The sequence below is a fragment of the Halorussus salinisoli genome (genome assembly GCA_005239435.1).
In the GTDB taxonomy this organism is placed as follows: Archaea; Halobacteriota; Halobacteria; order Halobacteriales; family Haladaptataceae; genus Halorussus; species Halorussus salinisoli.
Genome location: SZNP01000011.1, coordinates 1 through 199535 on the forward strand (window position 1 = coordinate 1; position 199535 = coordinate 199535).

169 protein-coding genes and 14 pseudogenes are annotated in these 199535 nt (G+C 56.2%); 92 read left to right on the top strand and 91 right to left on the bottom strand.

Annotated features, from left to right (window positions below; all coding sequences use genetic code 11):
- Both E2484_RS23425 and E2484_RS23430 read right to left on the bottom strand, forming a co-directional pair.
- Window positions 1–954, bottom strand: a pseudogene (locus E2484_RS23425) (hypothetical protein); the annotation flags it as partial.
- A gap of 323 nt (window positions 955–1277) precedes the next feature.
- A complete protein-coding gene (locus E2484_RS23430; protein WP_170977479.1) occupies window positions 1278–2846 on the bottom strand; it encodes a glycosyl hydrolase family 28-related protein in 1569 nt (522 codons plus the stop codon).
- A 388-nt stretch (window positions 2847–3234) separates the two neighbouring features.
- Between E2484_RS23430 and E2484_RS23435 the strand changes: the two genes are divergently transcribed.
- From E2484_RS23435 to E2484_RS23445, 3 genes are all read left to right on the top strand, one after another.
- Window positions 3235–4266, top strand: coding sequence for a Gfo/Idh/MocA family protein (locus E2484_RS23435; RefSeq protein ID WP_137287629.1), 1032 nt, complete (start codon window positions 3235–3237; stop codon window positions 4264–4266).
- Window positions 4263–5264: a Gfo/Idh/MocA family protein gene (locus E2484_RS23440; protein ID WP_137287630.1), complete on the top strand. Its 1002-nt coding sequence runs from the start codon at window positions 4263–4265 to the stop codon at window positions 5262–5264. Before E2484_RS23435 ends, E2484_RS23440 begins: the two co-directional genes overlap by 4 nt.
- An 80-nt stretch (window positions 5265–5344) precedes the next feature.
- Window positions 5345–6793: an enolase-like domain-containing protein gene (locus tag E2484_RS23445; protein ID WP_137287631.1), complete on the top strand. Its 1449-nt coding sequence runs from the start codon at window positions 5345–5347 to the stop codon at window positions 6791–6793.
- Between the two features lie 321 nt (window positions 6794–7114).
- On the opposite strand, the gene E2484_RS23450 is transcribed toward E2484_RS23445, so the two are convergent.
- Window positions 7115–8953 (bottom strand): ABC transporter substrate-binding protein, encoded by a 1839-nt coding sequence (locus E2484_RS23450; RefSeq protein WP_137287632.1) that lies wholly within the window; start codon window positions 8951–8953, stop codon window positions 7115–7117.
- Between the two features lie 298 nt (window positions 8954–9251).
- On the opposite strand from E2484_RS23450, the gene E2484_RS23455 reads away from it, so the two are divergent.
- From E2484_RS23455 to E2484_RS23475, 5 genes are all read left to right on the top strand, one after another.
- Window positions 9252–9653, top strand: coding sequence for a hypothetical protein (locus E2484_RS23455; RefSeq protein WP_137287633.1), 402 nt, complete (start codon window positions 9252–9254; stop codon window positions 9651–9653).
- Between the two features lie 156 nt (window positions 9654–9809).
- Window positions 9810–10787, top strand: coding sequence for an ABC transporter permease (locus tag E2484_RS23460; protein ID WP_321113060.1), 978 nt, complete (start codon window positions 9810–9812; stop codon window positions 10785–10787).
- On the top strand, window positions 10774–11778 hold the full coding sequence (locus E2484_RS23465) for an ABC transporter permease (protein WP_137287635.1): 1005 nt from the start codon (window positions 10774–10776) through the stop codon (window positions 11776–11778). Before E2484_RS23460 ends, E2484_RS23465 begins: the two co-directional genes overlap by 14 nt.
- A gap of 2 nt (window positions 11779–11780) precedes the next feature.
- Window positions 11781–12848, top strand: coding sequence for an ABC transporter ATP-binding protein (locus tag E2484_RS23470; RefSeq protein WP_137287636.1), 1068 nt, complete (start codon window positions 11781–11783; stop codon window positions 12846–12848).
- Window positions 12845–13957 carry an ABC transporter ATP-binding protein gene (locus E2484_RS23475; RefSeq protein ID WP_137287637.1) on the top strand — a complete coding sequence of 371 codons (1113 nt, stop codon included), beginning with the start codon at window positions 12845–12847 and terminating at the stop codon, window positions 13955–13957. The genes E2484_RS23470 and E2484_RS23475 overlap by 4 nt, the downstream gene beginning before the upstream one ends.
- Window positions 13958–14207: 250 nt before the next feature.
- Here the strand turns inward: E2484_RS23475 and E2484_RS23480 are convergent, their stop codons facing one another.
- The gene (locus tag E2484_RS23480; protein ID WP_137287638.1) at window positions 14208–14438 is read right to left on the bottom strand and encodes a hypothetical protein; all 231 of its coding nucleotides are present in this window, start codon (window positions 14436–14438) and stop codon (window positions 14208–14210) included.
- Window positions 14439–15329: 891 nt separating this feature from the next.
- Here E2484_RS23480 and E2484_RS23485 point away from each other — a divergent pair.
- On the top strand, window positions 15330–16064 hold the full coding sequence (locus E2484_RS23485; protein ID WP_137287639.1) for a fumarylacetoacetate hydrolase family protein: 735 nt from the start codon (window positions 15330–15332) through the stop codon (window positions 16062–16064).
- A 136-nt stretch (window positions 16065–16200) separates the two neighbouring features.
- Here E2484_RS23485 and E2484_RS23490 read toward each other — a convergent pair whose 3' ends face one another.
- Entirely contained in the window at window positions 16201–17052 is an 852-nt protein-coding gene (locus E2484_RS23490; RefSeq protein WP_321113063.1) for a M55 family metallopeptidase, read from the bottom strand.
- A gap of 263 nt (window positions 17053–17315) precedes the next feature.
- On the opposite strand from E2484_RS23490, the gene E2484_RS23495 reads away from it, so the two are divergent.
- Window positions 17316–18218 carry a Gfo/Idh/MocA family protein gene (locus E2484_RS23495; protein ID WP_170977480.1) on the top strand — a complete coding sequence of 301 codons (903 nt, stop codon included), beginning with the start codon at window positions 17316–17318 and terminating at the stop codon, window positions 18216–18218.
- Here E2484_RS23495 and E2484_RS23500 read toward each other — a convergent pair.
- A complete protein-coding gene (locus tag E2484_RS23500; protein ID WP_137287641.1) occupies window positions 18212–19267 on the bottom strand; it encodes a Gfo/Idh/MocA family protein in 1056 nt (351 codons plus the stop codon). The two genes, E2484_RS23495 and E2484_RS23500, sit on opposite strands and share 7 nt — an antisense overlap.
- 2 nt (window positions 19268–19269) lie before the next feature.
- Window positions 19270–20250 (bottom strand): LLM class flavin-dependent oxidoreductase, encoded by a 981-nt coding sequence (locus E2484_RS23505; RefSeq protein WP_137287642.1) that lies wholly within the window; start codon window positions 20248–20250, stop codon window positions 19270–19272.
- 185 nt (window positions 20251–20435) lie between these two features.
- On the opposite strand from E2484_RS23505, the gene E2484_RS23510 reads away from it, so the two are divergent.
- On the top strand, window positions 20436–21443 hold the full coding sequence (locus E2484_RS23510; protein ID WP_137287643.1) for a hypothetical protein: 1008 nt from the start codon (window positions 20436–20438) through the stop codon (window positions 21441–21443).
- 286 nt (window positions 21444–21729) lie between these two features.
- Here E2484_RS23510 and E2484_RS23515 read toward each other — a convergent pair whose 3' ends face one another.
- Window positions 21730–23004: a bZIP transcription factor gene (locus E2484_RS23515; protein ID WP_137287644.1), complete on the bottom strand. Its 1275-nt coding sequence runs from the start codon at window positions 23002–23004 to the stop codon at window positions 21730–21732.
- Window positions 23005–23392: 388 nt separating this feature from the next.
- Here E2484_RS23515 and E2484_RS23520 point away from each other — a divergent pair, with 388 nt between their 5' ends.
- Complete coding sequence (locus E2484_RS23520) at window positions 23393–26518, top strand: heparinase II/III domain-containing protein (protein ID WP_170977481.1); 3126 nt, start codon at window positions 23393–23395, stop codon at window positions 26516–26518.
- A gap of 94 nt (window positions 26519–26612) precedes the next feature.
- On the top strand, window positions 26613–26834 hold the full coding sequence (locus tag E2484_RS23525) for a hypothetical protein (protein ID WP_137287646.1): 222 nt from the start codon (window positions 26613–26615) through the stop codon (window positions 26832–26834).
- Window positions 26835–26966: 132 nt separating this feature from the next.
- Here the strand turns inward: E2484_RS23525 and E2484_RS23530 are convergent, their stop codons facing one another.
- The 4 genes from E2484_RS23530 to E2484_RS23545 all read right to left on the bottom strand — a co-directional run bounded on the left by E2484_RS23530 (window position 26967) and on the right by E2484_RS23545 (window position 30646).
- Window positions 26967–27947 (bottom strand): GNAT family N-acetyltransferase, encoded by a 981-nt coding sequence (locus E2484_RS23530; protein WP_137287647.1) that lies wholly within the window; start codon window positions 27945–27947, stop codon window positions 26967–26969.
- Between the two features lie 179 nt (window positions 27948–28126).
- A complete protein-coding gene (locus E2484_RS23535) occupies window positions 28127–28981 on the bottom strand; it encodes a metallophosphoesterase family protein (RefSeq protein WP_137287648.1) in 855 nt (284 codons plus the stop codon).
- 2 nt (window positions 28982–28983) lie between these two features.
- Complete coding sequence (locus E2484_RS23540; RefSeq protein ID WP_137287649.1) at window positions 28984–29595, bottom strand: hypothetical protein; 612 nt, start codon at window positions 29593–29595, stop codon at window positions 28984–28986.
- Window positions 29596–29716: 121 nt separating this feature from the next.
- Complete coding sequence (locus tag E2484_RS23545) at window positions 29717–30646, bottom strand: mannonate dehydratase (RefSeq protein ID WP_137287650.1); 930 nt, start codon at window positions 30644–30646, stop codon at window positions 29717–29719.
- A gap of 186 nt (window positions 30647–30832) precedes the next feature.
- Between E2484_RS23545 and E2484_RS23550 the strand changes: the two genes are divergently transcribed.
- Window positions 30833–32059: a DegT/DnrJ/EryC1/StrS family aminotransferase gene (locus tag E2484_RS23550; RefSeq protein WP_137287651.1), complete on the top strand. Its 1227-nt coding sequence runs from the start codon at window positions 30833–30835 to the stop codon at window positions 32057–32059.
- A gap of 6 nt (window positions 32060–32065) precedes the next feature.
- Here E2484_RS23550 and E2484_RS23555 read toward each other — a convergent pair whose 3' ends face one another.
- Window positions 32066–33220: a GNAT family N-acetyltransferase gene (locus tag E2484_RS23555; protein WP_137287652.1), complete on the bottom strand. Its 1155-nt coding sequence runs from the start codon at window positions 33218–33220 to the stop codon at window positions 32066–32068.
- A 126-nt stretch (window positions 33221–33346) separates the two neighbouring features.
- Here E2484_RS23555 and E2484_RS23560 point away from each other — a divergent pair, with 126 nt between their 5' ends.
- Entirely contained in the window at window positions 33347–34657 is a 1311-nt protein-coding gene (locus E2484_RS23560) for a neutral/alkaline non-lysosomal ceramidase N-terminal domain-containing protein (protein ID WP_137287653.1), read from the top strand.
- An 82-nt stretch (window positions 34658–34739) separates the two neighbouring features.
- Here the strand turns inward: E2484_RS23560 and E2484_RS23565 are convergent, their stop codons facing one another.
- Window positions 34740–35507, bottom strand: coding sequence for an amidohydrolase family protein (locus tag E2484_RS23565; RefSeq protein WP_394347943.1), 768 nt, complete (start codon window positions 35505–35507; stop codon window positions 34740–34742).
- A 275-nt stretch (window positions 35508–35782) separates the two neighbouring features.
- A complete protein-coding gene (locus E2484_RS23570; RefSeq protein ID WP_170977482.1) occupies window positions 35783–37057 on the bottom strand; it encodes an aminotransferase class III-fold pyridoxal phosphate-dependent enzyme in 1275 nt (424 codons plus the stop codon).
- Window positions 37058–37381: 324 nt separating this feature from the next.
- Between E2484_RS23570 and E2484_RS23575 the strand changes: the two genes are divergently transcribed.
- A complete protein-coding gene (locus tag E2484_RS23575) occupies window positions 37382–39205 on the top strand; it encodes an NHL repeat-containing protein (protein WP_137287656.1) in 1824 nt (607 codons plus the stop codon).
- Window positions 39206–39246: 41 nt separating this feature from the next.
- Here E2484_RS23575 and E2484_RS23580 read toward each other — a convergent pair whose 3' ends face one another.
- Window positions 39247–40245, bottom strand: a complete 999-nt coding sequence (locus tag E2484_RS23580) for a hydroxyacid dehydrogenase (protein WP_137287657.1) — start codon at window positions 40243–40245, stop codon at window positions 39247–39249.
- A 166-nt stretch (window positions 40246–40411) separates the two neighbouring features.
- Between E2484_RS23580 and E2484_RS23585 the strand changes: the two genes are divergently transcribed.
- From E2484_RS23585 to E2484_RS23595, 3 genes are all read left to right on the top strand, one after another.
- Window positions 40412–42124, top strand: coding sequence for an amidohydrolase family protein (locus tag E2484_RS23585; protein WP_137287658.1), 1713 nt, complete (start codon window positions 40412–40414; stop codon window positions 42122–42124).
- Window positions 42121–42834, top strand: a complete 714-nt coding sequence (locus E2484_RS23590; RefSeq protein WP_170977483.1) for an HAD family hydrolase — start codon at window positions 42121–42123, stop codon at window positions 42832–42834. Before E2484_RS23585 ends, E2484_RS23590 begins: the two co-directional genes overlap by 4 nt.
- A gap of 787 nt (window positions 42835–43621) precedes the next feature.
- Entirely contained in the window at window positions 43622–44884 is a 1263-nt protein-coding gene (locus E2484_RS23595) for a CapA family protein (RefSeq protein WP_321113137.1), read from the top strand.
- Window positions 44885–45005: 121 nt separating this feature from the next.
- On the opposite strand, the gene E2484_RS23600 is transcribed toward E2484_RS23595, so the two are convergent.
- Together E2484_RS23600 and E2484_RS23605 are read right to left on the bottom strand one after the other, a co-directional pair.
- Complete coding sequence (locus E2484_RS23600) at window positions 45006–45770, bottom strand: sugar phosphate isomerase/epimerase family protein (protein WP_137287661.1); 765 nt, start codon at window positions 45768–45770, stop codon at window positions 45006–45008.
- A gap of 91 nt (window positions 45771–45861) precedes the next feature.
- Window positions 45862–47871, bottom strand: coding sequence for an alpha/beta hydrolase family protein (locus E2484_RS23605; RefSeq protein ID WP_137287662.1), 2010 nt, complete (start codon window positions 47869–47871; stop codon window positions 45862–45864).
- Between the two features lie 278 nt (window positions 47872–48149).
- Between E2484_RS23605 and E2484_RS23610 the strand changes: the two genes are divergently transcribed.
- Window positions 48150–49142: a Gfo/Idh/MocA family protein gene (locus E2484_RS23610; RefSeq protein ID WP_137287663.1), complete on the top strand. Its 993-nt coding sequence runs from the start codon at window positions 48150–48152 to the stop codon at window positions 49140–49142.
- A 13-nt stretch (window positions 49143–49155) separates the two neighbouring features.
- Here the strand turns inward: E2484_RS23610 and E2484_RS23615 are convergent, their stop codons facing one another.
- Window positions 49156–50112 (bottom strand): sugar phosphate isomerase/epimerase family protein, encoded by a 957-nt coding sequence (locus E2484_RS23615; protein ID WP_321113075.1) that lies wholly within the window; start codon window positions 50110–50112, stop codon window positions 49156–49158.
- 334 nt (window positions 50113–50446) lie between these two features.
- Between E2484_RS23615 and E2484_RS23620 the strand changes: the two genes are divergently transcribed.
- Window positions 50447–51664 (top strand): hypothetical protein, encoded by a 1218-nt coding sequence (locus E2484_RS23620; protein ID WP_137287664.1) that lies wholly within the window; start codon window positions 50447–50449, stop codon window positions 51662–51664.
- A gap of 244 nt (window positions 51665–51908) precedes the next feature.
- Here E2484_RS23620 and E2484_RS23625 read toward each other — a convergent pair whose 3' ends face one another.
- Complete coding sequence (locus tag E2484_RS23625; protein ID WP_137287665.1) at window positions 51909–52265, bottom strand: hypothetical protein; 357 nt, start codon at window positions 52263–52265, stop codon at window positions 51909–51911.
- A gap of 470 nt (window positions 52266–52735) precedes the next feature.
- Between E2484_RS23625 and E2484_RS23630 the strand changes: the two genes are divergently transcribed.
- The gene (locus tag E2484_RS23630; protein ID WP_137287666.1) at window positions 52736–53554 is read left to right on the top strand and encodes a PIG-L deacetylase family protein; all 819 of its coding nucleotides are present in this window, start codon (window positions 52736–52738) and stop codon (window positions 53552–53554) included.
- A gap of 68 nt (window positions 53555–53622) precedes the next feature.
- Here the strand turns inward: E2484_RS23630 and E2484_RS23635 are convergent, their stop codons facing one another.
- The 4 genes from E2484_RS23635 to E2484_RS23650 form a co-directional block, all read right to left on the bottom strand.
- Window positions 53623–55140, bottom strand: a complete 1518-nt coding sequence (locus tag E2484_RS23635; RefSeq protein ID WP_137287667.1) for a sulfatase family protein — start codon at window positions 55138–55140, stop codon at window positions 53623–53625.
- Between the two features lie 92 nt (window positions 55141–55232).
- Window positions 55233–56234 carry a Gfo/Idh/MocA family protein gene (locus tag E2484_RS23640; RefSeq protein ID WP_137287668.1) on the bottom strand — a complete coding sequence of 334 codons (1002 nt, stop codon included), beginning with the start codon at window positions 56232–56234 and terminating at the stop codon, window positions 55233–55235.
- Entirely contained in the window at window positions 56231–57202 is a 972-nt protein-coding gene (locus E2484_RS23645; RefSeq protein WP_137287669.1) for a Gfo/Idh/MocA family protein, read from the bottom strand. Before E2484_RS23645 ends, E2484_RS23640 begins: the two co-directional genes overlap by 4 nt.
- A 149-nt stretch (window positions 57203–57351) precedes the next feature.
- Window positions 57352–58419: a glucose 1-dehydrogenase gene (locus E2484_RS23650; protein WP_137287670.1), complete on the bottom strand. Its 1068-nt coding sequence runs from the start codon at window positions 58417–58419 to the stop codon at window positions 57352–57354.
- A gap of 1534 nt (window positions 58420–59953) precedes the next feature.
- On the opposite strand from E2484_RS23650, the gene E2484_RS23655 reads away from it, so the two are divergent.
- Window positions 59954–60274, top strand: a complete 321-nt coding sequence (locus E2484_RS23655; protein WP_137287671.1) for a hypothetical protein — start codon at window positions 59954–59956, stop codon at window positions 60272–60274.
- A 97-nt stretch (window positions 60275–60371) separates the two neighbouring features.
- Here E2484_RS23655 and E2484_RS23660 read toward each other — a convergent pair whose 3' ends face one another.
- From E2484_RS23660 to E2484_RS23700, 9 genes are all read right to left on the bottom strand, one after another.
- The gene (locus tag E2484_RS23660) at window positions 60372–61601 is read right to left on the bottom strand and encodes a Cdc6/Cdc18 family protein (protein ID WP_137287787.1); all 1230 of its coding nucleotides are present in this window, start codon (window positions 61599–61601) and stop codon (window positions 60372–60374) included.
- A 1489-nt stretch (window positions 61602–63090) separates the two neighbouring features.
- Complete coding sequence (locus tag E2484_RS23665) at window positions 63091–63870, bottom strand: enoyl-CoA hydratase/isomerase family protein (RefSeq protein WP_137287672.1); 780 nt, start codon at window positions 63868–63870, stop codon at window positions 63091–63093.
- A 225-nt stretch (window positions 63871–64095) separates the two neighbouring features.
- The gene (locus E2484_RS23670; RefSeq protein WP_137287673.1) at window positions 64096–65298 is read right to left on the bottom strand and encodes a CaiB/BaiF CoA transferase family protein; all 1203 of its coding nucleotides are present in this window, start codon (window positions 65296–65298) and stop codon (window positions 64096–64098) included.
- A 58-nt stretch (window positions 65299–65356) separates the two neighbouring features.
- Window positions 65357–66013, bottom strand: coding sequence for a thioredoxin family protein (locus E2484_RS23675; RefSeq protein WP_137287674.1), 657 nt, complete (start codon window positions 66011–66013; stop codon window positions 65357–65359).
- Between the two features lie 165 nt (window positions 66014–66178).
- Window positions 66179–67306 carry a M24 family metallopeptidase gene (locus E2484_RS23680; RefSeq protein ID WP_137287675.1) on the bottom strand — a complete coding sequence of 376 codons (1128 nt, stop codon included), beginning with the start codon at window positions 67304–67306 and terminating at the stop codon, window positions 66179–66181.
- A gap of 95 nt (window positions 67307–67401) precedes the next feature.
- Complete coding sequence (locus E2484_RS23685; protein WP_170977485.1) at window positions 67402–68385, bottom strand: ABC transporter permease; 984 nt, start codon at window positions 68383–68385, stop codon at window positions 67402–67404.
- 8 nt (window positions 68386–68393) lie between these two features.
- Window positions 68394–69386: an ABC transporter ATP-binding protein gene (locus tag E2484_RS23690; protein ID WP_170977486.1), complete on the bottom strand. Its 993-nt coding sequence runs from the start codon at window positions 69384–69386 to the stop codon at window positions 68394–68396.
- Entirely contained in the window at window positions 69379–70425 is a 1047-nt protein-coding gene (locus E2484_RS23695) for an ABC transporter ATP-binding protein (protein WP_170977487.1), read from the bottom strand. Before E2484_RS23695 ends, E2484_RS23690 begins: the two co-directional genes overlap by 8 nt.
- A gap of 1 nt (window position 70426) precedes the next feature.
- Window positions 70427–71344, bottom strand: coding sequence for an ABC transporter permease (locus E2484_RS23700; RefSeq protein WP_137287679.1), 918 nt, complete (start codon window positions 71342–71344; stop codon window positions 70427–70429).
- Between the two features lie 390 nt (window positions 71345–71734).
- On the opposite strand from E2484_RS23700, the gene E2484_RS23705 reads away from it, so the two are divergent.
- Together E2484_RS23705 and E2484_RS23710 are read left to right on the top strand one after the other, a co-directional pair.
- On the top strand, window positions 71735–73558 hold the full coding sequence (locus E2484_RS23705) for an ABC transporter substrate-binding protein (RefSeq protein ID WP_137287680.1): 1824 nt from the start codon (window positions 71735–71737) through the stop codon (window positions 73556–73558).
- A 77-nt stretch (window positions 73559–73635) separates the two neighbouring features.
- Window positions 73636–74076, top strand: coding sequence for an acyl-CoA thioesterase (locus E2484_RS23710; RefSeq protein WP_137287681.1), 441 nt, complete (start codon window positions 73636–73638; stop codon window positions 74074–74076).
- A 166-nt stretch (window positions 74077–74242) separates the two neighbouring features.
- On the opposite strand, the gene E2484_RS23715 is transcribed toward E2484_RS23710, so the two are convergent.
- From E2484_RS23715 to E2484_RS23745, 7 genes are all read right to left on the bottom strand, one after another.
- Window positions 74243–76294 (bottom strand): hydantoinase/oxoprolinase family protein, encoded by a 2052-nt coding sequence (locus E2484_RS23715; protein ID WP_137287682.1) that lies wholly within the window; start codon window positions 76292–76294, stop codon window positions 74243–74245.
- Complete coding sequence (locus E2484_RS23720) at window positions 76294–78072, bottom strand: hydantoinase B/oxoprolinase family protein (RefSeq protein WP_137287683.1); 1779 nt, start codon at window positions 78070–78072, stop codon at window positions 76294–76296. Before E2484_RS23720 ends, E2484_RS23715 begins: the two co-directional genes overlap by 1 nt.
- A 231-nt stretch (window positions 78073–78303) precedes the next feature.
- On the bottom strand, window positions 78304–79677 hold the full coding sequence (locus E2484_RS23725) for an aspartate aminotransferase family protein (RefSeq protein ID WP_137287684.1): 1374 nt from the start codon (window positions 79675–79677) through the stop codon (window positions 78304–78306).
- Window positions 79678–79755: 78 nt separating this feature from the next.
- A complete protein-coding gene (locus tag E2484_RS23730) occupies window positions 79756–80541 on the bottom strand; it encodes an enoyl-CoA hydratase/isomerase family protein (protein ID WP_137287685.1) in 786 nt (261 codons plus the stop codon).
- A gap of 167 nt (window positions 80542–80708) precedes the next feature.
- Window positions 80709–81911, bottom strand: coding sequence for a CaiB/BaiF CoA transferase family protein (locus E2484_RS23735; RefSeq protein ID WP_137287686.1), 1203 nt, complete (start codon window positions 81909–81911; stop codon window positions 80709–80711).
- A gap of 69 nt (window positions 81912–81980) precedes the next feature.
- The gene (locus tag E2484_RS23740) at window positions 81981–82778 is read right to left on the bottom strand and encodes an IclR family transcriptional regulator (protein WP_137287687.1); all 798 of its coding nucleotides are present in this window, start codon (window positions 82776–82778) and stop codon (window positions 81981–81983) included.
- 704 nt (window positions 82779–83482) lie between these two features.
- On the bottom strand, window positions 83483–86641 hold the full coding sequence (locus tag E2484_RS23745) for an FAD-binding and (Fe-S)-binding domain-containing protein (protein ID WP_137287788.1): 3159 nt from the start codon (window positions 86639–86641) through the stop codon (window positions 83483–83485).
- An 866-nt stretch (window positions 86642–87507) separates the two neighbouring features.
- On the opposite strand from E2484_RS23745, the gene xacF reads away from it, so the two are divergent.
- Both xacF and E2484_RS25870 read left to right on the top strand, forming a co-directional pair.
- Window positions 87508–88950, top strand: coding sequence for a 2,5-dioxovalerate dehydrogenase (gene xacF, locus E2484_RS23755; protein WP_137287689.1), 1443 nt, complete (start codon window positions 87508–87510; stop codon window positions 88948–88950).
- Between the two features lie 970 nt (window positions 88951–89920).
- The gene (locus E2484_RS25870; protein WP_321113083.1) at window positions 89921–90256 is read left to right on the top strand and encodes a MarR family transcriptional regulator; all 336 of its coding nucleotides are present in this window, start codon (window positions 89921–89923) and stop codon (window positions 90254–90256) included.
- A gap of 333 nt (window positions 90257–90589) precedes the next feature.
- Here E2484_RS25870 and E2484_RS23765 read toward each other — a convergent pair.
- Window positions 90590–91241, bottom strand: a pseudogene (locus tag E2484_RS23765) (IS6 family transposase).
- Window positions 91242–92085: 844 nt separating this feature from the next.
- Window positions 92086–92826: pseudogene (locus tag E2484_RS23770) on the bottom strand (cell division control protein Cdc6); the annotation flags it as partial.
- A 472-nt stretch (window positions 92827–93298) separates the two neighbouring features.
- Between E2484_RS23770 and E2484_RS23775 the strand changes: the two are divergent.
- Both E2484_RS23775 and E2484_RS23780 read left to right on the top strand, forming a co-directional pair.
- Complete coding sequence (locus E2484_RS23775) at window positions 93299–94291, top strand: ParA family protein (protein WP_137287691.1); 993 nt, start codon at window positions 93299–93301, stop codon at window positions 94289–94291.
- A complete protein-coding gene (locus tag E2484_RS23780) occupies window positions 94291–94731 on the top strand; it encodes an acyl-CoA dehydrogenase (RefSeq protein ID WP_137287692.1) in 441 nt (146 codons plus the stop codon). Before E2484_RS23775 ends, E2484_RS23780 begins: the two co-directional genes overlap by 1 nt.
- Window positions 94732–94942: 211 nt before the next feature.
- On the opposite strand, the pseudogene E2484_RS23785 reads toward E2484_RS23780, so the two are convergent.
- The 4 genes and pseudogenes from E2484_RS23785 to E2484_RS23800 form a co-directional block, all read right to left on the bottom strand.
- Window positions 94943–95411, bottom strand: a pseudogene (locus E2484_RS23785) (hypothetical protein).
- Between the two features lie 130 nt (window positions 95412–95541).
- Window positions 95542–96777, bottom strand: coding sequence for a phage integrase SAM-like domain-containing protein (locus tag E2484_RS23790; protein WP_137287693.1), 1236 nt, complete (start codon window positions 96775–96777; stop codon window positions 95542–95544).
- 22 nt (window positions 96778–96799) lie between these two features.
- Window positions 96800–97327, bottom strand: a pseudogene (locus E2484_RS26225) (hypothetical protein).
- Window positions 97324–97860, bottom strand: coding sequence for a DUF7437 domain-containing protein (locus tag E2484_RS23800; RefSeq protein ID WP_137287694.1), 537 nt, complete (start codon window positions 97858–97860; stop codon window positions 97324–97326). Before E2484_RS23800 ends, E2484_RS26225 begins: the two are co-directional and overlap by 4 nt.
- Window positions 97861–98474: 614 nt before the next feature.
- On the opposite strand from E2484_RS23800, the gene E2484_RS23805 reads away from it, so the two are divergent.
- The 5 genes and pseudogenes from E2484_RS23805 to E2484_RS23825 form a co-directional block, all read left to right on the top strand.
- On the top strand, window positions 98475–100835 hold the full coding sequence (locus E2484_RS23805; RefSeq protein WP_321113090.1) for a TraM recognition domain-containing protein: 2361 nt from the start codon (window positions 98475–98477) through the stop codon (window positions 100833–100835).
- A gap of 354 nt (window positions 100836–101189) precedes the next feature.
- The gene (locus E2484_RS23810) at window positions 101190–102461 is read left to right on the top strand and encodes a phage NrS-1 polymerase family protein (RefSeq protein WP_137287789.1); all 1272 of its coding nucleotides are present in this window, start codon (window positions 101190–101192) and stop codon (window positions 102459–102461) included.
- A 79-nt stretch (window positions 102462–102540) separates the two neighbouring features.
- On the top strand, window positions 102541–102807 hold the full coding sequence (locus E2484_RS23815; protein ID WP_137287695.1) for an AbrB/MazE/SpoVT family DNA-binding domain-containing protein: 267 nt from the start codon (window positions 102541–102543) through the stop codon (window positions 102805–102807).
- 3 nt (window positions 102808–102810) lie between these two features.
- The gene (locus E2484_RS23820) at window positions 102811–103212 is read left to right on the top strand and encodes a type II toxin-antitoxin system VapC family toxin (RefSeq protein ID WP_137287696.1); all 402 of its coding nucleotides are present in this window, start codon (window positions 102811–102813) and stop codon (window positions 103210–103212) included.
- Between the two features lie 5 nt (window positions 103213–103217).
- A pseudogene (locus E2484_RS23825) lies at window positions 103218–103478 on the top strand (HVO_A0114 family putative DNA-binding protein); the annotation flags it as partial.
- 104 nt (window positions 103479–103582) lie between these two features.
- Here the strand turns inward: E2484_RS23825 and E2484_RS23830 are convergent.
- Window positions 103583–104259: pseudogene (locus tag E2484_RS23830) on the bottom strand (IS6 family transposase).
- A 330-nt stretch (window positions 104260–104589) separates the two neighbouring features.
- Between E2484_RS23830 and E2484_RS23840 the strand changes: the two are divergent.
- The 5 genes from E2484_RS23840 to E2484_RS23860 all read left to right on the top strand — a co-directional run bounded on the left by E2484_RS23840 (window position 104590) and on the right by E2484_RS23860 (window position 108989).
- On the top strand, window positions 104590–105132 hold the full coding sequence (locus E2484_RS23840; protein WP_137287698.1) for a DUF7342 family protein: 543 nt from the start codon (window positions 104590–104592) through the stop codon (window positions 105130–105132).
- A gap of 85 nt (window positions 105133–105217) precedes the next feature.
- A complete protein-coding gene (locus tag E2484_RS23845; protein ID WP_321113097.1) occupies window positions 105218–105592 on the top strand; it encodes a hypothetical protein in 375 nt (124 codons plus the stop codon).
- A 374-nt stretch (window positions 105593–105966) separates the two neighbouring features.
- Window positions 105967–107055, top strand: a complete 1089-nt coding sequence (locus E2484_RS23850; RefSeq protein WP_137287699.1) for a hypothetical protein — start codon at window positions 105967–105969, stop codon at window positions 107053–107055.
- 420 nt (window positions 107056–107475) lie between these two features.
- Complete coding sequence (locus E2484_RS23855; RefSeq protein WP_137287700.1) at window positions 107476–108402, top strand: hypothetical protein; 927 nt, start codon at window positions 107476–107478, stop codon at window positions 108400–108402.
- A 305-nt stretch (window positions 108403–108707) separates the two neighbouring features.
- Entirely contained in the window at window positions 108708–108989 is a 282-nt protein-coding gene (locus E2484_RS23860) for a HalOD1 output domain-containing protein (protein WP_321113099.1), read from the top strand.
- Window positions 108990–109295: 306 nt separating this feature from the next.
- On the opposite strand, the gene E2484_RS23865 is transcribed toward E2484_RS23860, so the two are convergent.
- The gene (locus E2484_RS23865) at window positions 109296–110102 is read right to left on the bottom strand and encodes a trypsin-like peptidase domain-containing protein (RefSeq protein WP_137287701.1); all 807 of its coding nucleotides are present in this window, start codon (window positions 110100–110102) and stop codon (window positions 109296–109298) included.
- 71 nt (window positions 110103–110173) lie between these two features.
- Between E2484_RS23865 and E2484_RS23870 the strand changes: the two genes are divergently transcribed.
- The 9 genes and pseudogenes from E2484_RS23870 (at window position 110174) to E2484_RS23910 (ending at window position 115250) form a co-directional block, all read left to right on the top strand.
- Complete coding sequence (locus E2484_RS23870; RefSeq protein WP_137287702.1) at window positions 110174–110782, top strand: hypothetical protein; 609 nt, start codon at window positions 110174–110176, stop codon at window positions 110780–110782.
- Between the two features lie 345 nt (window positions 110783–111127).
- Window positions 111128–111484, top strand: a pseudogene (locus E2484_RS23875) (multicopper oxidase domain-containing protein); the annotation flags it as partial.
- A gap of 230 nt (window positions 111485–111714) precedes the next feature.
- Window positions 111715–112035 carry a hypothetical protein gene (locus tag E2484_RS23880; RefSeq protein WP_137287703.1) on the top strand — a complete coding sequence of 107 codons (321 nt, stop codon included), beginning with the start codon at window positions 111715–111717 and terminating at the stop codon, window positions 112033–112035.
- A gap of 57 nt (window positions 112036–112092) precedes the next feature.
- The gene (locus E2484_RS23885; protein WP_137287704.1) at window positions 112093–112446 is read left to right on the top strand and encodes an SHOCT domain-containing protein; all 354 of its coding nucleotides are present in this window, start codon (window positions 112093–112095) and stop codon (window positions 112444–112446) included.
- A 95-nt stretch (window positions 112447–112541) separates the two neighbouring features.
- The gene (locus tag E2484_RS23890) at window positions 112542–112958 is read left to right on the top strand and encodes a DUF302 domain-containing protein (RefSeq protein WP_137287705.1); all 417 of its coding nucleotides are present in this window, start codon (window positions 112542–112544) and stop codon (window positions 112956–112958) included.
- A 6-nt stretch (window positions 112959–112964) separates the two neighbouring features.
- The gene (locus tag E2484_RS23895) at window positions 112965–113318 is read left to right on the top strand and encodes an SHOCT domain-containing protein (RefSeq protein WP_137287706.1); all 354 of its coding nucleotides are present in this window, start codon (window positions 112965–112967) and stop codon (window positions 113316–113318) included.
- 170 nt (window positions 113319–113488) lie between these two features.
- Complete coding sequence (locus tag E2484_RS23900) at window positions 113489–113797, top strand: thioredoxin family protein (protein ID WP_137287707.1); 309 nt, start codon at window positions 113489–113491, stop codon at window positions 113795–113797.
- Between the two features lie 58 nt (window positions 113798–113855).
- Window positions 113856–114587, top strand: a complete 732-nt coding sequence (locus E2484_RS23905; RefSeq protein WP_321113105.1) for a plastocyanin/azurin family copper-binding protein — start codon at window positions 113856–113858, stop codon at window positions 114585–114587.
- A 30-nt stretch (window positions 114588–114617) separates the two neighbouring features.
- Entirely contained in the window at window positions 114618–115250 is a 633-nt protein-coding gene (locus E2484_RS23910) for a hypothetical protein (RefSeq protein ID WP_137287709.1), read from the top strand.
- 506 nt (window positions 115251–115756) lie between these two features.
- On the opposite strand, the gene E2484_RS23915 is transcribed toward E2484_RS23910, so the two are convergent.
- The 4 genes from E2484_RS23915 to E2484_RS23930 form a co-directional block, all read right to left on the bottom strand.
- Window positions 115757–116422 (bottom strand): DUF7282 domain-containing protein, encoded by a 666-nt coding sequence (locus tag E2484_RS23915; RefSeq protein ID WP_137287710.1) that lies wholly within the window; start codon window positions 116420–116422, stop codon window positions 115757–115759.
- A 508-nt stretch (window positions 116423–116930) separates the two neighbouring features.
- Window positions 116931–117404, bottom strand: a complete 474-nt coding sequence (locus E2484_RS23920; protein ID WP_137287711.1) for a CBS domain-containing protein — start codon at window positions 117402–117404, stop codon at window positions 116931–116933.
- 198 nt (window positions 117405–117602) lie between these two features.
- The gene (locus E2484_RS23925) at window positions 117603–117878 is read right to left on the bottom strand and encodes a hypothetical protein (RefSeq protein ID WP_137287712.1); all 276 of its coding nucleotides are present in this window, start codon (window positions 117876–117878) and stop codon (window positions 117603–117605) included.
- 279 nt (window positions 117879–118157) lie between these two features.
- Complete coding sequence (locus tag E2484_RS23930; RefSeq protein ID WP_137287713.1) at window positions 118158–118889, bottom strand: S16 family serine protease; 732 nt, start codon at window positions 118887–118889, stop codon at window positions 118158–118160.
- Window positions 118890–119605: 716 nt separating this feature from the next.
- On the opposite strand from E2484_RS23930, the gene E2484_RS23935 reads away from it, so the two are divergent.
- On the top strand, window positions 119606–120247 hold the full coding sequence (locus tag E2484_RS23935; RefSeq protein ID WP_321113107.1) for a hypothetical protein: 642 nt from the start codon (window positions 119606–119608) through the stop codon (window positions 120245–120247).
- Between the two features lie 406 nt (window positions 120248–120653).
- Window positions 120654–121283 (top strand): DUF6735 family protein, encoded by a 630-nt coding sequence (locus tag E2484_RS23940; protein WP_137287714.1) that lies wholly within the window; start codon window positions 120654–120656, stop codon window positions 121281–121283.
- A gap of 636 nt (window positions 121284–121919) precedes the next feature.
- On the opposite strand, the gene E2484_RS23950 is transcribed toward E2484_RS23940, so the two are convergent.
- Window positions 121920–122165: a hypothetical protein gene (locus tag E2484_RS23950; protein ID WP_137287716.1), complete on the bottom strand. Its 246-nt coding sequence runs from the start codon at window positions 122163–122165 to the stop codon at window positions 121920–121922.
- A gap of 278 nt (window positions 122166–122443) precedes the next feature.
- Between E2484_RS23950 and E2484_RS23955 the strand changes: the two genes are divergently transcribed.
- The 6 genes from E2484_RS23955 to E2484_RS23980 all read left to right on the top strand — a co-directional run bounded on the left by E2484_RS23955 (window position 122444) and on the right by E2484_RS23980 (window position 128231).
- A complete protein-coding gene (locus tag E2484_RS23955) occupies window positions 122444–123415 on the top strand; it encodes a hypothetical protein (RefSeq protein WP_137287717.1) in 972 nt (323 codons plus the stop codon).
- A 101-nt stretch (window positions 123416–123516) separates the two neighbouring features.
- Window positions 123517–124089, top strand: a complete 573-nt coding sequence (locus E2484_RS23960) for a hypothetical protein (protein ID WP_137287718.1) — start codon at window positions 123517–123519, stop codon at window positions 124087–124089.
- 116 nt (window positions 124090–124205) lie between these two features.
- A complete protein-coding gene (locus E2484_RS23965; protein ID WP_137287719.1) occupies window positions 124206–124673 on the top strand; it encodes a PH domain-containing protein in 468 nt (155 codons plus the stop codon).
- A gap of 186 nt (window positions 124674–124859) precedes the next feature.
- Window positions 124860–125822 (top strand): HNH endonuclease, encoded by a 963-nt coding sequence (locus E2484_RS23970; protein WP_321113111.1) that lies wholly within the window; start codon window positions 124860–124862, stop codon window positions 125820–125822.
- 444 nt (window positions 125823–126266) lie between these two features.
- A complete protein-coding gene (locus E2484_RS23975) occupies window positions 126267–127145 on the top strand; it encodes a hypothetical protein (protein ID WP_137287720.1) in 879 nt (292 codons plus the stop codon).
- Between the two features lie 99 nt (window positions 127146–127244).
- Window positions 127245–128231 (top strand): HNH endonuclease, encoded by a 987-nt coding sequence (locus tag E2484_RS23980; RefSeq protein WP_321113112.1) that lies wholly within the window; start codon window positions 127245–127247, stop codon window positions 128229–128231.
- Between the two features lie 41 nt (window positions 128232–128272).
- Here E2484_RS23980 and E2484_RS23985 read toward each other — a convergent pair whose 3' ends face one another.
- Window positions 128273–131176, bottom strand: coding sequence for a DUF6884 domain-containing protein (locus E2484_RS23985; RefSeq protein ID WP_137287721.1), 2904 nt, complete (start codon window positions 131174–131176; stop codon window positions 128273–128275).
- A gap of 143 nt (window positions 131177–131319) precedes the next feature.
- Between E2484_RS23985 and E2484_RS23990 the strand changes: the two genes are divergently transcribed.
- Entirely contained in the window at window positions 131320–132030 is a 711-nt protein-coding gene (locus E2484_RS23990) for a hypothetical protein (protein ID WP_137287722.1), read from the top strand.
- Window positions 132031–132147: 117 nt separating this feature from the next.
- Here E2484_RS23990 and E2484_RS23995 read toward each other — a convergent pair whose 3' ends face one another.
- The 4 genes from E2484_RS23995 to E2484_RS24010 form a co-directional block, all read right to left on the bottom strand.
- The gene (locus tag E2484_RS23995) at window positions 132148–133356 is read right to left on the bottom strand and encodes a hypothetical protein (protein WP_137287723.1); all 1209 of its coding nucleotides are present in this window, start codon (window positions 133354–133356) and stop codon (window positions 132148–132150) included.
- Window positions 133353–134750 carry a hypothetical protein gene (locus E2484_RS24000; protein ID WP_137287724.1) on the bottom strand — a complete coding sequence of 466 codons (1398 nt, stop codon included), beginning with the start codon at window positions 134748–134750 and terminating at the stop codon, window positions 133353–133355. The genes E2484_RS23995 and E2484_RS24000 overlap by 4 nt, the downstream gene beginning before the upstream one ends.
- Entirely contained in the window at window positions 134743–135099 is a 357-nt protein-coding gene (locus tag E2484_RS24005) for a hypothetical protein (RefSeq protein ID WP_137287725.1), read from the bottom strand. The genes E2484_RS24000 and E2484_RS24005 overlap by 8 nt, the downstream gene beginning before the upstream one ends.
- A gap of 369 nt (window positions 135100–135468) precedes the next feature.
- Window positions 135469–135702: an ArsR family transcriptional regulator gene (locus E2484_RS24010; RefSeq protein ID WP_137287726.1), complete on the bottom strand. Its 234-nt coding sequence runs from the start codon at window positions 135700–135702 to the stop codon at window positions 135469–135471.
- 466 nt (window positions 135703–136168) lie between these two features.
- On the opposite strand from E2484_RS24010, the gene E2484_RS24015 reads away from it, so the two are divergent.
- The 7 genes from E2484_RS24015 to E2484_RS24045 all read left to right on the top strand — a co-directional run bounded on the left by E2484_RS24015 (window position 136169) and on the right by E2484_RS24045 (window position 142288).
- Entirely contained in the window at window positions 136169–136915 is a 747-nt protein-coding gene (locus E2484_RS24015) for a hypothetical protein (RefSeq protein WP_137287727.1), read from the top strand.
- A gap of 347 nt (window positions 136916–137262) precedes the next feature.
- The gene (locus tag E2484_RS24020; RefSeq protein WP_137287728.1) at window positions 137263–137565 is read left to right on the top strand and encodes a hypothetical protein; all 303 of its coding nucleotides are present in this window, start codon (window positions 137263–137265) and stop codon (window positions 137563–137565) included.
- The gene (locus E2484_RS24025; RefSeq protein ID WP_137287729.1) at window positions 137566–138078 is read left to right on the top strand and encodes a hypothetical protein; all 513 of its coding nucleotides are present in this window, start codon (window positions 137566–137568) and stop codon (window positions 138076–138078) included. It begins immediately after the preceding gene.
- A 706-nt stretch (window positions 138079–138784) separates the two neighbouring features.
- The gene (locus E2484_RS24030) at window positions 138785–139594 is read left to right on the top strand and encodes a helix-turn-helix transcriptional regulator (RefSeq protein ID WP_137287730.1); all 810 of its coding nucleotides are present in this window, start codon (window positions 138785–138787) and stop codon (window positions 139592–139594) included.
- Window positions 139595–139819: 225 nt separating this feature from the next.
- Window positions 139820–140425 (top strand): OsmC family protein, encoded by a 606-nt coding sequence (locus E2484_RS24035; protein ID WP_137287731.1) that lies wholly within the window; start codon window positions 139820–139822, stop codon window positions 140423–140425.
- A 13-nt stretch (window positions 140426–140438) separates the two neighbouring features.
- Window positions 140439–141206, top strand: coding sequence for a methyltransferase domain-containing protein (locus E2484_RS24040; RefSeq protein WP_137287732.1), 768 nt, complete (start codon window positions 140439–140441; stop codon window positions 141204–141206).
- Window positions 141207–141211: 5 nt separating this feature from the next.
- Window positions 141212–142288, top strand: a complete 1077-nt coding sequence (locus E2484_RS24045) for a class I SAM-dependent methyltransferase (RefSeq protein ID WP_137287733.1) — start codon at window positions 141212–141214, stop codon at window positions 142286–142288.
- A 296-nt stretch (window positions 142289–142584) separates the two neighbouring features.
- Here E2484_RS24045 and E2484_RS24050 read toward each other — a convergent pair whose 3' ends face one another.
- Both E2484_RS24050 and E2484_RS24055 read right to left on the bottom strand, forming a co-directional pair.
- Window positions 142585–143397: a DUF6036 family nucleotidyltransferase gene (locus E2484_RS24050; RefSeq protein ID WP_137287734.1), complete on the bottom strand. Its 813-nt coding sequence runs from the start codon at window positions 143395–143397 to the stop codon at window positions 142585–142587.
- Window positions 143394–144317, bottom strand: coding sequence for an HVO_A0114 family putative DNA-binding protein (locus tag E2484_RS24055; protein WP_137287735.1), 924 nt, complete (start codon window positions 144315–144317; stop codon window positions 143394–143396). The genes E2484_RS24050 and E2484_RS24055 overlap by 4 nt, the downstream gene beginning before the upstream one ends.
- Before the next feature lie 631 nt (window positions 144318–144948).
- Here E2484_RS24055 and E2484_RS24060 point away from each other — a divergent pair.
- Complete coding sequence (locus E2484_RS24060) at window positions 144949–145845, top strand: DNA-binding protein (RefSeq protein ID WP_137287736.1); 897 nt, start codon at window positions 144949–144951, stop codon at window positions 145843–145845.
- 423 nt (window positions 145846–146268) lie between these two features.
- On the opposite strand, the gene E2484_RS24065 is transcribed toward E2484_RS24060, so the two are convergent.
- Together E2484_RS24065 and E2484_RS24070 are read right to left on the bottom strand one after the other, a co-directional pair.
- Entirely contained in the window at window positions 146269–146505 is a 237-nt protein-coding gene (locus tag E2484_RS24065; RefSeq protein ID WP_137287737.1) for a hypothetical protein, read from the bottom strand.
- Between the two features lie 111 nt (window positions 146506–146616).
- Window positions 146617–147110, bottom strand: a pseudogene (locus tag E2484_RS24070) (transcription initiation factor IIB); the annotation flags it as partial.
- Between the two features lie 303 nt (window positions 147111–147413).
- On the opposite strand from E2484_RS24070, the gene E2484_RS24075 reads away from it, so the two are divergent.
- Window positions 147414–147731: an RPA12/RPB9/RPC11 RNA polymerase family protein gene (locus E2484_RS24075; RefSeq protein ID WP_137287738.1), complete on the top strand. Its 318-nt coding sequence runs from the start codon at window positions 147414–147416 to the stop codon at window positions 147729–147731.
- A 628-nt stretch (window positions 147732–148359) separates the two neighbouring features.
- Entirely contained in the window at window positions 148360–148977 is a 618-nt protein-coding gene (locus E2484_RS24080; RefSeq protein ID WP_137287739.1) for a class I SAM-dependent methyltransferase, read from the top strand.
- On the opposite strand, the pseudogene E2484_RS24085 reads toward E2484_RS24080, so the two are convergent.
- Window positions 148970–149770 (bottom strand): annotated as a pseudogene (locus E2484_RS24085) (IS5 family transposase); the annotation flags it as partial. The gene E2484_RS24080 and the pseudogene E2484_RS24085 sit on opposite strands and share 8 nt — an antisense overlap.
- 85 nt (window positions 149771–149855) lie before the next feature.
- Between E2484_RS24085 and E2484_RS24090 the strand changes: the two are divergent.
- The 11 genes from E2484_RS24090 (at window position 149856) to E2484_RS25325 (ending at window position 156545) form a co-directional block, all read left to right on the top strand.
- Window positions 149856–150746 (top strand): biosurfactant protein 1, encoded by an 891-nt coding sequence (locus tag E2484_RS24090; RefSeq protein ID WP_137287740.1) that lies wholly within the window; start codon window positions 149856–149858, stop codon window positions 150744–150746.
- Between the two features lie 240 nt (window positions 150747–150986).
- Window positions 150987–151514 (top strand): winged helix-turn-helix domain-containing protein, encoded by a 528-nt coding sequence (locus tag E2484_RS24095; RefSeq protein WP_137287741.1) that lies wholly within the window; start codon window positions 150987–150989, stop codon window positions 151512–151514.
- The gene (locus E2484_RS26230; protein WP_137287742.1) at window positions 151515–151961 is read left to right on the top strand and encodes a hypothetical protein; all 447 of its coding nucleotides are present in this window, start codon (window positions 151515–151517) and stop codon (window positions 151959–151961) included.
- Window positions 151962–152334: 373 nt separating this feature from the next.
- The gene (locus tag E2484_RS24105; RefSeq protein ID WP_137287743.1) at window positions 152335–152826 is read left to right on the top strand and encodes a hypothetical protein; all 492 of its coding nucleotides are present in this window, start codon (window positions 152335–152337) and stop codon (window positions 152824–152826) included.
- Window positions 152827–152927: 101 nt separating this feature from the next.
- Entirely contained in the window at window positions 152928–153494 is a 567-nt protein-coding gene (locus tag E2484_RS24110; RefSeq protein ID WP_137287744.1) for a DUF7342 family protein, read from the top strand.
- A gap of 144 nt (window positions 153495–153638) precedes the next feature.
- Window positions 153639–153935, top strand: a complete 297-nt coding sequence (locus tag E2484_RS24115) for a hypothetical protein (RefSeq protein WP_321113119.1) — start codon at window positions 153639–153641, stop codon at window positions 153933–153935.
- A 132-nt stretch (window positions 153936–154067) separates the two neighbouring features.
- Window positions 154068–154469: a DUF6166 domain-containing protein gene (locus tag E2484_RS24120; protein WP_137287746.1), complete on the top strand. Its 402-nt coding sequence runs from the start codon at window positions 154068–154070 to the stop codon at window positions 154467–154469.
- A gap of 22 nt (window positions 154470–154491) precedes the next feature.
- Window positions 154492–154761: a DUF7389 domain-containing protein gene (locus tag E2484_RS25885; RefSeq protein ID WP_137287747.1), complete on the top strand. Its 270-nt coding sequence runs from the start codon at window positions 154492–154494 to the stop codon at window positions 154759–154761.
- A 108-nt stretch (window positions 154762–154869) separates the two neighbouring features.
- Entirely contained in the window at window positions 154870–155316 is a 447-nt protein-coding gene (locus E2484_RS24130) for an SWIM zinc finger family protein (protein ID WP_137287748.1), read from the top strand.
- Window positions 155317–155516: 200 nt separating this feature from the next.
- The gene (locus E2484_RS26235; RefSeq protein ID WP_137287749.1) at window positions 155517–155735 is read left to right on the top strand and encodes a hypothetical protein; all 219 of its coding nucleotides are present in this window, start codon (window positions 155517–155519) and stop codon (window positions 155733–155735) included.
- Window positions 155736–156386: 651 nt separating this feature from the next.
- Window positions 156387–156545, top strand: coding sequence for a hypothetical protein (locus E2484_RS25325; protein ID WP_170977477.1), 159 nt, complete (start codon window positions 156387–156389; stop codon window positions 156543–156545).
- A gap of 30 nt (window positions 156546–156575) precedes the next feature.
- On the opposite strand, the pseudogene msrB reads toward E2484_RS25325, so the two are convergent.
- Window positions 156576–156989 (bottom strand): annotated as a pseudogene (msrB, locus tag E2484_RS24140) (peptide-methionine (R)-S-oxide reductase MsrB).
- A gap of 192 nt (window positions 156990–157181) precedes the next feature.
- On the opposite strand from msrB, the gene E2484_RS24145 reads away from it, so the two are divergent.
- Window positions 157182–157967, top strand: a complete 786-nt coding sequence (locus tag E2484_RS24145) for an alpha/beta fold hydrolase (RefSeq protein ID WP_137287750.1) — start codon at window positions 157182–157184, stop codon at window positions 157965–157967.
- A gap of 277 nt (window positions 157968–158244) precedes the next feature.
- Here E2484_RS24145 and E2484_RS24150 read toward each other — a convergent pair whose 3' ends face one another.
- Both E2484_RS24150 and E2484_RS24155 read right to left on the bottom strand, forming a co-directional pair.
- A complete protein-coding gene (locus E2484_RS24150; RefSeq protein WP_137287751.1) occupies window positions 158245–159075 on the bottom strand; it encodes an alpha/beta fold hydrolase in 831 nt (276 codons plus the stop codon).
- A gap of 237 nt (window positions 159076–159312) precedes the next feature.
- On the bottom strand, window positions 159313–160239 hold the full coding sequence (locus tag E2484_RS24155) for a MarR family transcriptional regulator (protein ID WP_137287752.1): 927 nt from the start codon (window positions 160237–160239) through the stop codon (window positions 159313–159315).
- 144 nt (window positions 160240–160383) lie between these two features.
- Between E2484_RS24155 and E2484_RS24160 the strand changes: the two genes are divergently transcribed.
- Window positions 160384–160710 (top strand): hypothetical protein, encoded by a 327-nt coding sequence (locus E2484_RS24160; RefSeq protein WP_137287753.1) that lies wholly within the window; start codon window positions 160384–160386, stop codon window positions 160708–160710.
- A 298-nt stretch (window positions 160711–161008) separates the two neighbouring features.
- Here the strand turns inward: E2484_RS24160 and E2484_RS26240 are convergent.
- The 5 genes and pseudogenes from E2484_RS26240 to E2484_RS24185 form a co-directional block, all read right to left on the bottom strand.
- A pseudogene (locus tag E2484_RS26240) lies at window positions 161009–161635 on the bottom strand (cell division control protein Cdc6); the annotation flags it as partial.
- A gap of 125 nt (window positions 161636–161760) precedes the next feature.
- On the bottom strand, window positions 161761–163290 hold the full coding sequence (locus tag E2484_RS24170; protein WP_137287754.1) for a sodium:solute symporter family protein: 1530 nt from the start codon (window positions 163288–163290) through the stop codon (window positions 161761–161763).
- The gene (locus E2484_RS24175; protein WP_137287755.1) at window positions 163290–163637 is read right to left on the bottom strand and encodes an Asp23/Gls24 family envelope stress response protein; all 348 of its coding nucleotides are present in this window, start codon (window positions 163635–163637) and stop codon (window positions 163290–163292) included. The genes E2484_RS24170 and E2484_RS24175 overlap by 1 nt, the downstream gene beginning before the upstream one ends.
- A complete protein-coding gene (locus E2484_RS24180) occupies window positions 163634–164734 on the bottom strand; it encodes a carbon-nitrogen hydrolase family protein (protein ID WP_137287756.1) in 1101 nt (366 codons plus the stop codon). The genes E2484_RS24175 and E2484_RS24180 overlap by 4 nt, the downstream gene beginning before the upstream one ends.
- A gap of 63 nt (window positions 164735–164797) precedes the next feature.
- Window positions 164798–165367 carry a DJ-1/PfpI family protein gene (locus tag E2484_RS24185; RefSeq protein WP_137287757.1) on the bottom strand — a complete coding sequence of 190 codons (570 nt, stop codon included), beginning with the start codon at window positions 165365–165367 and terminating at the stop codon, window positions 164798–164800.
- A gap of 332 nt (window positions 165368–165699) precedes the next feature.
- On the opposite strand from E2484_RS24185, the gene E2484_RS24190 reads away from it, so the two are divergent.
- Window positions 165700–165975, top strand: coding sequence for a hypothetical protein (locus E2484_RS24190; RefSeq protein ID WP_137287758.1), 276 nt, complete (start codon window positions 165700–165702; stop codon window positions 165973–165975).
- A gap of 52 nt (window positions 165976–166027) precedes the next feature.
- Here the strand turns inward: E2484_RS24190 and E2484_RS24195 are convergent, their stop codons facing one another.
- The 3 genes from E2484_RS24195 to E2484_RS24205 form a co-directional block, all read right to left on the bottom strand.
- On the bottom strand, window positions 166028–166492 hold the full coding sequence (locus E2484_RS24195) for an Lrp/AsnC family transcriptional regulator (protein ID WP_137287759.1): 465 nt from the start codon (window positions 166490–166492) through the stop codon (window positions 166028–166030).
- Window positions 166493–167311: 819 nt separating this feature from the next.
- Window positions 167312–168598, bottom strand: coding sequence for a Cdc6/Cdc18 family protein (locus E2484_RS24200; protein WP_137287760.1), 1287 nt, complete (start codon window positions 168596–168598; stop codon window positions 167312–167314).
- Window positions 168599–169385: 787 nt separating this feature from the next.
- Complete coding sequence (locus E2484_RS24205) at window positions 169386–170348, bottom strand: transcription initiation factor IIB (RefSeq protein ID WP_137287761.1); 963 nt, start codon at window positions 170346–170348, stop codon at window positions 169386–169388.
- Window positions 170349–170388: 40 nt separating this feature from the next.
- Here E2484_RS24205 and E2484_RS24210 point away from each other — a divergent pair, with 40 nt between their 5' ends.
- The 3 genes from E2484_RS24210 (at window position 170389) to E2484_RS24220 (ending at window position 172456) form a co-directional block, all read left to right on the top strand.
- Window positions 170389–170673, top strand: coding sequence for a transcription initiation factor IIB family protein (locus E2484_RS24210; protein ID WP_137287762.1), 285 nt, complete (start codon window positions 170389–170391; stop codon window positions 170671–170673).
- Between the two features lie 254 nt (window positions 170674–170927).
- A complete protein-coding gene (locus tag E2484_RS24215; RefSeq protein WP_170977488.1) occupies window positions 170928–171227 on the top strand; it encodes a HalOD1 output domain-containing protein in 300 nt (99 codons plus the stop codon).
- Window positions 171228–171625: 398 nt separating this feature from the next.
- Window positions 171626–172456 (top strand): hypothetical protein, encoded by an 831-nt coding sequence (locus E2484_RS24220; protein WP_137287764.1) that lies wholly within the window; start codon window positions 171626–171628, stop codon window positions 172454–172456.
- Between the two features lie 1155 nt (window positions 172457–173611).
- Here E2484_RS24220 and E2484_RS25900 read toward each other — a convergent pair.
- The 5 genes and pseudogenes from E2484_RS25900 to E2484_RS24240 all read right to left on the bottom strand — a co-directional run.
- Window positions 173612–173898: pseudogene (locus tag E2484_RS25900) on the bottom strand (IS4 family transposase); the annotation flags it as partial.
- A gap of 146 nt (window positions 173899–174044) precedes the next feature.
- The gene (locus E2484_RS24225) at window positions 174045–174842 is read right to left on the bottom strand and encodes an SDR family oxidoreductase (protein WP_137287765.1); all 798 of its coding nucleotides are present in this window, start codon (window positions 174840–174842) and stop codon (window positions 174045–174047) included.
- 73 nt (window positions 174843–174915) lie between these two features.
- A complete protein-coding gene (locus E2484_RS24230; protein WP_137287766.1) occupies window positions 174916–176415 on the bottom strand; it encodes a tripartite tricarboxylate transporter permease in 1500 nt (499 codons plus the stop codon).
- 6 nt (window positions 176416–176421) lie between these two features.
- On the bottom strand, window positions 176422–176991 hold the full coding sequence (locus E2484_RS24235) for a tripartite tricarboxylate transporter TctB family protein (protein WP_170977489.1): 570 nt from the start codon (window positions 176989–176991) through the stop codon (window positions 176422–176424).
- Window position 176992: 1 nt separating this feature from the next.
- On the bottom strand, window positions 176993–178039 hold the full coding sequence (locus E2484_RS24240; protein WP_137287768.1) for a Bug family tripartite tricarboxylate transporter substrate binding protein: 1047 nt from the start codon (window positions 178037–178039) through the stop codon (window positions 176993–176995).
- 179 nt (window positions 178040–178218) lie between these two features.
- Between E2484_RS24240 and E2484_RS24245 the strand changes: the two genes are divergently transcribed.
- Window positions 178219–179487, top strand: coding sequence for an MFS transporter (locus E2484_RS24245; protein ID WP_137287769.1), 1269 nt, complete (start codon window positions 178219–178221; stop codon window positions 179485–179487).
- A gap of 44 nt (window positions 179488–179531) precedes the next feature.
- On the opposite strand, the gene E2484_RS24250 is transcribed toward E2484_RS24245, so the two are convergent.
- From E2484_RS24250 to E2484_RS24260, 3 genes are read right to left on the bottom strand one after another with little or no spacing between them, the layout of a single operon-like run.
- The gene (locus E2484_RS24250; RefSeq protein ID WP_137287770.1) at window positions 179532–179897 is read right to left on the bottom strand and encodes a Rieske (2Fe-2S) protein; all 366 of its coding nucleotides are present in this window, start codon (window positions 179895–179897) and stop codon (window positions 179532–179534) included.
- The gene (locus E2484_RS24255) at window positions 179894–180970 is read right to left on the bottom strand and encodes an amidohydrolase family protein (RefSeq protein ID WP_321113131.1); all 1077 of its coding nucleotides are present in this window, start codon (window positions 180968–180970) and stop codon (window positions 179894–179896) included. Before E2484_RS24255 ends, E2484_RS24250 begins: the two co-directional genes overlap by 4 nt.
- Window positions 180971–181025: 55 nt before the next feature.
- Window positions 181026–182096 (bottom strand): mandelate racemase/muconate lactonizing enzyme family protein, encoded by a 1071-nt coding sequence (locus E2484_RS24260; protein ID WP_170977490.1) that lies wholly within the window; start codon window positions 182094–182096, stop codon window positions 181026–181028.
- Window positions 182097–182285: 189 nt separating this feature from the next.
- On the opposite strand from E2484_RS24260, the gene E2484_RS24265 reads away from it, so the two are divergent.
- Entirely contained in the window at window positions 182286–183056 is a 771-nt protein-coding gene (locus E2484_RS24265; RefSeq protein ID WP_137287772.1) for an IclR family transcriptional regulator, read from the top strand.
- A 389-nt stretch (window positions 183057–183445) separates the two neighbouring features.
- Here the strand turns inward: E2484_RS24265 and E2484_RS24270 are convergent, their stop codons facing one another.
- Window positions 183446–183784: a hypothetical protein gene (locus E2484_RS24270; RefSeq protein ID WP_137287773.1), complete on the bottom strand. Its 339-nt coding sequence runs from the start codon at window positions 183782–183784 to the stop codon at window positions 183446–183448.
- Window positions 183785–184453: 669 nt separating this feature from the next.
- Between E2484_RS24270 and E2484_RS24275 the strand changes: the two genes are divergently transcribed.
- Window positions 184454–185476 carry a YeiH family protein gene (locus E2484_RS24275; RefSeq protein ID WP_137287774.1) on the top strand — a complete coding sequence of 341 codons (1023 nt, stop codon included), beginning with the start codon at window positions 184454–184456 and terminating at the stop codon, window positions 185474–185476.
- Window positions 185477–186206: 730 nt separating this feature from the next.
- On the opposite strand, the gene E2484_RS25330 is transcribed toward E2484_RS24275, so the two are convergent.
- Window positions 186207–186503 (bottom strand): hypothetical protein, encoded by a 297-nt coding sequence (locus E2484_RS25330; RefSeq protein WP_170977491.1) that lies wholly within the window; start codon window positions 186501–186503, stop codon window positions 186207–186209.
- A gap of 87 nt (window positions 186504–186590) precedes the next feature.
- Between E2484_RS25330 and E2484_RS24285 the strand changes: the two genes are divergently transcribed.
- Window positions 186591–188012, top strand: coding sequence for an arylsulfatase (locus E2484_RS24285; protein WP_321113138.1), 1422 nt, complete (start codon window positions 186591–186593; stop codon window positions 188010–188012).
- Window positions 188013–189196: 1184 nt separating this feature from the next.
- Here E2484_RS24285 and E2484_RS24290 read toward each other — a convergent pair.
- The 3 genes from E2484_RS24290 to E2484_RS24300 form a co-directional block, all read right to left on the bottom strand.
- Window positions 189197–191137, bottom strand: a complete 1941-nt coding sequence (locus E2484_RS24290; protein WP_137287776.1) for an archaea-specific SMC-related protein — start codon at window positions 191135–191137, stop codon at window positions 189197–189199.
- A gap of 70 nt (window positions 191138–191207) precedes the next feature.
- Window positions 191208–191840, bottom strand: coding sequence for a rod-determining factor RdfA (gene rdfA, locus E2484_RS24295; protein WP_137287777.1), 633 nt, complete (start codon window positions 191838–191840; stop codon window positions 191208–191210).
- 209 nt (window positions 191841–192049) lie between these two features.
- The gene (locus E2484_RS24300; protein WP_137287778.1) at window positions 192050–192817 is read right to left on the bottom strand and encodes an IclR family transcriptional regulator; all 768 of its coding nucleotides are present in this window, start codon (window positions 192815–192817) and stop codon (window positions 192050–192052) included.
- 244 nt (window positions 192818–193061) lie between these two features.
- Between E2484_RS24300 and E2484_RS24305 the strand changes: the two genes are divergently transcribed.
- Window positions 193062–193793, top strand: coding sequence for a glutamine amidotransferase (locus tag E2484_RS24305; protein WP_137287779.1), 732 nt, complete (start codon window positions 193062–193064; stop codon window positions 193791–193793).
- A gap of 47 nt (window positions 193794–193840) precedes the next feature.
- Complete coding sequence (locus tag E2484_RS24310) at window positions 193841–194215, top strand: Rid family detoxifying hydrolase (RefSeq protein ID WP_137287780.1); 375 nt, start codon at window positions 193841–193843, stop codon at window positions 194213–194215.
- 51 nt (window positions 194216–194266) lie between these two features.
- Here E2484_RS24310 and E2484_RS24315 read toward each other — a convergent pair whose 3' ends face one another.
- Both E2484_RS24315 and E2484_RS24320 read right to left on the bottom strand, forming a co-directional pair.
- Window positions 194267–195484, bottom strand: a complete 1218-nt coding sequence (locus E2484_RS24315) for an aminotransferase class V-fold PLP-dependent enzyme (RefSeq protein ID WP_137287781.1) — start codon at window positions 195482–195484, stop codon at window positions 194267–194269.
- A 239-nt stretch (window positions 195485–195723) separates the two neighbouring features.
- A pseudogene (locus E2484_RS24320) lies at window positions 195724–196056 on the bottom strand (acetyl-coenzyme A synthetase N-terminal domain-containing protein); the annotation flags it as partial.
- 398 nt (window positions 196057–196454) lie between these two features.
- Here E2484_RS24320 and E2484_RS24325 point away from each other — a divergent pair.
- Entirely contained in the window at window positions 196455–197255 is an 801-nt protein-coding gene (locus E2484_RS24325) for an endonuclease/exonuclease/phosphatase family protein (RefSeq protein ID WP_137287782.1), read from the top strand.
- An 85-nt stretch (window positions 197256–197340) separates the two neighbouring features.
- Here the strand turns inward: E2484_RS24325 and E2484_RS24330 are convergent, their stop codons facing one another.
- On the bottom strand, window positions 197341–198330 hold the full coding sequence (locus E2484_RS24330; protein WP_137287783.1) for a Gfo/Idh/MocA family protein: 990 nt from the start codon (window positions 198328–198330) through the stop codon (window positions 197341–197343).
- A gap of 382 nt (window positions 198331–198712) precedes the next feature.
- Between E2484_RS24330 and E2484_RS24335 the strand changes: the two genes are divergently transcribed.
- Complete coding sequence (locus tag E2484_RS24335) at window positions 198713–198955, top strand: hypothetical protein (RefSeq protein ID WP_137287784.1); 243 nt, start codon at window positions 198713–198715, stop codon at window positions 198953–198955.
- A gap of 30 nt (window positions 198956–198985) precedes the next feature.
- Here the strand turns inward: E2484_RS24335 and E2484_RS24340 are convergent.
- A partial coding sequence (locus tag E2484_RS24340; protein WP_170977493.1) for a HEAT repeat domain-containing protein occupies window positions 198986–199535 on the bottom strand: 550 nt, incomplete at its 5' end.

The following is a 199535-nucleotide window of genomic DNA, read 5'->3' on the forward strand; positions in this document are numbered from 1 at the left end:
CTCCCCCGACTCAGCCGTGACATCCGTCTCGGCTTCTGCCTCCTCGGCTGGCTCTGACTGGGTGCTAACTGCATCGGCTGCTCCCTGGATTCCGCAACATCCCTCGATTACGTCGACGAACGCCGGGACGTGGTCTGTGAGAGAATCGGGAGTCACCTCCGCGACTTGGACGAGCGCATCTAGAGCGGCCGCGCGGACCATCGGATCGCGATCGTCGACGAGGTCCACGAGTTCGGTCACCAGCGACGCAGCGATCGACGGCCGCTCCTCGGCGGCCGTCGCTATTGCGCGAACAGCCTGGTGACGGAAAGCTGCCGATAGTTCGGCATTCTCCGCCTGGACGGCGGGTTCCTCATGGATGCCCGTGGCCGAGTTTCCCGTGCCACTGGTCCGCTGCCCGTACTCCCACACCAGTGTAATCAGTTGGTTGGCGAGTTCATCGACTGCCTCAGGCGCGGTTCCGGCCACCGCTACGAGGACGCGGGTAGCCCGCTCGCGGGTTGCGACGCCGTACTCGCCAAGGACGTACTCTTGGACAGCCGGCACGGCTGGCTCGAGTGCTTCTGGATGGCTCTCTCCGACGGCCGAGAGAGCCATTAACGCTGGATTCCGTGCGTAGTCGAAATCGCGCTCGATAATCTCGATGAGGGCTGGCACCGTTTCGACTAGCGCTTCGGGGTGACGGTCGGCCAGTTGGGCTACCGTCATCGCTGCCCCGTTTTTCACCGCTCCTTCGTCAAATCGCAAGCGGTCAGCGAGGTGGTCCGTAGCCACCCCGATGCATTCTGGGCGCGCCTCGACGAGTGTCGAGAACGCTTGCGCCGCGTTATGGCGAACTGCTTCGTCCTCGGTCGCTAAACAGGCGACAACCGCCCCGACGTCGACCTCTTCGGGACTAGACTCCGCCAGCTCTGCGAGTTCCTTCGAGCGTTCCCAACTCGTCTCGTGGTCCATCGGCATTGTTCTTATTCTCGGACAGTACCGCGTAGGGAAATAGGTGTCGGCAGTCTCCCGTTCGCAACAGAGGGGGAACCGAATACCCGCTCGGGAATATACGGACTGCATAGAACGAGATTACGTCGGAGTTCGGGAAGGCGGTACTTGGAACCGAATCGACGGCCGATGCCGTCTCGGCCGCGGCACAGCGCGTCACTCGGCTCGTCGAGCCTGCGTCGACCCCCGTGACTGAGGCCGTTAATGGTGGCAGACTCCAGTACCGATTCTGTCGTTGCGAGAGTATACAACCGTGATAAACCACGTTCGCTTTGGTCGTTCGTTCACGACGATTTGTGCCGTGAGGGCACGTTGGTAGCAATCACGACCCCCTGACCGTCCGGTAGATTGTATGCGTCACCCGGCACATCCCCGGTGACTACGTTCTCGGAGACGACAGTACCCTCCGTGAACGCGGCCGAAATTCGGAGACCATGTTCGGCGTACTCGCGCATCCGAAGCTGGTTTCCGCTGACCCTGAGTCCGCTGACCGACCCTGTTCTGTTCACGACGTCGATGGCGTAGCCTGACAGTCGATAGTCGTCCAGCCAGTCGAGATTCAGCTCGTAGGGGGTCTTCAGTCGGACGAGGTTGTCGGTGATTTGGATGTTCTCCCAGGCGAGGTCGGATACCCAAAACGGCAGCGGGCCGACAGGGTTGCGAATCGAGAGCGGTCGGCCCGAAAGCTGGCCGAAGACGTTGTCGGCAACCGTCAGCCCACGAATCTGGGTGGAGGTGATTTCAACTCCTTTCCCGTACACCGTATCGAGGTAGTACCCGGTGATTCGATTGTCGGAAATGGAGACGTCCTCGAGGTGTTGGCGTGCGACGATCGCGGCGTCCGTCGAGCGATAGAAGGCGTTGTCGTCGATGCGGAACCCGCTGACGTTCTCGAGGGCAACCCCGATTGCGCCACTGTTGCCGATCGTGTTGTCGACGACATCCACAAACCGCACTGCGGCGAGTTCGCCACCCGATTGTGGCATCCGGCCATTTCGGAATCGGACCAGTGCGTCGGTCGCGCCGTGGTGATCTTCGATCGTGTTCCCTACGATCTTCCAGGAGGCGACAGTTCCGCCCTCGGTCACGTCGGCGAGCAGAATGTTCCGGATGCCGTCTTTCTCGGCGATTCCCCCTTCTAGGTCGTTGTTCGCGATGTGGACGTTGTACAGTTCGGCTGCGTCGGCGAACAGGAGAATCTTCGAGTAGCCCATGAAGTTGTCAGCCACAACTGTTTGGTGGAGGTTACAGCCGTTCCAGTGAATCCCGTAGTGCTGATTGTCGTGGAAGTGGTTGTTCCGGACGAGGACGTTCCTGCTCGTATCGACGAACTCGATGCCGGTGTCGAGGTTGTGGAACCCACAGGCCACCACCTGCAGTCCGAACACGTTCTTGATTTGCAACGCCGTACCCACGTACGGTTCCCTGATACCTCGGTCCGAGTAGAACTGTAACCCGGTCACGATTGGTTGAACCTGCGTACGATAGAGGTTCTGTCCGCGGGCATTTGGGGGTGCGGACCCGTCCGTCGAATCACCGACAATCTCGAACGCAACTCGGTCGTCGTCGAGTACGATGTACGCGTTCTCGCCAACGACACGATGCACTGAATCGACGTCCACAGTGACGGTGTGACCCAGCCGGTACGTTCCGGGACCGAAGTAGAGAACCCCGTTATCGTCGATGTTCTCTACGGCTGCTTGGATTGCCGCCGCGTCGTCTGTCTCGCCGTCGCCTGTCGCTCCCCAGGCCCGCACGTCGACGACGGGGTAGGATTCGATATGAAGGTCGTCAACTGTGAATGTCTCTGCTTGCGTTAGGTCGTCGGCCTGAGCAGTTGCAGACGGTTGCACGTTGTCGGTCTCCGATCCAGTGTTCGGGCGTCTCAAGGGCGAGTACCGTCCTCCGCTCCGCGCGCCGAGACCAAGCGCCGCAGACCAACCGATGAACTCGCGACGGGAGAACTCAGCACTATCTTTCTGGCACTGGGGGTCGTTCTCGTTCTTTTCAGTCATCGTTGTTTGACTCTCGGTTACAGTTTGATTTAGGGAGGCAAATAGGTTGTCAAGGTGTGCGAGATAGTTACCGTATTCCTCCCTAGCGACTGCAACTACGAGACACGAAGCACATTTCGTAGCGTAACTCCGAGCGTACCGGTTGTTCTGTTCCACTGAGCGTGGATTATCTCGCCGCAGTGGCTGGGCCCAATATTTATCCACCCGGGCCACACCTGTTCGACCAATGCAGCAAATTGGTCTCGTTGGGCGTGGCTTCATGGCTACGGTCAACGCTGTCCGATACGAATCACTCCCCGGCTGTGAAGTGACTGCGGTCGCCTCCCGTTCACCACCGACCGAGTTCGTCGAACGGTACGCTCCCGACGCGGATGCATACGGGGACGTGGAGACAATGTTTGACAAGGCAGAACTAGATGCAGTCGACCTCTGCACGCCGACGGACACCCACCGGAACCTGGTGGCATCCGCGGTCGACCGGGGACTGGCCGTTCGCTGTGAGAAGCCCCTTGAACGGACCGTCGCCGACGCCGAAGCGACCGCCGACGTCGTCAAGTCTGCAGACGTCCCATTCCTTCCGGGGCACGTGGTCCGGTTCTTCCCCGAGTACGACAAGGCGCGGAGTCGCATCGCAGAGGGTGTGATCGGTGACGTCGGGAAGGTGCGGACGTTCCGCCAGTCGCCGGTTGTCGGTCTGAGTGACTGGTTCGGTGACCGAAATCGAAGCGGTGGTGTGCTCATGGACCTCGGCGTTCACGACTTCGATTTTCTGCGGTGGGTCTGTGGCGATGTCGAACGGGTGTACGCCAACCGGTCGACCTGGGACGGCAACGAGTATTCGCTGACGACGCTTCGTTTCGCCAACGGGACGGTCGGCCACGTTGACCTCCGGTGGCCGGCTAGCACCGAGGTTCCGTTCGTTACGCGGTTCGAATTCGCGGGCACCGATGGACTGATCGAGTTCGATAGCACAGACTCGAACTCTATCGACGTCAGAAGCCTCGGAAGTGACGGGGGGCCCGACCGCGATCCGATCGACATCCCGCTCGCAAAAGACCCCTACTACCGTCAACTCGAGCACTTCCGGGACTGTATCACAGGCGAGGCCGACCCGAAGGTAACGATCGACGACGCCGTAGCAGCAGTGCGAATCGCGACGGCTGCGCTCGAATCCGCCAAGACGGGTTCTCCCGTCGCCATCGACGACACTGAGAAGTCGGGTTCGGTAACACCCGGTCGCGGAGGTGACGGTCGATGACGACACCGCTCGGCATCCTGTCGACTGCCCACGTCCATGCAGGTGGATTTGCGACAGCGCTCGCTGCTCTCGACGGTGTCGAGTTCGTCGGTGTCGCCGACGACGATGAAACGCGCGGTCGGGAGGCCGCAGAGCGCCACGACGTCTCCTTCATGAAACCGGACGCACTCCTTGACACGGTCGATGGCGTAGTCGTCTGTTCGACGAACACGACCCACGGCCGATGGATCGACGCCGCCGCAGATGCGGGCGTGGACGTCCTCTGTGAGAAACCTCTGGCGACCGAGGTATCCGAGGCGAGACGGCTCGTCGACCGCTGTGACGATGCTGGCGTCTCGCTGGGGATGTGTATGCCTCTTCCGTTTACAGAACCGGCCAAGAAGGCGAAACAGGCGTTTGAGAACGGGGAAATCGGCGAACTCACAATCGCGACCGGGAAGAACCGAGCACGGCTCCGAAACCGTCACGTCACCGGCTGGTCGGCGAATCCGGAACACGCTGGTGGTGGCGCTGTTATGGATCATACCGTTCACATCGTGAACCTCGTGCGAAGGATCACCGGTCGCGAGGTCGCGACCGTCCATGCCGAACTGGAGACGATGGAGTCGGACTTGGTTGTCGAAGACATCAACATCCTCTCGATGACACTCGATGACGGTACTCCCTTTACTCTCGATGGCTCGTGGGACCGGCCAGAGTCTTGGGACTATTGGGGAGATGCGACGTTGAACCTCATCGGTACTGACGGTGAGATCAGTCTGGACTGCTTCGACTACACGTTCACTGAGACCAGTGACGCAGGTGAACTGACCGGAATCAACTCGATTTACTGGGGAGAGGAACCGAATAGGAAGCTGATTGCAGATTTCGCCGACGCGGTTCGCGAAGGACGGAATCCACTCGTAACTGGCCGCGATGGACTCCGAGAGGCCGCAGTCTGCATCGCGGCCTTCGAGTCTGCCGAGCGAGGCAGACCCGTCGATGTTGACGTTCCCTGACGTTGAACTTGACCCGCTCTGGACTTGGCTTTTACTGGCTTCCCTGAACCTATTTATCGCGCGTCCCCATACTCCAAGATATGATCTCGGTTACGGACACTCGCGGCTACATGTTAGACATGGAATTACGGATGCCGTTTCACTTCGGCGACACCGAACTGACCGCGCTCCCACACCTTTTTCTCGAAGTCGAAGTGGACATCGACGGGACCCGAGAGCAGGGGCTTGCCGCCGAGGGGCTCTCCCCGCTGTGGTTCGTCAAAGACCCAGACCTGACGTTCACAGATGGCCTCGACGATATGCTCGCAGTCGTCGAGCAGGCGTCCGCATTCGCAGAAACCGCAAACCCAGCCGAAACTGTCTTCGATTGCTGGTACGACTGCTACGAACGGACACGGGAGTGGGGCGAAAAGTCCCCCCATCCTGCGCTATTATGGGGATTCGGTCCCAGTATGATCGAACGTGGATTGATCGATGCGTACTGTACCCACGCAGGGACGACCTTCGGCGAGGCGCTACGTGCCGGCGACTTCGGGATAGACTTGGGGACGATTTATCCCTCACTGTCGAACCGGACACCCGCAGAATTCCTCCCGGATGCCCCGTGTCGGTCGCTGTCACTCCGCCATACCGTGGGATTCACCGATCCACTCACCGACGCCGACGTCGGCCCGGGCGAGACACTTGACGACGAACTACCACAAACGCTGGCCGAGTACGTCGAAGCTCAGGAGCTGACCCACTTTAAGGTGAAGCTCAGCGGTGACGGAGACGCCGACGTTGACCGGCTTCGACGGCTCGCGGAGTTCTTCGAGGAGCGGTGCGAGGAGTACCTGGTGACTCTCGATGCTAACGAACAGTACGGGGACGCGTCGGCGTTTAAAGCCCAGTGGCGGCGCTTCGAGGCTGCCGAAGGTGTCGATTCACTGCTCAACCACATCCGCTACGTCGAGCAACCGCTAGCGCGCCACGAGGCCTTCACGACGGAGACGGAATCGGCGTTCACTGACTGGGAGGACGGTCCGTCGGTCATCATCGACGAGTCCGACGCCCGTGTCGACAGTCTCGGCCGCGCTCTGGAGTGTGGATACGCCGGTACCAGTCACAAGAACTGTAAGGGGGTCTTCCGCGGCGTCATCAACGCGTGTCTGCTGGCGGCGTCCCGAGAGCGTGATCCGGACGGGGAGTATATCCTCAGTGCTGAGGATCTTACGACGGTCGGTCCCGTGTCGCTGCTTCAGGACCTCGCAGTCGTCGCTCAACTCGGCGTCGACCATGTCGAGCGTAACGGCCATCACTACTTTACGGGCCTGAAGATGTTGCCCGATGACTACCGCGACCGCCTGCTGGCAGGACACGGTGACCTGTACCACCGACGGGAGAGTGAACTGACGACTCTCACCGTCGAAGACAGTCGTATCGACATCGGCTCAGTGGTCGATGCGCCGTTCGGCTACGACGTCACGGTCGACCCGGAACGATTCACCCCCGCATCAGAGTGGTCGTTTACCCCAGACTCCACGGAGTAGGTCACAGACGGACCTTGTTCGCCGACACTCTGAGGCTTAAATCATCGGAAAACCGCAACTGGGCGCGAATCGTGTGGCGGTCTTCGAACTACCGGAACCGTCCAGGGCACAGAATTTGGGACATCGCGGCCGGGAAAGAGAGCCTTTCGCAGGACTCGGTATCCAATCTAGATTGAGAGCCGCTTTCTCACCCCAGTTCTCTCGTCGTTGGTTGGTGACGATTACGCTGTGCCGGTTGAAAGCGCGTCAAAGGCCGGCAAACCGTAGCTACGAGAACGAAGCCCGTCAAAACTGGGGCTGATCCCCGGATTACTGGTGATTCTACTTGCGCTTGGGCGTCACGCTACCAGTCCGCCAGCCGGTCCGCCACGGATACTTAGGCCCGCGCAGGACCTCCTGTCTCGACGGCCAATTCCAGTCTTTCGTGTCTGCCCAGTGGTTGTGCGTACCGGTCCAGGCTTGCGGGATGCATCCAGTCTGGTTCCACGCCCACGAGAGCAGGTCAAGTCGCTCCTGGAACTCGTCCTCGGTGACAGCCGAACCCAGTTTATTGAATTCCTTCAGGATGTTAATCTCCTCTATGCTCCCGTTGGGGTCGCCGACGGGCATGGGGACTTCGAAGTTCTCCACGTCCTTACCCATGGGTTCGACGTACTGATCGATTCCAGGGTCCCACTCCCACTGCATCTGATACCAGGGGTGGGCCGGTCCTGAAGAGGCGCCCCACCAGCTGACGAACACCTGGAAGTCACCGTTGAAGAAGTCCTCCGCCCAGACGGAGGACTCTTTGGTGTCGATTTCGGCTGCGATGCCGAACTCCTCGAGCTGGTGTTTGAAAGGCGTCTGGTACACCGGGTCACCGGTGTTATCGAGCACTATTTTGAATCGCTCGCCGTTCGGACGGTACCACTTACCGCTCTTCTTTGTGTAGCCCTCTTTCTTGAGCAGTTGCGTTGCCTTTTCTTTGTCGACCTTTTCGTTGTATTGGTTGATGTTGTTCTTGACTTTGTCAGAACACCAGTCCAAGAAGTTGTGGCCGACCGGTGGCGGAGTGAACAATTGCGATGGGTTAGACGACCCCGACTGTGTCCGTTGGATGTCGTGCATCCAGCAGAGGGCCTGTCGAACGCGGTACCGCTTAAGGTCGTAGTCGTCGAAGTTGAAGAGGAACCCGTACCCACCGACAGATGGAATCTTATCGTGTCGAATATGGTCCGGGAACTGCTTCGCGACTTTCGGGTCTGCTGAACCGACTACGCCGTCGACCTGATCGTTCCGCATCTTCGACCAGGGCTGGCCACCTTCTTGACCCCAGAACTCGAATCCCGGAACTGTCACGTGCTCAGCGAAGTGATATTCGTCGTGTTTCGACCCGTTAACCTTTGAGACAGTTGCTCCGTCGAATTTCACCGGCCCGTTTCCGATAGGGCTGGTGATTTTCTTGCTACTGAGGTCTTGCTTTACCTTCTCCTTCTCCTCCTTGTTGGAGGCCTCCTCGAACCGCTTGAGGTACTGTTTGTATTGCTTTGGATGGGTGTCGATCCTGACGTTGAGAAGGACCGTCTTCAATAGGTCCTTGTTCATCGGTTCTGGCAGGGTCAGTTCCACCGTTTTCTTGCCGGTGGTGTTTACCTTGCTGTAGAAGCTCGACGAAGACCCGTCAGTATGCTTTTCGAGTTTGAACTTGAGCGCGACGTCTTCTGCCGTAACGTCTTTTCCATCATGCCAGGTTGCATCCGGGTGGACGTTGATTGTCACCTTGTTTTCGGTGACTTCCCAGCTTTCTGCGAGCCCCGGCTCGTAATCGCCGTCGCGCCGTTTCATCGCGAGTCGGTCCCAGAAGATGGTGTTCGTTACCCACGCACGGTTCTGATTGTTGTAGTGATTCCACTGGAGTTCGTTCGGAAGGACACCACCACGGATGCGTGACGAGAACGTGCTGTCAACTATTTCACCTTTCGACTCTGTGGCTGTATCTGTCTCTTCAGAGGGTTCTTCTCCGTCGTCCGAAGTCGTCGAAGACGAAGTTGTCGTTGTCTGATCGGATCCTCCAGAACACCCGGCCAATACGCTGCTAGCTCCAGTTGCACCAGCCATCTGCAACCATCGGCGTCGCGAGATGGACTGGTTGCTCCACCTGCTGTTACGGTCGCTTGCCATGTTACGTCCCCGAAAATCGTCTACTACAACTTATAACTATTTGAATAAATTAGCTCAGGAAAAGAAATATTAATAGTTAAAAATAGCTCAAAATACATTATTGCACTTTTTCTCCGGGTATTATTACCCAAAGAGGGCCGATTGAGATGTGCAACCTGTTAGCAATTTCTATGGACTCCCCCCATATTAGTAGTAGTCAACGGGTGACCCTTTTATTCTACATGCTAAGCTCCGTAGAAGAACTAATGAGGCCAAAATCTGAGTTAGATTTATAAGTCCTCTTACGCACACAACGACCATGCAACGTCGAGCGTTCATCACCGCAGGTACATCGGTCGGACTGGTCGGGCTTTCCGGATGTCTCAGCGGCGGGTCGAAGAAGTCAGTAGAGGTCTCTAACGTTCAGATGAAACGAAAGAACGACGGGGAAACCACAGAAGCTGTCGCTCTCGTTGGAACGGTAAAGAACGTGGCCAGCAATCCAATCAACCCGACGGTGACGGTTACGTTCATCAGAAAAGGACAGACCCTCAATCCGGTCGAGACGGAACTCGGGACGATTCAGTCGGACAAGTCGAAACAATTCCAAGTGGAATCAATTGAGATGGGGCGGACGGCCAGCCAAATAGGCGGATATAAACTCAAAGTTACTGCAAATGAGTACGAGTATACGACGAAGGCGACGCAAACTCCTGAGTAAGTGGTTAACAGTCATCGATTAGCGAGAGCAGTTAACTTCTGAAGTTCTATTCATGTGTATATTTGTAGTAATATATATCACCAAAAAGTATAACCCTCCTGCTGAAAAACCAAACGCTGCGCAATGAATAAGTGGTTCATAAATCGCACATTGCAGATGTTTGTCACCATTTTCGGGGCAATCACCGTTGCATTCGCGATCATCCGTCTTATGCCAGGCGGACCGATTGCGTACATGCAAGCACAGATGCTTCAACAACAATCCTCGAAAAGTCTCACGGCCATCCAAAACCAGATACAGACGTACACAAATATCAATCCGGCCGACCCACTCCACGTCCAGTATCTGGAATACATGATGCATATACTTCAGGGAGACTTTGGAAAATCGATTTGGTACGGACGGCCAGTGATAGATATTCTCGGCGATGCGCTCCCATGGACCATCTTCCTCTCAGTCGTCTCACTGGCTGTGACCTTTTCGTTCGCGATCGTCCTTGGGGCCGCAATGGCCTACTTCGAGGGGAGCCGGTTCGACTTCGGCAGTTCGTCACTGTCGATCCTCCTGACGTCGATTCCGTTCTACGTTGTCGCAATCGTGCTCCTAGCGGTGTTCGGGTACTATCTCGAATGGTTCCCGACCCAAGGGCGGGTCTCTCAGACGATCGACCCGGGAATCACGGTTCCATTCCTCACATCGATTCTCTACCACGCTGCCCTGCCCTTGACCGCGTTAATCATCGCCGGATTCGGCGGAACAGCACTCTCGATGCGAGGTAACAGTATCCGCATTCTCGGAGAGGACTACCTCCGAGTTGCTCGCCTCCGCGGGCTTCCGGAGAAACTCATCGTCCTCCGATACGTGGGCCGGAACGCACTACTTCCGCTGTACACCAGCTTGATGATCCGAATCGCGACTATCGTCGGCGGATCTATCATTCTCGAAACTATCTTTACATATCCTGGAATGGGTTGGTATATGAACCGCGCCTTCCAGACGCGTGACTACCCCCTCTTGATGGGGAGTTTTCTCTTAACAACCACATTGGTCATTCTGGGAATCTACGTTGCTGACCTGACCTACGGCAAAATCGATCCGCGAGTTGAACGAGGTGACCACCGTGAGTCGTACTGACGAGACCGAATCATTTGACTTCGAAACCGTATCGAGCGTCCAGCCATCTCGAAAGGAAAGATACCGCCAAATCGCCGATGAGTATGCATTCGCGCCCTTCCGGGTTCTTTGGAGCGACTACCGGGCTCGAATCGGCTTGGTAATCATCGGATTCTACGCTTTGCTTGGAACACTCGGCGTCGTGGTCCTCGATCCCCCAGTGTACCATGGCGGCGAGAAGCACCTTCCACCGCTGGTGGACATGACTTATCCCCTGGGTACGGACAATCAGGGACGGGGGTTACTCCGACAGACGGTCCACGCTACACCGCCGATGCTGAAAATGATAATCAGCGGTGCGCTGTTCTCAACCGGCGTGGCAATGCTCATAGGCACGGTTAGCGGCTACAAGGGCGGGATATTCGATCGGGCCTCGATGTACCTCGTCGACATCGTGATGACCATCCCGAGCCTGCCACTCATCATCATCTTGGCCGCGACGATCCAACCGGAAGACCCGGTTGTCATCGGGTTAGTGCTCTCGCTAACGGCTTGGGCGGGACTTTCGAGAACGATCCGATCGCAAGTCCTCTCCCTCCGAGAGAAACCGTATATCGAGAGTTCACGGACCATAGGGCTTCCGACATCCACCATCGTCCTGAAGGACGTCACGCCAAACATCATGCCGTACGTGATGGTACACTTCGTCCAATCCGCACGGAGAATCATCTTCGCGTCGGTTGCCCTGTACTTCCTCGGGTTCTTACCGCGAACCGGAGGTTCGGCGGCGAACTGGGGCGTCCAGCTCCAGAACGCCTACAACAACGGTGGCCTGATTGCGCCCTCGTTGTACTACTGGTTCGGTGTCCCGATGGTTGCCATCGTGACGTTGTCGTACGGCCTAATCATGCTCGGCCAAGGCACCGACCGGATCTTCAACCCCCGTATCAGGGCTCGCCATGCAAAGACAGTTGAAGACAAGAGTGAAGAGGTCACTTCGGAAACCCACTAACCATGACGATACAACACACAATGTCGGCACAGCAAGAACAGACAGACACGGTGCTGGAAGTTAGAGACGTGACGGTACAGTTCGACATGGACCGCGGCGAGTCTCGAGTTCTTGATAGCGTGAGCCTAGATATCCAGCGTGGGGAGATTCTGGGCATCGTCGGCGAGTCAGGGTCCGGCAAGTCGATGTTTGCGTCGTCGCTCCTTGACGCAGTCGTCGAGCCAGGAATCCTCACTGGTGAAGTCACCTATTATCCACCAGACGACGAACCAATCGACGTCTTGGACCTCCCGAAACGAAGGCTGCGTGAGCTTCGTTGGGAGGAGATTTCGATGGTGTTCCAAGGCGCGATGAGTTCGTTCAATCCGACGACGAAGATCCGGACTCACTTCGAGGAGACGCTACAAGCCCACAAGTTCGACGTCGAAAAAGGCATGGAACGCGCTCGAGAGATCCTATCGGATCTCTACCTCGATCCCGATCGCGTCCTCGACGTTTATGCCCACGAGCTGTCCGGCGGAATGCGACAGCGAGCACTCATCGCGCTAAGTTTGGTACTCGAACCGGAGGTACTCGTGATGGACGAGCCGACAGCGTCACTCGACTTGCTCATGCAACGTTCGATTCTGAAAATGCTCGAGAAAATCCGTGACAAGTACGACCTCACGCTGGTCTTCATCACTCATGACCTTCCCTTAGTTGCTGAGCTGTGTGACCGGCTCGCAGTAATGTACGCTTTCGAATTCGTCGAGGTCGGCGAGTGTGACACGCTAATCAGGGACGCAGCTCACCCGTACACCCGTGCGCTACTGAACGCGACTCCAAATCTCAACACCCCTGTTAAGGACATGGACCCGATCGAAGGCTCTAGTCCAGATCCAGTCGATAATTTGTCGGGATGTTCTTACCACCCTCGGTGCCCAATCGGTGACAAAGAATGCGTAGCAGAGGACCCTGACTTCTACGAGGTCGGAGATGACCAACAGGCGGCCTGTCATAAGTGGGAGCGCTCCCTAGAGGAGATTCCGTTGAGCACCCAGGCACATGCCGAGATGGAGGGAGAACAATGAGCTCCAGCAGCGACGACACGGTCATCTCCATGGACGAGGTCGAAGTTCACTTCGAGGAGAACTCTGGACTACTAGGGATGTTCTCCGACCCCGACACCGTCCACGCTGTCGATGGAGTGAGCATTGACGTGCCAGAAAACGATATCCTCGCGCTTGTCGGCGAATCCGGCTGCGGGAAGACTACGCTCGGAAAGACCGCTATTGGGATGCAACGGCCCACAAGCGGCTCGGTTCAGTTCCGAGGCCAGGACATCTGGAAGGCCAAAGACGGCGAAGGTTCCGTCGACATCCCGTACGACGACATCCGCCGCGCTCTTCAGATTATCCACCAGGACCCAGGGAGTGCACTGAATCCCTACCGGAAAGTGCGGAACAATCTCGCTGAGCCACTCAAACACCACTACAAAGACCTAAGTAAGGAAGACCGAACGACGCGCATCCTCAATATGCTCGAGGCTGTCGGGATGACGCCGCCGACCGACTATGCAAGCCGGTACCCCCATCAGCTAAGCGGCGGCGAGAAACAACGGATCGCGCTCATCCGGGCACTCATGATGAACCCCGACCTCATCTTGGCCGACGAGTCGGTGAGTGCGTTAGACGTTTCACTCCGAGTGGAGATGATGGATCTGATGATCGAACTGCAGAATCAGTTCAACACCTCGATTCTGTTCATTTCCCATGACCTTTCTAACGCCCGGTATATCACGAGCAAGGCTGACGGACGTATCGGAATCATGTACCTCGGTAAACTGGTCGAGATTGGGCCACCTGAGCAGATCCTCAACAATCCACAGCACCCCTATACTAAGGCGTTGCGTTGGTCCTCGCCGGACCTCGGCGTCACCTCGTCAGACGGGGAACTTCCAATGCGGAAAATCGACATCCCGGACCCGATTAACCCGCCGAGTGGCTGCCGGTTCCACACCCGCTGTCCTGTCGCACGAGAGGCCTGCACCAAGACGCTGCCAGAGACCACTGAAGTCGAAGGCGACCACGGGCATGAAGCGGCCTGCTTCCGGGTCCAGGACGATCACGAGTACTGGGACAGTGCCTCGCTCGAAGACACTGACGATGAAGAGACCTACGCGGAACGATTCGCAGATTGAGTGAGAGGCTAGCGAACCACCTTCTTCCACCCCTGCCCTACGTACCGAAACCGCTTCTCCGCTCTTTCCACCTCACGAATCCCTACACTGCTCAGCTCTGTACTAGCACCTACATCCTTGGCCGAGAGACTAAACTTCGTAGCGTAGTCAGGAGCATCAACTCTCGATCCATCGACCTCGTGGTACTTCGTCACCGTGGTAATGGCTGCTGACTGCCCAGTACCGGTGCGCCGGTCGAGTGATTGAGTAGTCAGACCTGTTTCATCCACCAGACCACTGCGTACACGACCGCAGTGTACAGGATGGTAAAGAGGGCGATCGTCATCGTGATTCCGGCCTCCGAATTGAGACCGTTGGTCTCTAGGTAGATGGCAATCCCGACAAGGATGATATTCAGGACGACGACTCCGAGGACCCACACGCGCTGGAGTGGTTCTGGGAGCAGGCCTTGTAGATTCGGCCGGTTCAGTTGTTCGAACATCCTATCAAGAAACACCGAATCCGGCGCCTTAATTGTACCGGATGCGTGAACTTTGATGGCTTCTCACGGGCGCGAATTTCTCCTGTTTGGCCACCAAGTTTCCCGGCCTAAAATGGAATATACAACTTCCCGCCCACAAGAGGGAGACCGTCAGTCCGAGTGGATTGCTCCGATAGGCCACCATGTTAACTTATACCAAACCAGGAATATCATCTTCTTCCTTAGTGAAGTGTTGACAAAACCACCCTCTGTTTCGCTATGCTAAACCGCTCTCCCATCCTCTAACGTTTAGATGATCGATAAGAGCGGACAATACAGTGGAGTAGCAAGTCCGTTACAGTCCTAATTCTGTAACACCATTGTTTGGGAGTGCCAAACACCGTGTGAACTTCCTGCGGGTCGGAATAGGCTAAATCACAATCAGTGGTAGCCAGGAGGACTGCTTGTTTATCCGAACACGGGGGTTTGATGACTGTGAGGCCAGAAAACGAATTTAGTTCGTCGTCCGATAGGCCGACCGGACACCGATTCTCTCTGTTGTGAGTCGGCCCACCACCTATTGTTTCGCATAGCCAAACAAATCGCGGTCGGGCTCTGTCGTCACCGGTGATGAAGCGATAGCCTCCGCGATACAAGTGAGTTGCAGGATGCCTCGAACGCCAGACGGGGAGCCGCAACCCCGGTGAAGAAACCTCACACTCAGAACGCGAACCGAACTCGTGTTGGAGACCCTCCCTGACGTCGTAAAAACGACCCTGCTAATTCGAGTGAACTGTCATGGTAGACCGTTCATCGCTTGTACGCTGTTTCACGGACGCGGACGCGTAACCAACACTCTGGATTGTGGGAACCGAAAGAACGTTAACGTGGCCTGCGAAGGAGCAGTTGTTCATGCACAAGGTGCAGTTTCGCGATGCGACGGGAATCGTTCGACGAGGTAAACGAACTAACGACGGATTCGTAGCCGGCGGAAAGACCTACGACCCGGCGGCAGTCGATGTGCTACCGCCGACTGACCCGACGAAAGTAATCTGTCAAGCTGGTGGATACATCGATCACCGTGAAGAGTCGGGCTTCGAGGACCGTCCAGAGCGCCCTGAACTATTTGTGAAGACGCCCAACTGCGTAGTCGGACACGGAGACGCTATCGAACTCCCACCGGGGCGTGAGACGGTTGAATTCGAGGCTGAATTCGCGATCGTCATCGCCGATCAGTGTCGTGGCGTTTCCAAGGATGAAGCGATGGAGTATGTCGAGGGGTTTACTTGCGTTAACGATATCAGCAACCGCGACGACCAGCAACAAGAACGTAACTGGGTACGTGGGAAGGCATTCGACGGCTCGTTGCCTGCAGGGCCCGTCGTCGCAACTCCCGACGAAGTCCCGGACGATGCTCGTCTCGTCCTCAGACGCAACGGTGAAGTTGAACAGGAGACGACCCGCGAACACATGATCTTCTCCGTGCCGGAACTCGTTGCAGACGTATCTGAGCTCATCACGCTCGAACCCGGTGACCTCATTGCAACCGGAACCCCGTTCGGTCCTGACGACCTGCGGCCAGGCGACATCATCGAAGTCGAATTCGAGGGCGTCGGCACTCTCCGGAACGAGGTCACCGAACGATAGGCTTCCACTCTTGGCGGTGCTTTCACAGGAGAACGACAAGTAACGCCACTGGCGGTCACCCTCCAGATTTGGTATTCACCTTCCTCGCTGCGTGGTCGTCGAATCGACCTAGACGAGGATTCGAATTTGCCGGGATTCAGAGAGCGTAGTAGAACTCCTTTGGCGGGTTAGTGAGGTCTACATCACCTTCGATGCGAATCGTATGTTTGTCTACGCGAGTGACGGCGTTCTCCCGCCACCAACCGTCCCCTTTCGGAGGTAGCGGGTCAAGGTGACGAATCTCGAGTTCGTAGGGAGGGTGGTACCGTGTATACGGTTCGAACTCGTCTAACCGAGTAACCGCTCGGGCCGCTCCTTCTCGGATACGCTCGCAGGCGACGTCACTGTCGAGGTGGTCCGCTGCTTCTTCGCCTTTACCCTGTTTCGTGGCGACCGTTTCTATGTCGGGAATAAACATCTCCGCTTCCTTACAAGCTTTGTCGTCCCCCGAAATGAACACTGTCGGAACGTCTTGATGACCGGCTACCAGCGCTCGGCAAGCGAACTCGCCGACGTAGGACCCGTTCAGCTTGTAGTACGCTACGTTGCGGGACGAGTACGTGTGGCGCAACGGCGCGTCGACGGTCCCTGCCATCGCGTGCTGACCGACGAACAACATCGCGTCGTACCCGTCAAGTTCGAAGTAGGGTCGTCCGTTGTCTGTGAACGTGGCGTCGTCGGTCACGTCTTCGCCCCGTAGTCCGCCAGAGCCGTGACCGTCCCACACGGTGACCTCAGCGTCAGGGGACGTTTCTTGGATGCCAGCAACTGCGGCGTTCGTCTCACGAGCGAGTTGTTCCATAGCGTCGGCCTTGTGCTCTGGGTCAGCGGTACGGGTATATCGAAACGAGTCCAGCCCGGCGATGCCTTCCAGGTCGGTCAAGACGAATATCTTCATGTCACGGAGTGGTACCCCCTGGTCAAAATACGTTTCCCTACCGCGTTTCAAAAACCAACTTCGACCATTGATTTTCCATCCAGTAGTCTGCCGTGTCTTCCTCCGTGAGGAGAACCGGATGCGGGTTGCACTCGTCGGACCGCCGTCCGCTCGCGGGCACCTCAAGAGACGGCGTTCATCACTGTCCGTCAGGATTACAGAGCGTGGAGTACTCCGTTTTCTGCTTCATCCGTGTTAGTAGCCGCGGTGATAGAAGTACAATACTTGGGGAGACCTTCAGGTGGGGTGGATTTAAGTGTCCGTCACTCTGACTTGTGGGAGAAGAGATGTTAACTATCGGAATACTTGGGCTCGACACGAGCCATCCTGAGTCTTTCGCAAAGATTCTCCAGCGCCGGGACGGGGCCACCGTTTCAGCGGTCTGGGACGGCGGTGACGTTCGCTCCGACGAGTACGTTACCGAGTTCTGCGAAACCTACGAAGCGACTCGCTACGACAACCCCGCCATGATGGCCGAGTCTGTCGACGTCGCGATGGTGCTCACTGCAAACTGGGAAACCCACCTTCCCCTGGCTCGGCCGTTTCTCGATGCGGGCGTCCCGACACTCGTGGACAAGCCGCTTGGCGGAACTCTGGACACCATCGATGGATTCGAACAGGCCGCCGAGAACGCACCGCTGTTCGGTGGGTCGGCCGTACCGTTCCACCCCGAAATTGCGGCCCTTCCGCGGTCCGCGTCCGAACGGACACTATTCGCCGCGGGGTACAACGACTATTACTACTATCGTGTCCACCTCGCAGATACTGTCCGCCGTATCGCGAACGCCGACTGGTCTCAGGTCGAACCGATGACCGATCTCGGCACCTCGGTTCGAGTGACGTTCGACGACGGGCTAAACACCGTCGTGCGCTTCGACGGACCCCATAAAGACGGCACGTTCGGTGTCCTCGACGTGGCAGACCAGACACGTGCGGTCGAAATCCCCGGCACCGAGGCGGCTCTCAAAAAGATGTATGAACAGTATATCGATGCTTTCCTCGACACCGCGCACCGAGAGCGTGACGACACGGACACCCTCGTCGACGCCTCACGGCTTGCACTCGCTATCGAAGCAGCACTGAAACAAAATACGACCGTTACGCCGGATTCGAACTCACTCGACGAGGTCCGCCTAAACGGTGAGGCGTTCCTCGACGACTACTCTCCGTACTACTGAACTTCGACCCATTCGCCGGACGACGCAGACTCGTACACCGCGTCGAGTACCCGGAGGACACGGAGCGCGTCGTCCACGTCGGCAGGTACCGCCGCGTCACCACGTCGGGCGGCAAGGAACTGCTTGAAGAACGACAGTCCCCACGACCCACCGTAACCGGGCGTGGAATCGTACTCGTGAGTGACAGTCCGGTGTGGCGTGCTCTCCCAGCAGTCGGCATCGAGTTCGAGCGTGGTCTCGCCGTCGAATCCGAAGGTCGTTCCCATCGGGTCCCATGAACACCGTCCCTCGTCACCGTAGACGCGAAGCTTCGTGTCGTACCGTCCGTCCCGCAGGAAATACCCGGCAGTGAGTGTGCCGACCGCCCCTGATCGGAGCTCGAACTGAACCACCGCACCGTCCTCGACGTCGACGGCGTCAGTGTCGTACGAAAGCGATGCATGTACTCGAACGACCGGGTCGTCGAGTATCCATGGCAGGAGGTCGATCCAATGGACGCCTAACCACTGGACGATACCGCCACGGCTCTTCTCACGGTCGAAGAGATAGTGACCAGTCGCTCTCGCCTCGAGCTTCGAGGCAACGAACCGCAGGTCGAACACGCGTACATCCCCGAAGAAGCCGTCTGCAGCGCGCTCGCGGAGCTCCTGCGATATCGGATGCCCCCGCCAAGTATACGAGAACCCGACGGTTACATCATCACGGCTGCGGATTCGGTCGGCAACCGGTTCGAGTTCTGCTGCTGTTCGGGCAGCGGGTTTCTCGCTAAAGACGTCGACTCCGCGATCAACCGCTTTCTCGATGGCAGCGGGCGTATCCCGATTCGAGAGCGTGAGCCAGACTAGATCGAGCTGTTCGGATGTGCAGGCCTCATCAATCGACGAGTACCACTGTGTTTCTGAGAGTGACTCTGCACCGACGTCTGCAGGGATGTTCCCGTCCGGGTCGACCGCTGCCACTACTTCTGCATCGTCCAACTGGTCGATGCTCTCCAGATACGGATTCCGATGATGGTGGTCGAGGCCTACGTAGCCGATTCGAACCGTCATCGTTAGAACGCCGGGAGAACCTCTTCACCGAGACGTTCAAGACACGTTAGCGCCGACTCCTGGGGCTGACCAGGGAACTGGATACGGACGAGTATCTGGTCGACGCCCATCTCCTCGTACTCGCGGAACTGCTCGATGCACTCAGCAGGCGTCCCGATGACGAACTTTTCGGCGAGTTCGTCCCAGTCAACTTCCACCTCGTGCTCGTCCATGTATGTCTGGCCCCACCGTGCATACCACTCGTAGAGGTTGAGGAGGTACGGCTGGACAGTCTCTCGGGCCTTCTCGGCGGAGTCACCGACGAAGCAGTCTCTCATGAGCACGACGTCGTTGTTCTCGCGGTCCATGCCGAACTCGTCGAGCGCCGCTTCGTACGTCTCGATCTGCTCGGAGAGGTCCTCTTTCGTCGAGGAGGCAGATGCGATCCATCCGTCACCACGGTACGCGGCGCGCTTGATAGCGACGTCCGCGTGGCCGCCGATCCAGACCGGAAGATTGCTCTCGGGTTGTGGCCGAACGAAGACGTCGTCGTAGTCGTGAAAGTCGCCGTGATGATCGATTGGCTCGTCTGCTCGCCAGAGGTTTTTGAGTAACTCGATGGATTCGATGAACTTCCCGACCCGCTCGTCCATCTCGACACCGAACGCGCCGAGTTCGCGATTCCGATAGCCGAGTGCCGCTCCAAAATGCATCGTCCCGCCCGCGAAGCGGTCGATCATTGCAACCTGCTCTGCGAGGCTCAGCGGGTCGTGAATCGCGGGTAACATGGCTGCTGTCCCCACATCGAGGTCGTCGGTCTGCGACGCGATGGCCGCAAGGCCGGTTACCGGATCCACGAACCCCTCTTCGTGGACGTGGCGTTCGCCCAGTGTGGCTGTGTCGAATCCAACATCCTCCATCAGTTCGGCCTGTTCGATCAGGTCAGATTCGTCGAACTCACTCTCGGGATGATAGTATTGGTTGAGGAAGACGCCGAACTTCATCGCGCCACCTCCGCCTGCATTACAAGAGACTGTCTTTGCACATTCATGCGTTCGTGGTTGCAGAGCGGGAATTATATAATTTACCCCGACGACTTCAGCACAATGCGCAACGAGCAGTTCTTCTGATACAGGCCACTATTTACCGGTACTTTGATGCAGACCGACTCCGACTCATTGAACGAAACATGACTGGGAGGCCAGAGACAGGTACCAGCTACTTCGGTGTCGGTGACCCGGCACACGCCGTTCGCGACCTCGACCGATTCCGGGAAGCAGGACTCGACGCCATCCTCCACACGTTCAGCGAACGCGACCGCGAGTACAACCGCAAGTCCGTGCGCGAAATCGTTGCGGCCAGCGCCGACCGCGGATTCCGCACCTACGTTAATCCGTGGGGCGTCGGCGGTGTTTTCGGTGGAGAAGCCTACTCCGCGTTCGTCGCCCGACAGCCTGATACGAGACAGGTCCGGAACACGGGTGAACGGGCGCCCGCGGCGTGCTTCAACCATCCGGATTTTCGGGAGTACATGCGCGAGTGGACCCGCGACGCGGCAGCGCTCGGCGTCGACGTGGTGTTCTGGGACGAGCCGAACTGGCACGTCCCGGCGTGGGACGACAAGGGTGCACCCGAGGACACGTGGTGTTGTCGGTGCGACCATTGTCGCAAGTGCTACCGGGACCAGTACGACGAGCCAATGCCCGCGACCGAAACCGAGGAGGTGTCTCGATTCCGCGAGGAGTCGCTGGTCGACTTCCTCGAGGAGGTCATGGCAGTCGCGGCCGACGCAGGTGCCGCTAACGCAGTGTGTCTGATGCCGGTCGAGACGACCGATTATGGATTGCGTGACTGGTCGCGGTTAGCCGCGAGCAATCATCTCGACATCCTCGCAACTGACCCGTACTGGCACGACGCTTTCGGGAGTACGGATAAACCTAAAGAGTTCGTGGGGTCCTTCGCAACGAAAGTCAACAACCTCGCTGCGACGAACGATCTCGAAAGCCAGATTTGGATACAGGGATTCGATCTCCCTGCGAACGCGGCGGACGACGTTCGACGGGCCACTCGAACTGCCGTCGACGCTGACGTCGACAGCGTGTTCATCTGGGGGTATGACGGGTGCCGAACAATCTCCGAGATCGCGTGCGAGGAACCGGACGCGGTCTGGAACGCCTACGTCGACGAACTCCCGTAACCAGAGAGCGCCCCGCTGTCTTGCTGTCCCGTTCGACACCCTCCGCGTCTCGTTCGTCTTCCGCGTCGGTCCGCGTGAGAGACATCGCCAGCGGTCTCTCCATCGACTCGTGCGAGGTCCTGTGGCGACGGCGGCGTTGTGAGACACGGGCGACGACGGGCGGCTCTGCCGTTCGTTTCGTCGGTCAGACGGGTCGCTTGTACTGCAGTAAGTCGCACTCGGACGTGTGTTCGCGGTGGACGATGAGGGTGAAAAACTCCGAGCGGGGAACGGACCTGACTGCAATTCAGTACGCCGAGGAGTCGTTGACCTTGACAACCGACGTCGTGCCTTTGGCGAGGGGCACCGAGGACCCGCCGGGGACCGGGTGACAGGTCTCGTCCTCAATGAACACCGTTTGCGCGTCCACGACGTTGGCGAGCGCGCTCTTGACACCGACATATTCGATGTTTCTGAGGGAGATGCGGTCGTTGGAGTCCATCGGGCGGACGACCCCCGTCGCGTTGTTGACGTAGACGCCGTCGAGAGTGGCGTGCGTGCCGCCGGATTTCGTGTTGAGGAGCCACTGGTCGTCGGGGGTGACATTACTGTCCTCCTCGAATTCTGCATAGCCGCCGTACATCTTGAGCGACTGGACGTCGCGGGCGCGGATCCCGTAGTAGCAGCCTTCTATCGGGTACTGGAGCGTGCAGCCCATCAGCGTGATGTCTGTGTCGCCGGAGCTGACGTCAATCGCGGGTTTAGCGAAGTACGTCGCGTCGCACCCGAACAGCCGGAGCGAGTTATTCCCCCCGCCGTTGTCGACGGTCTTGATGAGGCCGGCGTCGTGGGCTGTGCAGTGCTTGAAGGTTGCTGAGAACGACTGGTAGTCGTCGTTGGTGGAATCCCTGTCGTATTTGAACGCTCTCCCTTCTTTGTTGTCGGTCTTGACGCACTGGAGGTTCTCGAACATATGATTGACGCCACCCCTAAGTTCGGCGATGCCGGCGCCGCCCCACACCGAGAAGTCTCGCATGCAGACCCTGGTCAGGTTGTCACTGCCGCCGGGCGGGTCGATAACGAAGGCGCGCGTACCGGACGGCGGTTCCAGGATTGTGGCCTTCTGTCCGTGGCCCTCTATCGTGACGTTCCCGTTAACGGTGACGGGATAACTGTCGCCGGGCGTGAAGTCCGCCTGGATTACGACCTTTCCAGCCGGAAGGCTACTGCCGTACGGGGTACCGATTGACGGCAGGTCATTGAGTGCGGCCTTGATGGTCTGGAACCCGTCGTCGCCCACGTAGCGGACGTAGTTGACCCGGGGGATGTCGATACCGTCTTTACCGGTCTCCAGCAGTCCGTCGCTGTCGGCGTCGGCCCACTCGGCCGCGGATGCGGTACCGCTTGCTGCGCTGAGGAGGGCGCCGCCTCCGAGCGCACCGAGTACCGTGCGGCGGGTGCTCTTTCCAAGCAACTGCTCGCCCTGGTACTGGCGGAGCTGCTCATTTTCTGCTTTGAGCTGCTCGACTTCACGTTCTAACCTGTCTATTCGGCTGTCGGAAGGGTCAGATTCACTGCTCATGGTTGATCGCTAGTCGCACCAGACGCCACAGGTTCTGTCCTAGCAGGACTGCACTACCGCTCTCCCGCTGAGGCGCTTCGATGACGCCCGGTTGTTATTTCATAACAACACACATGATAAAAATCTTTCCATGAAATTATACATACATTAGAGTTCTGAAACGCACCACAGAACCAGAGAGACACGTAGATACCGGTGAAGTCGCCGTCTCTCCAGGTCACTATCGCAGTACTCGGCAGGGGATTCGCTGTCGCCACCAACAGATAGCCGTAGTGGTCTCCTGACGGTGGGTCGCCGTTCCCCGTTCCCTTTCCGTGTCATCCTGGCGCCAGAGGGATGATTTATGGGTGTGGTCCCGCTATTGATTGCACGACGAGGCAACAGCCGAATGTCGAACGATCAATACAGCAAGACGCGAAGCACGTACTACACGTCCGAACGGATAGCTGCGGCAAGAAGGAACGTCCAGACCGAACCCTGGGCGGCGGACCTCCGCGACGAGGCAGTCGAACAGGCCGAAACTGCTCTCGATAAGGGACTCGATGCACTCTGGAATGAGGTCACCGGCCAGAAAATCCCGCGGAGTCTCACCCCAGGGGATGGCACTCAGCGAGAGCGGTGGACGCCCGTGTCCGACGAGCCCTGGGCACTCACTGATGGAGACTGGGTACTTCCTACGAACGACTTCGCCGCGTACCGTGGAAGCGGGCGTGATGAACGAGGCGTCTTCGATCCTGAACTCGCCGACGATGACCTCCTCATCAACGAGCGGTATCCTGACAAGGGTCCTAACTGGGGCGTCGATGACGGCTGGGGATGGGTTGACGAGAACGGCGAAATCGGTGCCGCTGGAACTCGCTTCGTTCCGGTTGCAGCCTACAATCACTGGCACGTCTGGTACGTCCTCCGTGACACGGTCGTGGCTCTCCGCGACGCATACCTATACACCGGTGAGCATCGCTACGCCCGCGCAGGAACGGTCATCCTCGACCGGCTCGCCGACGTCTACCCCGACCTCGACATCTCGGCATTCGATCTCGATCGATTCAAGAACTCCCACGGTGGTCCCGGTGAGGGGAAGATGGTCGGCGCAATCTGGGAGACGAACCTCGTCCGAGACTTCGTGAGCGCCTACGACGCCTTCTTCCCGGCCCAGGACGGTGACGAGAAACTAATCACGTTCCTCTCAGAGAAGGCGGATACGTACAGCGGTCTCCCTCCCAAGGAGTCAGTCGCGTCAGTTCGACGTAACGTCGAAGACGGTCTCGTTCGACAGGTTCTTCCCGGCATCAAAAACGCCCAGATTCACGGAAACCTCGGGATGCACCAGTCCGCCCTCGCGATGTCGGCCGTCGTTCTAGACGAACCTGAGGACTACACCGGCCGTGCCCTAGAGTTCCTTTTTCAGGCGGGCGGCCTCCGAGACGAAGATGACCGGCCGTGGGAAGTCGCGGACGACGATATCGGAGAAGCACGCGAGCGAAACTGGCGTGTCACCGGCGGCAACGTCGAGACGGCGCTGGTCGACCGCATCGACCGCGATGGCTACGCAGACGAGTCAGCACCGAACTACAATGCCATCATTCAGAGCCAACTCCTCCGAATCGCGGACATCCTCGACGCGTACGACGGGGCTGACAACGCCGACCTGTACGATCATCCGAAGCTGTCGAAGGTAGCGCAAGCGCACTTCCCCCTACTGATGTTGGGTCAATACATGCCGTCGATCGGCGACAGCGGGAAAACAGGCGACCCTGACACTCTAATCGGCCCACGGAAGGCACTTCGCGGCTACGAGGCGTACGGCGACGATGAGCTTGCGCGTGCTGCTCATCTGCTAAATGGGCAATCAACTGAGGGACTCCATGGAGACGTTTTCTCGTCGGACGCTGGCGAAATCGCCGAGCAAATCGAAGCAATCGTCGACCGCGACGGGACCTACGACCCCGGAAGCTGTATGCTCCCCGATTACGGCTTCATCGCTCTACGAGACGGCGATAGAGAACAACGCGAACGGAGCCCACCCGACGGTTTGATTCCCGACCGGAACGAAACCAGTTCAGATGGCCGACGTGGTGTCTGCCAGTTCTTCGGTCGGAACAGCATCGAGACCGGAACGAGTCACTCCCACCACGACACCCTGAACATCGGGCTCTACGCGCACGGTCTCGATCTCATGCCCGATCTCGGTTATCCGGAGTTCACTGCTGATTGGCCGAAGCGTATCCAGTGGACAAAAAACACCGTCTCACATAACACGGTCGTCGTCGACGCCGAACGCCAACACCCTCAGACGGTCGGCGTCCCGCAGCACTTCCACAACGGGACCGACGTGCAGATTGCCGACGTCAAGGCGCCAGCAGTTTATCCCCAGACTGACGCCTATCGGCGGACGACCGCGATGATTCGAATCGACGCCGTGGACTCGTACGTCGTCGACTTCTTCGACGTCGATGGTGGAGATGACCATCTCTATAGCCTCCACGGTGCAGCAGGCTCGGTGGAGACCGTCGGGATCGAGTCCGAGGAGGTCCCCGGGACCTACGCCGGGGAAAACGTCTCACGACCGAGTTCCGGCGAGGTCACTGACTACGACGAACGGGTCGGCAGTGGGTTCAACTACCTGACGGACGTCAAGCGTGACGAGGAACCGCCATCGCCATTTAGCGTCGAGTGGGACATCGTGGACACGTGGGACGTCCGGGAGGATGACGTAGACGTACGACTGCGCGCGACGGTCTTAACAGACTGCGACGATGTGGCCCTCGCAGACGGGGAGCCGCCGACAAACAAGGATGGGAACCCCGAGTCGATTCAGTACCTGCTCTGTCGGCGGCGGGGCAAGGACCTGAGCTCGACATTCACGTCGGTCCTCGAACCGTACGAGGGGAACCGACGGGTCGAGCGTATCGATCCAGTGTCAGTTCATAACGCCGACAATGCAGCGGCTGAGGCGGGGACTGCAGCCGCCGCGCGTGCGGTCCGGGTCGAACTTGATAGCGGTCGCGTCGATTATCTCGCTCGAGCGCCCGGCGACGGGTCAGTGACCGTCGGTGACGCGTTCACCTTCGATGGCTTCTTTGCACGCTACTCGACGGACGGCGATGGGCCGAGTGCAGCAACACTCGTCGATGGTACGAGTCTCCAGTCTGCGTCGACGGGAGAGACGCTTCTCGATCGCCCGGTTCCTGTGCGGTTCGAGGGACGGGTTGTCGATTTCACACGTGAGATGTCGAGCGAGAATCGAGTGGTGGTCGACCCGGCAGTTAGTGCCGACGTCGAGGCTGCCGTCGGTGATTACCTCTACGTCGATATCGAAGGGGACGCCAATGGCGTCTATCCCATCGAAGATATCGCAGCGACCGAGGATGGAACCCTCTCGGTCGATATTGGTGGGATGACCCCGATACGGCGGTTCGTCAACCCGTCGGAACCGGAGAAGGGATACGTCTATAATCTTGCTGAGGGTGCTTCGGCGAGGTCGCCCGGCGTGGCGACGTGGACTCGAGACTAATTTAGAGTACTCCACTCTCTCAGCGCAGGGTCTGCACTACAACGCACTTGCGAGTCGGGGAAGGAACTATAATCCCCGCTTCAAACGTTGATACATGGTCGAACTTCCCTCGAACTTCTGGCCGGTCCTCTGCGAGTTCGAGCACCTCTGGTACTTTATGTTCGTACTGGATATCGTTCTGCTCGTCCTGCTCGGTGTTAGTGCCCTTCTCGTCGACCCCGGCTCGGCAAGCTTCTACATCGTGGTCTTGAGCGCCATTGTCGGTGTCCCACTCGCGATCGTCCTCGGGTTGTTACTCCGTCTCTGCGCGACGTAAGTGTCCACCGGCCAACTCGCTCTGGTGACGGCGGTGTCGATGCAAGGCCGGTACTGGTTACCTCGGTGAGAATTGAAGCCGACTTGTACGGGCTCAGGGAGTGCGTAGCAGTGTACGGCTCAGTGGCCCGTTTCAGTCCTCGGTGTCGTACTCGACGAACTTCAGCCAGGGCTGGAAGCCCAGCTTGGCGTAGTAGTCGTACAGCCGAGGAACAACGCCATCGATGGTCATGTGATGGTAACCTTCGCCGCTGAAGGTCGCCATGACGTTTGCAATCAGTGTCAGCCCTCGGGCGTTGCCACGCGCGTCTTCGGCGACGCCAATCGGCCCGAGTCCGCAGTAGCGCTCGCCGAAGACCGCAGTCCAGTTAGTGCAGGAACTTAATACGGGTGAGGTCGCTGTTCCCGTCCGCGCGAACGCGACCGGTTCACTGTCTTCCCAGAGGAGCCAGTAGTCGCGCGTACTGCCGGGAAGCCGACAGTCCGTGGCTGCTTGGGAAGCCCATCGACCCGGGAATTCCCGTTCGAGAAAGCCGTGGAGTTGGTCTTCCTCGGCGGGGGTCCTGACCCGGTCGACTCGGACGTCGTTCTCGGTTGGCAGATACGCTTCGACCATGTCGGCAGCCGCTGGCGTCGAGATGTCCTGATACAAGTCAGCGACGACCCCGCCCTCGGTCAGTCCTGACGACTCTAACGGTGGGCCGTAGTGGTCGTTGAGGGGTTTCGGCACGCCGGCGACGAACTTCTGGACGTCCTTTCCGAATCTGATATCGTCGATCCCTTGGTCGCGGATGACGTTGACGGCTGTCTCGACCAACTCGTTGCGGAGGGTTCGCGCGTCACTGTGTGTTCCGTCGGCTGCGAGCAGGCTGATCCAGCCCTGGCTGCCGTCCTCGTACCCCGGGACCGGTTCGGTGAGGTATTTGGCCACGACGAACCCGACGAGGTCGTCTCCGTCGAAGCCGCCCCAGACACGCACGGCGACACCCGGTGACGGCGTGTACAACTTCTGGGTTGCGAGCCGGCGGCTGATCGCTATCGTCGGGTGTAATTCATTCCACAGGTCGACGCCCGTGAGGATTTCCTCACGGGTTACGAGCGGTCGGAGGTCCATCTATACTGTCGACTTCGCGGACCAACATAAAGAGGTTTGCCCGGTTCACCAAAAGTCGGTCGAGACTACTGCAGTAAACTACGACGGAGTGTCAGCAGTCGCACCCGGAACAGGGTGGGAGTCGAAGGCGAACCGTAGTCCGGGGGAAAACTGCTGGCAAAATCCGAAACAGCACCGAGTTACCACGTGGTCTCAGTTAGCAGACCCTCCTCGTCGCTCCCGACGTCGTAGTAGTGAATCGACGCACGGCACTCAGCCGGGTCGACCGTGAGCCAACGGACGTCACCACCGTAGTCCGATTCTTCGGACATGTGGCTGAGGTGGCGAGCCAAAACGTATTCCACGCCGTTGACTTCCTTGCTCCCGCGACCGTGGTCGTAGTAGTAATGGCCGCTGTTGACGAAGACAGTGTTCCCACGCTCCAAAATCGACTGGACAGCTTGGTAGTTGAGCGCGAAGAAGTACGGCTTCGAGCGGACCTCCCAGTTGTCGTCGAGTTCCGTGTGCTTACAGAGTGGCGCGTGGGCGAATACGAACGTCGGCACCTCGGAGTCTTCGTCCATCAACCGCTCGAGCATCGAGAGCTGCGGGGAGGTGACGAAGTTCTGGATTTCGCCGAGCGGGTGGTAGCCGTCGAGCGGGTTCGTATCGAGGAAGACATAGCGCGCGCCGTCGTCCTTGAACCAGAACCACAGCGGGAACTCCGACTCTGGAAAGTGCTTTCGGTACGCGCTCGTCGGCCGTTCGTTGTTCCCTCGGATAACGTAGTACTCGGAGTCGAGGCGGTCGTCCAGCAGCTCCTTCGCTCGCTCGAACTCGCTGTGGTAGAACGCGTCGTCGGGGTCACCGTGCCACCTCCCCCACTTGGTCTCGTCTTCCCAGGGGGAAAGCAGTCGGAGGTCACCGCCGGCGAGGGTCCAGTCGACGCCGATCTCGTTGAGTTTGTCGATTGCCGAACGCTGGACGGATTCGTCTTCGTGTTCGTAGCGTCCGATGCCGACGTGCAGGTCGTAGAGGAGGCCGATGGTCTGCATCGTCACTCACTCCACAGGTGGACCGCAGTCCCTTGGTCGACGTACCCAGTGCCACCGGACACTGCTGCCGAGAGGACGTATCCGCCGTACATCTCTCGTCCGATGAACGAGTGCTCCCGGTAATCGTTCGCGTCGGGCACGAATTCGACCAGTGGCGTCAGGAAGGGTTCCGTAGTTACGTTCGTCAACTCGATCTCGGTCTCGTACTCCTCGCCCTTGAGGTGAGTCGTCTCCAGCGAGAGCGTGAGCGTCTCGCCGTTCTCGACTCGAGCGATTCCTCGGACTCCGGCGTAGATTTTCGCGTTTTCTATCGGGCCAAGGAAGTGATTGACGGTGAGGTTTCGCTGGAGCTGTACCGGCTCCTGACTTGCTACCTTCCAATCGACGTCACCCGGTTCGGTCTGACTCGGTGCTGGTCCGAGGGGCCACGATGCGATGAGCTCCGGGCCGCCGTGGCGGGGTTGGTAGTCTCGCGAAAGAAGGCCCGCTTCGCTGTGTTCGTCCGGTGGCCGACGGTCGTGCTGGCGGTTTGGCGCGGTCCTGGGCGGTGCCCCTCGAATGTGGCGTTCGATGTCGCTATCCGTTGGTCGAGATTTATCCGACTGGTCGGGCATGTCACCCGAAACTGGCTCGAGCATTGTCAAAAGGGTTCCGCCGATTGGCCGCCCGTCTCACTCCTGCAGGCGAGTCTCGAACGACGCGGAATGGACTAGAGAAATAGTCGCGGGAGAGAACCTAGTCGTCTCGATAGGTCGCTTCGATCAGTCCCTGCATATACCCGATGGCGAACAGGCGGCCTTTCATCTCGTAGCCCGCGGTATCGTCGCCCTCACTGGTCATGCTTGGGACGTGATCCGGCCGGGCCGGGCCGTCGAACCCGATGTCGCGGTAGGCCTCCATCGCGGCGTGCATGTCCGTCGGACCGTCGTCCTGCCAGGTTTCGACCAGATGCTCGGCGTCGCCCTCGATGTCTCGGAAGTGGACGAAGGCGATGTCGTCGCCGAAGTGACGGATCGTCTCCGGAATGTCCGCGCCCATGGCGACAAAGTTCCCTTGACAGAAGTTGATTCCGTTGTGGTCGCTTGGGTAGAGGTTCATTACCCGGTCGTAGGCCTCCACGCTGGTAATGATACGACCGACGCCACGGATCGGGGAGAGCGGGGGGTCGTCCGGGTGAAGCGCCAGGGTTACGCCGACCTCCTCGGCCACGGGAACAACGCGTTCGAGGAAGTACTCGAGGGTCTCCCAGAGCCGCTCTTCGGACACTTCACCGACTTTGGCAGTTGGGCCGCGCTGCATCTGGTCGTGGTCGTACGCGGTCGTCTCGGCGTTGCCTCGGACGGGGTGGGTTTCGGTCGTTCGCAACCACCAAAAGTGCGTCATCCAACTGTAGCAGAGGATAGGGATGTCCAGCGCCCCCATCTTGCGGACGAAGTCGTTGAACCGCTCGATCTCTTCATCGCGTCCCTCGAGACCGAGGCGCGTGGTGTCCGTAAGGGGCGTTCCCCCCTCGATAACGCCCACGTCAAGGCCGATGTGTTCGAAGGCTGTTTTCATTCGCAAGAGTTCGTCGTACTCCCACGGGGTATCTCCCCGACGCCCGTTGTCGACTGCGCTCATGTGGGGATGGACGACGGCCTGGTCGACACCAATCTGGCTAGCCATCTCCCAGCGTGCATCACGCTTTGCTGGGAGTGCAACTGCTGTCTTGATAGTTACTCACTCCGGATTAATGAGCCATCCCAACCATACTCAATGTTACGATTGGACTGACGGAAACTGCCGGCGATACAATCGGACTGTCGTGACTCACCTAGAACCTTGATATGATCTCCACGCAACGACACACGTATGGCCGAATTAGCGCTACGTGGCGGTCCAGAAGCCGCAAGCACACTCGACGTGCCGGAATGGCCCCAACACACGGTCGAAAGTATCGAGAACGTCGTCGACTGCCTGGAATCGAACGCCTGGTGTCGCGTGAGCGAGGATGCCAAGTGGGTCGACCAGTTTGAGGACCGATACGCCGAGTACCACGATGCCGACCACGCAATCGCCGTCGCCAACGGCACCGTCGCTATCGAACTCGCCCTGAAGATGTGCGACGTCCGTCCCGGCGACGAGGTACTCGTTCCGCCATACACTTTCATCGCGACAGCAAGCGCAGTAACGTCCGTCGGTGCCGTCCCCCGATTCGTCGACGTGGACCCGAAGACGTACAACGTCGACCCCGAATCCGTCGCAGAGCGAGTGACCGACGATACCGTCGGTCTAGTCGGTGTCCACTTCGCCGGATACCCGATGGACTTCGACGAACTGCTCCCCGTCGTCGACGAACACGACCTCTTCTTGATCGAGGACGCTGCTCACGCCCAGGGAACGGAGTGGAACGGAGAGAAGGTCGGTACCGTCGGAGACGTGGGCACCTTCTCGTTCCAGGAATCGAAGGCTCTCCCCGGCGGTGAGGGTGGTATCGTCGTCACTGATGACGACGTGCGGGCCGAGCAGGGCCATCTTCTGCACAACATCGGCCGTCAGGGAGGCGAAGCCTACCGCCATTACGCTCTCTCCTCGAACAAGCGCCTCTCCGAAGTCCAGGGTGCACTCCTGTGTGCGCAACTCGAGAAACTCACCGAGGAGAACGAACGACGCCGCCGTAATCACGACCGTCTGGTGAAGGGACTGAGCGCTATCGACGGAATCGAAACGAAGCCGGCGGACGACCGCATAACTGCGCGGGGCTTTTGTCTGTTCAACTTCCGATACCGCGAGGCAGCCTTCGACGGTCTCTCGAAAGAGCGGTTCATCGAGGCGCTGAACGCTGAGGGAGTACCTGTCAGCGAGGGCTACGGGAGGCCGCTGTACAGACAGCCTGCCTTCTCCCGTGAGCACGTTGAGTCTCACGTCCCCCGCAGTGTCGACGTGCCGGCATACAACAATCTCTCGCTTCCCGGAGTGCAGGAGGTCACGCGGACGAACGTCACACTCCCTCACGAGGTGTTGCTCGCCGACTCGGACGGTATTGACGCTATTCCAAGAGCAATCGAGAAGATCAAAGACCAAGTGGACCGTCTCTAACCCCCTTCAAATGGCTTCCAGCGGTGTGACGTAGAAATCGAGCGGGAACAGCGTCGCGAGTGCCGGATGGTCGCTGGCGATATCGCGGTGGACGTCCGGGAAGCCGAACAGGAGGTCGGCTATCGCCGGTCGACTACAGGTGACGTCCGCCGGTTCGTCTGTCCGGACGGGCGTCACGACGTCGGCGTTGAACTGAAGTTCGACCCGTTGTTCGCCCTCGATAGCGATCCGAAGTGGGGGTGCATCACCGATGGACGCGTCTCGCCAACTCGCCGATAGCTGTGGCTCGAACCCGGTAAGCGTCCCTTTCAAGTCACGAACATTCTGTTTCCGATTTGGCTGAACGTGCCACCCCGCTGCATGCGAGCGACACGACCGTAGGAGGGGGTCCGCCGGATGCCCGTACACTTTCAATTCGTCAGTTGCGGGAGCGGTCAGTACTGTACCGAGCAGCGACTCGAATCCCGAACTGTTACCGCCGAACTCAAGGACGTCGCGTGACCCCGCCGCCGCCGTGACCGTCAGATAGGCGACTTCGCCCTCCCGCCGCCAGAGAAGCGTCTCGACGTCCGGCCGCAACAGCAGTGCATCGTGAGTCTCGCGCGAACGTGTCAACCGAGGCGTTCGTTCGGCGTGAAGGCACTCAGCGAGGGATAGATGCTCCTCACCGCCGCGGTAGCGTTCGACCGACGTCGAGGTCTGTTCGACGGCGGAGTCGAACGACCGCTCTGTGAGCGAGTAGACGAGTTTTCGACCGGCGTTCTCCCATCCGAAGCGCCGATAGCGCCGTCGGTCCCCACCCAGCTCGACGAGCGGGACGCCGTCCGAGTCGAGTTTAGCGAGCCAGAACTCCAACAGCCGACTCATGTACCCCTTGCCGCGATGGCGCTCGTCGGTCCCGACGCCGCCGATGGCGTGACAGGCGACACCGTCCGCGCCGACGTCGAGTTGCTGCGGGACGCAGGCCGCGTGGCTCGCTATCTCGCCGTCGACGGTGATGACCGCGTGATACTCACGGACCGACGGGTCGTACGCGTTCGGATTTCGTTCGGCCATCGTGGTGTCTGCGCCGCCGAAACACCGGTCAAGCAGATCGAACAGTTCGTCGAACTCGTCTTCGTGAACGATACGGGGACCTTCGACGGTACTGGAACCCATCATCGCGTCAATGCGTGCAGAGCCAGATAAATTATTCGCGGATTTCCGAGCCGTCTCCCCCGAGCAGCGTCCGACCGAAGTCAGTCTAGCCGGGGAAAACTTGAAATCACTCCCGACGGATGAGCGAGCATGTCCGAACTGCGAGCCGGTCGTGGGATCCGTGATATCACCCCAGAATCGCCGATCCAGCTCAGCGGCTATGGTCCCGGGACGCTCGAACGCGTCTCAACGGGTGTTCACTCACCGTTGCGCTCGACGGCACTGGTTCTCGACGATGGTCGGACAAGAGTTGCAGTCGTCTCCGTCGACTTGCTGAACGTCTCCCGTGAGCTCACTGCTTCCGTACGGGAACGAGTCGCTGACGTCGTTGATCACGTCTTCCTTGCCGCGACCCACACGCATGCCGCGCCGTACGTGTCCGGCCAGTTCCTCGAGGTCAATCCCCTGCTGTCCTTCGACGCGGACGTCGACGAGTATCTCACGGTTATCGAGTCCGCCATCACCAAGAGCATCAGGGAGGCAAGCGACGGGCTCAGGCCCGCAGAACTACGCGTCGGCCGGGTGTCGAACGAGGATGTTCTCGTCAACCGCCGAGACGCTGCCGGCTCGATTGATCCAGCACTCGTCGCGCTTCGGGTCACGACGGCGGACGGTGACGAAACGCTCATCGTCAACTTCGCCTGCCATCCGGTGTGTACGACAGCCCGTGAGACCCTGATTTCATCCGACTGGCCCGGCGAGGTTGCGGACCGAGTCCAGGCCGAGACCGGCGCCGAGGTTCTGATTCTCAATGGCGCTACCGGTGACGTCAACCCGGAAGGGAGCGCCGAGCCCCGGACGGGGGAGGCGGTCTACGAGTACATGGCCGAGGTCGGTGAGCGAATCGCGGATACAGTACTCTCGGCACGGGCAGAAGCTACGGGGAATGACCCGCTGACCGTGGATTCTCTCGCGGTCGACCGCGAAACAGTCGACCTCCCGATACAATCACTACCGCCACGCGAAAATCTAGAAGAGCGCTATGACGAGTTAACTGCCGAAATCGAACGCCATGGCGGCGACGAGGACGCCGCGTTCCACGAACTCCAACACGAGGACGATCCCTTGGGGGAGTTGCTAATGGACCGCTGGTACGTCGAAGAAAAACTGCGGCTACACGATTGGGGTCTGACGACTTACGACGCGCCGATTTCACGGTTGGAAATCGATACTGTCGACGTTCTCTCGTTTCCCGGGGAGGTGTTCGCCCGTCACGGACTCGATTTTCGGGAACGAGCAACTTCTGAACCCCTTATTGTCGCCGGGTTCGTTGACGACTACGTAGGATACTTCCCAACGGTCGACGCATTCGATGCGGGCGGGTACGAGGTCCGGACCTGCAAGTTCTCACCGGAGGCGATACGACGTCTACGAACCGCCGCGTTTGACCTGCTGTCCTGAACAGGACGGTAGCTCTCCTCGCGTCGGCCGACTACGATACGAGGCGCGAGCCGACTGCTATGCTTGTTGACGGGTTGGTCGGCTATCTCAGGATCGAATCCAGGTTTCGGTGACAGATGTTCCGCCAGGCTTGCTCGTCGAGGTCGAATTGCTCGAAGAAGCCGTATTGGGGGAACTTCTGGTCTGGATAGAGGAAGTCGGTCCCGAACAGCAGGCTATCCTGGTAGGTATCGAGGAACTGCTGGCCGTAGCTCTCGTCACGGGTGATGGCGTTGAAGCCCGACCCCATCGAGAGGTCGGCGTAGAGGTTGTCGTACTCGGCGAGGAGTTCCGCACATCGACCGCCCGGTTCGACGGGTCTGCTCGGGTAGGAACCGAGATCGCTCTGACGGACGTCGGCGGAGATATGTGCCCACCAGCCGTGGGCGTGCATAATGAAGTCTACGTCGTACTCTCTAACGACGCGTTCGAGGTTTGGGAGTCCGATCTCGTCGGTGCAACAGACGTCGTCGACGTGAAAGAGGACGGGAAGGTCGTACTTCTCGCAGATTTCGTAGAGCAAGCACATTCGGTCGTCGTCGATTGGCAAGCCTGCTTTAAGTTCGCCGAATCCTTGCGCGCCATTCGATACGTACGATTCGATCACGTCGCGAAACCCTTCTTCGTCGAAAATCATCCGCGGATCGACCGAGCAAAACGGGATGACTCGATCCGGATGCCGTTCGGCCGCCTCTAGAACGGTCTCCGTTTTCAGGTAGTGCGACGTCCCCTCGGGCGACTCCAGAGGGAGCAAGACCGAACGGTCCACACCGAACTCGTCCATGTACTCTACGAGGTCGGTGACCGTCAAGGGAGGTTCGTCCCACCGCACTCGACCGATATGGGTGTGTGCGTCGACTACGGGGAGATCGGCAACCCACTCGGGAACGTCTTTGGAAAGGTACTCGTGCCATCGCTTGGAAAAATCGCTCATTCCACGTATCACCAAACCCGGTCGAACTCAAGTTGAGAACCAAAATAAGGCTTGCGTGTCCGTCGGAATACCGACACGTTGGATAGTCTCTGCCGACTTCCAGAACGTCACTGGTACGTCGGGATAGACGTATGCCGAGCGACGGGTTACCGTTAGTCGTGTTCGCCGGTGCGCTGTCGCAGCGTCGTCCCGGCCGGCGGGCCGTTGAGTCGGGACTCGATATCGCCTGCGTCGATGGCGTCGGCGAGTTCCGCCATCGCTTCGCGGTAGACTGCGAGTGTGTGTTCGACGGTTTCGTCGTCGTGACTGTACGACGGCAGTTGGCTTCCGGAAAAGAGGATTCCGCGTTGGAGACATTCCTGCATGAAGAGGCTCTTTGCTAGCCGGTTCATCTCGCCGTCGGTGTCGTAGAACTGTATCGAAGACCGCGGTCCGAAGCCCTCGCACGTCGTGTAGTCGCTCAGCCCGAACTCTGCCGCGATGTCGTTGTACCCCTCGATGAGGGTTTCGCCTTGACGCCAGAGGTGGTCAACGACGTCCTCTTCACGAATCGTCTCGATGCACGCCTTTGCCGCGGCAAGCGACATGGCCTCGCCCGCGTACGTCTCCGAGAAGTATACGTCGTCTCGTTCGAGTAGTCGCATGACGTCTTCTCGGCCGGCAATTGCCGATATCGGGAAGCCGTTGGCCATCCCCTTCGCGAAGCAAGCGATATCGGGTTCGACGTCGAAGTACTCCTGTGCTCCGCCGAGCGCGTACCGGAAGCCGGTGAGAACCTCATCGAATACAAGTAACGCACCTTCCTCACGCGCCAGTTCGCGTACCCGCTCAAGAAAGTCGTCAGTTGGCTTTTGGAGGTTCATGGGCGTCGTCACGACCGCCGCTACCTCGCCCGGATTGTCCTCGAATATCGTTTCGAGGCTCTCGATGTTGTCGTACTCGAACGATTCGGTCATCCTGCCAACAGCATCTGGAACTCCGCGGTCCATCTCCGTCGCAGCGGTCCAGATGTCCGGCCAGCCGTGATACCCCTGAGTGGCGATTACATTCCGGTCCGTGTGAGCGCGGGCGAGCTTCGCGGCCAGCGTCGTCGCGTCGTTGCCGTTCTTCCCGAATCGAACCATCTCGGCGCAGGGGACGCTGTCAACTATCAGCTCTGCGACTTCTACCTGAAGCGGGTGAGGCATGGAGAACATCGTGCCGTCCTGGAGTTGGCGCGCCACCGCCTCACGAACTGCCGGGTAGTTGTGGCCGAGGATGACAGGACCGAGTGCCATCGGATAGTCGACGTACTCGTTGCCGTCGACGTCCCATACGCGACAGCCCTTCCCCTTTTCGAGGTGGGTCGGGGCCACCTCTTGTACCCACTGCTTCGGGGCCTTGCTTCCCGTTTGCGTACACCCAGGAATTACGTCGCGGCCTCGCACTAGCAACTCTCGTGACCGTTCTAACGAGCGGTCAGCCGGCTCAATAGCGTCCCGATCGGGCATTGCCTCGATGTTTCTCGACCCAAAGAATTAATTCTTTGCGTTGTCCCAGTCGGAAGCCCGATACGTGACCCGCCGATAGATGCCACGACTGCGGTGATACGCGGGCGTCCACGGAGAGCGCCATACCGGTCTTCGAACGACGAGTGCGGCGTCTCACGATAGCAGGCCAAGTGAATGCGGAACTCGATATCTCAGTTCGGGCTGTGGGGGAGGTCGAACTTCATGGATACGATTTATGAGGCCGGGGCTGCATCGGGTCGTATGGAGGAGCGAGCTCGAATCACTAGTCTCGGACGGGCAGCCCCGACTATCTCGATCTCGGCGTCGTGTCGCGTCGAAGACGAAGTGTACGTCGGGACGCGAAGTGTCCACCCGAGTAGGATTGCAGCAGTCGACCTGATGAGCGCGACGACTGGCGTCGAACACGAGGTATCCAGTGTCACCGGCGTCCGTGGAATGGTCGAACTCGATGGGATCGTCTACTTTGGAACCTATCATCCGGCAGCGCTCTACCGGGTCGATCCTGACGGGACAGGGGTGACAGAACTCGCCACGTTCGACGACGAGTCGTTCGTCTGGGACGTGACGGCCGCAGACGGATGCGTGTACGCGAGTACGTACCCCAACGCGACGGTCCGCGAGTACGACGTTGCGGCAGGTGAGATGCGTTCGCTAGGTCGAGCACACGAGGACGTTGACTACGCCCGAAGCATCGTCGCCAACGAGGACACCATCTACGTAGGAGTCGGAACGAAGGCGCAACTCGTCGCAATCGACCGGAGGAGTGGAGAGAAGCGGTCGATTCTCCCCCCTGAGCTGACTGACGAGAACATGGCCTATGAACTGGCCCTGACCGATGATGAAGTATTCGTCCGGCTAACCCCCGACGGGATCCTCTGCGCAATCGACCGTACGACCCCGTCTTCGTTCCGAATCGTCGACGAGGACGTCTCGACGTTCGCAGTCGATGCGGGGACGGTGTACACGTTTAAGAATGGGGCTGTCTTCCGGTATGGAGCCGAAGGAAACCGGGAACAAATCGGCCAGGGGAGCGAGAACTTCGAGCCCTTCTGGCTGTCAGTCGACGACGGTCGTGTCGTCGGAGCGGCGTCCGACGGCTCCGTCTGGTCGTTCAGCGTCGGCGACGTCGACATTATCGACTTGGCCGACGCTGGCATGAGCCTCGGCGCAGAGCAACCACAGGCAGCGGTCGTGCTTGACGATGCCGTCTACGTCACGTCTCACGGGAAAATCCACCGCCACCGTGCTGGCGAAACCGTCGAAACCCGGAGTGTTCCCGGTGAGGGCAAAGCGATGGTTGCCGTCGACGACGCAATCTATATCGCTACGTATCCGGAGGCAAGCGTCGTCGAGTACCGACCCGAGAGCGATGAACTCCGGCCTTTCGCGACGATTGGCGAGGCGCAAAACCGGTCGAGGACTATCCACTACGACGAGCGACGAGACACTCTCTACGTCGGGAGCCGTCCAGATTACGGGCACATCGGCGGTGCCGTGACCGCGGTCGACCGGGCAACCGGTGACGCCCGGGTCCATCGAGACGTCGTCGAGGACCAGTCGATTTCGTGCATTGCCCGCGACGGCGAGGACGTCTACCTCGGGAGCGAAATCCAGGGCGGACTCGGTATTGAGCCAGTTGCCAGTACCCCACGCCTCGTCAATTGGGATCCGGATACGTTCGAGGTAGAGTGGGAACTCACGCCTGTCGAGGAAACCGCGGGTATCGACGACCTCGTGGCGCTAGATGGGACGCTGTACGGGGTAACCGTCGACGGTGGCCTCTTCATCGTCGACCCCGACGTCCCGGAAGTCGTCCATCGCGGGACGGCGACCGACGGATGGACTACACTAACGACGTACGATGGAGTGGTATACGGGTTGAGTCTGGATGCCGTGATTGCGATCGACCCCGACACGTACGAGGTGACAACCGTCGTTGACGACCTCGATGGCAGGTGGTACGGCAACCCTCGAATAACGATTGGAGACGAGGGCGAAATCTATGCACTCTCTGGCTACGAACTCGTCCGTGTGGAAGGTCACCTGCGAAGTGACAGAGTATAGCCCGGAATCGCTGTCTGGGGACATCGCGCCCTCCGACGAATTCAGATGTAGTCGTCGGTCATGAGTTCAAACCGTTCGCGCGGAATCTCGTGGTTGAGTGGTTCCCTTTCGACGAACCGTTCTATCTCAGAGATCACGGTCTCTGCGAGTCGGCTTCGGGATGGCGCGCCGGCGACGTGAGGAAACAGGTCTACGTTTTCGAGAGACCTCAGCGGGCTTTCCGATGGAAGTGGTTCCTCGTTGTAGACGTCGAGGACTGCTTGAATGCGTCCGCTCTCTAATTCGTCGACCAACGCTGACTGGTCGACGATCTTCCCCCGGGCGGCGTTGACGAGCAACGCATCCTCCTGCAATTGGTCTAGCCGCTCGGCGTCGAGGAGGTGGTGGGTCTCTGAAGTGAGCGATGCGTGGATAGACACGATGGGTGACTCCGAGAGGACAGTATCGAGAGACTTGAGGTGGGCGTCGTAACCCTCAACTGCGGATTCCTCGACGTACGGGTCGTAGACGAGCGCCGTGACGTCGAACGGGTCAAGCAGGTTGAGCAGGGTACGTCCAACGTCCCCTAACCCAACGAATCCTACCGTCCGGTCGAACAGTGTCTCGGTCCGGTCCCATTTGTCCGGCCAGGCGCCTGCCCTCATCTCCGCGGTCAGGTTCGGGACGTCCCGGAGTCCACTCAGGATGTACGTGAGAACGCCCTCCGCAACGTATTTCGACATCACTTCGTTGGCGCTACAGACGGTGACGCCCTCGTCGTAGAGGGCGTGTGAGCCGACGACTGCGACGCTTCCACCGATGTGCGCAACGAGTGAAAGGTCATCTGCGCGGGCCAACGCGGTTTCGTCGAGAGTCGTCGTTCCCCAGCCGGTGATGCAGACGTCGATATCCTGGAGGCTGTCGGCGAGCTCTTCGTTAGTCAGTTGGTCAGCGTGCTCGTTGTACGTCACATCTCCGAGTCGTTCGAGTCGCTGTCTCTGTTCCGGAGGGAGGAGGTTTTCACGCAGTTCCCCTTCCGGGAGCGTGACAAGTATATTCATCGTCTTACCGGTGTCGGGTTAGCGTTATAAGCGTTCGGACGACGAGGTAACTATGCTAGCAGCGTAACTGCAGGCCGTTCGCCCGAATCGCCGAACTCTACACAGCGTCGCTGGTGCGTTGGCGACACCCCTAGGTTTTTGTCAAAGTGTCCAGTCGAATTAGCCGATGATTGACTCCCATTTCCATCTCTGGACTGCCGACAGTTCTACTCCAGAGAAACGTGGGGAACGCGCCGCCCAAGTCCGCCAGCTCACCGAGGCGACTGGCGTCGACAAGGTCTGTCTTATCGGCGACCTGGGAGAGACCGTCAAGGAGTGCCGGAAGAACAACCAGACCGTCGCGAAGTACGTCACTGAGTACCCCGACCTGTTCTACGGGTGGGCACGGGCGAACCCTCAGTGGGGTGAGGATGCTGTCGTCGAGTTCCGTCGAGCCGTCGAGGCGGACGGTTTGATCGGACTGAAAAACCACTTCGGACCACACGACATCTCTGGTTCGGACATGAAGGTCTCGAATCCCGAGTTTTTCCCACTCGCAGAGGCTGCAGCGGACCTGGGTGTCCCTATTCTCGTTCACGTCGGCCAGCGTGAGGACCCATTCCCCGAGGAGTGGCCGACAGAGTCGTACACGGAGGACGTCGTCGAACTCGCCCGCCGGTACCCCGACCTGTCAATCTTGGCGGCTCACATCGGTGGCGGCGGTGACTGGGAGTACCGGATCAAGAACATCGAACACCAGGAGAACGTCTATCTCGACGTAAGTGGCAGCGTCACTGACGCGGGTATGGTCGAGATGGCCGCGGAGTACCTCGGTGTCGATCGGCTCGTATTCGGCACCGATACCTGGTTCTTGCCGGGAGTCGGAAAACTCGAAGGAGTTGACCTCACGCCCGAGGAGAAAGCGAACATCGCCTACAACATGGAGACGTTGATTCCTGACGATGCGCGCGGTAAGCTCGACCCGTCAGAGGTCGACCGTCGTCGCGATGCGATTGTCGATCACTTTGCGGAGCGAGCTAAGCCGGTCGAGGAACCGGTAATCGACGTCAACGCGTTCCTCGGTGAATTCCCATTCCGGGATGTTGATGCGTCGGCCCAGGCTCTACTCGGTAAAATGGACAAGAAGGGCGTCGACCGTGCGCTCGTGTCCGCGGTGGAAGGGTTGTTCTACCGGAACAAGCAGGCCGCTAACGAGAAACTTGCCGAGCGCGTCACGGACCACGGGGACCGGCTCGTGCCGGTTGCGACGATTGACCCGACCTACCCCGCTTGGAGAGCCGACTTGGATGCCTGTCGAACTGAGTACGGCATGCAAGCGGTGAAGATGCTCCCCGCCCACCACGACTACGATCCGGCCGACCCGGCGGCGAAGGAACTGGTGCAGGCATGTGCCGAGCGGGACTTGCCCGTGATCCTTGCTGCGAGCGTCGAGGATCAGCGCCAGCGCCATCCACGAGTTCAGCTACGAGGATTCGAAGGAATGCGCTCGAAGTGGTGGTCGGACGAACAGGCCGAAGCCATCATCGAACTACTCTCGGACTGTCCGGAAGCAGACGTAATTGTCGCCGACGCCTGGGACAACGCCGCCCAGATAACGCGGAAGACGACGACCTCCTACGCTGACGGGGTCTATTTGGAGAACGACGCCCGTAGCGGCGAGACGTTGTTCGTTCTCGACGACCTGTACCTGTTTTTCCTCCATCAGGGCGAGGAAATCGTCGACGAGGTTGGTGTCGACAACCTCGTCTGTGGGCCAAAACTCCCGTTCCGCGTATTCGAGGCCCATCACGCGAAGACGCGCCATCTCCCCGTCGAAGAGGATGAGAAGACACGAGTCCGCTTTGGCAATGCCGAGGCGCTGCTTGAGGAGGAATCGTGAACACCCACAAGCGAATCGACTACCGCGAAGATGCTGGCCACGAGCGAGCGGTAACGGCAGTGTTCTTCGATGTCGATGGCGTCGTCGTCGACTCAGTCGTTCACAAGTCTGCCTCCCTCGCGGACCTCTTGGTCGACGATCTCGGTCTCGACGTCGCTGTCGATAACCTGATCGGTCTGAACCGCCGTGACAAATACGACTACCTGCGCAAAACGACAGACGTAGACATCTCCGCCGAGGAGTTCATCCGCCAGTACGAAGCTACCCTCGACGGACTATACGCCCGGGACGTCACCCTTCTCGATGGCTTCCCTGCGCTCCTGAGGGACCTCCGCACGGTCGGTATACCTGTGGGACTCGTTTCTGCCGGCAGGATGGCCCAAGTCGAAACCGTCGTCGAACGGTTCGACCTTGAGGAACTCCTCGATACCGTGGTGACCGCCGACTCCATCGACGGGAAGAGCAAGCCCCATCCCGACCTCTACGAGCGTGCTGCGGCCACACTTGGTATTCGTGTAGACCGGTCAATCGCCGTCGAGGATTCCGAATATGGCGTACTCGCGGCGACTCGCGCGGGAGCCTATTGCATCGGGTATGCGCCGCCGGCGAATCCCGTTCAGGAGCTCGGTGCGGCCAACGAGGTGGTCGAAGGACCGGCCGAACTCCGCCAAGCAATTGACGTACGTGTCGGTATTGACGGCGACGTATAACCCTCAGTTACTCCTCGACGAACGGAAGCGATTCACTCTCCATCTTGTTTTTCGGCGTCGGTTGTCTGGTTCACGAGAGGTGGTCCGGTGTTTTCGGGAGACGCTGTCGATGGCTGTTGGAGTGACCAGCTGTGTCCGAGGAGCCCGTTACGTTTGTTACTGAAAACCAAGCTCGGAGATGCTTCGACGGCTTTCTATCGAAGTGATTCCGGAATAACTAGCGAATTTCGACTCTAGAACTGACCCTCTTCTGCGTAAACGGTTGAGTAGGGGCTACCAAATCTACTCCTATATAGTGACTTCGTCAGTCACGTACAGATAGTAGCAGGTTCGGAATCGTGGAGAACTGAGGATTCACGGTCGCTGTGAACGATTCCTCCGGCAAACAGCCTCGAGACTCTTCTTCAAGTCGCGGGGCTTCCTCGCCACTCGATTGGATAGTGGAAGTCCCCAGGAGGAACTACCCGTTACAACATTGGCTTACAACATCGGCTCCGTAATGGTAACTTCTTCTCCCTGAGACTGTTCAAAGAGTCCTCCCGCCGATGGGTTTGGGCTCTGATAGCTCCCGATCCGCAGGTCTGGCCCCTCATAGCTTCGATAGCGAGGGTCGACAGACACCCCGAGAAGAATGTGGTTTCGGTAGTTTCTCGCTCGAGGAAGTCCCCCGAGTAGTATATTATTTTACATTACTAAACAAATGACGGGGTTCGTGTTTTTGGCTCGATTCGTCCGAGTCAACCAAAGGGTTATACGAGTTGCAGTCAGTCGTAGCACCGTGGATAACATGACGGACCTCCCATCACTGCAGACCGACCTCGGTTCTGGTGGTGGCGTGGGGACGTGGTCGCTGTTCGTCGCCGGTGACTGCTTCCTCCCGGTCTCAACAGACGCCAACCAGTTTATTGATAATCGGCTGCAAGAACGGATACGGAACGCCGACCTCGCGGCAGTAAATTTCGAGGCACCTGTCGTACCATCTGACACCGACGCAATCGATAAAAGTGGACCGGCCTTGGAGATGCACCCCGATGCTGGTGAACGGCTCGCAGCTGCTGGATTCGACCTGGCTACGTTAGCGAACAATCACGTCATGGACTACGGACCTCCCGGATTGGAGCGGACGCTCGACACCTGTGAGGCGGCAGGCCTCCAGACAGTTGGCGTGGGGCAGGATGCCGACGATGCTCGTTCTCCCGCACGTTTCGAACCAGTTCCCGACGTTGATGTCACGGTCGTCAACGTCTGCGAGCGCGAGTTCAACGTCGCCGGTCCTGACAGTCCCGGTGCTGCCTGGGACGATTGCCCCGAAGTGACCGAAACCATCGCGACTGCCGCCGAGTCTGGTGACGTGGTCGTGGTAGTTGCCCACGGCGGCGTCGAGTACGTTCCCCTTCCACCTCCCCAGCGCCAGGAGCGCCTCCGGCGGTTCGTCGACAGCGGAGCCGACGTCGTTGTGGGGCACCACCCTCACGTGGCGCAGGGTTGGGAACGATACGGCAACGGCCTAATCGTCCACAGTCTCGGAAACTTCTATTTCGGAACCCAGACCGACTCCCCGAGTACTAGTCGGGCGCTTGCCCTCGACGTGTCGTTCGAGGGTGGGGAGGCTGTCGACGTGGAACTCTTCCCAACAGCCGTTAGGGAGGGATCAGTCGGTTACCTGCCGGACCCCGATGGGTCTGAACTACTCAGGTACGTAGAGACCGCATCGGAGGTCACCCGTAATCATGAGCGACTTACTGCTCACTGGCAGGACATCGCGATTCGGACGTTCTACGAACGATACTCGAATTGGCTGCAGATGGGAATCGGCGACAACCTTGCTCGTGCGAGCGCAAACCCGAACGACCCGGGCTGCCAGCGGCAACTTTGGGACCCGGAGGAACGTCGTCGGGGTCTGCTCACTTTACTAAACGTGATTCGGATGGACTCTCACCGCTGGGTGATGACCACGGCTTTGTCTGTGCTGGCCGGCGAGACCGAGGACAAGCGGTCGGAGTCCGTCCGGAATCAGGCCAAGCGTCTTCTCGACTGGACGCAGCCCTGACGCCGTTCAGAGATAGTATATAGACCGATGTCCGATTCAGTATCACTGTTCGTTGCCTGCGGCCGCTCCGCCGACGGCGAGCACCGAGCCAAGCTTTGATCTGAGTACTGGCCTGGTCACGTCATCCAGTGATCGAACGCAGGTACGCGAGGTCGTTGGCTACTGCCTCGTCGTACGGTGTGTTCGGATCGACGAACTCGACGTTTACGTACCCGTCGAACGAGTCCGTCTCGAATGGTTTGAGGAGTCGCTCAAGGTCGAAGTAGGCCTCGGCGAGCGGACAGCGGTCGCGCGTCCCCCGTTCAGCGACGGCCTGCACGTGGACGTTGTTCGAGAGGGGCGCAAGTACCTTCGACTCGACCGTCAGTTTACCAGCGGGGGTATCGAAGTCCGGTTGCCAGTTCAACCCACAATTCTCGTCATCTATCGCTTCGATCAGTTGGCGAGCACCCGTCAGCTCGTCGGTCAGCGTGTCTGCGTGCTTCTCGACGGTGACAGCGAGCCCGTGTTCGGCCGCGCGTTCCGTCGTCTCCGTGAGGTCTGCGGTGACCGACTCCCAGTGATTCTGGTCGTGGTTGGCGAACGCCTGGTTGCCCGCCCAGACCCGGATCAGGTCCGCACCGAGTCGGTCGGCGATTTCGAGTTCCCGTTCCAGGTCGTCGTCGAACGAGGGCGTTCCTGCACGGAGGTACGAACCATAGACGGGGATGTTGAGGCCTAAATCGGCTGCTCGCTCGCGGATAGCCCTGCAGGTCTCCGGGGACCCATTCCCGACGTGATCGCGGCCCCACACCTCGACTCCGCCGTAGCCGGTAGCCGCGGCCGTCTCCAGTACCGACTCTACCGCCGCTTCCGAGTTCGAGAGCGTACAAATGCCGAATTTCATGCATTCACTCCGCTTCGATACACAGTTAGCCGCTCACGGGATAATTGTTTATGGGACTGCCACGCTGAACATCGGGTGTAACGCCATACAGTCATCGGTACGCACCAGGTTCGGCGCCCTCCCAATGAAGGGTGCGGTTATCCAGTGCGGCCAAGAGCTGTGGAAAATCGTACGATCCGACGACGTCGTCGACGAGCAGACGGTGTTCGATTTCGACCTCTCGGCCGGTTGCACGGTCGTGGAACGACGCGACGGGATCGACGAGCCGTATTGTTCGGAACGAGGGGTCTGCCACGGCCGCGAGACAAGCGTGGTACGAACTCGTCCCGTGTCCCTCGATGGCCAGGTCAACGTCTTCCTCGAACCGTTTCGTGAGGTAGTCTCCCGCCAGGAGGATGTCGGCGGTCTGTTGGGCGACTAGCGACGTCCCGAGCATGAGCGCGTCGGCGGCTAACTTGTGCTCCGTTCCGTGGTAGTCGCCGTAGCCTCCGCCGTTCATCAGTGGCGTGTTTACTTCCCTCGGGCGAACTGCACCGACACCGCGCGGGTCGAACGCCACGACGACTCCGTGGTCGTCGACGCGATCTTCAATCTGTTCCGTCCGTTCAGGAACAACCGTTGTTCCTTTGTCGTATAGTAGAATCAGCGGCTCTCGAACGCCTATCTGGTCGGGTTCGTCTGTAGCTACGATTCCCGTCACAATTATCGGCGGGTCGCGTTCGGCGAGGAAGAAGACCTTCTTCCAGGTGACTCCGTTCACCGTCTCCGCGTCGTACGTTCGGGGGAACAGTTCACCACGGTCATGGTCGAGACCGAAGCGCTTGACGACGGACTCACGCATCGAGCGTGCGTACATCTCAGGGTCTGCCGGGTCGGGCGCAGACACGGGGTTCGATGTGGTGGCCGTGACGTATCTGCGGTTCAGGTCTGTGACCGTCTGTTCGTCGGGGTAGGCGGCTAAGACTTCCCCTTCCGCAGTACACTGGAGCGCGGCAGGATCGACGGTACTCGGGTCGTCGGTTTCGAAGTCCGGCGGTGCGTCGTCGAGGTGCTGGCGGAACCAGTTCACCGCGGCCTCGCGCAGGTGTGGACTGAAGCCGTGGGTTTCGGGAGCGATGGTGAGTTCCAGCGCGCTCGCAGCGTCGTAGTGCTCGTACACCGTGCTCGCGCGGTCGTACGTGCGGTGGACGCCCTCGATGCACAGGAAGTCCGACTGGGCGGCGCCGATAAGCGCCGGTCGTGGGGCGAACGCCGAGACAAAGTCGTCGTAGCGTGGCCCACGCTCGATAGCACGCGCAAGGACTTGCTCGCCGTCTTGGCCCTGTCCCGTCTCCATGTAGTCCTCCTTCGACGTGACAAAACAGCAGGGAGCCGCTGCATCGAGACGCTCCTCGACGAGCATGAGATACCCGGTCTGCATCCCGCCGCCCGAGTTACCCGTGACCCCCACTCGGTCGGAATCGACTTCGGGGCGGTCGAGGAGGTAATCGAGCGCCCGGATGCCGTCGTGGACGAAGTAGCGGGCGACGTTCGCACCGATGGCGGCACACTGATGGCCCATGTAGGAGTGCTCGACTATGTTCTGCCGAGGTAATTCACCCGTTTCGGGGTTGTAGAACTGGTGGCGCTCGCCCTGACCGACTGGATCCACTGCGAGAACGACAAACCCGTTGCGCACGAGGTCGACACAGACCTGTTGATAGACCGGTGCTGCCTTCCCCGTCGCACTGTGGCCACAGAGGAAGAGGACGGCGGGTCGCTGGGTATCCTCGCTAGCGGCCTGGGGGAGGTAGAGATTCGTCGTTACGTGGAAGTTCGGAAGGCTCTCGAAGACGACGGTCTCGATGGAGAATCCATCTCGGTCGAGTGTTCCCGTCCGCTCAGGGTCGAGATCAGAGTTCGTGTCGGGGAGCCCGCCGATTGCATCTCGGAAGTTAGACTGCATCCGGTCGCGATGCGCTTCGAATGCGGAGACGGAGTCGATTTTGTCACGTTCGGCCTGTGCCCGGTCGAATTGGTCGTCGGCCAGCTCCCGGAGGTACCGCGGAAGCTGGTTCTCAACGTCGTAATAGCCGTCGACGTTTTGGTCGAACTGTTTCATCGAGTGAGTCGGCCCACGCAGTGCCGGAATAAAAAATTCTGGGTTGGTGGTCAATAACCTAGTCAAATGGGGAACAGGACGGTGTGGGACTTCGTTTCATCGCCGGAAGTCCATCCGGAGCACGGACATTCCCGGCTTCTCTGGTTGTGCCCAACGGAAGACCTATTTATCACCCTCCGGAACACCTACGAGAACGAGTTCAAATGACAAGTTACGACATTGCGTTCATCGGAACGGGACCGGAACCGGAGAACCCCGTCTGGGGAGAGAGTGCCGCGATGGCCTACCGACACGCCGCCGGATACGAGGAACTCGATAACTGCGACCTCGTCGCTTGCTCTGACCTCGTCGGCGAGAACGCCCGGGCGTTCGCCGCAGAGTTCGGGATTCCCGACGCCAACACGTACGAGGACTACGATGAAATGCTGGCCGCGGTCGAACCAGACGTCGTAAGCGTCTGTACGCCTGTTCCTACCCACGCGCCAATCGTGATCGACTGTGCCGAAAGTGGGCACGTCGACGCGATTCATTGCGAAAAGCCGATGGCAGATACCTGGGAGGCGAGCCGAGAAATGGCTACGGTATGTGACGAATACGATGTCCTCCTCACGTTCAATCACCAGCGTCGCTACGGCGTCCCTGCCGGCCGGATCAAGCAGTTGCTGGATGACGGTGAGATAGGGGAGTTACAGCGTCTAGAGCTGGCACCCGGTAATTTCTTCGACGCGGGCTCTCACCTCGTCGACCTCTGTTCGTACTTTAACGACGAACACCGTGCAAAGTGGGTGATGGGACAAATCGACTACCGCGAGGAGAACGTCCGGTACGGCGTCCACAACGAAAATCAGGCGTTTGTCCAGTGGCGCTACGAGAACGGCGTTCACGCCGTCGCCTATGCTGGCTTCGGAGATGAGCTCCTTCCCTGTCAGATACGGGTAGTTGGTAGTGAGGGTGTCATCGAACTCCAACATATTGAGGGACCGACCGTCCGCGTCCGCCGACAGGGTGAGACCGAGTGGCGGGACGCCGACGCGGACGGCCCCGACGCCAACATTCCCGGCGCCGTCCGGTCTGTGGTCGACGCACTCGAAACCGGTGAAGAGTCGATGCTGCGTGCGGAAAACGCCCTTACGGTCACAGAAATCCTCTTTGGCGCCTATGAGTCCGTACGCCAGCGCGGTCGGGTCGACACACCTCTCGAAATCGACGACAACCCGATTGTCTCCCTAGTCGAGGCCGGAGAAATTGTGCCCGAACAGACTGAGGACTAGCGACGGGGCTGATTCAGTTTTCTGCCCGAGATAGCTGCCGACTCAGTTCCGCTAGCTCGTGTTCTGCGACTTCGAGGTCGCGCTCCCCCTCCCTGGCGACGTGGCACTCGTCGGTAACGAAGCCGTCGTAACCACTTTCGAAGAGTGCCCTGAACAGCGGGCCATGGTCGACACTGCCCTCCCCGAGGAGCTTGGGCTGGAACGTCCCCATGCCGGACGGCGTCTCCATCTCGAAACTTCCGGGGAGTGAGGCGTTGTCGACGCGCATTTCGTCCTTTACGTGGACGTGGACGAGCCGGTCCCCGAGGCGTTCGACCGACTGGGCGCCATGTTCGGTCCGTGAAATCCACATGTTGGCCGCGTCGTGGATGGCCCCGACGTTACTCCGGTCAACCATGTCCAGTAACTTGAGGGTGGAGTCGGTCGTCTCGGCGATCGTGTTCGTGTGGATTTCGACACCGAGGTCCACATCGTACTCTGCTGCAAGGTCGGCTGCTTTGCGCAGCCAGATCGTCGCCTTCGCGAAGTCCTCTTCGGTCGCGTCTCTGACGGGTGGACCGCCGGGCCCGTGTCGTACGAGGTCGCAGTTGAGAACATCTGCGAACTCCAGGAACGTCTGAAGCTTCTCCAGCTCTCGTTCGCACTCGTTCTCGTCTTTCTCGATGTAATGACCGGTATAGCTCCCGAGACAGGGGACGTCGAGACCGAGGTCATCGGTCTGCTCGGCGAGTTCCTTGACTCGTTCCATCGAAGTATCTGTCGAGAGATGTGGCTCTCGTCCCATCGGCTCGACGCCGTCGTAGCCGATTTCGGCCGCGTACTCGAGGGCCTCTTCGAGTGACCGCTGGTGCAGTACCTTCGTAAATAGCGATGTCTGTATGCTCACGATCCCAAGCGCTCGATTGGTTTGAACCTGTATAAATGTTTGTCTTATGAAGTTGAAGCCGTTCGATGAACGTGTAGGGTGCATTCAATTACTCAGTGGCTTATACTCGTTCTCGGATTGGTAGTGTTTCGTCTTGTTATTTCGAGAGATACGACTTCGACTCGGGGGTGTTCTACTGAATATCATGTCCGTCGCTGTTCGCAGAGCCACTTATTTGGCCTGCTAGTTTAGCTCTGTATGAGTTTAATATCTTATTCTAACAGTATTTATTCTTAATGTTGTATATAATAGTTACATAGTAAAGTATTTATTACTATCATTTGTGGTAAGTTAACAAGCCGTGTGATACCACGGCTACGGAAATCAAAAAATGACACACAATAGACAAGATACTAGAGCCCAACTGAGTCGGCGAGCGATGATGGCCTTAGCAGGCGGAGCGGGACTAGTCGGCATCGCAGGCGGGACTGCTAGCGCGAGTGAAACCCAGCCAAATCCGACGTTCGAGACCGAACAGGTGGTCGGCGACGAAGACTGGATGTATGACTCAATTCAGGCCGCCCACGACGACATCGAAGAGGGAGGCCGAATCAACGTCACCGAGAGCTACGACTCCGCCAACGAGTCGTTCCCGATTGTACTCACCAACCACGTCAACGTCACCGGCGCTCACCGCGGTACCACCGTCGTCGACGCCGGTGACTCCGGCGAAAACGTATTCGAAATCCGCGAGGGTCTGAACGATGACCAACGGCCATACACCCGTACTCACGCGATAGAGCATCTCCATATTCAGGGCGGAGAAATCGGTGTACTGATCTCGCCCGAAACATCGGCGACGATTCAACACCTGATGGTACAGAACACGAACTCTCACGGGATTGCCAGCCTCGACCAAGATGGAAACTCCGGAGTGTCGTTCATGAATTACTTCCACAACGTCCACGTCTTCTCCGTGGGTGGTAACGGATTCCATCTACCGTTCTCGGGCGTCAACCACGCCAGTCGACTCCAATTCTGTATCGCTTGGGACAACGACGGAATCGGTGCGAACGTCGGCGGCTACGGCACTCACATCGCGGGCGGAGTCTATCAGGGGAACGGCCACCACGGCGTTCGGTTCACACCAGGTGCAAACCAGTTTATCCGCGACGCCTACCTCGAAGGAAACGGCGACGATCAGCGCGCTAACGAGAACCATGAGTATTCGGCGGACGTCCAAATCGACAACACGCAGGCATCGATTGAGAACTGCTACTTCCAAGGTGCCGGTGCTGGCGGACAGACCGAGCGTGGAGTCGACTTCAAGGGCGGTATCAACTCCCACGTCAGCAACTGCCTGTTCCGGAACCACCAGCAGGGCGCCGTCTACGTTGATGGGGACTCGACCCAATGCGACCTCCATCTGAAGTCGAACATCAACTGGGACGACACCTACATCATCGAAAACAACGGTGACAGCACGCGCTCCGAGGGAGACCTGTTGCCGACCGACCTCTCGACCACCGCCGGGAAGTACGCTCATGATTCAGGCTACGACGATGGCACCAATACCTCGTCCGGCCATCCCGAACAGGCCGTCTGGTACGACGGCGCTTGGTACACGTGGGGTGGTGACGTCATTCGTCCCTCGTGAATCTACGCACGCTTCCGATTCAGCCCCCCGAATCAACGACGCCGTAGAGGGAAGGACTGATAACTGGGGTCCGATGCACGCTCCCCAGTGACCGCGGTTGGAGGTTCACCGAATGCAGGCAACGAGATCGCCTACAATGTAGAAGTCGGTCACCCTTAGGTGCTAACTGTACTGTCTCCTCTCGATTCGCCGCCGGTTTCCCGTGGACAGCGATACTCTCGTCGGAATTCAGCGAAGGTCGACCTTAGTTCCCCTCACTCTCTGGATTTCCTTTTGCATCCCAGATAGACGTTATGGTATCAACGAAGACCTCCGTCCGTCGAGGGTACTTTTCGCCTTCGTCAATCGGAACCGCTGCAATCGTGCTGACGAACCCTGTAGGGAAGTCCATCGTGACGAGCGTCTCGACGACGTCGAACTCGAGAACCTGCTGGTCGTCCAGCGAGAGCCAGGCGGCGGTTGCTTCTGCATCGGCGTACTCGACGGTATACGTCGGCCCGCCCGCGAGTGCGACGATATCCTCGATTTTCCCTACCTCAATCCACTCGTCGTCCTTTAACCATACATGCCCGTCCTCACGTTTTACGTCGTGTCTATCCATTAGCAGCAGGTTCTGTTCGGGCATTCAAATAGGTTCGGGAAGTTCGACTTCGAAGGCGGTCAAGGCGGTCCGTCGCGAAGGTCCGTGGTCGGAAACCTCTTCCTGGTCAACGTTCGGACGTCCGGAGTCCGTTTTTCGACGCCGAATGAGCGGGATTGCTATCTTTGCCACCTCTTCCCCCTCTTCTAAACGCCCTCCTCTATTCTTGGTTTTGTTTGCTATAACAAAATCTCTCGAGCTAGGAGAACGGATATTTTTGCTCAGGTTCCACAGGTAGTAAGTATAGCGCAGGCCGTTACAACATTATGGGCGTAATGGGTTGGTAGAGGAGTATCGAATAACACCGACTCTGTTTCCTAATACTAAATGCCCCCTCGGCTCGAATCAGGATTGTATTCGCTCGACAACCCGCAAAAGTATTAGTCTACCAACACTACTTTTTTTACCGGTGGACTGCCTTCGTCGGCGTAATGCGATTACTCGTCATCGGCGCACACCCGGACGACCCAGATATCCGTGCAGGCGGACTCGCGTGTACACTCGCAGCAGCGGACCACGACGTACGGTTTCTGTCACTGACGAACGGCAACAAGGGTCACCACGAACAGCGTGGTATGGAACTCGCGAACCGCCGACAGTCGGAGGCGCAAGCCGCCGCAGAGATCGCAGGCCTCGACGGGTATGACTTGCTCAACATCCCTGACGGCGAACTACAGCCGACCCTCGACAACCGCAAAACCCTAATCCGGTACATTCGGGAGTACGATCCCCACCTCATCCTCACCCATCGTCCAAACGACTACCATCCGGATCACCGTTACACCTCGCAGCTTGTGCAGGACGCTGCATACATGGTCACTGTACCGAAAATGTGCCCCGAGACGCCTCACCTCGCCGACGACCCAGTTATCTGCTATCTGACGGACGAGTTCCATAAGCCGTATCCGTTCTCGCCGGACGTAGTCGTCCCGATAGACCAGGAAGACGTCAAGCGTAAGTACGACATGCTCCATCAGCATACCTCACAATTGTACGAATGGCTTGCGTACAACCACGGCTATCTGGACGACGTTCCCGACGAAGAGGAGGAGCGCCGGGAGTTCCTCGAAACCGACCCCCTGAATGCAATGGCGGAGATGTCGAACGTCGCTGACCGCTTCCGAGACCGACTCGTGGCGCGATATGGCGAAGAACAGGGGAACGCTATCGAGTACGCGGAAGCGTTCGAAGCCTGCGAATACGGAGCCCCCTTGACGGACGACCGGATCCCCGAGCTGTTCCCGATTTGAACTACCCTCGCTTTCGCGGTGGAATCCATCCCACGTCCGAACCCCGAGATTTTCCATTCTCCCGCTGGTCAGTCGTCGCCATCGAGATAGTCGGCAGCGGTCTGCTCAACGATACCCCGCTGGGAGAGTACTTTCTCGGCGTGCTCTTCCCGTCCCGTTTCTCGCAGGCGTTCTGCATACTCTTCCGCGTGACCCTGTGCGTGGAATGGACCACCGTCGCGAATCATCTCCCACAACGGGTCGGTGACGCTGTCCGGCGACGATGGGTTCCCACCCGCGACGCCCGTCGCTGACTCGAGGAGCCGTCCGTCAACCCACTCGGAAAGCAGTGAAAGCCCGTAGCGGGCGACATCATCGCGCTTGCGAGCGAGATTTGTCGTTTCGTGGGGGTCGTCGGTCAGGTCGAACAGCATCACCGGGTCGAACGCCTTGAGGCCGTCGTGGTAGGTACGGATCAGGAGCCAATTGTCCCAGCGCACCATTCGCTGGCCGGCCCACGCACCCTGACTACAGACGACGAACTCTCGACCGACGTCGTCGCCTTCGATGACCGAAGTCACGAACGACTCCCCATCCCAGCCGGCGGCGTGGTCGACGCCTACGAGGTCGCAAATCGTCGGCGCTAGATCGATTTGGTAGTGAAACTCGTCGTCGACGCCGGATTCGACACCCGGCCCCGAAACGATGAGGGGGACGTTGCACGTTCGCTCGTCGGCGGTCTGGTGGTCGCCGTAGACGTTGAGTTCGCCCTGGTTCTCACCGTGGTCTGCCGAGACGATGATCAACGTCTCCTCTCGAACGCCCTGCTCTTCGAGGGCGTCGAGCAACATGGAGAGATGGTCGTCCATGAAACGCACGCCGATATCGTAGCCGTCTATCCACTGCTCGAACTCTGCACGAGAGGAAATCTCGTCGGGCGTCCGATTCATCGCTGCGCCGTCTGTCCATCCTCGCGGCTCACGGGCACCGTGTGGGCCGTAGCTCTTGTACTGGTCGCGTATCGTTTCCGCGTCGGGGAACGTCGGTGCGGGGTCGTCGGCAAACGGGTTGCCGTACTCTTCGGGAGTGTTGTATGGGGTGTGGGGGTCCCAGACGTTGACGTGAAGATACCAATCGTCCTCGGTCGCGTGTGCGTTGAGCCAATCGAGGGCGTGTGGGACGACCTCGTCGGCGGTCTCCCTCCCTTCGCCGCCGGGGTCACGCCACTCCTCGAACCCTTCGAGGACGTGCCAGGCACCATGGCGCTGCGGGAAACTACTGATGAGTCCCGTCCGATACCCCGACTCTCGGAGGATAGATGGGAACTGGCGGTGGTCGTGGTGGGTTGAGAACTCTCGCTCTGGGCCGTGTCGGCGGGGTTCAGCAGTCAGGCCGCCGTGGTTGACGACGCCCGTATGGATGCCGAATCGTCCAGCGAACAATGCCGTCCGTGATGGGAGGCAGGGCACGTCCGAGGCATAGTAGTTGGTGAAGCGACGGCCCTCTGCGGCGAGTTCGTCGATCGTCGGTGAGGTTTCACGGTCATACCCGTAGCATCCTAGATGGTCGGGACGCAGTGAGTCGACGTCGAAGTACAGGACGCGCATGAATAGTTACCAATTGGAAACCTACGTTAATTCTTTTTTGGTTCCTGTGATTGGCAGTGCAGCACTACCGACGAAGTGCCCGGGGGGATAGGTCAGTACTCTACCTGCACGGGATCACCTGACTCGTGAGACTCGTAGGCCGCTTCGACGACAGCCACCGCCGCAAGTCCTTCTTCGGGTGTGACCATGGGAGAGTGGTCGTGGCGAACTGCCGTGACGAAGTCTTCGATGAGGCCGGTGTTCGGGTTGCTGCCCCAGAAGTGCGAGTTCATTTTTGCATCCGACTCTCCGGTCGTCGTGTACGTCAGTGTCTGGTCGAAGCAGTCCACGTCGATAACTCCCTCGTCACCGACGAGTTCGAGCGTTGCGTCGCCCCAGAAGTGCCACTCATCGGGGCGACTCCACGACCCGTCGAGCAAGAACGAGGTGCCATCTTCGAGTTCCATCGACAACACGTTCACGTCCTCGACTGGGATGTCGTGGAAGCGTGTCCCCGACAAACAGTACACTTCCGAGACCTCTTCGTCGAGCAAGTACTGGACGAGGTCGACGATGTGAACCGAGTGGTCCATGACTGCACCGCCCCCGGACTCATCCGGATCGACAAACCAGCCTCCTGGCATCTTCCCTCGGTTCGTTCCGGAGATGGAATGGACGGTCCCGATGACGTCCCGGTCGAGCGCTCGGTGAGCGCGCGCAACCGGTTCGGAGAACCGAAGCGGCATCGCGACACCGAGCGAGATATCTGACTTCTCCACGCGCCGAACGATGTTCTCGGCGTCTTCGACGGTCGGTGCAAGGGGCTTCTCGCAGAGGACGTCTACCCCGGCGTCGGCACACTGCCGAATCCACGAGCGGTGGTCAGCGTTGGTCGAGCAGATTACCACGCCATCCGCCAATGTCAACAGTTCGTCAGCCGAGCAGTACGGCATGTCGAAGCCGTTCGCCGTATCTCGTCCACGGGGCTCGTTTTCGTCGGCAACGCCGACGAGGTTGACGTCGTCCATCTCGGAGAGGAGCGACAGGTACGCGTTGGTGTGGACGTGTGCTGTCGAGCAAATGCCGATGGACACCGGTGATTTAGATTGGGTCATGCGACCTCCTCTACCGAGACTGGCTTGTTCCTCCGGGCGGACTGCCGTGCGGCAATGGAGAGGCGCAGTGCCTCGATAGCGTCTTCGGCAGTCACGTCCGGTTCTGCCCCTGTCCGAAGGCACTGGACGAAGTGTTCGAGCTCGCGGTAGTACGCATTGTGTCGAAGCGGGCTCTCACTGGATGTGCCGTCCTCAGTCCACTCCCGATATGGAGTGATTGGTGCGGAATTGAATTCGACGAGCCCGCTGTCGCCTGCGAGCTCTAGTTCCATCGTTAACTCGCGCGATATCGGTTGAGCCCACGACGCTTCAACGTATCCGACAGCACCATTGACGAACTTGAGGGTGACGAATCCATGTTCAGCCCGCGGCTTACGATGCCGGCGTGCAAACACTTCCTCGACTTCTCCCCAGCACCACCGGAGGTAATCAATGTCATGAATCGCGAGATCGAGAAATACACCACCGGATCTATCACGGTCAGCGTACCAGTCATCGCTTCCCCATTCAGGGAATGGTGAAAGCCGACGTGTTCGTGCTACGCCCGGTGTTCCCACGTCGCGTTTGCGAGCCGCCTGATACTGAGGGAAATATCTGAGGACATGACCCACCATTATGGTCACGTCTTCGTCAGTGGTGAGTCGATCTATCTCAAGTGCCTCTTCAAGACTCCCTGCAATCGGTTTTTCAAGAAACACATCCACGTCGGCTTCGACTGCCGCTCTGACAAGGGAGAGGTGTGTGTCCGTCGGCGTACAGACGTCGAGGAAGTCTACATCTGCTTCGGCAAGAAGCGCCGTGGTGTCCGTGTAGGCAGTCGCCTGCGTAAAATTGTACTCTTCGATAAGGTCGTCCGGTCCACTGGGGGCTGAGACTGCTGTGACTGTTACGTCGTCCATTTGCGCGTACTGTTTGGAGTGGACTTGTCCCATGAAGCCCGTTCCAGCAAGACCGATACTTAACGTCATGTGATGGCTCAAACTGCGAGTCCCCATAAAGACTAGCGCTAGACAATCTCGATCGTCCACTTTTGAGACGGACCTGGGTTACCGGAGAACGCCGGTTCTCCACCTCTGTTTACCCTCTTGTAGACGCTACAGACGTACTCCGATTTCGGCTACAGCGTATCGAATTCTATGACAGACTTAATGACTTGGTCACCTGTCTTGAAAGCTTGATCGTGCTCTGACGGTGCAAAAACACCGGTGAGTAACTCGTCAAGAAACCAGTCGTCAAATTCGGCCAATGTCTTGATGGCGTCACGGTACTGTGCAACGTTCGAGTTCACGCTCCCGACAAGCGCTTTGTTTTCGAGAACGAGTTCACTGTGGAGGCGTCCTCCGTTGATGTCGAATTCCCACTCGTCAGGGATGCCGAGTAACACTCCAACGCCGTTCGCGGCGAGCGCATGAATCGTCTCAAATGCGTGTTTTGCATATCCCGTGGCCTCGTAAACGAAATCCATCGGCTCATAGACCTCCGCAACTGAGTCGACGGGTGTCTCTCGGGAGTCGACGTAAGTTGCGCCCAATGACTCGATGATATCGATAGTTGGATCCGGTCGGTCGCGTCGTCCGAGGCAATAGAGTCGGTCGAACTGTTCACGGCACATCGCGAGTGTCAATAATCCCAGTGAGCCATTTCCGAGAACGAATGCGCTTTCCGGACTCCACTCAAAGGCAGACCGTGTCGCGTAGGCGTGCTGGAGCGCCTTTTCGGAGTTCGAGATTGGCTCAACCAAGAATCCGTGTTCCCAGAGAGCTTCTGGGATTGACACGAGGAACTCCTCGGGGCTAGTAAAGAACTCTGCCATGTAACCATGGGCACCGACGATACCTCGTTCTACATATTCGCCACTCGGGGCCATGTCCGGTTCTCCCCGCTCAAAGTACGCTGTCGTCGGTTGTCCTGTCGGCGGCCGTCGCACCGTAGGAACGACAACTTGGCCCTCAGTGAGGTCCGTGTCGTTTGCGTCTTCGACGACGCCGACGGCTTCATGTCCGAGAACTTGATAGTCTGCATCTTCAGGGTAGCCTCCGTGATTCCCTTCAATGACTTCATGATCCGTTCCATCGATACCGACACGGAGTGTTCTGATGAGCGCTTCTCCACTGTTAGGGACGGGACGTTCAACGTCAATGATGGTCGGTCGGGTCTCTCCCCGACGGACTGCAATTACCTTCATGTTCGGTGTATGGACAGAATCGGTTATGGTTCTTTCGCACAGGAAACAAAATGCAAAACGAGGACGATCAGATAGTTCGTTGAATAAGCAAAAATGACACTAATGAATAGACTTCCTACAATAGAATCTATATAACTTCAGTTAATTACTAACGCAAAAAATAATCTACTGGGCTTTAGACCGGTTATCAGTCATCTAGGTAGAACTATTTGAGAAATTTCAAAATTTCCTAGTGGCTTGATAGCGAAGCGCTATAAATTCAATTATATATAATTTCTTCGTAAGGTTTAATATTGGTGTGCAACAACTTAACACCTGCCCCGTTAGGGGTATCGCGAATAGAACCATCGGAACAACCATCTGTCAAAATCTGCGCCAAGCAATGGGCTAGCATCCCCTCACCACTGCTGCCTTCGTTGTTCACTGAGTGTCTTTTCCCTCCAACTTTCCTGCATATATTACCTTTATGTGGATAGCTTAATTCAGGCGTGATGGAGGGTATAAACCTCTCTCCGAAGCTATAGTTACCTCCTAACGTCATCAATTTTCTTGGGTGGAGAGTCACCGCGCTCAAATAGCACTTAATTAAGGTTGCCCGGTAGTAGATATATCCATAACTAACTGACTATTTTCATATTATCTGTACTAAAATAATAATCATACGAAAATATAAACAATGACTGTAAGCGTGCAGAATGGGCTGACAATAACAAACTTGTATCGTCTATGCGCACATTACCTAGATAATATGTCACTTTATAATAAGCCAGACCGGCGAAGTCTGCTGCCTCGAAGCGTAGAATGAGGATACCGTTATGAGATTTATCAACTGTCGTCGGCCGAGTATCCCATTTTCAGTAGTTCGTCAAGAACGTCTTCGCAGTTCCGTAGTGCCGCGCGATATACCGCCTCGCGTACGTCGAACTTGGCAAGGGATCGCCCGAGTTCGGATTCTACGTCTGTGATGAGAGCGCGCTCGAACTGGATGGATTTGTCTTGAACGACTCGCCAGACAATATAGGGCCTCTATTGGTCTGTCGACTCGTTCGACGGAGGGAAGTGCGAGGACTCGTTCCCCGCCTCTGCGGCCGTCGCAGACGCCCTCGGCGTCTCTTCGACTTGCTCGCCCTCTATCTTCTCGTTTTCTTCACTCGAACTCGATTGGCCTCTGGGGGTCGCCGACCTTGTTTCATCCTCGTTTTCCGTTTTTTGCGTCTAGCACTTCGTCGTCTGCCTCGTCATTATCGTCGCCCCAGAGGTGTGCTGTTCGGCGGGTTCAAGCGTTCTTCCTCGGAGACGTGGCGTGAACAGGGCACGCTGGTCTCGACTTCTACACTATCGAGAAGACCGTCTACGACAGCTACTGATGGCCGGACTTGAGTCGCCACTTTCGAAGGCGAACCTGACGAGATAGTAGGAGACGTACTAGAAACCGATAGCATTCCCCAAGAATCGGTAGGAAGCAAAATCGTGTACCGGTTTAACCAACGAATCTACGCATGTGGCGTCTGTGTTGGTTAACAGGGACTGACCCTTGTCCTGCGAGCCACTGACGCCCCGAACGGACCTTAAGACCGACGTCGTCGACACGCTTGACGATTATTCTCCCGAACTGCTCCGCCCCGTTGCCTGCTACGCCGAGGATTTCGCCGAATATCGCGAGTGTGGAGACCGCCTCGTCGAAGAAGACAGCGAAGACGAGGTCGAAGAACAACCGGACGATCTCCCGGATGGCGTCCGGTCGAAGGCAACAATCACGTTCAAAGAGATCAACGACAACTGCTACTACGGTCAGTGGCGGGAAGGGGACAAAATCCGCTCCCAGTACAAAGGCCCAGTAAATTCTGTAGAATGAATCACCGCGGATTCCCCACGAATAACTTACATCTCAATAGATTCTACATTATCTTCTGCGTCTTCAGAGGAGATTTCCAGACACCACGTTTCCTCTGCTATTTCCCGTCGTGGTAACTCGAGAGTGACTCATGCACCCCAATCGAATCTAGAGTTTCCTCTAAGGCTGTGACGACCAAGCCAAGGTCCTGCTGGAGATCATATTCGCGGTACTTCCCGCCAGCTAGTCCCTCATTCTTCTCAGTTAGGGAAAGGATTCCTAGCATCCCGAGTTCGTCAAGGTGGTCACGAAGCCAACGACCAGTGTGCTCGTCGCGGCCAGCGAGCGAACAGACGTGCTGGTATCTGGGATATATTTCTCGCGACCGTACTGGCGTTTCGTCTTCAGATGAAAGAGTCGCAAGCGCATATAGGATATATCGTTCGTGGTCGTTTAGGTCCGAGATTCCCTCTTCGATTTCTTTCTTTTCGACACGCTCCAGTGCCTCCTCAACGTGGTCTTCTTGAACGACACCCTCGTCGTTCCCGCGAGCGATGTCGCCTGCTGTCAGTAGCAGGTCGAGTGCGTGCCGGGCGTCGCCTGAAGCCTGTGCTCCTAATGCTGCACACTTTGGAATCACGTCGTCAGTAAGGGCGTCGTCTTTGAATGCGACGTTCGCACGCTGTTTGAGAACCTCACGGAGTTCGTTCGCGTCGTAGTGCGGAAACGAGATTGTGCGTTCACAAAGCGATGAGCGGACTTTCGGGGAGAGACGGTCTCGGAACGTGAGGTCGTTACTAATACCGATGACGCCGACGCGAGCGTTTTGCAGGTTTTCGTTTTCGCGGGCGCGAGAAAGCTGGTAGAGGATGCTATCTTCGCCTTGGTTGATGTGATCAACTTCGTCAAGGACGATGAGGATGATGCCGCCACGGTCGTCGAGGTCCTGCCAGAGTTTGGCGTAGACCTCGCTTTTACTATAGCCGGATTCGGGAATATGATCCTCAGGTGGGCGGAGAGCATTGACGAGAGCAACACCGACTCGGTAGCTAGTTTCGAATCCATCACAATTGATATACGCGGTGGAGAGGGTGAGGTCAGGATACTGTTCGGCGTCTTCTTTGAGATTACGGAGGAGATACCGAGTGGCAGCGGTTTTGCCGACGCCAGCTTTCCCGTAGAGGAAGACGTTATTCGGCTGTTCGCCGTAGATAACGGGTTCGAGCGCTTCGTGGTATTCGTCGAGTTCGTCGTCGCGGCCGACGAGGGTATTCGGTGTGTAATCATCGAGGAGTGCTTCTCGGTTCTCGAACGGAGTGATTGACCGCTCGAAGCTATGCGACCCCATCTTGACGTTGACTAACATACTCATCAGTGATAAAACCACCCGTTCCGATGTTTCCTATGATTCCTTTGCTAATAGGGTTTAAGTGAGACACACACACCACATTTCCTTTGCTATCGGTTCGAGTGGAACACCTGGAAGAGAGCACTAGACAAATGGAAAGTTTTAACACACATAACTCCTAACAGTATCCGTAATATAGTCTATTTAGGTTATTGTGACTAGCTAATCATGGTCTAAGTTTACCCGCTCTCTGGAAAAGCAGAGGAAAACCGGTGTGTGTGTTGTTGATACTGCTAACTGCACCTACGGTTACAACGGATAGCAAAGGAAATCCGGTGTGTGTCCGTGATTTGCTGACTCCGCCTACGGTTTCAGCCGATAGCAAAGGAAACCCGGTGTGGATTTCGGTGAAGGGAAATTGATATCACTAACCGAGAAACTCGCCTACAAATTACAGAAGATGAATGACTGCATGTTTTCCTGATATGGCCGGAGCATCGACACGCTAGATTGTCTCTACAATGATTTGTACTCTAATTCGACAATAGAGCGGGAAGCAGAGGAAAACCGGTGTGTTCCCGTGGTATTGTGTAAAATCAAGTAACATAGTCATCGACCAAGCAGTTGGCTGTCTGCTCGGCCTCGCCTGTGGTGAGTCCCGGACGACCACTCGAATTCTAAACACTCGAACGAATCACAGCTAAACACGGACCCGTCACCGACATGCTCGGCCACGGTGCACACACCAAACCCGCCGGAGCAATCACCGATACTTCTCGTCATTATGCGTCCCCAATTGCTGTTACAGCCGTCTGTCACAGATATCTATTACAGGAAACTGTTACAGAGGTACGCCCCAATGAACAGCCTCCGATAACCATTGTTAGTGAGGAGCATTAACCACGACCAATTTGTATTCTCTACCGAATCGTCGATCCACGGTTTGGTGACTCCCCGACGGCAGAGTTCCTTCTACTCGTCCACGGTCGGATTCGAATCTGCCCCTCTTGGAGAACTCTACAGTAATCGCCTCAACTGTCTCGAAACCGTTCAACACCATGATACTTGAACGCAGATCGACGATTTCGCCGTCTCTCTTCTCCAACCTCTGACCGCCATCCTAAGAATACGCTCCTCGCGCCGCCGGTAGCAGGATTGTGGTTCGAGTACGCCGGCAGTTACGAGTGGACCTTCATTGTCGCTGGTCTCATTGGCATCGCAGGGGCCGGAGGTGTGGCGCTCGGCGCTCAAATTCAGAATAAATTGTAACTCGGTGCCGGCTACGAGGGTACGTCAATACGTCGTGGATGGTCTGACTACTCGATCCTCGAAGGCGTTCACGCCTGGATCCCGGACGTTGGGGGAAACGATTTCTGGCCTTAGATTCCATCGCTACAGGAGGTGGCCGTCCACAGAGGCGAATACGGAGATGAGAGTCAGGATGGTTTGTCTTCCGGACGACGATGTTTCCAACGGGAATCCCACGTTACTACTCGAGGAACTCGTCGACCAGTTCCTCCCGTTCCTCGGTCGCGAACTGTTCCCACCAGAGCTGGGATTCGTGCTCGTGGGCGGTTTCGAGATCCGGAGCGCGGACACTGTAATTGATTGCTTTCTTCGAATTTTTAACCGCTTGACGCCCCGTGTCCTGAATGGCGTCGACTAACTCCCCGACGGCAGCATCAAGTTCGTCCCGTGGCGTGATCCGATTCACGAGCCCGATTCGATATGCTTCTTCGGCATCGATGAGGTTGGCGGTGTACACCAGTTCTTTTACCTTCTGTTCCCCGACTAACTGCGTTATGCGATAGGTCGAACCGTCACCGGGAATTTGGCCGATGTCTGTCGTCGGCACCCCGAATTTCGCGTCGTCTACGCTGACGGAGAGATCACAGTAACTCATGAGAATCAGTCCGCCACCGACGCAGTAGCCGTTAATCTTCGCGATCGTTACCGGATGGAGATCGTATAGCTTCTGCCAGGTATCGAAGTATAGATCCTGACGCTCGCGTTCCACGGGATCATGTTCTTCGCTGGGGCCAGCGTACTCCCGGATATCGCCCCCACTTGAGAACGATTTCTCGCCCGCGCCGGTGATCACGACGACGTCGATATCGCGGTCAAGTTGAATTTCGTCGAACGCTCGGCGGAGATCCAGTAGCGTTTCCGTGTTGATCGGGTTGTACTTATCGGGCTCGTTTAACGTCAGGGTTACGACTCCATCGTCTACGTCTGCAACGATGTTCTCGTACGTGCTGTAGGCCGCCATACGCGTATGCTCGCCTCTCGCCCATATAAAAATTGTGTGAGGAAGATCTGGTTATTGAAGCGAAGAAATGGAAATTCCGGTGGGTGAAACAATACGCACGGGCGAAAAAGCGATAATCGAGTGGCGGTGTCGGCTTACAAACCGATCGTCGGTGAGACGCTCGGACGTTGCGATTCTAAGCAGACCCAGTTTAATCGGGCTCTCACCTTGACTGAAGCCTTGTGGTCAGGTCGAACTCCCGAAGGCGCCCTCTTCGGTCCACCGGTCCAGCGTTGACTGATCGTCGGCCACGGTCTCGAAGACTTCATCGGTGTGTTCGCCGAGAGATGGAGCTGGAGATTTTATCGAGACGTCGTGGTTCGGGAAGTGGATGGGGTGACCCGGCATGAGGCAGTCGCCCCACTCGGGGTCGGTGTGCTCTTCAGCGAGCCCTCGAGCAGCGGTTTGGTCGTGGGAGACAACGTCTTCAATGTCGTTGACGGGACCGTTCGGGAAGCCGTATTCCGTGAGCTGCTCCATCCAGTGGTCGGTCGTATCGTTCGCGAACTCGTCCTGGATCGCACCGATCACCTCCTCGCGGTTTTCCACGCGAGCTTCGTTCGTCCTGTACTCGCGGATTTCATCGCGACCGAGCATGTCCACGAAGTCGTCCCAGCGCTCGTCACTTGGGACGCCGGTAACGATGCGGCCGTCAGAAGTGTCGAAGAGCTGGTAAGGGACTGACGTTTGGTGTGACGTGCCCTGCGGTTCCGGGACGTTCCCCGTCATGGAGTACAACGTAATATACTCATTCATGTACGCCACGATAGTGTCGAAGAGACTGATATCGAACTTACCGACGAATTCATCTGTCGATCCGACGCTGCCGCGTTCGTACAACCGAGCGAGAATTCCGAGAGCGGCGTACATACCCGCCCCGAGATCGCCGATAGCCTGCCCGACCTTGACGGGGTCGCCACCTTCGGGGCCCGTAACGCTCATAATCCCGCCCTCGGCTTGTAAAATCAGATCGAGACCCTTTTTCTCCTTGTACGGGCCAGTTTCCCCGTATCCTTTGACACTGGCGTAGACCAGGTCCTCGTTAAGACTTCGAACTGTTTCGTATCCAACACCCAGTTTGTCTGCAACGCCGTGACCAAAGTTTTCGATGAACACGTCAGCGTCTGCAAGCAGCTCGTGCGCTGCCTCCGTACCGGCGTCGGTCTTCAGATCGAGCGTGACGGACTTTTTGTTTCGGTTGTTGGCCATGAAGTAAGCGGCCTTTCCGTCGGGGCCTGGCCCTTCCCACCGGGCCGCATCGCCGACGTCTGGTCGTTCTATTTTCACAACGTCGGCGCCCATGTCGGCGAGGAGTGCCCCGCAAAATGGACCTGCTCGATGAACTGTCAATTCAACTACATTCAATCCAGCTAGCGGACCTTCAGACATTAGGTGAACGCAACGAAGGCGGTTATTATAAAACTTCTTCTGCGCTACGGAACCGAGTCTACTCAGGGACGTCGACCAGGTCTTCGACAAGTGAGCCGAGAGTCTCCCGAGAGTGGGCACCCAACAGCCTCGCGTCAACTCGACCGTTCTTCACGAAGAGAACTGTCGGTCCTCCCGCTACATCATACTCCTCCTGCAGCAACTCGGCTGATGCAGGTCCGTACACGGCTAGCAGGATGACACCCTCCGGTTGGGTCGCACAGTGCATCTCCAAGTCCTCGCGGACTAGTTCGCACGGAGCACAATCATTTCGCCATACGTAGACGATTGCCCTCTCATACGTCGCCAGTAGCGACGGTAACGCTTCGCCGGGGATGGGAAGGAACGGATCCGGTACACCGGCCGTCTCCGGCGTCTCCCCGACGAGGCCATCTAACAGCAGAGTGACGCGGAGCCGCTCGTCGTCCGATATTTCCGGAACGAATTCCGTTAGTGCCGCGTACACGGATCCGGCGTCTGTGTTATCATACGTGTCCTGCAGAGCCGCCAGCTTGTCTACGTCGTTTATCGCGGATTTGAATCCGGAACTCGACGTCTTCGACCGGTCCTGGACGGAGTCAACGAACGTCGCTGTAGGCCGAATTTGATTTTCTCCAGCTTCTTCAATCACGCCACGCTCGGACAATAACGCCATAATCTCGTGAGTCGGCTCCATCAGTTGATCTCGCTTGAACCGAGGGCTAGTTCGGGAATAAAGATTGTGTTCGTCATGTGAAGGGAATGCGAGGTCGGAATGTGATTTGGACTGAACGGCTACCGATTCGTGGCCGACACGTGACGAGTTATCGAGTGAGCAGCGTCACAAACAGTCGTGAGGAGATTACACGACTATCAGATCTCGTGACATATTCGTGAGCTCGATGAATCCGTCTTCCGTCACGACGACGTTGTCCTCGATGCGTACGCCTCCGACTCCCTCGATGTAGATACCAGGCTCGATCGTGAACGCAAGGCCGGGTTTGAGCGGTTGGGGATTGGTGGGGCCGATGTACGGAGGTTCGTGGCCGTCGAGTCCAATCCCGTGTCCGACGCGGTCGTCGAACTCGTAGCCCGCGTCTTCGATTACGTTCCGGGCGGCTAGGTCGACTTCACGGCACTCGACACCAGGTTCGACCGTCTCGAGCGCTCGTGCACTCGCCTCGTGAACGACCTCGTACATCTCTCGGATTTGTTCACCGGGGTCGCCAACCGCTGCCATCCGCGTCACGTCCGTGTAATACCCGTTGTAGACGGCACCCGTATCGACGAGAACGACGTCGCCGTCCCGGATGGAGCGCGAACTTGTATTCGCCATGATTGAGGCCGTTCGTTCCCCGCTGGTCACCAGCGTCACGCCCCACATCTCCGCGTCGCTTTTAATCAGGCGGGCTTTGAGTTCTGACTCAATCTCTCGTTCGGTCATTCCAGGTTCTAGCGCGGTCAGCGTCTCCGAGAGACACTCGTCGACGATTTCGCCGGACCGTTTGAGCGCTTCGATCTCCGCGTCGTCTTTGTTGGTCCGGAGGTCGGCAAACACAGGCTGGAGATTGACCGTGTCGTTCCAGTCGTACGCATCGCCAAGCGCAGCGGCGTCCAACAGACGGGTGTATCGGTAGTCCATCCCGATTTTACCGGTTTGGTCGCGGTCTTCGAGGAGACCAGCGACGATGTCTTGGACGGGATCAAGCAGGTTATCGGCGTCCGTTTGGTCGTACGTGTGGAGCTCCGAATCACCGCCGAATTCTGAGCGGATGCGGTCGACTTCGACCTCGGAAAGCACGAACGTCACGTTCTCACTCTGTTCGAGAATCGCGAGTAAAACCCGCTCGCTTCCGTGTTTCTCTAGGGGAGACTGAGACACCCCGGTGAAGTAGGTGAACGGTTTGCTGGGCTGTAGGATAACCGTCTCGATATCGTTCGGGAGTCGTTCGAAAAGCTGCTCACGCCGACTGGTGAAAACGTCGACCATGGTTTTTGCTCTAATGGAACGACGATAAGTGTTGTGCAGTCTCGCTCTCGTCCAAAATCAGATATAGGGAAAATCAGCCCACCGAGTAGAGGGGTCTAGTCGTCGCCGACACTTACCCGTGGATCGATAACGCCGTAGATGAGGTCCACGCCGAAATTAGCGATGATGATAAACGCTGCAGCGGCGAAGAAGACGAACTGGATGACGGGATAGTCGCGCGCGAGCACCGACTTCACTAGGGCGTTTCCGATACCGGGCCAGTTGAAGACCACTTCGACCAGAACGACTCCGCCGATCGCGCGAGTCATTGAGGTGGGGTACAGCGTGACCACGGGGAGTACTGAGTGCTTCGCGACGTGCTTCAGGTACTTCCATTGCGGAATCCCCGTGACTCTGTGATAGAACATAAAGTCCTGATTACTGACTTCGACGACACTCGTACGCATTATCAGCGTGGGGAGGTAGATGAACTTCAAGACGATCGCGGCGAACGGGAGGGTGTAGTGAAGGAGGAAGTCCGCAGTGAGATACGACCGGTACCACGCGGCGTCGGAGAACTGCTGGGACGTCGTGGCCGAGATCATACCCGAAGTCGGGAAGATATTGAGGAAGCTGGCGAAGACCACGATGAGCAAGATGCTGATGAAGAATCCGGGCATCGTGCCGAACATGATCGCGGGGATGGTTCCGTACCGCTCTAGTCTCGACCCGCGACGGTTCCCCAGTATCGTTCCGAAGACGGTTCCGATCACGTAGGCGACGGTGATTGCCGGTGCAACGAGCACGAAGGTGTTGAACATCTTCAATCTCACGTACTTCAGCACCGGCACCCGGAACTGCAGCGACGTGCCGAAGTCAAGCATCACGAAGTTGACCAAGTACCGCCAGTACTGGACGTAGAGCGGGTCGTTGAGTCCCCATTTTTCCCGGGTCGCTTCGATCACTTGTTCGCTCGCTCCCTGGTAGGCCAGTTGATCGATGAGACTGCCGGGCATCAGCCTGAAGAAGAAAAACAGGAACGTCAGAATGAGCCACAGCAGGGTAATCGTCTGCAGGCTACGGATCGCGACGTACCGCATGCGGCTACTCATTGGCCCACCTCCTCGTGCTCATAGTAGAGGTGGCACGCGACTTGGTGGTCCGCATCAGATTCCGTGGTACGCGGTGTCCGGTCACAGATGTCCATACGTTCGGGGCATCGATCGCGAAACCGGCAGCCCTCGCCGAGGTTGATTGGGTCCCGCGGCGTTCCTTCGACTTTCGTCCGCGGCCGATTGTGATGAGGATCGGGGATCGGAATTGCGTTGACCAATGCCTCAGTGTAGGGATGTTTGGGTTCGTGGAGCAACTGCTCCGTCGGAGCGCTCTCGACGATGCGACCCAGATACATGACGTTGATGCGATCGCAAACGTGCCCTACGGTCGATAGGTCGTGAGAGATGTAGATAATGGATACGCCAAGTTCTGTTGAAAGGTCGTTGAGCAAGTTGAGAACCGACGCCTGCGTCGAGACGTCAAGCATCGAAGCGGGTTCGTCAGCAAGGATCATATCGGGCTCAGTTACGAGTGCGCGAGCGATAGAGACTCGCTGTTTTTCTCCGCCACTCAGCTGCCTTGGGAGGCGGTCTAGATAGGTGTCGGGATCCAGTTCGGCGTTCTCCAGGGCGCGCCGAATTCGCGCGGTTTTGTCGTCCAGACCGTGTACCGCAAGTGGCTCGCGGAGCGATTCGCGCACGGTCATCTTCGGATCGAGCGAGTTGAAAGGGTCTTGGAAGATAATCTGGACGTTCCTGCGGAAGCGCTTCCAGTCTTTCCGGTCGAAGGTAGACAGGCGGTCCCCTTGGAACCGTATTTCGCCTCCGGTCGGTTCGTGCAGGCCGATCAGAAGTTCCAGGAGCGTCGTCTTTCCACAGCCGCTCTCACCAATAATCCCGATAACTTCGTTCGTATCGACGGTGAGAGACACGTCGTCGACGGCCTGGACGTGGTCCTCGTTCCCGAGAAAACTGTCCAGAAGTCCGCTGCTCTGTGAGAAGTATTTCCGCAACTCTCTGGTTTCGAGAAGGGCTTGATCAGTCATCGCTCTCCTCCTGGAAAGTCGCGGGGTTTTCACTCTCACGAGCGAGTTCGTCCAACTCATGTTTCCTGATACACGCTGCTTGATGAGCTATTTCGGTCTGGTCGCGAGCGCCGTTCGCGAGTTCAAGTGGCGGCGCGCCCCGTTCGCAATCCTCGATGGCGTACGGACACCGATCGGAGAACGTGCAGTAGTCAATATCGCCGAACGTCTGCGGGGGTTTCCCTTCGATATTTTCCAGTCTGCGGTTCGGATGGCGGATGTCCGGGAACGCTTCTTGGAGCATCATCGAGTATGGGTGTCGGGGATCCTCGTAGACGTCCGTTACCGTCCCGGTCTCCGCGATCTGTCCGCCGTGCATCACGGCCATCCGATCGCACGATTCGAAAACGACGCTAATGTCGTGGGTGATAAGTAACATACTTGTGTTCAATTCCTCCCGCACTCGATCATAATACTTGAATATCTGATCTTGCATGATGACGTCAAGTGCGGTCGTCGGTTCGTCTGCAACGATCAACGAGGGTTCGAGGAACAGTGCGAGCGCGATTATCGCTCGCTGTTGCATACCACCTGAAAACTGGTGGGGATAGTCGGAGATTCGGCTCTCGGGAATCCCGACGATCTCGAACATCTCCTTGAAGCGGGCCAATGCCTCTTGATCCGAATAGTCGGTATGGGCTTTGGCGATCTCGATTGCTTGATCCTTGATCCGCTCAAGTGGGTCAATGCTATTCATCGAACTCTGCGGGATGTACGCGATTTCGTCCCATCCGACGACATCGTTCAATTCCGAGAGCGAGAGGTCCTGAACCTCTTGCCCTTTGTACTTGATCGTCCCGGAGGCGATTTCGCCGTTCTCGTCCAGTCCACCGATGATCGACTTCGCGATCGTACTTTTTCCGCAACCGGACTCACCGACGAGCCCGAAGTACTCTCCACTTCGAATCGTGAACGAGGCGTCCGAAGCCGCAGTGAGCCATTCGTCTCCCGCCTCGTACTGAATGGTCAGGTCTTCGACTTCTAGCAGTGGTTCACTCATCTTACCCACCTCCTTCGGCGAATGCGGTTCCATTTTTCCCGGTGGAGTTAGACTCGTACGCACGGCCGAACATGAACGTAGCGAGGACCGTCAGAGAGATCAACGCTCCGGGGGGCAGCGACCACCACCATGTTGTGGCCATCGATCCCGATAGATACGCATTTCGAAGCATGACCCCCCACGACGGAACGAACGGGTTCGACACGCCGAGGAAGGCAAGACTCGCCTGAAGGATAATAGAATAACCCACGCCCAGTGCGAAAAACAGGACGGCCATTGGAGCCACGTTCGGGATGATGTGCTTGAAAACAATTCGCCGTTTGCTGGCACCCGTTGCTTTCGCGGAGCGGATGAACGGCCGCTCTTTTATCTGGAGAACTTGAGAGCGGAGAACCCGAGCGCTACCGCGCCAAAGGATCAGCCCGATAACGAGGATTGAAGTGTAAAATCCCACACCCAGTAACGTGACCAGAACGATCGCGAACGGGATGAACGGGATACCGTACACAAAGTCCGTAATCCGCATGAGGGCGTTATCGGTTTGTCCTCCCATGTACCCGGCGGTAATCCCGACGGATGTACCCAACACAAGGATCAGCAGTCCTCCCAGAAGCCCGGTTAGGACCGTTGGGCGGACACCGATGATGAGCCGAGACAGTACGTCGTAGCCTTTGTCAGTCGTACCTAACGGATGATCGATCGACGGTGATTCGCCCATTGCAATACTCCCATCGCGATAGATAGTCTCATTGGCTTCGTACGGTGCAACCGTTGGTCCGACGATTGCTAGGAGGACTAGCAAAGACAGGTAGAGGATACTGACCTTCGTAATCCTATCGCTGCGTATCAAATCGATAGCTTGTGAGAGATTCCGAATAATATAGTTCTTTTTCTGTGATGACTGCGACGTTGCACTCATGCTATGTGAGGTAATTACACTCTTTGTATAAATGCGTTAGGGATACGGCACACCGGATGACTCCATATTCTCTGCCTGTTTCCATGTAGTACTCCCGTGAGAGTCGGCACAGCTCGAAATTCGAGGCGCTCGACGTCCCATCGACGACCCGGAATCGAGAACGCAACACCGTTCCTCGATCCATCTCGTCTCGGTCACCGTTGAGCAAGCGTCCACCGGTGGTACCTCATTTTCCTCACTAGTACCCGGTCTACCCTTTCAAAGCATTTCTTTCGTAACCCACACGCCATTCGTACGTATAATTATAGTTGACATACTGTCAAACGCTCCCTTGCTCGTGTTAACTCACCCCAAAATATATATGGTGATAATGTGAGTCTATCTCACGTTATGTCCGACCAAGAACGCAAAGCGCGAAGTATCGATAGACGGTGGTTTCTCCAAGGACTCGGTGTCGCGACGGCGACCGGATTAGCCGGCTGCGGTTCGTCCTCCGATGGTAGCGGTGACGAAAACTCTGGAGGGAATGAAAGCCCCGGGGAGAACGAGAACCTCGGGGAGAAGGTGCCGCCGATCGACATCGAGTACTGGTCCAACCTGGCCACGGTGACGAACTTCAGTGAAAGTGTTCTCCCCGGCTTCAAAAAAGACATCGAGGAGGCGATTGATCACGAGGTCAACGTGAAGCCGGTCGAATTCTCTTCGCAGGTCGATAACGTCATTAACGACACGCGATCGCACCAGCTCTCGTTCTGGGTCCACTTTAACGTTCCTGACCGACTGGATCCCCAGGAGATGACTCGGCGGTACTCCATCGACTGGGCAGGCACGACGGGTCGCGACAATCCGCCGCAGTTCGCTAACTGCGAGTACACGGACCTGGCGGTCGGTCAGGAAAGTGCCAAGACAGAAACAGAGCGGGAAGAGATGGTTCACAATGCACACTCGATCCTGAGCGAAGAACTGGCAACGATTCCAGTCGTGCCCAACCTCGAAATCAGCGCCGTGAACACAGACACCGTCGACGCTACCCCCGGTGGCGCGGGCCTCGGGCCGATCAACCCCTCGGGATACATCAAAACCACACCGAAGGGCAAAGACACGCTTGTCGTTAACATCGATGCGAACTTCGTCCAGACGCTCAACTACCCGACGATTGGGAGTTCGAACGTCCAGTCCTGGTGGAACCAACTCACCCACTCCGGACTGACGATGTACGACGAGAACTATGAACTGAAAAATATCCTTGCGAAGAGTATTGAGGTTAGCAACGAAGGGAGGACCATCACTGCGGAGCTGAAAGACGCCACGTTCCACAACGGCGACCCGATCACGTCCGAGGACGTGAAGTTCACCTTCGAGCAGTTGTCGAACAACCCAGGGTCGTACTCGATGGCCGGACAGCCCCCGTACGAATCGATCGAAATCATTGACGATCGGACGACCGAATTCAACTTCTCGGAGCCGTTCTTGGCGATGAAAACGAAGACGATGGCGCGCTGGGGAATCTTCCACAAGGAAACGTGGGTCAACGGCGGCGGAGATAAGAACCCCGAGGATTTCGAGTTCGATCCGTTCGTCGGCTCGGGACCGTTCACTGTGGAGAACTTCCAAGCCGGCCAGAGTATCGAACTGTCGCCCCATGACGATCACCCCGTCTTCTCTCCGGATCACAACCTATTCTTCCGCGTGTATCAAGATCAGACCTCGATGGTCGAAGCGTTCCTTTCTGACGAAGTCGACTACATTACGGGCGTTTCGCCGGGGTCGATCGACCGGATTACGGGGCAGAAAGAGAATAGCGAAATCATCTCGGAGACAGGCTTCTTGCCGTACCTTCTCTACCCGCAGACGTCGTTCGCCCCGATGAAGTTCCGCGAAATGCGCAAGGCTATTGGGACGGCCATCAACAGGGACAAGGCGAATCAGCTTGGCTACAATGGTCGATCCGAGCCAGCGATGTTCTCGACGCCGTTGATGGAAAACCACCCGTATCGACCCTCGGAAGACACGCTTACGAAATTCACCGACGACCCGCAGGGCGATTCGGAGGCTGCCCGCAAGGCGCTAACCGATGCCGGTTGGGGCTGGGACAGCAACGGAAACCTCCGATATCCCTCGGACGCCGATCTCTCGGCGCGATGGCCCAAAGAGTCGGTGCCGCAGCCGGAAGACTTCCCCTGCATCGACGGAGAAGGAAATTACAAGGAATAAGACGGGATGTCGCCGAAGAAGCCACTACTCAAGGAACGTGATTCGGCAGGCGCACTCCCTCGGGGGAGGTCGCACCGATGAGCGAAGGGTTAGAGGATTTCGAGATGCGAGTCCGGTTCGAGGAGGCTGATCCACAAGGAGTCGTGTTCTTCGGGAACTACTTCACCTACCAGGACGAGACGTTGTACGAATACCTCCGCGAGATCGGCTATCCCAATGAGCGACTCCAGTCTGAGGGATGGGACGTACACGTCGTCCACGCGGAAATGGACTTCAAAGGATCGGCACGGTTCGAGGACACGATATCCAACTCGCTAACGGTCACGGAGATCGGTGAGAGCAGCATTACCGTCGAATACAGCGTCCGCTCATCTGAGAGCGGCGACCTACTGGCGAGTGGCGAAGTCGTCTACGTAGCCGTCGATGCTGATGGTCATCCAACCAGCGTCTCGTCTGAATTCAGGGCCGCGGTACGGGACTATCAGGGCGAACCATCCGACGTGTTCTCCGGGAAATAATTGGAGTCCCACCGGACTTACTGCTCCGGCGGGCGTCTAATCGGTTTAGGGAACCGGTTTTCGAGACGAGTGCGAACGGAAAGCACCGTCCAGTACGGGTGTAGACGCGAGATAACGCGAGGAAGAACGAAGATGGGGTAGAAAGGGGGGCAATAGCCGCGACGGGTCACATACTGAGGTGGTAGTTACCTAGCTGTGTCACCGTCATCGTGCTGTTTGGGGGGACGACAATCGTGGTCGTGTCGGTGTCGATCAGCGCGGGGCCGTTGAGTTCGTGGCCTGGCGAGAGCGACTCGCCCCGATACGCTGGCGACGAGCGCAGTTCGTCGTCGAAGTAGGCCTCGCGCTGCTCGTGGCGCGCAGTTTCGACCGATTCCGACGTATCTGCCGTGGCGACATCCGTTTCGCTCTTGCCGACGGCCTCGACGCGCCAGTAGAGGAACTCGATCTCCTGATCGAGTTGCTTGTATTTGTACGTCTCGTGGTGCTTTTCATGGAAGCGATCGACGAGCTCTGCCTGCACATCGCTGTCGACCCGGTCGGCTGGCAACGGGACCTGGAGTTCCCAAGACTGCTGTGGGTACCGCGCTTCGACGTAATAGTTAGTTAGTCGATTGTCCTCCGAGATCCCAACGCGGCTGAAGAACTCCTCGGCTTGCAGTGACAGGTCGGTGAGCGTCTGGTTGATGCCCTCGAAGTCGAATTGGTCACTGGTCGTGAAGTGGCTGGCGGAGAAGTCCCTCCGGATGTCGGAGATGATTCCGCCGACGGCGCTCACGACTCCAGCGTTTTCCGGGAGCAGGATATCGTCGATCCGCAGTTCGCGGGCGAACTGCGCGGCGTGGAGTCCGAGTGCACCGCCACCGCCGGAGAGGACGTAGTTCTGCGGGTCAATCCCCCGCTCGACGGTGACGCCTTTGATCTCGTTCACCATGTTTTGCGTCGCAGTGAGGTACACAGCGTGAGCGGCCTCGGCGGTGTCGAGGTCGAGTTTTGCTCCGATTTGCTCATCGATAGCGGCCGCCGCTGCATCGCGGCTAATCGGCATATCACCGCCGAGGAAATAGTTCTCGTTCACGTAGCCGAGGACGACCGCGGCGTCAGTGACGGTTGGATCAGAGCCGCCCTGGGGATAGCACGCGGGGCCCGGATCTGAGCCCGCGCTCTCCGGGCCGACGTGTAACAGTCCGCCTTCATCGACGTACGCGATGCTGCCACCACCGGAACCGATACTCTTCACGTCGACTTTCTCGATCCCCAGCACGTTATCCCCGACCTTGGCCTCTCGCGTCCGGGGAATCGTTCCATCCTGAATTACGCCCATGTCGAGGCTGGTCCCGCCCATGTCGAGGGCGAGGACGTCAGTGTGGCCGAGATCTGCTTGGACGAGTTCCCGTGCAGCGACGGGAAACATCGTTGGTCCCGAGTCGACGGTCCAGACCGGTGTCTCGATGATCTCCTCGACAGGCATGACTCCGCCGTTTGCCGAAATGATCAGTGGCTCGCCTCGGAAACCGGCTTGCGTGAGCCGTTCTTTTAGACGGGTGAGGTAATCACCGACGACCTCGTACAAGGACGCGTCGATGGCCGTCGAGGACGTTCGACGGTACTCCCGGATGATGGGGTTAACTTCGTGGCTGAGCGAGTACTCCAGTTCCGGAGCCAGTTCGTCGAGCAATTCGCCGATACGTTGTTCGTGGGCCGGATTGACGTGGGCCCAGAGCAACGATACAGCAACAGCATCGACGTCCGTCTCCGCGATCCGTCGGATTTTTTCCCGGACGGTGTCCTCGTTTAGCGGAGTGACGACCGCTCCTTGCGCATCGATTCGCTCCTCCACGCCGAAAGTGAGCGACCGTGGGACGTACGGTTCCGGGTACTCCACGTCCCAGTCGAACGGATCCTTCTTTCCGCCTTCCCTGAACATGAGGACGTCCTCAAATCCCGCGGTACAGAGGAGTGAGGTCGATGCGACCGTGTCCTCGATAATCGCGTTGGTCGCGATAGTCGTTCCATGAATTAATCGATCGGTGTCGGCGAGGAAGTTCGAAACCGACACATTGTACGCCTGGGCGGCTTTTTCACAGGCCTCGAACACCCCGTCAGTCAAATCTCCGTACGTCGTCGGCGCTTTGAACGAGCCGGTACGGCCGTTCCCGTCACGCACGTACAGATCGGTGAACGTGCCACCGATGTCGATCGCGAGCGTGTACTTCATTACGAACTCACCTCCTCGTCGCGAACGATAATGTCGCCGTCGTCCGTCTCGGTGATTTCGACTCCATACGTCTCCTCTGCCCGGTCGATGGAGATGAGTCCTGCTTCAACGTCCGCGCGAACCAGTTCCGGGTCTCGTTCGGTCGGGTCACCGTATCCACCACCACCGGGGAGAACACCGATGACGAACTCGCCGGGGTCGAGTTCCTCCACGCCCGGGGAGCTGAGCTCCTCAACCTCGCCGTCCGTGGTCCGTTTTTTGACCGCGGCTGAAGCACCCGACTCGCCGCCGTTGATGCCTTTCGGGGGGTACTTGAATCCGGTACCGTGAAACGCCACGGTCATCGAGCCCTCGTGGGGACCGTACTCGACAATACCGCTCGAACTTCCGCGCCACGTACCCGCCCCTTCCGTGTCCGGGAGGAGATGGTTTCGCCGGACGAGGATCGGATACTTCTGCTCGTCAACCTCGACGCTGTCGCGGTACAGGACTCCGCAGGTGTCGGGAGTGCCGTACGTGACCCATCCGTCGTGTCCGTGGACCGCGCCACCGCCACCGCCGGTGAAAAACAGTTGGTTAGCGTACTGCTCTCCGTCCCGACGGTCGTCGAACCCCGAGATGACGCCCCAGTTCGGGGGCATCGCCGCGTTCCCCTCGGCGAATCCGTACGGTTCTCCGAGTTCCCCGAATGCGGCCCGAACGGCGTTGAAGAGCATGTCGTTCACGTTTGAAGTGGCGCAGGACGTGCCGACTGGATACTCTGGCTTCCCGACAACTTTGCCTTCATCCATCTCCAAATCTATCCGGCTGATACTTCCGTGGTTGTGGGGGAGATCGGGGTCAAGATTACAGAACACACCCCCGTAAGCGGACGACGTCACAGTCGCCTCGGACAAGTTCACCCCCGCGGGAATGTTGTCGATGTTGTCCGTGAAGTCCACCAAGATACGCCCTTTGTCTGGCTTGATCGAGACGTCGACCGTGATCGGAATCCCTTCGGGCGCGGCATCGTTGTAGTAGATCGGGTCGTGGTATGTGGTGTACGAGAAGTCTGCTTCGGGAAGGCGTCCGATCTCTTTGATCATCATTTCCTCACCGTAGCGGAGCCACTCTTCGATGAACGCTTTGATTACGTTGGTTCCGTACTCCTCGCAGAGTTCCTGGATTCGCTCTTCTCCAGTTCGGACTGCAGAGGTCTGGGCGAGATAGTCGCCGTACCATTGGGTTTCGCCCGCTCGAATGTTCAGTTTGCACATCCGAACGATATCGTCCTTGTCTTCGTAGTCCTCTTGAATGCGCACCGCTGGGAAGTGTGGACCCTCTTGATAGATTGTCTCCGCATTTTGCAGATAGGTGGTCGGTTCTGGGGCGCCTACGTCGGCCTGGTGAGCCCGATTTATCGACCAAAATAACGGCTCTCCGTCGAAGAACACCGGCGCGTACAGCGTGTAGTCTGCGTGATGCGTGTTGCCAGCGTAGGGCGAGTTGGTCAGAAAGCAGTCCCCGGGCGAGATATCGTCAAATTTCTCGAGCGTATACTGCGGATGAAAGTGAATGTTGGCGAGGTGGACAGGGAGCCCTTCGTCGATCATGAACGTCCGCCCGTCGTACAGGGTGATTCCCGAGGAGAAATCGCGTGCTGCATTGATGACGGCGGAACGGGCTGATCGGAGCAGCGACTGAGTCATTTCCCTGGAAATGGACTCAAATTTCTTCGCAAGGACTGTTACTAGGTACGGTTCGATTTCTGCCGATGCAGATTGATCGTCGTTTCTCATCCATCTACTATTTATAATAATGTGGTATATATGTTCGGATGCAAATGTCAGGAGTAACCAACTATTCGGCCACGTAAATCGCGCGGAGGTGGTGTATTGTAATATCCATTTGTAGTGGCGGCGGGCGAACGTCTACTAACCGTATCTGGGGTCAGAATACCGGTGCAGGAACAGCAAATGCGACAGAAACTCGGCATCAAACAGTTGATTCCAACGGAACCGAACCGTTATTCACGCCGACTGTGGGGGTAGTTCATCAATCGCATCGAGAATAATCTCGATTCCCGTTTCAGCTTGGCCTTGCGTAACAACCAGCGGAGGGAGAAGCCGTAGAACCTGACCGTACCGACCCGCTTTCCAGACGAGGACTCCATGCTCGTAGCAGTACTGTTGGATGTCGCTGACGACGTCCGAATCGGGGGTCCCGTCGGCGTCGACGAATTCGACGCCGATGAACAGTCCTTTCCCTCTAATTTCGCCGATTCGAGAGTTATTTTCGGTTCCCTCGCGAAGCCGAGATCGCATGTATTCACCTACATCTCGAGCATGAGTCAGCAAGTCGTGGCTCTGAATGTATTCAATCGCGCGCGTCCCCGCGCGCATCGCTGGGAGAAATCCGCGGTACGTTCCGGCGTGTCCGCCAGCTTCCCACGTATCTAGATCCTCGTGGTACATCGTGGCAGAAAGCGGAAGCCCAATACCGCCGAGTGCTTTTGCCATCGGCATCACGCTGGGGGTGACGTCGTACCAGTCACTTCCGAACCACTGACCGGTTCGACCGAGGCCTGCCTGGATTTCGTCTACGATTAACGGGATGTCGTGATTGTCTGCGATTTCGCTCAGCCCTGGCAGGAATCCTTCGGGTGGGGTGATTACTCCTCCCTCTCCCTGGATGGGTTCGACCCAGATACCGGCGGGATTCGTTACTCCACTGAACGGGTCGTTCAGAATAGAGCGGACCTCAGCCAGCGCCTCATCGACAGCTTCAGCACCGGATTTGCCTTGCAAATGGGGATACGGATACTTGGCGAAATGAACATTACTGAGAAGCGGAGTGTAGTCAGCTTTGTACTTTTTTCCGGCCGTGAGGCTCAGTGCGCCAGCGGTCCCTCCGTGATAACTTCCCCGAAACGCGATTAATCCGGTTCCGCCCGTATTGTATTTTGCCAGTTTGATTGTACCTTCGATGGCATCGCTCCCCGTCGGACCACCGAAGATGACGCGATTATTGTCGGGGAGCGATCCGGGTGCGATCTCGTTCAACTTCTCGATGAGATTCATCCGGACCTCTGTCGGGAAATCGACCGTGTGTGCGAGTGTACCCAACTGTTCCTGGGCGGCCTCGAGAACGTACGGATTACTATGGCCGACATTGAGTACACCGATTCCAGCAAAGAAGTCGAGGAACGTATTGCCATCTACGTCACGGATAGTGGCTCCTTTTCCCTCTTTGAACGCCACAGGGATGTTTTTTGGATAGGCGACTGCATTCGATTCGCGCTGTCGTTGAGTTTCGAGTAACCGCTTCGAGTTCGGACCCGGAACTTGATCGACGTCTGGTGCGTCCGCAAAGTGCAAGTCACTAATGTCAGGACCAACGGCCATATGACGTATTCTCAAGGGCCCCTATTATATTTTCCTAAAGTGGTAAAACACCATTCTGTACTCAACAACCGAGTTTATTCAATCGTTCAAGAATTCGCCAACAAGTTCCTCTCGTTCTTCCGTCGCGAATTGCTCCCACCAGAGTTCGCGTTCGTGATTGTGGGCGGTTTCCAGATCCGAAGCCTCCACGCTATAGTTAATCGCTTTCTTCGAGTTCTTCACCGCAGTCCGACCTGTCCCTCGCACGTCGTCGGCGATTTTGTCGACGGTAGAGTCTAGTTCGTCGCGGTCAACGATCGAGTTGATGAAACCGATCTGATGCGCTTCTTCAGCGTCGATCAGGTTCGCGGTGAACACCAGCTCCTTCGTCTTGGCTTCGCCGATCAGTTGCGCGACGCGGTATGTGGATCCGCCGCTCGGGATTTGTCCGATGTCGGTGACGGGAACGCCGAATTTGGCGTCCCGGACGGCGATACGGATATCACAGTAACTGGCGAGGATGAAGCCGCCCCCGACACAGTATCCATTGATTTTAGCAACCGTCGGCGCGTGAAGGTTTCTCACTTCCTTGTAGACGCCCTCGAAGAACAGTTCCCGGCGGATCCGCTGTTTCGGATCGTGGTTTTCCGTAGGTCCGGCGTACTGCTCGATGTCTGCACCGCTACAGAAGGCCTTGTCACCTTCGCCTGTGATAACCACTAACTCCACCTCCCGGTGTAGTTGGAGTTCCGAAAATGCACGGGATAAATCGTGGTAAACTTCGCTGCTCAACGCGTTGTACTTTTCTGGACGTTGGACGGTGATTGTAGCGACCTTCTCCTGGAGTTCGACCGAAATGCTTCCATAGCCGTTGAAATAAGCCATGTGACTACCGTCACGTGAAAGTACCATATAGGTTCTGGAACGTAACATTTCGGGAGTGGGCACGCGAAAATCCGGTGCTGTGGTATCCCGCCCGCTTCCAAATACGTCGGCAGCAAATTCAGTACTTCGAGGTTAACGACGTGGTGAAGGTAAGAACAGCGGTGATACTAGCTATCGAAAACTCCCTGTTCGGCGAGTATTTCAATTTCATCGCTAGAGTACCCGATTTCTTCGAATACCTCGCGGGTATGTTCACCAAGTTGTGGCGCAAACGACTCAAACCCGCTTTCAGCGTTGCGATAGTTGAGTGGGTGTTCAATTACTGGAACAGTCCCGTGTTCCGGGTGTTTCATTTCAACGACATTATCGCGGGCCTTTGACTGCTCATTGTACAATGCATCTTCAACACTTTGGACAGGCCCTGCCGGGATACCCACATCCTCAACAAGAACGGAGAGCCATTCGTCGGTGGTCCGCTCAGTCAATGTCGTTTCAAGTTCAGTTTCTAATTCTGCCATATGTTCCACTCGATCTGCATTCGTTTCGAACCGCGGATCGTCAATGAGATCTTCACGGTCAAGCCCGATACAGAGATTGCTCCAAAGCTTCTTATTGAGACACGCGATATTGATGTACCCGTCTTTAGTCTCGAACGTTTGATACGGCGCAAGCACTGGGTCTTTCGTGCCCATTCGAGTTGGCGTCTCCTCAGCAAACACTTTCCCCGCTTGTTTGGTCAGCCATGGGAGTGTTGCATCGAGCATTCCTAAATCAATGAACTCGCCTTTTCCTGTCTGCTCTCGGCGGTACAACCCGTTGAGAACTCCAAATGCTGCCCACATCGCCGTAATGAGATCTGTCTGAGGGAGCCCTACTTTGACTGGAGGTCCATCAGCTTCGCCAGTGACGCTCATAATCCCACTGATTCCCTGAATGAGAAGGTCATAGCCTGGCCGTTTTTGCCATGGCCCAGTCTGGCCGAACGCCGAGATTGCACAGTAGATAATCGACCCATTGTACTCTGTGATGTCTTCGTACGCGACCCCGAGCTTCTCGGCCGTCCCTGGCCGGTAATTTTGGAGGAAGACATCTGCTTCTGATGCAAGGTCATACAGCGCCTGTTTACCTTCGTCTGTTTTCAGATCGAGTTCGATACTCCGCTTCCCGTAGTTAACGCTCCAGAAATACGGCGATTCGTCGTTTATAAATGGTGGGCCGGAATGCCGGTTATCATCGCCAACACCCGGTCGTTCAACTTTGATTACGTCTGCTCCCTGATTTGCAAGCATCAGCGAGGCAAATCCTCCAGTGACGAATGTCGTTAGGTCAAGGACTGTCACGTCACTCAATATCTTGCCGCGTTCTGGCATGGTCCTATCGACACACACAACAGTCATAAGGTTTTGCGTAAGCGGCCGCAGATAGAGGTCGTACCACGTTCAGAGAAGTTGCTGACTCTCTGAGTTCGACGTTTCAATGTTAATTTCGATTATATTTGCAGCCTGTTTAAGGATTTGAGGATAGTCTTCGGTGAATTTTGAATCTTGCATTCGAGCCGTCGGAGCTGAGATACTAATCGAACCCAGAATCTCTTCTTCCTTGAAAATCGGCACCCCAACAGCACGAATGCCAGAAACTTCTTCTTCGTAATTTAGCGCATACCCTCGGTCCCGGACTTCTTCGAGATTATCCAAGAGCTCTTCTCTATCTACTATCGTATTGTCCGTCATCTTCGTCAAACCATGGTCGCCAATGATCTTCGCTACTTTTGAGTCTGGTAAATGCGCAAGAATTGTTTTTCCAGAAGCCGTACAGTGGAGGTACTCGAGCTCTTCCTGCATCAACGTTCGGTAGTCAGTTGCGACAGCGTTGTCCCCCCAGGTTTCATAGAGCGAGACTTCACGACCATTATGTTCAACCATAAGGTGAACAATCTCACCAGTTTCCTCAGCGACGTTATCCACTTCTTCCTTCGCAGCGTTATACAGACGGGAGTGATTTCGAACATGCTCGCCATAGATTATAAATTGATAACTTAATGCGAACCCCTTATCCTTTTCTACGACCAAACCGAAATTTTCCAAAGTTGTTAGGTGAGTATGGATGGTTCCAACAGACAAATCAATTTCTTCTGTTAACTCTGAGAGGGTGGCACCTTCTCTTTCTTTAATCGTCTGTAGAATCTTGCACGACTTTTTGACTGCCTTTATCTCTCTTCCTCCTGATTCCTTCGTCATTGATTGTTTCTTGTTTCCAAATCACGACCCCGCCCACAAGTATTTTACTATTATCAAAACTAATAGCGCCTTATTGCATGTGTTTAATGTTATATTTAACCACCTCAGAAAAGTCTGCCATCAATGACCGAGCCAGACGATGCATTATCTCAAATAATTTAATATTTGGAATAATATATGGGATGTGGTGGAATCATAATCACTATTTAAACGAAAGCCAACGGGAAGTCTTGACTCGTATTTGCCCTTACTGATTACCACGTTCATGAGGTCTACGACTTGCTTCCATTCATTCTCACCGCCACCCCCAGCGCTAATTGCTGGAAGGTATAATTTGGTCGATCGTAGCGGTGTCCTGGTCCTCTCTGTTGTTTAGGGGTATTATTTGAAGCTATCAAAAGCTACGCTGTTTCAACTGAGACTTTACGAACACTCTTTTACTATCTGTTACAAACATAGGGTTGTAACACATCTTCTTCATTCTCAGTTTTTCTTTCCAATGATTGTGATTATTGGTACCTAGTGTGATGGATTCTTTGATAGAATCAAAACCCTCTGAAGTGTCGACGCATCTCTGCTTTGCTGGGTGACGTTTCGTTCTCAGCCTCTTCTCCTCACTAGTATTGGATTCATTTCCCTATCCTCAGTGCAGACGTGCGTACTGCTCCAAAGAGTATATTCTGCGAGCAGTATCGTTATTTTTACTATATTTCTACTATTGCTTCAGCTACTTTTTCAATTGGGTGAGGCAGTTCGCCCCCAAGTGCTTCCCAGTCGCCGAGCTGGGCCCGACAGGACGCACCGGGTGCGACCACCGTGTCACCGTCGCTCGACTTAATCTGGTCGAAGAGAATCTCAGCGATCTTCCGGCTCATCGAGTAATGCTCGGCCTCATAGCCGAAGCTACCCGCCATCCCGCAGCAACCCGAATCGAGCGTATCAACCTCGTAGCCCGCCTTACGGAGGACGCTGGCCGTGTGGGTCTCCTTCTTCGTTGCCTTTTGGTGGCAGTGTCCGTGATAGGTCAGCGTCTCTTCCGGCGCAGAGAATTCGAGGTCAAACTCGAAGCTGTCGAGGTATTCACAGACGCCATAGGTGTTCACGGCTACCCGTTCGGCTTCGATAGCGAGGTTAGAAGCTCCGCCAGTGTCTTTCCCCCTGCCTACCACACTCGCACCGTTCGCTTCCATGTCTGCTTCTGAGTCGCCGGTTCGGGGCTCGGCGTACTGCTCGCCCGAGCGGCTGGCTCCTGGGCGCTCGTGGCCAAGCAGGTCGAGGTAGTCCGACTGGAGCATCACGGCGTCGCTGGGTTCGACCACCACGACGTCCCAGCCGTCGCGGACGCGAGGTGCAAGCGCTTCAACGTTTGTTCGGGCGCGCTCGCGGGACATGTTCAGGAAGCCCTTCGAATGGGCGGGCCGCCCGCTGTCGGTCACTTCGGCCGGAATCTGGATGCGGACGCCCGCCGATTCGAGGACCTTCACTGTGGCCTTCCCGGCATCTGGATGGTTGTAATTAGTGTAGGCGTCGGGGAACAGCGCAACCTTCCGAACGGCCTCTGATTTGGGGACCCGTGGACCGCCGCGGGCCTCGAACCAGTCCACGAGCGTTTCGCGATGGAAGGTCGGGAGGCTGCGCTCGCGGGCGATGCCGAGGGCTCTCTCCATCACGACCCGCACGCCCGGCACCTCGCTAGCCCAGTTCGATAGCGGCGCCAGCGCGCTGCCTACCTTCGAGAGGCCTCCAACGTTGGCGAACAAGCGCTCACGCAGGCCAGCGCCGTGGCGCTGGTGGTATTCGTGCTCGATTTCGGCCTTGAGCTTGGCCATGTCCACTTCGCTCGGGCAGTCGCGGGCGCACCCCTTACAGCCGATACACAGATCCATCACTTCAGCCATGAACTCAACGTCGAACTGCGCATCCCCATCGCCGGCCGCTGCCGTGGGCAAGTCACCCGACATCGCCTGCCGGAGCATGTTGGCTCGACCGCGTGTGGCGGTAATCTCCTCATCGGCCGCCCGATAGGTCGGGCACATCACACCGCCGGTAGTCGACTGGCCGCCGCGACAGCCTCCGCAGCCGTGGCAGAGCTCGACCATCCCCTGGAAGCCGTTCTCGTTTTCCCACTGGAGTTTGGGATCGAACCCCGCGTCGAACTCGTAATCGGGGTCGAACCGCAAGTTCTCAGTCATATCATTGTTGCCGCAGACGTTACCCGGGTTGAGCAGCCAGTCGGGGTCGAACGCCGTCTTCAGCTCGCGGAACAATTCCCAGACCTCGTCACCGTACAGTTTCCGGTTCCACTGGGTCCGGGCGCGACCGTCGCCGTGCTCACCGGATACGGAGCCCCCGTACTTAACGATGAGGTCAGTCGCCTGGTCCGCGATAGCCTCCATCTGGTTCACGCCAGCGGGACTCTTCGTGTTCACCAGCGGCCGGACGTGGAGACAACCTGGTCCGGAGTGGGCGTAGAAGCTGGCGAACGTGTCGTTGTCTTCGAGCACCTGCTGGAAGTCGGTGACGAACTCCGGGAGGTTCTCGGGCGGGACCGCGGCGTCCTCGATGAACGAGATGTGCTTGGCGTCCGACGTCCGCGAGAGCAGGATGGGGAGCCCCGACTTCCGGAGCTTCCAGAAGCGAGCCCGATCGTCTGCGTCGTGGGCCTCCAGCGCGTCGAAGGCGAGAGCCCCCTCGCGGTCGTCGCGAAGGGCGGCGACCTTTTTGCGGCCCTCCGCGTCGTCGTCGGCGTAGAACTCTACGAGCAGGACCGACTCGGTCCCCTCCGGGAGAATATCGACAACGTCGGCGAACTCGTCGGTGTTCCGCGCGAGGTCGATGAGTACGTCGTCTAGCACTTCTACCGCGGCGGGGTCGTGGTCGAGGATGGGCGCGACGTCCTCCATCGCATCGAGGAGGTTCTCATAGGTCAGCAGCGCCACCGACTTGGTTTCGGGAACCGGCTCAAGGCCGACCTCGGCCTCGGTAACGACGGCAAGGGTCCCCTCGCTACCCGCGAGCAAGCGCGCGAGATTGACGGTTCCAGTCTCCGCTTCGTTGATCAGCCTGTCGAGGTTGTACCCGGAGACGTTGCGCTTAAGCTGGGGATACGCCTCGTTGATGGCGTCAGCCTCCTCTTCGATGATGCGGGCGACCTCAGCGTAGATGCGTGCTTCGAGATCGCCCTCAAGGTCGCCGCGCTCGCGGAGATTCTCGACTGTCACTTCACCAAAGGTCGTTACGGTGCCGTCGACAAGGACGACCTCGCACTCCTCGACGTAGGCGTCGGTCTTGCCGTACTTCAGCGAGTGGGAACCGGTGGAATTGTTCCCGATAGCGCCGCCCAGCGCTGACCTTTCGCCCCACGCAGGGTCGGGCGCGAACTTCAGGCCGTGGGGTGCTAGCTCCTCATTGAGTTCGCCTAGTACCACACCCGGTTGCACGCGCGCTGTGGGAGTCTTACCGTCGGTGTGCACCGATACCACTCCGTCCATGTAGCGCGTGAAATCCAGCACGACCGCCTCGTTGACGGCCTGTCCGGCCAGACTGGTACCCCCGCCACGCGGTAGAACCGGAATCCTGCGCTCAGCGCAGTACTCCATAACCGCCGCCACATCGCCGGTCGAAGTGGGGAAGACGACGCCGATAGGCGTTACCTCGTACGCGCTGGCGTCGGTCGCGTAGAGATGCCGAGTGTAGTCATCGAATCGCGCTTCTCCGTCTATTTGAGCATTCAGGTAGGCAATGAAATCTAATTCTTCCTCACCGCCGACGTAGTTGTAGTCAACTCGTGAATCTTCTACAGGATTGTCACGGTCCGTTACGTCTGCTCGCTCATTATTATCTATGTGGTCAAATATCCTCATTATGTAATAGATCCTCGTTATATTTGAGCCGTAGAGCGCCACTAACAATAGCTTTTCTGTTATGGTCGTGAGGCAGTATTATCATTTTTATCTCGTGTGTAAAAGTATGAACAACATCAAAAATCCGCTCTTGATAATCGACGTGGAAAGCGCGGGACCCGCACTGAGGAGATAAACGACGTGCTGGAATCGTTCATCGGCGGCCGCGGCGTCGGCACGGAACTCACCTACGATCGCATTCCGTTCGATGCCGACTCGTTCTCCCGGATAACAGTCTCTTTTTCATACCAGGCCGATGCAGGCCTCCCGGATGTGCTTCACCGACCGAATGAACCTCACGGGCGTCTTGCCGTTGACCGGCGACCTGCCGTCGTCGAATGCCGCCGGATTCATACCCCTCCCTTTTTCTGGCTCCGGGTTCAGTGCGGTCGAAATCAAGGGCGAGAGACGACCTAATCGTCATCAAGCCGATTGACGAGAAAGTTAAAAAGCTGATCCTCGTGGATCTCATTGTCTGCTTGCTGTTTAGAGTGCACATCCTCAGCAAGCAGACGTTCTAACTAACCGGCTTTGTGAGGTGCTGAGACTAGCGAGACTACGGTTGAAGCGACACTAGATGGCCTGCTTGCAAGTCCACCAGCCAGCCCCTGACCATCAGGCGAAGCGTTTCTGATTCCAGTTCCCGTTGGTCACGCTGTCTTATACCGTGTAGATAATCAGCAATTCTCATCGTTGCCTGATCCAGAGCGACTGAGAATAGTGGAGCGGGCGAGGTTGTGAGACGTGTGATGGGACCGACTAGTATGTGTGTCAAATCTGTGTCGAATCGTAACAGTAGTATAGGATGATTTAAAAAATATCACTCGATGCCGGAGAAGAACTATATTAACGGAGACTGGGTCAAATCAGAGACCGGGGACATCGTCGAGGTAGAGAATCCCGCGAACCCGAGCGAAGTCGTCGAAAGCTATCAACAGTCCGGCGCGGCCGACGCGATCGCAGCCGTTGAGGCCGCGGACGCGGCGCAGGACGACTGGGCCACAACGCCCGGACCAGAACGAGGTCGCATTCTGCGCAAAGCTGGCACGTGGCTCAGGGACCGCAAAGAGGAGCTGACAAATCAGCTCATCGCCGAGGAAGGGAAGGCCTATGCTGAGGCTAGCGGCGAGGTCCAGCGCGCCATCGAGATCTTCCACTACTTCGCGGGGAAAGCAGCCGACCTTGGCGGCACCGTCAAAGGACCGAGCGCGCAGAACCAGAACTTATACACAATCAAGGAGCCGATCGGCGTCGCCGCGCTCATCACGTCGTGGAACTACCCTATTGCCATCCCGGCGTGGAAGCTCGCGCCAGCGCTGGCAGCCGGCAACACGGTCGTGCTGAAGCCAGCATCGCTTGCACCCGGCGTCGCAGTCGAACTTGCGAAGGCGCTCGACGAGGGTGGCCTACCTGATGGCGTGCTAAACGTGGTTACTGGCCCTGGAAGCACAGTTGGGTCGGAGTTCATCGAGCACGACGCGGTCAACGCGGTTTCGTTTACGGGTAGTAGCGAGGTCGGCCAGATGGTGTACGATCAGGCGACTGATGCCAGTAAGCGCGTCCAGACAGAACTCGGCGGGAAGAACCCGACGCTCGTTAGCTCCTCCGCCGACCCCGCCGAGGCAGCCGACATCGTCGCTAGCGGCGGATTCGGGACAACCGGCCAGTCATGTACCGCGTGCTCCCGCGCTATCGTCCACGAGAATATTTATAATGAGTTCGTCGATGAACTCGTCGACCGCGCCGAAACCGTCGACATCGGCCCCGGACTCGATCATGAGATGGGGCCGCAGGTCAGCGCTGACGAACTCGAATCGACGCTCGATTATATCGAAATCGCCGAGAGCGAGGGTGCGACGCTTACAGCTGGCGGTGGTATCCCCGAATCCGCTGCAACCGAGGAAGGTTACTTCATCGAGCCAACCGTGTTCACCGATGTGGATTCCAGTATGCGCATCGCTCAGGAGGAGGTTTTCGGGCCTGTCATCGCGGTCATCAAAGTGAGAGACTTCGCCGAGGGTCTCGACGTGGCGAATGACGTCCACTACGGTCTCTCGGCGAGCATTGTCACCGACGACCACACGGAGGCTAACCGGTTCGTCGACGAAATTGAAGCGGGCGTCGCCAAAGTTAATGCGAAGACGACAGGTCTCGAGCTCCATGTCCCGTTCGGCGGCTTCAAGCAGTCGTCCAGCGAGACGTGGCGCGAACAGGGTGACGAGGGGTTGGAGTTCTACACCATCGAGAAGACGGTGTACGATAGCTACTAAGTTCGTGGCGAAAGACAGCTGGTGACGCAATTGAGGGGAACTAGCTGTGATGTCGGTCAAGCTAGCACACCAGTACGACGCCCGAATCAACTTCGTCATCCCATTACTCAGCTTTCCAATTCAGACGGGGACTCTCGTTTACAGACCAACCGGTTCAGCACACGATGGCATCAGAGAATCCAAATGGAACTTAGGGAGTCGTCTCGAGTGCGAATATGATCTGTTCGGGTGGCCCAATAAGTTCACTGTCGACGAAGTCTACGTGCGCCCGCTGCGTTGTTTTAGCCTATGGCAAGTTCCCAGCCGTACGTTGGCAATCTGGTGTATGATCGCGAGCTGAGATAGAGGACGACAAGTGATTCGATACGATTTCTCATCTGTAGGCTGTGTTCTGACTCTTGCTTGCCGTCACTTGTTCCCCTTTCCCAGATAGTGCATTCGACCCCGGATAGACAGCGAGGGTTGCTTGTTGTCCTACTTATCTATGGCCAGTAAAGTGGTGGATACAGTTATTGGGATTGGCAAAAACGACAATCTCACAGGAGGATCGTACGTGAGTTACGACGGTATGATTCTGCCGGGAGTTGGCAAGTAGTTCTACCAGATTACTTGTGAAAGCCCCTTCTAAATGATAGGAATGGCTTGTGTTAACGTGCTGAGACTCTATCAGTTGAGCCGTGTTCAGTGACTCGCCATCCTTTTGAGCGTATATGACTATATTTTTTATACCAACAGATACGTCGCACCGAAGTCACAGTTGATATCCGCAGCCACATCGAACTTACTATCGTTACAAACATATGTAAATATAAGTATGTGAATGGGATCACGAGTAAAATTGGCCCCTTTCTCCGAGGGATACATCCGCACACACGATCGCTATTCTACACGTACGCTTTCGATGGCGGCCCTACAGATAACGAACGTAGACAAATGATTATAAGGCAGTTCTCGTATAGGAGTGATTAAAATGGATGCGTCAGGCTCAACTGACACCAGTGAGCCGTATTTGACACGTGAACACGCCACGGATGCTCTTCTGAACCTCCCACCGAGCGCTAAGCTCATCGTTAAAGTACTAAAATATAATGAAACAATGACTCAGGGCCAGCTCGTGGAGGAATCACTCCTACCAGACCGGACGGTTCGGTACGCGTTGAACCGTCTTGACGATGAAGGCCTCCTCCACTCAGAATTCTCTCTGACAGATGCCCGAAAGCGGTGCTATTCGCTTGACCTCGAATATCTCAAATCCTGTGAATATCCATCTATTCTTAACTATTCCAGTATCAATTTAATATTATAATGATGGAGTGGACCAGTGGAGTTGATCAAGGAAATACGTCGATCGTCGAAGCTAAAATTTATGTTCTGTCGAAGGCTAGCAGCTAGTACTATGTTCACCAATTGCTCTCAGTGCCAGGGAGATATAGTAAAGAAACGCGATTACTACGTGTGCGGCGAATGTGGTTTTGTACCACCGGAAGGAGCAGACTAAGTGCGTAGGCCTTAGTAGCGAGCACCACTGGTATAGCAGTAAGGTATTTTTTACATATTTATAATTACTCTAGTTTGCTGCCCAAAGGTTGTGGTGTAAACATACCAAGGATTGTTTTCCTATCGGCAGCAGCGGCACTGTCTAGTTTTCCTCCTCAACTGGCGTGCGTTCATCGAGTGCTTGATGCGGTCGTTGAACGTTATAGTAATGGACGAACAACGCAAGCCATTGGCGGACGCTCCGCCGACTGCCCACCCACGACGAATGGAAGCGGTCGATTCGTATTTTGAGAGTGTGAAACCATTTTTCGATGTGGTTTTGACGGCGTAGTCAAGCTGACCGCTCAGTCCTAATCGAGAGAGGGAAGTCAGATAGCCTGCACCATCGACCAGAAACACAGTTTGAGAACAATCGTGTTTCTGGGTGAGGCCGTGAAGGAACGCAGCCGCCGGATCGGTGCCACGCCGACCAAATACGGCGGCATCGAGCAGTACCTTCGTTTCGAGGTCGATTGCAGCGTACACCCAAGACCACTCACCGTTAATTCGGACAGCGGTCTCGTCGACCGCGACCCGCCGACGCTGTCAGCCAACCGATGCTCCCAATTCCAGACCGCTCCATGCGTCCGTTCAACGTCTACCAACCCGAGAATCGCTGCTGTTTCCCTGAGTGAATACTCGGCAGCGGGAGCGGACGGCGACGCACGTCAGGGCGTTCGCCGTCCGGCTCCACGCTGCCAACATTCAAGAGTAGCGGTGTCTAACGTCTCTTTGAGCAGGTCTCGCAGTTGCATGGACACCAACCGCTACGACCTGCTCGTTTCTCAAACCGCGTAACTAGACAGTGCGGACAGACCATTTACTCGTACTCTTTAACAGAGATTCGTCTGTTTTATAGGTATGGTTTAGCACGACAACATTCCCACGTCTTATAAGACGAATTGGACAAACTGACAATACGTCGGGTGAACTGAACGAGAGCCGAGGTTCGTCTCTCGTCTGCACGCTCCTTGAGGACAGGCAAGCCTGGAGTGCGACTAGTCGAAGTCCGTTCCCCGTCTATCGCTACAGAAACGCGTCGATGTATACCGACATCACCCTCCCCCGTTATCGATGTGTAAATGCTCGAAGGCGGGGCTACAGAGCGAAGGAAACGTAGCACCCGAACCTCGGGAATCGAGGGAAGAGACGCCGAGACATCATAATTACGGCATCCAGAATATGAATACCGACGCGGAATCAGAAGTCGTCTTCCCGGTTCGACAACCGAAAATAGAGATTACTATTTTCTCACTAAATTCTACTACGGCTATAGTTTTCACTATAGTACTACAAATTCTCGGGTTCAAGTAATTCGGTTCGTCGCAAACGGGATCGTTGGCTCGATAGTCTGTAACCGTCTTCAGTGCCGTTTCCATCCGAGTTCTCGGTAATTGCTACTTCGACCACCACTTCGGTGAGGATATTTACACGTCGATAACGGGGGGAGCGGATTGGAGAACAACTTCGATAACCAGCTTTCGACCGCAACCGCGATACCAACAGGAATCAACGGACGAATATCGACGACACCTCTAGATTCCACGAGCCCGGAGACTGACGAACCTGTACTGGGTTCTGTAATGACTGCACTCCTCGTTACGGGAGAAAATCGGTGACCTGTGCACTGACGACGCTTCTCAACACCTCGTCGTTGATATTGCCGAGACGGGTGTCTTTCGTGAGGTGCTCGATTATCGTCTCAGTGTTCTTCCCGAACTGGAACTCCATGTGCATCCCTCGACCGCGACCACGGCCGCGTCGTTCGCTCACGACGAGCCCGTAGGCTTCGAGTTCCTTCACGTATTTCACGTACGTCTCTCTGGTCATCTGGTCGGCGTCGATGCTCCCGGTCAACCACTTGTAGACTTCGTACCCGGCCGGACTTGGAACCGAGTCCAGCGACGAGTCGGAGTAGTCGTACACTATCGCGGTCGCGTACAAACAGAGCTTCTTTTGCGTCGACAATCCCTCGATTAGCTTTTGCGTTCGGTCGACGTCGATTTCACTCTGGGCCTCTCTCACGTGTTCTTCCATTACTCGCTCGCAACCGTACTTGTCGGCGAGTCCGCCAGCCTTCCGGATGAGGTCGATAGCTTTCCGTGCGTCGCCGTGACTCTGTGCGGCGAACGCGGCCCCGAGCGGAATGACGTCGTCGGTCAATGTTCCCTCTCGGAAAGCGTCGCGGCGATGTTCGAGGATACTGCGGAGTTGATTCGCGTCGTAGTCGGGGAAGGTGACGTCGTCCGGATTGAACGACGACTCCGCTCGGCCGTCGATGTTCTGGATAAACTGGGGGTCGTTCGTGAGGGCCGCGACCGACGCCTGTCCGTCGATTTCGCCGTCTCTCTTCTCCAACTTCTGACCGTCATCCTAAGAATACGCTCCTCGCGTCGTTCTGAACCCAACCACCGAGCCGAGTATCGACTTGCGGCTTCAGTAACTGAAGCTCTAGATATCTGTTATAGATTCCTGTTACCGTTGGCTGTTATAGATTGCTGTTATAGTCCGCTGTGTTGGTGCCTACTGTGGGCGACTACAGCAGGGTGTCTGTTACACACATCTATTACAGATACCTGTTACAGGTAGCAGTTACTGATTACCGTGGCAGCTGTCTGGTAAAGATGGCTGTTATAAACGACTGAGACAGATAACTGTGGTGGATCGGCTGAAGCGGTCGCCACTATAAAGTCTGTTACAGCCGTCTGTTACAGATGGTTGTTACAGGTTAATATTACAGATGCCTATAACAGGGGGTTGTTACATGCGTCTGCCATAGATTTATGTAACAGCAGTTTGAGGGAGAAGATGTATGATTCGTAGTGTCGTATACGCTGAATCCGGCGGCACATACAAAACGACCACCACCGCGAACCTAGCAGTCGCGCTCAACCGGATGGGATTCGACGTTCTCACCATCGACCTCGACCCACAGGAAGGAAATCTAACAACGCTGTTCGACGTTGGTGAACACCGCGACGATCCCGAGGCGGACAACATCGTCCGCCACATTCTCGAAATGCCAGAAGGTGACTTCGAGGACCTCATCGAAACCAGCGCCGAGGGCGTTGACGTCATTCCAAGCCACGACATGCTTGGAGACTTCACGTCTAACCTCGAACAGAAGATTTCCTACGAAACCCAAATGAAGAACATCGACGAGGACGAGTACGACCGACACGGACTCCTGTACAAGCTCCTCTGGGAGACACAACAACTCCAAGACTCGTACGACGCCATCCTCATCGACCCCAACGCACGCGCCGAAGATCTACTCTACAACGCTATCTACGCGATGCGCACGCTCGTTGCGCCGGTCCGTCCTGCTGGAAAAGGCAGTCTCAGCCTCGACGGACTGGAAGAACTCGTCACCAACATGCATGACGAGTTAGGTATCGAAGTCGGATTGTCGTGTGTCGTTCCGCAGGGCGTCGGCCAGACAAACGCCCACAAGCAGTACCGTGACCAATTCCTCCAAACGGACGCATTCGAAACGCCAGTCGCAATTGCTGACCGTGAGAGTATGATGGACGCGATGTGGGAAGCCCGTGGGTCCGCATTCAAGGTTGTCGAAGAACGGTGGAAGACCTTTGAATCGGATGGCGAGATGGTGTCCGAGTCGGGGAAGCGACGAGTTCGTGACCGGGAGATTGAAACGCTTGAACAACTGTGGACACTTGCTGGTTTCGTCGCAACCGAAACCTTCGACGAATCTATCAACCCTAAACTCACGCTGGACATCCAAGACGCCGACACACGCACCATCTCCTATGAAGACCGCTCCGAACTCGAGGTGGCGAACTGATGGGTGGAAGCTTCAAGAGCGGCGCAGGATCGCTCGACTTCGAAGAGAACGGCGAGTCCGACGACGAAGACGAATCAATTCCTGAACCGGCTCCGGACCAAGAATCGACGACGACCAACGAGTCGACGGAGACGGACGAGACGACTGAGGATTCCCAGCAGGACGAAACAAGTACGGAGACCGCGTCTGCTTCGAACAAGTATCCGTACTTCGTGCGTCGGAACTCCGTCGGTGACGAACGCTCTACTCGAATGGAACTGCACGTCCGTGATGATGTTGCAGACCAAGAGGGCGAGTACTTGAGTGAACTTGCAGACAAACTAGATACTGACCGCGTAGCGAAGACGGATGCTCGAGAATTCGCGCTAAAACTCGCACATGAGAACCCCGAAGAGGTCGCACGCCTCATGCGCGACGAAGGATACGGCGAACTAAGCTAACGCTTTTCAGCTACTTTCGTTTCCTCCGCAGCTAAATTAGCGATGGTTGGTTTTTGACTGGTCGGTCGCAAGCGACGCGGAGGGCGGCAGCGGCGTTCTCGTGAGCGAAGCGAACGGGAGCCAGCGAGACGGAGTCTCGCGCAGTCGCGGGATGCCGAGCGGCCGAGGGCTTCCGAATGTCATGTGCGACCTATCGCAGACCAGAATCCCGTCAGTTATCGGACGAAATCAAATCCTCGATGAAGCGGAACACGTTCGCGAACGTCACCGAGTCACCGTAGCCCTCACTGGCGAGCACGGTTTCAGCCCCCTCGCCGGCCGCGATATCGGTCGTGTAGATGTACACCTCAGTCGCCGTACCCGCACTGAGGTGCTGGGCGGCGAGCGCTGCAAGCGCGGCGTCGGCCCGCTCAACGTCGTCTGCAGGTCGGTCGTCGGCGTTCGCGATATACCGCTGGACGCCGTCCATCGTCCGTGACACGATGGGCTCGGAAAACTCGAGCGGCGCCGCGACTTCAGCCCAGCCCTCGTCGATCGCGGCGTCGATGGACAAAGCCTAGACGTTGGAGTCCTCGACGGTCAGCTCCTCGTACACGCGTTCCGGGAGGACGAAGGTGATGTCGTTCCGGCGGGCGAATCGGCGGACAGCCTTGTACCGGCTGTTCGACGGTTGGCCCCATCGCGACGAACAACCCGGTACTCCCTTCGTGGGAGGAAGTTACTCCCGGGGGCGTCGGGAACGGCCCGATGCCCCTCGTGGGAATCCTCGCCCTTCAGGGCGGGGAGGATGTCAATCGTTTCCCTTTCCAACTAACCATCAATCTCTGAGAGCGCTTCTGTGGCAACGTCGCCGAGTTCTCCGGCCTCAATATGTGAGTACCGCTCACGAACCATCTCCTCCGAGTTATCGAGATACCGGGCCGCAACCGTGTACCCGAACGCGCGGACAAGGACCTCGCCCATCCCGCGTCGACCGCCGTGGGGTGCGAGATAATCGTGTTTCGGATGGTCGACGTCGATCTCTGCATCGTCTGAAAGCCGTTGGAGAATCGATCGTGCGCCATCCGTTGTAATCGATGGCGGCCGAATGTCCTCGACGAGAGCCAACAAAAGATCGCGGGCGTACTCGTCACGTCGCTCATCGATTACATCCGGCCGTATCCCTTGATCCGCCAGCTCGTCCTGCACGAGCGTCGCGAGCGTCCGCTGGTCGAACGTCGGGAACACCGGCCAGCGCTTAGTTGGTGGATCCATAAGCTGGCGATAGCTCCGAAGCGGCGAGATCACCGGATCGGGGAGACTCGCAGCGTCCCACTGCTGTTTCTTCCGATAGACGTCCATACTCCCGTCGTCGAGCGAGATCTCCTCCCACCGGACCCCGCGCCGGCGCGGGTCGTTCGGGTCCCGAAGGAGTTCGCCAACCCGGACAGCTGTGTACGCGAGGACGAACACGAGGGCGCGGTCACGAGCCGCCTTCAGAGCCGTGTATCGCGCTCGCTGCCTGTCGAGTGGATCAACATCCTCTGGGAGTGTCGTGTACGTCTCGATGGCGTCGCGGGCTCGCTCGTTGACGTGCCGGGTAAGGGCGTGGCGCTGTTCGGACGTCCAGGCCTGCTGGTCGCCGGGCTTGCGGCCGTCGTCCTCCGGAAGCGGTGCCATCGCACTCGCCCGTTGGGCGTAGTGAGCCTCGAGGTGGCCCTCGTTGACGCACCAGCCACACCACGCAGAGATATAGCGGTAATAGGTTTGTACGGTATTCTGCTTGAGCCCTCGGTCACCGGCGAGGTGACGGGCATACTCCCGGAACACTCGGTCGTCGAGATCCGCGAAGGTTGGTTCTCGGTCGACGTCGTCAGGGACGACTCCGGTCCAGTCGTCGTCGCCGCGGTCGCCGGCGGCCCACTCGGCAAACCGCTCAAGTTCGCGAGCTGCGTTGCGTCGATAGTTCCCGCCGTCGCCACCGCGTCCTTTCCCCTTGTCCTGGAGGTACCGCTCGAAGCTGTCGTCGAGAGCGTTTTCAGGACGGGAAGAACGATCGTCGATCATCGGCTTTCACCTCGGATCTGCGTTACCGAAATTCGTTGGCTGTGATCGTCTCGAGATACTCGACGCTGACGTACCGGAATTCGATACGGTCGTTGAAGCCGTGTTGAGGGAGGAGCGTCTCGGCCGCCCGTCCCGCCGGTTTGTCGGTCGTCAAGAGAACGACGTGGTCCGCCTGCCCGGTGTCGAGTACCTGAGCAGAAAGCCCAACGAGTGCCGTATCCGCTTTCTCGGTGATGTCCTCGTCGCGGTCGGTCTCGTTGGCGATGAATCGGCGCGCTTCGTCCATCACCGTCGAAACGAGTGGATTGGCGTAGTCGAGTTCGTCGGCGACGACGATTCAGCCCTCCTCGAATCCATCGAGATCGGGAATGTTCCCCGAGGGATACTCGTCTGCTGCAGGATCGCCCCCGAGCTCTTCGTAGACGCGCTGCGGGATACGCAACGAGACACCTGCCTGTCGGAGTGCCCAACGAAGCCGTTGAAACTTGTTCTTGTCCGGACCGCCACACCGTACAAAGACGCCGGTATCGGCGGTATAGTCCGTCGTCATGCAGCCGCGTCAGCGTACTCGGTGGCAACCGGTTCCAGCGCCTGGAGGATGATCTCGGCCTCAAGCGGTGAGAGGTCAAGTTCCCGGGCCGCAATCCGATGGTTGACCGTACCATCGACGTACTCGTAGGCGTACTCGAGGGCGACAGCAAGGCCGTCGAGGCCATGGCGCTCGATGTAGACGTCGATGTCCTCGTCCTCGTCGCGGCGGGCAACGGCTGCGATAAGTGCCGGCGTGATCGTTTGCGTCTCGCCGTCCGTCGAGAGCGTGAGTGCAATCGACTCGGCGTCGTATTCGTACGGGCGCTGATCACGGGTTTTCTCCACTAAGCCAGCTGTTTCGAGGTTCTGAACGTAGTCGTAGGCGGTCCCCTGTGGGATGTCGATCTCGTCGACGATCTCGGGAACTGTGACCGGGCCGTGTTGCAGGATGTGGGCGTAAAGCCGAGCGAGTGCCGGCGTTTCGAGGAGGTCGGCGACCGTCTGAAGCTGCTGAATAGGTGGTTGACCTGACCGGGGAGGTGATTGCGCCATTTAGATTACGAATTATCGATAATTCGTGATAAGGTTTCCGGCGATAGATCGGGGCTCGCAACCAATCCAATACTCGCAGAGAGACAGCCGCTTGCTGCGGCTCATCCCCAGGGGAAGCGCCGATGTGAGGCGTTTGCAGCATTCGTGCTTACCCGACGGCGGCGGGGTACTTGAAAGTGGTCGTGATTACGGGCATAATCACGACCATATTCAATATTCGGAATACTGTATTAATTCAGAGTTTAAGAGCCTCTATACCCCAAATACAGGCAGATAGCATGAATGTGAATCTTATACCGCTATACAGAACCTTGGCCGTCAAGTTCCAGAGAGTCGGAGTTTGGAATTCGACAAACCACCGAACTCCTAACATGTAGTTATCAGGAGCTTGCTCACTGCTGTCTTCGATGATGGGCTTGGAGCTGTCATTTGGCCATTCCTGATGGCGTCACTACTAGACGGCGGCAAGAAGGCAGCTGATCATACTGACGGTCGGACTCAACTTCCTCGAAGTTCCGGACTGCGAAACCGAGGAGGAGCGTGAAAACGAGATCGAGAGCCGGATCGAGAATCTGAAGGCGATTTTCGATACGGATGAGTACTGGGGGATCAATATGGAGTCGATTACCGAGTCGATGGGCCGGGCGATGATGCAGTCCGAGAAACCGTTCTCGGTGATAGACATGTACTTCACGCTATTGAACGCCGAGCGGCGTGAGGAATTCGCGGCCAATGTCGAGGACCCCTACGTCCGCGAGTTCTGTATCGAAATCGCCCAAATGGATGACGAAACCGTGCGTCCAATCCTGAAACGAATCAAATCGTGGGTCGAGAACTCGGTTATCCGCCGGATTATCTCCCACCGCGAGAGTACCATCGACTTCCGCGACATCATCGACAACGACCGAATCGTCATCGTCCGTACGCCCGTCGAGAATACGGATATTAAGAAGATGATCACGCTCGGCGTGATGCGGAACCTCTGGAGCGCAATCCAACAACGGTCCTACGAACACGATACCGACCCCGAGCCGTACTTCGTCCTCTGCGACGAGTTCGACGACATCGCCAGCGACAACCTCGACATCGAATCGATGCTCGCTCGCGCCCGCTCCATGCGGTTGTCCGTGACCCTCGCCTCTCAGTATCCATCGCAGTTCGACGAGGAGACGCTCAAGGCGATGCAGAACAACTGCGACAACCTCATCGCCTTCTCGGTCAACGACGTGGACGACGCCCGCCTGTTGATGAAGCGGTTCCGGGACTACACGGCCGAGGACCTCATCTCGACCGACCAGTACAAAGCGTGGACAAAACTCTCGCTCGACGGCGGTCGCTACTCCGAACCAGTCTTGCTCAACTCCTTCCCGCCGTATCCACCACTTCGGTCAACTGAGGCGGTTGACGACATCATCGAGCGGAGTTTAGACCGGTATGGGACAGAGCCGCTGACCGACGAGGAAATTATGCAGAACCTCGTCTACAGCGACTCCAATGAAGCGGCTACTCCGACACAGATACTGGACAAGACGATGGCCGAGGCGATTCGGGCGGTCCAAATCCGAACGGGTGACCGCGCGGAAAACGGCTGGGTGGACGTCGCCGCCGTGGACGACGAACTCGCGGTCCGCCTCGACAATCAGGACGCCAATATCGAGTATGAGCCCGAGGACTTACCGGACGTGCGCGACGCCTCGGGGCTGATGGAAGTCGAACTGAAGGACGACGATATCGTGGTCCGCCTCACCGACGATGGGGAAACGATGGTCGAACCGGAGACGGGGTCGGTTCGATCTGCGGGTGGTGAAGCCCACGATGCAGTCCTCGTCGATACCGAGGCAGCACTTACCGAGCGTGAGTTTAGCGTCGAGATTGTCGAACAGGATGGGAGTGCACAGCCTGACGCTATCGCAACCCATCCCGACCACGACGCCGTCTTCAATATCGAAGCCGAGACCACGACACCGGATCGCCCCGTGAAGGTTTTACAGAATCTCAAGCGCGCCCACGAAGCAGACCGAACACCCATCTTCGTTGTTCGGCCTGGTGATTCGGAGACGAAATGGGCAACACGAGTCGAGAACATCCTCTCGCCGCCTCTGCGCGAACGCGCAGATGGGACCGAGCAGTTCTACAACTGTGACGAGGTCGTGACGTTCGGCGGTGGTGCGACGGCCCACGGCGGCGTGACTGCAGTCCGGCCGCGTACGTCCGACACGAATAGGACAGTCTGGACCCGTGACGGTGACGAGCGCGTGCTATCTGACGGCGAGACGGAGTTCGCTCGTGTGCCAGACGAAGGGACGCTCTCGAAAGACACAGTTCCAGCCTACTACAGTCATGACCGAGAAACCGGCCAGTACACCGTCCACAAACCCGGCGAGATGCAGACATATGACTCGAAAGATGAGTTCGAAGCGGAGTGGACGCCGATCAAGCGACCGTTCATCCCGAGTGATGAACTGCCGGAGTCAGAGGTACCCCGAGACAGCTACGTCGTCCTGATTCTGCCACCGAACGGCAATCCAACGGTCTTCCAGCAAGGCGAGACGTATGCGCTCTCAGAGAATCCTGGCTCTACAGAACTATGGCCAGACACTTCGACTGAAGACTCAGAACAGTCTGAAAACTCTACCCAGAGTGAGAAGACTCCCCCATCGCCCGAGGATGTTGGTTCTCAGTCACCTGCTAAGTCGGTGGATGTCGATCCAAGTGGCGACGGTGTCGAGGCGTTCACAGCAATGTATGTTCGGCAAGTGGACGAGGGCAAGGTTCCACAGGATGACCTGTTTCAGGCGTATTCTAATTGGACTGACCAGCACGATATCGACGGGACGAACAAGGGATGGTTCACTCGGAAGTTGCAGAACGTCATTGAATTCGATACTGATCGGTCGCGAGTGAACGGTGAGCGTGTCCAGTTCTACGTTGGGATCACGCTGACACAAGAGGCCGAGACACTACTCGAACAATGAAATCAACCAAATACATGATAAAATCAGCGGGTGGCTTAGCCACCACCCTCATTCGACAGAAGCTAGCCGACGAAATACTGCAATACAAGCCTCAAGGCGAGCAGGATCGGGCTTCTACACTCCCTGTCCACGCAGACTGGACGGCCAAGGACGTTGCATGGACACGACTGTCCACGCAAAATCGCATGACGGGGACGCTGTCCATGCAAGTCCCCGCCCAAAGACCAACTACTATAGAACGGGTTGCACCCGTTGGACAGGGCAACGGTCAGCCTGCTAGTCGAGAACCGTTTTATAATCATCGTGATAGTGGGTGTGCGATGTTCCAAGAAGTATCTACAAGGAGAGACGAGGATGGGTTCTGAGCCGTTGGTCGAGGTATCGGTGCTTCCGGATGAGTTGCACGAGCGCGAGCAGTGGGTGTGCTGGAAAGAGGAGCAACGGGACGGGAAAGCGACGAAGATTCCGGTGACACCGGGAAGTGGTGAGTTCGCGTCGTCGACGGATTCGGAGACATGGACAGGGTTCGAGACAGCACTCGACTACGTCCAAACTGGGACCGCGGCCGGCGTCGGGTTCGTCTTTACCGACAATGATCCAATCGTCGGCGTGGACCTTGACGACTGCCGGGACCCCGAAACCGGGGATGCCGACGACGCGGCGTTGGACATCATCGAGCGCCTTGACTCGTATACGGAGGTGTCGCCGTCCGGTACCGGGTATCACGTGCTGGTCAAGGGCGACTTGCCGGATGGTCGGAATCGACGTGGGAGTTTCGAGTTGTACGATACCGCGCGGTTCTTCACCGTGACTGGCGACCTCGTTGAGGAGACACCGACGCGGGTTGCACGGCGGCAGGACGCGCTCGCGGCCGTCCATCATGAGTACATCCAAGACACCGACGACAACTCGGAGGGCGAACCTGCACGCCGTGAGAGTACTGACGAGGAGTCCGCGACAGATGGGCCGACCGGCGTTGATGTGGACCTTGCGGACGAGGAGTTGCTTGAGAAGGCGATGAATGCGTCGAACGGCGCGAAGTTCGAGCGCCTCTGGAAGGGGAATACGGGTGGGTATGATAGTCAGTCGGAGGCTGATATGGCGCTCTGCAATTTGCTGGCATTCTGGACTGGAGGCGACCAAACCCGGATGGACGATCTGTTTCGCCAGTCGGGATTGCTTCGTGACAAATGGGATGAGGTCCACTATGCGGACGGGTCGACGTACGGGGAGAAGACGATTGAGCGAGCGGTTGGGAATACGTCGGCGTTCTACGACCCAGAACCAAAGAATGAATCAACTCAGGACGACGCCTCGACAGCGGACTCATCCGCCGATGCTGATCGTGACGGGTCTAAGCGGAGTCAAGCGTATCTGACCGAGAAGAATCGGCTGTTAGCTGAGCGTGTTGAGGAGCTAGAGACACTCCTTGAGTGGAAGAGCGAGCGCATTGAGGAACTCGAAGCGGAAGTGGAGCGGCTCACAGCCGAACTCACGGAGCGTGACCAAGCGACAGATCAAACCCACGAGGAGCGTGCTGTTGAGGGGAGTCCGGATGATGAGGAATCACAGTCGGAGTCTGTCTGGGGTCGGACGAAGCGGTTGTTCGGAAACGACCGTGAGTGATCGTGATGTAGTTCGATACGGGAAAATGCACGAATTCACGGGAAGACTTTATAATCATCCCGTAGTAGTAGATTATAGGATGTCGAAATCTACGGACGAACGCGGACGCATCTACCTGCCGAAAGACGTACGTGAGCGGTTCGGAGACCAGTATCGTATCGTTGAACTCCCGAGCCATGTCGCGCTGTTTCCCGTCGACGATGATCCACTAGAGGGACTGCGTGACGCTGTTGGTGATGCTTTCGAGGGCGACGATGCCGACCAGTTGAAAGCTGATGCCCGCAAGCGAATTAGCGAAGACGTGCAAGCGGAAGTTGAAAGTCGCTCGGAAGACCACGAGGACTGACTCGTGTACGTCGAAACAGACTTCCTCATCGCTCTCGTCAAAGACAGCGATTGGCTGCGTGAGCCCGCACTTCGGGCGCTCGAGGAGCGAGACGACATTCATACATCGGTCCTGGCATACGCTGAGGTACTTGTTCTATTCTACGACCGTGAACAGGCCGAGTACGAGATCGATGCGCCACGCGCAATCACCAACCTCCTCGAATTAGTGCCTATTCGGCCAGAACACCACGAGGACGCTGTTCTTGCTGCTGCCACGTTCTTGGAGGAGCACCAGATGACACCATTTGATGCACTCCACGCCGGAATGGCCACAACAGGCGATGGGAAGGTACTCTCAAGCGAGCAGGACTACGAGACCGCCGGTCTTGACCGCCTTCCACTAGAAACGTATCCCGACGAGTGAGGATACCACTCCGCGTTGAACCCAGCAAAGCAATTGCGAACGAACAACCCGAGAGCATACGTGAGGCCGCCCGCCTCGTTGACCGGGATGTGTCCGATGTCCATTCAGATTTGAAGCACTTGGAAGTTCAGGATTCTGAACTCGAGGATGGTGATCCGGGTGGCGCAATCCAGCCAGTTGTACCCTTCGACAAAATCGAGATGCATATCGACTATCCCCTCCTCGAGGACGGGGATCCAGAGAGTACACCTGCGAGCGCAGACTAACCACCAACTTCCAGATCGTTGTACAGTTGCTATAGCGTTTATGAAGAAATGGAGTGACGTTCCACTATGACAGATACCTTCACGAAGCGTATTCCGGGCACTGTCTAGTTTACCCCTTCAACCGGTGTTCGTTCATCGAGGGCTTGGTGCGGTCGCTGGAAATTATAGTAATGAACAAACGATGCAAGTCACTGGCGGACGCTCCGCCGACTGCCCACCCACGACGAATGGAAGCGGTCAACTCTCATCTTAAGAGTGTGAAACCACTTTTCGATGTGGTTTCGGTCGACATACTCGAGTTGACCGATCAACCCTAATCGAGAGAGGGAAGTCAGATAGCCTGCGCTACCAACCAGAAACACAGTCTCTGAACAATCGTGTTTCTGGGCGAGGCCGTGAAGGAACGCACCGCCGGATCGGTGCCACGCCGACCAAACACAGAGACATCGAGCAGCACCTTCATTTCGAGGTTGGTTGCAGCGTACACCCAAGACCACTCACCGTTAATCCGGACAGCGGTCTCGTCAACCGCGACCCGCGTCGGCGACGCCGACGGCGGGTCGCCAACGCTGTCAGCCAGCTGATGCACCCAGCGCCAGACCGCTCCATGTGTCCGTTCAACGCCTAGCAACCCGAGAATCGCCGCTATTTCTCTGAGCGAACAGCCGGCAGCGTGGAGGCGGACGGCGAACGCCCTAACGGGCGTCGCCGTCCGCTCCCGCTGCCAACATTCAAGAGTAGCCGTATCTAACGTCGCTCTGAGCCCGAAATCCTTGAACAGGCCTTAGAGCGTGGTGTTGAGATTCTCTGGGCAGACGTAGTACTGTCCCAGTATTTGGATGACGAAACTGGTCGAGACACCGCAATCGAACTTATCGGTCGAAATCAAGTCAAGCGTGCAAAACGCGAAGTTGAAGCAGTTGAGGACGACGTTCTATGGGGCCTCGATGCATGAATGTGGCAGTTACTGATGGTGGTCTACGGTTCGGTGTGCGTGATGCACTCTTTCCGCTCTACTGTGCTACTCAATCACTGCACTTCTTACACAGAGTTCTTTGCGCTACCGAATGTTGAACCGCTTGAACAAGCAGATTGACCGTTCGTATAGCTTATGACGACGGAAACATCGAGATGGTCCGAGAGTACTGATACGGCTGCACGTGTCCGACATGTCGCGCTAACTCGGACAGAGCCACGTACTGCGGAATGGATCGCTAAAGAAGCAGACGTCCCACGCGATACCGCCGTGACGTATCTTAACCGGATGGTCGAACAAGGCGATCTGGAAGTCGTCGAGACGGACGAAGAGAGGAGTTACAAGCCAGATCGCGTCACACAGTACCTCCGTGAGGTACGTGAGCTTGCAGAAGCACACACGCTCGACGAACTCACGCACGAACTCGACACAATCGGTGAGGAGATCGATACGTGGAAAGACACCTACGAGGTTGAGTCACTCGCGGAACTGCGCCAGAGCATTGGCCGTGATGACTTGACTGGCGACAAGCGCCGTGAACGCCTCGAAATCATTGAAGAGTGGGAGTACAACATCGAGATGCGTGAATCAATTCAACTTGCAATCAGCCTCAAGTGTTCGCTCACGACACTAGGAATTGAGTCGTCTTCCGAGGAGTCGTCCACGAAGCTCCCGTAAGAAGGGTAGTCAGATACCTAGTACAACTGTTTCTGGTGGTCTGGGATTCCCCCGACGTGAAGGCCTTCGTCGTATCAAAGAACGAATGGAGAACGTCCCTGGGTTCAACGATGTGCGATATGACCCCTCTCGGCTCCGTCCACGAACCGTCGTTGCAGACGTCGACGTGAAACTGTTCCTTGGCGAGTCACTCCCCCGGACGGAAGCCAAAGTAGAGGTCCTCTGGCGGCCACGTGAGGGAACTGACGTGCAGCGCGTTCATTGGGCGGACGATGTCGTGAATCTTGGCTGGCACAAGGATGATGACCATCCAGAACTCAGGACAACGCATTTCCAGCTCGAAGCTGAAGACGAATCAGTCCATAAACCGGGAGCGATTGAAGTCGAAGCCCCGCTCAGCTTCCTCGAAGTCTGTCTTGATCGACTTCCGGACGAGCTTCGGCAAACAAGTGACTACTGACCTCATTCGGAGGCAGAAGGTGCTCAGGTTGTGTATTTAACCCAAAGAAATACCGCTGGCACTCTTCACCTTTGACAGTCGTAGGGATGCACAATTAGTGGTGCAGATTGAGCATGAGACTTCCTATCAGATACAGATGATATTGCAGGGTGCGTGCTGAATACAGAGGCTGTATTCATCAACTGGAAGCAGCGATATCCCTGTGTAAAAGTCCCCAATAAAGTGAGTATAGGCCTAACTGCCTTAATTTGGATGTATTCTTTTCAACTTCAAAAAATCGTCTCCCAAGATTTACCCTGATTTGCATACTCCCTACACAACCGCGAAGTGCTTAATTTTGCCTCCGTGGTCGATTCCCTGAGGTGGGGGGAGAAATGACACACGACAGACGAGAATTCCTACAACTCGGCGCACTCGCCGGATTCAGTGCGTTGAGCGCTGACAGAATCGTCGACGTACCGGTTCGTTTCGAACAGGACGACTCCGCCGACGCTGGCGGCTGGCCTGGCATCGACGTGCGGGTCACGCAAGAGTCCGGCAAAACGGCTCACTGGGTCTTGCCCGGCAGACGGCGGATAAGCGAGTACGTCTTCGGGACGCCCGAGAACCCACGCCGGACGGGCGAGTACTGGGTAAACTACGCCGAGGGCCCGGTGAAAGAATTGCTCCAGAAGCAGACCTTTCAGGTTGGACTGCCGGTCGACCAGCGCCGGACGAACGACGATGGGTCGGAGTTCACCGTCGCTGACATCCTGACGGGGTACAGTGACTCCGCTGAGGAGACCGACGGCGAACTCGACGTGACCTATCAGGACCGCCAGCCGTTCGACACGCCGGGCGAACCGGGCGACACCCGCGACACGGCGGAGGTGACGGCACAGTTCACCGACCCGGCGGGCAACGAGTACGAGGCCGTGCTGGACCATATCGTCCAGCCGCCGTTCCCGCCGTGGGAGACCGGCGGCGGCGTCGTAACCGGGACGTGGCTCCACGGCGTCACCGGAACAGGGACACCGCTGATGCCACGGATGTTCAACTACGCGGCGTTGTGGGGCGTCGGCGCGCTGAAGGTCAACGGCGAAGTCGCCGAGGAGGGACGGGTCATGCACTTCATGACCACCGAGAATATTCGGAAGGCCGACAGCTACCAACTCGCCATAGACGAGGAGCTTCCACTCTCGGAAGACGAGCGGTTCCTCGGCCACCCGCACCACACACACCTTTTCCTGCCGCCCATCAAGGGAACCCCGGAAGGACCGCAACACAGTCCGGTTCCCACGGAGTTCGAACTACCGAACAGCGAGACTCAGCCGTTCATCCACTACATGTGGGACGAAGACACCATCGAGGAAATCGTGGTTCGGGGCGCCGAAGGTGGAGAGACGACGACTACGGAGATGAACGAGGAGACGACGACCGAAGCGAACGAGACGACCGAGGGGAGTAAAACACGACCGAAGTAGGAGAAACGACTGCCAGCACGAACCGAGGCTACTAAGGACGCCCTGAGACGATAGCCCTTCGGTGTCGGTGATTCCTACCGGAAATTGGCCGTATCGAAAGGCAACTCGAACGAGTTTCCGTCGGACATGCAAACGATTATCGCAGAACGAGTTACAAAACGGGGGACGAGTGATGGATACGCGCCCTCTATTCAGCACGCTATTTCTGACAACGGTAGTTCAAGTCGTCGGAGGCAGTGATAGATACACGCCCTGTATTGTGCATAACCACTCCAATCTGATTAGCAGGTGATGGCTTCAACAAGGGCAGAACCGTCTGATGAGACTATTTCATAGAGGTCCGATTTGGCTTGTTCAGGTTGTCATGAGTCCGTCGCCATCGAATAACGTTTGTGCACCCTCTTCTTTCGATACCACGAGATGAATGCGGAGGAGTTTCTGACGCAACTCCATACGACGTGTGCTGAAGCCATTACGGAGTATCGCACTCAATTCCCAGACCACCCACCATTGTCCGAGCATCTCCAGTACGACAGTGACAGCCCCCTCGCGAGTGAGGCTGACCTCCATCGGTGCTTTCGAGAACTCACCCACATCTACGACGACCTCTTCGACGTGGACTCAACGCCATATCGAAATCAGTGGCGTGACCATCTTGTCTATAGTTTATCCTGGCGAGAGCATCTTAGGCTCATGACTAGTGACCCACCGGCGTCACTACTGATGGCTTGGATTGGGGGTCGCTATGCTGCTCGCACAGGCCATATCGGTATCAGTACCGGCCGACTCCCCGCGTCGAGAGCATACTCAGTACTCGCCTCCGAACTCCTCCATGCCTACCAGCACCGCTTTGACTCCCCAACCTGGCACCATCCCTATCTCCAGGAAGGAATGGATCGAGCCGTCTCAGTTCGAGCGCTCACCCAGCTCGCTCAAGAACTGGAGGACGATGATGATGTAGTTGCCCATGTTGCAATGAGACAGCGAGCGAATGCACTCCTCGCAGGATTGCTCGCGCATGGCACCCGTCACGGCGGCATTACACCAGCAGCTATCCGTGACCTTGGCGTCACCACCGACGAACTCTCAGCCCTCCAAGCAGCACTCCCATGGAGAATACTTGGCCATGTTCAACCACGCTATCGATGGAAGGACACCGCATTCCTCCCCGACTACGACCTCTTCGGCTCCCTCCTCCTCGTTAGTGAGGCTATGGACGTCCCCGATACCTACAGCCGTGCATTCTGGGGTGACCACCCCTGGGACGAGCTTATCGCGGATATTCAATCAATCGAACCCGGCTGGCTGTGGCAGTACGTTCATTCGGCGTATAACGGGAGTTTCTAGACGCCGGTGCGTCCGTACTAGGGTTCAAGCAACCTATTCAGTCTGAGTCTGTGCCCTCGGCAGTCGGGAGAACGCCAGCTTAGTCTTTCATGCGTAGAGAAGAGTTGCACCGGTCGTCTGGTCTAGAATCGCGACCCTGTTTATTCATCTATTTCTTACAGTAGTTCAGGTACACAATCCCTGGTCCGCGGTTATCACCTCATAATATCCTCTGGTAGTAGGGCGGAATCAATTAGTATCATGCTACTTTCTAGCGTGCAAGTATGCGTCGAGATTTATATACGTCCTTTCTCTACCAGTCTGGTATGAGTTGTGGGAAAGAAAATCAAAAGATGTGCCGGCATTCAGTGGAAGAAGAAAAACCACTCAGTCTCGCAGTCATCGAATGTATCGCAGACGCAGACGGTACTGACCCAGACACTCACCCCCCGCTTTATGAAGTAATCGACCCAGAAGCTCTCAACAATCTCTTCCGCGACCAGACCACTGGAGAAGTAACATTCACATATTTAGACTACAAGATAACCGTCAATCACAACACCGTCACTGCCCAACCGACTGCAGACCAGCCGGTGGGCGCCGACTAAAACCACTCCATTTGCTCCCTTGGTGCCTGTGCGTTCCCCCATTGATAGAACGGTGCGTTGACGCTCTGTATTGCTTCCACCTGATTCAGTTCCCTCAGCGAACGAGAGAGACCAAGGCTGAACTCACAAACCACTTTCACCTCGGTTGGCGGAGATATAAGGTAGACTCGTGGATATGACTAGTTCGTTTTGGCTATGGTTCCAAAGTCGGGTTGAGTAAATGAGGTGACTGTCGACTAAACGTGCCTTCGATTAGAATAATGAGCGTACTAATAGCTCCCTGTATTCAGCACGCCGAGTAGGCTTTCACTCGGAGATCCAGTCGTTCAGATACTGCTCAACGAGACTCGCAGGGTTGTGAGTCGCATACGTGGCGTCCTGATAGGACTCGTAGACATTCGGCTCAACAGGTTCCGGTGCCTCGTCCGGCCTACGGGAGCGCTGTTGCTTGGGCACACCACCGGTCGTCAGTCCGACGACCGTCTCATCGAGGGTCACGAGCGGTGAACCGCTGTTGCCACTCATATGTGGTACCGTCGTCAAGATCGCGTCACCGTACTCCTGCTCGCGGACGTACTGACCACTTGCAATGACCCAATTGCCGATGGCGAAGGGATGACCGACCTGCACAACCGTTTGTCCGTCGTTCAGCGAGGACTCGTCGCCCAGCGAGAGTGTCTTCGGCGCGGAGGACTCTGTCCGGAGGATGGCGACGTCGTGATACGGCCGAGAGCGGTAGTCGGTCGCGTTGACAACCTCGGGCTCGAAGGAGTCACCCCCGAGCGTCCAGCAGGTAATCGAGGACGCGTCGTCGATGACGTGGCTGTTCGTGACGACTAGATTTTCGGTGACGAACCAGCCCGTCCCGCTACCGCCAGCGGTACTGCCAGTCTTCGTATTAACACTAACAACTGCCGGACGGATTGCTTTGCCGACTTCTTGGACCTCCTGGTTGTCCGCTTGAGTACCACTAGAGACTGCTTGCTGAGTCTCGTCAGTCGGTTGCGTGGTTTCGATGAGCGATTCTTGCAGTTCGGTACACCCTGCAAGGGTCGTAAGTGCTCCAACTGCACTCGCCGTGAGAAATCGACGTCTCGTCGCTCGCTCTGGCATACCAGAGGATGCTTTACTATCCGGATAGGTCTTTTTCCCCCTGAAGCGACATTGAAACCCGAAAAGGGGTGTTGAGCGGACAGCTCAAACAGGGCAGGGAACCCCACCAAAACACTCTCAAGACAATCCTCGGCGACGACGGTACCGAGCACCTCCGAATACTTAGAAGCCACCACCCCGTAACCATCTCTATGGCCGACCGCGGTCGCGCAGCTCCCGTCTCAATCACGGACGAGGCTGATCCACCGGCCGGGACTGAATATCTACCAGACGACCACGCCATCCGGTATGTTGCGTATCAGTCAGCCAACGATCCGGACCCACCGGAGCGCGAATCAGCCTACAAGACGATGTCCTTCGAGCAGTGGGCGAAGACCGAGTGTGCCAGCCTCGGCCAGCAACGAGTCATGGAGGTCGTTGAATCTCGCCTCAAGGAGCATCAGCATGTTGGCTTCGCGTGCGGGCAATACGACGGTGACTGCCACGACCTCGCAGTGAAGGTCGAACTTTCGACCATGCGCGACCGAGATGAGAACATTCTCTCAGAACCCACAATTGACTACAACGATCTACGTGACATCACACCCACGTCGGTGACCGCAACGATACAGTATGCCGGACTGGAACACACCGAGACGTTCCCAGTAGTCGTCCACGAAACCGAAGGCCAGTTCCTGTAACCTTGGCGATGTGACCTGCGTGTTACGATCTGTTCTGAATTGTCCAATTTGTGGTGCAGATTGGTCACTTGATGTTCGTGAACTCGAACTGGGGCCGAACAACTGTGCCGCGTAAACAGCACTCGCTCTCCCGTCGCAGACTCCTCCAGCTGACGGGAGCGACCACTCTCGGCGCGCTCGCGGGCTGTGCCGGTCAGCTACCGGGCACCGACGACAGTGAGGGACAGGAGGTGCCGCCGCGCTCGACAGTTACGGCCGAGCCAGATACTTCCGTCAACCTCACTGCGGCGTCCGAGACCATTCGGCCAGCCCCTGAGACGTCGACGACCAACTGGATGTACGAGGGTGAATGGAGAGCCGGATCGAACGTTCGACCTGACGCTCTCACGCGGCAGGGGCCAGTCATACACGTGGACGATAGATGGGCAGGCCTACCCCGACGCCGACCCGCTCCAGATCCGGACCGACGAACACGTCCGAATTCGGATGACCAATCAGAGCCCAGTCGTTCACCCGATGCACCTTCATGGCCACTTCTTCCAAGTCGGCGACGCAATCAAAGACACAGTCATCGTGCCCGGGCATAGAGGGCAGGTGACGATCGACCTCCACGCCGACAACCCCGGCCGGTGGTTGTTCCACTGTCACAACCTGTACCATCTCGATGCAGGGATGGCGCGTGTCGTGAAATACGTCGAGTGACCAGGTTGAAGACCCGGTTTCAGCTCGTTCACACTGCCGTTCGTGTGGTCGTGGTCCTGTCTGGGAGATGGGTTGAGTGCCAACCCGGCGAATTCGAGCCGGATGAACGATTCTATTCCTGAAAAACGGTTAGGTCGTCTTATACACGTTCTCGAACGTTCTCCTGTTCTGATTCACACCCCACGTCAATAACTCCCGAGCAGTCCTACGAGTAACCGAGGAGAAAGACAATGACCAACTTCACACTCGGCCGCTGGCTGCTCGTGGCGCTCGCGATCGTCGGACTCGCGTTCGCCGCCCCCGTGGTCAGCGCACACGGCAACGAAACGACCGCAGACGACGCGCCCTCGGACAATGCCACCGCAGATGAATGGGCCACTTGGATGGAGGCGCAGATGACCGAACACATGGGCCCTGGTAGCGTCGAGTGGATGGAGTCGCACATGGGTGTGACCGTCGACGAGATGGCCCAGGACATGGCTGATGAGGAATACCACGACGGGGCTGACGACGACCACAAGGGCGGGATGTACGGGCAGGGCCACTACTGACGGCCCTGACCGTTTCGATCGCTCCAACCGAACACCACAACTCGCCAACTCAAGATAATGACGCAACTCACCACTCACATCGGACGCACTGCTCGGCGACTCGCGATACTCTCCGTCCCGCTGCTGGTCGCGGCAACTGGAACGGCTGCTGCCCACGGTGGTGGGAGCTACGGCGGCGGTATGATGGGCGGCGGCTGGGGCCTCTTCGGCGGAGCGATGGGGCTCTGGGGACTCCTCTGGATGGGGGTCCTCATCGCCGTCCCGCTCTATCTCGCCTATGCGCTCCTCAACCGAGGATCCGGTGGGAAAGAAGAGCAGTCGTTGTCGGTTCTCCGTGAGCGCTACGCCCGCGGGGAGCTCTCGGATGACGAATTCGATCGACGGCGAAAACAGCTCGAACGCACCGGATGACTGGAACAGTTGCTGTTCCAGCCGATACATCACACTCCCAACGCCCGCCGTTGCGGCACCCAACCGTTAACCCCGTGGACGAGGTATAATATTACATGGAATACACAATACAGACTTCAGTCACTGGCGATTTCGACGACATCGTCGACACGACAATCGCAGCGCTTGAAGACGAGGGATTCGGCGTCCTCTGTGACATCGACATCCAGGCGACGCTCAAGGAGAAGCTCGGCGAAGAGTTCCGCCAGTATCGCATTCTCGGTGCATGCAATCCCCCGCTGGCATACGAGGGACTGACCGAAGAAATTGAACTCGGCGCACTCCTCCCGTGTAACGTCATCGTCTACGAAACCGATGACGGCGATATCGTTGTGAGTGCCGTTGATCCAAAGCAATTGGTCGGTATCGCGGACAACGATGCGCTCGACTCGATCGCGACCGAGGTCAACGAGCGTTTCGAGCGTGTTCTCTCGGCCGTCACCGACGAACTAGGATCCAGGTCGGAGGCCTGATCTTCGATGTCTTCATCGAACCAGCTCGACACCACGACTATTGTGCTCCTGCTCCTCGGAGCGATCATCTTGCTCCCGTTGCTCACAATGGGGATGGGATTCGGCGGAATGATGGGGTACGGCGGGATGATGGGTCAGTATGGCGGCACTGGTGGATGGTGGCCGTTCGTCGGGATGCTCGTTCCGCTCATCTTCCTCCTTATCCTCCTCGGCGGTGGCTACCTCGTCTTCCGGCGCATGAGCGAAACGCAGACGTCTCGAAATCCCGCGATGGAGGAACTCCGCACGGCATACGCTCGTGGGGACCTCACTGACGAAGAGTTCGAATCCCGCCGCGAGAGACTCGAACGGTCGGAGTGAGCCAACGAGTACACACCAAGGTGCGTATTCCCACGCCTGTGTGATCGAATTCGTGATGCTACTCCCGATCACCACTGTGTGAGCGCGCCTTCGAATCGAAGAGATGGAGTTCTCTCAGCTTACGATTCTGAATAGTAATGTGGTTAAGTCCCAATACCGTAGTACACTATGTGACCGAAGTCATCCTCTTCACCCAAGAAACGTGCGGAGCATGCGCAACACAACGGGAGAAAAACGACGGCCTCGAGGACAAGTATCCGGACGTGGAGTTCCGGGAGGTCGACATCCAGACGGACCTCGAAACGGCCGAGGAATTCGGTGTCCGGAAGACGCCGACGACACTCGTCTACGCGAACGGTGAACAGACCGCCGAATTCATTGGCATCGTCGACCGGAACGACTTGGAGTCAGCTATCGAGAGCGCGACCCAGCAGTCATCTGGATTCGCCCAGCGCCTCGTCGATGTCGTGCGTGGATAACGAACCAGCGACCGATTCAACTCATATGACGAACTATAGTCGACGTCAGTTCCTGGGAGTGCTCGGTGCCGGCGCAGTCGCCAGCACAGGCCTCTCTCAGCCAGCGAGCGCACAGGAGACGCCCGTCGTGAAGATGGGCAACAACTATTTCGACCCAATCGGGCTCCACGTCGAACCCGGCACGACCGTCCGCTTCGAGATAGCAGCCGGTGCACACTCGGCGACGGCCTATGAGAACCGGATTCCATCCGACGCCAGCGCATTCGATAGTGGGGTCATCTCGTCGGGAGGGTTCGAGTACACGTTCGAAGAACCAGGCACGTACGACTACTACTGCATCCCGCACAAGACAGTCGGGATGGTCGGTCGCATCGTCGTCGGCAATCCCGGCGGCCCGGCCGAAGACAGTCCGATTCCGGACGGTGACGTGCCCGAGAGCGACGCGATCGTCGAGCAGGGCGCGATAGCGTATGGATCTAGCACCGGAGGTGACGGGAACTCCGGTGGCGGAATGAGGGGGCCCGGGATGGGTTCTGGCCCTGGAATGATGAACGGTCGGAGCAATGGATGGTTCGGTGGGCTGCCGTTCGTCGGCGGGGCACTCGGAATGCTGGGGCTGGTCGGCGGACTCCTCTACTGGGCACTAGGTCGAGGTGACGCACCTCCCGAGAGTGATAATTCCGCGATGGAAACCCTCCAACGCCGTTACGCACGAGGCGAGATCGACGAAGAAGAGTTCCAGAAGCGTCGTGAACGGTTGGAGACTGGGAGAGAAGACGCATCTCGGTAAGGCGCGGTGTCGTCGGACGTCTCTACACGTGTGAAGACACTCGCTCGGGAGTCCTTTGAGGACCTGTTCCTACGCCGAGGTACTCCACTACGGACAGAAGCGGCAGTCGCTGCATATTTTGCAACTGGCGGCTCGCCCGACGCTGACGGCGTCCTGTGGGCCGTCGATTATGAGGCCGCCCACGAACTCCTTCCCGACTACTTCCAAAAGTTTCTCGCCGAGATGGGGACGGACATGTTCAACGCGGCGATGCTCGACGACCTCATGACGCTGGTAACCGAACATTTCGAGGAAGCCGACAGCCAGGTTACAGACCGTCGAACGGTTCCGATACTCAACGTCAGAGATATCCTTACAGAATTCTCAAAGCAACGAAGTGAGGATTATATCGTCTTTTTCAAGCCACCAGTAATCGATCAGCGTATCATCAATCAGGCGGCGCTCTTCTCGATGACGGCCAACCCCCGGACGTCCATAGACGAGTGGTTCGGCCGGCATCCGGACCTCTACTGGAAGGTCATCATTCCCGCAGAGTGCAAGCGGGAGTTTCGCGACAAGTTGGATCAGGCGAACATCAATCATCGAACGTTGTTCCCCGGTCTCGATGGAATCGCGAGGTGGCTGAAAGAACACTACAAACCCAGTCGATCGCAGCGAACGTAGAGACCAAGTGGCTGAAGAGAACTGCTTTTTGTCGCGAGAAGTCAACGGTAAGCGTCGACCGTATCAGCGCGTCTCCCATTAATAGCACTCGTGACGGTTAGGGGAGTTGCTGATCGGGTTTCATGTGTAGTGAGCAGCGGTTATAGAGATTGCAGGCGAGAATACCACGTCGTAAACGGCGTGGCTGAATCGCCGTCATCGTCTCAGGTTCGCCCATGTCGGAAATCTCCCCCGCCGCCGCAGTCTACAACGTCGAACAAGCCGTCAAACAATGAATCCCGCCGCTATCTGCGAATTCATGTAGTCATCCATGCAAACCGCGATTCAACCGGTGTCAGCGCATACTGAGACGAGAAACGGGTAAGGACCGTGTTCTGTGATGGTTTTGCTGGCGTCTCGGTTGCCGTCGCGGAAAAACGGAGACACTACAGGAGGTTCGTTCCGTGGGCCGTCGAATTCGGTCGTGGTGTTCTCGTGCGTCCGAAAATAAGAATTCGGGGACTCCACTAGGCGACTTTGACTTCTCCCGTCTGAAGGTCAATTCTCACCTGTATGTCCGCAGTCTGCGACCCCGATTCGATAGATGTCAGCGACGTCTCCTCGGCCGTCGTCGTTTCAGTTTGGTTTGTCTGCTCAACGGTGACGAACGCGAAATCGTGGACAGGTCGATTGCTCCCCTGTTGCATGTACGGCCGGTCAGCCGTGCGATTCGACCGCAGGAAATCGAACGATTGGTTGCCGTTCGGGTCACGATGCGCGACGGCGACGACCCGCTGGGAGTCGTTCAACGGGTCATCGAGTTCGACTGTGACGTTCTCGTGTGTTCCCGGTTCGAGGAACTCAGACACACCATAGACATCGTGTCGCGGCTGATCGCGTCCGCGCTCTCCCGCTCTTCCCCCGCCCATCATGCCACGGACGTCGTGGACGACGACGAACCCGCCCTCGGGAAGCGTCACGGACTGGACGACGACCGTCGTCCCGTTCGAGGTCTGGTTCTCAATCGTCACGGCTGCGACCGCTGGCTGGGTGGTCGTCTGCACGTCCTCATCGACGGTCGTTGTCGCGTCCTCCGAGACAATGGTCACGTCCGCCGTTGCGGCTACGTCTCCGATGAATATCCCATGTGAGAACGTTCCGGTCGGGAACCCGCGGATGCTGTTTCCAGACATATTGAATCTCACTGTTTCCGTGCCCCCTGCGGGAATCCGAGCGAACGCGGATTCAAGGACGTTTCCGGTGATCTGATAAGTGACCTGACGAACGACCTCTCGATTCCCGTCGTTGACGAGTGTCGCTGTCACTGTGAAGTTCTCGCCCGACCGGATTTGGCTCGGGGCAGAGAAGTTCTCGATCGAAATTGGACCTTCCGTCTCGGTCGTGGTTTCCTGGGCCCAGATCTGGGAATTCGTCGGTTCGGTTCCGACATCAGCCTGAATCGCGCTACCTACCGAAACAGTGAGTCCGCTGGTAACGACGACAGCAATCACTGCAAGTAGCACCTGTCGTTTACGCTCTTGCATCATTCGACCCCCACATTGTTCCTCTGCACCACGTTCCGTGCCGTCATAAAATATCGCTCTTCTATCGGAAATACTGTTTTATCTGGTCTCGTTGAAAATCACAAGTGGTGATAGGTTTCTCCCAACGTGTTCAACTGCAATGTTCGCTACTGTCGTTTTATCCTTCTGGTGATTCAGCGTGGACGACTTCGGCGAGGGCATCAAGTTGTGCCGAGACATGGGTACTTTCGCCAGCCAAGTGGACAACCAAGTCGTCGAACGTGAGGATGCCAGTGACCTCCCCGTCTGTGACAACGGGGATGCGCCGCGCCTTTGCCTCGTTCATCTGGCGCAATACGTGTTGGATGTGATCATCTGCCTCCACCGTGAGCGGGTCTTCGGTCATCAACTCACGGACCGTCACCTTCGACCCACCTGCATTTTCCTGGTCGAGTTGCAATTGCGTGTCCTTTGTGAGGACATTGAGCACGAGGTCACGATCCGTAACTATACCGACAACCGCTCCATCCTCGGTGACGACGGTGCTCCCGACATTCCGGTCGCGCATGGTGCGAGCGACGTCGCTCACCGATGTGTCCGGTTCGACGGTTACAACGTCCTTCTGTGCCAGTTCCTCAGCAGTGAACCCCAAGTCTGTTCGTTCCCCGACATCGTATTCGGGTACATCCGAATTCCGAATAAAGGTACGTGCCGGCAGTTGACCTTTGCCAGCAACTCGTTCCTCTCAGTGTCATCCTCAAGGACAGACTGTGAAGTCAGGGAGGGTGGTCGTTCCGCTTCACTCAGTTTCTGTGTTGAGCCGCAGTACCGCAGTAGTTGTAGGTGTGAGTCACTGGTCGACTGGGCTACCCAGAGTACCAGCAAGCGTATGCTGAGCTAGAACACCGCCACCGAACACGAGAGTTGCGTAGATGACTGGCATGTAGAATCCCCCGTGATAAGACGCGAAGAGGTGGAAGACACCGATACCGAGCGGCACACCTCCCGTGAGAGCCACACGGGTCCAAGACAACTCCGAGAAGAACGGGATGGCAATCGCGTAGAGGAAGAATCCCCCTGCAAAAAGCCACGCTGGAATCCCCAACTCCGCTGGCTCGCCCCGCATCAAATCTTGACCACCATGGAGAAACGCCGCGGCCACTGCTAGCGCTTCCAAGTAATGAGTCCGCCCTGTTGCCGTGTCTGGTGAAAGTGTCGTCCCAGTCATCTCCGATACCGTCTCAACGTAGTTGTAGTGGATTCTTTAGTGCTGTGTCGTGAGAACTCGAATTTCGGTTACTGAGCGTCACGACCGTGATTATCGCGCGGATCAGTATTTGACTCACCATAAGATATTTTGTGAGCGTCGTCAGAATCGGCTTCTGCAACCTTAACGGCGTTTTTCCTACCACCCAAATACGTGACGGGAGACTTGAGTGATATCTCCGACCGCTTTGACGTCGATTCCTGAGAGTGAGATCGTCTGCTCCGGGGGCACGAGCAGGGTTTCGGCGCCAAATGTTCGAGCAGCTTTCGCCTTTGCCGCGATGTTTCCAACGGGGAGCAGTGCCCCGTCCGATCCAACACCCCCTGTGACGAGGACTTGCCGTGACGGTTTCCGTCCGGTGAGTGCACTGATGAGTGCGATTGTGAGTCCCGCCTCCCAGCTCTTACCACGGAGCGCGAGCCGTCCGTCCCTCGGGGGATTGAACGAAACGAACACGTCCTGACCAGCAAGTGGTGCATCAGTTACTGTCGTTGCCGTCACAGTAGCTTCTCGGATGGCGAGTTGCAGATCGTGACGGACCTCGACATCGTCGAGGTTCACATAAATATCGCCCTCCCCCTCGGTGAACGCCACGGTGAAGTCGATGACGAGCCCCTCGCCCTCAGAGCCAATCGCGGGGAGATGATACTGCGTCCGGGCTGAAGCTGTGCCGCCACTCGCCAGCATCGCGCGCCGCTCCAATTGCGTCCCCTCCGCGAATGTCTGGATACTGATTGCGCCACCGACACTCACTCCTCCAACGACTGCACCGACGAGGAACTCTCGACGGTTGATGACTGTCTTTTCGATGCGATCAACCATGTCGTCTGCGGCTCCCATCGTGTCCTCGGTCGTTTCGTCGGTTGGCATGGTTCACACGTTGCCGAATCGGCGTGGCCTGGTGTGTGGTCACACCTAGCACTCCCATGGAGAGTACTTGGCCATGTTCAACCACGGTATCGATGGAAGGACACCGCATTCCTTCCCGACTACGACCTCTTCGGCTCCCTCCTCCTCGTTAGTGAGGCTATGGATGTCCCCGATACCTACAGCCGTGCATTCTGGGGTGACCACCCCTGGGACAAGCTTATTGGGGATATTCAATCCATTAAACCCAGTTGGTTGTGGCAGTACGTTCATTCGGCCTCAAACGAGTAGTCTCTGAACACCTGCGCGGAGGAAAATTGCCGTCTGTGGGAGTGTAATTTCTGTATTTGATTTGTAGCATAAAACGGGCTTGGCGGGGTGACTCACTATGTAGTGCGTGTCTACGAGGTCAGGCTCAGGCGTGGGATACCCAGATGGGGGATTTGAGGAGAAACAGGGTATCCCACGCCTCGATTGGTTCTGGTCCCAGTATATAAACATGCAGCATTAGGACTGCATAGCTCACCCCGAGTCAGGTCTCTCAACAGCAGACAATTTCAACAAGCCCAAATCCTTAACCAACAGACGGTGATATCCACAGGCGATTGTTGGTTAAGACGGAGGCTCTTCGAAGCAGTAACGACCACATTCTTGAATGTCTAGACCGATTCACACTCTGCATCGGTGTCCCTATTACAGATACATCTCTCCTTCCTAGTATGTCCCACGTTCAGCAGGCACTCAATCTCTCAATCGAGGCTACTGCAGAATCGTTCTTACGCCACCCAGCAAACTACAGCGACGAACGTTCCCTTGCAGAAGCGATCCGTTTGCGGGTCAGTTCGGTCCTACCGCCTGCCTCAGTCGAGTCTGTTACAGTCGAGGAATCCTCGGGTGCAAGGGGATCGATTCCCGACCACGAAGCGTATACGGCCCACTACCGGGACACTACTGAGATTGATCGAGCCCAATGTGAAGTTGGCGGCACTAAATTCCCATTTGGCGGGAGTGAACGGCTTGACTTGGGTGTCTTTGCGGATGTCATGGCAATAACGCTTCACGGTGGAACACAGGAATTTGAGCCGTCGGATTTAGTGGCCGGTGTCGAATTCAAGTATGTAAAGAACGTCAACTACCTGCGCTACCGACCCGATGACGACAACAGTAAGTATCGAGATATCGCCGATGACATCATTCGACTTGGTGCCCTGCCTGACGATGTTGACCGCCAGTGCGTTGTCTTTTCAAACTATGATTTGCTCCGACGGGACTCGGATCGCGATGCTGAGCGGCATTTACATGAACTAGCCGAGCAGGAGGACGTGACACTCCAATTCGTCCTTCCTGAACCAAAACCCTGAATGTATACCTCCGGTGAATCGTTCACCCCAGACAGTAATTAGGCTAGTCAATAGGTAGTTCGATTCATGGACGGTTGTTGGTTACAAGATAGAGAACCCACGAAGAAGGAAGGACGGCATCCTCGAACGCCCCAGGTGCTCGCGGTCGGCTCTGCAAGATATCTGTGCCTCTCAGTACCAGTCGGCCCAGATAGTCGCTCGACCACGTCCTTCGGACGCGAGCACCCGGCCCCGTTCACTCCCACCCTGCCACCAATCCCGGCCGGTTTCCGTACTCTCTGTCCGATGTATGCGCAACGGCCGTCTGCTCACAAGCCTTCGATCACCCATTCAAAGCAAACGAATTGGCCGTATTTTTGTGCGCCCGACAAGACTGCGGCGCACATCGATGGCCCGCTGATTCTGAATGGGATATCGCGCACTCATCGCCTACGAACGCTTAGATGCATCATACACCCTCCACTACTCGCACAATGGAGCCCTCGACTACCGGCTGAAACACCAACTCAACCACGAGACACCCTTCGGTGGCGACCACCCCAGCCAATGGGCCCACGACCACTACGAAGCCCTGCAATCAAGCACGGAGACGACCCCAGACGCATACGCCGTCGACCGACAGTCACAGACACCAGTCAACCCGGACCCGATTGTCGTGGGAGTTTCATTGGACGAAATCTACTCGGAGTATCTCGACTATCTCCACCACGAAGCCTTCTACGCGGTCTCACAGGATTTCGAGGTGACAACGTACCGAACGCGGTGGCTTGGCCTTGAGTACGACGCTGAGGCTGTCGAGTCCTCAGAGACGATAGGAAATGGTGTTCTCCAGTCCGTCAATTGGAGGGATGGCGATCCTGTTGACGAGGAGTACAGCCGTGGTCAATTCCAGGCGTTGAAAGATGTCATCGGTGACCGCGTTGACGACGGTGAGTTCGCGCTTGGGGAGGCACGGGCGTACATGATCGAGAAACTTCAGACGTGGAGTCACGACGAGACAGAGGTCATCGGCCCCCACGACAGTGTCGAGTCGTGACGTGTGGCGTACAGGGGAGTTTGTGTGCGCCTGCAAGGGGTGCAGGCGCGACCCACGAGGTCGCGTCACAACAATGGCTGAGAAGACTCGACGTTCGTTTGGCCGAAATCGTACCGACACAGTCGAACAAGACCTCGAACGATGGCTCCTCCGACAGGCGCAAGCCGGTGTCCCTGAGCTCGTGCTCGTCGGTCTCCTACGAGAGTACGCCGACCTGATTGAGAATCAGGGAGTCATCCCACGTTCATGGGACGAGGCGTCGCCGGAACGCCAGCACTCGACGCGGAGACCGCCACGCCAATGACCGTTCTTCAAGTCCTCCACCGGCTCTTAACGAGGCAACGCAAATCAACGACCATCTACGAATGTCGCTACTGTGGGACGACCGTGGACTCTCAGACGGACCCCTGTCCCTACTATGGTCCAATTGAGGTCGTCGAATACGAACTCACCTAAGACACTAGGTGTTCTCCAATTCAGCGCCTCTACTAGTATCTGCGTCTACTGTCCTGCCTATCGCTAGTATTCTCTGGGTGGTCGGTTGAAATCGTCGCACCGAACTTAGACAGACCGAAGGTTGCCTGTTCGCTGGACGCCTCGGTTGCGTCAACCGTGAGCGCGTGGGGAATGTCGGCATCAGCGTCCGAGACCGAAATTGACGAGTTCGTTAGCATCAGGTATTACGGTGATCTCCGCGGGCATGACATTGCCCCGCTCGACGACAAGTTGAATCAGCTCCTTGACTGCGCTGGTCAAGACGGCAGTCGTGTCCCTGGCCCTCTTGCGGTAGTAGTCGGCGGCACGGTTGACCGCCTTGCTCTTGATGTTCTCGCCGATGGCTTTGCAGAGGTTTTCGAGCCGACGCTCGCGCGAGTCGGCCATTCTGAGATAGATGAAATTGCACACATACCCTTGTGGCCTAGTTTTCTAGGGTTACTGAGAGGAAGTTGGTATATAAATGAATACGTCTACGGCGTGATCAGGGCGGGTGATTAGGGCGTGCTCGCGGACGAGTGCGCGGCGTTTTGCACACAGGGTTAGTGCGGGACGTGTGCAATTTTCGGCGTCAATTTCTGAACGCGTGTGACCCCGTGGGAATACGGAAGTGAATCGATAGAGGATGTATAAACTCTTTCAATCACCTTTCAATAACGAAGAACATGGTAGACTTTAGTGGCGACTGGTTGACCGCCATCGACATAGCAATATCTGCAATTCTCTCCGCAGCTCTGGTAGCTCTCTATTTTAAGCAAACTCGGATTCTCGAATCTCAACGAGAACTTCTTACTCAGGAGCTCAATCGAGAAGCTCGACAACAGCATACAGAAACGCTACGAGAGCGAGTTCGACTTTGGCACGGAAATCCAGATCGGGAAACAGGCGAAACTCCAATTGATGGGCCAGATATGAATCTCCCCGGCGTTGCAGGAGCATCCTTCAAAACTGCACCGGTTGGATCATATGCAGTTACACCACTTGACGAGGAAGAATTCGAGATTATACCCTCACAGCTTCAAGGTGATCGCTACTTGCAAGACTTGCTCAATAATCATGCCCCTGATCTTCGAGAGGCGAAAGAAGAAATTGAGCGGCTCCACCACCGATTTGTTTCTCTACGTGAGGAGTTTAGAGAGGAATATGACGAGAGCGAAATCGTGGAAAAAGAGGAATACAAGCTTGAGCCTGCAGATTTCTTTAGTCGATGGGTATTTGAACAGATTGTACTCCTTGGGCGAGACCGATATGATGGCCTCGAAGATCTTCAGGACGTGGCGATATCACGACTTGAGAAAGGAGATTCTGGAGTTCATTCAGACGAGCCGCTGATCTGGATTCGAGTCGATCGAGGCGGCGGCAGTTCTTTTGCCATCTACTCAGCGTCAATTGACGATTATAACCGGGAAGAATTAAATGAACTCCGCTCATCTGCGGAGGAGGATACGAAAGAGTTGGTAGAGCAAGCCCTGACAAAAATAGATAAAGAACATCCATACTCATTGGCTTACGAGGCAGCAGAGGTGCTTGATGATGCGAAAGAGGCTATCGAGGAACTGGAAAGAATACTGATGGAATACGAAGGAAGACCTATCTATACTGGTGATTGCAAATATCTTGATGAAGCTAAGATTTGAGATTGAAACCCGCTACTCGATAAATATTTTCTGTGGTCTATACTTTTACTTCCACTCCGTCCACAGCACACTACTTATCCCTCTTCTTCGCGCTCTCACTTGTGACCAAAATCGACTCCGTCTTTCCAATTGACCGCGTGCTGACCGACGAGACGCGGGCTCACATCATGAGTGCGTATCGGCGACTCCTCTCAGCTCCCGAGTCGGACTTCGAGGAAGTAGAAGCCACGGAGGGGCTTCCCCTCGACATCGAGGTCCTTCACCTGCAGCAGTTCGAGGATAACTCGGTACACGCGGACGTCCTCCTCGACCATGGCGACGGGCCGGCGCTGGTGACCGACGACGTCGAGGAGTGCCCACACCACGTTGAGGGCGAGGAGTTCTCGACGCTGGCCGTGCTCGGCGAGGAGTACGCCGCGTTGGAGAAGGACCTCGTAGAAGTCTCGGCGCTGATGTGCGACCTGGCAGAGTACCACGACGAGTTGGAGAAGTACGCCATCGGCGGCGTGGGATTTCGGAACCTCTCGTGTTGCGACGGCCTGCTCACGTTCACGTTCGCGTGGGAGGTCGAGGATGTGATTGTTCGGATGTATCGGGACTACGAACACGAGCTGGGCGAGCAGGTCGGGATTTCGGTTGATCCGTCGGTGGAGGAGATGGTTGAGAAAGATTGAGGAATGGGGCTCTTCGTTCACGCCTCTTCAGAGAAAACATCTCTGTCTCTTTCGTGAGTTATTCTGTGTGATAATAGCACTACAGATATAAGTGGCAAAGATGTGATGACCGATTCATGGCAACTGCCACGAAAGCGAAGGAGAGTTCCCCAAAAGAGATTGACGACTACATGTTGAAGGACGAGGAGGTATCGTACTCCTTCAAACACCGACCGTCCGGGCTGATTCCGTGGTTGAAGTCGCTTCTTGGATACGGTGAGAGCCACTGGTACGTGACAAACGAACGGCTCATCAAGTACGATAAGATAGCAGGGGGTCTCGGGTTCCGGGAGGTCCCCCTTGAGAATATCACGTCCGTTGAATACGGACGGAAAATTGATCTTCAGGCGCTGGCAATCGGGATTATTACGCTTCCGATTCTGATTGGAGTCCTGATTATTTTGGCCACTCTCTTCCGTCGGCCACAGGTCCTCGAACTACACGTTTCGGGTGGGTCGAACCTCTCGGTCGAGATCTCGAAAGGGACCGATATCGAGGAAATCCTCTGGTACTTGCCCACTCAGCGGAAAATTGATTCCGAGTAATACAGAGTAGCGAGACACTCTAGCGATTCTGTCGCGGTATTATCCTCAATGACCCTGCCTGTCGTCATAGAGCGAGCATGAGGCGATCCAGGTCAGGAGACGACGTTTAGAAAGGAAATCTTCACAATGGAATACTGACAAACGAACCGCTTAGTGAACGACACTAGTGGACTATACCTTATTCCGGTGAACGACGAGTGGCGAGACGAGTTCAGACGCTCTGTTGAATCGCCAGTCGATCTCACGGCTTACGAGGACGTGCCACCGCAATTGGAAGGGTTGACGGAACGCAGAATTTGGGGGACAACCGAGACAGACGCGAGTAAGAAACAGACCGCAATCGATCAGATGACATCTGGTGATTCCGTCTTATTCTATCACGACGGGGCGTTCATCGCAGGTGGACGCGTGCGACGCACCTTCGAAAACTCGGACGTGGGGCGACTCCTCTGGAACGAACCGCGGAGTAGGCATATCTTCACCATCGAGGACTTCACCACGGACGTCCTCGCTATTGAGCATATCTGGAACCTGCTTGGGTACAAGGCGCGGCCAGTCGTGCAAGGCTTCACTCGCGTCGCCGACCAGCGCGTTGCAGGGTTGGTAGACGACTACGGCTCTGTCGAAGCCGCCATATTCGACGAAGACTCGGATGAGCCATCTGAGGCGGAGATTGAGAACGCACAGACCGAATTGAAGCAAGCCGTTGCTGGTGAACCCCGGCTAACCGAAGCTGAAGACGAGTTCATAGAACGTAGACAGCGGGCACGGGATGCAGCATTTACACGACTCGTCAAAGAAGCATACGATGATACGTGCGCGATGTGTAGACAGAGTCGAGAGACCACCGACGGACAACCGGAGGTCGAAGCAGCCCACATCTATCCGAAGGAACAGAACGGGCGTGATGATATCCGAAACGGCATAGCGCTCTGTCGGCTTCACCATCGGGCATTCGACTCCGGCTGGCTCTCACTCACAGACGACTATACGATTCTTGTCAGGGACTGCCCTGACCGGAATGGCTACCACGAGTTCAAACAACTCGAAGGAAAGAGAGTTCGGCTTCTGTCCGATGAACGATTTCGGCCAGACCAGCTGTTCATAGCGAAACACCGAGAACTCCACGGCTTCAAGAACAGCTTTTAGCAAACTCCTTCGGAGTGACGCGGCGTCCACTAACTGTAACTAAATGAATCACGCAGTACATGTTACTACGGAATGCCAATCTACTTGCTTACTGCGACCCGCCAATGCCACGAGGCTGGCCGCAGTTTGGGACTCGCCACATTCCGTTACCCGAGATTAGATTCCAATAACGGGATTATTTCACATAGCTGGAGATACTTCTTACTGCCCATGGTTACTGGAGTAACTTCGTTCATCTCATTCGACGATGTTCGTAGCGAGATAGATTCGAGCTATCCGAATCCCGGCCAGGACGTTGAGGCTGACTTGCAGATCTCAAATAATGGCTATAGCCATCGCTTGGTAGGCAACTGTGTAGAATTCCTCAGTCGCGTCTGGTTGTACCGCCAGTGTGATTCTATTATCCGGCCGAATCTTCCTGCGTATACGGACGGATCGGAGGTCTTGGACCGTGCTGAGCGATGGGGTCGAGACACGAGTGACTTCGAAAACCAATACGAATGGGACTCAACGGAGAAGCCGCCAGTTCGAGTCTCCGTTTTTGATGGGTTCGTTTGGGAGGACGAGCGCAATCGTGCTTCGAACCGAGAGGAGTGGGAAGCACAGTTGGAGAAACGGGCGGACTGGCGGCCACGTCCAAGCCCGCTCACCTGGCGATATGATGAGGAGCTTGCAACGGTTGTTGAGCAGTTCATTGAGACAGGAATGAATACTGAGGGGGTGGTGAAAGCGGCCTTGCTGAACGCTGGCTGGCAGCCAGACGAAGTGGTTACCTCGTGGGTCGATCGCGCCACGATTGAAGACGAGCTACGCGAAGAGATGGCGAGCCTGTTTCGGTTGCTCCGTGAACAAGCCTGGACCGACGGCGAGCGTCTCGTGGAGAATCCACGCTTTGGGATGCACCAACACATCCTGCCTGGGGAGGGTGATTTCATCATTGATGATCTGTTAGTCGATATCAAAACAACTGAGAAGGGAACCTTTACGCCAGCATACTGGCGACAGTTGTTGCTATACTATGTGTTGGTAGATATCCAGCGAGAGCTGTATGAGGTCGAGGGACGAACCTATGGAAAGGAGGGATGGGATGGCAAGTACCCGGAGGTGTCACGGGCCGGGATTTATTTCGCCCGGCATGGGGAGTTGCAGACGGTCGATATAGATGACTTGTTGACGTCACCTAAGTACGAGCGGTTCCGAGCAAGAATCGTCGATAGGGCCATCGAGGAAAACCGGCACGCCCAGCATGACTATTCAGCGATTCGAGGTGTATTGACCGAGCCATATGATTACGAGCGCCAGCGGTCGCTCTCAGATTTCTAGTGCCAGCGATTAATCCACCAACCAAAAAGAACATAATTTCGTCCTTATACTTGCTTTGACAACGAAAAGATCTTGATCGGGCTCTAACACAACTCCGGTATGCCTCCGGAGCGACTCCGCAGTATCGTCCCGATGTTCGGCGGTGGGACACACTACGTTGAGACGCTAGACTTGATTATCGAGTTCGTTCAAGCCCATCAGCCATCGACGGATGAACTCATCGGGTGGCATCGAGGGACATTCTCGAACGTATCAAGCCGGGACTCGATTATGCGGCGGGTCGGGTATTTGAGACAGATTGGATTCCTTCGGGAAGACGATGAGTACTGGCTGCTGGGGGATGCTGGCCGTGAGTACGTCCAGCAGCAGGACGTTGCGACGCTCCTCCGCATTATGTGTGAGCGCAACGTCGGGCTTCGGAGTCTGCTGTACGCGTTGTCTGCTGGGCCGATGACGATCATGGAGATTAGCGACCAACAGTTGGATACGCATCCGGAGTTGGGGTGGAGTCGCGGGGAGACGGATATGGCGAAGCAACGGGCGAACTGGCTGCGGAGTATGGACCTCGTCGAAAAACGAGACGACGAATACGTCCTAACCGACAGCGGATGGCAGTTCGTTGAGGACGCGGTCGAGGACTGGGCAGGTACTAACTGGACATCGACGGCGTCTCCGTCAGGGATGTCGGCTGGCACGTACGAAACTACAGCGTACGCGAGAGCGGTCGATCCGGAGTTCCGTGCGACGGTGATTGCACAACACGACCAGACGTGCCCCGTTTCTGGCGTTGACCATCCAGGGCTGTTAGATGTCGCTCATGTGTTATCGTGGAGCGAGTATCCCGACTACAGGGCTGACCTGACGAACGTACTCCCACTGAGCAAGACGCATCATGCCGCATTTGACCGGGAGCTATTCACCATCGACCGAGAGTATCGACTGCGAGTGAACCCATCGTTCGACACGGAAAGCGACCTGCTTCAGCGCACGATTGTCGAACAAGCCGGTGAGCGTGTTCCACTCCCCGATGAGAGTCTAAATCCCGAGTATCTTGCTGAGCACAACGCGGCGCTAGCATGGGTCTAGAGTATCATTCTACATATCTACACGGACTATTTCAAGTAGTATTATAGGCCTTCGAGCGTTGATTGGGCTGGTTTTTCGTCTACCCGCCTGCATAAGTCCTCAATAGTTTCAGGGTCTAGCTGGTCAATGCTATCCACACGACGTGCAAAATTCTTAAAGTAGAAGCCTTTTAGACCGACAACGATAGTGCCGTGCTTCTCTGCGTCATCCATCCGTGCTGGGACGGACACGATATTATCGAACTGTTCGTCAACGAGTTCTCGATTGAACACTACGCCAATACGATCGGTCAGGACTTCCTGCACCATCTCGTCAATATCGATACTCGTGTAGTAGTCCTTCCCGAGCGTAAAGAAGACAACATCGTAGTCTGACTCGGTCATCACCTGCGCTAAGTCCTCCTGAATGCGTAACTGGGCGGACCGCTCACAGATCTCACTAACGTTCATCGAACTGAACGTCACCTCGTACGGAGGCAGGGATTCAGTCTCCTCAACCAACCCGAAACCAGCACTAATGAAGTACCGGCGGACATAATGGCCCTCCCGATCCAACCGCCGCACGGCGTCTTTCACGAACTCCTGCTGGCGGCCAGTATACAAATCCCGAGCAGCAATTCCCGGCACGTCATCACGTTCCAGCAGTTCCTTCCTCGAGAATCGGAGCGTCTCTTCCGCATCGAATTCCTGGACAGTCTCTGGCGTGTTCTTCGAGCCTGAACACTGGTCAATGACCAAGATGTCGAGGCCGTCGTCGGTCGACAGTTGTGGCGGATGCGGAACAAAATCCTCACCAGCGACATAGTTCCCACCACAACTCTCGAGTGCGCTCTTTCGCACCGTGTCCGCTTCCTCGTAGACCTGTATAGAACAGCCGCTCTGCTTGACAGTATCGAGAAGACGTTTATCTACGTCACCGTCGGGTGCGTGCAGAATCAATTTCTGATATCGCTCAGTTTCCCGACCTAGATTTTCAGCCATACTAGTACGTGAGAATGACACCGAGGCTGGTGTGTTCTCCCACCACTCTCGGACTCCATCGGCGTCCACAACACCGACTTCGGCAACGGGAAGATCGTGGACTTGCTCCCAGAATTCCGAGTGCTCCTTCCGGAGATAGTCTTTAACTGTGTCGTAGCCGCTTAGAGACGCTGTCCCCTGTGTTGCCACGATGATTTTCGGCAGTTTGTCCGCGAACTCGTGGTAGAACCGGTGCGTGTTATGGAATCCACGGCGGCGGTTTCGATCATTTCCACGGAAGATACAAACCTCAACGCCATTCTCGACGCATATCGGACAGTCACACTTCTCCCACGGTCTTCTTTGGAGCGTTTTCTGGTATTCCCCAAGCAGGTTATCGTCTCCAATCCACTCCGCATAATCACGAACGACGGTCCAAATTTCATCGTACTCCGTAGGCGCTTCCTCGTCTTCTAACACGGACTTCATCCGCGGGAAGCCCTCGAATTTCCGCTCGGCGACTTTGAGCAATTCATCGTAGTCGCTGAAATCGACGGGATCCGCCAGCTCGTCGGAGCGGAGGAGCTTGACCAGTTTACCGAGGAGGTTCTCGCTGAAGGTAGCTTGTAGCTCTCGGGCGTAGTCGAAGTGATCGCGGAAGGCTGCTTCGATGTCACGGAGTCGGGACTTGTCGTATCGGTTGTCGTGGCGGTGTTCCCGGAGATACTCTCGCGTCGCCGATAGCACAGGCCCAGCCTTTTCGCGCCAGTCTTGAAGGGCATCCGTAATCGACTCGTCCGCCGCGTATGCTCGGAGCGCCACTAGCGTTTCCCGACCTCGAAGTGACTTTTCGATTGCCTCGTCGAGGTCGTCGCGGTTAGAGGGGTATCGAATACGGATTGCGTCGTAGCGCTCGTCGGCGTCCAACCGATAATTCTGTCCGCCAGTCCACGCCGAGCGCAACATGCTTGCGCTGTCGAAACTGGTGATCCCTGATCGACCGACTGTCTCGAAGCCCTCCGTTTTCGCGAATCCGAAGACGTGTGAGTCAATGCGTGTGTCGTGCTCGCGCTCGAACTCCTTGACAGTCTTTCCGACGCCCTTCACGATTTTCCGGACCTCGTGAATTAGGCTACCTGCAACCCCGCCAATCCCGAGATAGTTATAGCCGATATCGAGAACGGTGTCGGCAGCATTGGCATATGACTCGGCGTTCCAGCCCTGAATTGCGACCATTAGTCGGAATGGGTAGTTCCCGTCGTGGTAGAGGTCGTACATCTCTTGGGCATTGCGCAACGTGAGTTCATAGCGGAACTCCGCATCGTTCTCACGGTAGACCGCGCGAGGATCGGTCTTTAGACTCTCAAGTACTGCATCTATGTCACCTTGGAAATCCTCGGCGGTGAACGGTTCGACGTCTCCGTCCGCTCTTGTCCGTATCGTTGGTTCGTACTCGTCGACATACACGGGCCACTCCTTGGGCCACTCGTCCGTCATCAGATCGACGATATCGGTCAGCGCGTCCGGGATATCGCTCTTTTTGAAGTCCGAGCGGAAGGCGCGTTCGTCGAGATAGAGACGCCCTTTGTCCTTTCCAGACCTCAGAACGAGGTGGTCTATCGTCACTCCGACCGTGACTTCGAGTGTCTCGTAGAAGTCCAGCATCTCGGCATTCCCGTACGGAGGGAAGGGGAGGGCCTTGTACCCCCACGCGCCACAGTCGCTGATTGTCGGTAGCCAGTCGGGAATAGAGAGAACGGGGTCGTCGTAAACGCCGTACTCTGCAAGGCGTTCGGTCTTCCGATTCGTCTCTTCTACCTGCTCGCGCGAGATGAGAACCCCATCGATAGGTGTAGTGTCGCGCTCGAAGATATCCCAGATGTAGTCTAGGTTTCGTTCTTGGCGGTTGAGGTTAGAGAGTTCATCATGTTCAAAGTCGTAGTGAGCATCAACTGCGTCATCCCATTCAGGAACGTAGAATCTCACTAATTTTGTTCACCACCATCTAGTTAGCTATTTTCACTATATGAATTTCCCTTTCTCTCGCCGTCTTGTGCTTCAAAGAACCTGACGTGAGGTTCACAGACGAACTTCTTTATATCTCCATTCAAGTATTACTAATAGCTAAAATGCAACGCAAGCGGGACATTGATCGACTGTATACACTTCTTCAACGGCTCGATGAGAAAGTCGGCGGGAAACAAAAACTCAAAGACTGTACTGGCTATATGGACTGGCCAGACCGTGGTGTCTACATTTTCTTTGCCCCAGGTGAATACCAAGACTCGGACGACCACCTTCGAGTGACCCGTATTGGAACCCATGCTGTCTCCGAAGGAAGTGGCACGTCACTCTGGGACCGGCTCCGAACACACCGGGGAGCGAAACGAGGAAGCTATGAAGGTGGTGGAAATCATCGGGGCTCAGTATTTAGAAAACGAGTTGGTGAAGCCCTTATCGACCGTGAAGACTTGCAGGAGGAATATCCCTACTGGGGCCAGGGTTCAAGCGCGAAACGGGAACGCCGGCTCAATGAACTTGACATGGAACAGCGAGTGAGCAACTATCTCCGGGACCTTCCATTCCTCTGGCTGAACGTGGACGACGAACCGAGCCCCAAGAGTCAACGGGCCTATATCGAGCGGAATATGATTGCACTACTGAGCAACTACCAGCGAGAGACAGTTAATGCTCGCTCAGATGATTGGGTTGGTAAACACAGCCGAAGCGAGAAAATCCGTAAATCGGGGCTTTGGAACGTAAATCACGTCGATGAGGAATACGACCCTGCCTTCCTTGATGATGTGAGTGAGGCTATCGAGAACACGGAATCGGTGTAGCGTAATCGCCAGTCACCAACGGGAGTATTTTAGTGCTGGGTCATGCCAGTGGTACTCTTTTTAGGACGCTATTCTAAATTTCGCCATTAAGATAGAATAATTAAAAGGAAACGCTAATCAATGTGAGCTGGAGTTGGATCTGCACATTGACCGTATCCGGGACCTAGCATTCTCGTATGCAGTAGGTTGATCCCAGTTAAAATGCCAGAGCTCAAACATCGGCTGAATTGTCATTAAGAAAAATGCAAATACGGCCAATAAAAACACAGTGTTAAGAGCAGTAAGTGCTGCTGGCTCAAGTTTTAGTTGCCCATTAGTAATCATACCAACAACAGCGTTAATAGCGGGTAGTGCCCCAACAGTTAACAAACCGAGCGTGAGTTTGACAAAACGACCAGTATTGTGTCTGTCATCCTTCAAGTCATTATAGTTATTAACTTTTTTAGCGAGTGTGTCGATAACCTCAACTGCATCAGTATTAGCGTCCAGCTGTTGAGTTTCACCGTCTTCGACGAGATGGAGGTGAAGCGCCTCTGCCTTCGAGTCCGTGCAGTTACATACAGTCAGGTGAGTCGAATCACTAATTTCAACTGCCGACACTAGACTGGTAACATCAAGCTCATCACCGGCATATTTGATATTATCAACCAATTGTGGTTGTGCCCGAAATTCAAGATCATCATCTACAGCGGTGATTGCCTCAAGTGTACGCTGTGGTCCTGCTGGCATATTGGTAGCCGCGTACGAGTTCACCGCGTACAATTCTTGAGCCGGAGCCCCCTGTAACTCTATTAATAGATTCGATATCTCTTGCCAGAATTCATTGTTTATGACATCTCCCCATGGGAATACTGCATCACGGTCAATCCCGCTTCGCGGTATATCGAAACCGATAAGAAACTTACTCTCTCGTGGCTTAGCTTCATCTTTCAGTAGTTTTTCAGCGTCGAAGTGGAGCTGGAACTTGACCGTTCCTCGATTTCCGCCGTCAACTGTTGCATCGTATTGCAACCCATCGTCTGCTTCTGCCAGCTCAGTCGTAGGAATGCCATGTTTCTCTTGAAGCGTCGTACACCACGCTTGCGCGAGTGCGTGAGAGTCGAGAGTCCACCCATCATCGACCTCGATAAAGAAGTGACGCCACGGATAGTTTGGATCTTCAGTGACACTAGAATATGCTCCATCAGCCCATCGCTCTATGTCCGCTTCATTGAAGACATAATCGAGTGTCGCCCCTTGATCGGAGACCTGATCAAAGCACGTTCGCAGCAGCCGCTCATTAGCGGTGGTGAGCTCTGGAGCCGATCCATTGTGCTGAAAGCTCATATCTCGAATTCAGACTTAGCGGTTTCAATTAGATCGACTGGGGACGTAAAGTCACTGGTCAGCAAACTGTGGAGCTGGCACCAGAGCTTATCGAAATTGTAATTGGGGTCGTCCAAATCCCACCGTGAATAGTCGTCGAAAAGCTGCTTCAGATGCGCTTTCTGTTGAGGATCTTCTGGGATATCAGAATCAGGTGCGTCCTTTATCTGGTCGGTTTTGAGAAGTTCACATCCAAGACTGAAGAAGAGGTCACGGAACATCTGTATCTCCACGGCCTCGATTTGTGAGTTCTCAACGTGTCTATCAACTGCGGTTCGTAGCGCAAGGTTTCGCCGGTTGAGATAGGTTCGTATACCCCCCGCAGCGGTTTGATTATTGATTTTCCAACGATGCTCCTCAAGCCGATCGGTAACAGTTCGGAGTAGACTCTTATACTCCCGAATTTTGACCAGCTCCTTAACCAACTGGTTAATACAGGAGGGGGTAGTCTCCTTTGTCGCAGATATCTTGCACTCGTACTGAAGCCGAATCTTTACATCCCAGGAGTGATCTTCGGCAGTATGGGTGTGCTCAAATTTTAATTTGACAATCCGTCCGTTGAGAGATGCCGGACGAACGATCTCAGAATTAAGTGGACTGAGATTTGATGCTCCACTGTAACGGGCTTTCTTAATATTTCGGCCCCCCTTGAATTGACCATAGTCTATACCGACGTTCTGCCCATCCAAAGCATTCTCTAATGCGAGCATTTCGTTTGGGGTCAACCGAGGTTGGGGCTCAATATCTCCTTCACTCCAAGTCTCAATTAGATTACGGAGGCGGGAGATATCATCATCATCCATCGCACGGCGCGAGATTGCGAGAACTCCTTGCTGTGTGTAGACTCTAACTTCAGCATAGAAGTTATAGAATCTATATTGGGTGTCATTTTCTATATCCTCTTCTGCTATTTGGTTGCCAGGGATCACAAACCGTAGATCGAGAATTCCGTCCCCGCGATCTTTTACACTGACCAACGAATTTCGTACCTTTGATTCATGCAAGTTATCATGGTCTTCGTCCCGAACTTTCTCAGATGCCTTCTCATACAGTGTATCGTACGAAATATCGCTCCCGAAATATAACTTAAGATTAAATAAATCTCCTTTATCACCTCGTAAATTAAACACTCGCTCTACGAAGTTTTCCCAGCTGCCGTTGAGTCGCCGTTGAATCTTATTGTAGACTTCCTCCTGAGTTGCTGCCTGCAGTTCAGCCGCAGTAAGTGGTGTCCGTTCAATAAGATCCCTAATCGGTGGGAGATCAGGATCCTGGAAATCAGCGACGTGGAGCCTGTCGAGACGCTCCCGATGAGTATACCCCTCCTCATCACGGAAGAAATATGTTCTACTCATCGTTAAGGTCATCAAACTCAAGCATCTTCGTTGACGCTGCCTCTCGCTTAAGTTCGTATTCGTATTGCTCGACAAGAGAGATGAATTCGTCCATCATATTATACCGACTGAACGCCTCGTTTATCGCATTATCAATATGTTCTCGCTCCAACTGTCTATCCTCCTTTTCAATTCGATTTTCTTCAGCTGTTTTGATTAGCGCCTCCAGAGTATTACGAAGATGCTCCGCTAGATATTCAGAACCATTTGTTCTTACGCGCACACTGTCTGGAGTTAGATCCTTACAGAGTTCGTGGACTTGGTTTGAACTGACCGGTTTCGCTTCCGAGGAATCCTGATCATCGGCCATAATCTAGCGATACAAATGATACCATGATATAACTAACGAAGATGCTGTTGAATATTAAAAGAAGGATCGGAGATCGCTCTTCCCTCGGCACGGGTAAATGTTCTGATTTCCGAAAGGAAGAGTCCTAATCAATACAGACACCAACGGTAACCATTGACGCGTTCATCGAAGGACTCTACTGATTAGTCTAACTAGCAATAGTGACGAGGCTTATATTGACATAGGGCTTCTCATAGGACTGGCCGTAAGAAATGCTAACAACAATATACTACCCCGAAGAGTCTATATCGACCGTCTAGTAGCACTCATAGGGCTCGTTCCCAGCGGTATTTTATCAGTAAATAGTGGTGTAGTAGATGGATTGGTGGTCTAGTCTTTATCTGCGTCTCGTTCGCCGTGTAGATATGCCTGCCCTCGATCGGTAATGGAGAAGAAAGAGCTATACTCGTCATCTCGTTCGACGTATCCCCGACTCTCCAGTTCTTCGAGGGCTCGTTTTATTGTGCGATAGCCGGGGTCTAGCTCGTTGTCGAGAACACCGATTGGAACGGCAATCTCATGATGGTCTAAAAACTCTAGGACGGGGTCAGTTGCAGTATTCATCCAGCGGCCCCGCTTTCGCCGTGCCATTGGTGAATCGAGTTCCACATGGCACTTACCGAGTTTGGTTTGTCTGACCTCTAACACCATAGACAATCATAATGGCAGTTTAGACTGCCAAATTATAAATGCCTGGTATCCAAATGACCTGTACGGAAGCTACAGGTGGCCTACCAGTCGTTAGGTAGGATTCTACTCAAAACGGAGCGGACTGATGGTCAGAACATCAGATCCGCGACTGCTTCCGTAGAGCCAGTACGGAAGCCATGTCAACGAACACGACCAAGGGACTTCAAATTCCCGCACACCCACACGTACCGATTGCACCTAAACCATCTCGTCAGCAGACACTAACAGACAAATACCGAATCCAAGAGACCACTCAACAAGGCAAGACTATCGGTAGTCTACAACTCGCCGAGCCACTAACTGCCAAGTTTCTCCCAGTCGATTCAGGTGGTGACGGACTGTGCCAGTAGATGCTGACTCCGAGACGCCCGTGTCGGCGATGACGATTGGGGAACTCACGAGGGAGGTCCGCCAACTCCGCGAGGAAGTCCGGGACCTCCGAAGCGATGTAGACGACCAACAGGCGACCATTGACCGCCAGGAGACCGAAATCGAGGAACTCCGTGGTGACCTCCAAGCAGAACGCCAGGCGCGCAAGGAGGCCGAAGAAGACCTCAAGAAAGACCGCACCCAACAAATCGCTCGCGCAAAAGCCGACGTGCGCGAGGACGTTCAGGATCTCCACGACACCATCCAGACCGAACAACAGACTCGTAGCCAAGCGGACGCCCGCCTGAAACAACGGCTCTCGGACCTCGCGGACGAAGCCGACATCGACGTAACCGACGCCGACCTGATTTCGAAGGACAAACTCGTGCGGCTCGTCCAGCAGGGACCTGACAGCGTGACCGACCGCGTCTACCCCGTCCACCATCGCGCCCAAGCACTCCTCGAACACCCAGAGGAGTGGGGGAGAGTGGTCTCGGATGCGAACGGTCAGCGCGTCGTCTACACCGCCCCAGCAGTCCGGCCCTATCTGAACGCGTACTTCGACCGGACGTTCGCCTCGAGCGAACTCAAGCGTATCTTCGAGAAAATCGAGGACCTCGCGGCCATCTCACCACGCACTGTCCGCGTGGATAAGAATCAGGCGGGTGAACACCGTCTCGTCGTTCAACTCCAAGACGCCAGCGTCGAGGGCGAGTGATGACGAGTCGGCTTACAGGTGGTGTTAGCACGGCCACCACGACGGGGTGTCAGCACACCCTCGTCCATACCACGAGCCCGCTCTAGGACAATACCACGCTTCCTGAGAAAGCACGAGCAGTCCTGTTCTTTCTGGGTTGACTAGCGGTGGGTGTTTTTTGAAGTGCGGTCGTCGGCGGTCGTCGAGCCGACGGTCGCAGAGTAGATTCAGCTAACACCACGTGTTTGTTGAGACTTCCGAGGAGAGCGTTGTGAGTACTATTTCCATCTCACCGAGGGACGTGCGAGAACAGGCTCACATTGTACACACGAAAATGCCTAAGTAGACTGGCTCACAATGTACACATGATGAGCACCGATAAAAAGCGCGTGCAGTTTCGAGCCCCAAACCGCCTCATCGACCGGGCCGACGCACTCGCCACAGTTCTCGGGGAGGACCGAACAGACGTCCTCGTAACCGCACTCCGTGAGTACCTCCAGGACGCCGCTCACGATGATGCCATCACTCAGGAAATCGCCGCTGCCTACTACGACGACGAAATCAGCTACGAGCAACTGAAGGCACTCGTCGGGGCCGAAGAAGCGGCCAACCTCCGTGTATTGAAACAGCAACTGGACGAAGGCTTCGTTGACGAAGTCGCCGACCTATAGATGCCAGAGGTAGTCGCAGACACGTCAGCGCTGGTGAGCCTTGGTATCGTCGCAGACACCACTCCGAATCCGCTCTCGCTCTGTCTCGACCGCTACGATGTGTTCGTCCCAGAGGAGGTTATCGCAGAGCTTGAAGAGATTGCGTCGTACGATGACGAACACGGGAGGGCCGCAACTGCAGTCCTCAATCGAACTGCTGAGCTGACAGTCCAAGCTGTGGACCTTGACGCCGAGTTCCCACTCGACGATGGTGAAAACGCTGCAGTAACACTTGCAAACGAGCTCAACGCCGCACTCTTCCTTTGTGATGAATTCAACTCGCTTGGATTGATTCACGCCTCTCTTGCTGATACACGACTCGTGACGACGCCCACGCTCCTCTCGGTATTCGTTCGAACAGACCGATTGACGCCCGACGAAGCACACACGCTCCTTGATGACATCAGCACCGCTCGAAGTTGGGATACGAACAGCTATGTCCAGCGAGCACGCTCGGTGCTTGATACATCTTGACTCACCCGCTTCGAGCAGTACCTTGTTGCGTAAGTGCGAACTTATTGATACGTCACTTCGGCATCTCGCAACAGAATTTAGCGGTCCACCGAAGACGGAGTCCGGTAACTTACTGAAAACCCTCGGCCACTCGGTATCCCACGACCGCCGCCGCGATCCTCCTCCCTGCGGTGCTTGCGGAGTTGGGGGGGACGTTCACGGCGAAAAGCGCCGTGAGTTCGGAAGACGACGTCTCCCGGTGACCGAGGCGGCCTCGCCCTTTCCGAGTCCGCCAGGCTGACGGCTATGGCAGCGAGCGACAGAACCGGATGGCCGGATGTTTTGCCACGGCACACCCCGCTCGCCGCTGCTGGCCGCCGCGTCGCTTGCGGCCGACTATTTGCAGAGGGTTCGTTGTAACCGCCGAGTTGATGATAGTCTTTCACACCCGTGCTGGATACAGAGCGCTTATCGGTCACAAAGACGTGCCAAGATTTGTTTAACCGAATCGGTTAGTTCAGACGATCTGCGTGCCGCTGAAGGAGTTTATGGCGGTCTACGGACACCGGTATGCTGTATGGGTTGGAAGGGTCTTTCTGGCACTCTCTCTGAGGATTCTCCAAGAGATAGAGGAGTCGTTGACAGTGACACACCCTATGTATCCCATTGGATGTAGTTGCCACACCCCAAAGCGAATGGTTATTATTGTATATCGACTAGGTATGCCATGGGGAAACTTGTCAATGGGTCGCCGATTGACGACATCGGGTATCTCTCTCGATCCGAACATCGTATTCCGATGCTCGTTTCGCTGACGGACCGTCCCCGGAGTCGCTCCGAACTCTGTGAGCTGAATGAAGTGTCGTCGTCGACAGCCCGACGAACGTTGAGCGAATTCGAAGACCGCACTTGGGTTCGAAAGGAGGGGTACCAGTATGTGGCAACACGGTTGGGAGAGGCCATCGCGGCCGGGATGGAGGATCTGATCGACCTTTTCGAAACCGAGCGGAAGCTACGTGACATCTGGCACTGGCTTCCAGACGGGGTGATTGACGTACCGACCGAGACATGGTCTGAGATGACTGTCACACTTCCGGAGCCCGATTCACCCTACCGTCCTGTGAACCGATTTAAGTCGCTTCTCCAGCAGACGAACGAGGTCCGCTATCTTCGACCCGAGGTTGCCTTGATGGAGCCCTGCTTCGACACGCTCCTCTCGTTGATTGACGCCGGAGTAGACATGACGTTGATCGACCGGCCGAGTTGTCATGCATACTTCATCACGACGTATCCCGAGCGCAGTTTAGAGATAGAGAAACGGGACAATTTCATGGTTCTTGAGCATGACGAACTTCCCCACTGTGGAATCGGCCTTCTGGACAACCGCGTCACCATCAGCTGTTACGAGCAGGACAGTGGATCGGTCCAAGCATTGATCGACACCGACGTTCCGGCTATCCGCGAGTGGGCAGAATCGATGTATGCGTCCTTCGAGATCGACGCGCGACCGGTCAACCCCGAAGCCTACATGGAGTGACACTCCCGGTCGCGTGATCGCGATATCCATCCGGTTGCTCGGTGTCCTCCCCTTCTACTTCGCAGGACGGACTGGTTGGGGCATCGATTTCTCGGCAGAGTTCAGTGAGCAACTGTTGACGCGTGTGCAGTGGCTGAAAGAATGGCAGGACCTGCCGGAATAGCACAAAATAGCTACAACGTCTCGAGGGTCGTTGTGCCGCTTGTCGGGAGGTACAGTGAAACAATGACTGACGACCGGCAAACAATACATGGGATCGACCTCGAAACACTCGAAGGATTCGCCGAACACGCAGCCGAGAATCCTGGAGCCGTCCAACTTGGCCTCGGGGCGTCCGCGACCTACGAGGGGACGGCCGCGCACAGCCTGGCAAAGATCGATAGCTACGACCTCGGCGGCGAGACCATCGCTCGCGAGACGCGTGAATATACCGTTCCGTACGGCGCCTGGAAGGAGGTGCTGGATGCTGGTGGGTGGGTCGGCGCGACCGATCGAATCGAACCCATCGAAGCAGCACTGTCTGCGCTCGCCGCCTGTATCAATGTCGGCATCACCATCAACGCCGCTGCGAACGGTGTCGACATTGACCATCTTCGGACGCGCGTCCGGACAGATTTCGACCCAGCGGTCCTCTTTAGTCTCGCTGAACTCAAGGAGGCCGACTCGGTGTACGAGAATCTGACCGCGGAGGTCGAAATCGATGGGGAGGACATCGACGACGACCTGATCGATGAGTGGGCGCGACGAGCGCCCGTCTACACGCTACTCTCACTCGCTCAGGACATCCAGCTAAGCATCAAAACCCCCGCCGAAGCGGCGGGAGACAACTGATTGGTGAACAACAATGAGTAAATCATTAGACACGGACAAACTCGAACGAGAGGTCAAGTCGATGTACCGTGACGTCGCGGAGTTCTCCGACGGGGAGTTCCACTTCGAGATGGGCAGAGAGCTAGCCGAGCGACTCGGATACGATCCAGAAGATCTCTCTTACGTTCCCGATCCTGCGATTGATTCATTCGCCGGTGTGGGATACCATTTCGATCTGGCGGCGATCCACCCCGGTGAGTCCGTACTTGACCTCGGCAGCGGTTCGGGAATGGACCTGTTCGTCGCCGGAATGCACGTTACCGAAACCGGAACGGTTACCGGCGTAGACATGACCGACGAACAGATCCGAAAGGCCCAAAAATTGGCTGAGAAGAACGGATTTCACAACGTCGACGTGCGACACGGCCACATCGAAGCGCTCCCCTTCGACGATGAGTCGTTCGACGTGGTCATCTCCAATGGTGTGATCAACCTCTCCGCAGAGAAGGGACGGGTGTTCGAGGAAGCGTATCGCGTGCTCAAGCCCGGCGGTCGACTCGCACTCTCGGACATCATCAACGAGTCACAGATGCCGGAGAGCATCAAGAACAACGAGGACCTGTGGGCGGCCTGTATCGGTGGGGCTGAGCAGGTCGACCGCTACACGGCGCTCATCGAACAGGCCGGATTCGAGGTGCGGGACGTTCAAGACAACACCCAGTACGAATTCATCTCGGATCAGGCGGTGAATGCGTGTCAGACGTACGGCGTGAAGAGCATCTCGCTCAGCGCCAGGAAGTGAGTAACATGGGAACTGATACTCAAGCGGATCCGATAAACGAAGAGAAACTGAGCGAACTCGTGGAGACATCCCTCGTCGATCTCGGTGCAACAGTCCATGCCGCACTCGCCGTCATCGGTGACGAACTCGGGCTTTACGCGACACTTGATGACGCAGGGCCACTCACGTCAGCTGAACTCGCCGAGAGAACCGACACCGTCGAGCGCTACGTTCGTGAATGGCTTCGCTCACAGGCCGCCGGCGGGTACGTGACCTACGACCCCGAGACTGACCGATACTACCTCACCCCGGAGCAGGCGCACATCTTGGCCAACGAGGAGAGCCCCGTGTTCATGCCCGGTGCGTTCCAGCTGGTCGGGTCAGTGGCCAAGATAGGTCCCGAACTCCGGGAGGCTTTCCGAACGGGCGAGGGCATCGGCTGGCACGAACATGACGAGGACGTGTTCCATGGCACGGAACGCTTCTTCGGGCCGTCCTACGGAGCGTTCCTACTCGACTGGATCGCAGCGCTCGATGGCATTGATGCTAAGCTGAAATCAGGCGGGCGGATCGTCGACGTGGGGTGTGGTCACGGCGCGCCGACGATCCGCATGGCCGAAGCGTACCCCAACTCGACGGTCGTCGGCGTCGACTATCACGAGGATTCGATCGAGGTGGCGCGCGAGCGGGCGGAAGCGGCGGGCGTGGCCGACCGCGTAAGCTTTGAAGTGGCAACCGCGAGGGAGTACACCGGCTCCGACTACGACCTCGTCACGATGTTCAACTGCTACCACGACATGGGAGATCCCGTCGGGGTGGCTGCCCACGTTCGAGAGACGCTACGTGAGAACGGTGCGTGGATGATCGTCGAACCGTATGCCGATGACCGGGTCGAAAACAATCTTACCCCATTTGGCCGCCTTGGATACTCTATTTCGACACTTGCCTGTACGCCAAATTCGCTCAGTCAAGACGTCGGGTACGGACTTGGCGCGCAGGCGGGCGAGGACCGAACTCGAGAGGTCGTCACCGGAGGCGGGTTCACGCACTTACGCCGGGCGGCCGAGACGCCGACCAGTTTGGTCTTCGAAGCAAAACCCTGACTTCTCATCTGATAGAACCCCGTTCTACTTTCGCTGTTCGCCCAAACAAGAATCCTGCAACGACGTCTGTCTTCTCGCCCTATCACTTAGTAGAAGTTGTCAATATGTGCCGATTGTAGTAGTTCCTGGGTCCCTAGGCAAGGATTCCACGCTAACTAGCGACTTTTTCAGCGCAGAGGTATCTGAATGAACGAGGAAAATTTTGCTGACCGCATACTCTGTATGTGTCACGCACTTCCTATCATAGTCTAAGGGATTCAGCAGAGTCTCACGGCCTCACTTCCTTCTCCTCGCGGTCAGATCGTTGTTGAGCGACGTTCTACGCGCCCATCGGCTACCACGACGGCGTCTTTCTCTTCCAGACGTCGCACAATCTCCTGTACGTCCGCTGCAGACCAGTCGAGTTCCTGTTGCAGGTCAGTCACCGATTTCGGTTCATCAAGCGCGTGCAACACTTCGAGCTCCTCGTAGACGCGCTCGGTAATCTCCGCAACGGGGTCGTGCAACGGTGTCCTCACGTTGTGTTGTTCGGTGAGATCGGTCAACGCTTCGTTCACGTACGTCACGAACAGTTCTTGGTCCAATAGTTCGACCTGCGTCTCGAGTTCTGCTTCGACGACGTCGAACTCGAGGCCGGTCTGCATCAACGAAAACATATCCTCGATGTCGTCCACCCGACCGGCAACCGCTTTGAACAGGAAGATGTCTTCTGGACTCACGAGCTCAACCACGAGATTTCCCGGGTCGAGGTACCGTTCGCTCCGCTCACGAATGCCTGGAGACAGAATCAGTTTGCCAATCACCTGCTGGTTGAAAACGTCGATGCGACATCCATCATCGTTCTCGAGGATTCGCTGGGCACCAAGTTCTTCGTACTCTTCGTCCGGTTCCCGGACGATATCGTATCCCAGTTCGAGGAGCACCGCTTGTAACTGACTCAGATCGTCGCCGGAGGAGACGATGAGGTCGATATCTTTGGTCGTCTCTTTGAGACCGCGAAACGCCATCGACCCACCGCCAATCAAGAAGACGGTGAGTGGGTTGTCCAGCTGCTTGCCAACGCGCTTGAGTTCTGAGCGAATGTATGAGCTATCGAATCGCGCCCTCATAGCGTCACCTCGTACTCTTCAGCCAGTTCCTGGAAGTCCTCCCACTCAGGAAGTCGAGACGTCCGCTGGTCACCGCTGGTGTCGAGATATGTGCAAAGCTCGTCGACGACGTCGTCGACGCCGTATTTGACGGCTTGGGCTCGGAGTTCGTCGCGGTCAATGTCGACGTGACTGAGCAAGAGCAGGCAGTATGACTGAGTTCGTGCGCCCGAATCGATCACGAGCATGTGGCAGCACAATGTCTCCGGCGAGAGCTCACTCGTCGTCTCCGAATAGAGGTAGTATCGACGGTCACGTGCCAACAGCGGGAGGCCAAATCGCTGGAATTGGTCTGGTCCTGTCGGAATGAAGTGTTCCTCGCTGATTTCAGTCGTCGTCTGGACAAGGAACTCGTCGAGGGATTCCCACAGAATCGTGTACGTGTCGGTCTGTTCTTCGGCAGTCTGACGGTGGACGTGATGGGCAAGCTCACGAGCGAGTACGCTCAGCTGTTCGAAGCCGTTATTCAGTGCGTACGCCCCGTCGTCGGTTTGGTAGACGATTCCGCGATGTTGAAGTGGGGCAAGCGCACGGTGGACGGTACTTCTGTGGACGTCAGCGTGGCGTGCGAGATCGGTCACGGTCCGTGGGGTATCGAGGTAGTAGCAAACACGGAGGGCTGCACCTGACAACAGCTCCGGCCAGTCGATGTGTGAATACTGCTGCGTGAGGTCCGTGAGTAACTCGAGCGCCTTTGCATCCGACAGTCGGATCTGCTTTGTTTTCCCCTGTCGGGTTGTCTCGACGAGGCCAGCCGTTTCTAGCCGCTCAACGAGTTCTGAGATGTAGCTGAGACTCCGATCGAGATTCGTTGCGAGTTCAGAGACCGTCTGCTCACCGTGGAGGGCAGTAAGGGCGCGAACCTCGCCTTCAGTGAGCATACTGTTGCATAGTACCGAATCGATATATAAGTTACTTCGCTATCTTGCAACAGATAACTGTCCGTCGAGACAGGAAACCTACAGGATGGAAGCCCTCGACCGCTTGACATCCCGCGGCCACAGCTGCGCTCCTCGTGCCTGTGGTGCTTGCAGGGTCGGGGGATGACCGAGACGGCCTCGCCCTTTCTGAGTTCACCAGGACGGTGGTTGATTCGCCGATTGATATGGCCGACAAGACAAGTGGCTCTCAACGGCCCGCCCCGCTCGCCGCGTGCCGGCCGCCGCGTCGCTCGCGACCGACCATTCCGGGCGGTCTGCCTGCAGTAGCGGGCGGACTGCCGGGCTAAAGTGAATCTGGCTTCGACGCCAGCGGGTATCCGCCGGGGGTGGCGCGCCGTGGGTGCTCACCCCGCGACGCATACTCCGCTGGACGCTCGCGGCGGCCGGGTCGACGCGCGGTGCTGGATGACTCACTTTCCTAGATTGCGCTCTCGCTCGCGCCCCAAGGGGGCGCGCGAAGGCGCGAGCGAGAGCGCAGATGGGTCTGTTGGTTGTGGTTGTCGAGGAAATCCGCGATGTTGGAGCATCGCGGTGTCGGGCGCGTGAGCGCCTTCAGGAACCTGGAGTTCCAATGTCTAGTAATAACGCACGCGGCAAGGTCGTTTCGGTCGATGAACAGGCACTCGAACAGGCGGACGAAGCAGCAGTCGATGCAGACGGTTTCGAGGTCGTCGAGGAGACGCCCGAGCTTAGAGCGACGGTCAAGCAAGAGACCCAAGCGAAGGTGGATGCGAACCACCCGGACGGAATCAAGGAGACGAACAAAGAACGAATTCAGGGTGCAACACTCGAACAAGAGGAGCGCATTCGAGCGCGGGAAGCCGAACTGGAGCGCATTAGCGTCCGGGGCCAAGTTAGTCGGCAGGATGGCCGGGCGAAGCGAGCGCGAGACATCGCGGCGAAGCGGAGCAAGGAGCGACGTCGGGAGTTCCAAAAGCGGGCGGCAAGCGTGACCCCAATGGCGGATCCGGAGCGTCCAGACCCACGCGAGGAATTGACGCAAGATGAGCTAGCGAGCGTGAACGAGCAGGCAAAACGATTGAGCGAGAAGTTGGATGGATGGACGAAAGCGGCAATCAGTCGGCGACTGGCCGAGCGCGTGATCGAAGGAGCGAGCATGATGAGTGCAGTCGTCGGCGTTCACGAGGAGTTGCAGACGGCGCCGGGACAGGTGATTCCGATTGGGGAACTTGAGGACGTTAATCGCAAGGAGGTCAGCATCGAGGGTTGTGTCGAAACTCTGTGGGAGCCCTCGCATCCGAGTATTGCGCAGGTTGGGCTTATCGCAGACGAAAGTGGGCGAACTCGGGTAACGGTCTGGGAGAACTCGAATGCGCCGTGGATGGAAGAAGGCGAGCAGGTGTGCATCCGTGGGGCGGCCCGGAACTGGTACGAGGGACGTGTCTCACTCGCCGTGACCGGGTGGACGACCATCCTGTTCCCCGAGCGCGGTCGCTGGTGGGAATAGCCCGATCACACCCCTTTTTTGCTGGTGTGGTGCAATCACCGCCACCTCCCACCACCTCCACGGTCCAGGCCGCTCACGGCCCACGTGCCGTTCGCGGCCAGGCTTTCGCCACAGCAGTCGACTGTTCGGTTCCATGCCGCAACACATTGCTGTGGCTCTTGATTCTCAATCGGTGCCTCCCTCTCGACGACAACTGCAGTGGAGCTTGGCGCGTACCGAAACCAGGCCGCCACCCGGTCGATTCAGGACTCGGAAACTCCAAAGACGATGAGCCGTATCATCCCGCATATACTGGTATAGGGAGACAGACCTGCCCGACGTACGGCCTGCCAGACGAACTCTGCATCTGCTGTTAAGACGAGGCTTCACTATACGGTCACTGACTTCTGCTGGGCCAGTGTCGTATTCGCTCCAACCGATAGCTCAGAGATTGCTCTCTGTAAGCCGAATTTGGTCGTTTACGATATAGATGTAGCCGTTGTTGAGGAGGTGGTCGAGTGCAGTGTCAACCGTCGCTGGCTCAAACCCCGCGCTGTCCAAGTACGTCTCGGCTTGGTCTCGCGGAAGCCCGTTTGCTGTCGATTCGATTTCGGGCTTCAGGGCTTCGAGCACCTCCTCTGTATATGCCGGTAACGACTGCGACGGTGGCGGGTTCTCCATCACTACTCTAGAGACACCCATCCACCATGAACGTCCGCATTCTTGTCATAGAAGTAGAGGACAGGAAAACCCTCTTCTCCGCCGGACCCTCACTTTCGATACCGCAGTTGCTCAGTGGAGGCCCATCGCTTCGATCTGTTCCTGATATCGATTCCGAATCGTGACCTCCGTCACCTGCGCGACCTCGGCGACCTCGCGTTGAGTTTTTTCTCGTTACACAGCAGCGACGCCGCATAGATCGCCGCGGCGGCGAACCCCGTCGGCGACTTCCCAGAGAGCAGGCCCTGCTCGGCGGACTCGTCGATAATCTCGTTCGCCTTCATTTTCACTTCCTCACTCACCCCGAGGTCGGAACTGAACCGTGGCACGTACTCTTTGGGATCAACGGGTTCCATCTCAAGACTGAGTTCCTTCGTAACGTACCGATACGTCCGACCAATCTCTTTCTTCTCAACGCGGGATACCTCCGACACCTCTTCAAGACTCCGTGGGATGTCCTCTTGGCGACAGCCGGCGTAGAGACAGCTGGTCGCGACACTCTCGATGGACCGCCCGCGAATGAGGTCCTCCTTGAGTGCTCGTCGATAGATGACTGATGAGACATCCGGCAATAGTGCTGCCGGTGGAATGTATCCCATCGTGACGGCTTCATCCCACCCCTAAAGGGGTGGGTTTTCGCCTCTCGTCTTCTATAATTCCGATGACTCCGACACCGACGTCCACTTTCGTCCCGAGATTCTGAGCCATATCTACTACACCCCGTGGCCAGTTGATAGATGTCGGGCAAGATCAAACGTTGCCTGTTGCCTCTTCGATAACTCAGTACAGTCAGCATGAGCAGTTGCCTGAAATCCACGACGGATCGGAAGTTAACACATATATCCGACAACCGTGTATTCCTACTATATATGCAATTCTGTGACGAGTGTGGTTCGCTGATGCACACGGAGGACGACACGTGGGTGTGTCGCTCCTGTGAGAACGAGGAGCCGCGGGACTCGCAAGCAGAAGCGGCGATGACGACCCAGGATGGACAGCAGGACGACGGGGCACCCGCCGTGGCCGACGCGACCCAGGGCTCCACCGAGACGATGCAGGAGCCCTGTCCGGCGGACGACTGCGACAGCGACCGGGCCTACTACGAGATGATGCCGAAGCCGGGCGGCTCCTACGAGGTTCGGCTGTTCACCTGCGTCGAGTGCGGCCACAAGTGGCGCGAGTCCTGACGGCGCATCTCGCGAACCCCGCCGCTTAAATATGCACAGACCGCCACATCAGACTCTCAACTCCCGGGGTTACTCGGTCTCAAGTGGAGCCACACATCGACTCCAAACCAACTCCCACAACGTTCTTGAGGCTATCAACAACCTCTGTCACAAGAGCCTTTGTTGGGATGTTCATTCCCCCGATTATCGGTGCGGTAATCGTTGGAACACTCTATCTCCAGAAACGGAGCCGAAGACGGGGCAGTGTTCGGACTCCTCGGTAACCCAAAACACTCAATTCACAGGCTCAGTGAGCAGCTGGTTCAACGTCTCCGGCACGAAAGAAAAGAAGCCGCCGTGCTGCATGGAACCTCTGTATCTCGCACGGGTTGACTAACAAGATTCCGACAATTCGATTCTCCCGCCGATAGGTGTGTCTCTTATATTGCGCATAGGCAATTCCATCCTATCAACAGTAGAGGATTTCAACAAGGCTGTAGTTCTCAGGATGAGTTGATCAAGGGCTATCGTTTAAATACGAAGGGCTCTGTTGAAATCCTATTAGTTCGACACCTTTCCGCTGAAACAGCCGTTAGGTAGGACTGCGAGTCTACCACTATTAACCGGGTTGGCTAAGAAGCATCAAGCGATGAACTCTGAAGAGCGAGAACAAGTCTATGGGAAGGAAGAGTATTACTGGGGAGCGGAACCGAACCAAATGGCCGAACGAACGGTCGAAATCGCGTCCAGCGTAGCGAACGAACCAACAGCTATCGACATCGGAGCTGGCGAAGGGAGGGACTCCGTTCTCTTCGCCGAGCACGGGTGGAAAGTGTATGCTGTCGATGTGTCTCGGAACGGTTTGGAGAAGGCAAAACGACTCGCCGAGCGTCGAGCCGTCGATATTGAAACGATTCGGGCAGATGCAAACGGACTGACCCTCCCTACGAGCGTTGATGTTGTCTACTCGGCAGGAACAGTCCAGTATATCCATCCTGAAAACCGGAATCGACAGTTCGACCATTTCAAGTCTCAAACGAACGCCAACGGGGTTCACGCTATCTTCGCGTTCGTCGACCACCCCGATATCCCAACGCCGCCGGACTGGACGGAAAACGAGTACTTTTACCATCTGGGCGAACTGGCAGACCACTACGAGGACTGGAAGACGATTCAATACGACGAGATTGTATTTGACGATGACTCCGGGAACGAACCGCACCAGCATGCGGCGGAGATTCTGTTTGCGCAAAACCCGGGTGAGTGAGACAGCCGACAACGAGTTCACGGAACTGCTTCCACCAGCGCCGTGAGCGGATGAATGCGCCATATTTCCGTTTAAGGCGAGAGTTCACCGTCTCGTTCTGACTACGTTGCCCGTAGAGGTCGGCGTCTAGCCGAGCATTCCACGCTTTGTGGAGCGACGAAAATTCTCGGTGCTTGATCAGGGGACGAATGCCATCTTCACGGGCTAACGCGCGAATCTTCTGGTCGTCGTATCCCTTGTCGCCGAGGAGAATCGCTACTTTACCGGTATTCCGCTCGATGAGCGACGGCGCGATCTTCGAGTCGTGTTTTCTGGTCGTCGTCACGTGGAGATCGAGGATGGCATTCGCTCTCGTATCCACGAGAAGTGTAACTTTCAACTGCTGAATCGTCAGCTTCGTTCGCTTCGTGTAGTGTTTCGAGGCGTAACTCCGGTCAAATCCGGAGGCATCGATCCCGACGACACCGTTAGTCGGGAGGAGTGTGACCGAGAGGTTGAGCAGGACGCGCCAAACCGCCATACCAAGCCTGTCGAACGCTTTGCACAGCGTTGACGGCGCAGGGAGTTCGGTGAGGTTAATCGCTTTCCGAATGCGGGGCATCTCGATAAGTTCGTCGAGGAGAGTTCGATAGGTCGTGTCCTTCCGCATTTTAAGACACAGGAGAACGATGTGCTGATGACGTGAGTACCGTCGTTTCGAGAACTTCGAAGAGTAGCGAGCGACAGCTCGACGAGCCAAGCGAAATGCCTTCTCAACAAACCGGAGTACCCGCGACTTTGGGAGGGCTTGCATCCGGTCAAACTACCGATCGAACCTGTAACTCTCTGAGGATTTCAACAGAGCCATACGAAGGCGAAGCAGGTTACGACACTACTCGATGACTCAGCGGGACTCTAACCACGAAGAACTTCGGCCACTCGGCGAAGCGACGCATATCCCTGACGACAAACTCTCCAACAGTAGCGACAAGGAGTCTAGCCAGCAACGACTGGACACAGTCGCTGCAAGATATCCAAACGAGACGACAGCAACGGGAAGCGAGTGTTCCTCCTGTGGAGCATCTGTTCCTGCGAGCCAGACCAAGTGCAGGTTCTGTCTGGTGAATCACCTCGATAGCTCCGAGGAGGAACAGTCTACGTCAGATACCAAGTGGACACTCCTACATGTCATTCATCTAGTTATGGAAGCGTCGACGTTCTACAGCGCCATCGCGAAGGGTACTGCGGCGGCCACTCTCCTTGCGAAGACCGACAGAGACTCCGCGGTCGACGACTGCCAGCTAATTGCCGAATTCGACGAGGAGCCTGCACCACAACTTGCCGACAAGTGGTCCTCGCTCCCTGAGGCAACACGGGTTACGTCTGAACAGGGCAGACAGCTACTCGAAATCGCTCGTGAGCGAACTGTGTGGCAGGACACGACGCGGTCACGTCACGACGGCGAACATGCGACGTTCCTCTACGACGAAAGTGGACACGAGATTCACAGCAAAGATCGTCTTGGGACCCTTCTTGAGAGCCCAGACGATGTGTGGCTAGTACCCGCGGTTGCACTCCAACAATCTGTCGAAGAGACCACAACGGACAGCCACCAACGCGAGCGACCGAACAGGAGACACCTTGAGTGTCGTGAGTGCGGCTGCGATACTTCCCATCGATTCCTCGACTTTGAGACCGTCCCTGACGGCGAGTGGAGTGCTCAGCCGATGTGGGAGTGCCAGGTCTGCGGAATGCCTCGATACGGGCCAGAACCCAAAGCAGACCAGTAGACGGGAAGACAATCTTAACCAACAGACGAACGCGTATTTCGGCGTTTGTTGGTTAACTACAGACCGATTCACGCCTCCCTCTTGATCGATGGTTGATTTGGTAGAGGAGATAAGGAACGAGTCACAGCTCGCTACGGAGCAATGCTGAGGGTATTTGCTGTCCTAACAACAGACCGACTCAGACTCACATATATTTGAAGAACGCGAAGATATATTGAGCGCGACTGCGTACAGTCAGCTATGACAGAGTTTGATCCAGCCCCAGAATCCGAGGGTTCGCAACGACGGTGGCAGGAAGGAACAGATACGTTTGGCCGCGTCTACGATGTTATCCTCGGGATTACGTCGCCGACGACGTATACCGAGATCGCAGAGCTTGCGGATTGCTCTTCAAACGCCGCGAAAAAGCATCTTGATCGTTTGACAGAGATGGGTATCGTCCGCGCAGACAGAGACAGTCGTCCTCCAAAGTACGAACGAAACGAGGGGTATCTCGAATGGCAGGACGCCAGCCGGATCGCAGACGAACTCACTCTCGAAGAGATAATCGACCGCGTGAAAGCACTCGAAGAACAGCGCGCTGAATACGAATCCCAGTTTGGGACAACAGAGCCGGCAGACGTCTCTGTGTTCGACTACGACAATCATGAAACCATCCACGAACGGATGACTGCAGTCAGCGAGTGGCAGGGCGTGATTCGGGATATTCGGCTGTACGAACTCGCTCGCCAACTCTCGCAGAACGATGGACATCTGATTCCAGCCTAAATGAGTCAGCCCCCAGAAGATTCAGTGCCTGACTCGACAGGGCCAACGGACCGACAGACGTTGCGCCTCCTAGAGCGACACCTCGCGTCGGATTCGCTCGTCGCCGAGACAGCATTCGACCCTGACTCCTACGAACCGCGTCTGCTCCAAGCACTACTTGATACTGGACGCTACCCAGACTCGGTGACAGCGGTTCGCCTCGACATCCGATGGTTTACGACTGGCGACTTCTTAGTCCACTATGTCGAAGAACACAACGAAGACCAGTGGGAGTGCCACTGGGATCGCCATCCAAACACTCACAACACACGGTTGCACTTCCATCAGCCCCCAACTGCGACCGAGATTACGGATCTTGAACTTCCCTCACTCCATCCACTCGAAGTGTACTCAACCGTGTTCACGGCGATAGAGCAACGGCTTGAGAGCCTGTGGTCATCCCAGTGACATCCTCCCCGCCGTAAACGGCGGGTTTCTCTCTTCGCAGAAAGATAGTCAATCTTATGCAAAGCTGTGGAAAGACGATCTGACACGTTCAGACTCTGGTCCAGTCTGGCGATTTGAATGCTAACCAGCCACTCGATCTGAAGCCACTATAAGCAAATGACCTCTTTCCACGTTTCTATATAAGAGCGAAGATAGTTAACCAACACACCAGCAGATATCGGGTTTATTGGTTAACTACAGGTCTGCCCGCGACTTCTCCTCTGTTAAATAATTAATCTCAACTGTAGTTTTTCTGTGCCGGCAATGAGTGCCGGCGCACCAAGTAGTAGCGCGGCGTGCCGTCATGGGCGTCGGCAGATCGAAGTGAGAACCAATGCATATGGTGATTTACTCGCTAGTAGAGGCATCAACACAAGACGAAGCACTCGCGACTGGAAGGACGGTGTTCGACCGACTCGTCGGAGCTAGCCCACATGCAACTGCGGTGTTCGATTACTACGTGACGTTCGATGAGTCGGGCACGTCAGTCGCTGGTAACGCCCGGTGGTGCGACCTGCCAGTAGCAGCGCCCGTCAAGTCTGACGAGGGTCAGGAACTACTGGAACGTGGGTGGGACGCGACGAAGAATGAGTTCGAGCGGAATCTTGTCCGCGTGAGGGACGCGCTCGAGGAATTGAGCGACGAAGAGATCATGCGCGACAAAGGGCTTGCCCGGCATGCGTTCCACCAAGTCGGCGCATACGAGGGGCCGACTATCTTCCTGTACGACGAACACGCCAGCGGTATCCGGCATCGAGACCACCTCGACCGAATCCTCGACGAGGGCGAAAACCTCTGGATCGTCCCAGCAGACGTCCACTATTGAACGGAGCGACAAGCTCCGTTACATGGGGCAGAAATAATTCAGCGTACGATAGATATATGACCGATACTGCCGAAAGGTTAGGAAACAGGAGGAGGATAGTGATGGATTTGACTGACACCCCCGAGGACGTTCGAGACCCGGACGAGGAACCACCAGATTTCACCGAGTGGGATGCACCCGAAGAGGTCCTGAAAGGTGGGCCAACGCGGGAACGATTGCTCGGTGTCATCTTACAACTCCGTACCCCAACCAAGGTCGCTGAAATCGCAGACCAAGCAAACTGCGACACCGAGACCGCACGTGACTACCTCGAATGGTTCACCTCGATGGGGATGACGCGCGAGATTCCGGGGCGGCCGGTAAGATACGAGCGAAACGAGTCGTATCTGCGGTGGCGCAGAATCGAACAGATTCGAGAACAGTACTCCGAGAGTGAAATCGTCGAGGAACTCAAAGAGACGATGGAGCAACTTGAGGAGTACCGGACGCGATTCGACGCAAACAGTCCGGATGACGTGTCGCTCGTGGACGATACTGGAGAGTCGGCGGTCGAAGAAATGTGGGAGGCGGTGAGTGAGTGGAAAACACTGGAGCGACGGGCAGAACTGTTAGATGCAGCGCGGCAGAACGGCCATCCGTCGAGCGGTGGTGCCAGAGTCGATGCCTGACGACCGGCCGGGTGACGACGAGGACGTCGCGGAGACTGTTGTGGCATCGATACCGAGATTCTCGAACAAATCGGCCAACACCTCGAACGAAGCCAGCGGTTCTCAGAGGTTGTGTTCCAGCCAGACTATGCGCCGAGTTCCGTCGTGGCAGAATACGACATGGGGTACTTTCCGGCGACTATCGACCGGGCGTATCTCCAGATTCGATGGTACGAAACAGACGATTTCAGCGTCCACTACTCCGAGCAGTACAACGACGGCGACCATTGGGAATGTCGGTGGGACCGCCATCCGAACAGCCACAACGCCCGCTCTCACTTTCACCCACCGCCAGATGCAACGACGCCCGGTGACGATGCAGAGTACGCAAGCGACTGGCGGGATGTACTCTCAAGCGTTCTTGAGGACTTAGACGACCGAATTGAAGCGTTCTGGGAGTGAATGTCAGAAGTCGTCTTATCTTCTCTTGGGTGCAGAACATTACTCAGTTAGTGAATCCGTGACGGAGTGACCGCGTGAGTTTTTCACCCCCTGAGGGATGCGGGGACTCAAAGTAGTTCCTCGAATTGAACCATGAGTGGAACAACCGACTCCCAATCACTCGAACAGACACGGCCAAGCCAGAAACAGGATGTCGTCTACGTCGGCTACCGACGGCGTGGACGCGCTGTTGTGGAAAAACAACCTGGGCAAGAGCGGGTGACGCCAGAGCAGCGTCTCGAACTGGCGAATCACAGTCCCTCGGGCTTCGGTTGGGGATACGGTGGGAGTGGCCCGGCGCAACTTGCGCTTGCGCTTCTGCTGGACTACACCGGCGACGAAGATGTCGCGCTAGCCCACTACACCGCGTTCAAAAAACAGGTCGTGAGCCAGTTGGACTGCTCTCATCCTGAAGGGTACTGGCGACTCACCGGCACCGACATCGAAAATACCCTTCGTGAACTGTCCGACGAAGCCGTCGCACCGTCCAACTGAACACCAGTAATACAGCTACATCATGTCAGAACACAATTCGCCTTCCTGTACAACGACCGAATCGAAAGCGACCAATGACGAATCGCCACCCACGGAGTACGTCGAGCGGAGCGTCGTCGGTATTTCGCTCACCGTGAAACTCAATCGAGGGACTGGGACGCGGGATGAAGACCAGATTAAGGCGAAGGTGAAAGCGAAAACGCTCGAAGACGCTCGTGACGATATGGACGCACTTCGAGCGTACATTCGTGACCTTGCCGAGGAGACTCGTCAGATTCAACCGGCGGGGTGAGACGAACACGCAAACGAGGTCTAGACTCAAATAGAAACGACACTCAGAGCAATTTTTCTGCCCCAGAAGGGTGCGGGGCACTCGACTTCTCGGTGCCTTGCGACGACAATGACGACGCCACTTGCAAGACTCAAGACGACGAGTAGAGTTAGGAAACGAGCGCAGTACGAAGCACTCGAATTCGAACTGCTGAATGGCGATGTGCGTGTGCGAAATGGGAGCTACGCCGACCCGGAAAATCACGAGTACACCGTCCGCATCGAGGACGACCTGCCGACGGCGTGTACGTGCCCGGCAGACGCGAAATACAGCGGGGCGTGTAAACACCGCGTTGCAATCGCGCTCCGCCGGCCCATTCTCGACGCCGTCCGCCACCACCAACTTCTCGCCGACGGTGGCGAGACTGTCCAGCCCTCAAATCACTCTCTCAACCACGAGGAGAACCCCGAAGAACAAGTAGAGACAGAAGAACCGGACTGTGACTGTGCGGACCTCTCCAGCGATTTTCCGTGCTGGGAGTGCTACCGAACCGGGCGACGTGACCTCCCCGAATAGCACTCTGCGCATCGAGACGACCTCATTGCGTACTCCTACGCTGTATCGAAGCACAACTACCAGCAACCGATCCCGAACTCTATGACTTCCCCCGAAAACATGACCTCGAAACACGTCGCACGTATTCTTTCGGCGTGGAGTCCCAAGAATTGCTCTCGGTTGTTTTTGGTCGCCTCCAACAGGAGTGGAGGCGACGACAAGTGAATACCGTCTCAGATGACGATGAATCGAATGGACTCTCACCGGAACAACGACTTGAACCGCGAAACATCCGGCTCATCGACCCAAGCATTGCGACGATAGACGACATGGACACGCTCCGTGCCTGTGTCGCCTATGAGAACACCCACCAGAATCGCATCCAAATCCTACGACGGCTCAAACGACGTGCTGAAGAAATCCGGTCAGAGCAGGCGTAACAGTAGTTGGTGATACGGTTTCTTTATTCAGTTGACATCCCGTAACTGATTCGGTGGTTTTGCTCAATGCGTGGTGCGAATCTATCAGACGGTGAGAAGGCATTTATCGATAGTATCAATAGTTTTTCGCATGAGACGACGTGCTCTCCTCTCCACCGCTCTTGGAAGCAGTCCCATCATATCTGGTTGTCTCGGCGTCGGAGGGAAACAGGGTGGAGAAGGAACGACCGTCGAAATTATCCCAACTAACCAGACCAATCAACAAATTACCCTCAATGTAGCCGTCTACGCGACGGATAGCTCCCTGCTACTTGACCACTCGTACTCGTTGCCGCCGGAACACGCTAATGAATCACAGGATGTCAAAAATCGAGTTGACCACCTTGTCGTCTCACTAAATGGCGGAGACCAGATAAGACACGAGTACGACCCTGACGTGGACATCTGTTTACGCGATGGCGAAGACGTTCAAATCATAGTCAAACCAGAAGGTATCTCGTTCGCTTACTCGTGTTAAATCCACGCTCTATATTGAGCGGCGGTTGCACGGATGGTTCTGAATACAGAAACCGTGCTACCAACTACTGGTAACACTCCGTCTCGCGGAGAACGTTGTTTTTCGAGCCTCAAACGGGTGGAGGCTCGAAGAACATGAGTAATCGACCAGAAATCGAGATTCAGCAACAGACCACGTTTGGAGATGATGGCCGACTCGAAGTCGTCGAAGAGAGCGTCGAGACATCCCTCGAAGATTTCGGTGCTTTTCGATCGTATTCACGTATCATGGTTGCGGTGGGGTTCATGGGCTGAAATCGTTCGTAATCGCGCGGCATTGTTCTCTTATTCAGTGTCCGTCTCGAAGTCGAGCGCGACACCGTTGATGCAGTACCGCTCTCCGGTCGGTTCGGGACCGTCGTCGAACACGTGTCCGAGGTGGCTCTCGGACCTACTACACCCGACCTCGGTCCGCGTCATGCCGTGGCTGTTGTCGTCACGGAACCCGACGCTTCCCTCCTCTGCGTCGACGAAGCTCGGCCAAGCGTGGTCGGCGTCGTACTTCGTCTCGGCGTCGAACAGCTCCTGACCGCACCCGGCGCACCGTTACACCCCGGCCTCGTCGACGTCCAACAGGTCCGACGAGAAGCGCGGTTTAGTTCCGCTCTCGCGGAGGATGCGATACTCCTCGGCGGATAGCTTTTATTTCCATTCGTCGTCTGTCTGCGGTCGCTCTTCGTCGGGTAATTTTTCGGTCATAGGAGGACAATACGTTACGAGCCGAAGTCATTTCAGTCTTTCACGGACGGTGATTAGCGTACAAGATCGAGATAGCCGTACGTCGTACGCACACCTTCTTCTCGTGAAGCGAACCGGCAACTCGACGGCCGTCGCCCCAAATACAGCGTCAGCGGACAGAACTCCTACAACGCTGGAGGCCCGTCGTAGCGTATGAAAATGAACCACGTACGTCGAGGGACGGGGGAGCCGTTAGTCCTCATTCACGGGTTGGGCGGGAGTTGGCGTACGTGGACCCCCGTCCTCGACAAACTGACCGCCGAGCGTGAGGTGATTGCAGTGGATCTCCCTGGTCACGGTGAGACGCCGGCGCTATCCGGGGAAGTGTCCATCGACACCCTCGCCGATGCTGTAACGTCGTTTCTCGGCGCCAACGACCTCACCGGCGTTGATGTGGTCGGTAACTCGATGGGGGGACGACTGGTACTCGAGCTCGCGCGCCGGGGGACGGTCGGCACCACTGTCGCGCTTGACCCCGGTGGATTCTGGAAGGGCTGGGAGCGGTACTTCTTCTACGCGACGCTCGCTCCCTCGATCCGTCTCGTTCGCCTCCTCCAACCCGTGATGGACCAGCTTACGGGTAGCGCCGTCGGTCGGACGCTACTTCTATCGCAACTCTCGGCACGGCCCTGGGATTTGTCCGCCGACGTCGCACGGAAAGAGATGCGGACCTTCGCCGACTCGCCGTCGTTCGATGAACTACTGCGTCGGTTAGCCTTCGGCCCCAGCCAACCGGGGACGGACTCCACAGCGGGATCAGTCGTGATCGGATGGGGTCGCAAGGATCGAGTTACCCTGCCCAGGCAAGCAAAACGCGCGCTGGACCGGTTCCCCAGCGCTCACTTGCACTGGTTCGAGGACAGTGGGCATTATCCTCACTGGGACGCTCCCGACGAGGCGACCGAACTAATCCTCGCGAGCACTGCGAACGCCGAGTGAACACAACTGTTCGCTCGCGTTCGGACGCGAGAGAGATGAACGATCACCAACTGCCACAGTTATCGTGCGGGCCTCATCGACTATCTCGTCGGAGAGTGCGAAAACCTGCTTCGAAGAGGTAGCAGGATGGCTGCTATCGATGCCCTCACAATTACGTGTCCGACTAATATCTGCACCGGAGATTGGTATTCAATTCAGAGTGTCACAGTAAGAGGTTGACTCTACCTCGACACCGTGCCGATATACACACTCATCGGCGCTGTCGTGCCGATCGCCGCTACTCGGAGAGGAACTCTTCCAGTCTGTCGCGGTACGCCGCCGGTCGGTCCTCCGTCACCCAGTGCCCGGCATCGTCGAACGCGACAACCTCGCCGCCGACATCGTCGACGAGCCTGCGACCGTCCTCGGCCGGCTGTTCCTCGTCGGCCGCACCCCACAGGCACAGCAGGTCAGCGTCGACGGCCCCGTAATCGATCTCCGTAGTGTGGTTCGTGTTCGTCGCCACGGCGGCGCGGGCGAACGCCCGCTGGCCGTCCGACCTAAGCCACGGCTCGGTCATCCCTTCGATCCATTTCGGCTCGGGGTCGGCGTGTTCGAGGCCGTCGACGAACGCGCGGTCGAGTTCGTCGCGGAATGCGCCGGGGTCCATCTCGACCGTCTTAGGTAGCCCCAGCGACGTGATGTATTCGACCGGCCAGGAGTCGTACGCCGTCGCGTTCGAGAGGACGAGCTTGTCGACGCGACCGTCCGCGTGTGCAGCGTACCGGAGCGCGACGCCACCTCCGATATCGTGGCCGACGACGTGGAACTCGTCGAGCCCAAGTTGGTCAACAAGGTCGGCGACCGCCTGCTCCTGGGCACGGATCGAACGGTCGAAGCCGTCGCTTCGATCGCTGTTGCCGTAGCCGACGAAGTCGGGGGCGACCGTTCGGAACTGCCCCTCGAGCGGAGGCGCAATCCGCCGCCAGAGGAACGACCACGTCGGGATGCCGTGGAGGAAGAGGACGGGGTCGCCCTCCCCCGCGTCGCGGTACGCCAGCGACAGGTCGTGACCGTCGACCGTCACGGTCGTCTCGGCCTGCGCTTCGGACCAGGTCTCGTGGTTCATGTCCCATCGTCGGCTCGCGACCGCAATAGTGCTGTGGCGTCCGCGCGAGCGAAGTGAGCGCAGGCTCGATGGATTCTCTCCGTCGGCGTCCGGCCGAACTCCGTGAGGCCGGGCTCGGCAGTCGAGTGAAACGAGTCTGCCGGCGGTCGTCCGCCCGCCGACCGATTCCGCCGCCGCACTCACCGGGATGTCCCACCGGCCGGACGCGGCGGTAGCGTCCGCGTCCGAATGTTGGTCTCATGGAGTGGTTGACACCTCGTAGTCAGCCGCCAACTCCTGGAACTCGGACCACTCGGGGAGGGGGTCGTCCTCGACGTCGCCGTGTGTCTCGAGGTACCGGAGCAAGGCGTCGATTTCGTCTTCCAACCCGTACTTCGCCGCTTTGTCTCGAAGCTCACCCTCGTCGACGTCGATGTGACTGAGCAGGAGCAAACAGTAGGATCGGTGACGGGTGTCGTCGTCGATCAGTAGCGTGTGACAGCAGAGCTCCGCTGGCGAGACTGTCTCTATGTTCTCGGAGTAGAGGTAGTAGCGGTGGCTGGTAAGCAGAAACTGGAGGTCGAAGGCCGCGAACCGTGCAAGGCCGGTCTCGTGAAAGTGCTCGGTGTCGATTTCCGTCTCCGTTTGCGCGAGAAATTCGTCGTAGTCTTCCCAGAGGAGTGTCCCGTTCGGAGCAACTGATTCAAGGCGCTGCCGGTGGAGATGGTGGGCAAGTTCACGTGCGAAGTCGTGAAGTTGGTCGAAGTCCCCGTTGAAGTGGTAGTACCCGTCGTTCGTGCCGACGAGTCCACGGTCTCGTAACCGTTTGAGAACGCGATTGACTGTGTTGCGGTAGTTCTCACTTTGCTCGGCAATCTCGGCGACAGTGCGCGACTGGTCGAGGTAATACAGTACCTCGAGAGTTTTGCCCGTCAACAGTTCGGAAAACTCGATGTGGGAGTGCTGGCGCACGAGATCTTGGTAGAGTTCCACTGCCCGAGCATCTGAGGGAATGACCTGTTTTTGACGGCCGTTGCGCTCCGTGTGGACTAAGCCTTTCTCGGCGAGGTCCGCGACGGCACGAGAGAGATAACTCTTACTGTGGTCGAGATCCGTCGCGAGGTCGGAGATTGTGTCGCCGCGTTCGACGGTGGCGAGGACCTCCAGTTCGATGCTCTGCAACACGATGTAACATAATATGAAACTCATATATAAAATGGTTTCGAGTAATGTTACAATTACCGGGGATTGACGGGTTGCCCGAGACAGTCTTAACCAACAAAATTACGGTGTTGGCGTCCTGTGTTGGTTAATACGGGTTGAATCTCCATGTCCTACGAGCCACCGAAACCTCCAGCGGAACTCCCTACCGACATCGTCGACACACTCAACGACTCCTCGCCCGAACACCTTCGTCACGTCGCCAGTTACGCTGAGGAACTCGCTGAATACCGTGAGCGTGAAGTTCGTCTTGCCGAAAAAGAGGGAGAAGATGAAATCGAAGAACGACCGGACGATCTCCCAGATGACGTCCCGTCGAAGGCGACGATTACGATCAAGGAGATTAACGGCAATCGCTACTACTACTGGCAGTGGCGGGACGGAGACAAAATCCGCTCACAGTACAAAGGCCCCGTCAATCCAGACGAGGAGTGAACCGACACTCGGCGATTGATTATCGTTGCGGATAGCAATCCCACACCCTCCGTTTTCGAGTTGTAAAGAGGAGAGGAGTAGAAATCACATTACGTCGATGTGTAGCGTGAACCCTCTCCGCTCGTCTCGACGTCTTGAAAACGATCTCTCTTCCTGATTATATTCCGACACACCCCTCTGTTGGCTTATCATCAAACAGCGACACTTCGTCATTACCAACCATGACTTACACATCGATGACGGGGGGTCTGAGGTTAGTACCAACACCTTGTCCCGAAGATTCGCGCAAATTGCCTTCTTAGTCAGGGAAATCGTTGACCTTCGCGTTAACGACACTTTTCAACAACTCGTCCTTGATACCCGTGAGGCGGGAATCGTGAGTGAGATGGTCGATCATCGCCTCGGTATTCTTCCCGAACTGGAACTCCATATGCATCCCACGACCTCGACCACGACCACGTCGTTCACTGACGATAAGTCCGTAGGCTTCCAGTTCCTTCACGTACTTCACGTACGTCTCACGAGTCATCTGATCAGCATCTATACTTTCGGTCAGCCACTTGTACACCTCGTACCCGACCGGACTTGGGACTGAATCCAGCGATGAGTGAAAATAGTAGTGGACTGCAGCAGTCGCGTACAGACAGAGCTTCTTTTGCGTGGACAATCCTTCGATCAGTTTCTGCGTTCGGTCAACATCGATTTCGCTCTGAGCCTCACGAACGTGTTCTTCTGTAACCTAGTCGTGGCCATACTTATCAGCGAACTCGCCAGCCTTCCGGATGAGGTCAATAGCTTTCCGTGCGTCTCCGTGACTCTGTGCAGCGAACGCGGCTCCGAGCGGGATGACGTCTTCAGTTAACGCGCCATCTCGGAAGGCATCGCGACGGTGTTCGAGTATGCTGCGGAGTTGATTCGCGTCGAAGCGTTTCATACCATTTCGTCCTTCCACAAAGCCAGTGTCAATCTCACCTCAATTACCGTCCCGACGCTAATCCTCTATGGTGAACACGAATCATCAATGATCAGCCGTCAAGGGAGTGAAAATAGTTAATCGTCTGCTGGCGTACCAACTCCTGCTTCCGGTTCTTCCCGGATGCTCATTCCCTCCCGCAACACTTCACGATACTCGCTCTGTATGTCCATCGGGACCGGGTCACTCATTTTTGAGACACCGTAGTAGACGACGGCCGTCAATGCAAGTCCCCATGCAGGTGCCCCGAAGTACGGGAAGAGATTGCCGAACGAGGTCCATATGGCAGCCTGCATGAAGATAAACCCGATGAGTAGCGACCAGCGCGCTCCCGCACTGGAGGCTTCATCCCAGAAGAGCAGCCCAAGCGTCGGCGGAATGAAGAGTAATGCTAGGGCCACCCCGTCACTTGCCAGCGGCACAATTGCTCGGCGGCCAGCAGGGCTCATCGCGAATGCGAGAACAACAATTGCAAACACGATGATGAACATCCGCCCAACCCGACTCTCACGCTCTTTGCTTAGCTCCACGTCCAGTCCACGATTCACGATGTCGTGAACGAAAAGAGAGCTACTGGTAAGGATTTGACTCCCCATGGTTGACATTGCTGCAGCGAATGCAGCAACGGTGAGCAAGACACCACCAGCTGGGAAGAACTCAGAGTACAAGATCGGTACGATTGCATCAGCGCTCTGACCTTCAGGTAGAGCTGGAATTAGCCCGGAGCCAATGCCACCGATGATGAGTCCTAAGAAAGTTATCGCCCAGAGGCTGACTGTCCCGGAGATAGCAGCCGTCTTTGCGATAACTCGGGGATTCCTCGCCATGAGCATCCTCTGCCACATATGCGGAATAAACACCCAGGCCATTGTCCAGACAAGTGCACCAGTGTACCATGCACCAGGATTATTATCTTGATACGTCCATTTGTCGGGGGCTGCCTCAAGCGCCGCAGCGAACCCGGAGCCAAGTCCACCTGCCCAATCAATGACGAACCACGATGTGAGGAGCAAGAACCCAATGAAAATGAAGCCCTGAATGACGTCGGTCCAGGCAACGGCTCGCAGGCCGCCGATATAAATGTAGGCAGCGACCATCGCCGTGAGGATGAGAACACCAGCCCAGTAGGGAGCGCTCCCACCGGTGAGGCCGACAAGGGCCTTGCCGACACCTGAGAGTTGAATCGTGGCATATGGAATCAGCGCGAAGATACCAATGAGTGCTGTGAGGATACGAACGACGTCATCATCCTCGTAAAACTCGGCTAGTAAGTCCGACGGTGTGACGTGGTCGAAGCGTTGCCCCAACAGCCAAAACCGGGTGCCTATTACCCAGATTAGAAGCGGTCCGGTAATATTGAAGAGGCCGAAGAATAGCCAGCCAGCCCCGGACGAGTAGAAGAACCCGGGGCCACCGAGGAACGCGAAGGTGCTGAACCAGGTCGCCAAGACGGTGCCAGTTAGTACAAGCACCCCGAGATTGCGATCACCAAGATAGTAATCTTCAGGCGTATTGCCCGTTCGCTTCCAGCCATAGTATCCTATCACTGCTACTGCGACCATGTAGGCGGCAAGCACCGCGACGACCGTTGAAAGACTCACTGCCATCAGTCATCACCTCGCTCAGTCGATTGGGTCGCAGTCGGAGGCGTCTCCTCGATTGAATCAGCCGCCGACGTTTGCTCCCATTCATCCATGTACTGCGTTGCTTGTTCAGCCCACGGCTTGAACAACCCGTAGTACGTTCCAATAAGAACGAGATTCATAACGCCGAACCAGAGATACGTCCATGCTGCAGTCTCAGGTAACGGTCCGAGCAACTCTGGGTCGTTGAACGCGATATTGTAGAGTGGGATCGAGACCCCGACTAATGATACGAGGTACAGCCCCAGTAGTACTTTGCCGATTGTGGTCCGGGGAATGAACCACGCAGAGGACCGTTCGGCAGTACTCATTGCCGTTCACCTCCGTCTGATTGGCTTACCGAATCAACCGTCTGCTGGTCCTTCTGATTCGTCTCACCGTTCTTGGAGGCTCGCTGTTGGTCAACTCGTTGTTCTTCGGTCGGCTGACGGCTACGTTCGTGCATGGGTTTGAGTTCACTTCGGTCAACTTCGAAATCGAAAATGTCGAAACGGTTGTACTGTCCAACGACATCATGCATCAGCTTCGGCTCTACCGTGTCCTCAAGGTTGATGTCCGCGTACACGATTCCTTCCTCGTCACCGAGTGGGCCGGCAAGAATTTCACCGGTCGGGCCAACGATCGCCGTGAAATAACTCTGGTTCTCACCGCCTAGGAGTTCCCGAGCGCGATCTGTCTCGCACACCTCATAGAAACTCTCATCGAAGTACTCGGTGGAGACGATGTTGAAGACCTTTCCCTCAAACGCGTGCGTGTGTGACCGAATCTTGGTTGCTAGCCCGATGTCGTATTCCTGGTTGAAGTGGAACGCCGGATAATTCGCAACGTGAATCTGCTCGCCCTGCGCCATTAAGGCGAACCGGGCAAGGGGGTTGGTGTTCTCGCCACACGCCAACGTCCCGAGTTGTCCATACGGTGTTTCGTAGACATGGAGCGAGGAACCATCGCCGCGCCCCCAGGAAAGCTTCTCCGCATGCGTCGGTACGATTTTCCGGTGTTTGCCGAGAAGGTCGCCATCGTGGCTGATAACCAAATTCGTGTTGTACAGCGTGCCGACGGTGTTCGGGTCCCGTTCAGTGATACCCATGACGACCGTCGTTTCAGTATCGGCAGCGACCGAACAGAGCCGGTCAACGACCGGTCCCGGTACATCAACTGCTTGGCGCCGGTACTCTTTGTACCAGTCGTAGCCGTCAATCGGGGCATTGACCCAGTTCCAGTATGGGTATCCGGGGATGAACGTCTCGGGAAACCCGATAATCTCTGCGCCGTTGTCTGCTGCCTCACGGATGAGACGGCAGGCTTTCTCAAGTGTTGCATCCCGATCTAAATACTCGGGAGATGCTTGTACAGCTGCGACCGTGAATTCCTCATCTAAAAAATCATGAATATTGCCCATTGTGGCCATTCACCCTGAGTGTTAATACCTCACACCCCACTTAAATATTGTTGATAGTTCACCATACAAGTATTAATCCACAGCCGAACACGTTTCATGCGGATAGTCCATCTGAGACTGGATTTGTTCTTTGGCGTCTTTTCCGGCTAATTCCTCACACAAGTAGAGGCCAAGATCGATCGATGCCGTCACCCCACGAGCGGTCGTGACATTTCCATCAGTGACAATACGACGGTCCTCAACCACTGTACAGTACCGTCGAAGGTCATCAAACGCCATTGGGTGCGTCGTAGCCTGCTTCCCCTCCAAGAACCCAGCTTCACCCAGAATCAACGCCCCTGTACAGACCGAGACCTTACCCTCAACAGGCGCGGCCGTCCGAATCCAATCAATGAACTCGGTGTCCAACGGTGGACGGCGAGCTCCTGGCACGTACAGAAGATCATAGTCAGCCAAGGATTGACCGACTTGCGAGGCACCAATAGCGAGTTCCGTCCCATCCTGTATTTCTTCAGTCTGAGCACAAACGTCCCACTCAAGATCAGGCAAGAAACCCATTGTTTGAAGGCGGACAAGTGAATCATACGCGCCGATGAAGTCCAAGGTCGTCATTCCGTCATAGATAACGAATGCAATTCTCATTGAGGTGAAAATCGCGTTACAAGACAATATGTGTACTGGTGGCCGAAAAGCCAATGGACCACTCCCTCCTCTACGTTACGCTTCGCGTCACTCCCGCGTTACGACAGCGTAGCGTGACTGCTTTCAGATTAGGGACGGTGGGAAGACGAGTTTCCCTCTATATGGAGTTTGGGGACGATTGATACGGCATCTCCGTGCGGAGAGCTCGTATCTCAGTGAAATTGACAGGATATAATTCATTATACACTTCATTTCTCATCTCACACTCATATACTGAGAGTTATTTATTAATCGGACTCCTGAGTAAGACAGCAAATACAGGGGTCACAATCATGAGCATGAGAACGCAGACCGATTCAAACATATCTTTGACACAGACACTTATCGAGAAAATCTCCGAGCAAAACGACCTGAGAATGAATGGACCCGAGTTCTGTCTATACGAGGAGACAGATATCGAAGCCCTCGAGACGTTTCTTGAGAGCACGGACGGACCTCTGACAACCGAGTTCTGTCTCTTCGAGACATCGGTGACCATTAGAAAGAGTCGTGAGGGAGAGATTACCGCCGAAGTGAAACCAACGAACCAGCCACTAGCTTCTGACTGAGCCAGCAAAGAAAAATGTCGGCGGCGAACGCTAATTTGGCTGAGTAGGTAACTTACTGATCCTCGTCGTTGATGGGGAGTTCCTCTGTCTCGTAGGATGTTCCGAGAATGACCATTGTCTGGGAGCGACTGAAGCCGTCCATCTGGGCGATATTCTCGAACATGAGTTCGCGGAGTTGGTCAGCGTCTTCGGCGTAGACTTTTGTGAGTACATCCCACGATCCAGTCGTGAGGTTGACTTCTTGGACGCCATCTAGGTCTTCGAGACGAGTAAGTACATCTGGATCGCGACCTTGCTCGACTTCCAGACCGACGAAGGCCGAGATACCATATCCGAGTTCGTTGGCATCAACTGTGGCGTGATAACCCTCGATAACGCTTGCATCTTCCATACTGTTTACGCGGTCGTGAACGGTCGCGCTCGACATATCGATCTGACGGGCGATTTCGCTAAATGGCGTTCGTGCGTTCTTTTGGAGCGCTTTGAGGATTTCGCGGTCGGTACTATCGAGTTTCATACACCGGATCAACTCTGATTTCGTATAAATAACACGATTTTCTTGCGAAGATTGAAACATTTCTGCTCCACTCCAGATATTCAACCCGAGAAGCGTTGAGTAGTTTATTTGGAACGACCTCGACTGAAGCTACGGAGTTTCTCCTCGCACATTGTTACGAGAGTTTGACACGGTCATAGCAAATACGAGACGGAAGCCCACAGCTCTAGCGATGGGTTGCTGACCGTCAACCACCATGGACCGTCTTTTCTAGGTATTTAAAAGGAGACACCCCACTGCTTCCATCTTGTGTCTGACGCGTGTCAGACCCTCGTTTCCAACCACACCATGTTTTCCAATCTTTAAAAACAATACACCCCACGGTTTCCAACCCACCGAGAAAACGGCACTAACCCGCTACTTCGAACCCTTCCAAGATTTCGAGGTATGTGACATCCTCCTGTGCCTAAAGGCGCGGGCCTCCCGAACCGCACAAGTGGCGGTTCCCGTCGATTCGGACGGGTGGGAGTCTCAGGTGTGCGACCGACGGCGCTGGCTCTGCCACGAAGCCGATACTCGTACCCTGGATGGGGCTTCGAGGTATCTGGTTGTTTTGTGTCGGGCGGCGCGGTCGGCTTACCTTTTGGTTTCGACTCTTGCCGTGGCAAACACCGAGTCAATTGCCAGTTTTGCGCGCACAGCCCATCACTTACCGTGTGGGACTGTGAAACTTCCAGTACGGGCGAACGTGAGACGATGACGGCGATTCAGCCACGCCGTTTACGGCATGGTATTCTCGCCTGCAATCTCTAATAAGCAAGACACCCCACTGTTTCCAACTTACTCGCCGAGCCTCGTCTGTCGATCTGCTTGATTTCGGAGATCGTCTAAATTGTCAATCTCACCGTCTTCTTCCTGCTCTAAAGCATCAATCACCGTTTCAAGTGGCGTGTCAAGTTTGTACTTATTTGGCCTACCACGACCTCGCTGATCGCGATTCACGTTTTTCAGAATCCCGTTATCGCACATCTCAAGGAGATGTTCATGCGCGCCACGACGAGTAAGCGGATCTCGACCGAACTCCCGAGCGACTGTCTGGTAGTACTCGTAGATATCCCTTGTTTGTGCGGGTGTGTTCCCCTGAGCAGCAAGATTCGTAACAGCCAGCAAAACGTACTTTCGGTGGGTCGTGAGGTTTCGAATTCCGGTTGTCACGAGTTTTCGCTCGATAATCTCCTCAGCATCCCGTACGTGTTGCTCTGTGATACTATCAAGATTGTCTGTTTCTACTGCTTGGTTTTCGGCGAGTTCAGCGGCTTTCCGCAATAGACGAATCGCTTGCCGGGCTGACCCACGGTCTCGAGACGCTAATGCTGCACAAAGTTCGATCACGCCAGATTCAGTCGATCCATCATAGAACGCTTGTTCGGCTCGACGAGAAAGAATTGAGACAAGATCGTTCTGTTCGTATGCTGGGAAGTGAAGCTCGGTTTCACAGAGCGTATCTTTTACCCGAGCAGGCAGGTCATCTCTGAAGTTGAAATCGTTACTGATACCAATGATGCAGAGTTCGGCTTCGAGCTTATGCATCGTCTGAGAACGCGTGAGCTGATAGAGAAGTTCGCTATCGCTACCGAGTGTATTCACTTCGTCAAGGATGAGAATGATGTTATCCGCAGCTTCGTTGAGGTCGTCGAAGAGTTCCTCGTAGACTTGTTCAGCAGGATATCCGGTCTTACTCAATTCGGGTTTATCTAGGTTGAGTGTCGTAAGTGGGTATTCAGGACTTCGTGCTTCATTGATGAGTTCGATTGTGGACTGGTACGAGGTATTTGCCGACGAGCAGTTGATTTCGAGTAAATCCACGTTAATGTCTTGTTCTTCGGCGGTGTCCCGTAGATCAGGGAGGAGTGTCCGCGTTGCGACGGTCTTGCCTACACCGGAGTGGCCGTAGAGAAAGATGTTATCGAGGTCCCACCCTTTCAGGAGCGGTCGAAGCAGTTTCACGTATTCTTCGAGTTCCTCGTCTCGTTCTTCGAGTTTCTCGGGTTTGTATTCCGGTTTTAAGACGCTCCGGTTTTTGATGATGTGTTCATCGAGGAATCCGTCATCGTCGAAGTAGCCCATGTGAGATGCAGTCACGGGAAGCCATCATAAAACCACCGTTTCCAACCTTTCCAACCCACACCACTACTTCCAACCAGGCGTTTCCTTATAAAGCACACTCCCCCCACTATTTCCAACTTTACCACGAGAACAAGTGGAACTGATTTCTCCCCAAACTCTAACACGGAAAGCTTTATAATGAACGAACTTAAACTATACCCGTGGTAGCGGTAAACTAGCTAGCTATACTAACTCTAGTTATAACTTCGTTCGATCACACTCAAGCTCTACCTAGAATCGCCTCGTTGTTTTCGCCAAAGTTGGAAACAGTGGGGTGGGAGGGGGTTATAAAGAACCCCATAGTTGGAAACGGTGGTCCGTCTTGTCGTCTTCCTCCACTGAAAACGAAACTCCACATGAACCTGAGGTCAATAGTACTATCTCGAGGCGTGCATATCACTCGCGACGGAGCCGGTGCAGTGCTCATATATTACTCTCTGTAAGCCGTATTTGGTCGTTCACGATATAGATGTAGCCGCGGTTCAGTAGTTCCTCGAGCGCCACGTCAATCGTTGAGTCCTCAAAGCCTTCTGTGTCTAAGTATGCCTCTACCGTGTCTTGTGGAAGTCCCTCTGGTGTCGGCTTGAGTTTCGGTTGCAGACTTTCGAGTACCTCCTCTGCATACGTTGGTAGTGGTCGAGACGGTGACGACCGCTTCATCACTCTTAGAGAGGGAGCGTACCCTCATGAACTCCAGCATTTCCATCATGAAGGCGACAATAGCTGGTACGACTCCCCGTTCGTAGCGTTAGTGGATGCCCATCGCTTCGATCTGTTCTTGGTACCGATTCCGAATCGTGACCTCGGTGACCTGCGCGACCTCGGCAACCTCTCTCTGAGTCTTCTTCTCGTTACAGAGGAGCGACGCCGCATAGATCGCGGCCGCAGCGAAGCCCGTCGGTGACTTCCCAGAGAGCAACCCCTGCTCTGCGCTCTTGTCGATAATCTCGTTCGCCTGCATTTTGACTTCCTCGCTCACGCCGAGTTCAGAACTAAACCGCGGCACGTACTCTTTGGGGTCGACCGGCTCCATCTCGAGGCTGAGCTCTTTCGCAATGTAGCGATACGTACGCCCGATCTCTTTCTTTTCGACCCGAGAAACCTCCGAGACTTCTTCGAGGCTCCGCGGAATACCCTCCTGGCGACACCCTGCGTAGAGGCAGCTGGTTGCGACCCCCTCGATAGACCGGCCACGAATCAGGTCTTCTTTGAGCGCTCGTCGATAGATAACCGAGGAGACCTCGCGGACCGACCGAGGAACACCGAGCCCAGATGCCATGCGGTCAATCTCCGAGAGGGCGAACTGGAGATTGCGCTCGCCAGCGTCTTTGGTCCGGATGCGCTCTTGCCACTTCCGGAGGCGACTCATCTGACTGCGCTTCTCGGAGGAGAGTGACTGGCCGTAGGCGTCCTTGTTCTTCCAGTCGATTTGCGTGGTTAATCCCTTATCGTGCATCGTCTGAGTCGTCGGCGCGCCCACACGGCTCTTGCTCTGGCGTTCGTTGTGATTAAACGCACGCCACTCCGGCCCACGGTCGATCTGTTGGTCGTCAATGACGAGCCCGCAGTCCTCACAGACGATCTCGTTGCCACCTCCGCTCGTAACGAGATTCTCCGAGTCACACTCTGGGCAGGTTTGCGTTTCTGTTTCTGATTGGTCTTCAGACGTCCGTTCTTGCCCGGTCTCTCGCTGGCGATTTAGACGGACCATTGAATCGTATTCTAGAATAGCGGTTCGTCCGTTTTAATATGTGTGGTGCAGATCAGAATTGGCTGTTTCACTCATTCCGCAATTAGCCTCGGAACTCGGCGTTCCGAATCACATCCGGCGACGTGCCCGGAGGTTGGCGAAGGAATCCGAATCAACGGGCATTACTTCCGGTGTCGACCCGGCGGGATTCGCTGCTGCTCACCTGTACAAGGCAGGATGCGAAGCAGGCCGCTTGATGACGCAGGCAGAAATCGCAGAGGCCGGGAACGTCGCAACCGTAACTATCTGTACTCACCGAGATGTACTCAACGAACTCGTTATTTGAACCCACTCATTTTGCCGATTCGCATTTTTGTCCACCTTGGAGAGACTCTCTTTCACGCCATCTAATGAAGTCAATGACAGACATCTAAATAAACACCATAATTTACAATATAAAAATTAACAAATAGGACGGAATTATACACCTCTTTATAACGGAATATTTGCCGCAAATGGAATTCAATGCAACGATTCTAGGTCTTTAATAATGAAGCGTGGTTGTATGACAAAGCCTGTGGAAACAGGAAAATGCCCTCTATGGATTGGAATAATACCGGGAGACGCGACCGCGCTGACACGACTGTCAGGTCTCGCACGACGTTCAACGACTCCCAAGGCACACCGCCGAGCATCGCCATCGCAATGACCCTTGCCAACCTCGAAGATACACCGCCATCCCAGACCTCCTTCACGTTAGCAGACGAGGTTGATCCAGACGCCCTCGACGCCCTTGTTACCGGGGACATCCACGACGTGGAAGTGACATTCACGGTGAACGACTATCTCATCGTTGCGCAAAGCAACGGGAGGGTGCAAATACGAGACGTCGAGGAGTAAGGCAAGTCTACATCAGAACTACACCTTCCAAATTTGCACAACACATTGCTCATTTGTAGTAGGCTCCGCCCTTTAGGGCGGGCGAGGATGTCACTCCATCTAGTCCACCACGAGGGTTGTGGATGGGAGCAATGCCCGCGGTGCGACGAACAGTTCTTCTCGTGCGACTTTTGTGACGCACCAACTCCAACATCAAGTGAACCTGACCTCGACGCCAACTGCACTATTGTACTGCAGTAGTGGGATTCTGACGCCCACGACTACCTCCGACATGTCTGCACGGTCTCGAACGCTCGTCCGTCAGCCGACCGCCACCAAGTGCGGACAGGACAATTAGATTTACTGGGGCTGTTAACGAATTCCCGTGGCTTATCACCCGCCCACTCATCTAGACCGGTATGGCTCAGTCAACGCCCGCCACCGCCGAAGCAAAACTCCGCACGCTCTTTGACCACCACTGTTCGCACGACACGGGCGTCCCCTTCATCAACATCTACCTTGACGACACCCACGTCCTCCAGTTCTCCCACGGCATCGCCGAGCCAGAACACAAACAACAGTTCATCGTCATTCAAGACGCCCTTGACCACCGAGATGGCGACATCCCCCTCACCCAATACGGGTCTGGAGTGCCGCCAAATCAGCCAACTGACTGGACGACCGACGCCGTCATCGACTTCCTGACGACCGAACTCCAAGCGTTCGACGCCACCCTCGCGGATATAACCCACGCCGTTGAACAGGAATGCCCCGACGAGGGCATCAAACAGATCACGTGGGATGACTTCAACGACGACACCGAGAACTCCGTGAAGTTGACTCCTGCAGACACCAATCCCCGCGAACTTCTCCACGACGCGTACAAGCACCTCCAGGCGCTCAACGATGCCGCGGAGGATGTCCCCAACCCGTTCCCGGTGGTCGAACTCTATGTTGACGGCGAGAAACTCCCATTCAACGTCGGCCCGAACGTCCTCACCCTCGAATCCCATACCGACGACGAGCGCGCCGCGTTCGACACGTACTGCGCCAATCACTCGGACATCGAGACGACTGCAGCCGAAGACGACAGTATCAGCGTCACGCACTACACGTGGACGCCCGAGTCGGCCCTTGCCGCAACCGAAACAATCCTCGATGAACTATACGACTGCCAACTCACTGACCTGACGTACGCCGAAGTTACATCTGCAGGCCCCAACGACGACCTCTCGTGGACGGAAGTCTAACGACGTATTGCGGTGACCGTTACCGAAGAAAACGCATTCAAACCCGCTCACGGCACGAGAATAGTCCGACAATGTATGCCCGCGTCGCGTCGTTCCGCATACTCTCCGACGCCCGCTCCCTGTCGTATAACAGGTCGATATTGTCCTGTATCCGTGATTTCGGGAATTCGTGGGCGGAGTCGCCTTCGTGGCTGACCGTGATATGGGTGAGGATGTTGTTGCACCTTCGGCCGAGCTAATCTGTCGCTGGTTGTTCGCGTATACGCGCTTCGCTTTGCTGGCGAGAACGTACTTGTCCGGGGTGACCATCACGCCCTCATACGTAGCCGATAGTACGGCCGCCGCCATCGACGGAGCCTGCGGATTCTTTGAGTCGGCCCGCACACCCGGCAAGGGATGCCACCGAGATCACGCCGAGTACTTGAAGTTCTATGACCCAGACGCTGGAAGTCACCTACGGAAGAGTTCACGGCGAGAGACGTGTTATCTGGCGGTATTGCGGGTAACGACGTTAAAAACACTGTTGAACAGTTAATGGAAAAGGATAGAGTTTGTTGAGCGAGAAGCAACACCGAAGCCGGTGATGAAGCTCACTATCTACCCCCATATGGCTGAAGTATCGATTGTAGAAACTGTTTGTGTCTCGGAGCAGTTCGGCGTCGAACGTTGTCATTCAACTATACATAATTAGTTGTAGAAATTTCGTCTGCAGCCGGTTGATGGGTAGAGCCCGGATCGCGTTACGGTCGATGAAACAGTGATTGATGTAGGTTAATAGTAATAATAGCTGTTCGCCGCCGTCAATCCCAAAACCAACCACTACCTCTACACGAAGCTCTATCCGATGCGTGCTATCGTTGTGACCAGTCAGTTCCTTACGGAACTCCAAGAAAAACGCCATATCGCTGATTCGGTGTTTCTTGTCAATAGCACACTCTAGCTACAAGATTGATTCCTCGAATAAAACCCCGGTTACAATATATCACACATGAAGATCAGAATAGCATTGAACATGTATTCAAAAAGCTAAAACGCCGAACCAAACAGTTCGCAAATAATCTCCGCCATGCCACGCACCGCCGAAAACTGGTTGCAACGCTTGCCTTCGCATGGAATCAACTAATCTGAATAATGCCTGTTCCCTTTCTAGGCTCCGTACCTATCAGCGAGGAACTGATACAATTGCACCACAGTACTGTCGGCAATCACTACGTCCCTAACTCGGTCGGTGTTTACGCCCTGAATCAGTAGAGATTAACGTCAATAGCGTCGGGAATAGCGACTTCGTTGAGACCACGCTCGACGAGGTTACGGAGTTTCCCCGCGAACAATAGTGTGAGCCGTGGATAGAACCCACCGGGAGAGGGCATCTCATCGGCTGTCAAGTTATAGCTTCGTCTGAAGCTAGCGAGTGTTCGGGTTCGCCGTAGGTGAAATCCCCACTTTTCACACCCTTCTTCGATCATAGTGGTTCTCCAACTACTTTTGTTCCTGCGTTCGAACGCCTTACTTTTCCAGACTTTCTTTCTGCCAATAGTAGCTGCTAAAAATGCACTGATAATCTAGATTTCTGGTGACAGTTGGTGAATTAGAACACGTGCTTTGACCAGCCACCGTCGACTTCAAAGACAGCTCCAGTTGTGAAGCTCGCTACGTCTGAGGCGAGGAACGCGACTGCTTGACCTAGCTCTGCCGGATTGCCAAGCCGACCAAGAGGGAGTTCTTCACGACGTCGGTTCGTCGCTTCCTCAACAGAGATGTTCTCTTGTTCTGCGAGTACGTCGATTTTGTACTCGATTCGGTCCGTCATAATCCCTCGGGGGCAGACGCAGTTCACCCTCACATCGTCTGTCGCGTACTCCCGAGAGAGTCCCTTTGAGAGTCCGTATATCCCAGAACGGAAAACATTAGAAATGATGTGATTTGCCGGCGGCTCCTGCGCCGACGCCGAGACGATGTTCGTGATCGAACCACCACCATCTCGTAACGCCGGTAACGTCGTTTCGATCACCGTGATTGTACTCCGAAGGACGGACCGGTAGGCCGCGTCGAACTCATTGAGCGTCGCATCATCGAACGATTTCGAGGGCGGGCCGCCGTGGTTCGTGACAAGGACATCTAGTCCGCCGAGTCGTTCGACCGCTTTGATCATGCTTGACTTGATGTCTTCCTCGTTACTTAGGTCACAGACGACCGGGATAACCATCGAATCATCGGCGCCAGTATCTGCACAGATAGCACTCTTTGCCTCCTGAAGACGTTCTTCATTCCGTGAACTTATCACGACGGTTGCGCCTTCTCGAACGAGTTCCGTCGCAGTAGCACGTCCAAGCCCTTTACTCGAAGCCGTTACAATCGCGTTCGTATCCTGAAGCTCTAGTTCCATGGTTGGTGTATTGTCTCCGTTCTGCTCACATTCGGTGGATAATGACTGTAATCGAAAGACAGCTTAAGTCATGCTACATACCATCTATCCGCCCCCGGACTTGAGAGACGAGCGGTCGACCGACAAACACGAGGACAGTGAACGCCCATAGGACGACGGTGATGATGCTCGACGTGAACAGGATTGCCGGGTCGCCCTGGCTCAATTCGAGACTCCGGCGGAACCCCTGTTCGGCCATCGGGCCGAGGATGACTCCTAGCACGAGTGGGATAATCGGGTATCCCGTCTCGCGCATTAAATAGCCGATGAACCCGAAGAGGATCATGAACCAGGCGTCGAACATGGAGTAGTGAAGTGCAAAGGCCCCGACGACCGTGAGGACGAGAATCGATGGCACGATTATCTTCGTCGGGAGCAGAACGACGCGGATGATGTACTTCGAAACGCTAAACGCAAACACCACTAGCACGATGTTCGCGACGAGGAGTGAGAGCATAATCGCCATCGCTTCGCCGCTAAAGTCGCGCATAAGTCCGGGGCCAGGCCGGACACCGTGAAGCAACAACGCTCCGAGGATTACGGCTGTCGTGCCACTGCCGGGTATACCGAGAACGAGCGTGGGGATGAGCGACCCCGACGTCACCGCGTTATTCGACGTTTCTGATGCGATAACGCCCTCCGGCGTTCCATTTCCGAACGCTTCGGGATTCTTCGACGAACTCTTCGCCCGCGCCCAACTCACGAAGTTTGCAAGCGATGTACCAGCACCGGGAATCGTACCGATCGTCATTCCGATGACCATCGCCCGGACTACCTGCCACGGGCGACGGAGTACTTCAGAGAACCCATCAAGGATCGTCTGGTACGACGAGACGTCGAACTCTGTTTCGCTCACGCGCTCTTCGGTGATGAGATAAAAGAGCTCGGATATTGCGAACAGACCGACAATAATCGGGATGAACGGAACGTCCGAATACAGTTCCGGAAACCCGAACGAGAGGCGTTTCTGACCGGTGATCGGGTCCACAGTCATCGCGGCAAACAGCATGCCGAACAGCCCTGCGACGAGTCCTTTTATAGGGTTATCACCGACGATCGAAGCAAGCATCGAGATACCAAAGATCGCGAGAACGAAGAACTCCGGCTGTCCGAACATGTACGAGATTTTGCTGATCGGCCCCAGCAGGAACAGGAGGATAAGTGCAGATGCAAACCCACCTAGTGCGCTCGAAAGGATCGAGATACCGAGTGCTTGGCCTGCCTTCCCTTGCTGGCTCATCGGATACGCATCAAGGACGGTCGCGGTCGCGCCCGCTGTCCCGGGGGTGTTAATGAGTGCGGCCGGAATCGCTCCGCCGTACTCCGCGCCAACATAGATCGCAGCCATGAAGATAACTGCAGATTCCGGTCGCATGGGAATCGTGAACGGAAGCGCGATTGCAACCGTGTTCGTCCCAGTGAACCCCGGTATCGAACCGGCGACCGTACCGACCACGACCGCGATGGCGATGAGGAGGATGTTCGTTGGAGTGAGCAGGATATCCAGACCAGTGAGGAGATTTTCGACGACCATGTCGCGCTACACCCCAAGAATTCCTTGTGGCACTTGCAATCCGAGCACCTGAACGAACATGACCCAGATTCCAGCCAAGAGTAAGCCAGTGACGATAGCGATCCGACGCCAACTCTCGACCCCAGTAGCACGCATGAGTCCAACGAGTGTGACGGCCGACGCCGGGAAGAAACCGATGATGCCAATCAGGACGAGGTAGGCCACAGATGAGACTGCCACGATGAGCGGCCTCTGTGATCGGTAAATCACCGATACGAGTGATTTTCGCTCCTCTGGCTTGCCCGTTTGCATTTGCTTTCCGTCCCCTCGCTCGTCGTCCACGAATGCTCGCACTTCGTAAAACACGACCAAGGCAACGAGGCCAGCGAGCGAGATGATGATGGTGTATGGATAGAAGAGATCCTCCAGTTTGAGACGCCCGTACGTGTTTTGTACGTACAGCGCAGCGAAGAGGAGAACTCCGAGAGGAAAAATCAGTTGCACCCCTAATTGGTGGAGGGGTTGCAGTGATTTGACTCCCGAAGCATCCTGCTCCACGTTTTGGCCCTCATTCTCTACTGATGCGCTCTGTGTCATTTTATTTGTTGACTGCATCTTCCATCAGTGAGATATAATCTTTGAGTTGTGAGTGTTTCTCCTTGTTCATGGCTCCCGTCTTTTCTGCATTCTTGTAGTAGACCTGCGAATCAATCGGCGGGTTCTTCTCCTTTAGGGACTGCACGTACTCTTCGGACTGGATCGCATCTTTGAACGCGCTGCGGAGTGCCTTAATTCGGTCTGGATAATCCTCGGCGGCCTTTGCCTGTGTGAACCACGCGTACCGAACCTGCGGCGCGGTTGGCGGAACTTTGGACTGGTCGAAGCCAAGCGCATCACTGAATGTCGGTGCATCATCAGTAAGTTTGCTCCATTCGTTCTCCTTGGCGTGGACTGCGAGAACTTCCGTCGAGTCGGATGTGCCGAGGCTGTTGAATACGTTAGCGTGCACTAGGTCTACTTCCTCCTTAACTAGTGCTCCTCGCGATGCACTCCCGCCATCGTACGGAACGATGTTGAACTTCGCACCGGTCACCTTTTCGAGAAGCGCTAAACCGAGGACGTTCTGATTGTACGGGCCAGACGTCGATACCTTCAGTTCGCCGGGATTCTCCTTTGCGTACTTCACGACCTCCTGAATGTTATCAAACCGATCGTCCTCCCTGTGTTTTCGAATCAGACCAGGGTCGCGTAGCAGGTTACCAATCCACGCGAAGTCGTCAAGGCTGTACTTGGCACCGCCGACAATCATTGTGAAGTTGAACGCTGGTATTGACGCAGCACCGATGGTTCCAACGTCTGGCTTCGCGTTCAAGACTGCTTGGGTGCCAATTTGCGTACCAGCACCGGACTTGTATTCGGGTTTAATTTTAACTCCGAGATTTTCTTCGAAGTAAGACTGGATTTGTCTCGTACTCCGGTCGACACCACCGCCTGGACCGAACGGGACAATGAAACGGACAGGGTCGACGGCGTAGCCAGTCGATCCCGAGGCACTGCCTCCGAGGATATTGTTCGTACAGCCCGCAAGTCCGCTAATACCAGCTACACTAGCCGCTTTGATGAATTTTCGCCTTTTAGATGGCATTTGTGTACACTTCCCGTGTCATTACGGTACATGTTCGGGGGCTATATAATACCACCGCATCCCACCGAACACCTTATATTAGAATATTTATAATAAGGGGGCGAAGGAGGACTTAATCGAGATAGTTGGCCAAATTAAGAGGCAAACGGAGCAGGCTGTGACAAATCTTAAGTCAGTCGGTGATTGAAGAGCTAACACGACGCGTTCAATTTGCTACAGAAAAGAAGAAGAAGGTATGTGCTGTCAGTAACATGATTGGCGGCTATTCGCTAAAACGAGCCATCTCGGAGTTTGGACTCCTCGCCGTCGTCTCGACCATCTGGTTTCTCATCCTCTTCGTCCGGCAGGCATTTCCTCCGCTATTTGCGACGTTCCAAGCAGATTTCAGTATCTCCAATACAGAAGTAGGATTCCTGTTCTCTGTGCTGATGGGCACATACGCGGTCACCCAATTCCCATCTGGCGTGCTTTCCGACCGTTTTGGAAACCTGCCTATCATCTCGCTGGGAACATTCCTGCTGTCGGTCGGTGCAGTCGGGTTCTCAGTTTCACCCACGTTCACCCTCTTAGCGGTCGCCGCATCCGTGATTGGCATTGGTTCCGGCATGCATAAGACGGTCGCAATAAATCTCCTCTCAGAAGAGTACGCACAACATCGTGGATTCGCACTCGGTCTCATGGACACTGTCGGTCAGTTTGGCGGTGTCGCTGCACCGTTGGTTGTCGTTGCGCTTCAAACATCCACACTTCCTTGGAGCCTGTTATTCGTCGCGACGGCTATCGTGGGCAGTTCCCTCAGCTTCACAATCCACGGCGGATACGTCTCCCGGTCTCGGCCGCCGCCTGACGAAGAACACGACGCCGGACTAGAGTCTCCGACGAAGGCATCGTACCGACAACTCCTTTTCGACTCACGTCTGCTGCTGTTTGTCATTGCAGCATCCCTGCTCGCGTTTGCATGGAACGCTCTCTCAGCGTTCTTACCGCTGTACCTCACTCACGCAAAGGACCTTACGCCGGAGACCGCTAGTCTCATCTATAGCCTGTTCTTTGGGGCCAGCCTCACGCAGATTGTTACTGGCCGATTAAGCGACAACGTCGCGTACTCGACGCTGATGTTGGGGCTTGTCGTAGTAGTCCTCGGTGGAATTGCTATCCTGGTAGTTGGTACTGGGGGCATCGTCATCGCCATTGCGGTCGGCGTTGTCGGTGTCGGCTTCCATGGCCTCCGCCCTGTTCGAGACTCCTATTTCACCGTACTTCTACCGGATACGATCGGTGGTGGTGGACTGGGTATCATCCGGACCATCATGACGGTCGTGGGGAGTATCGCCCCGGCACTATTTGGTCTGCTATCTGACAGAGTTGGCTTCGGAGTGGCGATGATGGCTCTAGGGGGTGTACTATTGAGTTGCTTCGTCGTCCTCTGCTATCAGCGAACTAAATAAGTAGTCGTGAGGTCGAACCTTGGCGTCTGTACACGGATCGGCGGTCAGAGCGAAACGACAACGTTACCGTCTTCGACTTTGACGGGATACTGCGGGAGTTGTACCTTCTGTCTAGAGAGACACTCTCCAGTCGTCACGTCGTATTCCCAGCCGTGCCACGGACAATTCAGTATCTGGTCATCCTTTTCGTAGGCAAGTTCGACCTCCAGTGACTCCTCGTCGAAGCAGGCCGTAGTCGTTCCTGTAATGTTGCCCTCACACGCGGGCCCGGCCTGATGAGCGCACCAATTCGCGTAGGCGAAGAACTCGTCGTCGATGTTGAACACGCAGATCTCGCGGCCTTCGATCTGCACTACGACTCGTTCACCATCGGCTAACTCTTCCTCTGCAACGATGACGTGGTCGCTCATATGTCCATTCCAAATGCGTCTGCGGCGTTCTTATACAGGACCTTCTCCCGTTCTTCTTTCGTGAACTGCTCTCGGAGATGCTTGTCCAGTGCGTCGGGGTGGTCGAAGTCCCAATGCGGATAGTCGGTTGCGAACGAGAGGGAGTCTGCGCCGACCATCTCGATGAGTTGTTGCATGTGTTCAGGGTTGTTTGCCTCCCCGATGGGTTGACTTGCGAAGTAGAACTCCCGAATGTACTCTTCAGGACTCTTCGTGAGAAGCGGTGCTTCACTCCGCCGGATCGAGTACTCCTTGTTAAGCCGGAACATCATCATCGGAATCCATCCGATACCGGCTTCGAGGAACGTGAAGTTCACGTCTGGGAACTTTTCCGGGACACCATTCACGATGAGACTGCTGAGCGTCATCATCTGACTCCAGGTGTGGGCCATCGTGTGGACCTCAATAAACTTCTCGAACGCCTGGTTCTGCCGCGGGAACTCGAACATAAACGCACCACCGCTTCCGTGATAGGCGATGTGGAGATCGTTGTCTTGAGCCGCCTTGTAGATGATGTCGTATTCCGGGTCACCTAGTGGCGGATTCGGCCCTGTCGTCGCGATGTACGCGCCGACGATCTGTTTCTCGTCACCGAGACGGTCGAGTTCTTCTGCGGCCTTATCCGGTTCCTGCGTGGCGAGTGACGCCAAACCCCGGAAGTGGTCGTGCTCGTCGAGGTACTTGTCGATCAACAGGTCGTTGTACGCCGGCATCAGGTTGACGGCGAGGTCCGTTTGCGGGAGGCGTGGCAGCTTCGACGTTGCGTTCAAAATCGGATAATCGATGTGGAAATCTTCACAAAGCGTCGACTGTACGTCCTCCGGGCTTTCGACGGTGTAATGATCGATCTTTCCCCGCAGGTTCCGGTCCCAGCCACTCGACGGGAGTGGAGAGTACCCGGTGTTTGACATGTGACTCCGATATGGTTCGTCGACGTACTCTGCGACCTCTGCCGGCGAAACTGACAGGTGTATGTCAGTATCGACGATAGTCGTCTCTTCTAGTGTCTGCTGGTTTGCTGGCTCGGTTGCCATGTGTTGTGTTATGACTGTGACTGAACTTATAAATTTTACCCCTAGTGTACTCTACTCAGGGTATCGTCAGACGAGTCTCACTAAACTCGGATAAATGGTTGTCTGAGACAGAGACGCCAAGGCCGGGTGCCTCGGCGAGCTGAACCATCCCATCGCTGTATGAGTATGTGGACTCGAACGGTTGGTCCGCCATCTTCAGGAGACCGACGCTCTCGACAGGTCGGAAGACGTTCTCGTGAGACGTCGTCAGAAGCAGTTCCGCACTCGTCGCCGGCGTGAGACCAAATCCATGTCCGACGACGCAGTCGATACCGGCATCTGCTGCCATCTCAAGCGCGTCGTTTGCCTGCAATAACCCGCCAAGTCGAAGGGGTTTTAGTTTGAGCCGGTCTGCAGCACCTCGGTCGAGCACTTTGCGCACGTGGTCTAGTGTCAGGAGACACTCGTCAGCCATGATCGTCGTCGATGTGGATTTCGTGACTGCTTCGAGGCCGTCGAGATCATCTTGCGGAACAGGTTGTTCGAGATGCACGAGTTCAGTATCCTCAAGCTCTCGTGCGACATCGATCGCCGTCTTGGAATCGTAGGCACCGTTGACGTCAGCACGGACTTGCATCTGTGAACCAACTGCGCCCACCACAGTACGGACGCGCTCAATATCACGCTCGGGGTTACCGTCCAGTTTGAGTTTGAGGGAGGCAAATCCTCTGTCACGCCAAACCCTGGCGTTTTCGGCCATGGATTGTGGTGTATCGACCCCAATCCACGCATTGAGTCGTTCTCTTTTTCGTGAAGTTCCGCCGAAGAAGGATGCAACAGATTTGTCGTTGACGTGGCCACAGAGGTCGAGGAACGCCATCTCCACGGCACATCTAGCGTTTTCGTGACCCTGTACGGATTCGAGCACTGCTGCCCCTTCACATGGCGTCTCGGGTTGGACCTCAAGGAATCGTGGAAGGATGACGTCGGACAATGCGTCCCAGATTTCTTGGGACGTCTGTCGCGAGTATCCCGGTGAGGGGTCTGCGGTCCCGATGCCTCGAGTACCGTCCGCGGTTTCGAGGATAACCAAGACGGCATCCATTACCGAGAAATCATGAACAGCAGCGCGGTACGAATCCTTCATTGGAACGCGAAGCCGATGGAGTGTTGCTTTATCGATATTCATGGGTTTCGTAATTGATGCGAGACATCTGATTGTCCACTCCCTATGTTAAGAACTTTCCCACTGAAAGTATGGTCTCTCGAACGGGAATGGGGCCGATTGCGTTCCCCATCGGTAAACTTTATTTAGCCGGCTGCATTTGGCCTCAGTATGGACATACCTCCCGAGGAACCGTCGAAAACGATCAAATCGGTGCAGAAAGCGTTCGACATCGTTGAACGCTTACAGCAGTTGAACGGTGCGTCTATCGCTGAGCTCTCGACCGAGCTTGATCTCCCGAAGAGCACGATTCACAGTCACCTCACTACGCTCCGTGAACGCGGATACATCGTCAAAACTGGAGACACCTACTATGCGGGTCTGCTTTTTTTGAACCTCGGAACCAAAGCACGGGAGCGCCACTCGTTCTTCAGCAAGGTCAAACCGAAGATGGAACGCCTCGCGCAGGAGACGAACGAGCGGACTCAGTTGATGATCGAAGAACACGGCAGGGGCATCTACGTCTATCGAGCGCATGGAAGTCACGGCGTCCAAACAGCCAGTCGAATTGGGAAACCACGCCACCTACATACGGGTGCAGCCGGTAAAGCAATTCTCGCATCGCTACCGGAGGAACGAGTAGAGAGAATCATTGACCAGTGGGGACTTCCACCGCTGACACCTAACACCCTCGATACGAGCGAGAAGCTCTTTGACGAACTCGCAGCAATCCGTGAGCGAGGGTACGCAATAAATCGGGAGGAACACATAGAAGGATTGTGGGCCATTGGAGCGGTGATAGAGAACGATAACCAGGTCCTCGGGGCACTCAGTATCTCCGGCCCCACGTACCGAATCAAAGAGCAAGGGAACGAGGAAGAAATTCGCCATAAACTGCTCGGAGTCATTAATGAAATAGAACTAGATATGCAGTCGGAGTGACTTCCTCCCCACCCTACTCGCTCACCGCTGACGCGGGTCGCTCCCTGCGTTGCTCCTTGAGGACGGGGCATTAGCGCCTGATTTTTAGGTAAACCAAGACTGGAAATTCGACATCCGACTATCCTGCCGTTACAGCTCTAGAAGTGTAACAGGGGTACGCCGAACTATAGGTGACTGTCCTTATTTCCATTTACCATTGTTGAACGCAATGTTAATGATTACTGACGAACGTCTTGCTGTCCCCTCCACTTAACCCAGTGTCAGGCCATCAAATTCTGCAAAACTTCCTAACTCCTCTAAATAATGACTCCGATAGGTACTGGCCACTGTTCACTATGATCGAATGGCAGTCGTTACCAACTATTGCAATGCCACAGAGATTAGTTCGATTATTCGGTATTCTGATCAACTGGACCTAGCTCGGCGCGCACCTGCTCTTCAAACTCTTGAGCCGTTAGTTCGTAGACCGTGTTTCCGTTCCCGTCTCGGTGACGGCCAACCTCAAACAGATGGTCTCCGTCAGCAACAATGACGAAGTCATCGGGATATCGTGAGTCAAAACCCATAAACCGAAGTTTGGCCTCAAACTCTGCTTCAAGTTGCGGGACAACTTCATGCGTAAAGACACCATCGGCAAACATCGGTGGGCGATACGCTGGAAGCTCCATCTCCTCACGTAATCTCTGGTTCTCCACCCACCATTTCGGCTTTCCATCTGCGTCAGCCATACTTGGATATTATAGAGAAGCTTCAAATCAGTATCGGTACTTTGACCGCGAGAAATATAGTGACTAATATCCAACGAATATATCTACACCTACAATTGTGTTGGTTAATAGGAAAGACTATGCATACAATTATAGTCCTCCATGTAAACAGTCCAAGTACTCGTGGCACACATAACGACCCTGCAAGAGTGCTAAATTGAGCGTCAAAAACCTAGAAAACCCTCCAACAGCGACAGAGACACCATACGGTCCAATTCGCTAACTAGAATCGCATCAGAGCTGAAATCACCAGATAGAAATCATCGATGGAAGAATTCCTGCAAATCATGACCGAACTGGCTCGGAAGACTAGAACAGTCATAGATACAAGAACTCCGCAGACCGAACCCCATAAAAACCGCAAGGTCGCCTTCGGAAGTACTGTACAGGCGATGTGTCTAAACACTACTGACCTTGAGGGGATGGCACTTGTCCCTGGAATACCCTACCAGCCATGACAGACGAGGATTTCCATGATGGTGATACCACGTCTCTCCAGCAGACCGGATTCGCTTGGCGGAACAGTCCCGTCATCCTCCAACGACGGTGGGTACAACTCCCCCGCGACTGGAAGGCAGTTATCTGCGGCTTAGTCGTAGTTGGGCTAGTACTTGGAGGAGTGACGATTCCATGGTAACTGAGAAACTCTCGGGGCACTCCTCGATTCTTCCGGGAATCGGCGTACTGTTTACTATCGGAGTTACTGCTCGAATCGTCGCGTCGTACGTCCCGTTGACCAACTACCTCATCGTTGCAATCTTCCTCGGGGCACTTCTAGGCAACTGGTACGGGACTCCTGAGTGGGCAAAGTCAGGTGTCAAAACGCACAAGCTCTGGTTAGAGGTCGGCATCGTCGTCATGGGTGCGAGTGTCAACCTTGGTCGCGTCGTTACTGCAGGACCCACCATACTTATTCTCGTCGCTATGACCGTGCTGTCGACAGTCCTTCTCGTTGAATTGCTCGCACGTACGCTATTCGATGTCCCGCAGAAGACCGGGTCACTGTTAGCTGCAGGGTCTAGTATCTGTGGCGTGTCTGCTGTCGTCGCAATCGCGGGGAGTATCGACCCTGACGAGAGCCAGATCGCGTATGCTGCCGGAACCGTTCTCTTGTTCGACGCTATGACTCTCCTAACGTATCCCGTAATTGGGAAGGCACTCGGACTCTCTGATATCGTTTTCGGGATCTGGGCTGGCCTCACGATGTTCAGCACGGGTCCCGTCACGGCGGCGGGATTCGCGTTCTCGAATGCTGCCGGTGAGTGGGCACTCCTCGTGAAACTTACTCGCAACGCATTAATTGGTATCACCGCTATTGGCTATGCGACGTATTATGCTCGGTATCTGAAAAATAGAGGCAGCGACAACGCTTCTCCTGGAGGACCACGGTATCTTTGGCGAACGTTCCCTAAATTCGTCCTCGGATTTCTCGCCGTGATGCTTTTCGCAAACCTTGGATTTCTCGACCAGCACCACGTAACATCACTCGAGCACGCCTCGAGTTGGGCATTCATGCTCGCGTTTGCTGGTCTCGGTCTCGAAATCCGAATCGGGGAACTCCGCTCGACAGGGATAAAGCCGGTTCTTCTCGTGCTTACTAGCTTTCTCACAATCAGTGTCCTCGAACTTGTTACGCTTGTAACTCTATTTTGATATCCAAATATATTGAATATGGAGAGCCGTCGATAGGTCGAATCGAGAGCGGCTATGTCCTCGTGGAGTGGTGCCACTACGGAATAGTCCACGTGTTCTTGGAGATACTCGACGAGCTTTGCGATTCGTTTTGAGTCGATTGCTTCGAGTAAGTCAAGACGGACAAACGGAAGTGTCCCGTAGACCTCGTGAACGAGGTAGCCAGCCAAGGCAAAAGATACACCCATCACATCCCATTTAATTTAGCTCAAGTGATTTATCGTGTCCTCGTACGTAGATCCGGCCTCTATCTGCCGAACGATATGGAGATCGAAGCGGAAGCCGCCGCGTACTTCATCGGTCGGTGTTTCGGCCTTGACCCGAGCGAATCAGCGTTCTACTTCGCCGTATGGCGAGGCGATGACTCGGAGGTGATTCAGGACCGTCTCGGTCGAATCAGTTTGACCACTCCGGAGACTATTGTGTCACTCAATGAGTGATAACTCTAACAAACTCCAGTATACTCGGATAGTCCGGTGTCGAATAGTATCGGTCAACTGACCATAATTGACTGTAGAAGCCCAATCTATAGCCGTCTGACAGGAAACCTTTTACAATATAGGCCATAATTTGGGAGCCTGAAGCGGCTGCTTTATTTCTCGAATTGAAGTCAGCGACTCTGACTCACCAGTGTTTTCTCTAATGCTGTCACAAACAAGCCGAGGTCCTGCTGGAAATTGTTCTCTCGGTACTACCTTCCATCTAAGTCTTCATTTTTCAGTAACAGATAAAATACCGAGTGCGCCGAGTTCATCAAGGTGGTCACGAAGCCAGCGGTCAGCGACCAGACCTGATGGTACTGGGAGTAAATTTCTCGTAACTGAACTGATGTTTCGTCTTCGACCGCGAGCGTTAAGCGGACAGACAGAATATATCGCTCGTGGTCGTTCAAGTCCGAAATTCCTTCCTTGATTTCTTCCTTCTCGACACGCTCCAAAGCCTCTTCCACGTAATCTTCTCGAACGGCTCCCTTGTCGTTTTCGCGCACGATATCGCCTGCAGTCAGGAGGAAGTCGGTCGCGTATCAGAGTCTCGATACCATAGCTTTTTCATCCGGTCTCGACATTGCCGGACCATGAGCCGTCGACCCAACATCCTCTTTGTGATGACCGACCAGCATCGTGGGGACACAATCGGCGCGGATCCGGAGTGCCCTACGGACGACGACGGGTACTCCCTCGTCCACACGCCCAACATCGACCAGCTTGTGGGAGAAGGTGTTCTGTTTTCACGGGCATACTCTCCAGCACCGTCGTCGATTCCAGCCCGTCGCTGCCTCTGGACCGGTCAGACCCCGGCTACAAACGGCTGTACGAACTGGACAACCGCTGACTGGGATTTCGAGTACACGCTTCCAGGTGCACTGCGCGACGTGGGCTACCAGACACGCCTGACAGGCAAAACCCATTCGCTCCCGCCGCGCAATCATTTCGGCTTCGAACAGATGAAGCTCCACGCCGGCCTATCCGGCAACGACGACGATTACTCGGAATGGCTCGAACGGCGAAGCGGCGGGGAGTACGACGAAATCTCGCACGGAACCGGCCGGAACTCGTGGGATCCGCGGCCATCCCATCTCGACGAACACGAACATCCGACGAACTGGACGACCAATCGAGCGCTGGAGTTCTTCGAGAAGCGCGACCCAACGCGACCGTTCTTCCACTACGTGTCCTACGTCAGGCCACACCAACCGTTCGACCCGCCACAGGCGTACTGGGATATGTACATCGACCGTGACCTCCCGGAGCCGTACATGGGCGAATGGTCGGAAGAGTTGTACCGGGAACACGCGCCCGACTATCCCGAGACGGACGCGTGGTGTGCTGACCTATCGCCGACAACGATCCACCGGGCGAGGGCAGGCTACTACGGGTCGGTCACCCACATCGACCACCAGCTAAAGCGGCTTCTGACGAAGCTCCGTCAGATGGGAGAGCTCAAGGATACTATCGTCGTGTTCACCAGCGACCACGGTGAGATGCTGGGCGACCACCTCCTCTGGCGGAAGACCTACGCCTACGAGGGGTCGGCGAGGATTCCACTTGTTGTCCGATTCCCCGACGGGTGGTCGGCGGACCGTGGCCGCATCGTCGATGCGCCGGTCGGTCTCGAGGACCTCATGCCCACTTTCCTCGACATGGTCGACATAGATAGCTTCGATACCGTTGAGGGACACAGCCTCACACCGCTGTTCAACGGCGACGCCGCCGACTGGCGGGACTACTATCACGGCGAACACGGCCCAATATATCACGAGGAGAACGCTACGCAATACCTCGTCGGCGACCAGTACAAGTACATCTGGAACCCCGTCACCGGTGACGAGTTGCTGTTCGACCTCCGTGCGGATCCCGGCGAGGAGACCGACCTCACGGACGACCCTGACCACGTCAACGTCTGTGACAGGTTGCGGCAGCGACTCGTCGACCGACTCGCGACCCATCCACGGGACTACAGCGACGGCACTGAACTGCAACCGGTCGGCACTGACTAGAGCTCCTCCCTCACGCCAGTTCGCGTCGTGGCTTCGAGGCTTCCTCACTCCCACGGACATACGTCTCGGTCGACAAGTTCAGCGAAGTTGTACCGGTGGTCGCACTTTCGACACCACAAGAGTCCGGCCTACGCATGGTTCTTCCACCCTCGTTGCCGCTATAAGACCCCACAATTCCGCTGTAAACAGCCGATTCATTCCTCACACCGAGGGCAATTTCCGGAGGGAAGACCGAAGACACACCCCTTGTTGCCGCTGTAAACGGGCACCACCAGGAGAGTTCGAGTCAATCCCGAATGGAAAACGCGGGCGGACAGGAGTGCTGTAGAAAGTATCTGCTTGTATGGTCACTGTAGCGGTCCCCTTCGCGACCAAAGGTCGCTATGACTATTGCGTCCTCATCAATGAGCAGTAACACAACCCAAAATATAAATTTAATTACAATAGTTGTAATTATAATATAGAGAAGATAACTCCCGTCAACCGTGTTTTTCCTGAACTCGCTCCGTCTCCGCCGTTTTTACAGCGGCAACGAGGGGTGTCCCCGACGACTAGCTAACTAATGGTTGTTTCCGAATCCGTGATTGTTGGTTAGTCAAGTCAGTGATACAGCGCTTTCAACTAGAACCGTCAGAACTGTCTCTCCCGAGTAGGAACCAGTGTCGTACCTGTAACCTCGCTAGTAAAACAGTATCGAGACGTGTTCGTACAGGCCCTACGGTGAACTCTCCGCTCACCTTCGACCGAACACATCTCACCGAACACTCTCTGATTACTCCGACATCGCAACTGTCTGCGTCGAGGTCTGGGTCGTGACGATCAACTCTGCAGGGGCTAACTTGCCGTCTCGAAACCGCAGACATATCAGCGAATTTCTCGGTGGCCGACCGCCTGAGTTGGAAGCGACACAGCGATATCTCGGACCGACTGCCGATGTGCTGTGAGAAGATACAGTCAGGGCCGGTTTGGCCGACGGGTTTAATTGTGATTCGGTTACATTGGGTATTAACTAGTTACTTTTATATCTTTATAATAAGAAATTTGCCAGCTACGGCTTCCAACAAAGTCACCGCCACTTCGACACCTGTTCCCTCGGTTCTCATTAGAAGCGGAAACAACGAGACCATGTTTCCTCGTTCGAACACTCGAAGAAACCCTTTCACCTTATAGAGGGCTAGCAGCAGTCAGATTTCAGTAATACGGCGATACGTCTCGTCGAGTGCAGATGCGTCCTCCGGAAGCAGCGCGACAACGAGATACGGCGCGTACTCGTGGAGATAGTCTACAAGCCGCGCAATCCGCTCGGAGTCAACTGCTTCCAGTGAGTCAAGCAGCATGAACGGGACGGTTTCGTAGACGTCATGGACGAGGAACCCAGCGAGGGCGAATACGAGCCCCGTGACCTCTCGCTCGCTCTCACTGAGATGGTTGATCGTGTCTTCGTACGAAGCACCGTCCTCCGTCTTCCGGATGACGTGCAGTGCAAATGTGCTTTTGGAAACCTTCTTTCGTCCCTCACGAACGGTCTCTTCGGTTCGTTCGATCCAAATCCGGTCGATGTTTTCGTATTCCAGAATGTCGAGCACCGTCTGCATGTGATCGTTGAACGCTTCGACGGCCTGTGCTTCGAGCTGCTCGATTTTGGTCCGAAGTTCCGTCAACCGCTCTTGGATTTGCTCTCGTTGCTGTTCGAGGTCGTCCTCGCGGTCGAGTTGGGCCTGGAGTGACTCGATCTCTCCTTCGGTCTCTTCCAGTTCATCCTGAAGTGACTCAAGTTCGAATTCCAGCTGATTGACTTCCTTCTGGAGGGTGAACACTTGGGACTGGTCCTGCTGTTCCAGTTCCTCAACACGGTCCTCCAGCCTGCTAATCTCCTCTTTGATCTCTTCTTGCCGTCCCTCGAGGTCTTCAATGGTGTCTTCACGCTCCTCGATTTCGTCTTCGGTTTGGTCTAACTGTTGCACTGCCTGCTCTCGCTCACGCTGTTGTTCTTCGAGTTGACGCTTCTCCGTTTCGACCTCCTCGAGTTCGCTTTTGATACGCCTGCGTTCCTCGACCTTCTCCTGTCGAAGGTCCCTGAGTTGGTCGATGGTATCATCGATGGCGTCTCGAGTGACTTCGCTCCCACACGTCCAACAGGTCACTGTCTCCTCCACCAACTGATCCGTAATCGCCGTCTCGTCGCCTCCGGTCTCGAATGCCTCGCCGATTTCCTTGTTTGCTCCATCGACCATCTGCTCGTTAAACTGGATTACGCGCTGGAGCTCTGTCATCGTTGAGTCCAACGATGCCTTGTGATCGTGCAATCGATCTCTCTCCGTTTCGAGCTCAGACACTTTTTCGTCAGTCGGTTCTGGAAGTTCTTCGAGAGCGGTTTCGAGTTCGGATTTATCGTTCAGGAGGGCGTCGAGACTTTTACGCTGCGTTTCGAGGCGGAACTCTACGTCATCCAGTTCGCTCCGTGCTGCTTGCAGTTCGTCGAACACATCATCCAGTTCATCCTGCTGCTCTTCCACATTGGAACCGTCTTCGACCTCCGCGAGGTCCGCTCGTTTGTCCGCTAACTCGTCCTCTTTGTCGTCGATATCTTGTTCGAGCTCTATCCGTTGCTGTTCGAGGCTGGTGAGTTCGGTTTTTACCTCGTCCAACTGTTCGATTTCTCGAGTGACCTGCCGTTTTTCCTCCTCGGCCGCCGCGATTTCTGCGTTAATCTCCTCAGTGTCGACGGGCCGCATTATCACCTCTCGCAGGTCTCCCTGCCGCGCGACCGTCCGGCGTGCCTCGTTGGTCTCGAGTAGAAAGGCGAACAGTTCGGCGAGTTCGGGGTCGTCGAGATACGGTTCCCCGGAGAACTTGACGCCGTTGTCGTTTCGAGCCAACGTTCGACTGTAGGTCTCGTCGTCGATTTCCAGTTCGGCGTGGCCCTCTTCGGCGTCTCCTTTGAGTGTAACCGCATCGCTCCCCAACACGGCCATGATCGATTGCAGGAAGGACGTTCGATTCGTTGCGTTCCTGCCAGTGAGAACGTTTACTCCGGGCGTCAACGACACCTCCGTGTTATCAATACCACCAATGTTTTCAGCCGTTATCTGGACGGTATCTTTGACGTCTTGTGAAATGGTCATACAATCGTTCCGCAAGCCAGCAATTTATTTCTTATCCTTGCTGCCACTGCCAGCCGTTCGATTACAACGACTAATCTATATTGCAGTTACAGCTCTCTCCCTGCAACAGGTCACCGACCGCAAGTTCAGTCCCGCAATCGTTACAATGGATTCGCACTTCGACAAATACGTCGAATGAACCAACTGATACTCTGTCGGTATCCCGCAATCGTTCAACCGTGTACTCTGTTACTGCTCCGGTGCGAGACTGCAACCGCTGCAGCGCTTCTCTGTCCTTCTCGATTTGACTCTGGTCCGAGTCTGTCTCGTACTCTGCACCGCGGTATTTCTTGAGGTATGTATGAACCGCCTGATGTGAGACGAAGTCGGATTCGAGTTCCTCAACATCAATGCCGTTACGCTCGAGTTCTTGTTGCTTTTGTACTCGCGATCCGCTACTGACCTCAGAGTCGGTCAGTATCCTATACACGTGTCTGACTTCGTCATCCGTTACGGGCAGACGTTCCTCCTCCATTGCTGTCCTGAGGACCTCTCGGTTAAAGTACGCTGCGAGCTGTCTGAGACTCTGTCGTTCGCCCTCTTCGCCCTTCCAACGGACTTCTAACTCGTCGCCAAACCCTGTTAGATCGTACTTTCTCATCACACGTCCAACTTTACTGTTTGTTTCTGGTGGCCCTGATGAACTCTCAACTGGTTCGGTCATTGCTCCTCTCTTCGTATGCTTTCGTAAAGACCTTTGTGTTCTCGTAGCCCTCCTGTCTTCGCCTACGACTCCAAGATCTTCTGTCCCTTTCAACTCGAAATCGGCTATTACATATCTATCCCTGTAATGATAGCCATCGTCCCTTGTTTTCTCTTGCCAAACGGTGACTCAAACAGCCTCTTGAAACACCGAAACAATAGCGAGCGATGCTATTGACGAATCGATGTCGCGTTAATTTCTATTACGTTCACCGTCTGTGCAAGCAGCTCGGGGAGCTCGTCTTCCAATCGCTGCTCATCCATCCTACTCGTCGGTCCTATTACGCTAATCGCCCCAAAGACTTTGCCTTGCTGATCCTTGACCGGGGCACCGATGCCGGCTAGTCCTTGAATAGTCTCCTCGTGGTTGTACGCAAACCCCTGCTCGCGGATTTCGGACATCTCCTCGGCGAGACGCGCCTTGTCGGTTATCGTGTTCTCCGTAATCGGTTCGAGCGTCTTTTGTTCGATGATGGACTTTCGTCGTTCTTCCGGCAGAAAAGCCAGGATTGCTTTTCCAACAGCTGTGTGATACAGTTCGTTTCGATAGCCTACGTACACTTCCGTTTGAACGGCGTCTTCGCCTTCAGCTTTGTAGAGACAGATTCCTTGGCCGTTCTCCTCGACTGTGAAGAGCGCCATCTCACCGCTCTCCATGGCGAGGCGATCAACCTCGTCCTCTACTATATCAAGTACCTGATAGCGGTTCTGTGCCTGCCGTGCGAGATCGAGGAACTGGAGGCCTAACTGATACTGATCTCCCTCTTTGACGACGAACCCCGTCTCCTCGAACGTTGCGAGGTGGCTGTGAATCGTCCCCTTCGTGAGATTGAGATTCTGTTCGAGCGTCGTTACTCTAGCGCCGTCTAACTCCCGGAGTTTCTCAAGAATAGTTATCCCGTTTTGGACCGCTTTCACTGGATTCCTTGCGCCGTTCATACTTGGGTTAATGCAAAGATACCATAAATATGTTTGGCAATACCAAACCAACTGTTCATTTTGCAGCGAACAGGTTTCTCGTTCGGCAGGGTCACCTGCATTACAGCGCGATGCCTACGAAACACGATTATGTCCGATTGTTTGGTAATAGAAAACACTCATAGGGGCCGCAAATTGCTACGAGTTCGCAACCAATGCCACCGCTAGTATAAAACTACAAGTTAGGTCCCAATAATGGTGTCTCATGGTCGAAGTGCTGCTCGCCGGCGAGTCGTGGTATACTCTCACGTTCGAAGTCAAGGGACGGAACGTTCTCTGGGATAGTGAGTATGGTGAACCTGCAGACCACCTCATCGCTGCTCTCGAAACGGCCGGCTGTACAGTAACTCACCAACCGTGTCGCGTGGCTAACCAGAATTTTCCTCGACACCTCGAAGACATCGAGGACTACGATCTAGTCCTGTTGAGCGATATCGGCGCTGATACCTTACAGATAACACCACAGGTCGCTGACGGTCGGACTGATGTCGACCGATGTGAACTCTTAGAGACGTACGTCCGAAATGGAGGCGCACTCGGCATGATTGGCGGTTACATGAGCTTCGCCGGAAAAGGTGGGCAAGCACGATATGGTACAACACCAGTTGCTGATGTACTCCCCGTGGAAATTGCACAGACTGACGACCGGGTCGAAACACCGTCCGGTGCCGTCCCACGAAAGCAGGAAGCCCCCGTGGATCTCTCCGAGGAATGGCCCCCGGTTCTCGGTTACAATCGTGTCAAAGCGGAGTCAGACGCGGAGGTTTGGGCGACAATCCGAGACGATCCATTTCTCGTCGTCGGAGACTACGGTGACGGCAGCGCGTTTGCGTTGACCACCGATTGTGCTCCTCACTGGGCCCCAGCGGAGTTCCTCGAATGGGAGTCACTCCCCGACCTTTGGAGTGCACTGATCGGCAGAACGACCGCAGAATAGCATCGACGACCAGAATATTTTTATCGGTAGTCGAGAGCTACTGAGATATGGATGAAATCCGTACTAATGACGCACCCGAGAGTATCGGCCCGTTCTCCCAAGCAATTCGCGACGGCGAGAAAATCTACGTCTCGGGTCAGGGTCCAGTTCATCCGGAAACTGGTGATGTCGTGAGCGACGACATCGATAAACAGACGGCCCAAACGCTGGAGAACATCGACAGTGTTCTTCGTGCTGCCGACTGCTCGCTAGATGACGTGGTGAAGGCCACTATATTCGTCACTGACATGGACAACTACGACCGAATCAACTCGGTTTACTCTGAGTACATGTCGGATCCGTATCCCGCTCGGAGCGCGGTCGAAGTCGCCGACCTTCCCATCGATATCGGCGTCGAAATCGAAGTCATCGCATCGTCGTAGACTCCAGCGATAGTCGGCGTCGTCGGTCTGCACGTCAGACCGGCACTGCTCCTACGCGTTCACGGAAGCCAAAATCCGGTCAACTACGTAGTTTGCCTCGTCGTCAGTTAGACACATCGGATTGAGCGTGAACTTGCACTCGTGAAGACCGTCCGCCCCGACGAAAACCCGCGGATTCTCCTGCCGGAGGTCATCGACGAGACCGGCGGTCGTCGTTGACGCCCGCTCTTCGTCGACGGTAACGACGACTTCCGGTGCCACTGCCGTTTTGTCTCCACCGGAAATCGAAGTCTCAAGCACGTCACTGCCGGCCAACCCGTCTGCCATCTGTTCGGCGCGAGCCCGCCACTCCCTACAGAGTGCCTCCTCGTCCTCCTCACAGAAACACTCCAGCGCCCGAATCAAGCCGGCTAACTCCTCCTTGCCGACCTTCATAGGCCGGCCGATGCCCTGACGAGGCACACCGTCGAAGCGGTCAGTATCGACTAACTCCGCCGGTGGACTCCATGCTGGCCCTGCAGCATGCATGTCGAGATGCTGAATTGCAGCAGACTGAATCAGATCCTGGCGTCCTGCAAGGACACCGGTCGTTTGTGGCCCCCGAACTGCCTTCCCACCGCTGAAGACGATGAGGTCAACGCCCATCTCGACAAATCGTGATAGGTTTTCAGTAGGCGGTAGCTCCGCCGCTGCGTCCACGATAACTGGAACGTCGTGAGCGTGACTAATCTCGACGACTCGGTCGAGTGGAGGAGACGTGTAGGGTTTCTGAACGTAACCGACGGCAGCGGTGTCTTCAGATATTGCTCGTTCGATCTCCCACGGTTCGACGTTTTCGGCTCCCGTCCCAAGGTGATAATCGTTGGTGCCAACGTCGACGATTTCCGCTCCAGCACCGCGAATCGCGTGGTCGTATCCGGTTCGGTGAGTCCTTGGCATGACAACTTCGTCAGGGACGCCTTCGGTATCTGGGAGACGACTCATCACTTCCACGTCATCACCCGCGATACATGCAGCGGTTCCGAGCATGAGTCCTGCGCTTGCCCCGGGGGTTACATAGCCGGCTTCGGCCCCAGTGACATCACTGATGAGTTCTCCTGCTCGCGCTTGCAGATCGGAAAGGCGAACGAACGACCCAGCAGCTTCGACCATTGCTTCGACCGCCTCCTCCCGGATCAGACTACCGCCAATTCGAGTCTTCGTTCCAGCCGCGTTGACTACCTTCGGTACATCCAGTCTCTCGTAGATGTCGGGATTCTCTTCCGCCATTAATACCGATACTTCTGACGCTCAGCGTATAAGTTATGCGGAATAAAGAAGGAAACCTCCACTCGAGAGCCAAGCTGGATTCAACCATACGCTACCACTCTACCGTGATAACACGGCTGGAGATTCTAACACCTCTAGCCCAGCTCTTCCGTACGGGCGAGTGTCCCAAATCCTCAGCTAACCCCTTGTTGGATCTTTTCGACTACATCGGGATTCCGCAACGTCGAGGTGTCGCCCAACTCCTCGTCGGTCGGCTCGCCGACCCACTCGATTGCGGCCTCGTCGCCGCGCTCGTCGAGGTGGCGGTCGAGGCAGTTCGCCGAGGCGTTCAATTTCCCGCCGGTGAACCACTCGTAGAACGGCGGGTTCGAGTCGTCCAGTACCGTGTCGTACTCCTCGTCCCAGTCGAGCAGGTCCGCGGCCTGCTCCCAGCACGCGGGCCACTCCTCCTCAAACTCATCATAGATAGAGCCGTCCGAGACGTTTGCCTGCAAGACGAACTCTTGTGGTGGCTCGAACTCGTCCTGCTCTTCAAGCCGTGCTTCGAGCTCTGCTATGTCACCTTCTGGCATATCCATCCGACACGAATCAGAGTTTCACAATAAACATTTTGTATGACGACTGAACCCGGACTGGGTTCGGGTTTCCTACGCACTTCCCCGTTCAGACGCATCCTAATAGCCGACATTCTGCTCGCTCGTCCAGATCACGTCGGTACACACGGACCTGGACGGGCCAGAGTATCGGTCGGTAGTGTGGCCGTAGAGGATGGTGCCGACACCGTCGATTATCTCGGTCGCAGCGTCAACGGGTCGCCGTTCAGCCGACCAGTTCTCCCATTAGACTTCGGCATCTGGCGGACTGAATCCGTCGGAAATCCGTGGTGGCGGTCAGGAATTCGTTCCTGGAATCGGGTCTCTTCCTCGTCTAGTCCCCCGGGTTTAAGGGTTCGGGATGTGTTGACGTGACAATGATGGAGATTCGTGCTCTTTCGTACAATATCCACAACGGCATTGGTGTTGATGGACATCTCGACCTCGACCGGACCGGAGACTTGATTGCCAGACTCGACCCCGATGTCGTCGGGCTACAGGAAGTCGATCGTCACTTCCGTTCGTCGTCGAACTACACCGACCAACTAGCACGGCTGAGCGAGGACCTCGAGATGGAGGCCGAGTTCGGTCCGGCGATCGAACACGATGCGACGCAAGCGTCAGGCGGACACCCAAAGCAGTATGGCATCGGGGTACTCAGCGAATTCAGTATCGACGACGCCAACGTCGTTTCACTCGACAGCGACCCCGAGGTCGAACCCCGAGTACTGCTCGAAACGACACTCGACGTCGGTGACGATGTCCCGCCGCTACGGTTTTGCACCACACACCTCGCGACGACCCAAACTGCCCGGGAACGACAGGTCAAGGAACTGCTCGCGACCGTTGAGGAACCAACTCGACAGGTTGTCGTCGGTGACTTCAATGCGACACCGGCGAGTCCCACGATCGACGCCATCACCGAGCAGTTCGACGACGCGTTCGCACAGACTGGTTCCGACGACGTGCGTACGTTCCCAACACCGTACGTCGAACCAATCGACGGAAGCAGTACTCACCGCGTTTCGCTTCCCGATAGACGTATCGACTACGTCTTCTATTCCCCGGAAATCACCTGCTGTACGACCAGACGGGTGGAGTCACTAGCGTCCGACCACTCGGCGGTCGTTGCAGACCTCACGATTCCCGAGGTGACAGACGAGGATTCGGATGGGTAGTGCCGTAACGTTGGTTGCCCTCCGTGATGAGTGATGGCCGACGAGAACACAGATAGCGGTGGTCGGACGGGCGATTCGATTTCCTTTAGTTGGGTCGAACGACGTCACCGGACTCGTTGGACTCGTAACTCGCGGCAAGGAGTCGCTGAACGTCGAGTGCGTGTTCGACATCACCGACAGGAGGTGCCGTTCCGTCCGTGAGTGCCGAGACGAAGGCTTCGTCTTCAGGTGCTAACCAGTCCTCATCCGGTGTGGGAACGGGTTCGGATTCGCCATCTGGGCTATCGATCACGGTCAGTTCGCTCTCGGCGAGATTCAAGTACGCACTACCGTTGGTGCCGCGGACGGTGATTGAACACTCTGGACTCCGATTAGTGGCCCACGCGACCTCGAAGGACGCGGTAGCGTCTCCGGCGAACCGAACCAGGCCAGACGCCGAATCCTCGACATTCATGTCGACGCACTCGTTTCGTGTCCGGCAGAAAACGCCCTCAATGGGCGGGTACTCGAGGCAGGCCATCGCCACGTCGAGGATGTGAATCCCGATGTCGACCAAGGCACCGCCACCCGCGAGGTCGGGGTCGGTGAACCAACTGTTGGCAGGGACGCCGTCTTGCCTGATGTATTGAGCCTCGACGTGGTGAACCTCCCCGAACGTTCCGGACCTGACGCGTTGCAGGAGTTTCCGAACAGAAGCACGGTAGCGCATCACGAATCCGACCGTACAGAATGCGTCCGATGCGGCGGCCGCCGCCCCGATTCGCTCGGCTGACGTGACCGAGTGGGCCAGCGGCTTCTCGACGAGGACGTTGATATCGCGTTCGAGGGCACTGACGGTTGCGTCTTCGTGAAGCGCATTGGGAATTGTGACGACGACTCCATCGAGATCGACACTCTCGTACATCTTCTCGAAATCGTCGGAGGCGAAACAGTCGAACGTCTCGGCGAACGATTCTCGGACATCGGCACTGATGTCAGTCCCCGCGACGACACGACCGCCGGCATCCTGGATACGCTCGGCGTGTGCATTTCCCATCGTCCCGAGCCCGACGACTCCGATACGTGGTGCCGTCATCTGTCCTCCGTTAGCGAGCGCCCCGTTGCAGATACTTGTCCCGTCGAAATAACGATACTCAGAGTGATTCCTGCTGCAGTTCGGTGAATCGGACTGGCGTATTCCCGGGGCGTGGTGAGAGGTGGAGCTAACTGCATCGTCAGATGGTGATTTGAGTGTAGATAAATATCTTTCCCCGACGAAGGAAAACGACCTCCGCTTCTCGAGAAAGCGACGACCACCGTGAGCACGCGCTGTACGGCTACTGGGGGTCGAACGTGAACATCACCGACGGCCGGTACACCTACTTCCGGCCTTGCGATCCTGACACGACGGTGTACCCTACTCCGCGGAGAACAGAGAGTCCCGCGGCGGATTCACGCCGCACGACCCGAGCTCGGACGTGGACGCCGGCGAGTTCCTCCCCTACGCCGACGTTCCCGTCTGGTGTATCTCCGCCCAGGCGTACGCCCGCCAAGACGAACAGATGCTGTACGACACTTGCGACGATCCGAAACAGCAACACGACCTTGCCGGCGACGGCACCGAGGCCGATCGACGGCTGCAGGACGCACTCGTGAGCACTTTCGCTGACGTGGACGCGCCCGGTTGGAAGTTCAACCGGCTTGGGCTCGAGCGTGTGTAGCCAACGCCCTCGGAGTGCGTGATGCCTGACTCAGCAGTCCTCGGCGATATCGACCGCTTCGATAGCGGCCGACCGCACGTCCGCACTTGGATCCGACGACGCACACTCCTCTAGAGCCTCAACCGCCGCATTCTCGCCCGTGTAACCAAGCGCGAGCGCCGCGCTCGCCCGGACGAACTCGTAGTCGTCGTCTAACAGGTCGACGACGTCGGGCACAGCCGACGAAACTAATTCCGCGTCGTGCTCGGCGATATAGGAAAGGAGACTTGCGGCGGCCGCGCGGACGCGCGCCTCGGAATCCGAAAGGCGAGTTTCCAATGTCGTAACGCTGGACGACAGCGCGGTAGCTACTCGGTCACCATTGTCGGCCGCGAGTTCGGTCAGGACGTACGCCGCTGCCCAGAACGACTCGCACTCAAGCCCGGTCAAATCCTCTGACCGGGCTCCCTCGTTCTCCCCCGACTCAGCCGTGACATCCGTCTCGGCTTCTGCCTCCTCGGCTGGCTCTGACTGGGTGCTAACTGCATCGGCTGCTCCCTGGATTCCGCAACATCCCTCGATTACGTCGACGAACGCCGGG

Bases quoted from the DNA above. Each gene is read 5' to 3' on its own strand.
- E2484_RS23435 (WP_137287629.1), top strand. From the start codon at position 3,235: ATGCAGCAAATTGGTCTCGTTGGGCGTGGCTTCATGGCTACGGTCAAC.
- E2484_RS23440 (WP_137287630.1), top strand. From the start codon at position 4,263: ATGACGACACCGCTCGGCATCCTGTCGACTGCCCACGTCCATGCAGGT.
- E2484_RS23445 (WP_137287631.1), top strand. From the start codon at position 5,345: ATGATCTCGGTTACGGACACTCGCGGCTACATGTTAGACATGGAATTA.
- E2484_RS23450 (WP_137287632.1), bottom strand. From the start codon at position 8,953: ATGGCAAGCGACCGTAACAGCAGGTGGAGCAACCAGTCCATCTCGCGA.
- E2484_RS23455 (WP_137287633.1), top strand. From the start codon at position 9,252: ATGCAACGTCGAGCGTTCATCACCGCAGGTACATCGGTCGGACTGGTC.
- E2484_RS23460 (WP_321113060.1), top strand. From the start codon at position 9,810: ATGTTTGTCACCATTTTCGGGGCAATCACCGTTGCATTCGCGATCATC.
- E2484_RS23470 (WP_137287636.1), top strand. From the start codon at position 11,781: ATGACGATACAACACACAATGTCGGCACAGCAAGAACAGACAGACACG.
- E2484_RS23475 (WP_137287637.1), top strand. From the start codon at position 12,845: ATGAGCTCCAGCAGCGACGACACGGTCATCTCCATGGACGAGGTCGAA.
- E2484_RS23480 (WP_137287638.1), bottom strand. From the start codon at position 14,438: ATGTTCGAACAACTGAACCGGCCGAATCTACAAGGCCTGCTCCCAGAA.
- E2484_RS23485 (WP_137287639.1), top strand. From the start codon at position 15,330: ATGCACAAGGTGCAGTTTCGCGATGCGACGGGAATCGTTCGACGAGGT.
- E2484_RS23500 (WP_137287641.1), bottom strand. From the start codon at position 19,267: ATGACGGTTCGAATCGGCTACGTAGGCCTCGACCACCATCATCGGAAT.
- E2484_RS23505 (WP_137287642.1), bottom strand. From the start codon at position 20,250: ATGAAGTTCGGCGTCTTCCTCAACCAATACTATCATCCCGAGAGTGAG.
- E2484_RS23510 (WP_137287643.1), top strand. From the start codon at position 20,436: ATGACTGGGAGGCCAGAGACAGGTACCAGCTACTTCGGTGTCGGTGAC.
- E2484_RS23515 (WP_137287644.1), bottom strand. From the start codon at position 23,004: ATGAGCAGTGAATCTGACCCTTCCGACAGCCGAATAGACAGGTTAGAA.
- E2484_RS23520 (WP_170977481.1), top strand. From the start codon at position 23,393: ATGTCGAACGATCAATACAGCAAGACGCGAAGCACGTACTACACGTCC.
- E2484_RS23525 (WP_137287646.1), top strand. From the start codon at position 26,613: ATGGTCGAACTTCCCTCGAACTTCTGGCCGGTCCTCTGCGAGTTCGAG.
- E2484_RS23530 (WP_137287647.1), bottom strand. From the start codon at position 27,947: ATGGACCTCCGACCGCTCGTAACCCGTGAGGAAATCCTCACGGGCGTC.
- E2484_RS23535 (WP_137287648.1), bottom strand. From the start codon at position 28,981: ATGCAGACCATCGGCCTCCTCTACGACCTGCACGTCGGCATCGGACGC.
- E2484_RS23540 (WP_137287649.1), bottom strand. From the start codon at position 29,595: ATGCCCGACCAGTCGGATAAATCTCGACCAACGGATAGCGACATCGAA.
- E2484_RS23545 (WP_137287650.1), bottom strand. From the start codon at position 30,646: ATGGCTAGCCAGATTGGTGTCGACCAGGCCGTCGTCCATCCCCACATG.
- E2484_RS23550 (WP_137287651.1), top strand. From the start codon at position 30,833: ATGGCCGAATTAGCGCTACGTGGCGGTCCAGAAGCCGCAAGCACACTC.
- E2484_RS23555 (WP_137287652.1), bottom strand. From the start codon at position 33,220: ATGATGGGTTCCAGTACCGTCGAAGGTCCCCGTATCGTTCACGAAGAC.
- E2484_RS23560 (WP_137287653.1), top strand. From the start codon at position 33,347: ATGTCCGAACTGCGAGCCGGTCGTGGGATCCGTGATATCACCCCAGAA.
- E2484_RS23575 (WP_137287656.1), top strand. From the start codon at position 37,382: ATGGAGGAGCGAGCTCGAATCACTAGTCTCGGACGGGCAGCCCCGACT.
- E2484_RS23580 (WP_137287657.1), bottom strand. From the start codon at position 40,245: ATGAATATACTTGTCACGCTCCCGGAAGGGGAACTGCGTGAAAACCTC.
- E2484_RS23585 (WP_137287658.1), top strand. From the start codon at position 40,412: ATGATTGACTCCCATTTCCATCTCTGGACTGCCGACAGTTCTACTCCA.
- E2484_RS23595 (WP_321113137.1), top strand. From the start codon at position 43,622: ATGACGGACCTCCCATCACTGCAGACCGACCTCGGTTCTGGTGGTGGC.
- E2484_RS23600 (WP_137287661.1), bottom strand. From the start codon at position 45,770: ATGAAATTCGGCATTTGTACGCTCTCGAACTCGGAAGCGGCGGTAGAG.
- E2484_RS23605 (WP_137287662.1), bottom strand. From the start codon at position 47,871: ATGAAACAGTTCGACCAAAACGTCGACGGCTATTACGACGTTGAGAAC.
- E2484_RS23610 (WP_137287663.1), top strand. From the start codon at position 48,150: ATGGCCTACCGACACGCCGCCGGATACGAGGAACTCGATAACTGCGAC.
- E2484_RS23615 (WP_321113075.1), bottom strand. From the start codon at position 50,112: ATGCACCCTACACGTTCATCGAACGGCTTCAACTTCATAAGACAAACA.
- E2484_RS23620 (WP_137287664.1), top strand. From the start codon at position 50,447: ATGATGGCCTTAGCAGGCGGAGCGGGACTAGTCGGCATCGCAGGCGGG.
- E2484_RS23625 (WP_137287665.1), bottom strand. From the start codon at position 52,265: ATGGATAGACACGACGTAAAACGTGAGGACGGGCATGTATGGTTAAAG.
- E2484_RS23630 (WP_137287666.1), top strand. From the start codon at position 52,736: ATGCGATTACTCGTCATCGGCGCACACCCGGACGACCCAGATATCCGT.
- E2484_RS23635 (WP_137287667.1), bottom strand. From the start codon at position 55,140: ATGCGCGTCCTGTACTTCGACGTCGACTCACTGCGTCCCGACCATCTA.
- E2484_RS23640 (WP_137287668.1), bottom strand. From the start codon at position 56,234: ATGACCCAATCTAAATCACCGGTGTCCATCGGCATTTGCTCGACAGCA.
- E2484_RS23645 (WP_137287669.1), bottom strand. From the start codon at position 57,202: ATGACGTTAAGTATCGGTCTTGCTGGAACGGGCTTCATGGGACAAGTC.
- E2484_RS23650 (WP_137287670.1), bottom strand. From the start codon at position 58,419: ATGAAGGTAATTGCAGTCCGTCGGGGAGAGACCCGACCGACCATCATT.
- E2484_RS23660 (WP_137287787.1), bottom strand. From the start codon at position 61,601: ATGGGGTCGCATAGCTTCGAGCGGTCAATCACTCCGTTCGAGAACCGA.
- E2484_RS23665 (WP_137287672.1), bottom strand. From the start codon at position 63,870: ATGGCGGCCTACAGCACGTACGAGAACATCGTTGCAGACGTAGACGAT.
- E2484_RS23670 (WP_137287673.1), bottom strand. From the start codon at position 65,298: ATGTCTGAAGGTCCGCTAGCTGGATTGAATGTAGTTGAATTGACAGTT.
- E2484_RS23675 (WP_137287674.1), bottom strand. From the start codon at position 66,013: ATGGAGCCGACTCACGAGATTATGGCGTTATTGTCCGAGCGTGGCGTG.
- E2484_RS23680 (WP_137287675.1), bottom strand. From the start codon at position 67,306: ATGGTCGACGTTTTCACCAGTCGGCGTGAGCAGCTTTTCGAACGACTC.
- E2484_RS23685 (WP_170977485.1), bottom strand. From the start codon at position 68,385: ATGCGGTACGTCGCGATCCGTAGCCTGCAGACGATTACCCTGCTGTGG.
- E2484_RS23690 (WP_170977486.1), bottom strand. From the start codon at position 69,386: ATGACTGATCAAGCCCTTCTCGAAACCAGAGAGTTGCGGAAATACTTC.
- E2484_RS23695 (WP_170977487.1), bottom strand. From the start codon at position 70,425: ATGAGTGAACCACTGCTAGAAGTCGAAGACCTGACCATTCAGTACGAG.
- E2484_RS23700 (WP_137287679.1), bottom strand. From the start codon at position 71,344: ATGAGTGCAACGTCGCAGTCATCACAGAAAAAGAACTATATTATTCGG.
- E2484_RS23705 (WP_137287680.1), top strand. From the start codon at position 71,735: ATGTCCGACCAAGAACGCAAAGCGCGAAGTATCGATAGACGGTGGTTT.
- E2484_RS23710 (WP_137287681.1), top strand. From the start codon at position 73,636: ATGAGCGAAGGGTTAGAGGATTTCGAGATGCGAGTCCGGTTCGAGGAG.
- E2484_RS23715 (WP_137287682.1), bottom strand. From the start codon at position 76,294: ATGAAGTACACGCTCGCGATCGACATCGGTGGCACGTTCACCGATCTG.
- E2484_RS23720 (WP_137287683.1), bottom strand. From the start codon at position 78,072: ATGAGAAACGACGATCAATCTGCATCGGCAGAAATCGAACCGTACCTA.
- E2484_RS23725 (WP_137287684.1), bottom strand. From the start codon at position 79,677: ATGGCCGTTGGTCCTGACATTAGTGACTTGCACTTTGCGGACGCACCA.
- E2484_RS23730 (WP_137287685.1), bottom strand. From the start codon at position 80,541: ATGGCTTATTTCAACGGCTATGGAAGCATTTCGGTCGAACTCCAGGAG.
- E2484_RS23735 (WP_137287686.1), bottom strand. From the start codon at position 81,911: ATGCCAGAACGCGGCAAGATATTGAGTGACGTGACAGTCCTTGACCTA.
- E2484_RS23740 (WP_137287687.1), bottom strand. From the start codon at position 82,778: ATGACGAAGGAATCAGGAGGAAGAGAGATAAAGGCAGTCAAAAAGTCG.
- E2484_RS23745 (WP_137287788.1), bottom strand. From the start codon at position 86,641: ATGAGGATATTTGACCACATAGATAATAATGAGCGAGCAGACGTAACG.
- xacF (WP_137287689.1), top strand. From the start codon at position 87,508: ATGCCGGAGAAGAACTATATTAACGGAGACTGGGTCAAATCAGAGACC.
- E2484_RS25870 (WP_321113083.1), top strand. From the start codon at position 89,921: ATGGATGCGTCAGGCTCAACTGACACCAGTGAGCCGTATTTGACACGT.
- E2484_RS23775 (WP_137287691.1), top strand. From the start codon at position 93,299: ATGATTCGTAGTGTCGTATACGCTGAATCCGGCGGCACATACAAAACG.
- E2484_RS23780 (WP_137287692.1), top strand. From the start codon at position 94,291: ATGGGTGGAAGCTTCAAGAGCGGCGCAGGATCGCTCGACTTCGAAGAG.
- E2484_RS23790 (WP_137287693.1), bottom strand. From the start codon at position 96,777: ATGATCGACGATCGTTCTTCCCGTCCTGAAAACGCTCTCGACGACAGC.
- E2484_RS23800 (WP_137287694.1), bottom strand. From the start codon at position 97,860: ATGGCGCAATCACCTCCCCGGTCAGGTCAACCACCTATTCAGCAGCTT.
- E2484_RS23805 (WP_321113090.1), top strand. From the start codon at position 98,475: ATGGAGTCGATTACCGAGTCGATGGGCCGGGCGATGATGCAGTCCGAG.
- E2484_RS23810 (WP_137287789.1), top strand. From the start codon at position 101,190: ATGGGTTCTGAGCCGTTGGTCGAGGTATCGGTGCTTCCGGATGAGTTG.
- E2484_RS23815 (WP_137287695.1), top strand. From the start codon at position 102,541: ATGTCGAAATCTACGGACGAACGCGGACGCATCTACCTGCCGAAAGAC.
- E2484_RS23840 (WP_137287698.1), top strand. From the start codon at position 104,590: ATGACGACGGAAACATCGAGATGGTCCGAGAGTACTGATACGGCTGCA.
- E2484_RS23845 (WP_321113097.1), top strand. From the start codon at position 105,218: ATGGAGAACGTCCCTGGGTTCAACGATGTGCGATATGACCCCTCTCGG.
- E2484_RS23850 (WP_137287699.1), top strand. From the start codon at position 105,967: ATGACACACGACAGACGAGAATTCCTACAACTCGGCGCACTCGCCGGA.
- E2484_RS23855 (WP_137287700.1), top strand. From the start codon at position 107,476: ATGAATGCGGAGGAGTTTCTGACGCAACTCCATACGACGTGTGCTGAA.
- E2484_RS23860 (WP_321113099.1), top strand. From the start codon at position 108,708: ATGAGTTGTGGGAAAGAAAATCAAAAGATGTGCCGGCATTCAGTGGAA.
- E2484_RS23865 (WP_137287701.1), bottom strand. From the start codon at position 110,102: ATGCCAGAGCGAGCGACGAGACGTCGATTTCTCACGGCGAGTGCAGTT.
- E2484_RS23880 (WP_137287703.1), top strand. From the start codon at position 111,715: ATGACCAACTTCACACTCGGCCGCTGGCTGCTCGTGGCGCTCGCGATC.
- E2484_RS23885 (WP_137287704.1), top strand. From the start codon at position 112,093: ATGACGCAACTCACCACTCACATCGGACGCACTGCTCGGCGACTCGCG.
- E2484_RS23890 (WP_137287705.1), top strand. From the start codon at position 112,542: ATGGAATACACAATACAGACTTCAGTCACTGGCGATTTCGACGACATC.
- E2484_RS23895 (WP_137287706.1), top strand. From the start codon at position 112,965: ATGTCTTCATCGAACCAGCTCGACACCACGACTATTGTGCTCCTGCTC.
- E2484_RS23915 (WP_137287710.1), bottom strand. From the start codon at position 116,422: ATGTCTGGAAACAGCATCCGCGGGTTCCCGACCGGAACGTTCTCACAT.
- E2484_RS23925 (WP_137287712.1), bottom strand. From the start codon at position 117,878: ATGCGGGGCGAGCCAGCGGAGTTGGGGATTCCAGCGTGGCTTTTTGCA.
- E2484_RS23930 (WP_137287713.1), bottom strand. From the start codon at position 118,889: ATGCCAACCGACGAAACGACCGAGGACACGATGGGAGCCGCAGACGAC.
- E2484_RS23935 (WP_321113107.1), top strand. From the start codon at position 119,606: ATGTCCCACGTTCAGCAGGCACTCAATCTCTCAATCGAGGCTACTGCA.
- E2484_RS23940 (WP_137287714.1), top strand. From the start codon at position 120,654: ATGGGATATCGCGCACTCATCGCCTACGAACGCTTAGATGCATCATAC.
- E2484_RS23950 (WP_137287716.1), bottom strand. From the start codon at position 122,165: ATGGCCGACTCGCGCGAGCGTCGGCTCGAAAACCTCTGCAAAGCCATC.
- E2484_RS23955 (WP_137287717.1), top strand. From the start codon at position 122,444: ATGGTAGACTTTAGTGGCGACTGGTTGACCGCCATCGACATAGCAATA.
- E2484_RS23965 (WP_137287719.1), top strand. From the start codon at position 124,206: ATGGCAACTGCCACGAAAGCGAAGGAGAGTTCCCCAAAAGAGATTGAC.
- E2484_RS23980 (WP_321113112.1), top strand. From the start codon at position 127,245: ATGCCTCCGGAGCGACTCCGCAGTATCGTCCCGATGTTCGGCGGTGGG.
- E2484_RS23990 (WP_137287722.1), top strand. From the start codon at position 131,320: ATGCAACGCAAGCGGGACATTGATCGACTGTATACACTTCTTCAACGG.
- E2484_RS23995 (WP_137287723.1), bottom strand. From the start codon at position 133,356: ATGAGCTTTCAGCACAATGGATCGGCTCCAGAGCTCACCACCGCTAAT.
- E2484_RS24000 (WP_137287724.1), bottom strand. From the start codon at position 134,750: ATGAGTAGAACATATTTCTTCCGTGATGAGGAGGGGTATACTCATCGG.
- E2484_RS24005 (WP_137287725.1), bottom strand. From the start codon at position 135,099: ATGGCCGATGATCAGGATTCCTCGGAAGCGAAACCGGTCAGTTCAAAC.
- E2484_RS24010 (WP_137287726.1), bottom strand. From the start codon at position 135,702: ATGAATACTGCAACTGACCCCGTCCTAGAGTTTTTAGACCATCATGAG.
- E2484_RS24020 (WP_137287728.1), top strand. From the start codon at position 137,263: ATGAGCACCGATAAAAAGCGCGTGCAGTTTCGAGCCCCAAACCGCCTC.
- E2484_RS24025 (WP_137287729.1), top strand. From the start codon at position 137,566: ATGCCAGAGGTAGTCGCAGACACGTCAGCGCTGGTGAGCCTTGGTATC.
- E2484_RS24030 (WP_137287730.1), top strand. From the start codon at position 138,785: ATGGGGAAACTTGTCAATGGGTCGCCGATTGACGACATCGGGTATCTC.
- E2484_RS24035 (WP_137287731.1), top strand. From the start codon at position 139,820: ATGACTGACGACCGGCAAACAATACATGGGATCGACCTCGAAACACTC.
- E2484_RS24040 (WP_137287732.1), top strand. From the start codon at position 140,439: ATGAGTAAATCATTAGACACGGACAAACTCGAACGAGAGGTCAAGTCG.
- E2484_RS24045 (WP_137287733.1), top strand. From the start codon at position 141,212: ATGGGAACTGATACTCAAGCGGATCCGATAAACGAAGAGAAACTGAGC.
- E2484_RS24050 (WP_137287734.1), bottom strand. From the start codon at position 143,397: ATGAGGGCGCGATTCGATAGCTCATACATTCGCTCAGAACTCAAGCGC.
- E2484_RS24055 (WP_137287735.1), bottom strand. From the start codon at position 144,317: ATGCTCACTGAAGGCGAGGTTCGCGCCCTTACTGCCCTCCACGGTGAG.
- E2484_RS24060 (WP_137287736.1), top strand. From the start codon at position 144,949: ATGTCTAGTAATAACGCACGCGGCAAGGTCGTTTCGGTCGATGAACAG.
- E2484_RS24065 (WP_137287737.1), bottom strand. From the start codon at position 146,505: ATGGAGAACCCGCCACCGTCGCAGTCGTTACCGGCATATACAGAGGAG.
- E2484_RS24075 (WP_137287738.1), top strand. From the start codon at position 147,414: ATGCAATTCTGTGACGAGTGTGGTTCGCTGATGCACACGGAGGACGAC.
- E2484_RS24080 (WP_137287739.1), top strand. From the start codon at position 148,360: ATGAACTCTGAAGAGCGAGAACAAGTCTATGGGAAGGAAGAGTATTAC.
- E2484_RS24090 (WP_137287740.1), top strand. From the start codon at position 149,856: ATGACTCAGCGGGACTCTAACCACGAAGAACTTCGGCCACTCGGCGAA.
- E2484_RS24095 (WP_137287741.1), top strand. From the start codon at position 150,987: ATGACAGAGTTTGATCCAGCCCCAGAATCCGAGGGTTCGCAACGACGG.
- E2484_RS26230 (WP_137287742.1), top strand. From the start codon at position 151,515: ATGAGTCAGCCCCCAGAAGATTCAGTGCCTGACTCGACAGGGCCAACG.
- E2484_RS24105 (WP_137287743.1), top strand. From the start codon at position 152,335: ATGCATATGGTGATTTACTCGCTAGTAGAGGCATCAACACAAGACGAA.
- E2484_RS24110 (WP_137287744.1), top strand. From the start codon at position 152,928: ATGGATTTGACTGACACCCCCGAGGACGTTCGAGACCCGGACGAGGAA.
- E2484_RS24120 (WP_137287746.1), top strand. From the start codon at position 154,068: ATGAGTGGAACAACCGACTCCCAATCACTCGAACAGACACGGCCAAGC.
- E2484_RS25885 (WP_137287747.1), top strand. From the start codon at position 154,492: ATGTCAGAACACAATTCGCCTTCCTGTACAACGACCGAATCGAAAGCG.
- E2484_RS24130 (WP_137287748.1), top strand. From the start codon at position 154,870: ATGACGACGCCACTTGCAAGACTCAAGACGACGAGTAGAGTTAGGAAA.
- E2484_RS25325 (WP_170977477.1), top strand. From the start codon at position 156,387: ATGAGTAATCGACCAGAAATCGAGATTCAGCAACAGACCACGTTTGGA.
- E2484_RS24145 (WP_137287750.1), top strand. From the start codon at position 157,182: ATGAAAATGAACCACGTACGTCGAGGGACGGGGGAGCCGTTAGTCCTC.
- E2484_RS24150 (WP_137287751.1), bottom strand. From the start codon at position 159,075: ATGAACCACGAGACCTGGTCCGAAGCGCAGGCCGAGACGACCGTGACG.
- E2484_RS24160 (WP_137287753.1), top strand. From the start codon at position 160,384: ATGTCCTACGAGCCACCGAAACCTCCAGCGGAACTCCCTACCGACATC.
- E2484_RS24170 (WP_137287754.1), bottom strand. From the start codon at position 163,290: ATGGCAGTGAGTCTTTCAACGGTCGTCGCGGTGCTTGCCGCCTACATG.
- E2484_RS24175 (WP_137287755.1), bottom strand. From the start codon at position 163,637: ATGAGTACTGCCGAACGGTCCTCTGCGTGGTTCATTCCCCGGACCACA.
- E2484_RS24180 (WP_137287756.1), bottom strand. From the start codon at position 164,734: ATGGCCACAATGGGCAATATTCATGATTTTTTAGATGAGGAATTCACG.
- E2484_RS24185 (WP_137287757.1), bottom strand. From the start codon at position 165,367: ATGAGAATTGCATTCGTTATCTATGACGGAATGACGACCTTGGACTTC.
- E2484_RS24190 (WP_137287758.1), top strand. From the start codon at position 165,700: ATGAGCATGAGAACGCAGACCGATTCAAACATATCTTTGACACAGACA.
- E2484_RS24195 (WP_137287759.1), bottom strand. From the start codon at position 166,492: ATGAAACTCGATAGTACCGACCGCGAAATCCTCAAAGCGCTCCAAAAG.
- E2484_RS24200 (WP_137287760.1), bottom strand. From the start codon at position 168,598: ATGGGCTACTTCGACGATGACGGATTCCTCGATGAACACATCATCAAA.
- E2484_RS24205 (WP_137287761.1), bottom strand. From the start codon at position 170,348: ATGGTCCGTCTAAATCGCCAGCGAGAGACCGGGCAAGAACGGACGTCT.
- E2484_RS24215 (WP_170977488.1), top strand. From the start codon at position 170,928: ATGGATTGGAATAATACCGGGAGACGCGACCGCGCTGACACGACTGTC.
- E2484_RS24220 (WP_137287764.1), top strand. From the start codon at position 171,626: ATGGCTCAGTCAACGCCCGCCACCGCCGAAGCAAAACTCCGCACGCTC.
- E2484_RS24225 (WP_137287765.1), bottom strand. From the start codon at position 174,842: ATGGAACTAGAGCTTCAGGATACGAACGCGATTGTAACGGCTTCGAGT.
- E2484_RS24230 (WP_137287766.1), bottom strand. From the start codon at position 176,415: ATGGTCGTCGAAAATCTCCTCACTGGTCTGGATATCCTGCTCACTCCA.
- E2484_RS24235 (WP_170977489.1), bottom strand. From the start codon at position 176,991: ATGACACAGAGCGCATCAGTAGAGAATGAGGGCCAAAACGTGGAGCAG.
- E2484_RS24240 (WP_137287768.1), bottom strand. From the start codon at position 178,039: ATGCCATCTAAAAGGCGAAAATTCATCAAAGCGGCTAGTGTAGCTGGT.
- E2484_RS24250 (WP_137287770.1), bottom strand. From the start codon at position 179,897: ATGAGCGACCACGTCATCGTTGCAGAGGAAGAGTTAGCCGATGGTGAA.
- E2484_RS24255 (WP_321113131.1), bottom strand. From the start codon at position 180,970: ATGGCAACCGAGCCAGCAAACCAGCAGACACTAGAAGAGACGACTATC.
- E2484_RS24260 (WP_170977490.1), bottom strand. From the start codon at position 182,096: ATGAAGGATTCGTACCGCGCTGCTGTTCATGATTTCTCGGTAATGGAT.
- E2484_RS24265 (WP_137287772.1), top strand. From the start codon at position 182,286: ATGGACATACCTCCCGAGGAACCGTCGAAAACGATCAAATCGGTGCAG.
- E2484_RS24270 (WP_137287773.1), bottom strand. From the start codon at position 183,784: ATGGCTGACGCAGATGGAAAGCCGAAATGGTGGGTGGAGAACCAGAGA.
- E2484_RS24275 (WP_137287774.1), top strand. From the start codon at position 184,454: ATGGTAACTGAGAAACTCTCGGGGCACTCCTCGATTCTTCCGGGAATC.
- E2484_RS24285 (WP_321113138.1), top strand. From the start codon at position 186,591: ATGAGCCGTCGACCCAACATCCTCTTTGTGATGACCGACCAGCATCGT.
- E2484_RS24290 (WP_137287776.1), bottom strand. From the start codon at position 191,137: ATGACCATTTCACAAGACGTCAAAGATACCGTCCAGATAACGGCTGAA.
- rdfA (WP_137287777.1), bottom strand. From the start codon at position 191,840: ATGACCGAACCAGTTGAGAGTTCATCAGGGCCACCAGAAACAAACAGT.
- E2484_RS24300 (WP_137287778.1), bottom strand. From the start codon at position 192,817: ATGAACGGCGCAAGGAATCCAGTGAAAGCGGTCCAAAACGGGATAACT.
- E2484_RS24305 (WP_137287779.1), top strand. From the start codon at position 193,062: ATGGTCGAAGTGCTGCTCGCCGGCGAGTCGTGGTATACTCTCACGTTC.
- E2484_RS24310 (WP_137287780.1), top strand. From the start codon at position 193,841: ATGGATGAAATCCGTACTAATGACGCACCCGAGAGTATCGGCCCGTTC.
- E2484_RS24315 (WP_137287781.1), bottom strand. From the start codon at position 195,484: ATGGCGGAAGAGAATCCCGACATCTACGAGAGACTGGATGTACCGAAG.
- E2484_RS24325 (WP_137287782.1), top strand. From the start codon at position 196,455: ATGATGGAGATTCGTGCTCTTTCGTACAATATCCACAACGGCATTGGT.
- E2484_RS24330 (WP_137287783.1), bottom strand. From the start codon at position 198,330: ATGACGGCACCACGTATCGGAGTCGTCGGGCTCGGGACGATGGGAAAT.